The following is a 224004-nucleotide window of genomic DNA, read 5'->3' on the forward strand; positions in this document are numbered from 1 at the left end:
CGTCGCTTCGGTGCCCGGAGCGCGCCTGGGTGTGGCCCGGAGCGGCGGCTGCCGCCCCGGACCACGGAGGCTAAGGTGATGAGGTGTCTATAATTCGTTGGGCAATTCCTTGAGCTGCGCATTGGTGAAGACCGGGCCGTCCTTGCAGACGTATTTGGTGCCGATGTTGCACCGACCGCAGATGCCCACCCCGCATTTCATCCGCTTTTCCAGGGTCGTGATGATCTGCTCGTCCTTGAATCCGAGCGAATGCAGGGCCTCGATGGTGAACTTGATCATGATCGGCGGGCCGCAGGTCACGGCAAAGGCGTTCTCCGCGGAGGGAGCCATCTCCTTCAGCACGTTGGGGATCAGCCCCACGTGGTGCTTCCAGTCCGGGGTGCCGTTGTCCACGGTCAGCTCGGTGGTCATGTCCTCGCGGCCGAGCCACTCGGGCAGCTCGTAGCTGAAGGCCATGTCCGAGGGGCTGCGCGCGCCGTAGAGCAGCGAGATCTTGCCGTAATCGTCGCGGTTGTCGAGCATGTACAGGAGCAGGGTCCGCAGCGGGGCCATGCCGATGCCGCCGCCGACGAAGACGATGTCCTTGCCCTTCATATCCTCGTAGGGAAAGCAGTTGCCCAGGGGGGCGCGCACACCGACCTGGTCGCCGACGCGCAGCTTGTGCAGTTTCTCGGTCAACTCGCCCACGCGCATGACGCTGAACTGCAAATAGTCCATGCGGGTGGGGGACGAGTTGATGACGAACGTGGACTCGCCCACGCCGAACACGGACAGCTGCCCCACCTGGCCCGGCTCGAACCGGAAGTTCCGCATGGCGTCGGGATTGTTGAGGGTGATGCGGAACGTCTTGATGTTGGACGTTTCCTGGATCACCTCCTGGATGGTGGCCATGTCGGGAAGGTACAGATTGGTCGCGTCGGTACTAGTCATTGGCGTGCTCCTCTTTGGCCAAGGCGCGGTCTCGCGCTTGGGCGACGATGGCCCGGACGTCCATGGACACGGGGCAATGCACGATGCACCGGCCGCATCCCACGCAGGCGAGGTTGCCGTCGTGCAGTTCGGGGTAGTAGCTGAACTTGTGGCCGATCCGGTTGCGCATGCGCTGGGCCTTGCCGTCGCGCGGGTTGTGGCCGCTGCCCTCCAGGGTGAACTGGAAGGACATGCAGTTGTCCCAGGTCCGGACCCGGACGCCGTCATCACCGTTGACCTCGTCGGTCATGTTGAAGCAGTAGCAAGTCGGGCAGAGGTAGCTGCACGCGCCGCAGCTGAGGCATTTGGCCGCCACCCCGCCCCAGAACTCCTTGTCGTCGAAGAGCCGGAGTACTTCGCCCTCGGTGCCGCCGAGGGGGTCGCCGCCGGGCATGGCCTCGCTCACGGCCTCGCGCACCTTGCGTGCCTCCTCCTTGCGCTCCTCGGCCTCCATCAGGGGCTGTTCCGCCAGGAACGCCTCGCCCTTCTCGGTCACGGACTCGATCACGTATCCGCCGTCCACGGGCGTGAAGAGCATGTCCGCACCGTCCGTGTCGCCGGGGCCGCCGCCCACGCGGTTGCAGAAGCAGGTGTCCGCCGGCTCGGTGCAGGCCAGGGCCGCCACCAGGGTCTTGTCCCGGCGGGTGCAGTAGTAGATGTCCCGGCGGGTACCGGCGTCGTAGACGCGGTCGAATACGGTGAATCCCTTGGCGTCGCAGGGCCGGGCGCCGAACAGGAAGGTGTCCTGGTCGGGCAGGGTTTCGCGGACCTCCAATTCGGTCTTGGACGGCACGCCCTCGCCCTTGGAGTAGTGAAACTCGAACAGGGTCTCGCAGCGCGGGAGCAGGGCCGCCTTGGCCGAGGCGTCGGCCAGCCCCTTCAGGTCCAGGCGGCTGTTTTCGTCCAGGGGCGCGAACAGGGTCTGTCCGCCCGCCTGTACCGGAGCCAGGACCTGCCGCGTTTCGGTCAGGGACAGGAGCCAGGGCATGAGCTTGTCGTTGGCGATATATCGTGCGGTGAGCATTACCACTCCCTCTCCTTGATGTTTTTCTCCTCTTCACGGAACTCGAACAGCGGCGGGGCCTGGTCCGGATCGGTCCCGGCCCGGTAGTCGAAGAGATCCTGGATGCTGCGGTTGAGGGCCTGCTTCAGGGTCATGATGGGCAGCCCCATGGGGCAGGCCCGTTCGCATTCGCCGCATTCGGTGCAGCGCCCGGCCGTGTGCAGCGCGTGGATGGCCTGGAACATGAGCTTTTCCCTGGGGTGGTCGGTCTGATCCACCCAGTGGGGCTCGCGGCTCTGGGCCGCGCAGTGGTCCTGGCACACGCACAGGGGACACGCCGACCGGCAGGCGTAGCAGCGGATGCAGCGGGTCATCTGGTCTTCCCAGAAGTGGAGCCGCTCTTCCATGCTCATGGCCTCCAGCTCCTCCAGGGTCGTGGTCGGGGTCTCGGTCACCTGGGGAGGCTGGCCGTGCTCGCCGATGAAGTGGTCGCAGACCTCGGCGTCGGCCCCGGTGCAGGTGAAGCATTTCTTCTGGAGCGCTTCGGCCAGGGGCAGGGTCTTGGCTTCGCCGGCCACGGTGAACCGGGCGGTTCCGCCGTCGACGGCCACGGATTCCAGGCCGCGGGTCGACCCCAGGGCCTTGCGCACCGGACGGGCGTCCACGGCCCCGGTGCAGTGCAGGCCGAAGATGGTCACGTCCTCGCGGTCGATGAGCTTTTCCTGGAGCAGTTCGACCAGGGAGCGGGCATCGCAGCCCTTGACCACGATGCCGACCTTCTTGCCGCGCAGGCCGGGCAGGTAGCCAGCCAGGTTCTGGGAACAGCGGGGGTCCCACTCGATGCGCTCGACGTCCGCCTCGTCGGTGATGAACAGCGGGGTGTGGCTCAGGGGATCGGGGCCCGCTGCCCAGGCAATGACCATGTCAAGCTCGGGCAGCGCCTTCTTTATCGCGGATTTCAAATCATCTATGGATGATGCCATTGCGGGACTCCTTTAACGGACCTGGGGTTGGTCCAGGTGGCACAGGCACATGTCCAGGCTGGTCCCGGACTTGAAGCCGGGCATGGGGCCCAGCGCGTGCACCTGTTCGGTGAAGCTGGTGACCACGGACCGCCAACGCTGGCCCTCGGAGGCCGAAACCCAGGTGTATTCGAAGCGACCGGGATCGACGCCGATGACGGGCAGCAGGGCCTTGAGGACCTCAAGCCGCCGACGGGCGTAGAAGTTGCCTTCGGAGTAGTGGCAGTCCCGGGGATGGCAGCCGGAAACGAGCACGCCGTCGGCGCCGTTCATGAACGCGCGGACGATGAACAGCGGGTTGATGCGTCCTGTGCAGGGCAGCCTGACGATGCGCAGGTCCGTGGGCTGGGCGAACCGGCCCACGCCGGCGGTATCGGCGCCCGCGTAGGAGCACCAGTTGCAAAGGAATCCGATGATTCGCAGTTCCTTTCCTTCGTTTACAGACATAAGGTGTTCACCTCGGCGAGTATCTGGTTGTCGGTGAAGTGGCTGAGCTGGATGGCGCCCTGCGGGCAGGCGGCCGTGCATACGCCGCAGCCCTGGCACACGGTCTCGATGACCGAGGCTTTGGTCATGCCGCGGAAATCGATCATCTCGATGGCCCCGAAGGGACAGACCGATTCACACTTGCCGCAGCCGATGCAGCGCACCAGCTTGACGCCCGAGACCTGGGGATCGCTGGCCAGCTTGTCCTTGGAGAACAGGGCCAGGACCTTGGCCGCGGCCGCGTCGCCCTGGGCCACCGAGGACGGGATGTCCTTGGGCCCCTGGCAGGATCCCGCCAGGTAGATGCCCGCGGTGTTGGTCTCGACCGGCTTGAGCTTGGGGTGGCCCTCCAGGAAGAATCCGTAGGGATCGTACGAGATGCGCAGCTTCTCGGCCAGTTCGCCCGCGCCCTTGGCGGCCTCGGCCCCCACGGCGAGAACGACCAGGTCGGCTTCGATCTCCACCTGCTGGCCGAGCAGCGTGTCCGCGCCCTTGACCAGGTAGCGGCCGTTCTTCGGCTGGATGGCGGAGACCCTGCCCCGGATGTACCGGGCGCCGTACTCCTCCATGGCCCGCCGGGTGAACTCGTCGTAGTTCTTTCCGGGCGCACGGATGTCCATGTAGAAGACGTAGGACTGGGAGTCGGGCATGTGGTCCTTGGTCAGGATGGTCTGCTTGGCCGTGTACATGCAGCAGAAGCCGGAGCAGTAGGGGCGGCCGATGGATTTGTCGCGGGAGCCCACGCACTGGATGAAGACGATGTCCTTGGGCTCGGCGCCGTCGGAGGGCCGCTTTATGTGGCCCTCGGTGGGACCGGAGGCGGAGAGCAGCCGCTCATATTGCATGGACGTGATCACGTCCGGGTAGCGGCCGCCGCCGTATTCGCCGTATTTGGTGAAGTCGAACAGGTCGTAGCCCGTGGCCGCGATGATCGCGCCCACCTGCTCGGTGACCAGTTCGTCCTGCTGGTCGAAGCGGATGGCCTCGGTCGGGCAGACCTTGGCGCAGACGCCGCACTTGCCCTTGGTCAGCTTGATGCAGGCGTCGGCGTTGATGCTCGCCTTTTTGGGAATGGCCTGGGGAAAGGGAATATTGATGGCCGTGGTGGTGCCGATGAATTCGTTGAAGCGGTCCGGGGTCTTCTTGCTCGGGCACTTGGTGGTGCATTCGCCACAGCCGGTGCAGGCGTCCCAGTCCACGTAGGCGGCCTTGCGTCGCACGGTGACGTCGAAGTTGCCGACAAACCCCTTGACCGAATCCACCTCGGACAGGGTGTACAGGGTGATGTTCGGGTGCTGGGCCACGTCGACCATCTTGGGGCCGAGGATGCAGCTGGAGCAGTCCACGGTGGGGAACGTTTTGTCGAGCTTGGACATCTTGCCGCCGATGCTCGGCTCGCGCTCGACCAGGATCACTTCGAGCCCGCCGTCGGCGCAGTCGAGGGCGGCCTGGATGCCGGCCACGCCGCCGCCGATGACCATGACCCGCTTGTTGATCTCGAATTCACCGGCCTGGAGGTAGTCGTTGCGGCGCAGCTTTTCGACGGCCATGTGGACCAGTTCACCGGCCTTGCGGGTGTTGGCCTCCTTGTCCTTGCCGACCCAGGAGACGTGCTCGCGGATGTTGGCCATCTCGAACATGTACTTGTTCAGGCCCGCCCGCTCCAGTGTGCGCCGGAAAGTCGCCTCGTGCATGCGCGGGGTGCAGGAGGCCACCACCACGCCGTCCAGGTCGTACTCCTTGATGGCATCGACGATGCCCGCCTGTCCCGGCTCGGAACAGGCGTACATGGTGTCCGTGGCGAAGACCACCTCGCGGAAGCCCAGGGCCGCCTTGGCCACGGCCTCGGTATCCACGGTTCCGGCGATGTTGCTGCCGCAATGGCAGACGAAAACTCCGATATTCATTAGGCCCCCTCTCCGGTGTGCCCGGCCAGTGCGGCGAGCAGGGGACGCGGACTGACGCAGAGCTTGTCCAGCATGGTGCTCGTCTCGCCCTGCCCGGCGGCAAGGCCGGCAAGTTGCGAATAATAGAAGACGGGCATGTTGTGCCCGCTGTGATTGGCGCGGTTGATCTGCGACTGGCGCATGTCCAGGTTCATCTGGCACAGGGGGCAGGCGGTGACGATGGCGTCGGCCCCGGCCTCCTCGGCCGCATCCAGGACGCGCCCGGAAAGCTTGGCGATGACGTCCTTGCGGGTGGTCCCCAGGGAAGCGCCGCAACAGTCGGTCTTCAGCGGGAAGGGCAGGACCTCGGCCCCCAGCTCGGCCAGCAGGTTGTCCAGGGCCATGGGGTTCTCCGGGTCGTCGAACTGCATGATCTGCGGCGGGCGGACCATGATGCAGCCGTAGTACGGGACCACCTTCAGGCCCTTGAGCGGCTCCTTGACCAACTTGGCCAGGGCCTGGATGCCCAGGTCCTCGACCACCACCTGGAGCACGGACTTGATGGGCAACTCGGCCTTGAGGGTCCGCCCCACGACCAGTTCCACCTTGCGGTGGAATTCGGGATCGGCCAGGCGGTGCTGGGTGGTCTTGAGATTCTTCAGGCAACTGGGACAGGGGGTGATGATGCCGTCCAGCTTGCGCTCTTCGGCCATGTCGTCGGCGATGCCCAGGTTGCGGCCCACCAGGCAGGCGGACAGCAGGTGGTCGACGGCGTGCGCCGGGGTGGACCCGCAGCAGTTCCAGTCGGGGATTTCCACCAGTTCGATGCCGAGGCTCCGGCACAGGGCGCGGGTGGAGGTGTCGTACTCGAGCGAGGTGCCGAGTCCCGAACATCCCGGATAATACGCGTAACTCAGACTCATTGTTTTTGCTCCCGATAGCGGTCGAAGATCCCTCGGATTTCAGCTAATTTCTTGATGTCGTGCGCCTTCAGGCCCAGCTTGCCCTTGCGCAGGGCCATGGGAGCCAGATCCATGTCGGTGAACATTTTGCCGGTCTTGCCTACGTAGTTGGCCATGAGGCCGAGCTCGAAGACGCGGCCGTGTTTCTCCACGGACTCCAGGAAAGCCTTCCAGAAGGCGCTGACCGCCTTCTCGCTGACGATATTTTCCCGGCGGGCCATGTGGCGCAGCACGTCCATGATCCTGGCCACGTCGATGTCGTTGGGGCAGCGTGTGGTGCAGGTCTCGCAGGAGGCGCACAGCCAGATGGCATGAGAGGACAGGGCTTCCTGTTTTTTCCCGGCTTGGACCAGGCGCATGATCTGGTTGACCGGGTAGTCATAGGCGAAGGAAACCGGGCACCCGGCGGTGCAGTTGCCGCATTGGTAGCACAGGGCGAGGTCCTGCTCGCTTTCCCGCTGCACCTCGGCAATGAAGTCTGAATCAAAGGTTTTCGTGCTGGATGGCATGGACGCGAATCTCCGTGTTGTGAGCAAAAGGACGGCGTCTGGGGACCGTCCGGTAACGAAAATATCTTCCGATAGGGGCGGGGCCGAAGCCCCACCCCCATTGGAAGGGAGGACCTACATTGCTGCTTCGTAGATGGCCATGACGTCCATGTCCTTGGGGCAGCGGGGGTTGGTCAGGCCGCAGGCGTCCTTCTGGGCGTTTTCGGTCATGATCTTGATGTCCTTGATCTTGACGTCCTTGCCGTAACGCTTGCCGAGTTCGACCAGACCGGCGGGGATGCCGACGTCGGAGGAGAGCTGCTTGATGGCTTCGAGGCACAGCTCGGCGGCGTTGCGCTTGCTCATGCCTTCGATGTTCTGGTCCATCATCTCGGCCATTTCGGCGAACCGCTCGACACGGGCGATGAGGTTGAACTTCTCCACGTGGGGCAGGAGGATGGCGTTGCATTCGCCGTGCGGCAGGTCGTAGAAGCCGCCCAACTGGTGGGCCATGGCGTGGACGTGGCCGAGGCTGGCGTTGTTGAAGGCCATACCGGCCAGGTACTGGGCGTAGCACATGCCTTCGCGGGCTTCGATGTCGGAGCCGTTGGCAACGGCGCGGCGCAGGAACTTGAAGACCAGGCGGATGGCCTTTTCGGCGCAGGCGTCGGTCATCGGGGTGGCGATGGTGGAAACATAGGCCTCAACGGCGTGGGTCAGGGCGTCCATGCCGGTGGCGGCTGTCAGCGCCGGGGGCATGCCCATCATCAGCAGCGGGTCGTCCAGGGCGATGCCCGGGGTGACGCGCCAGTCGACGATGGCCATTTTCACCTTGCGGGAGGTGTCGGTGATGATGCAGAAGCGGGTCATCTCGGACGCGGTTCCGGCGGTGGTGTTCACCGCAATGTACGGGGGCATGGGGTTGGTGGACTTGTCCACGCCTTCGTAGTCGTGGATCTTGCCGCCGTTGGCAACGACCAGGCCGATGCCCTTACCGCAGTCGTGGGAGGAGCCGCCGCCCAGGGTGATCAGGGAGTCGCATTTGTTGTCCTGGTAGACCTTCACGCCGTCGTGGACGTTCTTGTCGGTGGGGTTGGGGATGGTCTCATCGTAGACCACGCAGTTCATCTTCTGGCTCTTGAGCAGGTCGACGATCTGCTGGGTGATGCCGCAGGCGGTGATGCCTTTGTCAGTCACGAGCAGGGGTTTTTTGCTGCCCAGAGCTTTGATCTTGGCCGGGATCTCCTTGTGAGCGCCGATGCCGATGAGGGTCACGCTGGGAATGAAAAAGCCATTAACTTGTTCGGTAACTGCCATAATGTTCCGTCCTTGTGGTTTAGGGTGACTGAACTCGGGGACAAGTGCCTGCCACATCGTAGTGACGCCATCCCTTGAGCAAGGATCGGACCATTCTGTTTATGTTTTGTATTACAGTATGTTGTGCGATTTCCCCTGAGTGTGCCTTTGTGACCCTTCTTCCTTCACCCTTGGGTCAGCGTGACCCCTATAGGCGATGCGTGGCCGCTATATCCAAATATTTTATGATGTTAAACAATGTGTCGATTTGATACACAGAAAAGGGGCTAATGGGTCACAATTTCAGGGTGCAAGCCGATATAAAAAACCCGTTACGGCGACGGGTTTTCGGGGGAGGCGGGGCACGATCCGAACCGGGACGCTATCCCAGTCCGAACTTCTCGATCTTCCGGTACAGGGTCTTGCGGCCTATGCCCAGGGCCTTGGCCGCCTGGAGCCGGTTGCCGTCGTAGAACTGGAGGGCGCGCTGGATGTGCTCGCGTTCCATCTCCTCCAGGGAGAAGACGGTGCCGCCCTGTTCCGCCACGTGCTCGACCAGTTCCCGCGGCAGGGCCTGGTTGGTGATCACGCCCCCTTCCGCCAGGATAATGCTCCGCTCCAGCACGTTGCGCAGCTCGCGGATGTTGCCGGGCCAGTCATAGTGCGTCAGGCACTGCACGGCCTTGTCCGTGATGGTCAGCCGCTCCCGGCGCATGGCGATGCTCATGCGGCCGAGGAAATGTTCCACCAGCAGGGGGATGTCCTCCTTGCGCCTACAGAGCGGGGGGACCGGGATGTTGAAGACGTTGATGCGGTGGTACAGGGCCTCGTTGAACCGTCCCGCCTCGACCTCTTCGGCCAGGTTCCGGCTGGTGGCGAACAGGAAGCGGATGTCCACGTGGCGTTCGTTCTTCTCGCCCATGCGGCGGTACATCTTGGCCTCCAGCACCCTGAGCAGCGCCCCCTGGACCTCCAGGGGCAGCTCGCCGATCTCGTCCAGGAAAAGGGTGCCGGTGTCGGCGTAGGTCATCAGTCCGTCGCGACTGTCCGTGGCCCCGGTAAAGGAGCCGCGCGTGTGCCCGAACAGCTCGCTGCGCATGAGCTCCTTTTGCAGCGTGGCGCAGTTCTTGACGATGAACGGCCGTTCGTTGCGTTCGCTCTGCTCCTGGATGGAGTGGGCCACCACGTCCTTGCCCACGCCGCTTTCGCCGGTGATCAGCACGGCCACGTCCGTGGGAGCGACCCGGCTGATGAGATATTTTATTTGTTTGATGGGCGCGGAGTTCCCGATCAGCTTGGAGGCGGCCACGGTCTGGTTCGAGTGCCGGAAGCTGCGGTTCTCGCGCTGGAGGCAGACCCGCTGGTAGGCCCGCTCGATGACCAGTTCCACCCGGTCGAGATGAAAGGGCTTGGTCAGATAGTCGTACGCACCGATGCGCATGGCCTCGACCGCGTTGTCGATGTTGCCGTGCCCGGTGATCAGCACCACTTCGATGTCGGGGTAGGCCGTCTTGAACTGCACGAGCATGTCCAGACCGTCGCCGTCCGGCAGACGGATGTCCGAGACCACGACGTCGTAGTGCCCCTTGGAAAATTTCTCCAGCCCGGCGGCGGCCGACGCGGCCGTGTCCACGGTCCGTTCCTCGGTGGTCAGTTCGTGTTCGAGCAGCCGGAGGATCGATTCCTCGTCGTCGATGACCAGGACCTTGTAGCCGTTAGCCATGTCGGCCTCGTTTCCCTATCGGCAGGGTCACCGAGAAACAGGTCCCGGTGCCCAGTTCGCTGTTGACGGTGATTTCGCCCCCGTGGTCCTGGACGATATGGTAGCAGGTGGCCAGCCCGATGCCGATGCCCTTGCCCACGGGCTTGGTGGTGAAGAACGGCTCGAAGAGCTTGTCCAGGTTCTTCTCCGGGATGCCGCAGCCGGAGTCGCTGACCGCCATGCGTACGCCGTTCTCGTGGAGGGTGGTGGATACGCACAACTCCCCTTCCTCCCCGATGGCGTCCACCGCGTTGGTCAGGAGGTTCAGGGCGACCTGCTTCAACTGCGCCTCGTCTCCGTAGATCATGGGCAGGGTCTCGGCCAGGGACATGGACACCTTGAGCTTCGGGTGGTTCTTGAAGTGGTGCTGCAGGATGCGGATGGTGTCCTTGACCACTCGGTTGACGCAGACCTGGGTGAAATCGGCCACCATGGGGCGGCTGAAGGTCAGCAGGGTCTGGACGATCTTCTGGCAGCGCGAACACTCCTTGAGGATGGTGTCCGTGTACTCCTTGAAGTCCTCGTAGAGGTCGTCGTCCACCTTGTTTTCCAGCCGGGGGAGGCGGCGCTTGAGCCCCTCCGCGAACCCGGCCACCGCGGCCAGGGGATTGTTGACCTCGTGGGCCACGCCCGCGGCCAGCATGCCGGTGGTGGCCATCTTCTCGGCCTGGTAGAACTTGGCCTGGTATTCCTTTTCCATGGTCACGTCGCGCTTGAAGATGAGCACCCGGTGTTGCGGCAGGTGGGGGTTCTTCAGGGGGGCCGCGACCATCTGGAACTGGCGGTTGCGCCCGCCGATGCGGAAGATGGCGGTCTCCCGGCAGACGGCGTCGGTGCTCAGCGACCTGAACGCCGGACATTCGTGGCACGGATAGTTGGTGTGCCGGAAGACCTCGTAGCAGTACCTGCCGATGGGGTTGATGCCCGGAAAGAGGTCCAGGAAGACGTGGTTGACCGAGATGATTTCCAGGTTCTCGGAGAGGACCATCATGACGTCGGTGATGCCTTCGAGGATGGCCGCGATTTCGAGGCGCTGGTCCTCGGACTCCCGGTGGCTGGCCGTCAGCTTCTCGATGCTCTGGCGCAGTTCCTGAAAGAAGTTGAGCTTGCTGTGCTCAATGCCCATGAGATCTTCGAGTGTCGTTTTTGCGGTACTCACCATGCAGCCTCGCATATGCTCATCAGGTCCTCGCAGGTCGCTTCGCGGGGGTTGGTCAGGGTGCAGGCGTCGGCCAGGGCCTTGTGGCAGAGCAGTTCGAGTTCGTTGTCGTTGGGCAGCATGTCGTTCAAGCGGCATGTCGCGCCCAGATCCAGGAACAGTTTTTCGAGGTATTCGATGCCCTTCAGGGCCTGCGCTTCCTCCGACTTGCACTGTATCCCGGTCACCTGGTAGCCCACGCGGGCAAGCTTCTTCGGCCTGGACATGAGGTTGAAACGCATGACCGAGGGCAGCAGCACAGGATGGACCATGCCGTGCAGAACGTCGAACCGGCCGCCGATGGAATGGGCCAGGGAGTGGGCGATTCCCAGGCCCGCGTTACTGAAGGCCATGCCCGCCGCCGTGCTGGCGATGCTCAGGTTCTTGAGCGCTTCCAGGGATTTCGAGTCCACGGCCTCGCGGACGTTCTCCATGAACAGTTGGATGGCCTGCATGGACTGGGGCTCGGAAAAGGGCGAGGCCATTCGGGAGACGTAGGATTCCACGGCGTGGGCCAGGGCGTCCACGGCCGAGGCCGCGATCAACTCCCGGCTCTTGGTGGCCAGGATCATGGGGTCGATGATGGACAGGTTGGGCACCAGCGAGCGGCTGATGATGGACATCTTCACCTGCCGCTCGATGTCGGTGATGATGCAGAACTGGGAGACGTCCGAGCCGCTGCCCGCGGTGGAGGGGATGAAGATCATGGGCGGCAGGGGGCGCATGATCTTGTTGGCGCCCTCGTAATCCCTGATCTTGCCGCCGTTGCCCACGATGGTGGAGATCCCCTTGGCCGCGTCGATGGGGCTGCCCCCGCCGATGCCGACGATGACGTCGGCGCCGTTTTCGATATACAGCTCCGCTCCCTTGTGGACCTGCACGTCGCGGGGATTGGAACTGACCTCGTTGAAGTAGACGCATTCGATGGCGTCCTTGCGCAGCAGGTCCATGACGACTTCGACCCAGCCCGCCTTTTCGACTCCGGGGTCGCTGACCAGCAGGACCCGCTTGGCCCCGAGACGACGAGCGCAGGGCGCAAGATATTTTATGCTGCCGTTGCCGAAGATGACTTCCGGAATGGCGAATTTGGTGATGAGCATGGCCTCTCCGCGCGTATAAAGTGTGGTTCAGCGTACGCAGTTTCCCCGACCTTAGGCAAGTCCTTTGCCGAGGTTCTCCTTTTGGCACCGGGGGCGGAGCGCGCGGGCACTCCCAGGCATTCCGTTCCCGATGGGGCGCTGTCATGCGATAAAAAGATCATAATCACAAATGGTTATAGAGTGGTCAGCCTGTTGCCGCACACCGCGGAAGAGCCCCCCGGCGAGTGGACTCGCCGGGGGGCTCGATCATTTTCGCGGCGCCGGGCCGCTTATTCTTCCTTCAGAACCGTCCGCATCTTGCTGAACTCTTCGGCGCTGATTTCCCCGTTGGCGTATCGGCGCTTCAGGATTTCCAGGGAGTCCCTCCTGTCCTGGCGGCCATCGGAGCAGCGGGGGGGCCGTTGAATGAACTTGTAGGCGAGGTAGATGAGGACGCCGATAAAGAGCAGGTTGAAGATGGAGCCGAAGCCGCCCATTCCCCAACCTGAACCGAAGCCGTGCATGAATCCCCAATTGCAATTGAACATGGTCTCTCCATGATGGATCGTTCCGGCGGGAGGGAGCGCATCCCTCCCGCCGAATCATTCAGTCCGAGCGTCTACCTGGCGGGGCAGTTGAAACCGCGGCCGTATCCGTTGAAGCCCATCATACCCCGACCGTTCATCATGCCGCGTCCCATGAAACCCTGGCCGGGCAGTCCCAGCGCGGCAGCCTTTTCATTGAGGGCGGTGATGTTCTTGTTGATGTGCTCCGTCAGGGCGCGCACCTGCTTGGCGTCCGGGTTCTGGCCGGCCATGAGCGCCGCCACTTCGGCCCTGTCCGCGCTGATCGAGGCGCGCAGGTCGGCGGTGGAGTTCAGAAAATCCTGATACGCCTTGGAATCGACCTGGTTGTTGTACTGCATGCCGTAACCGTTGCCGTAGCCGTTTCCGCGCTGCCCGTGCATGCCCCAGGCCATTGCGTTGGCGGAAACCAGGGCGACGGCCGCGACCAGTGCGAGAGTCAGAAAAGTCTTCTTCATGATAAAAACCTCCTAAATGGTTTTGTTCGTGTTCGTACTTTCCCTAAGGCAAAGGGCATGCCAAAGTTTATATTTTCAAATAACTCACTAAAATAAAAGTATATTTTAAATACATGCTCTGATTTGCCCCTTGCCAACGTCCGCCCATGTGGTTAATTTTTAATCAGTCGGGCTGTCGATAGTCCAAAAAATGGTCAATTCCGTCAGGCGGGAAGGACATGCCGTTGAACAAAAAGCTGTTGGGAAGCTCCGCGTCCGTTTGGATGATCCTGGGCATGGCGGTGATCATGACCCTGGTGGTCGTGGGTCTCGCCGTATTCAACTACAACCGTGAAGTGCGCTACATGGAGAAGGTCCTCGGCGAGAAGGGCGAGGCGCTCATCCGCTCCTTCGAGGCCGGCGCGCGGGCGGGCATGATGGGCAGCTACGGCGCTCAGGACAGGCTCCAGGCGTTGATCGACGCGACCGCCGAACTGCCGGACATCCGCTTCATTCTCCTGACGGACCGCAACGGGCGGATCATAGCCCACAGCGACTCCGCGAAGATCGGCGACGTTTTTCTCGGCCCCGACCGGATAAAGGCCCTGGCCCCGGATAAGGAAGCGCACTGGGTGATCGTGAAGGACGGCGCCGGTGCCGGTTCCTTCGTGGTCTACAAGGAGTTCGTCGCCCAGGGCCGCGGCGGTTACGGAAGGATGCGCGAAATGATGGGCCGCATGATGGCCCCCCCCTCGCAGGGCCGCGCCGGGGATCCCCACAGGGGGATGATGGGAGGCGGCGGTTCCGGGAAGAGCCTGGAAAGACCGCTGATCTTCATCGGCCTGGACATCGAGCCGTTCGTCGAGGCCCGCCGGGCCGACATCAGGGTCATGGTCATGACCTCGGCCGTGTTGCTGCTCGTGGGGCTCGGCTGCATGATCTCGCTCTTCTGGGTGCAGGCGTACCACAAGTCGCGCAGACAGTTGAAGGATTCGCAGATCGTGGCCTCGGAGATCGTCGCCCATCTGCCCGTGGGCCTGGTGGTGGCCGGTCCCGACGGCGTGGTCACCCATATCAACGGCGACGCCGTCTCCCTGCTCGATGCCGGGGCGGACGAGGCCCTGAACCGGCCGGTGGACGAGTTGCTTCCCCCGGCCATCGTCGAACTGGCTTCGGTGTCCGCCGAGACCGGGCACCCTGTGACCAGGGAGCTGCTGGTCACCGTTCGGGGCAGGGAATTCCCGGCCAATGTCGGCGTGGCGCCGGTCGTGTCCGACGACGGCTTCTCCCTCGGCACGATCTTCATCCTGAGCGACCTGACGGAGATCCACCGGCTCCAGGCCGACGCGAAGCAGCGGGAGAAGATGGCGGCCATCGGCAACCTGGCGGCGGGCATCGCCCATGAGGTCCGCAACCCGCTCAGCAGCATCAAGGGGTACGCGACCTACTTCGCCGGGCTGTTCGAGGAGGGCAGCGAGAACCGCAAGGCCGCAACGGTGATGATCGCCGAGACCGAGCGGCTGAACCGGGTCATATCCGAACTCCTTGACCTCTCCCGGCCCTCCGAGATCAAGCCCCGTGAGGCCGACATGGCCGTGGTCTTGGACACCGTGTCCCGGCTGCTGCGGCAGGATGCGGCGGACCGGAACGTCGCCGTCTCCATCGACATCGAGCCGGGCCTGTCCTCGGTGGAGCTGGACCCCGACCGCATGGTCCAGGCCTTGCTCAACATCGGGATCAACGGCATCCAGGCCATGGAGGCCGGGGGCAGGCTGGTTCTGCGGGCGCAGCGGTCGGGCCCGGACCTGGTTATCGAGGTCCAGGACACGGGGCAGGGCATCGCCGAAGAGAACCTGGCCACGGTCTTCGATCCGTACTTCACGACCAAGAGCCAGGGCACCGGCCTCGGCCTGGCCGTGGTCCGCAAGATCGTCGAGGAACACGGCGGGAGCGTCGCCGTCGCGAGCGCCGCCGGCAAGGGCACGACCTTCACCCTCTCCATACCTCAACCCGCATAAGAGTTTCGCGCCATGAAGACCAAGATACTGATCGTCGACGACGACAAGGGGCACCTGTCCATGCTGGAGACCATCCTCGGCGGATGGGGATACGAGACCGCGTCGGTCATGGACGGGGCCGAGGCGGTGGCTTCCGTCAAGGAGCACCCGTACGATGCCGTGCTCATGGACGTCCGCATGGCCAAGGTCAGCGGGATAGAGGCCCTGGAGGAGATCAAGGCGTTCAACCCCGCCATCCCGGTGCTGATCATGACCGCCTATTCGTCCGTGGACGTGGCCGTCGGGGCCATGAAGCTGGGGGCATACGACTACCTGACCAAGCCGCTCAATTTCGACGAACTCAAAATTATCCTGGAGCGGGCCCTGGAACACAAGCGGCTCTCCGAGGAGAACCGCCACCTGAAGGAGGTCTCCTCCGGCCAATCTTTGGCGGGCATCATCGGCACCAGCCCGGCCATGCAGGAGGTCGTCGAGATGGTCAAGGTCGTGGCCCCCACCGAGGCCACGGTCCTGATCACCGGGGAATCCGGCACGGGCAAGGAGCTCGTCGCCCGGGCCATCCACGCCAACAGCGCCCGGAAGGCGAAGCAGCTCGTGACCATCAATTGCGCGGCCCTTTCGGAGACGCTCCTGGAGTCGGAGCTGTTCGGCCATGAAAAGGGGGCCTTCACCGGCGCGGACAAACGGCGCGACGGCCGGTTCATGCAGGCCGACAAGGGCACGATCTTCCTCGACGAGATCGGGGAGATATCCATGCCCATGCAGGCCAAGCTGCTCCGGGCCGTGCAGGAGCGCGAGATCCAGCGGGTCGGCAGCGATACGGTGCAGTCCGTGGACGTGCGCATCCTCGCCGCCACCAATAAGGATCTGAAGACCGAGGTGGAGGCGGGCCGCTTCCGCGAGGACCTCTACTACCGGCTGCACGTCATGGTCCTGCGTCTGCCCTCCTTGCGGGAGCGCCAGGACGACGTCCCCCTGCTGGCCAATTTCTTCCTGAAGCGGTTCGCCGAAAAGAACCGCAAGGCCGTCAAGGGGTTCACGCCCCTGTCCATGGATATGCTCATCCGCTATTCCTGGCCCGGCAATGTCCGCGAGCTGGAAAACACCATCGAGCGGGCCGTCATCCTCTCCATGGGCGAGTACGTCACGGAGAAGGAACTCCCGGCCTCCCTGGTCAAGGACTACGAGCAGGCCGTCCCGAGCGCGACCGGAACCGAAACGCTCGGCGGCCAGCCCCTGGAGGACGTCCAGAAGGCGGCCATCCTGGCGACCCTCGAACAGACCGGCTGGAACAAGAGCGAGGCGGCCAAGATCCTCGACATCACCAGGACGACGCTGAACAACAAGCTCAAGAAGTACGGCGTGTAGCCTTCTTCGGAACGTTGCTCCTCCCCCTCGGGGTCGTCCGGCCCCGTTCTCCCGCCGCGCCCCGAGGGCGGCGGGCAGCCTCTCGGCGGTCAGCTTCGGGGAGATCTCCCGCGTTAACGGGAGCGTGTTTCCTGGAGCGGGCTTGCCCTCGTTCATGCAGGTGAATGCCTTGCCATGGCCGTTCGTCCGGCAATCTCGACGCCCCCCTGTACCTCGCCCCTATTCATCGGCTTGCTGATTGTGTATGGTACGCCCTGTTTCTTTTATGCATTTCTTTATGTGTTATTCGATAAAGAGGGTGTTGCTGATATGTTTGCGCATTCATTGGAGAAGGCGGGACCGGAATCGTGGCAGCGGCTGGATGATCACCTGAAGAACGTGGCGGACGGGGCCGCGGCCTTCGCAGCGGCCTTCGGGGCCGCCGAATGGGGCCGGGCCGTGGGGCGCCTGCACGACATCGGCAAGCACAATCCCCAATTCCAGCAGCGGCTGACCGGCGAGTACACCGGCCACGCCGACCACAAGGGGACCGGGGCGCGGCTGCTGGACGGGCTGGGCACGGGCTTCGGCCGGATCGGCGCATACTGCGTGGCCGGGCACCACGGCGGCCTGCCGGATTACCACGGCTCCGGACCGCGCGCATCGCTGAAACAAATCATTGAGCGGGCGTTCGTCCTGCCCGAGTCCGTCGCCAATCCGCTTTTCGGGCTTTCGGAGCCGTCCCTGCCGTACGCGCCGGACGATCCGTTCCAGCTCTCCTTCTTCACCCGGATGCTCTTCTCCGCTTTGGTGGACGCGGATTTCCTGGACACCGAGGCCTTCATGGACGCCGAAAGGAGCGGGTGGCGCACGCCGGGGCCGCCGCTCGACGCGCTGCGCGGGGCGCTCGACCGCCATCTGGCCGGGAAGGACGGCAGCGGGCGCATCAATTCCCTGCGCGCCGAAATCCTGGGCCATTGCCGGGAACAGGCCGCCCTGGACCCCGGCCTGTTCACCCTGACCGTGCCCACCGGGGGCGGCAAGACCCTGACCTCCATGGCCTTCGCTTTGGATCATGCGCTCCTGCACGGCCTGCGCAGGGTGATCTACGTCATTCCCTACACCTCCATCATCGAGCAGAACGCGGGCGTCTTCCGCGACGTGTTCCGGGCGTTTCCCGGCGCGGTCGTCGAGCACCACAGCAATTTCGACCCGCGCCGGGCCTTCGGGGGCGAGGACAATGCGGGGGAGTCCGTTCAGGCCCGCCGCCACCGGCTGGCCTGCGAGAACTGGGACGCGCCCGTGGTGGTGACCACCAACGTGCAGTTCTTCGAGTCGCTGTTCGCGGCCCGGCCGTCGCGCTGCCGCAAGCTGCACAACTTGGCCGGGTCGGTGATCGTCCTGGACGAAGCCCAGATGCTGCCCGTCGATTTTCTCGACCCGTGCCTGCGCGCCCTGGAAGAGTTGACGACGCACTACGGGTGCAGCGCGGTTCTGTGCACGGCCACCCAGCCCGCCCTGCGCCGGGAGGACTTCGCGGTCCTTTCGCGCAAGGGGCGCATCCCCGGACTGCCGGGTCTGGATGCGCAACGCGAACTGGCCCCGGACCCGGCGCGACTCTACGAAGCCTTTCGACGTACCGAACTGCGCGACCTGGGCGAACTGGCCCTGGGGGATGTGGCGGCCCTGGTCCGGGAGCGGGAGCAGGCGTTGTGCATCGTCAACACCCGGGCCCGCGCGGCCGAGCTGTTCGAACTGGTCCAGGACGTGCCGGGGGCGCGCCATCTGAGCGCGCTCATGTGCCCGGCGCACCGCTCCGAGCGGCTGGACGAGATCCGGCAAATGCTCAAGGACGGGGAGCCGTGCAGGGTGGTCTCCACGCAGTTGGTCGAGGCCGGAGTCGATGTTTCATTCCCCGAGGTGATCCGCGAGATGGCCGGGCTCGATTCCATCACCCAGGCGGCGGGGCGGTGCAACCGCGAGGGCGAGCGCGAGGGGGCGGCCCCGGTGTCCGTGTACTATCCGGCCGAAGGACTGCCGCGCGCCTTTTCGGCCCAGGCGGAGCACACGGGCTCGGTCCTGCGCGGGCCCCACGGCAATGATCCGTTTTCGCCCGAGGCCATCCGGCAGTATTTTCGGCTGCATTACTGGCTGCAACAGGACCGCCTGGACCGCCGGGGCGTGCTGCGCGACCTGAACAGCCGGGACCTGGAATGGTATTTCCGTGAGGCCGAGCGCAAGTTCCGGCTGATCGACACGGTTATGGTCCCGGTGATCGTGCCCTGGGACGACCGGGCGCGGGAACTGGTGGAGACGCTCCGGTACGCGGAGCACCCCGGCGGCATCCTGCGCAAGCTCCAGCAATACACGGTCCAGGTCTACGAGGGCCAGTTCCGCGCCCTGGACGAGGCCGGGGCCGTGGAGACGGTGGTCGAAGGGTGCGAAGTGCTCTGCCGTATGGAATTCTATGACGATCTGTTCGGCCTGACCGTGCCCGGCCCGGCCGATCCGGAATATTTTTTGGCCTAGGTACGACAACACGGAGGTGAGATTCGTGTCAGGAATCAAGCTCAAAGTCTGGGGAGAGTATGCCTGCTTCACCCGGCCGGAGATGAAGGTGGAGCGCGTCAGCTACGACGTGATGACCCCTTCGGCGGCGCGGGGGATTCTGGAGGCGGTGTACTGGAAGCCGTCCATCCGCTGGGTGGTGGACCGCATCCACGTCATGAAACCCATCCGTTTCGACAACGTGCGGCGCAACGAGGTCTCGGCCAAGGTGCCGGTCAAGGGCGCTTCGGGCGTGAACGCGGCCATGAAGGGTGGCGGAGAGCCGTTGCGGCTGTTCATCGAGGACAACCGCCAGCAGCGGGCCGCCCTGATCCTGCGCGATGTGGAGTACGTCATTGAGGCACACTTCGAATACACGTCCGCCGAGGACCGCAACGACGGCAAACATCTGGACATGTTCAACCGGAGGGCGGGCAAGGGGCAGTGTTTCCACCGGCCCTATCTCGGCTGTCGCGAGTTCGCGGCCTTCTTCGAGCCTGTGGAAGGCGACGCCCCGGCCTCGCCCCTGGCCGCCGAGCCCGCGCGCGACCTGGGCTGGATGCTCTACGACCTCGACTACCGCAACGGCATGGCCCCGCTGTTCTTCCGCCCGGCCCTGGAAGGCGGGGTGGTCGAGGTGGCCAGGGCGTTGGAGCGCGAGGGGGTGGCCTCATGATCCTCCAGGCGTTGAACGGCTATTATGAGCGGCTGTTGGCGGACTCCGAGGCGGATGTACCCGAGTTCGGCTTCGGCCGCCAGGGGGTGCACTACTGCCTGACCCTGGACCGGGCGGGCAACCTGGCGGGCCGCCCCATGGACCTGCGCGACGAAAAGGGCCGTCCGAACCGCATCGAGGTGCCGGGGCCGGTGGTGAGGGCGAACGGAATCATATCCAACTTCGCCTGGGACAACACCGGGTATGTGCTCGGAGCGGACGACAAGGGCAAGCCGGAGCGGACCGTCGCAACCCATGCGGCTTTCAAGGCCCTGGCCGCCGAGGTCCTGGCTGGCGTGGACGACGAGGGGGCGCGGGCTCTGCTGGCCTTCCTTGCCGACTGGAATCCGGCGCGGGCGGCGGAGTTGCCCGGCTGGGAGGACATGGTCGGCCTGAACGTGGTCTTCATGCTTGATGGCGAGCCCGGTTTTTTGCACGACCGGCCCGCCTTCCGCAAGGCCTGGCTCGCGCATCTCGCCGCCAACGACGAGTTCGCCACGGGCCGGTGCCTGGTCACCGGCGAAGTCGGCCCCATCCCCCCGACCCACGCCAAGATCAAGGGTGTACCCGGCGCGCAGACCGCCGGAGCCTCGCTCATCTCCTTCAACCTCGACGCGGCCGAGTCCTACGGCAAGAAGCAGAACCTCAACTCCCCGGTCTCGGAGCGTGCGGCCTTCGCCTACGCCACGGCCCTCAACCACCTGCTCGCGCCGGACAGTCCGCGCAAGGTCCAGGTGGCCGAGACCACCGTGGTCTTCTGGACCGATGCGCCGGGCGAGGCCGAGCCGTTCTTCGGCCTCGCCATGGGCGGCAAACGGGCCGAGGATGACGGGCTGGCGCGACGCCTGGAAGGGTATCTCGCAGATGTGACCAAAGGGAGGTATCCCAACGCGCTGGGCGAAGCGAAGACCCCGTTTTACGTGCTCGGCCTGTCGCCCAACGCGGCCCGGCTGTCCGTACGATTCTGGCACGTGGGTACCGTGGGAGAGATGGCGGAGAACGTCGGCCAACACTTCCGGGCCCTGGCCCTGCAGCGCCGGTTCGACAGTGATTCCGAACATCCGAGCCCGTGGCAACTGCTCAAGGAGCTGGCCCCCCAGCGGGACGCAAAAAACCTGTCGCCGCTGCTCTTCGGCCAATTCGTCCGCGCCGTTATCCAGGGACTGCCCTATCCGCAGACCCTGCTGTCCGCCGCCATCGGCCGCATCCGTGCCGACAAGGAAATCAACTACCTGCGGGCGGCCGTGATCAAGGCCTTCCTCATTCGCAACAGAAAACAGGAGATTCCCATGACACTCGATAGCACCAATATGGACATCGGCTACCGCCTCGGTCGACTGTTCGCCATTGTCGAACGCATCCAGGAGGAGGCGGTCCCCGGGGCCAACGCCACGGTGCGGGATCGTTTCTTCGCTTCCGCCGCCGCCACCCCGGCGCGGACCTTCCCCATCATCATGAAGAACGCCCAGCATGGGCTGGCCAAGGTCCGCAAGGACAAGCCGGGCTGGGCGGTAACCCTGGACAAGGCGATTCAGGAGATCGTGGGCGGCATCGACGCCGCAACCGGTTTCCCGGCCTCCATGTCGTCGGAGAAACAAGGCATGTTCATTCTCGGATACTATCAGCAGCGTCAGGATTTCTACATCAAAAAAGAAAAGAATACGGAGGACTAGACCATGACCGCCATCAATAACCGCTATGAATTCGTGTACCTGTTCGACGTGGAGAACGGCAATCCCAACGGCGACCCGGACGCGGGCAACACCCCGCGCATCGACCCCGAGACCGGGCACGGTCTGGTCACCGACGTCTGCCTCAAGCGCAAGATCCGCAACTATGTGGACGTGGTCAAGCAGGGGGCCGAGGGGTACAATATCTATGTCACGGAAAAGGCCGTGCTCAACCGCAACAACGAGATGGCCTACAAGGCCCTTGAGATAAAACCGGAAAAAAAGAAGCTGCCCAAGAAGGAGGAGGACGCGCGCAAGGTCACCCGCTGGATGTGCGACAACTTCTTCGATGTGCGCACCTTCGGCGCGGTCATGACCACCGAGGTCAATTGCGGCCAGGTGCGCGGGCCGGTGCAGTTGGCTTTCGCCAAGAGCGTCGAGCCCATTGTCCCGGCCGAGGTGTCCATCACCCGCATGGCCGTAACCAATGAGAAGGATTTGGAAAAGGAACGGACCATGGGCCGCAAGCACATCGTGCCGTACGGCCTGTACCGCGCAGAGGGGTTCGTCTCCGCCAACCTGGCGTTGGGCGACAAGGGGACCGGCTTTTCGGACGACGATCTTGACCTGGTGTGGCAGGCACTGGCGAACATGTTCGACCACGACCACTCGGCGGCCCGGGGCAAGATGAGCCCGCGCGGCCTGATCGTGTTCAAACACCAGGACGCCCTGGGTAACGCCCCGGCCCACAAGCTGTTCGAGGCGGTCACCGTGACCCGCAGGGAAGGCGACGGCCCGGCCCGTGCCTTCTCCGATTACGCGGTGTCCGTCGATGAATCCGCCGTCCCGGACAGCGTCACCCTGGATGTGAAGTTCTAGCCATGGACCGGACCCTGCCCCTTTCCGCGTTGCAGCATTATCTGTACTGCCCCAGGCAGTGCGCGCTCATCCACGTGGAAAAGGTCTGGGCGGAGAACCGCTTCACCGCCGAGGGGCGGCTGCTGCACCTGCGCGCCGATGCCGGGGCGCCGGGGCGGCGCGGGGGCGTGGCCCAGGACCGGGCCGTGCCCCTGCGCAGCGACCGGCTGGGGCTGTACGGCGTGGCCGACGTGATCGAGTTGCGGCCCGGCCCGGACGGGAGCGAGGTGCCGTACCCCGTGGAGTACAAGCGGGGCGGCCCCAAGATCGAGGACTGGGACCGGGAGCAGCTCTGCGCCCAGGCCCTGTGCCTGGAGGAAATGCTCGGCGCGGTCGTGCCGGAGGGGGCCATCTTCTACGGCAAGCCTCGCCGCAGGGAGCGGGTCGTCTTCGATACGCCCCTGCGCGAGGCGGTGGAGCACCACTGCCGCGAGTTGCACGCCATGATCGAGGCGGCCGAAACGCCCGAGGCCGTGCCGGGCAAGCGGTGCCGGGGCTGTTCGCTCAGGGACGCCTGCATGCCCGGTGCCTCGCGGCGCGTGGAAACCTATCTGCAAAGGGGGCTGGACCCGTGAAGAAACTTCTGAACACGCTCTACGTCACCTCCCAGGGCAGCTACCTGTCCAAGGATGGCGAGTGCGTGGTGGTGCGCACCGAGGACGGGGAAAAGCGCCGCTTTCCAGTCCATGTACTGGACGGCATCGTCTGTTTCGGCAACGTGCTGTGCAGTCCGTTCCTGCTGGGCCATTGCGGCGAGAACGGCGTGGCCGTCTCGTTCCTGACCGAGCGGGGGCGGTACCTGGCCGGGGTGCGCGGCCCGCAGGGCGGCAACGTCCTGCTGCGGCGGGCCCAGTACCGGTTGGCGGACGACGCGGAGGCCTCCTCGCGGCTGGCCCGGTCGGCCCTCGTCGGCAAGGTCGTCAACGCCCGGACCGTGCTCCGGCGCTGCCTGCGCGACCACGGGGACCGCGTGGACCGGGAGGCTGTGGCCGGGGCCGTGGCCGTGCTCGACGAAAGCGCCGAGCGCCTTCACCGCCCGGTTTCGCTGGATGAGGCGCGTGGCATGGAAGGGCAGGCGGCCAACGCCTATTTCGCGGTCTTCGACAACCTGATCCTCTCGGAAGACGGGGCCTTCCGCTTCACCGGCCGGAACCGGCGGCCGCCGCTGGATGCGGTCAATTGCCTGCTCTCCTTCGTCTATACCCTGCTTGCCCACGACGTGCGTTCCGCCCTGGAGGCGGTGGGGCTCGACCCGCAGGCGGGGTTCCTGCACCGCGACAGGCCGGGTCGCCCCGGTCTTGCCCTGGACGTCATGGAGGAATTCCGCGCGTTTCTGGCCGACCGGCTGGTCCTGTCCCTGATCAACCGGGGCGAGGTCCGCGCCCGGGGCTTTGTCCGCAAGGAGAGCGGGGCGGTGTTCATGGACGACGATACGCGCAAGGCGGTCCTCACGGCATGGCAGAAGCGCAAGCAGGACGAGGTGACGCATCCGTTCTTGAAGGAGCGCATCCCCCTTGGCCTGGCCTTTCACGTCCAGGCGCTGCTCATGGCGCGTGCCGTGCGCGGCGATCTGGACGGCTATCCCCCATTTTTTTGGAAGTGAACATGCTGGTGCTGGTCAGTTACGACGTCAGTTTCGAGGAGCCCGACGGCAAGCGGCGATTGCGTCGGATTGCCAAGATTTGTGAAAATTTCGGGCAGCGGGTGCAGTATTCCGTGTTCGAGTGCGTGGTCGAACCCGCCCAATGGGTGCAATTGCGCCACCGGCTGCTCGATGCCTACGACGAGGACCGGGACAGCCTGCGTTTCTATTTCCTGGGCAAAAACTGGCAGCGCCGGGTGGAGCAGCACGGTGCTGGAACCACCTATGACCCGGAAACCGATACCCTGATTCTCTAGCGCGAACCCCAAGCGGTCATGAAATCCCGGGGAGGCTCGCGCGGTTGCCAATAGTTCGCTATTACGGTTAATTGAAGAATCATGTCCCGTCAGGGACCCTGTCGGGCGGCCCTCACCTCCCACGGTTCGCGGAATCCCCCCTGGCAACCCGCACCACAAGAGCCCCAGGCCCCCCCACAGTCGCCCCCCACGCGGGGGCGTGGATTGAAACAGGCACGTTGAAGGCTACATGGTAAGTATCCGGCGTCGCCCCCCACGCGGGGGCGTGGATTGAAACTCTCTTGATGCCCATAACGTCATGGTCAAACGCTTGTCGCCCCCCACGCGGGGGCGTGGATTGAAACTAGCTATATGTTTGCAGCCCTGCTCTCCACAACTGTCGCCCCCCACGCGGGGGCGTGGATTGAAACCTAAGTTTCCGGTGAATCCTGTCGATATACTCGCGTCGCCCCCCACGCGGGGGCGTGGATTGAAACTGGAAGTATCCCACCCGCGCACTTCCACATCGTCGTCGCCCCCCACGCGGGGGCGTGGATTGAAACCCGCCCGCCAATACATGAGCAACGACTTTTCGAGTCGCCCCCCACGCGGGGGCGTGGATTGAAACTTCGCCCACGAAGAGGACAAAAGCGGTGCGTGTGTGTCGCCCCCCACGCGGGGGCGTGGATTGAAACTTGAAGAGGTGTTTCACGTCGTGGGCGATGTGCGCGTCGCCCCCCACGCGGGGGCGTGGATTGAAACTGTTAGTGATAGTGTTACAAAACATAAGAGGTCATGTCGCCCCCCACGCGGGGGCGTGGATTGAAACTGTCTGCTCGACGACGCACCCAACAAAGGGGTCAAGTCGCCCCCCACGCGGGGGCGTGGATTGAAACGGGCATAACATTATGCGTCCTCCCTAAAATGGCAGTCGCCCCCCACGCGGGGGCGTGGATTGAAACCTCCGAGGAGATGCCGCACATTGAGGGCATCAAGCGTCGCCCCCCACGCGGGGGCGTGGATTGAAACACGAAACGATAGCATGGGCGGTCAAGGATGAGTGTCGCCCCCCACGCGGGGGCGTGGATTGAAACAGGTACTCCCACTCGGATTTGAACCGATCTATTTCGTCGCCCCCCACGCGGGGGCGTGGATTGAAACTGAGGCAGAGCACCAGCGGTACTTGGAAGTCCTAGTCGCCCCCCACGCGGGGGCGTGGATTGAAACTGTTGAGCCTCCTGATTAATGGCCTCAATAAGTCGTCGCCCCCCACGCGGGGGCGTGGATTGAAACGCTTGACATTAAAATACGTCTCATCCTCGTTGTCGTCGCCCCCCACGCGGGGGCGTGGATTGAAACCAGCATTCGCGCTGTTGGCGGCCAAGTTGCTTGCGGTCGCCCCCCACGCGGGGGCGTGGATTGAAACTACTGATCCTTGTGCCTCGCCTTACACTCCGTCGTCGCCCCCCACGCGGGGGCGTGGATTGAAACTATTAAGGGCGGCCTACTCGTGACCTTACCATTAGTCGCCCCCCACGCGGGGGCGTGGATTGAAACATTTGGTTAATCTGACTTCTTTGTAGTCTGCGCGTGTCGCCCCCCACGCGGGGGCGTGGATTGAAACCTTGCGGGATTGGAGATCCTTTTCGTTGTCTATTGGTCGCCCCCCACGCGGGGGCGTGGATTGAAACCATCGATCCTCGCGACCGTCTCTGGGCCTACAAGGGTCGCCCCCCACGCGGGGGCGTGGATTGAAACTTTTTCAGCGGCCATTTCTGCCACCATGCGGAGGGTCGCCCCCCACGCGGGGGCGTGGATTGAAACATGATCCTGTTGGTCATGCGGTCGCCGAACCACCAGTCGCCCCCCACGCGGGGGCGTGGATTGAAACCCGTATCTCGGTCATAAACAAACCCTGATTGCCATGTCGCCCCCCACGCGGGGGCGTGGATTGAAACAAGTTGATGGGGGTACCTCCCTCACTTTTTGGGGGTCGCCCCCCACGCGGGGGCGTGGATTGAAACAATAAAATTTCAAACTTTTTTACAACTAGCTTAAGTCGCCCCCCACGCGGGGGCGTGGATTGAAACCTTCGATATCCCACTCCCCAAGCTCTTCACCTATGTCGCCCCCCACGCGGGGGCGTGGATTGAAACAGATATTCCTGCGCGAACTGGTTCAAAGCGATGTCGCCCCCCACGCGGGGGCGTGGATTGAAACTGTTTAACGACACTCATGCCCACTCCCTGCTGATGTCGCCCCCCACGCGGGGGCGTGGATTGAAACTTTCTCCGGGCCGGCTTGTGCTTGGAGGCCAAACGTCGCCCCCCACGCGGGGGCGTGGATTGAAACGGAATTGGTGGATGACCCGCTATCCGCAGTGCCGCGTCGCCCCCCACGCGGGGGCGTGGATTGAAACTTTTGAACCGGGGTGGCGGTCAGCTCCACATAACGTCGCCCCCACGCGGGGGCGTGGATTGAAACACCACGTCCATGGTTATGGTCCTGGACGGCTGGCGTCGCCCCCACGCGGGGGCGTGGATTGAAACTCAGCGTAGAGGGCGAGGCGGCAGGGCCAGCGAAGGTCGCCCCCACGCGGGGGCGTGGATTGAAACGTGGGGGTTGGCGTTGCCGGGCACCCCCGCAGGTCGTCGCCCCCCACGCGGGGGCGTGGATTGAAACACCGAGGACGTGGACGCGCAGCTGGTCCAGTTTTGTCGCCCCCCACGCGGGGGCGTGGATTGAAACAGACCGGCCGGGGCCGGGGGATTCTTGTCGAAGGCATGCGCAAAGGCATACAGATAGCCCACCGTGGTATAGACGCGCGCCGGGAGACACAGGGCCACGGAGTGCTTGTCGTCGGCCTGCTCCATGTTTTTTGCCGTGTATTCCTCCGCATGCTGCGACCATTGCGGCCCGCGGCGCGACATGGGGAATGCGGCTGCTCCGTCTGAAAGCCCGGTTTACCATCGGGGAGACGGCATCGGCTCTGGACAACGTGTGCACCCAGGCATCGGAGCCTTGAGGGGCAGTGCGCCGATACCGGAGCTGCCGAGGAACCTTCGCCATTCTCCGTCGATCCCGCGCCTTGCGAGGCGCTATGGCGAGGTCTGAGCGTTCAGGGGGGCTTGGGGAGAAATCTGTCGTTGCGGCCCCCCGCGATCAGAATGGGGGGCCGCAACGCACGGAACACTATTCTACGTCCACCAGATCATGCGGGCGGGCGGATTGCCGGTCCTGGTGAAGTCGTCGCCGGACTCCTTCAGCACCTCGTCCAGCTCCTCGACCGTGAAATCGTATCCATCCTCAAGGGCGGCGGCCACAAAGGCCTCCTTGGTCGCGATGGTGTTGTACTTGGCCTTTACAGTTTTGTTCTCGCCGCCCGCGATCAGCAGGCGCTCCACTTCTTTTTTGGACATGGCAATGCTCCTTGTTGGCAACAGAATGGGGTATGGCATCATTCGGATCACAAGAACCGGCAGGCATGGAAATGGATAAGCATGGCGCCGACTCGTCGATCAATAAGCCTTAGCTTGGGGCCAAGATCACCGTCAAGTGCCCGCCACGAGCGGCGTTTCGGGATTTTTTCGGGTGTAGAGGCCACAGGAAGGGCGGGAGGCGGAAGCAAGAAAGAAAAAACGACCCATCGGGGGCTGATTTTACCTATGCGGAGGCCGTACAGTGAGGAATTTTGCGCTCCCGGCAATAATATCGAGGAAAAGCAACTTGTCTATTTTGCCGTGGATTCACACCCGGGCCGTCCATGGCAGCCGCATAGCCCCCGACGTATGGCGGGGGACATGCCAAGGCGCAACAAGCGTTCAGGATTCTTCATAACGGCTTGAGTCCCTTTGAGCCAGGAGCGAGCTTTGCACCCGCGGCCTACTGCCCGCGCAGCGTTTTCCAGATGAATAATATGGTATTACAGTATGTTGATTGAGTCAGGCGTACGGGGCGTCTGGTTGATTCCAATTGACGCTGCGGTGGGGTTTTGATTGGAAAAATAGTAGTCGTGTCAAGAAGGTGGAGCCGGGGAAGAGCAAATGGAAGGGATGGCTTATGCCGGAATGGAGCCGTTGCGTGCCGAGCCGCAACGGCCTCCGAAATCCGTTGGCGCCACCGCGACGCGCAGCAGAGTCTGGCCAAGGGCATCATCCTGCCGACCATCATCATGGTCCTGATGACCGTCCTGCTCTTCAACAAGATCCGCAACCCGCTGGTCATCTGGCTGACCGTGCCCCTGGCCATTATCGGCGTGACCGCCGGTCTGCTCCTGACCGGGCGACCGTTCGGGTTCATGGCCCTGCTGGGTTTCCTGAGTCTGTCGGGCATGCTCATCAAGAACGCGGTGGTCCTGCTGGACCAGATCATGCTGGAGCTGATCCACGGCAAGATCCCGTATCCGGCCATCGTGGATTCGGCGGTCAGCAGGATCAGGCCGGTGGCCATGGCCTCGGCCAAGACCATCCTGGGTATGATCCCGCTCATGTTCAACCCGTTCTTCTCGGCCATGGCCGTGACCATCATGGGCGGGTTGATGTTCGCCACCATCCTGACGCTGATCGTGGTGCCCGTGCTCTTCGCCATGTTCCATCGACTCCACAACCCGGGAGATTGATCGCGACGAAATGGAACAAGCGGACCTGACCGTCTCCGCGGCCCCGCCTCCCGTCACTCCTCCCGAACCAAAAGTCTTCGGCGTGATGGATGGCGAAGAATTTCGGGTGAAGGTGAAGTTCGGCAAGGCTGTTGCCGGGTATGTCCAGGAGCGCATCTGGAGCGATGATCAATCCATCAGGCGGTACAAGAACGGCAACGTTGACCTCGAATTCAGCGCCAATAGCTGGCGGGAAGTCCGGTCAGGGGTTTTGAGTTTCGGCAGCAACGCCAAGGTCATTTATCCCAAGGAACTTCGGGCAGAGGTCGTTGAAGAAGCACAGACGATCCTCGGCATGCTCATAGATCTATAGCCTGAGGATGGTTGCATGGCTGATTGGTGAAAGTCTCCACCAGTTTCGCCGTCGTTCGGATTGAACCCGCCATGTGGGGTCGGAACGTACCGATCAAGCCCGCATTTTACATGAAGTACCCAGTTGTTTTCTTGGCCGCTACTCGAAACCAAGAGCACGACCATATGTCGGACCAGCCATATTCCCTTGGTCCGCTCAGGTCGTCGCCGTGCCTCCCGGCGGCGGATTATCAGGAGCCGTTTCGTCTGTGATTCAGAGAAGGACATGCCGCGTGGGATGCGGCGTTTTTTTCTGACCATGTGATGCCAATGTAAAAATCAATGTATTATGGTCGCATTGTGCTTTGAATTTGCGAAGAAATGAGGGCGTGTAAATTGAATGGGGTTCATGACCTGCAAGTGAGTCTTGAGATTTCGTGTTACGTTTTACGTTCTATTTGAGAATAGTGAGTTGGTCCTCTTCGAATGTGAATCGGCAAGCGATTGATGGGGCGTCTAACTTCTCCATCGAGTCGCTTTTTGCTAAAGATTCAGCGATCCGAAAAGCCGGGGTGATGATTTTATCGTGAAGAGTCCGTTCATCGGAGATCGCGACAAGTGGGACAACGAACGTACAGCCGTAGTCTTTGGGGCTTGCATAGATTGTCCATAGCTGTTGACCTTTGAGATTATATCCATCACTTATCGCACTATGTAGGTTGAAATTGTTATTATCCAAATCCCAACCGATTTCATTTTCGCAATACGCAATCATGACGTATAAAGATGGTTCCCATCCATTAACGGCTTTATTCTCAGCCGTATTATATATGTGTGAGCAAAATGCTATATGTATTGTTCTTTTAGATCTTCTTGGAGCGAACTCATAGTTGTCCATGTAACTGACATCGAGCCATCCGGTTTTGTCCTTGAGCTCATAATCCGTAGACTCCATATAGGTGAGAAAACTGTTTTCTTCGAGCTCCAAGATTTTAGGTTCAATAGCTTGGAACATGGCATCTATTTGCCGACATGTTTCACTTATTATATGCGCAGCATTAAAGATCGTTTCGCCTTTCATTTAGTATCTCCGGATTGGTAGAAATGTATGTCTGTTGGGTCAAAAAATACATTCTGTTCTGGTAATGTAAACCACGGATTGGTGATGAAAAAACTAGTCTCGTTGATGTCGTGAAGAGCTATATTGGGTTCGATTTTGGAAAACCCGACGAATGGAACAATCCCACTTTGTTCCAAAAAAGCTACGACGGATTGTCCCCATCCGTGCCTATCAATAGGCTCGCCATTTGGACTGCACATGTGTTCCAAGCGAGAGGCCGCAAGCAGGACATGCTTCCATGTTGCTGGGAATAGGCAGTCTCTCCAAGCGCCAATGTAGGTTGCCCGGGGCGGGAATTTGTAGTGGCATTTGTCATGGTACAAACACTCTTTTATTTCGCATGAATTGATAGAGCCATTTGTCGATTCATTGAATTTTGCAGTGCAAGACTCTTTGGTATTCCCATTGCTTATCGCGGCTCTTCGAGTAATGTATAGATGTAGCCATTTGTCGTCGTGGCGCAGATCACGGTGGACCCATTGTTTTAACAACTCGCATGGTGGGGTTGTCCTTCCGGGTTGTCCGTTTTCCTTTATCCATTTGAATTCTAGAATGATATGTATCTTGCCATGAGGGGTTGTGAAGTGAACCACCATATCCGGTTCCACATCCCGCATGCCCGAGTAGGCAACAGCGGGTACAAATTTGGGCCAAAATTCAAATTCTACATCGGTTGGATTGGAACCCAGTGAAAAGGAATGTCCGCTTTCCTCAATAAGTTGTTGGAAAAAAATCCAGGTAAGATTTGGGTCATCCAGGAACACGAGAGGCTCAAAGACAATAGATGTAATTTCATCTTCTCGAAAAGTCCTGGCTATTGGGCGCTTGATTTTTCGTTTTTTGGCGGCTGTAAGCATAGATTTTGAGCTATACAACGTATGGGTTGCTTTCTCAATAGTCATACAACTCATGTCAGCTTTTAGGCAAAGATAGCCCGTGATCGCGCACTGCCAGCTCGTATCAAGTGCGACAACGGGCCGGAATTCACGTCAAAGGCCTTGGACAAATGGGCCTATGAACACCACGTTGAACTGGACTTTTCCAGGCCGGGGAAGCTTACGGACAACGGATATATTGAATCTTTCAACGGCCGTTTCAGAGACGAATGCCTCAATGTGAGCTGGTTCTTGTCTCTGGAGGATGCCCAGCGTAAGATCGAGGTGTGGCGACAGGACTACAATGAGAGTCGCCCTCACTCGTCCCCGGGCAACCTGACGCCCATGGAGTTCGCCATCCATTCCGGGCAATTGCCCGGAATGGATGGGCTGAAAAGACGCCGGGAACTCACACAAGCCCGGACCTAAAACGGGGGCATCTCCAGTAGGATAAACGTGTTAGAGTTCGAAGCTCGGACGAAATCCAGACCGGCTCAAGGAAGCAATTACTCATCACCTTTTGGAGGGGAGTACCATGGTAAAGAAGGATGAACATATTCCTTTGATCGGCATTGAAGAACATTTTCTCACGGAGGAAGTGATTCAAGCCTGGGATAGGGCGAATCTATCCGCCTCCGATCCCAGCCTGGCGCATAATGCTGGTGTTATCGGGCAACGTTTGCTGGATGTGTCCCAAGGGCGTGTTGAATTAATGGACGAAGCCGGAGTCGACGTGCAGGTGCTCTCGCTCACCACTCCGGCTTTGCATGAACTGGGTCCGGAAAGTATCAATATAGCTAAGCGTTGCAATGATGCTATCGCCGAAACGATTGTCCGTCATCCGGGCCGGTTCCAGGGTTATGCAACCTTGCCGGTGGTTGATCCGGAGGCGGCCGCCCTGGAACTGGAACGTTGCGTTAAAACGCTTGGTTTCAAAGGGACGATGCTGGGGGGGCGCGTTGGAGATCGTAATCTGGATCATCCTGACTTCGCACCGATATTTGAGAGCGCCAGTGCGCTGCATGTCCCGGTTAGTCTGCACCCCCGTACACCGCCAATTGCTGTACGGGAAGCCTACTACAGCGGGATGAGTCCTGATCTAGAGATTGCCTTGGCGACGTATGGCCTCGGCTGGCATTACGATGCCGGAGTGCAGTTTGTCCGGCTTCTCGTGTCAGGTCTCTTTGACCGTCTGCCTAAATTACAGCTTATCCTGGGGCACTGGGGAGAAATGGTGTTGTTCTTTTCGGAACGTATGGCTGCACTGGGACGTTCCGCGAAACTGGATAAACCTGTAATGGATTATCTGAAAAGTAATCTGTACGTGACCGCCAGTGGCATGTTTTCAGCCAATTATCTGGCACGTGCCGCCAGCATTGTAGGTAAAGATCGGTTGCTGTTCTCGACGGATTTTCCGTATCAGTATCGCCCTGGCCATGATGCCCGCCGCTTTTTAAATGAGTGTGGTTTGGAGGGGGAGGAGCTGGCTGCCTTCGCCCACGGTAATTGGGATCGCCTGACAAAAAACTGCGGCCAATAACTCTGCCGTCTTCAGTCGCGGCCTGCCTTGGCTGGAGATGTCGCCTTGTTTGTGGCAGGGGAGGTGGAGAATGCAGGATGTGTGTATTCGTGTCAGCTATGGGCTCGAAAAATGAATGGCTTGCTGGGATAAAACTCAGCAAGCCATTCATTTCGTTGGAGCCAGGAATCGGAGTTGAACCGACGGCCTGCTGATTGTTGATCTGGGCGTTGGTGTGCCTAAGGCGTAGCGCGTTGGGTCGGAGTCAAAGGGGGCAACCTTAAACTTGCTGCCTTACTGTCCGAACAACCGAGACCACCTCTGCGACTCCAGAGGAACCCACGCCGGCTTGGAAGCAGCAGGATGAGGACTTTGGCAGTATTGTGCGAGCGATCCTGTATAGTTATAATATATTGTATTTATTATCTATTCGATCTTGGGAAATGAATTGTGAATGTAGTTCCTTCACCCACTACGGAGGAAAAAAATATTTTCCCATGGTTTTTCTCGACAAGCGAATGCACAATCCCCAACCCCTGCCCAGTTCCTTTTCCTATCTCTTTGGTCGTAAAGAATGGATCGAAAACCCTGTGAGAAATTGACTCTGGTATGCCACACCCATTGTCTTGCACGGTTATTTCAACTGCTTCGTCATTGTTCCTTGCCTCAAGAGTAATTTCCCCTGAGGTGTTGTCTCCTGCTCCTCTCTCTTGAATGGCTTGGGCAGCATTTATCATGAGATTCAAGATAATTTGGTTGATGTCTCCCATGATGCCTTGGATAAGGTGTAATTGGGGATCGCAATTGATTTTAACCACCGCTATGTGTTTCCATTCATTTCGGGTTATATTAACTATGTTTTCGAAAACTTCACCTAGATGTATATGCACAAATGAATGGTTGTCGGGATGAGCCAGTCTTTTTAGGGTTTGGACAATTTTGGAGACCTGATCAATGCCATTTTGGGATTCGAGTATGGCCTTTGGGACTTCACTCATAACGTAATTCAAATCTTCGGCCAGAGTTTCGTCGGAAGAAGCTTCCGTCAAAGAGGACAAATCAATCAGTTGGCTTATCTCTTGCCAGGACTCTTGAAGGAATTTCAGGTTATTGGCGATATATTGTAATGGCGTATTGATTTCGTGGGCAATGCCAGAAGCCAGTTGACCAATGCTTTCGAGCTTTCGTGCGTGAGCTAACTCCATTTCCATTTGTTTTTGATTTGTGCGGTCTTCGATAGTAATAATACCACCTTCGAATTTACCACTCACATCCTTCATTCGTGCGAGGCTAACGAAATAGAAATGGTATCCATCGGTTGCTTCTTCGGTATGCTCAAAAGTTTTGAAAGCGAAATCTCCGAGTAGAAACGAGTCTAATTCCTCAGAAATCCAAGGCAGCATTTCGTGGATGTCCTTGCCGATTGATAGCTCCTGCATGTCTTTCTTTGTTCCATAATAAGTGGCACCAGAGTGTGAGGTGTAACCAAGGCTCTTTGCTGCTGCGTTGTTGATATTGTCCACGGTACCATCTTTTCCAATCAAAAATGACGGAATCCCAAGGCTCTCAAATAGGGTGAGGTACTTGCTTTTTTCATTTGTCACTTCACGATTTGCTGATTGGAGTTCCAGTATTTCGTTGTCAAGCTCTATGCCGGACCATTCAGAACAGAAGGCAATTTCAATGAGGTCAAAGGTGCGCTCAATAAAATGCTTGTTATGGAGTATCTCTTCAGGGGAAGCCTCCATGCGCCTGGCAAGGTCTACAAATGAATAGCGATAGTACTTGTAGAGACCTAGGAACATTTGGAGGCTGATCCCACGTTCTCGATGAAGGCGGGCTTCCTTGATGCCAAACTGTGCAATGGAACTTTCACTTAATTTATCGTGAGGAGAGAACTCTGGGAGTCCTTCACCTATCCTTTCGAGGGCATCAATTATAGCATCGGTTAAGCCGACAATGGATATCCTCCATGCCTCAACAAGAGTCGAAGTGTATACTGTATATCCCTGCTTCTTGGCGTACTGTAGTATTCTCTCCATAAGCCATAATTCATTATCTCTTATATATTCACCAAGGCTGGTAACCATTTAGCCCTCCAGAATGATTTCTATTTCAAACTCGGCCAAAAAAATTATACCAGAATTGTAAAAAACATACGACTTCAAAATAGTCTAAGGAGCGGTTTCGGTTCTTCGGACGGTTCGGCAGTAAAGTTAAGGTGGAGTTCTGCCTCGTTACGCTGCCTGACGGGCTTCCCATTCCAGGGGGACTTTATGGAGTTGGTGTGATGGACAGCGCGGATGATGCCGGGAGTATCAATAACCGTTTGGGTCGGCATCCGACCCGGTTTGAGGAATTTGACTTCTAGGCCGCAGAGTGGGGGGGCAGAGGAAGGGATCACCCCGTTTTGGATCAGGGTGATCGCTTTCATGTCCTTAACTGTCCCTTACTCGGCCAGCAGTTCCGGCTTGACAAATTCAGTGATATCGTTGCCGAAATGAACGAACACTTTTTCCACGCCTTTGACCGGAATCCAGTAGCCGTCCACGTATCTGCCCTGCTTGGTAAAGGCACCTTTGCGCTCGGCCTGGCCGGATTTGAGCATCTTGTTGCCCAGACAACCGGGACAGATGCGATCGCTCGGGTAGAGGCTATAGCATTTGATGCCCGGGGTGATACCCAACTCTTCCGCCCGCTGGTTCACAGCCAGAACGTCGCGGCAGGCGTGGACGAGCATCACGGGTTCGGGGTACAGCCCCCACATGGTGTCAAAGGCTTCCAGAACGGATTGATCAATTGATTGCATTTTTTTCTCCTTTTGATGTTGGTGAAGTTACTACAATTTATATTGATAAAATGTGCGTAGTACCGAATAGGCAAGCGCAAGCGGTTTTTCAGGTTGTCGCCAGATAGAACTCCAGGACAAAGGACATCACCACTGCATGAAAACCATAGACAGCCATATAGGAAGGAATTTTACCGCGCAGTCCCGTTGTCAGCCTGAAGGACAAAATGAGCAGATAGAAAAGCCAAATGACGGCTGGAAAGAGTATCCGTGGCGAAGTCAGATCAACCATTCCATCTTTGGCGCCCTGAAAAGCTATGCCCATGATGAGCCCCAGGCCCATCGCCACAAAACCGAGGGCCAGGGAGACAAAAAGACTTCGGTCCAGATCATGGAGACTCCAGCGGAATCCCTCACCCAATCTGAACGCCTTGGTCTTGATCGCTCTTTCTCTCTTCAGATAGACAAAGGCGATCACGCAGGTGATTCCAAAAAGCAAATAGCCCAGAGAGCAAACGATAATATGAAGAGACAAAAGTGCTGACATTGCTACTCTCCCCTTGTTGATCGGCCACGACGGTCGGCTAATCCTTTCACTGCGCCGGAATCCTTGCCTTCGTTTCCGACGACGGCTTTTCTTCGCAACCACAGGCTGTGCGCGATCTTGCCGAAAAGTCCCGTCAGAAAAGCCGTACCAACAAAAACACCCATTACTTACTCCAGACTCCACGAAGATGCCCCTCGGCTGGAGGATTTTCTCCATGGGCGTGGATCGTCTTCACGTATTTTTTCCAGCCGGGACAAACAGCGGTATGCCAAATCCAGAGCCGGCCTAGGAACGACGAAGGCGACTGCTCCGCTTTCTTCCTGAGTCTGCAGGTGTCGCACGACATTTGGGGTCTGCTGTTTCCTTTTTGCATCACGATCTCCTTATAAGTGGCTGCCGCATTCCTGAGCGATGTTGGCACCATATTACGCAAGTCAAACCGAAATTCCTCTCTGAGTTGCAACGAGATGTAACAAGTTGTTTCCGGCGGCTGGATACAATTGGATACAATTCGTTTCAGGTGAGAAAAGCCTTTGACAATTGCCTGCGATACTCAAAAGCATACTTTGCACCCAATAAGGAAAACCATATGAGAAAGATGTTGATTATCGGTGTGTTGGTCGGCGTTGTCATGCTTGGTGCCTGCACCAGATATGCAGCGATGAAGGGCCCCTTCGACGGCAATGAAGTCAACACCGCTTTTGTTGAGTATGTTGTGGATAACGCCCAAGATAGGCTTGATTTGACGGACGAACAGCGTGATCAGTTCAGAGTGATGGTGGAAGAAATGGCCGCCAGAGCGCTTGAACAGCGTCCCGAGGTAGCTGCGTTGCGAGAAAAAATGGCTGAAGAAGTTCGTAAGCCGCGACTCGACATGGATACGATGGAAGCTTTAATGAGAGAGCGCATGCAGCTCTTCCGCATCATCGTGGAAGAAGAGAAGGATGAATTTGTCGCTTTTCATGCAACGCTGACGGATGAACAAAAAGGCGCTCTGGCCCAACTGATTCTTGATCATGGGAAGAAGGGCTGGCACGGCAGCCACTAACCAGCTATTGTGCGAGTTACCTCGACATACGGGGCAACTCACTTTCGCGCCGCGCGAGGATGTAATGGCAAATACCATTTTAGTCATCGAGGACGACGCCGATCTCCAGCAACTCCTGAAAGAGTACCTGGCCGGGTTCGGTTATACAGTCCATCCCGAAGGAACGCCCGAAGCAGGTTTGGATGCCTTCAAATCCCTTTCCCCCGACCTGGTCATTCTGGATGTCATGCTCCCCGGAATAAACGGCTTCGAGGTCTGTCGCCGTATTCGCCAGGACTCGCAGATCCCGATCATCATGCTCACCGCTCGCGGTGACGTCATGGACCGGGTGGCCGGGCTTGAAATCGGTGCTGATGACTACTTGCCCAAGCCGTTCGAACCTCGTGAACTCGTCGCCCGCATCCAATCCATCCTGCGTCGCAGCCAGCATAATACGACGTCCGGAAAAGGGGAGTTCGGCTCGCTTCGTATCGACTTCGACGGCCGTGCCGCGCTACTCAATGGGGAGGACATCGGCCTGACCACCAATGAATTCAACGCCCTTGCCGTTTTGGCCCGCAACCCCGGAAAAACATTCAGCAGGGACGATCTTATGCAAGAGTTGCGAGGCCTGGACAGTGAATCTTTCAACCGCTCCATAGATATCACCATGAGTCGCATCCGCCAGAAGCTCGGCGACGATCCCAAACATCCCAGATACATCAAAACAATCTGGGGAACCGGCTATGCCTTTATTGGGCAGGGAAGTGAAGATGGCTAGAGTTTGTCGAAGGATCAGGCAATCCCTGTTCACTAAATTGGCCTTGGTGCTCGTCATGGGGGTTGTGGCCATCAATGCCGTCACCATCCATCTCTACACCACCCAGAAACGTGAATATGACACCACGCTAAACCTGAGTTTGCTGCAGTATGCCCGTCACCTTGCCGACCAGGTCGGCTCCCCGCCAGACAGGAGTAAGGCGGAGGCTCTGGCTCGCCAACGGCCCATGCGCATCACCTATACGGGGAAAACTTCATGGGTGGTTGGCGAAACGGAGGAGACATTTCCAGAAAGATTCCTTGTGCCGCGTTTTTCTCAAGAGGGGATTGAAATACTCAATCTTCATGAGAATTACAGACTGCGCGTTTCGCTTGCCTCTGGTGGACTTTTGACTTTTGATCTGTTTTCCACAGAAGCCGAACGGTCTGCGTTGCGTCAATTCGGGGTTTATTTCCTCGTCGGCTCTTGCCTGATCATGCTGGCCATCTATCTCGTCCTGCGGCTCCTTCTTCGGCCCATTGAATGGTTGACCGAAGGGGCCGAGTCTGTCCGGGATGGCAAGCTTGACACACGTGTGCGGACGAGAGGTTCCGGCCAGCTCAGAGAGCTCTGTGAAACCTTTAACCAAATGGCGATTCGACTGGAAAGCCTTGTGACAGGACAACGTGATTTGTTGCTTGGAGTCAGCCATGAGTTGCGAACTCCGCTCACCCGCCTCAAGCTACGATTGGAAATGCTGGGCACCAAGGTCGACACCACGGCTATTAAGCAGGATGTGGGGGAAATGGAAACCATGATCACCTCGCTGCTGGAAACTGCGAAAATGCACCACGGAGCCGATGGTGTCCGAGCACAGTCGATGGATATGGCGCAACTCGTCGCCTCTGTTGCAAGCGGTTATCAAGCCCAGCCTCCCGGGATTACGGTGGACATCCCTCAAGAGCCGGTCTTGGCAATGGTCGATCCACAAAAAATAACTATGGCCTTGAACACGTTGCTGGACAACGCAATCAAGTATTCCGCCCCGGATGGCCCGCCTGTCGAGGTCTCGCTACGAGTGAGAGACCATGAGGTCAGCATTATCATCACAGATCACGGCATAGGCATCCCGGAAGAATCGATCAGTCACCTTTTTGATCCTTTCTACAGAGTGGACGAATCGCGAACCCGCGACACTGGAGGGTATGGCCTGGGCCTTTATCTTTGCCAAACGATCATCAAAGCGCATAGGGCGCATATTGAAGTGGTGAGTACCTTGGGCGTGGGAACGACGTTTCGGGTAACTTTTCAATCGTGATTCACGCACTTTCGATTTTCTATTGGGGCGGGCTGTCGTTCTACAACAGATTGAATTGTTTGTAGTAATTTTTTATTTGATCGGACACTTCCTCTTGAGAAGTGAGAGGTTCTCCCTTCTGATGGAAATGTTGAAGACCATCAAACTGAGCTCTGCGCTCAAAAGAGAACCCCATGTCCAGTTTCCATCACAACGTCATCCTCGGATCATTCTCTGCCGTTTGCTTCGCCTGCTTCGGGCCCAACGGAGCGGGGAAAAACAACGGCCATGCGCATCCTGACCGGGTTCGCGCGTCCCGATTCGGGACAAGTCTTCGTGCAGGGGCATGATCTGCTGCGCAACCCGGTGTGCTCGGAGTGCCAGCAACGAAATGCTCAATCAGACGGCCGGATATATAAGCCGACAAACGCGATCTTTTTAGCCTCATAGTCCCCCCTAATACGACAAGAGATCTATGTCAGCCCCAAAAGTTTAATACATGATTTTCGGTAAATTCAAAGCAAATACAGAGTCTTAGATGAATTGTTTTAATATTTGATCCACAACGTGGTCCCAGTTCTCCAAAGATACACCGAGTTCACGACATCGTTGTTTTGCGTAGCGCCTTTTTTGGGGATCGTTCAGGTCCGAGAAACGTGAAAAGCAATGAGTGCGACGGCCGATGGAGAAGAGCATCTGTTCCTCCGGCGGCAGGTCGAGAAAGGCCCTTACTGGCTTAGTCATGACTTCTCTGCTTTCAGTAATTTTCCCATCAACTTCCTGGAAGAGATTGAGGACATGATCGTTGCACACAGTGGCGTCGATTCCAGCCAATGAATCCAGCATGAGCAGGAGTTCTTGCGCTGTCTCAACTTCGCCCATCTTGTCGAATTCGCCAGCCTCATATTGTGCCGCGAGGGGGGCGCTGTCCGGTAGGCCCAGAGTGCGCAGTCTGATGAAGTCCGGATTTATCTGGTTCAAGGCGTCTGCTGTCTCAACAGCGTTCTCCCGTGACAGGGAGCGACCACCCAGCCCTAGCATCCAGTATTCGGATAATTCCATGCCGGCACGTTTGACCTTTTGTCCTGCCGCGATCTGAGTGGACTTGTCCACACCCTTCTTAACCGCCTTGAGGACTTTGTCCGATCCGGATTCCATGCCGATGTGGACGCGATTGAGACCTGCTTCACTAATCCGTATCATGTCTTCGTCGCTGACCTTTGCCACAGATTTGGAACGGGCATAGGTCGTGATGCGATCTACATCCGGGAAGCATTCACGGACATGTTTCAGAATCAGAACAAGATCATCCGGTTTGAGAATGAAGCTGTTGCCGTCCTGCATGAAGATGGAGCGCATGCCGTTATTGATGAAATTGTAGGCAGCGTATATCGCTTGGCGGTCAAAGCCAGGATCCTTCTCTAAGGCATGAAAATGGCTCCAAAGCATGCGCCCATGGAGCTTCTCAAGGTCTAAAAGCTTTTCTACGTTTTGATGCACCAGATCGATATCGCGCAGGATATGGTCCACCGGGCGCAAGGAGAATTTCTGGCCCTTGTATAACCCGCAGAAAGTGCATTGGTTCCAAGGACAATTACGGGTGATACGCAGAAGCAAGCTTCCGGCTTCGCTCGGTGGTCGGATCGGCCCCTGTTCAAAGCCTTTGTACTCGTTGTCGTCCGTCTTAGACGGACATTGATCATTATATATGTTCAAGAGTTCCATGGAGATCCTCCTTAGGGTAAGGAACAATGTTGTATTGGGCGGAAAGCTGCTCGTTATGGAACATGTTTGGTAACTCGTCATTCTTGTCCATGAGCTACGCCCGACGGCGGTATGGAAGAGCTGAACCTGCTTCATGAAATAGGCCATACCGGTACCGATCAGGGAAGAGCCGTCCTTTGCGATTTCCTCTTAAACGTTCAGCAGCTCCTGAGCCGGGCTGCCGTTATCGTCATACATTTTCATGGACGTTGAAGCGCGGATGACACGGTTCTTGAGCTTCATATTGCCAATGGTCCTGGCTCAAAAATAACCTGCGCTTCTTTTGGGTCAAGTACCTACTTTACAGTTAGGTACTTACTAAAAGGTAAGTATGCCCACGCAAGGAGGATGAAAAACGAAAATTGAAACGACGTGCGCGCTGAAGCGGGACGGGAGAGAAATTTTAATTGTTCTTTTGAACTGTCACAGCAGGTGATATGCGGAAAGTGGAAACTGAAGAATTTGTTCTATCTGGGACGGCCGCCAGTGGAGATGCCCCCCGTACTCCTTTTCCCTGCGATAAAAGGTCTGCTCGCTGATCCCCATTTTGCGGATCACTTCCTTCACGGGAGTCCCAGGCTCGGCCAGGCGCAGAGCAAAGGCGATTTGTTCTTTAGTGTACCTTGATCTTTTCACGACAAAATCCTCCTACTTTCTGATAGTCGATTTCGCCGGAAAACTCACTTCGTCGGCGGACCTATTTCCGGGGAGCAGGTCACCCCGCGAACAGAGAGGGCCAGGGTCATCATAAATCTGGTAATCAAAATTGTTCTGAACAATGGTTGACAGCAAGTAATCGGAAGGATAAAAAAATAAAAAAATGAACGGAGTGCGGTAATGTCGCACAGAGGGTGAGCATGTCAGAAGGTAGGATCATACAGTCGGTAGCTAGGGCGCTGAGCATTTTGGAGCTGTTTGAGGGCTCCTCAATAGATCTGAGCGTTACGGAGATCGCCAATAAGCTCGATTTGAGCAAGAGTACTGCCTTTGGACTGATCAACACCCTGGCTCACAAAGGGTATCTTGAGCAGAATCCGCGTGATTCCAGATATTCACTCGGACTCAAGCTGCTTCGTCTGGGTGGCATGGTCAGAAAACACAGCATCTTGTGTCGCAAGGCCAGGCCCTATCTGGAGCAGTTGGTAGACGAGTTCTCGGAGACCGTGCATTTGGCCGTGGAGAAAAACGGCTTGGTTGTCTACATAGAGAAGATCCGCGGTGACAAGACCATATTCGTGCAGTCGGATGTGGGCGCGGAAAATCCCATGTACTGCACCGGTGTCGGGAAGTGCTTGCTGGCCTACATGCCCGAGGAGCGTCGGGAGCGTATCATCCGGCAGATGGGCGAACTGGAGCGGCGCGGCCCCAATACGATCACTGATCGTGATGAACTCCGAAAAGAGCTTGAGAGCATCAGGGGCAAGGGGTATTGCTACGATGACGAGGAGTATGCACCTGGTCTGCTTTGTGTTGCCGCTCCGGTCGAAAGCCCGGGGGCAGGCGTTGTGGCTGCAGTGAGTCTTTCCGGAGCCAAAGCCGGCATTCCGTCCAGAAAAATGGAGGAACTGACGGCACGAGTGGTGGAAGTGGCCGGAATGATCAGCGCTGAATTGTAATTTTTTTTTCGCAATAAAAGTGAACAGAGTGCGACAATGTCGCACCATTCTGAAAAGCAAGTGATTACGAAGAACCAGTAGAAAGAATAAATAGCAACTGACACCTTGGAATTATTTGAGAAGTAGAAGGTGTTGGCATTATGTTGATTGGCAAGCTTTCTGTCGGAGAAAGCGGCCTGATGCCGCCAGTGTGGGAAAATTTGGCATTGATAGCGAACGACGTGCGACTATGTCGCACATTGTCGATGAATGATTACGTTTGATTCCGGGATAACCGGTTTGTTGTCAACTCAAGGAGATCAGAATGTACAAAGGTATTTACACGGCAATTGCCACATTGTTCGACGTGGAAGGTGTCGTGGATAAGGCGGCCAACGCCAGGCTCGTCGACTACCTCATCGAAGCCGGGACGGACGGAGCTCTGTTCCTGGGTAGCACCGGCGAGTTCTTCAACATGAATATGGAGGAGAAGAAGGAGCACTTCTCGTTCATAGCCGACCATGCAAAGGGACGGTTTTCTCTGTTCGCCGGGACCGGCGGCATGGATATACGCGAGACCATTGAACTGACGCAGCATGTGCAGGAGTGTGGTTTTGACGCGGCCGTGGTCATGTGCCCCTACTATTTCAACCTGCCGGAAACAAATATTCGAGAATATTTTGACCAGGTTGCGTCCAATGTGGACATCGACATACTGCTTTACAATTTCCCGGCACGGAATGGCGTGACCTACTCCCCGGAAATGATTCGGTCCCTTGTCGAGGATCACAAGCACATCGTGGGCATCAAGGATTCAGGGTCCACCCTGGAGGACATGCGCCGCTACATCAGTGAAGTGGCCAATGCTATTGACGGGTTCAGTGTCTTCTCCGGGTTCGATGAGTTCTTGGTGCCAAACCTGCTTTCCGGCGGTGCGGGAACTATTGGAGCCCTGCCCAACTTTGAACCGGAGCTGTTCGTCAAGTTGCGCAAAGCCGTCGAGGCGGGTGACCTTGATGCCGTCCGCGCAGGCCAGAAGCGTCTGGCCGGTCTCATGAAGCTGTACACAGTGACCAATCCGTTCGTGGCTTCCGTCAAGTACGCGATCAATCAAAAGGTCGTTCCCACATATCCTGCAATGCGATTCAGTTCCCTGACCATCTCCGAGGAGGAAATGGCCCGGGTGAACGAAATTATTGCCTGATGCTTTCCGTGGAATATTCCGGGCGGTTTTTGGAGGTTGCCGCCTTGGATCATATTCCGTAACGCTCACTTTCATTCCCTAAAGGAGGGAGTATGACTCCTGGTATTTTTATAGTTGTTCTGGCGGTAGCTATCGCGGTCCTGATGCTGCTGATAATGAAGATCAAGATGCACCCGGTGCTGGCATTGTTTCTTACGACCCTGGGGCTTGGTCTGGCCCTTGGCAACGGCGTGGTTGGGTCGGTCAGTCTGATCAACTCAGGGTTCGGCGGTACTCTGAAAGGTATTGGTGTAACCATCATCCTGGGGTCCATCCTGGCCATGGGTATTCAGGATTCCGGGGCAGCTACATCCATTGCCAACTTCTTTACCCGCCTGTTCCGGGGTAAATGCCTTGAACTTGCACCGGCTCTGACCGCCTTCATCGTGTCCATTCCGGTCTTCGGCGACATCACCATGGTGCTGACCGCGCCCATCGCTTCGATTCTGTCTCTGCGCCGAAAGATATCCATGTCTTCCATGGCCGCGTTCACCGGCCTCGGGCTGTTTCTGACCCACGGTCTGGTTCCACCTACTCCTGGTATTCTGGCCATCGCTCTGTTGTATGGTGCGGACCTCGGTCTGACGATCTTCTGGGGTACGATCATCAGCGCCATTGCATTCTTCGGTACCTGGCTGCTGCTCCGCTCCTGGTGCGCCAAGGAATGGATCGCCCCTCGTGAGGACTTTGTTGAAGGCTTTGAACCGGCCAAGTCCGATGCCGTTGAAGAGATCGTCATCCACGAACCCAATCTGCCCAACGCCTTCCTGGCCTTTTTGCCGGTTCTGATTCCGGTTGTGCTCATCACCTTCGCCTCGTTCGCCAAGGTTTCCATGGGGGAAGGCAGCGCTGTTTTGGGCTTCTTTTCCTCGGTCGGTGACCGTGTGATCGCCCTGTTGCTGGGCGTGGTTTTCACCATCGTTCTCGGCTTCATCAAGGCCGACAAGGTCATGGCCCACCACAAGCGGATTACCGGCAGCGACAAGGAATCCCTCAAGGAAATCATATTCCACAACTGGGTTGGCCGCGGTCTTGTCGTGGCGCTGCTTCCCCTGTTGATCACCGCCATGGGTGGTGCCATGGGCGCGACCCTCAAGGCCGCTCCCGTCATCAAGGAACTGGGCGTGCTGGTCACTTCCAGCAATATCCTGCCGATCCTGGTGCCGTATCTGACTGCCGTGATCCTGATGACCGCCGTCGGTTCCATGACCACAGCCGGTCTGACCGCCGCCGCTATCATCCTGCCCATGATGGATTCTCTGGGGCTGTCTCCTCTGGCAGCCACCCTGTCCATCGGTGCTGGGACCATGATGGTCAACCATCTGAACAACAGCGGCTTCTGGATTATGTCCCAATTCTTCAACCTGAATACAAAACAGGGGATCAAGTACATTACGGTCCCGTGCGCCGTGGCTTCGGTCATCTCTATTGTTGCATTGATGATCCTGGTTTCCATGGGCCTCATCTAAACGTCGATATGAATGTGTTTAAACCCAAAGGATACGATAATGAGTAAGTTTAAGAGCGAAGACATCCTTCAAGGAGAGGGCAGCGCCTTTTACCGCTCCCTCTACAAGGCCATGGGGTATTCTAATGATGAGTTGGAAAAACGTCCGATGATCGGTATCGCCAACTCCTGGACGACTCTGGTGCCCGGACACACTAACCTCAAGCAGGTGGCAGAGTCCGTCAAAAACGGTATCTACCGGGGTGGTGGCACCGCCGTGGAGTTCGGCGTCATCGCCGCCTGTGACGGTATTGCCCAGGGGCATGACGGCATGCATTTTATTCTGCCCTCCCGTGAGTTGATCTGTGACTCCATCGAAGTACAGGCCCGGGCGCATCGCCTGGATGCCCTCGTCCTTCTTGGTTCCTGCGACAAGATCGTTCCAGGCATGCTGATGGCCGCTGCCCGGTTGGATATCCCGGCGATCATGGTCCACGGCGGCCCCATGGCGGGCGGCGTGGTCTTTGACGGTCGCAAGTCCGATCTGACCTCCATCTCCGAGGCCAGGGGCATGTATTCCTCCGGCAAAATCTCGTTCGATCAGTATGAAACTCTGGAGGACACCGTCTGCCCCGGCTGCGGTTCCTGTTCCTTCCTCGGAACGGCCAACACCATGTGCTGTCTGACCGAGGCGCTGGGCATGTGCCTGCCTGGCGGAGCACTGATCCCGGCAGTGCATTCCGATCGTATGCGTACGGCATTTGCCTCGGGCATGGCTGTCTGCGAGTTGGCCCGCAAGGAGATCACCTCCCGTCAGGTCATGACTCCGGAGGCCTTGGAAAATGCGGTCAGGGTCACCATGGCCATCAGCGGATCGACCAATGCCGTCCTGCACCTGAGCGCCATCGCCAATGAGGCGCAGATGGACGTCAATGTTCTGGATCTGTTCTCCAAGTATAATACTAATACCCCGCAGATCGCCAAGGTCAACCCCGCAGCCAAGTGGGACATGGAGGCGTTCTGGCAGGCGGGCGGTATTCCCCGTGTCATGCAGAATATGCGCACCCTCCTGCATGAGGATGTAATGACCTGCACCGGCCTGCCGCTGAACCGAAACTTGGACGATTACAAGTTCAAGTTCCCGGAGAACGACGAGATCATCAAACCCCTGGACGCTCCCTTCGGCCAGACCGGCGGCATCGCAGTGCTCCAGGGCAATTTGGCTCCCAAGACCGGAATCAGCAAGCCCGGGGCTATCGATCCTTCCCAGCATCGGTTCAAGGGAACGGCCAAGGTTTACAACTCCGAGGAGGAGGCCGAAGAGGCCATTCTCGGCGGCAAGATCGTGGACGGCGACGTGGTGGTCATCCGTTACGAAGGCCCCAAGGGCGGTCCCGGTATGCGCGAGATGTTCATGGCCATGAAGTACCTGTATGGCCGGGGGTTGAGCAAGACCACGGCCCTGATCACGGATGGCCGTTTTTCGGGCACCAACAACGGTTGCTTTGTCGGTCACATCTCCCCGGAAGCGGCAGAGGGTGGGCCGTTGGCCATCGTGGAAGACGGCGATCTCATCTCAATTGATGTCATTGACGGCAAGCTCAATCTTGAGGTGCCTGAAGAAGAGATCAAACGCCGTTTCGAAAATTGGAAGAAACCCAAGCGCAAGTTCACTACCGGCTATCTTGAGCTGTACTCCCGTGTTGCCACCTCAGCCGCCGAAGGCGCCATAATCAAGCGCGAGGCAGAGTAATGCAACTGGACTTCACGGGAAAGACGGTGGTCGTTACCGGGGGGACTTCCGGCATCGGGCTGGCCATCGCTACGCTGTTTGCCGAGCTCAACGCCAAGGTGTCTGTCTGCGCACGGTCGGCAGAAAATGTCGACAGGGTGGTTGCCAACCTGCGGTCGCAAGGATTCGAAGCGCATGGCAAGAGCGTGGATGTGGCCGACAGCCGGTCCATGTTTGCCTATGCCAAGGAGGTTCAGGCCACGTTCGGCGACATCGATGTCTGGATCAGTAACGCGGGCGTGTATCCCCAGCACAAGCTCATCGACACCCCCGAGGACGTCTGGGAAAGGACCATTCGAACTAATATGACCTCCATATACCTGGGCGGTCGCATTGCTCGGGACACAATGTCGGGGCGGGGAGGGGTGCTCATAAACGCCTCCTCCTTCGCCTCGGTCATGTCCTCCGTGGGCAGCGGCTTGTACGCAGCCACCAAGGCTGCCGTTACCAGTATGACCAAGACGTTGGCAGCGGAATTGGCCCCGTATGGCATTCGCGTCAACTGCTATATCCCGGGGGTCATCGATACGGCCATGACCCATCCGCTGCTGGGAAAAAATGGGGAGGCCATGCGTCGAACCATTGCCCTCAACAGATTCGGCAAACCCAGGGACGTGGCAACGGCCGTCGCTTTCCTTGCATCACCCTATGCAGAGTATATCTCGGGTACCTCTCTTGAGATCAGCGGTGGCAAGTTTTGCACGCAGAATCCGACTGCTGCCTGGGAGTAGAAAGACGCTCCCAAAGCATGGCCTGTATGCAATAATTCAAATATGTTATGACAATAACGGCAGCCCTGGGCATCATGCTCACGGGCTGCCTTGTTTTTGTCCTTGGCGCACAAACTTGAAGCCCAATGAAGTTGGTCCAATAGAGCGGCCCCTCTTCTAGTCTCAGTCTGGGCTAGAAGTCTCTACTTTGCAATGGACCGTACTTTACGGGGATTTTACTACCGCGTTAAACGCGACATGTTTTCTCCGAATCACAAGCCGAACGACTCCAGGCAACCCGATCGGACCAAACAAATGTGGCTGGTCCGGCATATACTCGTGCTGGCTTTAAGCAATGGCTTAAGAGTCTGTGAACTTGCCGCCTTGTGCATCGGGCACCCTCGTCAAATTTATTGATTGTCGTAGGGTATACGTTCCGGCCACCCCAGGATCTCCCCTTGCATTCAAATGTATACCAGCCTGTATATCAGGACACAAAAAAAGCACTTACGACTTGTCGTAAGTGCTTGATTCCGTTGGAGTCAGGAATCGGAATTGAACCGACGACCTACTGATTACGAATTGGTATGGATGTTTTGAACGTGTGGTCTGTATTGCTTTGAAAAGATTGATATTGCTTGAAATGCTGAGTGCTCGGTATACTCTGGAAACTGCCGATAACTACCCAAAACTACCCAAAACTACCCAAAACTACCGAAAAGTGTCTGCAGTTTGCGTACATTGCATAGGGGGAGTTTATTCTGGTTTTGGCAACGATGTGGGGCATCCTCTGCAAAGTTGGCTTACCGACTTCAGTGCCTTTTGAGATGCTCAGACCATTACGTTAGTCATCGAAGTCACAATAGAGGTACCACCCTTTGGCCCCTTCAATTTTCCTGTGCACAGCCCAATACGATCGCCAAAGGCCTTTTTGCTGATCATAGCCGTCAATGTTGTCCACCAACAAAAACTCGCCTTCCGGGTGTGGTTCGTACAAATAGCCTTTTGATGAACCGCCTGTGACCATTCCTATGCAACTTGACAGAAACAGAATTCTTGGATTGCCATTTGGAGAATAGGAGGCGTAAATTCCCCTTTCTGTAGAAATTTTTTTGAACAGCTTTCGGTACCGGGCAATCCTGTCAGGATTGTCGCTACGGGCTTTTCCATCGGCTAGTCTGTACCAATTGTCATCCACTCTTCGGATGTCATCGTCTTGCTGTAGTTCGGAAACAACCTGTTCGAAAACAGCTCGATTGTCAGCGAAATTTTGAAGCATGACATCATCGGTGTCGTGGGGAGGGGATATGATGTTCGAAAACAGCCAACCTCCAACCAGAAGGAGTACGCAAAGACCACCAATCGATAAAAAAAACCATTTGACTGTTTTAATCAATAAATGCCTCAACTGCATTTTATCATTGCCCTTTGCAGTATTTTACTGCGGGAACTTCAACTCCAGCCGTACTGTCGCAAAAATCGTTAGAACGGGTAACCTTGCCCTTTGCGAATCATCTGATTGTCGTGCGGGTCGTCAAACCATGTCCGATACCACTTGAGTTTATACTGCCCACCGCGAATTTGAATTGCTCCTGCGGCCGCTCTCGCCAGCGTTACATTGATTCCCATAGCTTGTGTGTAGAGTCCGTAATGGTAGTTGCCGAAATCCTCATATTCTGGGTGGTTGTCTTTCTTGAAATCGTATCTTTTCCCTGTATCAAAGTTCGTGTATATCCAAAGACATTTGTAGAGGAATGTCAATTGATCGATATATGCCTTTCGTATGTCGTCAATGGCGCTGACGCCAGAGAGGTTTATCTTTGACAGGAAATGATTAACTTCGGTCGAGGCTTTGTGTTGACATTCTTTCGCAACTCGCCTTGCTTCCGCGATGTTGGCTGCCAAATCGACACCCGGCGGCACTATGATGGCCCGGGATCTTCCCGTGACTTTGATCGCCTCGAACTCTTCAATCTCGCACTTGCAGTTCGGGTGAACCGGACCAGGACGAGTCTCGAACCACAGTCCTTTCATGGTTTGGCATTTGTCACGTGCCTGTGGTTTCGGATGATATCGCCAGTAAGTCGCCTTGTCGCCTCCTGTTATCTTTCGACTTCCGGCCACTGCACTCATGTGTTTGGGCATGCCGTACACCAGTTGATCATCTCCGATGTGTTGATCCCATTTCCCTGCCATTGTTTTTTCCTTTTGCATTGCTTTTAGTACAGTGCCCAATACGCCGTTCAAAGTTGCAAAAAAGTATCACGGGTTTTCTGACCCAAATGGCCGAAACACGGAGATGTCGGTGAAATACACCAAAGGAACCGTATTTTCCGCTTGACAATTTTTTGAGAAAGTCGGTTCTGAGCGATGAGTGAATTGGAAACCAACTGATGAGAATCAGTTGATCCAAGCAATCAACCTGCTGAAATCATGAATATAGGGGGACAGCCAAGGTGAGAAGGTAGAGGGTGCCAGAGAAATGCAGGACGAATATGGGACGAATGTAGGACGGGCGCGGGATTCTCAGGAATCCTTGGTTTGACGGGGGCGTATTTTCAACTTGAGAAAGAACTCAAACGAACAGCCGCATTTTGACAGACAACTTGAGAAAGGGTCTGCCAAAATGCGGCTGTTCGTTTTTGGGGTGGCCTAGGCTAGGGCATTTCTCGACCGACCCAAACGACGTGGCCGATAATGCGCACACCTTGCTCCAAGTCTCCATTGGTATTCACTTCAATGGGCGGATAGGCTGGATTATAGCTTTTGAGCAGCATCTTGCCCGGTAGCGTGTCGATCATCTTGAGGTAAACCATATCTTCCACCCCGACAGCGTAGACCTGACCAGGGCGCGGTTCTTTTTGGCTCTGATCAATCAGTACGGTATCGTCGTTCTCGATCTTGGGCTCCATGCTGTCACCAGCTACTCGCATCAGAACCATTTGCGCCGGGTTTCCCCGCCTACTCAGGAACTCATTGCGAAAGGCATAGCGTCCGTTGACCTCCCCGCTGGCTTCAAACGAGCCGGACCCTGCGGCCAAACGGGCCTGAACTAATGGAACCATGACCAGTTCCGTCCCATCCATGCAGACACGGGTATCTCTTCCTGTTTCACCCGGCTTCAGCGTCTCAACACCCGTGACAAGCCATTGAATACTCACACCGGTTGATTCGGCCAAAGCACACAAAAACTCTACGTTTGGGGTTCTATCACCACTTTCGTAGTTCCTCAGAGTATTGAGAGCGATACCAAATTTGTTCGCGTACTCTTTTTGAGACATCTTCCCGCGAAGCTCTTTAATCCTTTGACCAATATTCATAGCGTTAAAGTTCCATGGCAAAAGTTTAACAATAACCTTAACACCACGGACAACTAGGCAACCAATTTGAATAATTGATGATCACCTTATTAACCACGTTTTTAAACTTTAACGCAAAAAATTGGTTGAAAAAGAACCAATATCGTGGTTATTAAAGAGCCGTGGGCAGTCATAAAAAAGACCATTTAGCAAATGCACTCTAAATGACACCGCCCAAGGGGTCAACATCCGGCCCCGCACCCGTTTCGGACAGCAACCTGCAAACCAGCGGACAGAATGACACATGCGGCAGTTATCCCTTTTCGAGACTGACCAAAGCGCTGAGGTAGCCATGCTGATGGCCAACGTAAAGAGCGCGATGAACCGTGCTGCCTCTCGGTGCGGCCTGTCACGAGATGAGATCGCGGACCGCATGAATCAGATCGCTCAGGACGCCGGGGTAAGCTTGAGCCGGGGCAACGCCAAGCGCGTCACTCTGGCTACGCTTGAGAAGTGGCTTAACCCCGCCAATATGGAACACCAGCCGTCAATCCTGGCCGTGAATGTGTTCTGCATGGCAGTGAAAAGCGCCGAACCTCTGGCCGTAATGCTGCGCTCCCACGGGTGTGGGGTCATGACCCCGCAAGACAAGAAACTACGCGACTATGCCGAAGCGATCCTGGCGGAACGCGAGGCAAAGAAACGCAAGAAGCAATTGGAGTTGAAGCTATGACCATGAGCACGAATGTGCTTGCCGGGATTGGTGCCGGTCGTGACCGAAAGCCCTTTGCGATCAAGGAATGGATGTTCGCGCGAGGGCTCACCCAAGGAGATATACGCGACAGGGTAGGCATTAGCCAATCCGTGGTTTCCCGGACGATCTTCGGCAGCGCGAATAATCGGCGCGTGCTGGCCTACCTGCGAGATGAAGGGTGCCCTGTTCATGCACTGGCATTGCCCAAAGACATGAAAGTTTAGAACGATGAAAGACTCATACACGACAAAAGAGCTTGTAGCCATTTTGGGGACAACGGCTATGACCATATCCCGCCGCTCCAAACGCGAATCTTGGCAGTCCAGGACTCGCAAGGGCCGAGGCGGCGGTAAGGAATGGATCATCACCAGTCTCCCGGAAGATGTGAGGGCTGCGATAACCCTGCATCAGGCAAGCTCCAACACTCCGGCCCTGCCCGCCCAAGATGTGGTTATCCCCGACTGGGCGCATCAAGTGGGCATGGCCCGTTTTCGGCTGGTCAGCGAATGGCGGCAATTCGTTGGGAAGAGCAAGTCCACTAAGGGACGGGCGACCAAGGCATTCCTCCTCGGTATCAACGCCGGGCAGATGCTCACCAAAGAGCATGAAATCCTCGGCGACGTCTCGGACAAGACGCTCTACCGCTGGGATAAGAAGTTGCGCGACAACGCTGAGGATTACCGCATCCTGTGCGACCGGCGCGGCAAGTGGTCGAAAGGCGGCAAGAAGGGGCTGGGGCAACTCGGGTTGGAAGCCGAAAAGGTGTTCCTCGGTTGCTGGCTGACTCCCAACAAGCCGAGCATCGCCCTGGCTTATGAGACCATGAAAGGCATTTTCGCCAAGCGCGAAATCAAACTGCCGAGCTACCGCTCCGTCGTTCGATTCGCCCGGCGTTTCGATGAGGATCACCACGATCTGGTTGTCCTCAAGCAGGAAGGCGAAAAGGCGCTCAAGGACAAGGTCGGGCCGTATATCGCCCGCAATGACAAGCTCCTGTCTGTCGGGGATGTCCTCTTTTGTGACGGCAAGGTTCTCAACTTCCAATGCATTCACCCGACAACGGGTAAGCCGTTTCGTCCGACGCTTATCTGTTGGTACGACTGGCGGTCCCGCATGCCGGTTGGCTGGGAGATCATGCCCTCGGAGAACACCATTGCCATCAGCTCCGCGCTACACATGGCGATAGGTTCTCTCGCGCAGTACCCGCGTTGCGTCTACATCGACAACGGCAAGGCCTTCCGCGCCAAGTATTTCAGCGCCGTAGACGCCGATTTCGAAGGACTCAACGGCCTTTACGCCCGTCTTGGCATCGCGGTGCAGTACAGCCGCCCTTACGAAGCCAGGACCAAGATCGTCGAACGATTTTTCCGCACCTTTGATTCGCAATGCGAACGGCTCCTGCCGAGCTATGTGGGCAACTGCATAGACAACAAACCCGCTTGGATGAAGCGGAACGAGAAGTATCACGAGGCGACACATAACGAGTGGGTGCCCACCCTGCGCGAGGCGTCCGAAATCTTCCGGCTGTACGTCTGGTGGTATGGGCAGCAAGCTCATGACGAACTCGGCGGACAGCGCCCCCTGGATGTCCTGCACGCTGGTTTGGGTGACGGCGTGGACCTCACCGAGTTGGACCGCCACTTCCTCTTCCGGCAGAAAATCCACCCCAAGCGGTGTGGGTTCACCATCGGCAATGTCCGGTTTGAGTCCGACGCGCTGTACGGCCTAAACAAGCCGCTGATGGCGATGTACCGGTGGTCCGACATGGCCGAGGTATACCTGCATACCCTCGACGGCGAGCGCATTGGTACAGCCCGACCTGTGGAGGCCCTCCATCCGCTTGCCCGCATGTTCGGCGACGAGCTTGACCTCCTCAAGGTGCAGGAAGCCAACAAGCGCCAGCGCCAGCTCAAGTCCGCCACCATGAAGATCGTGAAGGCCTTCGACGCGGAGGTCGGCGAAAGCGGACTCCAATCATTGCCGTGGATGAAGCAGGAGAGCGTGCCGCTCAAGGCCATCCCCAAGCCCAAAGCCATCCAAGACGAACCCGCCATGGACGAGGCCGAAAAAGAGCGTCTGGAAGCCCTCCAAGCCAAGGTCAGGCACCTTCCCTCGTCCACCATGGAAATCCCGGATTTCTTCGCCTCCGAACTGGAGAAGTACGAGTGGTGCTTCGAACAAGCCGTCAAGAACGGCCACGAACTCCCCGGCGAATACCAATCTTTCATGATCGCCTACGAGGCCTCCAAGGAATACGAGACCGCCACGGGCGCACGTTTTGATCAACTGAGGCAATTTTACCGGCAACAGACCATAGCGAGGTAACACATGCGGCGAGACATTTTCATAGAAACGGGCAACGTGGCGAAGCTGCGCAAGTCCCTGAGCGCCCTGAGCGACACGGAACGGGGCCGTCCCGGAATCGGCGTTGTTCAGGGTGAAGCGGGGCGCGGCAAGACCATGGCAGCCAAGGAATGGCACGCCATGAACGGAGGCATCTTTCTGCGCGTGCTTGAAGGCTGGAGCCAGTTCAGCTTTTTGCAAGCGCTGACATACGAAATCACCGGAGAACGTCCCAACAACACCAACCGTTGCCGGAACCGCATCATGGATGCCCTGGCCGAAACGCCGCAAGCCATCATCGTTGACGAGGCCGACCGGCTCCTCATGGCTCGGATCGAAGACTTACGCGACGTCCACGACATGACGGGCTGCCCCGTGATCCTGATCGGTGAGGAAGGATTCTACCCGAAGCTCCATGCCCGCAAACGTGTGCATTCCCGTGTGGTGGACGTGGTGAACTTCGACCCGATCAAGGCCGACGACGTGATGCTTTTCGCCATGCAGGCCGCTGCCCTGGAAGTCACGCCGGAGGCCTGCCACAAGCTGGCCCTGTTGGCCAAGGGCAGCTTCCGCGTGGTCTACGGCTACATCCTGCACCTTGAGGACTACGCCAAGGCCCAGAACACCAACACCATCGACGCCAAGGCCGTCGAAGCCCTGCGCATCGGGAGGGCCTAGTAATGCTGTCTCCCGACATGGACAAGCTGCGCGGCGTGGTCATCGGCCTGAGCGAGGGCGGCAAGAAGGAAATCAACAACGCCCTCGTCTTCCAGGCCTTGGCCTTGGAAACCGAGCCTGAGAAAGCCCGCGTGCGCCGCCAACTCGACGGCATGACGCGCCAGAACGAGCTGACCCGCGTCAAGCCCGGCCACTACACTTACAATCCCAAGGCCCCACAACGAAGGGGCGAAGGCTACGTCCGCATGTGGCGGGCCGTCCGGGCCTCAACCGGCTCCTTCGGTATCGCCGAGATCGCCGCCGTATCGCATGTGGATACATCTTCGGTCAGCAAGTACCTCAAGCACCTGCTTTCTGTCGGGTTGGTTAGGCGCAACGGCAAGAAGGGCTTGAACCTCCTCTATTCGACAACCCATTCAGGCCGCGACCATCGAGAAACCCCGTATCCGACCATCGCTACCCGCGATCCCTTTGCCGACGAACGGTCGGCCATGTCCCGGCTTGCTCGCGTGTTTTTTGAAAAAGACCTGTATTCCGCCCCGGCACGGAAGGCCGTGGTCAAGGAATGCGAGGCCATCCTCAACCGTTTCAAGACTGAGAAAGGAGACTTCAAATGAGTGAGACCGCACGTACCACTTACAACACCGGCTGGAAACCCGACGGCGCGATCAGCGGCGACATCATGAACTGCGCGGCCCGCATCCGCATGCTGGCCGACAAGCTGCCCAGCGAGTTGCGGGAGGAAGCCAATGAGATCGCTTCCTCCGTGGCCGACGGGGCCATGCGCGTCAATGGCCTCGAAAATGAATTCATCAACTAGGAGAAGCCATGGAAACCACGGGTAATCTCGAAGGATTTTGGAAGGACGCAAAGGGCAATCTGGTCGCGCCCGAAAACGTCCGGGAATCCGATAAGCTCGCGGACTCCATTGTCCGGGAGCTGCATTACAAGGCGCAGAAGATCAACGCCGAACTGATCGAATTCCGGCAGGCCGCATTGGACGACATCCGTACCCACCTCGCCCTGGTGGTGGAGAAATACGGCGTCAAGCTGCGCGGCAAGAAGGGCAACCGTGTCCTCTACTCGTTCGACGGGTCCATCAAGATCACGATCAACATCCAGGATCGGATCAAGTTCGGCGAGGAGCTGGTTGCCGCCGAGGAACTCATCAACGAGTGCATGGCCGAATGGACGCACGACGCCAACCCGAACCTACGTACCATCGTAGAAAAGGCCTTTCAGGCGGACGCTGACGGCAAGATCAGCGTCTACCGCGTCCTCGACCTGCTCCGCCTGGAAATCGACGACGAACGTTGGCGCAAGGCCATGACGGCCATCAAGGACAGCATCAGGGTTATCGACAGCAAGGAGTACGTCCGTGTCTACGAGAGGGATGGCGACGGCGAATACAAGGCACTGCCTTTGAACATAGCGGCAGCATAAAACTGACCGGAACAAACCAAATTAACAGGAGAACAGTCCATGACCAAATGCGAATTGATTGCGAAAGTAGCCGAGGAATCCAATCTGTCGAAAGCCCATGCGGAGCGGGTGGTGGAAGCCTTCCTCGAGAACATCAAAGACACCCTCTCCGGCGGCACCAAGGTCACCCTGCGTGGCTTTGGCACCTTCAAGGTTGAAGAACGCAAGGGCCGCGTTGGCCGTAATCCCAAGACCGGTGCCGAGGTCATGATCCCGACCAAGAACGTGGTCAAGTTCAAGGCCAGCAACGAGCTGAAGGATGCAGTTGCGTAGCGCGAAACCGCTCCTATCTCGGAGCGGTCGTCGGGGTGTGGCGGCCTCGGCCTGATGAGCAGCCATTCAGGTGAATGTATGTCGAGCATGAAAGCTCCTCTCCGTATCCCGGCCACCAAAGGGAAAAATGCATGGCCTCGGCTTTCCATTTTTCCCGGTGACTACGGGGAAAATTGGCCTAACTATGGGGGAAGGAAAGATAATTTCCGTTTGCAGATCGGCGACTCTTTTTATTCCAGGCCGGGCGAGCGAAAGAGCTTTCTCAGCCCCGCAGAACTGGGGCAGGTACTTGGCCAACGAATCGCCGAGGTCTTCGGCGTCGAAGCTGGTACTGTCTCGGACGGAACTGTCCGGGTCAACCTGTATCTCCCCCAAGGCGCGAAGGTCTGGTACCGCGAAGGCGGCATGCTGCCCGAGGCCGATATGATCGGAGCACCGCCCTGGCTCAACGGCGACGGCGAGTGGGTCGTCACGCTTGCCTATTCGAGAAAGACTGTGTCGGTGACAACGGTGAAACCCCGGACCGCGCCTTTGGCCGAATGCTCCATTGAGCCGGAGGAATACGGGGTGAAGTCACTTTGATTGTCTCATCTTAAACCAAGCTCGAATTTCTCGGGATACTTTGATGATGATAGTGAGCCAGTCCATAATATCAGATGTGTCCATGATGAAATCTCCTTTGCTTCTTCTAGGATTGAGCAATTTCATCAGTTATTTCAATTCACACCTATCTTACTGTAATTTCAAAACAAGCAGGCCAAGCTGCAAGGTCGTAAAAGGAGAGGGAATGAAAGTGGCTGTTGTAGCATGCTACGGCGGATATTTGGGATTTCCGAACAACTGAGAATGATACTGAGGAACACCACGCCATGAACGACATTATCGCCAAGCTCAAAGCCGAAAAGAAAATCCACGAAGAGGAAGCTCGGAAATGCGAAGAAGCTATCCGCGCATTGCGGGCGTGCTGCCCGCACCCCAAGTAGGAGAACGACGGCCACGACTCACACTACAGCTACAAGCGCTGCTCCACGTGCGGCAAGCGGGAACAGCGATGAGGAAGCGAACCGACCCAAATTGGCGGAATGGCCTACTCGCCAAAATCCATATAGCCAAAAAGCAAATGCCGGGGATGGACGACGAGACGTACCGCGCCATTTTACAGAAGCGATACGGCAAGCCCTCGGCTGGCAAGTTGACTCAACGGGAGCTGGCCGACTTCGTCAACTACCTGGAAGACAAGGGCGCGGAGTTCACCAACAGCGGCAAGCGTGCCAAAACGCCCCGCAAGGATTTCTACGAAATCCCGGACGGTACGGCCCACGCCAAGCAAAAGCGGTGGATCGCGGCCATGTGGAACGCGCTGGACTGGAAGATGTCCGGGTTGGACACGCGCTGCGCCTCCCAGTTCGGCGTGGACAAATTTGTCTGGCTGAACGACCAGGGCGCATTGCAGACGCTCGCCAAGGACCTGATCGGACGTTGCAAGACAAAGGGAATCAACCCCCACGATGCACAACCTGAGAACTGACATTGAGGCGCGGTTCGGCTCGGTGCACAGGTTCTGCCGCCTGCATCCCTTTCTGAACCGCGCCACGGTCTACATGGTCCTGGCAGGAAAATACGGCGGCAACATCGAACGACAGACCCGGCGCATACGGGATGCCCTTGAGGGTCAGGACGACGAGAAACGGATCATGGAAACGATCAAGACAACGGCCTGTGCGCGGTGCAGCGTCACCGGCGAATGCAGCCGATGCGACGCCCTGTTCACCGCCCAGGCAAAGGCCGTCACGCAACTTTTCTCACGTTGACTGTCACGGAGGCTAAAACATGACCACACGACACCTGAAAGAATTCGCAGACTTGTACGGCAAGGGCTTCCGCCCGTACCACGGCGAAATCCTGCCCGGCGTGTATGAGGAACTGGGATGCAAGGACCCCAAAAAAGCCTACTGGGTCTGCAAGTGGCCGATCCTGTACTGCTTCGGTTGCGGCGAACGCTGCACCCCGAAGTCCCCGCATGGCTTTCAGGTCATGCTGCCTGAGAATCCGACCAGCAACGCCAAGTTCTCCATCTCCCCGGCGGAGATGCTGGCTTCCAAGCCATTCTTGCGGGCCGATGAAGCCGCCTACTGCTTATGCATCAGCCCGAGCCAAGTGTACGCCATCACTGCGGAAGGTAAACTTATACGTCATTTAGATACCCCCTTTCGGGTGACCTCCGAAAGCGTTAAGGAAGAAATGAATCGCATTGATTTATAAGGAGGTTCCAATGCAAATACTGTTGTCTCTCGTCTGTCTCGCCGCGCTTCTTGCTGCAATCCTCGGACTCATAAAACCCGCTATGGTGCTATTTTTCGTGAAGCCTGAAAAGCAAACAAGGCTCAAGGCCTTTGGCCTATACGCGGGCGTGTTTATCCTTGGCGTTCTTCTGCTTCCCGCAGTCACCAAACCGGACGCCTCAGATAAATACCTCGCGCAACTCAAAGAGGAGGCCAAGCAGGCAGAGCAGGCCCACCTTAATAAAAAGGTCAAGCCTATGGCTAAGCCTGTGGAGTTGTCCATGAACTACAAGTTACGTCCAGACTTTAGGGTGGAGGTTACCGCCACCACAAACTTGCCGGACGGTACGGAGATGCTTCTTACCGTAGGGGACAAGGATGTTGCGGCTGGGTTTTTAGGGCAGGATGATAGTTCCGTTGAAAAAGGAAGGATTTCCTTTGCGCCTGTTGGCCCTCTGCCTAATGGGAATTATATCGCGACCGTGACAGTGCCTATACCGAGAGTCCAGCCCAAGGCAGTTCAAGCCATAATTGGCTCTCATGGAGAATATCTAACCGGGGAGCTCGTTGAGGATGGAGACTTCGGAAAAACAATTGAACAGGAAGTGTCTTTTTCTGTGAAGGGTAGTAGCCCGTCTCCTGCGATCATTGTGAAAGCATTGAAAAAGGACTTCAAAAGAGAGTACGATGCCTTGTTGAAATTCAAGGACAATCCAGACTTTTGGCAATACGGATTCGGACGTGGCGGCAAATATTATGAGTGGCTCGAACGAGTCCAGTCTCTCGACAAGCAGTATCCTTCTCAAACGGCTTTCAAAGCTGGTCTGTTGTTTGCCAATCTGCCTATAATAGGAAGAGAGTACATGCGGAGTAAAGGGCGGGAAACGCCTGCCACAGAGTCTCATAGAAAGGATATCGAGAAAGCTCTTCAATAGTTTTTACCTGTTGCCAACTTATTACAGAGCACCCGTTGATGGGTGCTCTTTTTGTTCTCACAGCTTCCACGGTTTCCTGCAATAGCATCACTATCCCGATAATCTATCCCTGTTTAATCCACTCAGCGGAGCCGCAACGGCCCCGCCAAACAGGGAGAAATCATGCACAAGAAAAGCGTCACCATCGTCCGGGTCGATCACGGCCTCGACGGCACGTTCGGGCGTATGTTCCTGCCCGGCGGCACGGACCGCGTCAGCGCGGAGCCGCCGTGGAAAGACAACCGCACGGACGTGTCCTGTATTCCCCCCGGAAAATACGAATGCGAAATCAACGAGTCGCCGCACTTCGGGCTTTGTCCTGAAGTCCTGAGCGTACCGGGCCGCACGCACGTCCGCATGCACGCGGGCAACTGGGCCGGTGACGAGGCGGCGGGCCGCCGGTCCGACTCCGAGGCCTGCATCCTGCCCGGCCTGCGTTTCGCCACGCTCAAAGGCCAACCCGCCGTATCCAGTTCCCGCGCCGCCCTGGCCGAACTCATGAGCGCTGTCAGCGACGGCGATCCGCGCCCCGGCGTCCGATTCGACCTCGAAATCATCGACGCCACCGGCGAGGCCGGAAAGGAGTGGGACAATGGGACTCGGTAGCCTCCTCACCGGCGCACTCAAATTCATCCCCGGCATCGGGCAGATCGTCACCGCCGTGGAGGGCGTGGCGTCCATCGCCGGAGCCGTGGGCGGCGACACCGGCAAGAAGATTCAGGATGGCGTGACCATGATCACGGACGGCCTGAAGGAAGCCGAAGCCAAGCCTTTGAGCGGCGAGCAGCAACTCGCCCTCAAAGAGGCGGGCCTCGCCACCACGGTCAAGCTCCGGGAGCTGGACCTGAAGGACGTCGAAGGCGGGCGCAAGCTCGCCAAGGCGGAGATCGACTCCAGCGACGAGTACGTGCGGCGCACCCGGCCCCAGCTCCTGCGCTGGTACGGCAAGGGGACGTTCCTGCTCATCTTCTCGTGCGTGGGCGTGACCTTCGTTTCCGCCTTCTCTTCGTCCGTCAGCAAGGACGAGGCCGCCTTCATCGTCGACGTGCTCAAATGGGCTCTGCCTTCCGTCTCCGGCACGTTCCTGCTGATGTACCGAAGCTACACCGGACGCCGCACCCAGGAAAAACTGGGCGAAATGGGCATGCAGCCGGAAACGGCCATGGACAAAGCCATCAAGCTGTTCCGGGGGTAGGCTGTGGATTTGCAATACATCGACCTCGCCCTGCGCATTGTCCAGATCGTTGTCCTGCCCATTCTCGGCGTGTTGCTCAAGCTCCTGCTGGACCAACGCAAGCAGCTCTCCGAACTCGACAAGCGGGTAACCACCACCGAAGCCTGCCTGAAGAACGTCCCCAGCGAAGAGGCCTTGCACGAACTTGCCCTGACCATTCGCGGTTTCGGCGGAGACCTACGCGTCGCCGTTGAAAAGATCGAAGGCATGGGCCGCATTGTGGGCCGCCTGGAAAAAGTCGTCACCCGCCACGAAGACTACATGCTCAACGGAGGAAAATCATGAGCTACGGAAACGTCGTGGCCGAGCATCTGCGCCTCACCATCCTGCGCCTGCTGGCCGAACAACCCGACTACACCCTGAACGACAGCCTGATCCGCGACATGGTGCCGGATTTCGGGTTCCGCCCGTCGCGCGATGTCATCCGCAGCCAGCTCGCGTGGCTGGACGAGCAAGGGCTGGTCGGTGTGACCCAAAACGGCGGCTGCCGAGTCGCCCACCTGACTGAACGAGGCGAGGAGGTAGCCAAGGGCTACGCCACCGTCCCCGGCGTCAAGCGCCCCTCTCCTGGAGGCGAGTAGCGTGGAACGCATCGGACGCGAATACCCGCCCGAAGCCGTATGGGAAGCGCAGGAACTCTACTGCGTGGCCCGCCTGACGTTTGAGAAGGTCGCCGAGGAAACTGGGGTGGCCGCGTCCACGCTCAAGCGCTGGGCCGCCACCTACGACTGGCGCGGCAAGCGGGAGAAGCTCGCCCAGGCCGAGGCCGACCTTGCCGCCGACACCATCCTGGCCCGCTCTGTGATGCTCAAGAAGCTCATCAAGAGCCAGAACGCCCAGGACGGCTTTGCGGTCTCGGCGCTGGAAAGCCTCGCCATGAAGCAGGCCGAAGCGGCCCGCGCCCAGAAGCTCATGAGCGCGGTCAAGCAGAACGAGTTGCGCCCGATCCGCACCCCAGATGAAGCGGTCGCCGCCCTGGAGGAAGCCCTGGAGCTGAAACTCAACGGATTGTTGCAAAGCCCGGAAGATTTGGACTTCAAAGCCGTCCAGGAGGTGCAGAAAGCAACGCAACTCATCATGGAACTCAAGGCAAAGGTCGCCCCAGAAGCGACAACGAAAAAGGCCAAGACCCTTTCCGCCAACCTTGAGGCCCGTATCAGGGAGATTATTTGATGGCAAAGCTGCTCCCGTATCAAAAGCGTTGGATCAACGACAAATCACCGGTCAAGGTTTGGCTCAAGTCCCGCCGTATTGGCGCATCCTGGTGCGATGCGGCGGACAGCGCCCTTATCGCTTCCAAGTCGAAGGAGGAAGGCGGTATGTCCACATACTACCTGTCCTACAACAAGGACATGACGAAGCAGTATGTCAGCGACACGGCGGACTGGGCGAAAAAGTACAACCTCATCGCCGGGGAAATGGAAGAGATCGTTCTGGAGGATGAAGAAAAGGACGTCACCATTTTCCAAGTGCGCTTCGCCTCCGGGTTTGTGGTGCAGGGCCTCTCCTCAAATCCGTCGAACCTACGTTCCAAGCAGGGGCGCGTCCGGGTTGACGAGGCTGCATTTGTCGAGGACTTGCGGGCGCTGCTCAAGGCAGCGTTGGCCTTGATCATGTGGGGCGGCGACGTGGCCCTCATTTCCTCCCACAACGGCGAAGACTCCGAGTTCAACGAGGTCGTGGAAGAAATCCTGGCTGGCAAGCTCAACTACTCCCTCCATCGGACCACACTGGACGATGCCCTGGGCGAAGGCCTCTACCATGCGATCTGTCAGGCAAAGAAGCAGGCATGGAGTCCCGAGGCCGAAGCCGCGTGGCGCGAATCGCTTGTCGCGGACTATGGCGATGGAGCCGACGAAGAACTTTTCTGCATTCCCGCCAAATCCGGCGGTGCGTATCTGGTCCGCACGGTCATCGAAGGATGTATGGAAAAGAGCGTTCCCGTTCTCCGTTGGGAGCCTCCTGCAAAGGATTTTGTGGACTGGCCGGATGCAAAGCGCCAGAGCGAGATGCAAGACTGGTTGGAAGAGCACGTTGGTCCGTGGCTCGCCACACTTGCCGACTGGCCCAGCTATTTCGGAGAGGACTTCGGGCGTCTTATCGACCTGACGTGCATCTGGCCTCTCCAGCGAAAGCCGGATTTGACGTACCACACCCCGTTTATCCTTGAGCTTCGGGATTGCCCCTTCACCCAGCAGGAGCAGGCCCTCTTTTACATTGGCGAGCGTTTGCCCAGGCTTTCCGGTGGCGCACTGGACAAAGGAGGCAACGGCGCCTTCCTCGCCGAACGCGCCCGCCAGAAGTTCGGCCCGGACATTATCGACGAGGTGACGTTTCACGAGGCGTGGAATCTCGAAAACTGGCCGCCCGCCAAGTCGGCTCTGGAAGACCGCACGGCAACGCTCCCCCAAAACGACGATGTGCTTGATGACTTCAAGGCCGTCAAAAAGGTCAAAGGCATCCCCAAGGTCCCCCGCGACGCACGGACCAAGGACCGGAAGGACAAAGGGAAACGGCACGGGGATTCGGCCATCGCCTTTGTCCTGGCCCTCTCCGCAGCCCGGAAATTCGATCCCAGTGATGAAGAATGGGACTTCTGCACCGGCGGCGCATCCGCCGCCAACGGAATCATGAGAGGATACTGATGCTCATTTACGACCACAAAGGCGACCCCATTGATTTCGGGGAGTCGCATACCGACCTGACCACCGAGTTCGCCACCCGGCTCGCCGCCGGCGCGGACGTGGGCAGCTTCCTCGGCAAGCTCCCGGACCCCGATCCCGTGCTCCGCAAACGCGGCGAATATGACGACGTCCTGGATGATCTGACCGCCGACGACCAAGTCTGCATGGCGATCCAGAACCGCAAGCTGCGCGTGCTGAACAAGCAGGACTACGACTTCTCGCCGGGACAGGCCAAAGGAAAGGACGTGGCCGCCGATGCGGCCCGGCTCTGCGACGATCTGGTGGCCGATCTGGAAGCCATCAACCTGCGCAACGTGTTCAGCTCCATGCTGGACGCGCCGTTTTACGGCCTGACCGTGCTGGAGCTCATCTGGGAGCCACGCGGCGGCAAGCTCAGGCTGGCAGACATCGTTGCCAAGCCGAGGTCGTGGTTCGCCTTCGACGACAAGAACCGGCCCGTCTTCTGCGGCGACACCTATACCTATGACACGCCGCTGCCTCCGGGCAAGTTCGTGCTGGTTCGGCATTTCCCGACCTTTGAAAACCCCTACGGCCTGCGCCTGTTGTCCCGCTGCCTCTGGCCCGTGGCCTTCAAGCGCGGCGGCATCGAATTCCTGACCCGGTTCTGCGAAAAGTTCGGGCAGCCATGGGTCCTGGCCTACGCGCCGCACAACGCGGATCGCGCCGCCAGGATGTCTATGGCGGGAGACCTTGCCGCCATGGTCCAGGACGCCGTGGCCGTGCTGCCCAACGGCGCGAAGGTCGAACTCGCTAGCGCCTCCGGCAAGGCCGGGGACCTGCATGAGGGGTATCTGCGCCGCTGGGACAAGGCCATATCCAAGGTGCTCACGGGGCAGACCCTGACCGCCGAGATGGACGGCAACGGCAGCCGGGCGGCCAGCGAAACCCACTACAGCGTGGCCGAGGACATTGCCGACGCGGACCTGTTTCTCGTGGTCAGCGCCATGAACGACATCGCGCTCGCCTACCGCGATGTGAACGCCCCGGCCAGCGTCCTGGCTCCGGTCTTCGGCTACGACGAGCCGGAGGACTTCGACGCCCAGGCCGACCTGGACAAGAAGCTGCACAGCGTCGGCGTGCGCTTCAAGAAGAGCCATTTCTCCCGCCGCTACGGGCTGGCCGACGACGAATTCGACCTTGATGGGGCCGCTACCGATGTTCCGGCGGACCACGCCGCATACATCGAATTCGCCGATGCCCAGGACGCCCAGGAGGTGATCGACAAGGCCGTGGCCGAGATCATCCCGCAGGCGGTCAAAGCCAACGCGGAAATTGCCACCCAGATTGAGAAGATCGTCCGGAGCGCCGAGTCGTTCGAGGACATGCAGATCATGCTGGCCGAGCTGCTGGGGCAGGACGCTGAACAGGACGAACTGACCGAGCTGGCGGGCCGCATCATGCTCAACGCCCAGGCCTTCGGGACCATGGCGGCGCAGGAGGAAGCCGATGGCTGATGAATGCGACATGGCCCAGGACATGGAGGCGCTGCACCGCAAGATAGCCCTGCAAAACGCCGGTTGCGCCGCGCCGTACCATGAGGCCCTGCATCACTGCGCCGAATGCGATGCCCCCATATCAGAAGCCCGCCGCCGGGCCGTTCCAGGCGTGAGATTGTGCGTGCGTTGTCAGGAGGAAGCCGATGCCGGTCACCGTTGAACCGCTGGCTCCCGCCGAGGCCATCCAGTTCTGGAAAGGCAAGGCCCCGGTCTCCGCAAGGGAATTCGAGGCCATGAACGCCGCCGCCCGCGCCCGCGCCTTCGCCGTGTCCGGCCTCGCCAAGATGGATCAGGTCGGCAGCGTCCATGCGGCCATCGCCAAGGCCCTGGAAGACGGCGAAACCCTGCGGGACTTCAAGGGCCGCATCGGCTCCATCATTGAGCAACAGGGGTGGACCGGCCACAAGGCGTGGCGCATCGAGAACATCTTCCGCACCAATATCCAAAGCGCCTACATGGCGGGCCGCTACCGGCAAATGAAGCGTGTGGCCAAGTCCCGGCCCTACTGGCAGCTCGTGGCCGTCCACGACCGGCGCACGCGGCAGACCCACCTCGCGGTGGACGGCCTTGTCTTCCCGCATGACCACCCGTTCTGGCAGACGTGGTACCCGCCCAACGGCTTTGCCTGCCGGTGCGTGGTGATCACGCTCTCAGAGCGCCAGGTCAAGGCCCGCGGCCTGAAGGTGCAGACCGAGATGCCGGACACGATCCGCGTGAAGGACCCGGCCACGGGCATGGAATCCTTTGTGACGCCGATCCCGGACAAGGGATGGGCCACCAACGTGGGCGAAGACTGGCTGGCCGGGCTGACGCCGTCGGAGATGGAAGGCATGCGGGACGTGCAGGTCCCGACGCTCTGTCGGCGCGGGGACTTCGCGGATGACTCGTGCAAGCTGCCCATTTCGGCCATCGACCCCAGGCATATCCATGTCGTGAAGGAACGCGACCTGCTGCCCAAGACCGGCCTTGCAACCGAGGACTACGTCCGCGCCTTCCTCGGCGAGTTCGGCATCACCGACATCAACGGGAGCAAGGTGATCAACGTGCACGGCTTCCCGGTGACGGTCAGCAAATGGCTGTTCACCGAGAAGACGAGCGGCGAGTGGAAAACGACGTGGACGGACAAACGCCCGTACATGCGACTGCTGGCGCGGGCCATCCAGGACCCCTACGAGGTCTGGTGGCGGCCCATGGACCACGAAAAGACAGGCAAGATGTACTTCACCCTGCGCATGATCCGGCTCTTCCGCATGCCCTCGACAAAGGAGGTATGCGGCTTCAGCTCGTTCTCGCTGTTCGGGCGGAACTGGACAGGGGCAACGGCCTTCGCCCCAAGGGCGAACCGCAGCCAGAAGGCGATCTATGAGCAGGCGGAAAAGGAACGGGCGGGAATGCTGATTTATCGTGAATCGCTCAAGTAGTCCGGTCCTTGAGCCAGCTCCGTACAGTTCTGATCCCTAACCCCGGCGGGACTGATACGGACGCCGACAGCCTTCACGATATGCACAACAATTAAGCCCCGGACGGAGGAAAGTCAAATGAGCGGCAAGTGGATCAACATCTTCAGGACAGGCACCCACACGGACAGTTCGGGCCGCACCCGCACGTGGACCGAGGGCGACCTGGACCGCATCGTCGGCAACTTCACCCAGCGCACCGAAGACCCGCCCGTCGTGTTCGGCCATCCCAAGGATAGCGACCCGGCCCAGGGCTGGTTCACGGCGGTGCGCCGGAGCGGCGAGTTTTTGCAAGCACAGTTTGCACGCTTTACGGACAAAGCCCGGCAAGGCGTGAAGAATAAGGCCTGGAAGTACGTCAGCCTCAGCCTGACGCCCGATTTGCGAATCCGCCACCTCGGCCTGCTCGGCGCAGTCCCCCCGGCGGTCAAGGGGTTGGGCGAGATCGAATTCCAGGAAGACGAAGGCATGACCGTGTTTTTCAACTTCAACGAATCGGCCCCGGAGAACGTGCCGGGCGATCCGAAACCGGAGGAACCCAGCATGACGGAAGAGGAACTGAAGGCCCAGCTCAAGGCGACGAAAGAAGAAGCCGCCAAGGAAAAAGCCGCCCGCGAAAAGGCCGAAGCCGACCTCAAGGCCAATCAGGACGCGGCCAAAGAGAAAGAGGCCGAGCGCCGTTCGGCGGACCACACGGCCCGCGTGGACAAGCTCATCGAAGACGGCAAGCTCCTGCCCGCCCACAAGGACAAGGTCCTTGCATTTTGCGAGGCCATGGACGGCGAGAACGGCGGCGAGGAAATGAGCTTCAGCGAAGGCGAGGGCAAAAAGCCCCTGGTCGACCACTTCCTGAGCTTTATGGCCGAGAACAAGGGCCACGGCCTGCTGCACGAGTTCAGCGCCCCGTCCGGCCCGGACGAGGCCGTCACCGAAGACCTGACCCAGTACGTCTAAGGAGCATCCCATGACCATCAAAGGCAACATCGGCACCATCAGCGCCGGGGGCGACCGCGCCCACACCGACCACCATCCCGCCGTCACCGGCTCCCGCAGGGTCAAGGCCGACAACGGCGTCTATCCCATCGGCCTCATCGTCAAGGAGGACGAGAACGCCGAGCTGGTCCCGTACACCGGCGAGGCCGATACCGGCACCCCGGTGGCGGTCATCGACGAACCCGTGGACACCGCCACGGAGACCTCGGCCTTCACCCTGGCACACGGCACCGTCCGGCAGAGCGTGCTCAAGATCGGCGCGGGCGACCCGGCCACCGAGGCCGACATCAACAAACTCGCAACCATCGGCATCTACGCCGTCTAAGGAGCGACACGAATGTTTACCCAGCTCAAAGGGCTTTTCTCCCCGCAGGCCGTCGCCATGCACCTGAAAGCCCTGCCCAAGCTCAAATCCTCCATCATGGACAACTGCTTCCCCGCCCGCCCGCAGAATCCCTTCGCTGTCGTGGGCATCAGCGACGTCCTGGAGATCGTCGGCACGGCCCCGGTGGTCCGGCGCGGCGGTCTGTCCACGCCCGTGGGCTCCGGCAGCATAAGCATCAACATGCTCGAGCCGCTGCCCGTCAAGCCGTCCAAGGACGTCACCGGCCAAGACCTCAACAACCTGCGCATGATCATGGCCGACAAGGCCAGCCTCGACGCCTGGACGCGCGGAACCATCGACTACCTGCGCACCACCTGCCGCCAGACCACCGAAGGCATCGCGGCCACGGCCCTGACCGGTACCATCTCCTGGCCCGTCAAGATGGACGGCGGTTGGGACACCTACGAGGTCGAGTTCGGCGCACCGCTCCGCGAGAATCCCGCAAAGCCGTACACCGCCGAAGGTGTAGGCATGGCCGACGTCATGCGGCACCTGTCCGACATGGAGACGGCCATCCAGGAAGGCGGCTACGGCGGCGACATTGAGTTCCTGGCGGGCAAGGAGGCCTTCCTGGCCATCTTCGCCCTGGCCGAAAACTTCAAGTCCACCGCCAAAATCCGCGTGTCCGTCGAAGGCGACGCCATCAACATCGGCACCTACACCGTGAGAAAGATGTCCGAGCGCTACCGCGATCCCAAGACCGGCAACCCGGTCGCCAAGGTCCCGGACGGCGAGATCGTGGGCTACGCCAAGGACGCCCCGGCCAAGATCATTTACTGCGCCCTGGACGACGTGGACGCCAAGCTCCAGCCGTACCCGTTCTTCCCCAAACCGGTCACGCTGCCCGAGGGCAACGGCTACCGCATCATCGGCCAGTCCAAGCCGCTGCCGTGCCGCTCTCCCAAGTCCATCTGCTGGGGGAAAGTGGCCTAAACCCCATATTCGCGTCCTGCCGCGTTTCACCCCCCGGCAGGACGCGATATGCGGGCGGCTACCCTTGAACCAGTCCAAAACCAGTCCAAAACGCGAATGCGAGGCACCTGTGTACTGCGAAAGAGCCGACCTGACCGATTACGTGCTTGAGGCGTACCTGACCGCCGCCGAGGGGCAGACGCCCGGCATCGTCGAAAAAACACTCGGCAACGTGTCCGGCGAGATCGACGACGCCCTCCGCGCCCGGTTCGAGCTGCCGCTCACCCAGACCCCGGACACCCTCAAGCGGATAGCCGCCGTCATGACCTCCTACCGCATTGTGGGCGGCATCACCTCCCTCATGACCGCCGAGGGCGGCTCCAACAACGATTGGATACCGCTCCAGACCCAATACAAGCAGGCCGTCAAAGACCTGGAGGCCATCCGCGACGCCAAACTGAACATCGGCCTCAAGGAACTGGGCCAGGAAGCCCGCACCGACGATTCCCTCATCGTCAGGACCCGCAAGCCCGCCATCGACCTGGGAGGCTGGTGATGGGCGGTACATCTTTCAAGCTGGACTGGGGCGGCATGGACCGCATGCTCGGTTCAGCCGTGACCAAGGCCCGGCAGGGCAAAGCGGCCATGGCAGAGATCGGCGAGATGCTGACCTCCTCCACCGTGGAGCGCTTCGACACGTCCACGGCCCCGGACGGCACGCCCTGGCCGGTTTCGCAACGGGCTGAACGAGAAGGCGGCAAGACGCTCGTGGATACCGGGCGGCTGCGCGGCTCCATCGGCTACGAGGCCAGCCCGGACCAAGTCGTGGTGGGCAGCAACCTCGTCTATTCGCGCATCCACCAGTTGGGCGGCGAAACCGGGCGCGGCCATGCCGTCACCCTGCCCGAGCGTCCGTACCTGGGCATTTCCGAAGACGATATCAAAGAGGCCCGCGCCATCCTCGCCGACCACCTGGTGTCCATCCTCGGGGGCTCCCAATGAGGCAGGTCGCTACCGACGTCATCACGGCAGCCGCCGTTGCGGCGGGCCTGCCCGAAAGCGCCGTCATGATCGAACCCGACAGGGACGGCATCACCTTGCCGGGCAAGCGCGTCGAGATTTCCTATCTCGCCGCGCAGTATACCCGCACGGGCCGCCCGATCCGCAAGCGGGCCACGGTCGGCAAGGAGCGGACCCACCGCACCCTGACCCGCGAAAGGGAGGCCGTCCGCCTGCCGGTGCGGGCCGCGATCCGCGCCGACGACGAGGCGTGGCTCAAGGAATTTTCCCGCCGTTTCCTGGCCGCGCTGCCCAAGCGTACCGCCGACGAGTACGGCAACGCCGTCAGTGTGGCCGTGAACAAGGCCGAGTATGGCGGCTTCACAACCAAGAAGGTGGAGGTCTTCAAGAAACGGTCGAAGACCTTCCACATCACCTTCACCGGCTTGACCACCACCGAGAACGAGATCCCGCTCATCACGAGCGTGACCATTACCCCCGACTACAGGGAGGCAAGCAATGAGCAAGAACAAGACTGAGGCCCCGCCGATGTTCCCCGTTGAGGAGCTGGCAAAGGACGCTGGAATTCCCGCGTGGGAACTCGCCGCGCTCCGCGTGGGCATGAACTGGGCGGAAGGCAAGCAGGTCGCCAGGACCGAATTCGACCACGCCCTGAACCGGTTGCGCACCCGCCCGCTGGGCGGCGGCGCTCTCTAGGGGGAAACCATGAATGATGTAATCGAATACCTCATCGACGGCACCAGCGGCCTCGCGCCGGGCAACGTGTCCGGCTCCGCCGTCATCGTCGGCGTGTGCTCCAAGGGCACGGTCGGCAAGGCCTATCTCCTGGGCAAGCGAAGCGATCTGGCCGAACAGCTCGGCACCGGTCCCCTGGTGGACCGGCTGCGCGATATCTTCGCCACCGGCGGCCAGGAGCCGGTCGTCATCGCCGTGCCGGTCGCGGGCTTGCCCGGCGGCTACATCGGCAACGTCCGGCACACCGGCACCGGCCCCGACGCGACCACCAGCGGCGTGGCCGGTGCCAATACGGACGCTGTCGTGCAGATCGTGGTGGCCGGTCAGCTCGGCACCGCAACCTACAAGCTGTCCCTGGACGGCGGGGAGACGTGGGACAACGCCACGGCCACCCCGGCCAACGGACAGATCGCCCTGGGCGCGTCCGGCGCGGTCCTGACCCTGGCCGAAGGAGCGCACGTCAAGGACGACGCCTACGCCGTCGCGGTGCGCGGCCCCATCGGTCCGGTCAAGCGGATCGGCGAAGGCCCGGCCATCACCGTCACCGGCACGGTCAAGGCCGGAGCCGAGGTGGTCCTGCTGGTCACCGGCGCGGGGGGCCGCAACGTCGGCACCTACCAGCTCTCCGAGGACGGCGGCGACAATTGGAGTTCCATCCGCACCATCCCGGTGGACGGCGCGATCCCGGTCCCGTCCTCCGGCGTGACGATCACCGTCCCGGACGAAGCCCTGACCCTCGGCACCGAGTACCATTGCCGCCTGAACGCCCCGGTGCCGTCCATCACGGCGGTCATGGCCGCCCTGGAAACCCCGCTCTCCCTGTACGACCCCGAATTCGTCTATATCGTCGGCCCCAGCGACGCCGTGGACTGGGCCGCTTGCGGAGCCAGGGTGGACGAGCTGTGGAACCTGCACCGGCCCACGTACATCAAGACCGAATTCCGGCTGCCCTACGATGGCGAGGACCTGAACGACTGGGTGGCCGCCTGGAAGGCCGAACGGGCCAAGTATTCGCACCGCTTTGTGCAGTCCATCGCCGCCTTCGGCGAGGTCTCGGACTCCACCGGCCTGCGCAAGCTGCGCAACTGGGGCGGCCTGCAATGCGGTCGCGTCCTGTCCATCCCGGTCCACCGCGCCACCGGCAGGGTCAAGGACGGCCCGGTCAGCCAGGGCACGCTGCCCGACGGTTGGGTGGAGAACGGCATCCACGAGGCCCTGGAAAGCGCCGGAGCCGTCTCCGCCAAGACGTACGCCGGGCTTTCCGGCGTGTACTGGGGCGATTCCCGCACCCTGGCCGAGCCGACGAGCGACTTCCAGTTCGAGGAAATCCTCCGGGTGGTCTTCAAGGCGGTCCGCCTCGCCCGCATCGCGGCGCTCAAATCCATGTACGACGAGGCGGGCGATCCCACGCAGGAAGGCAACGCCTCCGGCCTCGCCTACCTGAAGGGCAGCATCGAGAACGCCCTGGACACCATGACCAAGGCCAAGCCCAAGGAGCTGGTCGGGTACGTCATCGCCATCCCGCCCGGCCAGGATATCGTCAACAACGGCGTGGGGGTGGAGCAGACCCTGATCGGCGTGCCCATCATCCGCAAGATCAAGCTCTTCTCCAACTTCACCTATGCCGGGTCCAACTTCGATCCGCGCCTGAAGGAGGCCGCATAATGACCGTGAACGGCAATCTCTATGACTGGGAAAGCGTCGAGGTGCAGTTGCCGGGCGGCGTGGCCGTGGGCATCACCAACATCAGCTACAGCGATGAACGGCCCATTGAAGCCCGGTACGGCAAGGGCAGCGTCCCGCGCGGCTATGGCCGCAAGAACTACAAGGCCACCGGCTCCATGGAGCTGGACCGCGACGAGGCGGAAGCCCTGCGCGAGGCCTTGGGCGGCTCGGTCTACAACAGCAAGCCCTTCCAGATCGTGGTCAGCTACGGCAACGATGACATGCCCACGGTCACGGACACGCTCCCGGCGGTCAAGATCACCAAGAGCGACACCAGCGCCGGGCAGGACGACGACAACGCCGGTGCCCTCAAGCATGACCTGACCATCCTGGCCCCCATCAAGTGGGGCGGCACTCCGGCTCTGTAAACCGGGACAACCAACCTGAGAAAAGAGGATACCATGGCAGAAAAAGAGACCCCCAAGGCGACGGAATACGTAGAGCTGAAGCACGAGTTCTTCGACCGCTTCAAGGACAAGGACGTGAGCTTCAAGTTCCACTTCAAACGCCCCTCTACGCCCCAGGTCAACCGGGTGCAGAAGACCGTGCTCAAGAACGCGGGACAGGCCTTCCGCAACCTGATCGTGGAGACGATCCAGCCCGAGGAGAAGGACCGGCTCAAGACGGCCCTGGACGAATACTCCGGCCTCGCCTCCACCTTCGGCGGGGCGCTCATGGGCTCCTGCGGCTTCGGTGACCTGGGAAACTGATCCAGCGCAACCTGCAACAACTGAACGGGGACGGAATGGCTCAATACGCCGTGCTGATCAAGCACTGGCTCCATGAGCCGCCGTCCCCGGTTGTTGAGGTCTTTGCCCGGCAGGCTGCGCAAGCTATGTGGTTAGAGGAACGCTACGCTAGATTAGGCAGGTAATCGTCTACGAACAAAGTCGCAGAGTTGTGAACAAAAATCTTTGTTTTCTCTCGCCCACAAGGTCAGAAAAGCACTACGCACGATAGATTCAGCAACAAAACCTAATTCAATGCCAAGCTGCGTAAAGAGCAAATGGGGATCGCGATTGCTCAGCATGATTTTCCTAATTGACTCAACAACATAAGCTTGTTCATCCGGACTCTTATGCAAAGAAACGGCTAGAACGGCCGCATGCTCGTCAACATTATCCAAAATATATTGATAAATCGTACGTTCGGGCTGTTCACCTGCCAATCTGAATATCCATTCATCAACATCTTCATTTACGGCAGAGTCGCCATCAACAATGCATAATGACTTTGATTCTACCGACGGGTCTTGCCTGTGGTGTAGATGAGTTGAAAATGCGTTCCCATCTCCTCCTACAGCATATATACCGATACGCTCAAACGATTGTCGCAGTCCATTTCTCAGAATTGTTGCAACCCACTCTTTGGCGAATTCATCTTCAACAAAGATAGCTACATCCTTATCTATTTTCCCAGAAACAGCTCGAAGCGACTCAACATCAAGCTTACCTTGTTTTAGTTTTCCATTTGCACACGACCAAATGGCCTCGTTAGGCAAGCTCATCAATGCATCGTTGCTATGAGTTGTAAAAATAGACTGGATTCCCTTACGCTTGGCTACATCTATCAAATATTCAACCATACACCTAGTCGCTATTGGATGTAAGCCGTTTTCAATTTCTTCTATAAGAAGCAATGCGTTATTTGGTGCTGATTCAATTTCTTTTACCATCCTAATTATTGATGATTCTCCAGCCCCAAAATGGAACTCTGAAAACTCATTCCCATTATGGTTGCCTACAAGAAAATCATCATTCTGGCCGATTGAGGCAACAAGAAATTCAGATACTTCTTTGCCCAGTATGTGTGAAACCTGCACAGCCACGGCAGGGCTCAAATTCTCAAGAACTCCTGTATGCCTGTAAGTTGAACGCATCAACTTTTTAAAGCGAGGCTTTTCTCCGGCAGGTACCGTTCGTTCAATTCCAAAAAAAAGAACGGGTCTTTCGGCAACATCACGCCTAACCCATTTAGCTTTTTTAAAGTTGCTATTTCTTCTAATGAGCTGCCGAGGATTAGTCTCTTTATCAATTAATTCGTATTCCGCGCGCCACCCTGACATGCTGTCATCACCAATAGCACTTTTGGGGAAAAACATACCGGGCTTAATGATTTTATATGCGCAGGCCGCTGCGCCGAGAACAGAAGATTTACCGCTTCCATTGGGGCCGATTAGAGCTGTTACAGGGAAATCAAATACAATGTCTTCTCCACAAAAACCGCGGATTTTCGACATGCTCGTCTTTAACAGATATTTCCCAAAACTATGCTTTTTAACCTTGTCCAACAAATCCGCGATTTCAGACTGCCTAATTTCACTTCTATTCTGTTGTTCCATGTTGTGGCTCCGCACTGTTCTGATGGTAAGTTTATTTACGGAAATACCTAATCAGAAAGTTACACATTTCTCAAGCACAGCTTGCACAGCTTCCTGAATGAAAATCTCCATGCGGCTATCTTGGCCACATGGAGATTTTCAGCGTCATGGCATCCATGTCCCTCGTGGACATGATCACCGCTCCCCTGAGGAAGATTGCGGGGCAGATGCACGCCACCAACAGCGCCGCCGCTTCCTTGAGTTCCCGAGCGTTGGGGCTGGCGAAATCGCTGTTGCCCATTGCCCTGGCCGCCGGGGTGCTCCTGGCGGCCCTTGCGCCGTGCATCTCCACGGCATCCGACTTCGAAGCGGCCATGGCGAACGTGGGCGCGGTGTCCCGCGCCACGCCCGAAGACATGCGGGCGCTCTCCGGCGCGGCCCGCGAGCTGGGGGCCACTACGGCATGGTCCGCCATGCAGGTGGCCGAAGGGCAGAAGTACCTCGCCATGGCCGGGTTCTCGGTGGCCGAAAACGTGGCCGCCTTGCCCGCCGTGCTGAACATGGCGAGCGCCGGGGCCACCGATCTGGGCCGGGCCGCCGACATCTCGTCCGACATCCTGTCCGCCTTCAACATGCAGGCCGCGCAAATGCCGCGCGTCGCCGACACGCTGACCGCCGCGTTCACCACCTCGAACACCTCCCTGGAGCTGCTCGGCGAGACCATGAAATACGTGGCCCCGGTGGCGGAAAAGGCGGGCGTGTCCCTGGAAGGCACCGCCGCCATGGCCGGGCTGCTCGGCAACGTGGGCATCAAGGGCTCGCAGGCCGGTACCGCGCTCCGCGCCATGCTCAACGGGCTGGCCGCACCGTCCTCCGAGGCCGCCAAGTCCATGGCCGCCCTCGGCGTGATCACCTCGGATGCAGTGGGCAATCTGCGCAACCCCATCGCCATCCTCGGTGACATGGCGAAGGCCACGGAAACCATGGGCAGCGCCCAGAAGATGGCCTTCACCAAGACCGTCTTCGGCACCGAGGCCATGAGCGCCGTGCTGGCCCTGTTCGATCAGGCCGGGGCGGGCGGCATCACCGAGTACGCCGACCAGCTCGCCGCCGCAGGCACCGCCGCCCAGGTGGCAGCCCGGCAAAACGACAACCTGGCCGGAGACCAGAAGGCCCTCGGCAGCGCTTTCGAGTCCCTGCAAATCACCATCGGTTCGCTTTTCCTGCCCGCCATGCGGGCGGTAGCCCAAGCCGCCACATGGGTGGTACGCGGCCTGGATATGATCGCCGCCAACCCGGTTGGCAAGTTCTTGTTGGTCATCGTCGCCGTGCTCGCCGTGACTGTCATCGCCGTCACGCTCATGTCGGCTGCGGTATGGGCCGGGACTGTGGCATGGGGGGCGCTCAATGCCGTACTTTTCGCCAACCCCATCGGTCTCATAGTTCTGGCCGTGGTCGGCCTCGTGGCCGGACTCATCGCCCTGTACAACAATTGCGACAAGGCGCGGGAGATCATGGACGATCTTGCCGCTGGATTCGGGATGCTGTGGGACAACATCAAGGCCGCCGCCTCTGCGGTCGGCGACTTTTTCTCCATCCTGTCCGGCGCGGGCATCATGGGCGCGTTCGCCTATTATTTCACCGACATCTACAACGCCGCCGGGGCCTTGTGGGACCGGCTGACCTCCCTGTTCGACATCGACCTGAGCGAATCGGGCCGCAAGCTGTTCATGACGCTGGCGGACGGCATCAAATCGGTCATCACCATGCCGTATGATCTGGTCAAGACCGGCTTGGAAAAGGTCCGCCAGCTCCTGCCGTTTTCCGACGCCAAGGAAGGGCCGCTCTCGGCCCTGACCCTGTCCGGCACCAAGATCATGGATACCCTCGGCTCCGGCATCCGCGCCGCCGCCCCGAACCTGCACGCCACCGCTACCGGCGCACTGGCGGGCGTGGCCGTGGCCGCCAACCTTGCGGTCGCCCCGCCTGCCCCTTCTTCCATCCAAGGACCGGCCCCGGTCCCGGCGTTCGCCCCAGCGCCGGACCGGGCCACGGTCCGCCGGTCGGGCAACACCGTCACCATCCAGCATCTCTCCGTGACCCTGCCCGGCGTGCAGGACGCGGACGGCTTCATGGCGGCGCTCCAGCAGCTCGTGGCCCAGCACGACGGCTCCGGTCCGGAATCGGGAGGGTGGGACTGATGGACGGCATGCTGACCTTTTCCCACGGCGAGGTGCGCCTCGGCTCCAAGCTCGTGCCGGGCATTCTCAAAAGCCTGAACGTGCGCGGGGCCGTGGTCTTCGACGAGGCCGAGCGCGACGGGCTCTCCGGCAAGACCAAGACGCCCAAGGGGTGGGACGACAGCGCCGTCACGCTGACCGTGGAGCTGCTCACGGACGACACCACCTGCTACGACAAGCTCGCCGCCCTGGACGCGCTGTTCCGGGGCCACGACAACGGCGCGAATCCTCGTGTTCTGGACGTGGCGAACGCCCATGTCTCGGCGCGGGGCGTCGAGCGCGTGGTCTTTGCCGGGCTGGATTCGTCAGAAACCGACCAGGACGACGTCATCCTCGCCACGCTCCGGTTCACCGAGCACCGCCCGCCCATCATCCGGGCCGAACGGCGTGTCGGCAAAACCGTCGTCAAGGTCGGCATCGGCCCCGGCCTGGACGTGTCCATAGGGGAGCGTGCCCGATGATCGCCGGTATCCGTCTGCATATCGAAATCGGCGGCAACGTCATTGAGCGCTGCCCCCGCCTGGAAATCCTGTCCGTCCGGCACCGTCCGCTCGACACGGCCCGCGTCCACGTCCCCGATCCCGAGGGCGAGGCCGGGGACCTGTTCACCTACGGCGATCCCGTGCGCATCGAGTACGGCTATCGCGGCGGCGAATCCGCCGTGTGGCAGGGGACGCTCCGTGCCCTGGAGCGCGTCTCCCGCGATCAAGTTTGCCTGACCGCAGACAGCCTAGCCCTGCCCCTGGCCAGCGCCTTCATCACCGAATGCTACACCGACGATTCCAGCCTTTCCATCGCCCGGCATATCCTCGGCCACGCGGGCCTGCCACTTGGACGGGTGGACATCCCCGACGAGATCATCCCGCGCCTGCCCGTGTCCACGCTGCCGATCTGGCAGGCCGTGCTGCAACTGCTCCATTCCCTGCAGCGCGCCTACGGCCACGACATGCGCCGAACCGCCCTCTGGCTCGGTGCCGATGGCCTCAACCTCGGCGATTTTGACGAGCCCGGCGACGTGCCGGTCATCGCCACCGGCGAAAACCTGATCCGCCACCTGCCCGCCCACGCAAAAGGCGGCCTCCATCAGGTGGAGACCGCCTTGCTGCCGGGCCTTTCGCATTCCCGGTTATTTCATCTGATCGACTCCCGTCTTTTTGTCGATCAAGAACTTCGCGTCTTGCACGCCAAGCATTCCATCACACCAGAAAGCGTGCGGACATATATCAAGTATGGGATGGAAGACTGATGCTTTTTTTATTACAGTTTCTCCCCTTCAAAAATCATCTTCGATCCTGTTGTTTCTTTTCCCACATAAGATACATTTTTAAAATAATACTCATTGGTGTTCGCCACAACAGTCATCTTGGCCCTTTCCATGGAACGCAATCGAGAAATAGACTGTTCACCTTCACAAGGTTCAAAATATATGTCGACATGGGGCTTGCTCACCTTTACCCCCTTTGGCCCAATGGCTCTCAAGGTGACAGGAATTTTTGTCTCAAAAGACCCAACAACAATCGGATACTCTGTTCCATCTTCCAAAATAACTTTTGCATCATCCATAGTTCTAACACCTTTGGTTGTTATGTCTAAAACAAATTTATTACGCCTCCTCCAGCGAGTTGTCGAGATCGCCATGCCCAACCTCCGCGCCTACTACCGCGTGGTGCGCAAGGCCAAGATCGTCGCCACCTATCCGGCTGAGGATGGCCGCTACTGGGCCGACGTGCAGCCGCTCCGCAACGACGATTCCGTGGACGAAAAGGAACCCGTGATTCCCCGCGTGGAAATCCCCATCATGTGGGCCGGGCCGAATCGCGGCGTGGTCTGCCCGCCGCTGGTCGATTCGCTCTGCGACCTCGAATACTACGACGGCGACCCCAACTTTCCGCGCATCTCCAATTTCCGCTGGACCGGCAACGGCGCACCCGCCTGCGAGGTCGGGGCCTACGTGATCCACCACAGCGACGGCACGTACATCAAGATCGACGCGGCCAAGAACATCCTGGAGATCACTCCGGCCAACGCCACCACCCGGATCGGCGGTGACAAGACCGTGGAAGTGGGCGGCAACAAGACCGAAACCATCGGCAACGTCTGGACGCTAAAATGCCCGCTCATCATCCAGGAGGGCAACGTCCAATCCTCCGGCCCCGGCGGAGCGATCGGCAACGTGAGCTGCAAGGCCCACACCGCGCAGGAGGGAAGCCTCCAACTGGTCGGCCCCATCGTCTGTACCCGCCTCACCGTCCTGGAAGACGCGGAGATCGGCGGCAACCTGGACACCGCTGGGAACAGCTATGCAGGAAGCCGGAGTGGAGGGGCGATATGATTCAATTCCACTTTGCCGCGTCTTCTTTAAAAGCCGCATCCAAAGAACTTATCACTTCAGAGTCAAGGTACTGTGAGCCTGAAGGCTCTACGTGCACAATTGGATGGTCCAATTTTTCTCTTAAGAGCACGACAATACGCCCGTCTTTAGCAAATTTAATGAGTATGTTGACGAATACTGATAGGCCCGAAACCGATGGGATTTTTCCATTTTCCCCAAAGGCCCTGCGTACTTCAGCAACGCTAATAGGGTTTGTCGGCTCAAAAGTCGCTAAAATAACATATGACTCATCACTCACAACTATTTCTCCTTTTATTACTAATATCTTCGCTCAAGCCATAGCCTCCGGCTCTGACATGCAGACCCACGAGGCCTCCAACAGCGGCATGAATACGACACTCTTACCACATTATTCCGAACAGTCCGGCCACGGCCTTGGCCGTACCGACCGGATCGCTCATGCCCTTTTCAACCATCTTGGTCACCGCCGTTTGCAGCATCGTGCCGGGCGCTTCCCGAATCGCCTTCATCAAAGCGCCTTGCTTTTCCTCAGGCACATTGGCTGTGAGCAGGCCCGCTTCGACCAACTCACGGATGTTGCCCACATCAAACTTGACCGTCACGGTGTTGAGAATAGCGGAAAGGCCTCCGTCGTTCAAAAGGAAGTCAAGCCCCTTTGCCGTAATATGAGCATCCTTTGTCGAGAGGCGGAAAGGAGTCGATTGATTGCCGTGAGAGCTAATTCTCGTAGGGAGGGACCTTCCGGTTTTTATCAATTCATGCTCTTCGAGGTATTTCAGGTTTGCGTCCAGAAACAAAGAATGTTCACCGCTCGAAAAGCCAATATAAGCAGGAGAAACACTGTGCTCTTCACACCAACGGAGAACATAGTCCTCCACCATCTCCTCTGGCACTTTATCGGGATATTTATCTGCAAGCTTATTCAGAAAATCAAAGTGAAACGCACGGTTGATATGCATCCTGTCTCCTTTCGATGGGATTATGCCTTCGGAATCAGCATCTTCGCGGACGGACCGAACACTGCCCAATTACCACGAAACCCCAAACAGCCCGGCCACAGCCTTGGCCGTGCCAACCGGATCGCTCATTCCTTTTTCAACCATCTTGGTCACCGCCGTTTGCAGCATGGTGCCGGGAGCTTTCCGAATCGCCTTCAGCAAAGCGCCTTGCTTATCCTCCGGCACATGGGCCGTGAGCAGTCCCACCTCAACCAACTCCCGGACGTTGTCCACGTCGAACTTGACCGTCACGGTGTTGAGGATGGCGGAAAGCCCTCCATCATCTTCAAGAAAGTCGAGCCCCTTGGCCGTTATTTTAGCCTCAGCATAAGAGACAATAAGTCCTCTGGCCTCCACGAAAGCAACCAAACCATGCTCCGCCAAATAGGAAAGATTAGCCATAATCCACTTTGGGGTCATTATTTGGTCCAGATGGTAGTCGATAGAGCCATCATCTTGTTCGTCAGATTTGTTTACCTCAAGCCTCTTAAGGCCATCGCAACCCGCATAGCCGGGATATTCATCTCTCAAATACTCCAGGGTTTTGCGTTGGAATTCCCTATTAAGCATGGGCGGCTCCTTTCATGACTGACATTTTCGGCCAAGACATAGCCCTCGACACCGACATGCAGGCCCGCGTGGCCGCCAACGGCGAGCTGGTGCTCACCGACGGCCCAGACACAGGCGTGCAGGACATTATCCTTCGCTTGGATACGTACCTTGCTTCCCTGTTTTATGACAAGGGCTTCGGCTCGCTCCTACGCGACTGGGTCTATGCCGAGAGCACCGAGGAGGCACGGATCGGCTTCTCGGTCGAGGTCAAGCGCCGCCTGAACGAGGACCCGCGCGTGCAGCCCGGCACCGTGGCCTGCTCGGTCACGCACTGGGATACAACGTCCATCCGGGCCGAATCCTCGTTCCACTTCATCGACACCGACCACGAGCGAAACCTCGTCATCACGGTGGACAAATCCAAAAAGGAAATGGTGATCCAGGATGCCGACCCCGCAGTTGTCTAAGACCCTCGACGACGTGCGCTCCATGGTCTTCGGCCATGTGGAGGACGTGCAGGAGGAATACGCGGCCAAGGGATGGCTGCCGCGCCGCCTGAACCTGAACAAGGGCGTGGTTCGCGGGCTGCTCGAAATCTTCTGCTGGGGACTCTATCAGCTCTACCAGCTCCTGGCCGCCGTGTTCGAGCAGGCCGCACCCAAAACCGCCACCGACGAGGCGTGGATGGAATGGCACGCCGAGCAGGTGGAAGCGCCGCGCAAGCAGGCCACCAAGGCCAGGGGCATGGTCCGCTTCGCCCGCGTGTCCACCTCCGGCAACGTGCCCATTCCGGCGGGCAAGATCGTCCGCACCGAAACGGACGGGGCCGGGCAGGTCTACCGCTACGTCACCACCCAGGACGCGGTCATCCAGAACGGCATGAACGAGGTCGCGGTGGAGGTGGAGGCCGAGGAATACGGCGCTGCCGCCAACGCCTCGGCGGGGCAGATCACCGAAATGGTCACGGCCATTTCCGGCGTGGACGCCGTTGCCAACGCCGCCGACTGGCTGACCTCGGAAGGCGCGGACATCGAGCCGCTGGACAAGCTCCGGGAGCGGTACATCCTGCGCTGGATGGGCAACAACGGCATGACCAAGTACGCCTACGCCTCGTGGGCGCTGTCCGTGACCGGCACCGTGGCCGTCAAGGTGCTGGACCAGCATCCGCGCGGCCAGGGCACGGTGGACGTCATCGTCAAGGGCGCGGCGGGCATCCCCACCGCTGCGCTGCTGGAAGACGTCCGGCAGGCCGTCGCCACCGGCGCGAAGCCCGAGGACGTGCAGGCCGGGCCGCCGGTCAACGACGACTGGCAGGCGCGAGGCCCGCAGGCCGTGCCGCTCGCCATCACCGGCGCGTTGACGCTCTATCCCGGCACCCACGCCGACAGCGCCAAGGCCGAGACCGCCCAGCGCCTCCGCGCCCTGTTCACCGACCCGGCCACGGTCAAGGGCATCACCCCGCTCCAGATCGGCGAGGACGTCACCATGGACCGCCTGACAGCCGCCGTCATGGCCGTGCCCGGCGTGAAAAAGGTCGATTGGGCCTCGCCGGTCGGCGACGTCGCCGTGGCGGCGGACGCCCTCGCCACGCTGGAAAGCCTCACCCTCACCGCCGCCGAGGCCAGCGAGGAATAAGCCATGGGCGTGTTCAAGGACTACTTTTTCAAGACCCTACGCTGGCCGCTCATCCACCGGCCCGGCCCGCTGGCCGCGCTGGTGGAAGGCTTGGCCCGCGCCCTGGACGAAGCGCGGCGGGACATCATCTTCCTTCGCAACCAGTTCAATCCCTGGACCTGCGAGCCGGACATGATCCCGCCGCACGCCGAGAGCCGGGGCATCACCCAGTATGCCGAGGAAACGGACGAACAGTACCGCGAACGCTGCATCCGCGCCTTTGCGTGGCAGCGCCTCGGCGGCGGCCAGCTCGGCATGCCGCAAATCCTGGCCCACTTCGGCTACCCCGGCACGGAAATGCTCAACGTCCGCCACGAGAACCCGGCCCGCTGGGCCGAGTTCAAGCCCAAGGTGCCGGTGCCGAGCACGGGCATTGCGGCGGAGGACTTCACCCGCATCGCCTGGATGGCGAACGAGACCAAGCCCGCCCGGTCCAGGCTGGCGGGCATCCAGGCGGCCAGTTCGGTCCCCGGCGGAGTGAACGCTGGCGGCATCACCTACACGACGATCCGCGTCCGGCTGCCCCCGGAACGCACGACATCCATACGCATCATCGGTGCGGTCCACGGCGGCGGATACACGCATACCGTCGCCCGAGTCCGCGCATAAGGAGGAACCATGTCTTTGATTCTCACGAAAGCCGGGCTGGACGCATATGCCCAGTCCGAAGCGACCGGCACCAAGCTCCAGGCTACCCATATGGCCGTGGGCGACGGCGGCGGCGCACCCGTGGCCCACACGGACACGTCCGAGGCCCTGGTCAGCGAAACATGGCGGGGCGAACTGCAAAAGATCGAGGTGGCCGCGTCCGGCGAGGTCGAATTCCAGGGCCACGTCCCCATCACCGTGGGCGGCTGGTACATCCGCGAGATTGCCATCTACGCGGACGACACGCTCCTGGCCCTGAGCAGCCACCCCGAAACCTGGAAACCCGCCCCCGAGGCCCCGGACAAGGTCGAGCTGGTCATCACCGCCCCGGTCAAGTTCGCCAACACCGACAACATCAATCTGACCGTGGACACGACCAAGGTCTTGGCGAGCCAAGAGCATGTGGCAGCCGAGATCGAAAAGCACAACGTCTCCGAGGAGGCCCATGCAACTCTGTTGGGCGAATACGCTCCCAAAGGGCATGAGCATCTGACCGAAGAAGTTACGGACTTGTTGTCCGATCCCCACACCTACAAAGCCGCCCAGCGCTATGCCCAGACTGAGCTGGAGATCACCGCCGGGGCCGTGGTCTGGGACTGCACGGCCGCGCCCAGCGCCGTGCTCCTGCTGGACCAGGACGTGACCAACCTGACGATCACCAACTACGCGGCGGGCGGGTCCTACGACCTGGCCGTCATTCAGGACGCCACGGGCGGCCGGACGCTCACCATGCCCGCCGGGCTCTATGCTGTGGGCGGCACGGGCTACGAGGTGTCCACGGACGCCAACGCCCGCGACCTGCTCCAGCTGCTGCCGGTCTACAACCCCGACACCGATGCCGTTGAGCCCTGGTACATGGCGAACAACGGCTTCGCGCAGGTGAGCTAATGGCCTGGCTCAAACGCACTCTCATGGCAGGCCGGGGCCCCGGCAATTGGTTCGGCGACGGTAGCGACGGCGACATCAGGGTCGGCTCGGCCGGTGCCGAGCAGTCCTTTGATGGTGGCTTTACCTGGTCGACCATCCCCGGATGGACGATAGTTGGGTCGGTTGTCTTGATCCCGTCCGTGCAAGACGGCGACATGGTGCTGGTTAACGCCTGCAACCTGACCGTGGACAGCGGGTACACACTGACCGTGATGAATCGTTGCCGTGGCCTGCTGGTCTATTGCACTGGCATCGCCACGATCAGCGGCAAGGCCCTGTCCATGACCGCACGTGGCTGTCACGCCAACCCGGCCGACTCGACCACCACCAGCGACACCCCGGTCGCCCCGTCAGATGGCAATGCGGTCCCTGCCGAGGGTATTATCCTACGCCGATTAGCCCATGGACAGACTGATACGCATACCGGCGTATTGGGCTTAGGCCTGGGCCTGGCTATGCTGGCCTCCGAAGCCAACCAGCCCATTGTCGATGGCGATGGGCTGGTCATAGCCATACCGCGCATAGGGGGGGCAGGTGCGCCATACAATGAGGATATTCCGGACTCGCCTGGCTATGATGGTTCCGCGCGAGAGAACGCGCCGGGAGGCGGAGGGGGTGGCGGCAACTACGGCGCAAACTCCCAGACTCCTCCCAGCGCGGACGGTACTTGCTATGCCGGTGGCCCCGGTGTGGGGGGGGCCAACGCAGCCCCCGGTCTGGCTCCCGGTGAGTATGGAGGACCCGGCAGCGCTGGCGTTGCACCTTTTGCGAGTACACGCAATGGTTGCGGCGGCGGGGCTGGTAACCCCGGCGGGCTAGGTATCAAGTCAGGAGAGGACGGTGAGGACGGCGTCGGCGGTTTGCTCATCCTCATCGCGCGCGCCATCGTTGTCGTTGGCTTTGCTCAATTGGCCGCCGAAGGTAGCCCAGGAGGCAGTGGCCCGTCTGGCGTGCGCAGCGGGGGAGGCGGCTCCGGTGCGGGAGCTATCTTCGTTTTTTGCGCATCCTTGACCGGCTCTATCACTCCATTGATAAGCGGCGGCCCTGGCGGAACTGCCACCATGGATGGAGGCAAAGGCGGAGACGGCCACTACTCATTGCACTTTATCGACCCATAACCGACCGGAGGAGACATGATCAACAAATACAAATATCCTGACGGCACTATCGGCCCGGCCCGGCAGGTCAACCACAACGGCCAGATCTACCCGGCCAGCTACCTGGCACAGCGCGCGGCCGAGACCGAGGCGGCGTGGATCGCGCGCATCGACGTGCTTGGCGTGCGTCCCGTGCGCTACGAGGCATGGGCGGGCGACCCCAACACCCAGGACCGGGGCGAGGCCGTGGAAACCGAAACGGATGGGTGGATCGTCATAACCTACCCGAACACCACGGACAAAAAGCCGGTTTACAACAAATCCACCAGGGAAGTGATGTACGTGGCCGCCGACCAGACGGTCCCCGACACGTATACCGCTCTGGAACCGGAATACGGCGTGTATTCGACCTGGGACGCCGACGCCGCCGCGTGGGCCTACAACACGGACAGGGCGGCGGCGGACGTGCGGTCCCAACGCGATACGCTTCTCGATGAATGCGATTGGACACAGGTAGCAGACGCCCCCCTGACCACGGAACAGGTAGCCGAATGGACCACCTACCGGCAGGCGTTGCGCGACATTCCCCAACAGGAGGGCTTCCCGGCGGAAGTGACGTGGCCGGTAGAGCCTGAGTAACTGTTTAGTTCTTTGACAATCGAATAGGTGAAGCAACTAGACCTAGTAATCCACCTCGGCCCATTCGCTAAGGGGAGGGACGGCATCAGGGCCTTCGTCGCCCCAATTGACCTCGATCTCTCCGTGTCTCAGCATAGTCACACAGCTCTGTGGGCTGCCAGTCGTGGCGAGATGGTCTTCACCTAGGTGAAGCTCCCAATAGTCGTCATCCCTGTGGTGGATTTCAAAAATCCCGATGAAAGAATCCCAAGAATAGAAGTAATCAATGGCCATAAGTTACCTCCATGTGGTTGTTGACTGAGGAACAGGCGGGGGCGCAGACACGCCCCCACCACCCCGGCGCTGCAACGCCGGGACACGGCCCCACGGACGGCAGCCGCCGCCCGTCGAGATAACCCGCTGCTCCATTCCCCTGATCAGGGTAGCGGCAGGGTTACAAGGGGCAACCCAAGTGTCAATTGAAATGAGAAAATCTGAAATTCGTTGTGGCAACTGCAACCGTCTGCTCGGCAAAGGGCAGGCGATCAACCTCCAAATCAAGTGCCCCCGTTGCGGCACCCTCAACCACCTGAAAGCCACGAGCCTCAACCCAGAAAGCCGACGAGCCTCCACCGGAGATTCGTGTGAAGATACAGATAGGCAATGCAACCATGTGCCAAGGTGAGGCTTTAAAAAACCTCATGACCATGGAAACCGAAAGTGTGGATGCGGTATTGACCGATCCACCGTATTCAACAGGGGGGACATACGCGGCCCAACGCCAGCGCCCGCCATCGGAGAAGTACCAGGACCATGACGTCAAAACGAAACGAAGCTCCTTCACCGGCGACAATCGCGACCAACGTTCCTTCATCACCTGGGCCACGCTCTGGCTGACGGAATGCCACCGCGTGACCAAAGAGGGTGGGAGTTGCATGATGTTTACGGACTGGCGGCAACTTCCGGCAATGTCGGATGCCCTCCAGGCGGGCGGCTGGGTCTGGCGAAATATCGTCGTATGGCACAAGCCGTCGGCCCGTCCCATCTGCGGCGAGTTCACCCGTCAATGCGAGTTCGTGCTCTTCGGCGTCAAGGACCGCCTTGCACGTTCCCACCGGCGCTGCCTGCCCGGCGTGTACACACAGTCCATCGTCGCCCATCAACGCCGTATGCACCTCACGGAGAAACCCATTCCGTTGCTGGAGGCCCTCCTGGAGGTGACGCCCCCAGGCGCGACGATCCTCGACCCGTTCATGGGCTCGGCCACAACGGGAGCGGCCTGCCAAAACACAGGCCGTAAGTTCATCGGCATCGAACTGTCCCCGGACTACTTCAAGATCGCCAAAACCCGCCTCAAGGCCCCCACCAACTAGACACTCTCCCCACCCATAAAACACCGCGCATAGCACCCGCCATGCCAAACAGAAAATCGGCCACGCAAGTTTTCTCAACTTACGTGGCCGATTTTCTCAAATTGAATGTCAGCTTACAATGAAGTACGAGTATTCAGTGTCCGCATATCGTACGCATATAACAATCAGTTTTGACCCGCTCTGTGTGAAATAGAAAAAGCCCCTCAGCGACATAACTCACTGAGGGGCTAGACCATTTACTGGAGCCAGGAATCGGAATTGAACCGACGACCTACTGATTACGAATCAGTTGCTCTACCAACTGAGCTATCCTGGCGAAACGGGAGTCGATTTTTATACCAGGAGGCGGGGGGGGTCAAGGCAAAAGAGCAGGGGAGGAGGGTCGGGGTGGGAGGAAACAATGGGGTGGCTTTTCCTGGGGAGGTTGGTATTGTAGGGTTTGTGGAAGGTTTGGTCATCAAATCAACGGGCTGCCTGGGCGGTTTCGGGGATGGGAGACGTTTCGTGTGAGAAAGGGAAGGACCATCGGCAGAGCCGGCCTGGTGGGCATGGTGGCCGTATCATGGATATCCATTCTGGTCATCGGTGCCGTGTGGTTGTATTCCATGTTGGCCGATTTCAGGGCTGATGCGGCCGGGATTCGGGAGGAGCACTACGCCGAGCGCCGCAGCCTGGTCAAGAGCGAGGTGCAGGACGCCCTGGAGCTGGTCGCCCGGCTCAGGCGGTCTGCCGCCGACAACCTGGCGCGGAAGCTCGAGTCCAAGATCCGCGACGTCCGGGCCCTGAACGAGGTCCTGGGACGGGACCTGGCCAAGGGGGCGGACCCCACGGTGTTGCGCATCGCCACGGTGCGCCTCATGGCCGCCCTGGACCGCAGCGAGGCCCGGCTCTACGCCATCCGCGGCAACACCATCTATCTTTTTTCCCCCTTTCCGAAATGGGTCAACCGCGAGGGTGCCCTGGCCCAGGTGGAGGACGAACTCGACGGCGTGACCAGCGGGCAGCGCAAGCTGCCCCTCAAGGTGGCCGACGGCATGAGCCGGTATACCCTGCTGGTCAAGGTCAACGAGTTCGAGGCCCAGGGGTTGCGCGTGGTGGCCGGGGCCTGCCTCGAAATGGCCGAGGAAGCCCTCAAGGAAGTGGCCCTGCGGCGGCTGGGGGACATCCGCTACGCCAAGAACGGCGCCCTGTTCGGCGGGACCCTGGATGGTGAATCCATACTCGGCCCGGTCGTCGGCCAGAACATGTGGAACATCTCCGACGCCAACGGCGTGAAGATCGTCCAGGAACTGATCAAGGCGGCGAAGCAGGGGGGCGGGTTCGTCACCTACGTCATGCCGCCGCTGGGCGGGCAGCGCAACGAATCCAAGGTCAGCTACGCCGAGCTCATCCCGGACTGGGGGTGGTACATCGGCACAGGGGCCTTCGTGGGCGACATCGAAGGGGTCATCGAACTCAAGCGCAAGCAGCTTGAACAGCACATCCAGGACCGCATCCTGCTCATCCTCTCCGGCATGGGGTTGCTCAGCCTGCTGGCCCTGTATCTGTCACGCCGCCTGGCCCGGAATATCGATTCCAACGTGGCCTCCTTCACCAGCGTATGGGAACGGGCCACCTCGGGCAAGGGCGAGATCGACGTGGCTTCCCTGGATTATGCGGAATTCAGGTCCCTGGCCGAGGCGGCCAATCGCATGGTCGGCGAGCGGCAGGCGGTCCAGGAGGCCCTGTCAGAGAGCCTGGAGCGGTTCAGTTCCCTGGTCGCGAACATTCCGGGCATCATCTATCACAGCGATTTTCGGGACGGCTGGGTGAACCGGTTCGTCAGCGGCACGGCCCTGGACCTGACCGGGTACCCGGCCGAGGAGTTCATGGAGGGCGGCGGCCGGTCCTTCCAGTCCATCATCCACCCCGAGGACCGGGAGTGGGTGGAGCACTCACTGCGCGAGGGGCTGGAACACCTGCAGACCTATCTGGCGGACTACAGGATCATCCGCCGCGACGGCGAGGTCCGCTGGCTGTCCGAGCGCGGCCGGATCATCCACGATGAGCTGGGCCAAGCGACCCGCATCGACGGCGTGATCTTCGACGTGACCGACCGCAAGCACGCCGAAGAGGAATACTACAACCACATCCATTTCCTGGAGACCCTCGACCGCGTCGACCGGGCCATGCACAGCGGGACCTCCACCGACGAGATGCTTCGGTCCACGGTGGAGGCCATTCGCCTCGCCTTCGGTGCCGACCGGGCGTGGCTGGTGCATCCCTGCGAGCCCGAGGCCGGCACCTTCCGCGTCAAGGTGTTGCGGGCCGATTCCGATTACGGGCTGGACGGCATGGAAGGCGAGGAGATGGCCATCACCGAGAAGACCCGGCAGGATTTCAGGGCGCTGCTCGAAAGCCACGTCTCCCTGGCCTTCGACCCGTCCACCGGGCTGAAAATGGACGAGTTGCTCACCGAGCGGTACGGCGTCCGCTCCCAGCTCATGTACGCCATCCGGCCGAGCCTGGGAAAGCCGTGGGCTCTGGGGCTGCACCAGTGCCGCGATGCCCGCGTCTGGACCGACGAGGAGATCCGCCTGTTCACCGAGGCGGGCCGCCGCCTGTCGGACGGGCTCAACGTGGCTCTGATCCTGGATGAATTGACCGAGAGCGAGGAGCGGTTCCGGACGTTCTCCGAGCAGACCATGCTCGGCCTGTGCGTCTTGCAGGAGGATCGGGTGACTTTCGTCAACAAGGCCGCGGCGGATATCGTCGAGTCCACGGTGGAGGAGCTGATGGCGCTGCCCCCCGGCGGATTCGGCCGGTACCTGCACCCGGACGACAGCGATTTCGTCCTGTCCCAGGCCCGGCTCAAACAGACCGGAGAGAGCGGCACGCTCCCGGCCTACACCTGGCGGGCGGTGACCGGTACGGGCCGGGTCAAGTGGGTGGAAATCCACTCCCGGACCACCAGGGTCAACGGCGCGCCGGCCGATCTCGTCTCCCTGGTGGACATCACCGCCTTGAAGCGGGCCGAGGAGGACCTGGAGGCGATCATCGCCGAGCGGACCTCCGACCTAGCCCTCAAGGCCGAGGAATTGAAGCGGGCCAACGCCGAGCTCACCCGCGTCGACGACCTCAAGTCTTCCTTCCTGACCACCGCGTCCCACGTCATGCGCACGCCGCTGACCTCGGTGCTCGGCTACTGCGCCCTGGCCCGCCGGGAGTTGGACCGGGCCATGCGGGGGGCGGACAACGGCGAAAGCCTGGAGCGGGCCCAGGGCAACCTCGACGTCGTGGAGATCGAGGGCAGGCGGTTGAACCTGTTGGTCGACCAGTTCATGGAGTTGGCCGACATGGAGGCGGGCGGCGACCTGCGCACCGAGACGGCCTATCCCGTGACCGGGACCATCCGGCAGGCCGTGGATGACGCCCGGGCCGCCTGCAGCGGCGGCGTGCCTTTCGACGTAACCCTGGAGATGGAGGACGGGCTGCCCGAACTCAATATCCTGCCGGAGCACCTGCGGCGTGTGCTCGGCCACCTGCTGGGCAACGCCTGCACCTTCGCCCGCGATGGAAAGGTCGCCGTGCGCGTGACCAGTCCGGACGGCAGGGGGGTGGAACTGACCGTGGCCGACACGGGCAAAGGCATTCCCGAGCAGGAACTGGAGGCGATCTTCAAGCCGTTCCACCAGGTGGAGACCGGCGATACCCTGGTTGACGAGATCAAGGGTGCGGGCATGGGGCTGGCCCTGTGCCGCATGGTGGTGGAGAAGCTGGGCGGCCGGGTCTGGGCCCGGTCGGAGAAGGGCCGGGGCGCCGTCTTCCACGTGATCCTGCCCGGCGGCCGGAACTGACGGATCAATCGAGTTTCACGACCAGATTGGACCACGGGTCCACGCGCACCTCGACGTCGGGCGGGATCACGATGGTCGAGGTGTACTCCGTGACGATGGCGGGGCCGGTAAACCGGTTGCCCGGCGCGAGCGCCGCCCGGTCCAGGATGGCGGTGGCAACCGCCGCGCCGTCGAACACGGCCTTTTGCGTGCCCAGCCGCGCCCCGTCCGCAACCCGCTGACCCCCTTTCTTGCCCGGTTCGGGCTCTCTACGGTCCGCGATGCCCCGGCTGCGCAGCCGGACGTTGACCACCTCCACGGGCTTGTCCGCATTGCGGTAGCCGTAGCGCCGCTCGTGCCGGACCTGAAAGCGTTCGGCCATGTCCGCGCCGAAGGGAACCACTATTTCGAAGGATTGGCCCCGGTAGCGCATGTCCAGGAAGCGTTCGTGGACAACCCGTTCGGGCGGCACGCCCTCGTCGCCCAGTTCCTGCCGGGCGTCCCGTTCCAGATCGGCGAAGGCCGCGTCCATGGCCCGGTCGGTGAATTCCGCGGCCGGGCACATGACCGTGCGCGAGTAGTCCTTGACCACGTCGGCCATGAGCATGCCCGTGGCCGAGAGGATGCCGGGGTCGACCGGCACCAGGACCCGGGGCATGCCGAGCAGTCGGGCCAGGTCGGCGCAGTGCAGGCCGCCCGCGCCGCCGAAGGAGAGGAGGGTGAATTCGCGGGGATCGAACCCCTTTTCCACGGAGATGACCCGGATGGCCCGCTCCATGTTGGCGTTGGCCACGGCCAGGACGCCCTCGGCCAGCTCGGCGGGCGCAAGGTCCAGCTCTCCGGCCAGCCGCTCGATCCCGCGCCGGGCGCCGTCCGCGTCCAGGGCCATGCCGCCGCCCAGGAACCGTTCGGGCACGATCCGTCCGAGGTACAGGTTGGCGTCGGTCACGGTGACCTGTTCGCCGCGCCGGCCGTAGCAGATGGGGCCAGGATCCGCGCCTGCGCTCTCCGGGCCCACGGCCAGGGAGCCGCCCGGATCACGGGAGGCGATGGACCCGCCGCCCGCGCCCACGGTGTGGATGTCGATCATGGGCACCTTGACCGGGTAGCCGGAGATGCTCGACGCCATGGTCAGGGGCAGGCCGCCGTCCATGAGGCTGACGTCGGTGCTGGTTCCGCCCATGTCGAAGGTGATCAGTTTGTCGAACCCGGCGGCGCGGCCCAGGGCCAGCGCGCCCACCGCTCCCCCGGCCGGGCCGGACAGGATGGTCCGCACGGATTCGCGCATGGCCGTGTCCGCCGAAATGGAGCCGCCGTTGGACTGCATGATGCGCAGACCCGCGCTGCGGCCGCTCCCCGCGCCGAGGCCCTGCTGCAGGTCGGTCAGGTAGCGGGTCATGATCGGCGAGACGTAGGCGTTGACCACCGTGGTCGAGGTCCGCTCGAATTCGCGGAACTCGGCCAGGATTTCGCTCGACAGGGACACGGGCAGGCCGAGTTCGCGGAGCATCGCGCCCATGCGCCGTTCGTGGGCCGGGTCGAGAAAGGAGAACAGGAAGCAGACGGCCACGGAGCGCGCGCCCGAATTCCTGATTTGCCCGACCACCCGCTCGGCCGCCGCCTCGTCGAACGGGACCAGGGTCTCGCCCTCGGCGGTGACCCGGCCGGGTACGCCGAAGCGCAGGCGCGCGGGCACGATGTGCGGCTGGCGCCGGTAGTGCAGGTCGTAGAGGGCGGCGCGGTTCTGGCGGCCGATCTCGATGACGTCGGTGAAGCCCTCGTTGGTCACCAGGGCCGTGGGCACGCCCTTGCGTTCCAGGATGGCGTTGGTGGCCACGGTGGAGCCGTGGACCACGGCCAGGTCCGTCTCGCCGAGGCGGGCGCCGGGGAGCTGCCCGGCCAGGATGTGGCGCAGACCGGAGAGGACCGCCTCGGCCGGGTTGTGCGGCGTGGACAGGGTCTTGTACGTGCCGGTGTCCGTGCCGTGGACGAAGGTGAAGTCGGTGAAGGTGCCGCCGGTGTCGACGCCGATGGTGAGCATGAGGCCTCCTGCGAAAAGTGCAGGAGCGAGGATACAGGAATCGGACGCTGTCCGCCAGGATCGGTTCAGGGCTCCATGAGCCGGGCCAGAGCCTTGTCCGGGTCGGTGAAGACCTGGTAGACGATGCTCCGGTTGGCCGCGATGGTTTCGAACAGGCGCTGCCGCTCCATGTCATCGGGCCGGCAGACCACTGCGATGCGCAAGCCGTACAGCGGGAAGTCCTTCTGCACGCCGATCTCGGCCAGTTCCTGCATGTCGTGATAGTCCATGTCGAAGCGGGCCTCGGTGTAGTCGAGAAGCACCCTGCGCAGCCCGAGCCGAGTGGCCTCGTTCCGGAAGTCGGACACATAGTCGAGGACCTCGTCAATGGACCGGACGCCTCCCGAGACCTTCACCGAAAGGTGGTCGGAGTGCGGAGTCATGGATACCTTGGCCGTCATTGATTTTCTCCCATTCATACCCGGTATATCCCCCTTGCCCCCTTGTGGCAAGATTCGGGACAGGGCGTCCGGTTTGTGCTAACCCGGAGAAAAAAGGAACGGGCGACCACCATGCACTGCGACATCACCTACATTCACCACAGCGCCTTTGTCCTGCGCACGGACAAGCGGGCCTATCTCTTCGACTATCCCGAGAACGAACACCTGCCCGAGGGGGCCGGAGACCTGGTCCGCCGGGCCGTGGCCGGGACCGACCTGGCCGTGTTCATTTCCCACGGGCACGCCGACCATCTGAACAACGACCTCGCCTCGGTGACCGGCGCGGCCGCCAAGGTGCGCTACGTGCTCTCGGACGACGTTGAGGAGCTCAGGCCCGAGGCCGTGCCCGGCAACGGGCAGGTCCTCATGGTCGAGCCGGACGAGACCTACGGCTTCGGAGGCATGGTCATCGAGACCCTGATGTCCAACGACCTGGGCGTGGCCTTCCTGGTGGAGGACGGCTGCTTCCGCTTCTACTACGGCGGCGACCTGGCCGAGTGGATATGGCCCGGCGCCTCCCCGGCCGAGGCGGACTTCACCCGCAAGTTCTTCCGGGCCGCCATGGAGCGGGCCCGCGACTTCCGGCCGCACGTGGCTTTCGCCAACGCGGACCCGAGGCTCGACAACCTGGCCGGAGGCGAGACCGCCTGCCGGATCATCGGCGCGCCCGTGTTCGTGCCCATGCACACCTTCGGCGAGACGGCGATCCTGGACGACCTGGCCCGGAATGTGGAAGGCGGGTCGTCCCGGCTGTTCCGGTACGCCCGCATGGGGGACTCGGAACCATTCTCTTTTTAGTTTACAACCGTTTATTCAGCTTGTTACACAATACGGATAATGCGTCAGTCAATTTTTCCCGGGGGCTTCATGTTGCAACGAACCATGCTTCTGGCCATGGTCCTGTGTCTGTCCTGCCACCTGGCCGGACCTTCGGCCGCTTTCGGCGCGTCCCCGGCCACCCCGGCCGCCCTGGCCGCCATGACGGGCGCTTCCGGCAAAGGCGGCAAGGCTCCGGAAATGGTCATCCCGCCCGACGCCACCCCGAGCCAACTGAACGAAATCCTGGCCTCGATGAGCGACGAGCAGGTCCGCCGCCTGCTCCTCCAGGAGCTGCGCAAGGCCGCGGTTCCCCCGGTCGGGGACGAGGGGCCCAAAGGCGTGGCCGGGGCCATCGTCCATGCCCGGCAGTTCGTTCAGAAGGTCCGGGAACGGTTCGCCTATCTTTTTTCCGGCGCGGCCCAGGCCCCGAGGCTGTTGCCCGAGGCCTTCCGCAAGTCCGTGACCGGTGCGGGCGTGCATCCCCCCGGAGAACTCGGCCTGGGTCTGCTCGCGGTCACGCTCCTGTGGTTTGTGGCCCGCTGGTTCGTGGCCCGGCGCCTGGCCGGGCTGCGCAGGCGCATCGAGGACGTCTCCCCCGGCGCGTCCCTGCCGGTCAAGGCGGGGCGGCTCCTGGTCCGGGCGTTCTTCGATGTGCTCGCCGTGGCCTGCGTCACCCTGATCACCCTGATCCCCTATCTGTTCATCTTCAACGAGCCCGACAAAGGCCGCCCGGTCATCTTCGTCTGGCTGGCCGCCATGCTCATCGTGGAGGTGGTCCGGCTGGCCGCGCGCTTCGTTCTGGCCCCGGCCATGGGGGCCATCCGCTTCCTGCCGCTTTCGGACGGCGCGGCCCGCTACCTGTACAAATGGATCGTGCGCGTGGCCTGGGTGGCGGCCGCGGGTATCCTGGCCAGCTCCCTGGTGGGTATGACCCAAGGCAGCGAGCTGGTCTTCCTGCTCATCGTGTCCGCGACCGGCTTCATCGTGGCGGCCATGGTCAGCCTGCTGGCCCTGTGGAACAAGCGGCCGGTGGCCGAGGCCATCCGCCGGGCCGTGCCGCCCGGCAGCCTGCGCTTCCAACTGGCCGGGGCGTGGCACGTGGGCGTCATCGTCTACGCCCTGGGCTTCTGGTTCTTCTGGGTGGCCGCCATGCTGGTTTTCGGCAACCACGCCATGCTCACCGGTATCTATACCCTGCTCCTGGTCCCGGCCTACCTGCTGGTGGACTGGGGCTGCCAGCGGCTGGTCGGTTTCGCCGCCGGGCTGGCGGACACGCCCCTGGATGACTTGGGCGGGGAGACCGTGGTCGAGGGCGTGCCCAACATCAGCCGGTTCCAGCATTTCCTGTCCGTGGGCTTCCGGGTCCTGGTCCTGGCCGGGGCCGCGTTCCTGCTGCTGAGGATATGGGGCATCAACCTGGCCATCGGCGAGGCCACGGTCGGCGCGGGTATCGACATCCTGCTGACTTTGGTCCTGGCCTACATCTTTTGGGTGTTCATCTCGAACTATATCGAGCGGCGGCTCAAGGCCAAGGACGAGCCCGCCGAGGAGCACGGCGAGGGCGACGGCGGGGGCGGGCCCGGCGGCGACCGCTTCTCGACCCTGCTCCAGTTGGTCAAGAAATTCATCTTCGCGGCCCTGTCCGTGATCACCGTGCTGATCATCCTCTCGTCGCTGGGCGTGGACATAGGCCCGCTCATCGCGGGCGCGTCGGTCTTCGGCATCGCCATCGGCTTCGGCGCCCAGACCCTGGTCAAGGACATCATCTCGGGCATCTTCTTCCTCATGGACGACGCCTTCCGGGTGGGCGACTACATCATCGTGGGCAGCGCCATGGGCACGGTGGAGGAGATCTCGGTGCGCTCCTTCAAGCTCAGGCACCATCTGGGCCCGCTGTACACCATTCCGTTCGGGTCCATCAAAGAGGTCCAGAACATGACCCGCGACTGGGCGGTCATGAAGCTGCAATACCTGGTGCCGTTCGACACGGACATCCACGAGATCAAGAAGATCATCAAGAAGATCAACAAGGAAATCCGGGCGGTTCCCGAACTCAACGAGTTCATGCTGTCCGACATCAAGAGTCAGGGCGTCAAGGCCATGGAGCAGTACGGCATGCGCATGCGGGTCAAGTTCATGACCAAACCCGGCGGCCAGTTCACCCTGCGCAAGCTGGTCCTGGCCAAGATGCGCAAGTACTTCGCGGAGGCGGGCATCGAGTTCGCCAAGCCGCGCGTGTCCGTGCACATCCCCGAGCGGGAGCGCCTGACACCCGAGGAAGAGGCCCAGGTGGCGGCAGCCGCCTCCCAGATCGTGGCCGAGGAACAGTCGGGAAAGAAGAAGAAACACTAGCCGGACGGGCCGGGGCGGTCGTCCCGGCCTTGCGGCGGGAGCATCATGTCGTTCGACCTGTTGTTCGAAACCCGCGACGGATACATCGTCGGCATCGTCACCGGGGTGATTTCCACCCCGGAGGAGCTGGTGCGCAAGATCCGGACCATGGTCCACAAGGCGCTGGACTCCAACGTCACCCGGTTCCTCATGGACGAGCGCGGCCTGAAGTTGCGCCTGGAGGCCCACGACATCATCGAGGTGGCCAACCTACTGGAAGAGCGGAACATCCAGTCTCTGGGCGGGCGGTCCGCCTGCCTGTGCAACCCCGGCTTCGTCGAGCAATACCGGGCCTGCGAGACCGCATACCACAACCGCTCCCTGAGTTACCAGGTGTTCGAACGCGAAGAGGATGCCGTGGCCTGGCTGATGCGCTGATCGCGCCTTTTCTTGCGGCCGCTTTCGGGTTAGGGTGGCCCATTGCCAATCACCACCGCGACCAGGAGCCCAGCCTTTGACCCTCAAGGACAATCTGCACGCCTTTTTCTACCCCGACGCCGTGGCCGTCATCGGAGCGTCCTCCACCCCCGGCAAGGTGGGGCACACCGTTCTGACCAACATGCTCTCGGCCGGATACACCGGCAAGCTCCTGCCCGTGAACCCCAAGGGCGGCGAGATCGAGGGACTGGCCGTGACCGCCGACGTCGCCGACCTGCCGCGCGGCCTGGACCTGGCCGTCATCGCGGTGCCGCCCCGGCACGTGGTGGAGTCCGTGCGCAAGCTCGGGATAATCGGGGCCAAGTCGGCCATCGTCATCACCGCCGGTTTCAAGGAAGCGGGCAAGGAGGGGCACGACCTCGAAGAGGAGCTCAAGGGGCTGTGCGCCGAATACGGCATCAGCCTGCTCGGGCCCAACTGCCTGGGCATGATCAACGGTGCGGCCGGGGTCAACGCCTCGTTCGCCGCGGGCCAGCCCGGCCGGGGCTCCATCGCCTTCTTCTCCCAGTCCGGGGCCCTGTGCGTGGCCATCCTGGACTGGGCGCTCGGTGCGAACATCGGCTTCTCCAAGTTCGTTTCGCTCGGCAACAAGGCGGTCCTGGACGAGGCGGACATGCTCGAATATCTCAACCGGGACGAGGACACCAAGGTCATCCTCGGCTACATCGAGAACGTGGAGCACGGCGAGGCGTTTTTGAAGGAGGCCCGGCGCACCAGCTTGAACAAGCCGGTGATCATGATCAAGGCGGGCACCACGGCGGCCGGGGCCAAGGCGGCCAGCTCGCACACCGGGGCCATCGCCGGGTCGGACCAGAGCTATACCGCCGCCTTTCACCAGTCCGGGGTCATCCGGGTGGGCGATGTGGCCACCCTGTTCAACCTGGCCCAGGCCTTTTCCAGCCAGCCCCTGCCCAAGGGCCCGAACCTGGCCGTGGTCACCAACGCGGGCGGGCCGGGCATCCTGGCCGCCGACGCGGCGGACCGTTCCAAGCTGTCCATGGCCGAGCTCTCCCCCCGGACCATCGAGAAGCTCCAGGAATTTCTTCCCAGCTACGCAGCCTTCTACAACCCGGTGGACATCGTGGCCGACGCGGACGCCAAGCGCTACCGCCAGACCCTGGACGTCATCGGCGAGGACCCCATGGTCCACGCCATCCTGGTCCTGCTCACGCCCACGGCCTCGGTGGAAATCGAGAAGGCCGCCGAGGCGGTCATCCGCACGGCCCGGAAGTGGGCCAAGCCGGTCTTTGCCTGCTTCATGGGCAAGACCAAGGTGGCCGGGGCGCGGAAGATGCTCATGGACGCGGGCGTGCCGTGCTACGCCTTCCCGGAGCCGGCGGTCCACTCCATCGAGACCATGTACCAGTATTATCTGTGGAAGCACCGTCCGGAGCCGGTCTATGCCGAGATTACGCGAGACATGGACGCGGTGCGCAAGGTCATCGACGAACACCTGCGCCGAAGGCAGGCCGAGGTGGTGGAGTTCGAGGCCCAACAAATCCTGCGGGCCTACGGCCTGCCCACCCCCAGGACGAAGCTGGCCCGCACCTCGGACGAGGCCGTGGCCGCGGCCGGGGAGATCGGCTATCCCGTGGTCCTCAAGATCGCCTCGCCGAACATCTCGCACAAGACCGACGTGGGCGGGGTCGCCGTCAACCTGGTCAACGAGCGCGAGGTCATGGAGACCTTCAAGGAGATCACCGCCAGGGCGCAACGCATGCGCCGCGACGCCTACATCGCGGGCTGCCTGGTCCAGGAGATGGCCCCTCCGGGCGTGCGCGAGGTGATCATCGGGTTCAAGCGTGACGAGCAGTTCGGCCCCATGCTCATGTTCGGCCTGGGCGGGGTCTACGTGGAGATCATGAAGGACATCTCCTTCAAGCTTGCGCCCCTTTCCCGTCAGGACGCCTTCGAGATCGTCCGCGAGATCAAATCCTACATGCTGCTCAAGGGGCTCAAGGGCGAAAAGCCCGTGAACTTCGCGGCCCTGGAAGAGATCATCATGGTCATGTCCCGGCTGGCGCTGGACCTGCCCGAGGTCCTGGAGGCCGAGTTCAACCCGATCCTGGTCAACAACGAGCGGGCCATGGTCGCGGACGTGCGCATGACCCTGAGCGTCTAGCCCGCGCTCACCGTTTTCGCAGTTCGCTGACGGACTCGCCCCCGATGCCCCAGTTGTCGGTGTCCACTTCGTCGATGATCACGAAGGTCGTCGCGGGATTCTTGCCGAGCACGTCGGCCAGCAGGTCGGTCACGCCCTGTATGAGCCGTTGTTTCTGCTCGGCGGTCGCGCCCTCGTTGGTGATGCGGATGTTGACGAACGGCATGGCCTTCCTCCCTCTTCCGGGTGACAATCAAAGGGGCAGGGCCACGGTTACGGTGGTGCCGCCCTCCTCGGACGAATCCATATCGATGCGGCCGCCCATGACCTCGACCATGAGCCGGGCCGAATAGGTGCCGAGCCCTGTACCGGTGCGCTTCCCGGCGGTGGCGTACTTGTCGAAGAAATGGGCGCGCACTGCCTCGGGTACCGGGGCGGGGTTGTGCACGGCCACGGAGAACTCGCCGTCGGCCGTCACGCGCATGGAGACCGTGTCGTCGGCCCCGGACGCCTCGATGCCGTTTTTGACCAGGTTGGCCAACACCGCGTAGAACAGGTTTTCCTCGACGGACAGGGGCAGGGCGGCATCGCGTTGCAGCGGCCCGTCGCCGAACGAGACCTCCACGGCCACGCTCCTCTGGCGGGCCAGATCGGACAGGTCGTCCGCCACCCTCCGGCACACGGACAGGATGTTCACGTCCGCCGGGGCGTATTCGTAGGCCCCGGTCTCCATCTTGTAGAGGTCCAGGGACCGGCTGATCAGGTCCATGCCGGTGTTCGCGGCGTGGCGCATGTCGTCGAGCAGTTCCTTTTGTTCCGTGTCCAGGGCGGTGAAGTTCTCCAGGAAGGTGATGCCGTTCAGCACCCCCAGGAGCGGGGTCTTGATGTCGTGGCGGGTGATCTGCTCCACGTCCTCGCGCAGCTTGTCGGCCTGGAGCCGCGAGTGTTCTTTGGCCGCCTCCTGGCGGATCAGAAGCAGGACCACGCCCAGCAGGGCGAAGCTGATGACGAAGGAGCCCACAGTGGCGTAGAGGTTGAACCGTTCGAGTTCCCGCTTGGGACCGGTCACGTCGAAGACCAGTTCGAAGGCTCCCAGGAAGTCGCTGCCGCGCATGAGCGGCACGAAGGTTTCCACGGTGTCGATGGCCTCGGTCTTGCCCCGGACGGGTTCGCTGCGCATCACGCCCAGGCGGGCGTAGCGCCTGCCCTTGGAGACCATGTCCTTGAAGATCGGCCCGGATTCGAAACTGTCGATCTCCGCCGTGTCGGTGGAGTAGAGGATTTTTCCCTTGGGCGAGATCACCCGGACCCTGAGCAGGCCGAAGTCGGTTTCCAACCGGTAGACGTCGGCCAGGAAGCGGGGCGTGTCCAGGACCGCCGGGCCGAGCCGGGTGTGCTTGATGGATGGCGGGATGGTCAGGACGGCCAGCCGCCGCGCCGCATCCTCGAAGGTGCCGACCATGATCTTGGTGTAGGCGGGATAGATGACCAGGGCGTTGATCAGGGGCAGGGCCACGGCGCAGAGCACGGCCAGGGCCAGGAGGCCGAGCAGGGGATACCCGTGCCTGCCGCGGTTTCGGCGGGTAAACACCAGCCAGCGCAACCCTCCGGGAGGGATGCGTGGGCTCGGGGCCCGATGTCCGCTGTCGTCCATGGGCTTGAATTCTCCTGGGGTGAAAAGTGTACGCTCGTTTCTCGCAGCATAGCAGACGGCGTGACTTCGGCAAAGGGGTTGGAACAGTCTCCGCCCCCGGTGTGCCGGGATCAGGCCGAGAGCATCATTCCGGCGATTTCCCGCAATATCTTCGCGCCGGCCATGGCCGTGACCCCGTTCAGGTCCCGGTCCGGATTCAGCTCCACGATGTCCGCGCCGATGATCGGCGCGTCCACGGCCTGGAGGACGTCCAGCAGCCCGCGCGTACTCATGCCGCCCGGTTCAAGGTGCGAGACCCCCGGCGCGAAGGCCGGGTCCAGGGCGTCCAGGTCCACGCTGACATAGACCGGCAGGTCGAAGGAGAGCGCGGGCCAGTGCGCCCGGTCCCGCATCTCCAGCCACTGGATGCCGAACTTCTCCCGCTGTTCCCGCTGGTGCCCGTGGGCCGTGCGGATGCCCACCGAGACCAGCCGGGAGCACAATCCCTCCTCCATGATCCGCGCGAACGGACAGGCATGGGAGTGCGGGTTGCCCTCGAACTCGTGATAGCAGTCCGGGTGGGCGTCGAAGTGCAGGATGGCGAAGTCGCCCACGGCCCGCTTCAGCCCCCGGACCAGCGGATAGGTCACCGAGTGGTCGCCGCCCAGGAAGATGGGCCGGGACGAAGCGCCGATCTTTGCCGCGGCCTCCTCGATGACGCCGAAGGCCGCGTCCGGCCCGCCCAGGTCGAGCGTCCCCCGGTGGTCCAGGACCGGCTCCAGGTCGAAACCGGTCTCGGTCCACAGGTTGGCCGAGCCGCAGTGCAGCGCCTCGACCAGGGCGAAGGGCCCCCTGGCCGGGCCGCGCAGATAGGACGAGTTGTGGTCCAGAGGCACGCCGATGACGGGAATGCGCTGCATCGGCCGGGACCTACAGAATGTAGCGGGACAGGTCCCGGTTCTCGATGACCTCGTCGAGCTGGGCCAAAACGTAGTCGCGGTCGATGACGACCTTGTTGCCGGACTTGTCCGGGGCCTCGAACGAGAGGTTGGCCAGGATCTTCTCCATGATGGTGTAGAGCCTGCGCGCGCCGATGTTCTCGGTCTCCTCGTTGATCTTTTCGGCCGTGGCCGAAATCTCCTCCAGCGCTTCCCTGGTGTAGTCGATGGCCACTCCCTCGGTCTCGAGCAGGGCCTTGTACTGCACGGTCAGGGCGTTTTTCGGCTCGGTCAGGATCTGGTAGAACTCCTCCTTGTGCAGGGAGGAAAGCTCCTCGCGCAGAGGAAAGCGGCCCTGCAACTCAGGAATGAGATCCGACGGCTTGGCGAAATGGAACGCGCCCGCCGCGATGAACAGGATGTGGTCGGTCTTGACCATGCCGTATTTGGTGTTGACCACGCTGCCCTCCACGATGGGCAGCAGGTCGCGCTGCACGCCCTCGCGGGACACGTCGGCCCCGCCTGCCTGGTCGTGGCGCGAGGCGATCTTGTCCATCTCGTCGATGAACAGGATACCCTGCTGCTCCACGCGCTCCCGGGCCAGTTCGTTGACCGCGTCCGGGTCGATGAGCTTGTCGGCCTCTTCGTCGATGAGCGCCTGGTAGGCGTCCTTGATCTTCATCTTGCGGGCCTTGCGCTTGCCCGGAAACATGTTGGAAAAGGCGTTCTGCAGGTTGGAACCCATCTCCTCCATGCCGGGTATGGCCATGATCTCCACGCTCGCCCCGCTCTGGACCGTGACCTCCATCTCCACCTCGCGCTCGTCCAGCTGGCCCGAGCGGAACATCTGGCGGAACTTCTCGCGGGTGCCGTCGTCCTTGGGCGGCTCGATCTTCTCCACCTCGCCGTTCTGGCCGCCCTGGAAAAAGCCCATGGGGCCGCTGTTCTGCGGCTTCTTGCCCGGCAGCAGCAGGTCCAGCAACCGCTCTTCGGCGTTCTTCTCCGCCTTGATGCGAACCTTCTCGGTCTCTTCCTTGCGGACCATGTTCACGCCGATCTCCATCAGGTCGCGGATCATGGACTCCACGTCGCGGCCCACGTAGCCCACCTCGGTGAACTTGGTGGCCTCCACCTTGAAGAACGGGCAGTTGGCCAGCCGGGCCAGCCTGCGCGCTATCTCGGTCTTGCCCACGCCCGTGGGGCCCATCAGGATGATGTTCTTGGGCGCTATCTCGTCGCGCAGCTCCGGGTCGAGCTGCTGCCTGCGCCAACGGTTGCGCATGGCGATGGCCACCATCCGCTTGGCCGCTTCCTGGCCGATGATGTATTTGTCCAGTTCCGATACGATTTCACGCGGTGTCAGATTGCTCATGGGTGATGCCTCCGGCGGCCAGAGGGGAAACTTTTGAAAAAGTTTTCCCTCTGGACTCCCTTTCAAAACTTTTTATCGCACGCCTGTCGGCGTGGGAGTGTTCTCGATTCAATGGCACGTCTTTCGGGGACGCACCCTCCATGCCGCCATGTCGTCTGTTCAAGTTCCTCGTCCCTTCCAGGCGGCGTGGCCCGAAAAGTTTGGAAGGGAGAGCGCGAGAGGAAACCTTTTCAAAGGTTTCCCTCTCGCATCTTCATCACAAACTACTTCGCCTGCGTCTCGACGGTGATGTGGTTGTTGGTGAAGACGCAGATGTCGGCCGCGATTTCCATGGCCTTGCGGGCGATGGTTTCGGCCTTGAGATCGGTATTCTGTTGCAGGGCGCGGGCCGCGGCCAGGGCGTAGGAGCCGCCCGAGCCGATGGCGGCCACGCCGTCGTCGGGTTCGATGACGTCGCCGGTGCCCGAAATGATCAGGATGTGTTCGCCGTCTGCGGCGAGCAGCATGGCCTCAAGCTTGCGCAGGTACTTGTCCGTGCGCCAGTCCTTGGCCAGTTCCACTGCGGCCCGGAGCAGGTTGCCCGAATAGGTTTCGAGCTTGGTCTCGAACCGCTCGGACAGGGTGAAGGCGTCGGCCGTGGCACCGGCAAAACCGATGGTCACCTTATCCTTGTAGATTCGCCGGACCTTGCGGGCCGTGTGTTTCATGGCCACGCTCTGGCCCAGGGTCACCTGGCCGTCTCCGGCCACGGCCGTGCCGTTTTCGTCTTTGACCGCTACGATGGTCGTTCCTCTGAGTTCCATGGATTCTCCTTACAGGATGTCTTCGGCGATGCGCGACCAGGTGTGAAAGGCCGTCTCGCCGTGCAGGACCATGACCGCCTCGCGGGCCAGTTCCTCTTCGAGTCCCTGTTTGAGGGCCGAAAGCGCGATGCGCGCCGCGTCCTCGACCGGGTAGCCGTAGGCGCCGCAGGAAATGGCCGGGAAGGCCACGGTGCGTAAGTCGTGTTCGTGGGCGAGCCGCAGGCTGTTCCGGTAGGCGTTGCCGAGGAGTCCGGGCTCGTTGTCGTTGCCGCCGTGCCAGATGGGGCCGACGGTGTGGATGATGTGGGATGCGTGCAGGTCGAAGCCGGGGGTGATGACCGCCTCGCCGGGGGCCAGGGAGCCGATTTCCCGGATGATCTCCCGGCAGGCCGCCTGGAGCCGGTTGGCGCCCGCCGCGCGGTGGATGGCTCCGTCCACGCCGCCGCCCCCGGCCAGCCGGGAGTTGGCCGCGTTGACGATGGCGTCCACGTCGAGCCGGGTGATGTCGCCTTCGCGGACGGACAGCCGTCCGGGGCCTGCGCTCCATGTTTTCTGCATGACGCTTTGTTAGGTAATGCCTCTGCGCGGATTGGCAAGGGGGACACGGCTCGAAAACCTTTTCGACACCCGTTGGTTCGTGATAGGGTACGGGGTATGAGCAAGTCCGAGACCATACTGCTCGTGGACGACCAGCCCGAGAACATCACCATCATGATCGAGGCGCTGCATTCCCTGTATACCCTGTTGGCGGCTACCGACGGGGCCACGGCGCTTGAGCGCGTGGCGGGCGAGCCCCGGCCGGATTTGGTCCTGCTGGACGTGATGATGCCGGGTATGACCGGCCACGAGGTCTGCAGCCAGATCAAGAGCAACCCGGCCACGCGCGACATTCCGGTCATCTTCGTGACCTCCCTGGACGCCCCGGACGACGAGGCCAGAGGGCTGCGCATCGGGGCCTCGGACTACATCACCAAGCCCATCAGCCCGCCCGTGGTCCAGGCCAGGGTTCGGGCGCATCTCGACCTCAAGCGGGCCAGGGAGCAGTTGCAGAGCCAGAACACGGCCCTGGAGGAGCGGGTCAGAGAACGAACGGCCGAGGTCATCCAGGCGCAACGGGAGCGGGTCGAGAGCCTCAAGCACTTTGCCGACGCCATGGCCCACCAGATCCGCAACCCGGTCATGTCCATCGGCGGCATCGCCGGGCTGCTGCTGCGCAAGACGCCGGAAGGCAGCCCGCTGGCGACCTACGCCGAGGCCGTGCGCGAGGACAGCCTGCGGCTGGAAAGCCTGGTCGGCGTGATCAGTGAATACGTGTCCCTGTCCGCCGGGCCGTTTGAAAATGTCCAGGTCAACGGACTCATGGAGGCGGCGCTGAACAAGGCGCGCGGCTTCGCGCGGGCGTCGGGGGCGGACTTTGCCGTGGAGAGCGGGTTGCAGCCCGCGCTGGTCAAGGTGGACGCGCGCATCGTGGTCACGGCCTTCGCCGAGATCATCGTCAATGCCATGGAATTTTCCGGGGAGCGGAGCGTGAACCTGACCATTCGCGGCGGGGTCGGCCTGTTCGGCGACGAGCTGGCCGAAGCCGGGCTGACCGGGACGGTGGGCCAGCGTTACGGCCTCCGCATCAGCGACGACGGGCCGGGCATCGACAAAGATGTGCTGCCGTACGTGACCGATCCCTTCTATACCACCAAGGCGCAGGGGGCGGGCATGGGGCTGACCAAGGTCAAGCGGGTCGTCTGCGACGAGCACGGCGGGACCCTGCTCATCCAGTCGCCCGCCGTGTCCCCTGAAAACCGGGATCGGCCGGGAACTTCCGTCACCTTCGACCTGCCCCTGGCCTAGGGGCGCTATTCCTTGACGGCGGGCTTGAGTTCCGCGCTCAACGCGGCCTCGTCCCGGCCCTCGCCCTTTACCTGGGCGATGGCCTCGGCGTAGGCCAGGAACACGTCGTCGCGGTTGATCAGGCCGATGATGTCCGAAGTGTCGGTCTCGGAGACCACCGGAATCTGGCCGTAATCCGTGTTCACGAAGCGGAGCAGGGCCTGGTACAGGTCGTAGTCCGGGCGGACGTAGACCGGCCGCGACATGAGGTCGCGAACCACCACCAGGTCGTGCAGGTCCTCCTCGAACATCCAGTTGCGCACGTTGTGGATGGAGACCATGCCCACGTAGGTGCCGTCCTGGGAGCGCACCGGGAAGTAGAACTGGTCCGAGTGGGCGATGATGTCGGTCAGGGCCTTGAGGGTGGTGCCCTCCTCCAGGACGATGACGTCGCCGGGGTTGTAGAAGTCCGAGACGTGCATCTGCTCCAGGATGTTGATGGTCGCGTCCTCGGCGTGGGCCGGGGAGTCGAACTTGTTCTCCACCTGGTGTTCGTAGAGCGAGAAGTTGCGGCCGAGCACGATGCACAGGGCCGAGGCGAGCATGAGCGGGGCCAGCAGGCCGTAGCCCTGGGTCAACTCCGTGACCATGATCAGCGGGCCGATGGGGGCGTTGGCCACGCCCGCGAAGAAGGCGGCCATGCCGACCAGGATGTACGCGCCGGGCTCGGTGACGATGTTCGGGAAGAAGTGGTGGCCGAGCTTGCCGACCAGGCCGCCGGACATGCCGCCCACGAACAGGGCGGGCGCGAACATGCCGCCGGACATGCCCGAGCCGATGGTCACCGAGGTGGCCACGGTCTTGCCGATGATGATGTAGCACATGCCCAGCGCCGGAATCTGGCCGAGGATGGCCAGTTCGAGCCAGCCGTAGCCGCCGGACAGGATGCCGCCGGTGACCAGGCCGGCGTGCGCGGTGTACGGATAGAGGACGCCGAGCAGCCCCATGGCCAGGCCGCCCAACCCCATGGACCAGACCAGGCCGATCTTTTCCTTGAGCGGGAAGAAGATGTGGTACTTGATGGTGTAGAAGGTCTTGACGTAGAGCCAGCCCACGGCCGCGCAGACGAAGGCGAGCAGGGCGTAGAAGAGCAGCTCGCGCGGGTCGTGGAAGGAAAACCGCGGGATGCCGAAGATGGGGTCCGTGCCGTAGAAGAAGGTGAAGATGGAGTAGGAGACCACGGAACTCATGACCGAGGGCAGGATGGCCTCGGACTCGAAGTCCTCGCGGTAGATGACCTCTACGGCGGTCAGCGCGCCGCCCAGCGGGGCGCGGAATATGGCCCCCAGGCCGCCAGCGGCGCCCGCGAGCAGGAGCATGCGCCGCTCCTTGGCGGACATGTTGAAGATTTTGGCCAGCCAGGAGCCGATGCCCGCGCCCATCTGGGTGATGGGGCCTTCGCGGCCGGCCGAGCCGCCCGAGGCGATGGTCAGGACCGAGCACAGCCCCTTGATGATGGCCACCCTGGCCCTGATGATGCCGCCCTGGTTGTGGAAGGCGTTGATGGTCGAGTCCGTGCCGTCGGTGCCGCCGTTGATGGTCTCGGGGATGAAGGTCTTGACCAGCCAGCCGGTGAGCAGGGCCGTGCCCGTTGTGAAGGCCGGGATGACCCACGGCCGGTATACGCCGGCCGGGCCTTCGAACAGCCCTTCGCCCGCCGGGTCCGGGGAGACGATGCCCGCCAGTTGGTGCTGGATGAGGAACTTGCCGCTCTCCACCAGCCAGAAGAAGCCCGCGGCCACGAGCCCGGACAGGGTGCCGATGACCACGCCGATGACCAGCCATCGGAACGAGGTGACCGTGCGGTACGACTTGACGAAATCTTTCCAGTAATTGATCAGACGGGTGATGGGCATGTGGCTTATCGGACCTCCGGGCCCATGCCGAAATCCGGGTGGGTCAGTTTGATGGCCGCTTCGGGCTGGGCGAGGATCTGGCGGCCCAACTCCACGTCCTTGGCAATGCGTGCCTTGAGTTCGTCCAGGCCGCTGAACTTCTTCTCGTCGCGGATGCGCTGTACGAAGTGGACCCGGATTTCGTCCCCGTAGATGTCGCCGGAAAAGTCGAGCAGATGGGCCTCCACCGAGAGCACGTCGTTGCCGAACGTCGGGTTCAGGCCGATGTTGGCCACGCCTTCGTAAACCGCGCCGTCCACCTCGGCCCAGATGGCGTATACGCCGGGCTTGGGGAAGAGCTCGTCCACCAGCTTGAGGTTGGCCGTGGGGAAGCCGAGCAGCTTGCCGCCGCGGTTCATGCCGTGCACCACCTCGCCCTTGACCTGATAGAACCGGCCGAGCAGGGGGCGCACCGCCCAGACGTGCCCGGCCTGGACCAGGTCGCGGATGCGGGTGGATGAGACGATGGCGTTGTCGATGGTCACCGGGTCGAGCCGGTCCACGGTGAAGCCGTACTTTCTGCCCAGCCCGCACAGGGTCTCGAAGTTCCCGGCCCTGCCCTTGCCCAGGTGGTAGTCGTAGCCGATGATCATGTCCTTCACGTTCAGCCCGTCCACCAGGTAGGTCTTGACGAACTCCTCTGGGGAGAGCTTGGCCATGTCCATGGTGAATTCGAGCAGCAGACAGACCTGCGGCCCGTACTGGGAGAGCAGTTCGATCTTTTGCTCGGTCAGGGTGATGAAGGGGGGGGTGCGGTCACTGCGCAAGACCCGCAGGGGATGGGGGTCGAAGGTGACGACCACGCTGATGAGATCCCGGGCCTTGGCGCGCTCGCAGGCCAGCGCGATGAGTTTCTGGTGACCTTTGTGGACTCCGTCGAAGTTGCCGATGGTCACGCATGACCCGGCGATGACGTCCTGGATGTCCTGTATGGTCCGTGCGACGATCATTGTGTAGGGTGTTCCTGTTTGAAAAAAATGCAACCTACGCCAAAACACCCCTGTACACAAGGGTTGGCTACTTTCTGATTTCGGCGCGGGCCTTGATGGTGTCTTCGAGCTCCCTGACCCGGTCCTTCTGTTCCTGGGTCTGAGCCAGGTCCCGGGCCCGCTGCATGTACTCCCTGGCCTTGCCCAGGCGCATGGAATAGACCCCGGCGTAGGCCAGGTGCAGGTTGCCCCCGAATGTGTCGCCGGATTCGCCCAGGATCATGCCCAGATGTTGGTGGACTTCCCAGTCCTCGGGCACCAGCTCGTTGACCTTGCGCATGTTCCTGGCCGCCTCGGCGTACTGCTTGGCCTCGGCCTGGAGCCGGGCCAGGTAGAACAGGGCCATGGCGTCGTCCTTGTCCATGATGGCCGCCTTCTGCAACAGCGCCGCGGCGCGGTCGGCCTGCCCGGCCTTGAAAAAGAAGATGCCCGCTTCGCGGACCACCAGGGGGTCGTCCTTGGCCAGGGACAGGGCCTTTTCGAAGGCCGCCTGGGCCTCGTCGATGCGCTTCAGGCGCTCCAGGGTGATGCCCCGTCCCACATAGTCCATGGGCTTGTATTCGCTTTCCTCCTTGTCGTCCCAATAGGCCAGCGCCGTGTTGGCCGGAGACATGCGCGCCCGGATGAGCACCTGGACCCGATTCAGCCGGGTGTTGTCATCCTTGCGTTCCAGAAACGACTTGGGCATGCGCGCGATGCGGTCGTTGAGGTAGGTGATGCGGTCTTCGGTGCCGGGGTGGGTGGACAGGTAGCTCGGCATGTTCGAGCTGTTGTCGTACCACTTGTTCTTGAGCATGATCTGGAAGGTCTGGGGCAATCCCTCGGGGTTATACCCGGCCTTGACCAGGGAGTTGAGGCCCACGTGGTCGGCCTCGCGCTCGTCCTCCTGGGAGTAGTGCAGCATGGCGGCCGTGGCCACGCCCTGAGAACCGAGCACCAGCGCCTGGCCCGCCTGGGCCGCGTTGCCCCCGCCGCCGGCCACACCCAGCAACAGCCCGGCCAGCATGCCCGCCGTGGACAGCAGGGTGATCTTCTTCTGCTTCTCGATGCGGCTGACCACGTGCCGCTGGGAAACGTGCGCCAGCTCGTGCGCGATGACCCCGGCCAGTTGCGATTCGGTGGTCACGGACTGGATCAGCCCCGTGAAGACGTAGATATACCCGCCGGGGATGGCGAAGGCGTTGATCAGCGGATTGGCGATGACCGCGCTCTTGACGTGGAACGGCATGGGCCGCTTGCCCGTGACCACACGGGCGACCACCCCGGCCACGTAGTCCGTGATGTAGGTGTCCCCGACCATGTTCTGCTGGGCGCGGATGATCTGGTCGAAGTCGTGACCCATCTTGTTCTCGTCGCGCAGGGTCATCTTGCCGCCGAACAGGTCGGCGCGCGCGGTCACGGCCGGGGCCAGGACCAGCAATACGGCGGCCAACAGGGCCGGGAATATGGCGAGCGGAAAGCGCATGACGACATAGTAACCATTTGCCCGCCCAAAGCAACCACCGGCCGATTGTTGCACAAGATGCGCAGGAGAAGGATGCCTCCGGCGGCCGGGAGAAGGGGAGAGGGGGAGCCTTTTCTTCAAAGGGTTCCCCTCTCCCCTTTTCCCGGACCCCCATTCCCTCTCCCTTCCTAAACTTTTTATGGCCACTTCGCGGTTTAGCCCAATAAAAAAGCCCCGGCTCAGCACTGAGTCGGGGCTTATTTTGCCTCTTTGGAGCGATTCGGGTGCGCAGCACCCGACAGCGGCTCTTCTCTTCAGCCGCCATATCGGAAGCCGTCTACCTACTTGCTCATCGAATCCAGGAAGTCTTTGTTGTTCTTGGTGCCCTTCATCTTGCCCCGGAGAAATTCCATGGAATCGATGGAGTTCATGGGGGAGAGGAGCTTGCGCAGGATCCAGACGCGGTTGAGCACGTCCTCTTCCAGGAGCAGCTCTTCCTTGCGGGTGCCGGAGCGGTTGATGTCGATGGCCGGGTAGATGCGCTTGTCGGACAGGTGGCGGTCCAGGTAGAGTTCCATGTTGCCGGTGCCCTTGAACTCCTCGAAGATGACCTCGTCCATGCGCGAACCGGTGTCGATGAGCGCGGTGGAGATGATCGTCAGGGAGCCGCCTTCCTCGATGTTGCGGGCCGCGCCGAAGAAGCGCTTGGGCCGTTGCAGGGCGTTGGCGTCGATACCGCCGGAGAGCACGCGGCCCGAGGACGGGGTGACCGCGTTGTAGGCCCGGCCGAGCCGGGTGATGGAGTCGAGCAGGATGACCACGTCGCGCTTGCGCTCGACCAGCCGCTTGGCCTTTTCGATGACCATCTCGGCCACCTGCACGTGGCGGGTCGGGGGCTCGTCGAAGGTGGAGGAGACCACCTCGGCCTTGACCGTGCGCTGCATGTCGGTCACTTCTTCGGGCCGCTCGTCGATGAGCAGGACGATGAGGTCCACCTCGGGGTGGTTGGCGTTGATGGAGTTGGCGATGGTCTGGAGCATGATGGTCTTGCCGGTGCGGGGCGGGGCCACGATCACGCCGCGCTGGCCCTTGCCGATGGGCGCGAGCAGGTCGATGATCCGGGCGGAATAGTTGGTCGCACCGTTTTCGAGCCGGAGCTGCTCCTCGGGATAGAGGGGCGTCAGGTTGTCGAACAGGACCAGGTTCTTGGAGTGCTGCGGATCCTCAAAGCCGATCTCGGACACGCGCAGCAGGGCGAAATAGCGCTCCCCCTCCTTGGGCGGGCGGATCTGGCCCGAAACCACGTCACCCTTGCGCAGGCCGAAGCGGCGTATCTGCGAGGGGGAGACGTAGATGTCGTCCGGGCCGGCCATGTAGCTGTACATGGGCGAGCGCAGGAATCCGAAGCCGTCGGGCAGGATTTCCAGTACGCCCTCGCCGAATATCTGGCCGTTCTGCGAGGCGCACTGTTGCAGCAGGGCGAAGATGAGCTCCTGCTTGCGCATGGTGCTCGGGTTCTCCACCTCGAAGGACATGGCCAGATCGGTCAGGTCCTGCATGGATTTTTGTTTGAGTTCGGTGAGGTTCAGGCTGCCGCCGTTGCCGTTTTGTTCGGGCACGGCCTTGGGGGTCTTTTTGCGGGTGGTCTTTTTGGGGGCGCCTTTGCCTTTGCCTTCTGAGTCAGTCTTTTTAGTGACCATGTTTGGAAATTCTTGTTGAGGGTTACGGAATTATGTCAACTCGGACAATGGGATACGGTAATATTGTGCGGGGTGGCCGCCGTGGCGGGCAACAAACGCGGGATGTCGCGGGTGAACCTTTCCGGCCGGACGGTTCGGGTGTGAGGAAACGGGAGCATACCTCTCGTTGAAGTTGCGCTAACAGCCTCGGGACGTCTCAAAAACCAAGTGGGAGTGGGGTGATCTGAAAGCCGCGGTGCGGCACAAAGAGGCAGTTACCTCAAACGGTGGACCTTGACAAGCCCTGCTAGTCGTTTTTCTCCTGCGCGGCGATGACGTCGGCGAACATCTCGTTGATGTCCTCCTTGATGACCTCCTGGTCGCGGTCCAGCGAGTAGGCCAGTTCCATGGAGACCAGCCCCATGGCCTGCTCCAGCAGGCGGCGTTCGCCGAACGAGAGTTCCTTGTCCTTGCCGATGAGGAAGAGCTCCTTGAGGACGTAGGCCACGTCGGCCAGGTCACCGCTCTTGAGCTTCTCGGAATATTCGCGGTAGCGCCGGTTCCAGTTTTGGCCGGTGTAGCCGGTGAATCCGGTGCGGTCCTTGAGGGATTCGAAGATGCTCTGGCCGACTTCGGCCGGGCACACGGAGCGCAGGCCCACGTTTTCGGCGTTGGCTACGGGGACCATGAGGGTCACGTTGTTGCTCAAGATCCGGACTATGTAAAAATCGGCCTTGACGCCGCCGATCTCCTGGGATTCGACACGCTCAACGCGTCCCACGCCCTGGGAGGGATACACAACCAATTCGTCGACCTTGAACACTTGGACCTCAGTTCTTGAAAAGACTACAATTTTACATGCGACAGAAAGACATTATACCGAAAAGGCCGGGAGGAGTCCACGATTACTCCGATTCTTCTTCCCGGAGGGAAAAGGCGTTGACGTGCTGCTGGGCAAAGCCTATGCCGCGCCGGAAAAAAATGTCCAGCCCCTTGGCGGCATGGCCGATGATTTCGGGCAGGGCCGCCTTCGCCCGTTCGTCAAATGGTTCCAGGACCCAGTCGGTGATGGGCTTGTACGGGTCCTCGGGGCGTCCGATGCCCAGCCGCAGCCGGTTGTAATCCGGGGTGCCGAGCCGCTCCTGGATGGACTTGAGCCCGTTGTGGCCGTTGTCCCCGCCGCCGCGCTTGAACTTCATCCTGCCCACGGGCAGGTCCAATTCGTCGTGGACCACCACCAGGTCTACAGGCTCGATGCCGTGGCGGCCGCAGACGCGGGCCACGGCCTTGCCGGACAGGTTCATGTATGTCAGGGGCTTGACCAGGAGCCGATAGGCCCCGGCGAACTTGCACCGCCACAGGTCGTAGTCGCCGGATTCCTCGATCTTTTCAAGCCGCATGGACTTGCGGTCATTCGCCAGGTGCAGGAGATGGTCCACCAGCATGAACCCGACATTGTGCCGGGTGTCCTCGTATTCGGGACCGGGGTTGCCCAGCCCCACTATGGCGCCTTTGAAATCCATGAGTCGGGTCCATTCTCCGCGTGGCGGCCACGCGCTGCGAAAGGGAGTCTATCAGTCTCTTCGCCGGGAAGCAAAAAAAAATCCCGGAGCACGACATCGCGCTCCGGGATGTGGTGTCGTTGACGATGCCGGGCTATTCGGCCTCGGACTCTTCGGCTTCCTCGGCGGCAGCCTCGACGCCCTCTTCGGCCCCTTCGTCCTCTCCCTCTTCCTGCATGGCAGTGATGGACAGGACGGCGTAGTTTTCATCAAAGACCGGGGTGACGCCTTCGGGGAAGGTGACGTCCTCGATGTGGACGTGATCCATGATGTCCATGTCGGTGATGTCGATGACGATGGACTCGGGGATGTCCATGGGCTTGCAGATGACCTCAATGTGGTCGCGGTACTGCTCGAGCACACCGCCGAGCTTGACGCCCTTGGAGGAGCCGACGAGCTCGAAGTGGACGGCGACCTTGATTTCCTTGGTCAGGTCCACGCCGAAGAAGTCCACGTGTTCGGGCACGCCCTTGACCGGCTCGTTGCGCACGCGCCACAGCATGGCGGGCATGGTTTCGGTCTTGCCGCCGCGCTCCAGGACCAGTTCAAAGACCTGGGAGTTGCCGACGGCGGCGTAAGCCTTCTGCAGGGGGACCATCTCCACCTTGACCGGGATGTTGGCGCCCTTGGCGTCGTAGTAGATGCCGGGGACCATGCCGGTGGCACGGAGGCGGCGGTTGGGGCCTTTGCCCAACTCGGTCCGTTCCTGGACGTTCAGTTTCAGCAGTTCTGCCATGAGAGTTTCTCCTTGTTACGCCCTGGCCGTCCACCATGGACGGACGCTCGCGCTTTAAATGGTTGCGGCGGCCTCGAAGGCCCCCGTTTACGTTCCTTATACGAACAATACGGACACGGAGGATTCCGTGTGCACGTTGTTGATGGCTTTTGCCAGCAGGGAGGCCACGGAGCGGACCTTGAGCTTGCTGCACTGGTCCTGCTTTTCGCCCAGGGGGATGGTGTCGGTGACGACCACCTCGGAGAAGGCGGACTCTTCCAGCCGTTGGCAGGCCGGGCCGGACAGGACCGGGTGCGTGGCGCAGGCCATGACGTCTTTGGCCCCGTTCTCCATGATCACGTTGGCCGCCGCACACATGGTGCCCGCGGTGTCGATCATGTCGTCGATGACCACGGCCACCTTGCCCTTGACGTCGCCGATGATGTGCATGGCCTTGGCCTGGTTGGGCGCGTCGCGGCGTTTGTCCACGATGGCCAGGGTGGCGCCGAGGCGTTTGGCGTAGGCACGGGCCCGTTCCACGCCGCCCGCGTCCGGGGAGATGATGACGAAGTCGTCGTTCCGGTCGCGCAACTGCTCAATGAGCACGGGCGCGGCGAACAGGTTGTCCACCGGGCAGTTGAAGAAGCCCTGGATCTGGCCGGCGTGCAGATCGATGGTCACCAGCCGCTGCATGCCCGCGGTGGACAGGAGGTCGGCCACGAGCTTGGCGGAGATGGGCGCGCGGGGCACGACCTTGCGATCCTGACGCGCGTAGCCGAAGTAGGGGACCACGGCGGTCACGCGGGAGGCGCTGGCGCGCTTGAGCGCGTCGAGCATCAGGCACAACTCCATGAGGTGGAAGTTGACCGGGGAACAGGTGGGCTGGACGACAAAGACGTCGTCGCCCCGGACGTTCTCGCCGATCTCGATGCGGATTTCGCCGTCGGAAAACCGTTCCCGGAGGACCGGGGACGCCTTGGTGCCGAGATGCTCGCAAATGGCTTCGGCCAGTTTCGGACTCGAGGATCCGCTGATGATCTTCAATTCGCCGTGCATGAGACTACCCTCTGTGCGATCTTTTTTAATTTTTGGCTGGGGCGGGAGGACTCGAACCCCCGAATGTCAGGACCAAAACCTGATGTCTTACCACTTGACGACGCCCCAGCAAAAAATATCGATAAGCGGCCGATCGCTGCGTTGCTGCGCAAAATCCGGACCCTTGCGTATTGGGATACGCGGCGGTCCCGAATTTTGCTTGCGCCTTGCGCTCGACCACTTCTCGACATTTTTTGTCCCTGCTCCGTTCGGGGGAGCGCCGTCTCGGCTGCCCGCTTTGCGGGCGGCCATCGTCGGCTGGGGCTGTCGGTAAGCGGCTGGCGCTTGCTTGACCTTTCGACTTGGCCCTTTCGGGGGTCGCTTCGGGTGGTGGCTCCCGGCGCTTGGCGGCGGGGGCGGCGACGTCGAGTGGTCCGGCCCTTAACCGGTTTCGTGCCCTAAGGGCAGTCCACCTGGAAAATTTCAATTCCCTGTTTTTCGAGAGCCTGGACTGCGGACGTGGCAGAACCCCTGTCCCGGTAGATGCCGAACAGGGAGGCTCCCGAGCCGCTCATCGCAGCGTGCTCGGCCCCGTGAGCGAGAAGTGTTTGCTTGATATCCCGGAGGGATGGGTGCTTCTCGAAGACGATGGACTCGAAGTCGTTCGTCATCTCCCGGGGCGAAACGGGAGAAGGATTCTTAGTATCCCCCCAGTCGGATGTCAAGGATTCTTGGGGACCTGCCGCCGCGTATTTCTCGTCCCAGGCGCGGAAGGCCCAGGCTGTGTTCACGTGGATGTCCGGGCAGGCAAGGACCAGGGTCGCGCCGGACAGGTCCACCTCGGCCGGGGTGAGCTCCTCGCCGATGCCGCCTGCCCAGGCCGGTCCGTCCAAAAGAAAGAAGGGCACGTCCGCGCCGAGCTGCGCGGCCAGGGCGATCATGGTCTGCAGGGGCAGCCCCTTGCCGCCGGCCTCCCGGTTGAGCCACTTGAGCAGGGCGGCCGCGTCGGAACTGCCGCCGCCCAGGCCGCCGCCCATAGGGATGCGCTTGGTCAGAGCCACGAAGATGCCGGGCCGGAAGCCGGTGGCCTCGCCGAACGTTTTCCAAGCCTTGTACAGGATGTTGGAGGTGGTCTCCAACTCCGGGCGTTCGGCGCAACGGATGTAGAAGTCGTCGTCCGGGCTGGGCATGACCTCAATGAGGTCGCAAGGCAGGGGGACCGGATAGAAGAGGGTGCGCAGCTCGTGGTAGCCGTCGTCCCGCAGGCCGAGGATTTCAAGGTGCAGGTTGATCTTGGCCGGGGCGATGAGGGTGGCTGCTTGCATGGGTATAAAAAAAGGGGGCTCCCTGCGGAGCCCCCCGGTTGATTGGTGTCTTACTTGTTGTCCAGGGGCAGGGCAACGAAGCTGTTGCGTCCCTGGCGCTTGACCAGGAGCATGACCGCGCCGCGCTTTTCGGCGTTCTTGATGACGCCGTTCAGGTCGGCCACGGAGTTCACGTCCTTCTGGTTGGCCTGGAGGATGACGTCGCCCTGTCGGATGCCTTCCTCGCCGGCCGCGGTGTTGGGATCGACGTTGACCACGAGCAGACCCTGGGCCTTGTCCAGTCCCAGCGCCTGGGCTTCCTGGTCGGAGATCGGCTTGAGCGCCATGCCGAGCACGGTGGCGGCCTGTCCCTGATCCTGGTGGTCCGGGGTCATGGCGGCCATGGCCTTTTCATTGCGCTGGCCCAGGGTGACGGTCCGGGTCACCTTTTCGCCGTTACGCCACAACACGAGGTTTGCCTCGTCGCCGGGGGCGAGGCCCGCGATCTTCTTGAGCAGGTCGTTGTTGTCCCCGACCTTCTTGCCGTTGACCTCAAGGATCACGTCGCCCTGCTTGACGCCGCCCTTGTCGGCGGGAGCGCCCTTGCCCACGGAGGCGACCAGCGCGCCGGTGGGTTCGGCCAGGCCCAGGGCCTTGGCCTGGTTCTCGCTGACCTGCTGGATGGTCACGCCGAGCCAGCCGCGCTGGGGCGTCTTGCCTTCCTTGAGCAGGGCGATGACCTTGGCGGCCTGGGTGGACGGGATGGCGAAGCCGATGTTCTCGGCCGCGGCGTTGATGGCCGTGTTGATGCCGATGACCTCGCCGTCCATGTCAAGAAGCGGACCGCCGGAGTTGCCGGGGTTGATGGACGCGTCGGTCTGCAGGAAGTTGTCGAACGGGCCGGCGCCGATGATCCGGTGCTTGGCGGAGATGATGCCCGCGGTGACCGTATTGTCCAGGCCGAAGGGGTTGCCGATGGCCAGCACCCATTCGCCCACCTTGATGTTGTCGGAGTTGCCGAACTTCAGGGTCGCCAGGGGATGGTCGGCCTTGATGCGGATGACGGCCAGGTCGGTTTCCTGGTCGGCGCCCACGACCGTGGCCGGGTATTCCTTCTTGTCGTCCTGGAAGCGCACGGTCACCTTGTCCGCGCCGTTGATGACGTGGTTGTTGGTGACGATGAGCCCGTCGGGGGAAATGACGAAGCCGGAGCCCTGACCGAGCATCTTGCGCGGCTGCTGCCCCTGCGGGCCGAAGAACTGGTCGAACCGCTTGAAGAACTCGTGGAACGGGTGCCCTTCGGGGACCTGCTGCCGGAATTGCTCCATGCTCGGGGCCTTAGTTGTTTTTTCCGTGGAAATGAAGACCACGGCCTTGCCCGCCTTGGCGGCCAGCTCCGTGAACACGGGCAGGTCGCGCGCCTGTGCAATAACCGGCACAGACAGCACAAGGGTCAGTACAAGGATGAGAAGTTTAGCCTTACGATTCATATTTGCCTCCATACAGGATGCGGAAAACAGGATGGCGGCTCGCACCGCCTTCCCCACATATAGCCTTTTTTTCCCCGTTGTAAATAGTGTGCCCGAATTTGCACACTCATTTCCCGCGCCCGGTCCCGTCCAGGCTGCCGGTTCCGCCCACAGCCTGGGCGGACGCCCGGAACATATCTATATGTAAATACCCGGAAAAGCGGGAGGGCCCCGGAGCGGCCGCGGGAAACCGGCTAACCGGATGCGGTTTCGGCTCTCGCCCGCAGGCTGTCGACCCGCGGCCTTTACCGCCCGAAACACGGGCATCGGGCCCTCCTGCGAGACGAAAGACTTGCCTTTTCACCCGCCATTGGCTAGGAACGATTCCCCGGCACCTGCCGGAACGTGCCCCCATAGCTCAGGTGGATAGAGCACAGGATTCCTAATCCTGGTGCCGCGTGTTCGAATCGCGCTGGGGGCACCAAGAAGACAAAAACCCGCTTTCGTGAGAAAGCGGGTTTTTCGTTTCGGGGGGTGGCCAATCCGCAGGCCGGAGGGTGAAGGGACAGGACTGCGGCCGCAAAGGCCGATCAGTTGCTTTCGCTCCAGGCCTTTGCACTGCGCTCGACCTTCTTGCGTACGCCCTTCCAGTCGGTCTCGTGCGTGAACATGGATTCGGGCAGGGCGGCGAGCATCTTTTCGTAGAGCTCCAGAGAAACCGTGAAGGTCAGTTCGTCGGTCTTCATGAACTTCCTGGCCGAGGGGTCGAAACCGCCGATGACCGCTTTTTCCAGTCCCTTGCCCTTGTAGTAGAGGGGCCAGGAGATCATGTTGGTGCAGCCCGCGCCGAAGGGCGAGACCACGCAGTCCATGTCGCCTGTGGTGAACACCGCCTGGGTGAAGAGGCCGCTCAGCACCTCGGGACGGGCAAAGAAGATGATGAATTCGGGCTCCTCGCCGTCGGCGAAAAGGGACAGCGGCTTGAAGATGCAATACTTGGCCGGCGCCTCGCGGGGATTCACCTCAAGCATGAACTTCCGCATGGCGTCGGGGTTCGGCATGTATCGTTCGCCCTGCAGGGGGGTGCCCTCGTACCCGGTGGACACGTAGTGCTCGATGAACCTGAGATGGGGCTTCATCATCGAACAGTAGTACACGCCGCCGAGGCAGCCGTATTCCTCCGAGGAGATGAAGGCGGCTCCCTTCTTTTTTCTGGCCAGCCAGACGTTGCCCATGACGCAGGAGAACGACTTCATGACCTCCTGCATGTCCAGCTCTCCCTTGTCCTCCTGCTCGCGCGAGATAGGCGTGCCTTTTCTCGGCCCGTAGGCGTTCTCCGGCAGGGTGTCGGAGTAGTAGACTCCGAAGGGCTCCTCCCCCAGGCCGAGATATTCCAGGAAGGTGGCGGTGCCTTCGAATATGGATTGCTTCGTCATGTCTTTCTCCTTTGGTCGATCGTTGTTAGCCCTCAAGATGGCGATCTTGTTGCCTTTGGATTTCTCTTTTCATAGCATGCTCGTGGATTAAATAAATGGGGCAAAAAGAAAAACTCTTTTCCATGGATGAGCATAATGAGACAGGAATTCCTGAATGACGTGCCGCTGTTGGTGGAGGTGGCCCGGCAAAAGAGCTTCACCAAGGCTGCGGAAGTCCTCGGCATGGGCGTCTCGACGCTGTCCAGGCGCATCAAGCTGCTGGAAGAGCGGATGGGGGTCCTGCTTTTTTATCGGGACACGCGCAACGTCGAACCGACCGACAACGGCGCGTACTTGCTGGACCGGTGCGGATTTGCCCTGGACGAAGTGCACAACGCCTATGATGCCGTCATGATGAACATGCAGAAGCCGTCAGGGCTGATCCGGATCTGCATGTTCCTGGACCTGTATGACGACAGGCACTTCAAAGACGCGTTGCTGGATTTTGCCGCGACGTGGCCGGACATCCAGATCGACCTGACCATTGTGGAGCATCCGGTGGATATGCGCACCGATCCGTATGATGTGGCCTTTCTCATCGGGCCGTCCATCGCACCGTCCCTGGTCGCCAGGAAACTCCTGACCATCGAGCCGTTCCTGTATGCCTCGCCCCGGCTGCTGGAGCGGTACCCCATGCCGCAGGAGCCCGGCGACCTGCACGGCCTGCCCTGCATCGTGCTCCAGCGTTTCGGCAACCGCTGGCCCATGCATGACGGCAAGCGCCAGGTAACGGTTGAGGTGCAGCCCCGCTACAGCTTCGGTTCCGTGGAGATGTGCCGCGAGTTCGCCCTGGCCGGGCACGGGGTGGCCCTGCTCAAGAAGGAGAAAGCCGAGCCGGACGAGACGGCGGGCCGCCTGGTCCGCGTGCTGCCCGGCTGGAGCGGCGGGTTTGTGCACGACGTGTATCTGGTGACGGGCTCCAATCAGCTCCCGCAGCGGGTTCGGCTGTTCGTGGACCACGTCTTGCCCAGCCTCGGGCGGTGACCGTGCCGGTCGGGACCTCGCCGGGGGCCTCGCCGTCTAGCCGGGGCAGGTGTTGCCGTCCGCCGGGACCGTGGGCAGGGTGAAGGTGAAGACGCTGCCCTGGCCCAGCGCGGATTCCACGCGGATGATGCCGCCGTAGTGTTCGACGATCTCCTTGCAGATGGCCAGGCCCAGGCCGGTGCCCTGTTCCACGTTGCGCACCGTGTCGCCCAGGCGGGATTTGTGGAACTTCTCGAAGATGTAGCCGATCTCGTCCTCCGGGATGCCCGAGCCGGTGTCGCTGACGGATACGGTCAGCAGACCGTCCTGTTCGCGCATGGTCACGGTGACGCGACCCTGCCTGGTGAACTTGTGGGCGTTGTTCAGCAGGTTGATGAGCAACTGCTTGATCTTGTCGGGGTCGGCGTGGATGCGCCGGGCGGTGTCGGTCAGGACCGTGTCCAGCTCCACGCTCTTGGAGGCGTCGAAGCCGCCGGAGGCCGAGGCCACGGCGTCACGGATGATCTCTGCCGGGTTGAGAATTTCGTCGTTCCAGCACGCCTTGCCCGATTCGATGCGGTTGATGTCCAGGAAGTCGTTGATCAGCCTGGTCAGGCGCTCGCCCTCGGTGTCGATGATCTGCAGGTTGCCCTGGATACGCGACCCCTTGGCGGACAGTTTGTCGCCCTCGGCCAGGGGGATGAAATACCGGCTGAAGTCTTTGGCACAGAGCTTGGCGAACCCCCGGATGGAGGTCAGCGGGGTACGCAGTTCGTGGGAGACCGACGAGACCATGGACGACTTGATCTCGTCCAGGGTCATCAGCCGCCGGTTGGCCTCCTCAAGCTCGGCCTTGCGGGCCTCTATCTCGGCGGTGCGCTGTTCGACCTTGTCCTCCAGGTCCTCGTTGAGCCGGGTCAGGGCCTCCTCGATGGTCTTGCGTTCGATGGCCATGGCCACCTGCTCGGACACGGCGGTCAGGAAGGTGGCGGCTTCTCCCGAATACCGTCTCGGGTTTTCGTAGTCCTGTACGACCATGGCTCCAACCACTCGGTCGCCCTGCCTGAGCGGCACGCCCAGCCATGCGGCCGGCGGGGTGCCGATGACCCCGATGGAGGCCATCCGGGACTCGGCGTCGGGGTCGGCCTGGGAGAGGTGCAGCGGCGCGGCGGTACGGAAGACATGGATGGTCAGGCTGCTCTGTCCCGGATCGCTGATGTTGGGGATGTCGAAATAGTCGTCCATCTCGTCCTGGAAGTAGACGAAGCGGAGTATGTCCCTCTCCTCGTCCCGCATGGCGATGAAGAAGTTCTTGGCCTCGATGACCTCGCCGATGATGGCGTGGATGGTCTGGTACAGCTCCCGGAGGTCGCGGGTGGTGTTGACCGCCGTGGAGATGGCATACAGGGCGTGGGTGGTGCGCTCGTTGAACTTGCGCTGGGTGATGTCCGTATGCGACCCGGATATCCTGTATACCTTGCCGTTCTCGTCCCTGCTGCTGCCGCCCCGGCCGAGAATCCAGCGGATGGAGCCGTCCTTGTGTATCTGGCGGAACTCCACCTGGAACTGCTCGACCTTGCCGTCGATGCAATCCTTGTTGGCGGCCAGGGCCTTTTCGCGGTCATCCGGGTGCAGGCTGTTCAGCCATGAGTCCATGTGGTTGGGGAACTCTTCCTCGGTGTAGCCGAGGATCTCCCGGTATCGGGGGGAGTAGAAGCACTCGTTGCTGCCCAGGTACCAGTCCCAGAGGCCGTCGTTGGCGCCGCGGGCCATGAGTTGGTAGCGCTCCTCACTCTTGCGCAGGGCACGCAGGGTCTCGTCGCGCTCGGTGACGTCGATGAGGGAGCAGACCCGGTCATCCGTGCCGGGGACGTTGCGCACGAACAGGTGGATGCGCCTGTGCTTGCCGTCCTTGGTCAGGAAATTGAATTCGTAGTCGGTGGGCGGGTCGCCGATCCTTTTCTCGCGGTACTCCTGGTAGCGGGTCATGCGTTCCCGCTCGTCGAGGGGCACGAAATCCATCCAGCTCATCTTGCCCTCTATGTCCTCGCGCATGCAGCCGGAAATGAGGCAGAACTGCGAGTTGCAGCTCTTGATGACCGCGTCCCGGCCCAGCAGGACCATGGCTGTGCCGGTGGTCTCGAACAGGGTGCGGTAATGGCTCTCGCTCTTGCGCAGGGCGTCCTCCACCATGCGGATTTCGGACACGTCGATGACCACGCCGCGTACCCCGATGATCTCCCCATCTTGCCGCATGGGCTGTGAATAGACCTTGACGGGCAGGGTGGTGCCGTCCCTGCGCACGGCCTTGTATTCCTCTTGCTCGAAGTCCTGGCCGGACAGGAGCCGGGCGAGGTTGTGGCGGACGCGGTGGATGGAGTCGCGGTGGATGATGTCCGGCAGGGTGAGCCCGCCCCGGAGATCGGCCTCGCTGTAGCCGAAGCTTTCGAGGGCGTAGCGATTGGCGAAACGGAAGGTCCCTTCCAGGTCCATTTCGAAAATGAACAGCGGGAGTTCGTCGGCATCGGGCGGTCCGGCCTCGCCGTGTCCGTGGTCAAGCCGGGCGCGGAGGCCGTCCAGCTCCGCTATGAGCTCTGCCTTGGTCTTGCGTTCATCGCCAGTCATCGGTTCTCCTGGGGGGCTTGCCCAAGATATCGGGGAGCAGGAAAAGAAGCAATTATTAAACGCCGTCCCGCCAGGGAAAAATGGATATTCCCTGACGGGACGTCGGTCCGGCTAGCGTCCCTGTTTGGGCTTGTAGCGCTGCTTGTAGGGCGGCTTGCCTCCCGGTCTTCCGTTCTTCTTGGGGAACCGGCCCGGCGGCTTGCGCCGCGATTCGTCCCTGGCGACGACGGGGGCGCCTTCCCGGCTGTTGACCGCGTTCACGACCTTGTCCGCCTCGGCGGCCGGGACCGTGAAGGTGGTCCGCTCGCCCTGGACCCGGACGTGCTGAATGGCCCACGGCTTGATGCGCGCGGCGGTGGCGATGAAGTCCACGAACCGTTTGGGGTTCATGCCGTGGGCGCGGCCCAGTGCGCAGACCAGGTCGGCGCGGCCCCGCCCGCCGGGCCCCACGGCGTCGATGCGGCGGTAGCCGGACTCCATCAGTTCCTCGCCGAAGGTGTTTCGAAGCAGGGCGGCGACCACCTGTTCGGCGGGGCGGTCGCGGAGCAGTTCTCCGGCCATGGCCAGATAGGCGCTGTGCCCTTCGGCTTCCAGGATGTCGTTGAGCTCGGCCACCACCTTGCGCTTCTTGGAGTGGATGACGTCCTCGATGCGCGGCAGGGGCTCCTTGGCAATCTCGATGCCGGAGCTCTTGGAGATGTACATGAGCTTGCGGAACTCGCTCGGCGTGATCAGGGTGATGGCCACGCCTTCCTTGCCCGCCCGGCCCGTGCGCCCGGTTCGGTGCACGAAGGTCTGCGGGTCCTGGGGCAGGGCGAAGTTGACCACGTGGGTCAGGTCAGGCACGTCGATGCCGCGCGCGGCCACGTCCGTAGCCACCAGGATGGTCGCCTTGCGTTTGCGGAAGCCGTTCAGGATTTTTTCGCGCTGGGCCTGGTTCAGGTCGCCGTGGATGGGCTCGGCCGGATAGCCTCGCTGGGTCAGCCGGGCGGCCACCTGGTCGGCGTCGGCTCTGGTGCGCACGAAGACCAGGCCATAGAAGTCCGGCCGGGCATCGATGACCCGGCACAGGGCCTCGAAGCGGTCAGAGTCGGCCATCTCGTGGAAGACCTGGCGGGTCAGGGGCGCGTCCGAGGTCTCGGGTTTGACCGTGACCACGTCGAAGTCGCCCATGAACTCCTTGGCGATGGCCATGACTTCGCGGGCCATGGTCGCGGAGAACATGAGGGTGCGCCGGTCCTCGTTGGCCGAGGCCAGGATGGCGCGCACGTCGTCCACGAAACCCATGTTGCACATCTCGTCAGCCTCGTCGAGAATGAAGTAGTTCAACGCATCGATCTTCAAGGAGCCGCGCTCCAGGTGGTCCATGATCCGGCCGGGCGTGCCCACGACCACGTCCACGCCGCGTTTGAGCGCCTTGAGCTGCATGTGGATGGCCTGGCCACCGTACACGGGGAGCACGCGGATGCGCTTGCCGCCCTTGAGGGAGTCGATCTCCTCGGCCACCTGGATGGCCAACTCGCGGGTGGGGGCCAGAATGAGCGACTGGACGCGGTGCGCGCCCTCCTCGGCCGCCTCGATGACGGGCAGGCCGAAGGCCGCGGTCTTGCCCGTGCCGGTCTGGGCCTGGCCCACGATGTCCCGACTGCCCGAGAGCAGCTTCGGGATGGTCAGGGCCTGGATGGGGGTGGGGGCGGTGAACCCCTTGGATTCCAGGGCGTCCAGGGTTGATCCCGAAAGCCCCAGTTCCTTGAAACTGGTCATGATTTGCCTTTGGTAAAAAGTAAAAACGGAAAATACGGTTCCACCGGACAGCACACCATATGAAAACGGCACAGTCGCGCCCGCGCCTGCGTCGAGGTCTCGAAGAGGGAGAAGGAGGTGGGGTCCGGGGGAAGGGGAAGGGGGGAAGACCTCGCATGGAACTCCTCGCTTTCCCTTCCCCCGGCCGCCGGGAGGCGGCGGTTACCTGGGACGGAAGGTGATGCGGCCCCGGGTGAGATCGTAGGGGGAGAGTTCCACGGTTACGGTGTCGCCGGGCATGACGCGGATGCGGAACTTGCGCATCTTGCCGGAGATGTGGGCGAGCACGGTGTGGCCGTTTTCGAGTTCAACGCGGAACATGGCGTTGGGCAGGGCTTCTTCGACTACGCCCTGGACGACGATTCCTTCTTCTTTAGCCATATACTTCTTTACCTCTTGTTGCAGGCGACGGGAAAAGCCCGCCCCGGGGCGGGGCGGGCTGGCTTATGTCTTTAACTAACGACGGGCGACCGGCGCTACCAGCGCGGACGCTCGGGACGCGGACGGGCTTCGTTGACCTTGATGTTGCGGCCGCCGAAGTCGGAGCCGTCCAGGCTTTCAATGGCGGCAAGGGCCCCCTGGTCTTCCATTTCGACAAAACCGAAGCCGCGGGGACGGCCGGTTTCGCGATCGTTGATCAGTTTGACGGAAATGACCTCCCCAAAGGTCTCAAACGCTGCGCGTACATCCTCTTCCGTGGCGCTCCAGGGCAGGTTGCCCACATAGATATTCTTAGCCATTACGTACCAAACTCCGAAAAAATAGTGAAATAAAACGGCGAACAACGCCTGGTGAAAGGAGATCGAGGAAGCGTAGGCGCGCAAGCCTTGCAGAACCTGAAGCCATTCCACCCTTGTCGGTGCGGACCGGCCGAAACCGGCTGCGTCCCCGTGGACGCCACCGACTACTGTAGTAGAGGCCCTTACGTGGGGGCAGGGGTATTCGTCAAGGAAAAAATGATTTGAACAGGAATATCTCCTAGATAATCGCCTTCATATCCGAAAAGATCCGATCCGGATCATACAGGCCGGGGTGCTCCTCGGCCAGGGCCTCCATGGTCTCGAAGTAGGCGTCCCATCCGGTCACCTCGGCCACTTTCTTCTTGTCCACGAAGATCTTGAAGGTGGTCCCCTCGGGGCACTTGGTCAGGTTGAGCTCAAGCACGCCCTCTCCGGTCATCTCGGTCCAGAAGGCGGACCAGGAGGAGCGGTCGCCCTCGGTCTTCTTGTACTTTTCGAAATAGGCCTCGAAAATCCTCTCGATGTCGGCGCGTTCCATGTTTCCCGTCCTTGGTTGCGGTGCGCGGGGGTTGAAGTCCTCCGGATAAAAACGGGTTCCGGCGATATGCGCGGTCTTCAGCGGTTCGTAGCCGGGCTCCCCGGCCCCGCCGTGGTGGTAGGCGCTGAAGAAGCTCCCGTCCGCGAGCCGCGTCCATCCGGAATACCCGAAATCCGGGGCCGCCGCGTGCCGGTCGTTGCGAAGCTCCAGGACGTGGTCCCGGACCCAGGCGTCGGGCCGGCCGTCCCCGGCGGTCCAGTTCCAAGCATACACCCGGTCATAGGCGGGTTCAAGAACGTTCAGGGAAATTCGTCGCCAGGTGCAGTCGACCGCGTTGTCCTCGAAGGGGTAGGGCGCGCCGAACATGACCGGCCGGGTCTCGGCGTGGTCCGGGTCCACCTCGACCGCGGCTCGCCGCTCGCCATTGACGAAGGCCGTCACTCTCCCGGCCGCGTACTCGAAGCGCAGCCGGTTGAACCGCCCGCGCGGCAGGGGGACGGCCTGTGCGCCCGCCGCGTCCGGGAGCATCCGGTCCGGGGCCAGACGCCACCAGCAGCCCACGCGTACGGCGCAGCCGTTGGGCCCGGCCTCGTCCATCCGGACGTCTGCCGTGAGGTCCAGGCGCGCGCTGCGCGGATCGGTCATGGGCCGCAGGGCGTAGCGTACCACGGCTGCGGGTCCCGCGCCGTTTCGGATGCGCATGCCGTCATGGGTGAACGTCGGGTTGGCCGGGTCGGCGGCGCGGCCGTGGACCCGGAATCCCGAGGCCAGCTCCTCGGCCGTGCCGAGCCATGCGCAGGTGCCCCAGTCCGGGCCGGTGTTGCGGTAGGTGACCAGCAGCCGCCCGTCGTCGAGCAGCCCCATGGTCGGGCGGTGTCCCATGAGCGCGGCGGGCGCGGGGCGCGACCAGGTGGCCCCGCCGTCGTCGCTGTGGACCAGGTACATGGGCTCGAACACGAAGCTGTTTTCGCGCAGCAGGGCCAGGATGCGGCCGGACGGCAGCTGGGTCATGGAGGCCTCGCACAGGACCAGGTTGCGCTCGGCGGCCATGACGGACAGGCGCGTCCAGGCGCGTCCATGATTCGTGGAGCGGAAGACGACCTGCTCGGTGGGCGGCTGGCGGATGGCCGGGTGCTCCTCGCCGCCTACGTGCCGGTGCCCGGCGGTCAGCCAGCTCCCGTCATCCAGGGCCAGGATGCGGTCGTGCATGTCGTGGGTCAGTCCCTCGGCGGTAAAGGGCAGCCAGGTGCGGCCGTTATCAAGGCTCTCGAAAAAGATTCGCGAGCTGTCGGACAGGACGATGGTCCCGTCCGGGAACAATTTCAGGCGGGGGCTGTGGCTGCGCGGGGAATCGGGATAGACGGGCGCGGACCAGGTCGCCCCGTTGTCGCGGCTGGTCTTGACCACGAGCACCCGGCGGTTGGGGCGAACGTGCCGGTCCGCCTCGTTGTAGGCGACGATCAGCGTGCCGTCCTGCGCCCGGATCACGTCCGGGAAGGCCAGGTAGTTCCCCTCCCTGCGGTCGATGACCACATGGCGGTCCGATCGTTCCGACAGGCTGGGCATGGGGGAGCGGCTACTCTTCCCCGCGCGAGTCTTCCACTCGCTTGGTCTTGGAGAAACTGCGGGGCAGCTCGCCGGGACCGAGGATGGTCACCTCGCCGCGCACCAGGATGTTCTTGCGGATTTCGTCGGCCAGGGCTCTGGCCAGCCCTTCGTCGTTCCCGGACGCTGCGCCGGGCGCGCGTTCCACGTGCACGGCCATGTGGTCCAGCCCGTCCTTGCGGCTGAGGAAAATGCGGTACTCGGCGGACAGCTCCTTGAAGTGTTCGAGCACGGAGCCGATCTGGCCGGGGTAGATGTTCACGCCCCGGAAGATGAACATGTCGTCGGACCGGCCCAGGATCTTGTCCACGCGCGGCATGGTCACTCCGCAGGCGCATTGGCCCGGGATGAGCCGGGTCAGGTCGTGGGTCCGGTAGCGGATGAGCGGGGAGGCCTCCTTCCTCAACGAAGTGACGACCATCTCGCCAACCTCGCCGGGGGCCACGGGTTCGAGCGTCTCGGGGTCGATGATCTCGGTGATGTACATGTCCGCCCAGTAGTGGATGCCGTCGTGGGCCTCGCACTCCAGGCCGGTGCCGGGGCCGTACAGCTCGGTCATGCCGATGATGTCGAAGCTGTCCTCCAGCCCCAGGGCCTCCTCGAACTGGCGGCGCATCTTGGGGGTGTGGGTCTCGGAGCCGAAGATCGCCTTCTTCAGGCTGATCCTGTCGGCCAGCCCCTGTTTCTGGACCTCTTCGCCCATGAGCAGAGCCATGGAGGCCGTGGAGCACATGCAGGTGGACTTGAGGTCGGTGAGCATCTGGAGCTGGATTTCCAAAAGCCCCGGCCCCACGGGCAGGGCCATGGCCCCGAACCGTTCGCAGCCGAGCTGGAAGCCCGCGCCAGCGGTCCACAGCCCGTAGCCCACGCAGATCTGGACCCGGTCCTCGCGGGTCAGCCCGGCCATCTCGTAGCAGCGGGCGAACATGTCCTTCCAGACGTCGACGTCGTTTTGGGTATAGGCCAGGATCTTGCGCTTGCCCGTGGTTCCGCTGGAGCCGTGGATGCGGACCACGTCCCTTTCGGGCACGGACAGCAGCGGCATGGGGTAGCCGTCCTTGAGGTCTTCGGCCGTGGTGAAGGGGAGCCTGCGCAGATCGTCCAGGGAGGCGATGTCGCCCGGCTCCACGCCCTGTTCCTTCAGGCGGGCCTGGTAGAAGGGGCTGTTGGCGTAGGTGTGGCCCACGGTCCATTTCAGCCCTTCGAGCTGGATGTCGGCGATCTGTTCCTCGGTCAAAGTCGGTATGAAACGGTGGTCCATCTGGGGCTCCCTTGATGCGTATACGGCGGCGCTTCCCTTGTGCCGGGAGGGGAAATCCGGTAGCCTGCAAAGTGTTGCGCCAGCGGTATTCATGCAGCAAAAGCCGCGAATCTTCAAGCCCCAAGGACGTTATGGACATCATCCCCACCTGGGCCTTCTACCTCGCCGCCGCCGTGGCCGGACTCGAACTCGGCGGCCTGGCCACCATCTTCATCCAGCGCTGGATCGACGAGGAGCCCATCTGCAAGCCGGGCGGCTCCCGGTGCCCCGAGTGCAATGCCAAGCTCTCCTTCCGGGACACCATCCCGCTGGTCAGCTTCCTGCTCCTCAAGGGGCGCTGCCGCCACTGCGGCGCGGCCATCGGCCCGCAATACCTGCTGGTGGAGCTGTCCTGCCTGGCCTGGGCTCTGGCCTCGGCCTACACCTACGGATTGTCCCCGGAGTGGGGCGTGTACCTGGTGCTCGGGGTCATGCTCATCGCGGGCAGCTTCATCGACTTCGAGACTTTCCTGCTGCCCGACCGCATCACCTTGGGCGGTACGGCCGTGGCCCTGGCGGCCAGCTTCGTGCTCAGGGAAGGCCCCACCTGGCAGGACGCCCTGCTCGGCGCGGCCGTGGGTGCGGGGTTGTTCTGGGTCCTGCAGCAGCTCTACCGGCTGTGGCGCAAGCAGGAGGGGCTGGGCACCGGCGACGTCAAGCTCATGGCCATGATCGGGGCCATCACCGGCCTGGCCGGACTGCCCCTGACCATCCTGGTGGGCAGCGTGACCGGGGCGCTCGGCTCGATCTACTACATGCTCCGTCCGGGCAAGGGCGGCATCCGGGGCCGCGTCCCCTACGGCCCGTTCCTCAGCCTCGGCTGCATGCTCTACCTGCTCTATGGTCCGGAAATCATGCGCTGGTGGCACTCCTAGCCGGCCCGGCATCTCCGTTTGCTTCCCTGAAACCGGCCCATGAAAAACCGCCCGTGTCGGTCGGGCGGTTTTTCGGGGAAGGGCCTGCGGTCGTCCTGGAGGGTGGGAGGATCACCGTCCCCTGTCGGGGTTGGAGACCGCCAGCACCGGGTGTGCTTCCGGCTTCGGCTTTCTTTCGACCTTGGGCCTGGTTTTCTTGGGTTTGGTCTTGGGCGGCGGCGGGATCTCCCTGGGCGGCGCCGGGGACGGCTCGGGCGCGGGGGCCAACTGGGCGCTCATGATCTGCGGCTCGGGCCCGGCGTTCTCCTGGTGGTAGAGGTAGGAGACCACCCGATTCACTCCCTTCACGCTCATGGCGTGGGCCACGATGCGGTCACGTTCCTCTTTGTCGTGGATGACCCCCAGAAGGACGATGTCCCCTTGGACGATCTGGACCTCGACGGGGGTGCTGGTAACCTCGAAATCGGCCATGAGCTGCGTGCGCAGTTCGGCGTAGGTGGCCTGGTCCCTGAAGAAGGTGTTGTCCGCATTTTCGTCGTGCAGGTACAGCCGGCTGATGATCTGACGCTTGCCCTCGACCTTGTCCATGCATTGGTAGATGGTCTTGAGCTGCTCCTGGGAGTCGTACTCTCCCACCAGGTAGAGTTTGCCGAAATAGCAGTAGGTGTGGATCTGGTCCGCCCGGATGTCCTTGTTCTTGTAGAGCTCGGCCTGGGCGTGGCCCGCCACGATGGCGTCGAGCATCTGCTGCTCGGTGGTCCGCTCGTCCATGGCCGTCGCATACACGGACTGCCCGCTGCCGATGAGCGACGAGACGTAGGCGGGCGCACCGGGTATGAGCCCGATGCCGAACGGCACCATGGAGCACCCCGGTAACAGGAAAATGAAGGAAACTACCAACAACAACTTGAGTCTGAACATTTTCGCCGTCCCCCCCAATTAAAGTGTTCAGGCTCCACCCTGGACAGAGAACAGCAAGAAGCCTGCCACCGGGGGAATGGCGGCGGGCGCAAACCGGCATAGCCCTTGGGAGGCCAAAGGAATTGCAATAACGGTACGTTGCGGTGGGGAAAACGAGTGTCTAAAAAACGTGGATTATCCACGCGCAGAGGGGGCGCGTATCCAGGAAAAATGGACCGGGGGGCTAGAACCTGCCGGAGTGGCGGGGCCAGTACCCGGTGAACCCCTTGCAGACGATGATGGTGAACTTGCGTCCTTTCCCGCCCTTGAAGGAGGAGCTGTAGAAGATGGGCTCGCTGACGTACTCGAACATCTTGTTCAGCTCGGGCACGGGGCTTTTGCGGAACCGTTTGCGGACCATGACCGCACCCCAGCCGAGCTTGTCCTTGCCCGGCGCGGGCCAGAGGTCGTACTGGTTCATGCGTCGGTCTTCGCTCCAGGTGCAGAAAGTGAAGGGCTGCCCCTTGAGGTAGAAGGCCAGTTCCGAGGTGAACCCGTAGTTGTCGGACATGGCGAAGACTCGGGACGGGTCGTCGAACTCGGTGTTGATGACGTCGTCCACCTTGCGGCCCAGGTCGGCCCAGCCCTTGAGCCGGAGGGTGATGTTCATGGAATCCGGGAGCGGCAGGAGCGGGGAGACGAAGATGGTCAGGGCCAGGATCGCGGTCACGCCGGCCATGATGGCCCGTCCGCGCGTCTTGCGGGCGGGGGCGTCCCACCACGCCTTGAAGGCCAGGCCCGCCAGGATCGCGGCCGTGCCGAAGGCTGCGGCGGTCCAGTTGGCCTCCACTTTGGAGAAGAGCGCCTTGAAGGTGATGATGCCCCACAGGGGCCAGAAGAAGAGCACGGACAGCAGGTCGCGCCGGTAGCCTGCGTCGAACCGGCCCACCGGGCCGACCCATGCCTTGCGCACCGCGGCCGGGGTGGCCGCGAGGATGAACCAGAACCACCACGGCGCGAGCAGGCCGATCTGCGCGCCGAGCATCTCGAAGAACGGGCCGATGCGGTCGGGCAGCCAGTCGCTGCCGCCCACGCCCGAGGTCAGCTTGGCCACGTGCTTGTAGGCCACCCAGCCGTTGTCCATGTTCCAGATGACGATGGGCGCGAGCCCGGCGGCCGAGCCGATGACCCCGGCGATGAGGAAGCGCGCCCAGAAGCGTTTGGGCAGTTGCCCCCGGAACTGCAGGATGACCGCGTAGATCAGGGCCACGGCCAGGAAGGTGAGCATCATGTACTTGGCCAGGATGCCCACGGCCATGCACAGGCCCAGGATGATGAAGGGGAGGTTGGACACCGGACGGTCCGGGTCGTGGCGCGTGGCCGCGGCCAGGGCGAAGAAGGCCACGGTCCAGAAGAAGATCAGCGGGCAGTCCGTGGTGGCCAGGATGCCCAGTCCGTTGAGCAGGGGCATGGTCGCGGCCGCGAAGAGCACGAACACGGCCAGCCGGTGCTCCCGCCAGACGCGCGACACCCCGACGTAGAGCGCGGCCTGGATGCCGGTCATGCCCAGGATGGACCCGAAACGCACGCCCAGCTCGGTGTTCCCGAACACCCAAGTCCACAGGCTGATGATCCAGGCGATGAGCGGCCCTTTGGAATAATAGGACAATTGCGGCCGTCTGATCCAATCCCAATACTGCGCCTCGTCCTGCACCAGGTTCAACTGGCCCGAGGCCACGAACCAGTAGCGCACCAGAAAGGACGCGAGGATGATGAAAAAGGCGAGGACATCCAGCCGGGGTGAGTATGTATCGCGGGGCGTGGTCATGACCGGCATGAAGTATATTATTCGGCGGAAGGTGGCAAGTTGAGGGTGCGGGGGGCGGCTGTCGGAAGCCTGTTCCGAGCGCGGGGTACCAAGTCGCTGTCGGGCGCTGTGCACCCGAGTCGCTCCAAAGGGAAAAGAAAGATGGTTTTTGGCCTGGTATCGAGATGAAAGGTTTTACCGCGCCTGGAAACAGATGAGGTTGGCATGGCCGGTGTCCAGGGTCGAGGCGTGGCGGAAGCCGTGGGGCTCCACCATGGCGCGGACGTCGCCCTCGGCGAGGCGGGAGTGGAGCGGCGGGCCGAAATTCGCTTCGACCTTTTTGCATTCGAGCACGGCCAGGGTGCCGTCGGCCCGCAGGACGCGGTGGAATTCGCGGAACATTTCGGGCGCGCGGTCGCGGACCATCTTGATGTGCAGGACCGTGGACAGGAAGATCGCGTCCACGGAGTGCGGGTCGATGGGCAGGGTGTCGGTGATGTCCCCGGCAAAGGCGGTGATGGGGGCCTCGCCGGGCCGGGCGGGCAGTGCATTCAGTGCGTCCGTGGACAGGGCGATGTTGTCCACGGCGATGACCCGGCCTGCCTCGCCGAGCAGGCGCGCGGCGTACAGGGAGTATTCCCCGGCCCCGCACCCGGCATCGAGGAAGACCTGTCCGGGTTCAAGCCCAAGATGCGCAAAGACCATAGCTGGCTCCTGCAACCAGAAGCTGGTCGGGCCATACCCCTTGCGGGATGTCTCGTCCGTTTGCGGCGATGTCGTGTTACTCATTTAACTAAGGTAATATCGAGCGGATACAACGTCAATCACCTGAGCCCGCCCCCCCCGCGCAGCGGCTATAAAAAGTTTAGGAAAGGAGAGGGGATGGGCGGGGGGAAGGAGAGGGACAACCCTTTTCAAAGGGTTTCCCTCTCCTTCCCCGGCCGCCGGAGGCACACTTACTTCCACGGCTCCATGAAGGAGTCGCTGGAGTGGCCGGATTCGATGTGGGAGATGAGGGCGGAGCCGAACACGGCGGCGTCCATGAGGCCTCCGAATTCCTTGAGCTGGTCCGGGTGTTTGATGCCGAAGCCGAGCGCCACGGGGATGTCGAAGACTTCCTTGGCCTCGGCCAGTTTTTCCTTGATGCGCGCGGGCAGGGACTCGCGCTGGCCGGTGGTGCCGAGCACGGACACGAAGTAGCAGAACCCCTGGGCGCCGTCGGCGTAGAGCCGCATGCGTTCCTTGGTGGTGTTCAGGCCGATCAGGGGGACCAGGGCCACGTTGTGGGGTTCCACGGCGTCCTTGACGAACTGCGACTCTTCGAGCGGCATGTCCGCGATGATCAGGCCGGAGACCCCGGCGGCCTCGCAGTCCGCGCCGAACTTGTCCAGGCCGTACTGGTAGACCGGGTTGAGGTAGCCCATGAGCAGCAGGGCGGCCTTGAACTGCCCTTTGCGCTTCTTGAGTTCGGTCAGAATCCAGGTCAGGTTGATGCCGTCTTCCAGGCATTTGAGGGACGCCTTTTCGACCACCGGGCCGTCGGCCACGGGGTCGGAGAAGGGCATGCCGATCTCGATGACGGACGCGCCCGCCGCGTCGAGCTCCTCCATTTCCTTCCAGAATTGCTCGCGGTTCGGAAACCCGGCGGGCAGGAACGGAATGAGCCCGACCTTCCCTTTGGCCCGAGCCTCTTCTATCTTCACTTGCATTTTATTCATCTTATTATCCTTTTTTCGGCGCCCCCGCTTGCGCGAAGCGCACCCAAAAAGTTTTGGAGATCCCTAAGAACCTTTTTCAAAAGGTTCTTGGGCCGCCGGAGGCATTCTTTACAGAATCTGGTCGAGTATCCCCAGATCCTTGTCGCCGCGTCCGGACAGGCAGACGAGCACGGACTTGCCTTGCAGCTTTTCCCGGTTCTCGATGGCGTAGGCCACGGCGTGGGACGATTCCAGGGCCGGGATGATGCCTTCGCGCCTGGAGAGGGTCTTGAAGGCGTTGATGGCCTGGGCATCGTTGATGGTCGTGTAGTCCACGCGGCCGATGGCGTCGAGATGGGCGTGCTCCGGGCCCACGCCGGGGTAGTCCAGGCCGGGCGCGATGGAATGGGAGGGCTCGATCTGGCCGTCCTCGGTCTGGAGCAGCTTGCTCATCATGCCGTGCAGCACGCCGTCGGTGCCGTGGTCGATGGGCGCGGAGCTGTAGCAACCCGGCTCGCCGGTTCCGGCGGCCTCGACGCCCACGATCTTGACGGACTCGTCCGGGACGAAATTGTGGAACATGCCGATGGCGTTGGACCCGCCGCCCACACAGGCCACGACCACGTCGGGCAGGTTGCCGTCGTTGCGGGCCATGAACTGCTCGCGCGCCTCCTTGGAGATGATCTGCTGGAACTCGCGGACCAGGGTGGGGAAGGGGTGCGGCCCGGCGGCGGTGCCGAAGCAGTAGTGGGTGGTTTCCTGGTCGGACAGCCAGCGGCGCAGGGCCGCGTTGATGGCGTCCTTGAGGGTCTTGGTGCCCGACTCCACGGCCACGATCTCCGCACCCATGAGGCGCATGCGGCCTACGTTGGGGGCCTGGCGGACCACGTCGGTGGCGCCCATGTAGATGACGGCCTTCATGTCGAGCATGGCGGCGGCGACCGTGGTGGCCACGCCGTGCATGCCCGCGCCGGTCTCGGCCAGGAGCACGTCCTTGCCCATCATTTTGGCCAGCAGTCCCTGGCCCAGGGTGTTGTTGATCTTGTGCGCGCCCGAGTGGTTGAGGTCCTCGCGCTTGAGCCAGAGGTCCAGGCCGAGGTCCTTGGACAGGTTCGGGCAGTAGGTGATGGCCGACGGGCGGCCCACGTTTTCCTTGAGCATATTGGTGAAGCGGGTCTGAAACTCCTCGGTGGGGAGGATGGTCTTCATGGCCTCTTCAAGCTCGATGAGCGGCGGCATGAGCAGCTCGGGGATGAACTGCCCGCCGAAATCGCCGAAGTATCCTTTCTTCATGATAGATCCTTATTCCATTTCCGCGAGAATCCGGAAGACTTCCCGCAGTTTGGTCTCGTCCTTGATGCCCGGTGCCTTTTCCACGCCGGAATTGATGTCCAGGCCGGAGGGGTGTACGGCCAGCGCCTCGCGGATGTTATCGGGCCCGAGGCCGCCAGCAAGGAACCAAGGTGTTTGTATTTCGATAGGTTGCAGCATGGCAAAATCAATGGACTTGCCGGTGCCGCCCTGGCCTTTTCCGCCCGCGTCCAGGAGAAAGTGGCCGCAGACCTCGGCGTAGTTTTCGAGGTCCCGGAGCAGTGCCCGGGGCGAGGGATAGGTGTCGGGCCAGAAGGCCCGGATGACCCGGTCGGGGCCGATCTTCCAACAGAAGTCCACATCCTGTCCGCCGTGCAGTTGGGCTGCATGCAGTCCGCAACGGTCCATGGTCTCCAGGACCTCGTCGGCGGTCTGGTTGACGAACACCCCGACCTTGGAGACCTTGCCGGTCTTGACCGAGGCCACGAAGTCCGGGTCCGCGTTGCGCGGGCTCTTGGGGTGGAAGATGAAGCCGAGCAGGTCCACGCCGAGGCTCACGCAGAGTTCGACGTCCCGCATTCGGGTCATGCCGCAGACCTTGACCAGGGGGCGGGGCATCCTACTTGACTCCCGCCAGCTCGGCCAGCTTGGCACCGGGATCATCGGCCTGCATCAGCGAAGTGCCGATGAGGACCGCGTCGAACCCCAGGGATGCCATCTCCTCGACCTGGGCGCGGGTCTCCACGCCGCTGGCGCAGATCCACAGCTCGCCGTCGTGCTTCTGCTTGATGAAGCGCCGGCCCTGGTCGAGGGTGGTGGTCAGGGTGTCCAGGTCGCGGTTGTTGACCTGGATGATGTCGGCCCCGGCCTCGCGGGCGCGGTCCAGGTCGGCCTGGTCGAAGATCTCGACCACCGGGGCCAGGCCGGGCATTCGGGCGATGTCGATGAGTTGCTTGAGGTGGGCGGCGTCGTCGCACATGCGGGCGATGAGCAGCACGGCCGAGGCCGGGCTGCTGGCCGTCATGGCCACCTGGAGCGGGTCGAAGATGAAGTCCTTGCGCAACAGGGGCAGGCCGGGCCCGTTCATCATGAACAGGAAGTCCGGAGAGCCCTTGAAGTACTGGTGTTCGGTCAGCACGGAGATGGCTGCCGCCCCGTTGTTCGCGTAGGCGTCGGCGAAGTCCAGGGGGTTGAGGTGCTCGCCCAACACGCCCCGGCTTGGGCTGGCGGGCTTGAACTCGGCGATGATCGCGCCCGGCCCCTTGGCCCGGATGGCCTCGACGAACGAGGGGCGTTCGCCCTGGTAGACGGCCGGGATGCGCCCGGCCGCGAAGTCCTTGTGCAGCGACTCGATTTCGAGCCGCTTGGCCTCTCTGAATTTATCCAGCATAGGGAAGTCCTTTTGTCAGTCCTGTATGAACCACGTCGCGGGCGATGTCGGCGCATTCGGCCATGGTGCCCTTGTCCAGCAAGTTGAGGCACCCTGCCAGATTGAGGGCCACCATGTCCATCATGGGTGCCGGGCCCTTCCCCGTCAGGATGTCCTTGAGTTTGGCTACGGCATCGTCCTTGCCGTTGACGCGCACGTCCTCGGGGGCGTGGCGCGGGAAGCCCAGGGAGGCGGGGTCGACCACGGCTTTGTCCATGCGCCCGTCGTCGATGATGTAGCCCCGGTTCACGCCCCAGGTGGTCAGCTCGTCGAATCCGCCCGCGCCCGCGAAGATGAGCGCCCGCCTCACGCCGGTCAGGAGCAGGGTCTCGCCCATGAGGAAGAGGCGCTCCGCGTCGCCCACGCCGAGCAACTGGTGCGAGGGGCGGGCCGGGTTGGTCAGCGGGCCCATGAAGTTGAACAGGGTGCGGATGCCGAGCTGCTGGCGTACGGGCATGATGTACTTGAAGGCCGGGTGGTAGGCGGGCGCGAACAGGAAGGCGAAGTGGTATTTTTCGAGCCCCGCGGCGGCCTCATCCGGGGTCTGGTCCAGGGGGATGCCCAGGGCCTCCAGGGCGTCGGCCGAGCCGCAGGACGAGGACAGGGCGCGGTTGCCGTGCTTGGCGATGGTGTAGCCCATGTCCGCCAGGAACAGGGATACGGCCGTGGAGCAGTTGAACGAACACTGGCCGTCGCCGCCCGTGCCGCAGGTGTCGATGACCGGCTCGGGCCGATTGCCCTCGAAGCCGGGGATCTTGCGGGCGTGGGAGACGACCGCGCGCACGCCCGCGGCCAGGTCGGTGGAGTCCTCGCCCTTGGCGCGCAGCCCCATGAGGAACGCACCGGCCTGGGCCTCGGTCATCTTGCCGTCCATGAGTTCGGCGAACATGAAATCGGCCTGGTCGTCGCTCAGGGATTTTCCCTGGGCCAGGATGTCGAGTATTTCAGATATGGTCATGGTCTTATCCTTTGATGTTCAGGAAGTTCTGCAGAAGCTTGGGGCCTTCAGGGGTGAGGATGGATTCCGGGTGGAACTGCACGCCGTGCCAGGGGCGGTCCTTGTAGCGCAGCCCCATGATCTCGCCCTGATCGGTACGGGCCGTGACCTCGATCTTGTCGGCCGCCTTTTCGGCCGGGACGATGAGCGAGTGGTAGCGGCAGACCGTGAACGGGGAGGGCAGTCCCTTGAACACGCTCCGGCCCTCGTGGAAGACCTCGGAGGTCTTGCCGTGCATGATCCGCTCGGCGCGCTCCACGGGCGCGCCCGCGAAGTGCCCCAGGGTCTGATGGCCCAAGCAGACGCCGAGCACCGGGACCTCTTTGGGCAGCCGGGCCAGGAACTCCAGGCAGAAGCCCGCGTTTTGCGGGTTGCTCGGACCGGGAGACAGACAGACGCGTTCGAGTTCGCCGCTTCCGGCCAGTTCCAGGACCTTCTCGCGGTCGTTGCGGATGACGATCGGGTCGGCGCCGAGCTGCTGGAAGGCCTGCACCAGGTTGAAGGTGAAGGAGTCGAAATTATCGATCAGCAAAAACATCGGTGCCTCCCTTGCCGGTGATGACTTCGAGGATCACGCGGGCCTTGTTGTTGCATTCGTTCCATTCCGCTTCGGGGTCGGAGTCGTAGACGATGCCGCCGCCGGCCTGCCAATAGCACTGGCCGTCGCGGATCCACATGGAGCGGATGGTGATGCCGGTGTCCAGGGAGACGACGTCGTCGTCCAGGCCCAGCCAGCCGATGCAGCCGCCGTAGGGGCCGCGTTCCTGGGGCTCCACGTCGGCGATGATTTCCATGGCCCGGATCTTGGGCGCGCCGGACAGGGTGCCCGCCGGGAAGGTGGCCTGGAGCACGTCGATGGCGTCCAGCCCGTCCTTGAGTTCGCCCCGGACGTAGGAGGTCAGGTGCATGACGTGGGAGAACCGCTCCACGTTCATGAATTTCTCCACGGTCACGGTGCCGGGCTTGGAGATGCGGCCGAGGTCGTTGCGGCCCAGGTCCACGAGCATGACGTGCTCGGCCCGCTCCTTGGGATCGGCCAGCAGGTCGGCTTCCAGGCGGTTGTCTTCCGCTTCAGTGTCGCCGCGCCACCGGGTTCCGGCGATGGGCCGGACTTCCAACTGGCCCGCCGCGCTGCGGGCCATCATCTCGGGGGAGGAGCCGAGCAGGGTGGTGTTGCGGGTCTTGCCCATGGTCGGGCAGTCCGGGAACTTCATGTAGAACAGAAACGGCGACGGGTTGGCCTGCCGGAGCCTGCGGTAGATCTTGAACGGTTCGTCGGACAGGGGCACCGAGAAGCGGATGGACGGGACCACCTGGATGCACTCGCCCTCACTGATGAGCTCCTTGCAGCGCTCCACCGTGGCCATGTGCGCCTCCTTGCCGGGGAAGACCGTGGGGGCCCCCGCCTCCGGGGCGTTCAGGTCCGCGCCCCACTGAACCGGGGCGGGCCGTGGGGTCGCGCCTTCGTCCAGGCTCAGGTAGCAGCAGGAGTGGCGCAGGTGGTCGAAGAGGACCAGTTGGCCGGGCAGGATGAGGCAGGCCTCGGCGTCCTCGGGTTTGCACACGTCCTTGAGCTTGCGCTCGAACATGCCGGCCGTGCCGTAGCCGAAGTAGCCGTACAGGCCGCGCGTCAGGCCGGGCAGCCCGTCCCTGGGGTTGCCGCCCGTGGTGCGCTGTTCGATGGTCAGATTTTTAAGGACGGCCTTGAGGCCGGGGAGGTAATCCAGGCCCTCCAGTTCCTTGAGCGGGGCCAGGCGGTCGTCGCCCACGTCCACCACCAGCTTGCCGTCCACGGGGTGGAGCATGAGCCTGTAGTCGAAGGCGATGAGGGAGTAGCGGCCGAGCCGCCCGTCCACCTCGGCGGATTCCAGGAGAATGCCGGGCTGGTCGCCCACCAGTCCCATGTACAGGGAGATGGTGGTCTGCACGTCGGCAGGCAACCATTTGCCGTGCTGCGTGAGGGTGATTTTCTGCATTGTCTATCCTTCGCAACGCGTGCGTGCGGGGCATGAACCGGCGCACAACCGCGTTCGCTGAAAACGTGTTATTAATGATATGGCCGGGGTATAACCTGCCATCCCTTGATCTTCTTGCGGTTTTCCGATTTCTTTCACGTACCGTTCATCCGAGTTCTCCTTGAAAAAATGAAGCCGCACCCTGGGTCGGGGTGCGGCTCCGGTTACTGGTGTAATCGTGTGCCGGGCTCAAGCGCCGCACCCCATTAATATGATTCTTCGTTACGCCACCACCACTGGGCCCGGTCGGCCAGCAATTCGAGGTCGCCGCCCGCGGCCAGGCTGAGGTAGGACATGAATTTGCGGCTGACTTCCTGCAGGAACGGGTTGGCTTCGGAGATGATCTCGAACAGCTCGGTGTCCTGGGTGAGCATCTTGGCCGCGGAATCGAGCCTGCGCCGGAAGGAAGGGGTGACGAACTCCCGGATGCCGTCCACGTCGCGGGCGGCGGCCAGGAAGGCAACGGTGGAGGTGTAGTTCAGCCCCTGGATGTAGGCCATGGCCCGGTCGTGCTCCGCGGGAGTGGAGTCGAAGCAGGTGTAGCCGCAGCGGGTGAACAGGTCGGCGACCGATGCGGCCGCGTCCGCGTCCCGGTCGCGGCCGGGCATGACCGCCACCTTGGGTTCGAACCCTTCGGGGATGACCGCGCCGAACAGGGGGTGGGTGCCGACCACCGGCCCTTCGTAGCGCCTGAGCATGGCCTTGACGGGCATGACCTTCACCGAGCCCACGTCGCACAGGATGGTCGGTGCGGCGAGGTGGGGCGCCATGCGGTCGAGCACGGCGGCCATGGCCGTGACCGGCACGCTGAGCAGGAGCAGGTCGCAGCCGGACAGCGCGGCGCGCACATCCTCGTCCGAGGACTTGCGGCCCAGCCCGGTCACGGTCAGGCCGAGTCCGGCGAAGTCCGCCGAGAAGCGGCTGCCCATCTGCCCGTCCGCACCCACGATGGTGATGTGGTCGATTCCCTTTGTCATGATTTTCCGGTTCGTTCCGTTTAGCCGGTGATCTTCTTCCACTCTTTGAAGAAGTCCGGGAATGATTTGCCCACGCAAGCCGGATTGTCAAGCGAGACCTTGATCCCGGCCAGCTCGAACAGGGACATGGACATGGCCATGCGGTGGTCGTTGTAGGTCATGAAGTCCACCTCGCGGCCGCGCGGCAGGGGGGCCGGACGGATGATCAGCGAGTCGTCGGTGGTCTCGGTCTCGCACCCTGTGCGGGCCACTTCCGTGGCGCAGGCGGCCAGCCGGTCGGTCTCCTTGACGCGCAGATGGGCCACGTTCCCGATGGTCGTCGGAGTGGCGGCGAAGGCGGCCACGGCGGCCACGGTGGGCACCAGGTCCGGGCAGCGGCCCATGTCCACCTCAATGCCGCGCAGCCTGCCCGGCTCCACCAGGATGCCGTCGAAATTGACCTTGATGGAGGCCCCCATCTGGCTGAGGATGTCCATGATCGCCCGGTCGCCCTGGAGCGAATCGGCGGCCAGCCCCTTGAGCAGCACCGGGCGTTCGCCCACGGCCCCGGCGGCCAGGAAATAACTGGCGTTGGACCAGTCGCCCTCGACCTGGTACCCGGTGTTCTCGTAGCCGGTGGGCCGGACGATGAAGCGGACCTTGCCGGGGGTCACGCTCTTGATCGAGCGCCAGGGCACGGCCTTCCAGTCGCGCCCCTCGCGGACCTCCACGGTGAAGCCCGCCTTGAAGTCCTCCATGATCCGCAGGGTCAGGGCCGCGTACGGCCAGGATACGGCCTTTTTGCCGGTCACGGTGATGGTGATCTCGTGGTCGGCCATGGGCGCACCCAGGAGCAGGCCGGACAGATACTGGCTGCTCTCCTCCAGGGTGATCTCCACCTCTTTGCCCTTGAACCCCCCGGCGGTCATGACGAAGGGCAAAAAACCCGCCTCGCCCTCGAAGTCGAATTTGGTTCCCAGGCCGGACAGGGCGGTGGTCAGCTCGGCCATGGGGCGTTCGTGCATGCGCGGCGCACCGTGCACCCGGAAGGTCCCCCGGCCCGCTGCGGCCACGGCGGTCATCAACCGGCAGGTGGTCCCGGACTCGTGCATGAACAGCTCGTGCGGGGCCTCGTCCTTGTGCTTGCCGTCCGCGTTGCCCCCCTTGGGCCCGTCCTCCATGCCCCTGACCACGAGTTTGCCGTCCTTCTCCTCGATGGACGCGCCGCAGGCGGTCAGGCAGCCCCGTGTGCGGGTGATGTCGTCGGAGTCGAGGACCGAGGATATCTCGGACACCCCCTTGGCCAGGGCGGCCGCGATCAGGGTGCGGTGGGACAGTGACTTGCTGGCCGGGACGTTGACGATGATCGGGTCCTTGGTCATTGCAGTTCCTCCTGGGTGGGGTAGGTGCCGAGCACCCGCAGGGTCAGGCACTGGTGGCGGATGTCTTCCAGCACGTCCTCGTACCGGCCGCCGCCCAGGTCGCAGGCCAGGTCGGCGAAAAAGACGTATTTCCACTTCTCGCCCCGGAAGGGACGGGATTCGAGCTTGGTCACGTTGATGCCCTGGTGGGCCAAGGTGGTCAGCACGCGGGCCAGCGCGCCCGGCCGGTTGGGCGTGGTGAACAGGATCGAGGTCTTGTCGCGTTTGTCCTCCTGGGACGGGGACGCGCCGATGATCACGAAGCGGGTCCAGTTGTCCGGCAGGTCCTCGATGGATTCGGCCAGCACGTTCATGCCGTGCATGTCCGCCAGCTTGCGGTGGCCGATGACCGCGGCGGCCTTCTTGTTCGCCACCACCTCGGCGGCCTCGGCCGTGGACTCCATGGGGATGGTCGGCACGTCGCGCAGGTGGGCGTGCAGCCAGTCGCGGCATTGGCCCAGCGGCTGCGGGTGGGAGTAGATAACCTCCACGTCCTCCACCTTGTCGGCGTGCGAGATGAGGCAATGGCTGATGCGGCTGAAGACCTCGGCCTGGATGTAGACCTTGTACCTCATGAACAGGTCCACCACCTGGCCCACGGTTCCCTCGATGGAGTTCTCCAGCGGGATGACCCCCAGCTCTGCCCCTTCCTCGGCCACAGCCCGGAATATCTCCTCGAAATTCCCCTTGGGCGTCAGCGAGGCGGACGAGCCCATGTGCTCGATGGCCGCGAAATAGGAAAAGGTGCCCTCGGGGCCGAGGTAGACCACGCGCTCGGGTCGCTGCAGGTGGCGCGACGAGCTCATGATTTCGCGGTAGATGGTCCGCAGGTGCTTGTCCGGCAGCGGGCCGGGCGAGGAACCCGCGATCTTGTCCATGACCTCCTGCTCTCGGAACGGCTTGTAGATGGCCTCGCCCTTGGCCGCCTTGTACCGGCCCACGCTTAAGGAAACCTCGGCCCGCTGGTTGAGCAGGTCCACGATCCGCTTGTCCAGCGCGTCGATGGAATCCCGCAGCTCCGCGAGATCGGGGATGTCGTTCTGGTCTTTCATGTCAGCCATATTGTCTCCAGGGAAAGCCTCCGGCGGCGCCTCTCCGGCGGGGCGTCTCCGACGGCCGGGAACCCTTTGAAAAGGGTTCCCGGACCCTCCTAAATTTTTTGTCGCGCCTCCGGCGGGGCCGTTTGAGCGCGGTGGTTTTCGCTCATCTTAATAATGTCATGCTTCATTGGACAGTTTTTCTCAACCCCCACCCCGCGAAGCGGCATAAAAAGTTTAGGAAGGGAAAGGGGATGGAGTCCGGGGAAGGGAAAGGGAAAGCCCTTTTCAAAGGGTTTCCTTTCCCTTCCCGGAGCGCCAAAGGCGCTACCCTTCCTTGATGTCTTCCTTGATGCGCATGCCGAAGTGGCGTCCGGCCTCGTCGGTGCGCACGAGGATCTTGTCCCCGACCTTGAGGGTGACCACGGACACGGGCTCGCCCTTGTCCGAGACCACGCGGATGGTTTCGGCGTTCTGCAGGAACACCTGGCCGGTCTTCACCCCGCTCGCGGTCTTGACCTCGGCGGTGATCAGCAGCATGGGCCGGACCTCGACCTTGACGCGGCCCACGGTGGCCAGGGAGGTGGCCCCGTCCGCGCCCACGATGAGCACGTCTGTGCCCGCGGAGAGTTCTTCGAGATAGGTGGTCTTGTCGCCGGGCATCTGGGCGTAGGCGTGGACCGCGCCCGCGTTGACCCGGAAGGGGCGGGCGGCCACGTACGGATTCGATTCGGTCTCGGCGTGGACCAGGAAGGAGAAGGCGCTGGAGTTGCCGATGAGCATGCCCTGGCCGCGTTTGAGCATGGAGATGGTGTCCACGCAGACGCGGTGGCCCAGGCCGGTGGGTTCGATGGCGGTGACGGTGGCGGTCGAAAGTTCCATGGTTCCCTGGGAGAGTTTGAGTTCGGCGACGATCCGCTTCAGGTCGGCGGCCCCTTCGGGCAGGACCACGATGGTGTCGCAGCCCCGCTCCAGGATGCCCGCGGCGAGCAGGGCCCGGTCCAATGATTCGCACTCCAGGGCCAGGCTGTCCACCTGGGCCAGGATGTTCTCGACCGGAATGATCTCCCAGCCCTTCTTGAGGACCACGTCCTTGCCCGCCTGGATGGCCTTGACGGCCACGTCTTCGTCGGCTTTCTTGGCCAGCTCGACCACGGGCATGTCCTCGGGGGTGATGACGGTCACGCGGCCGAGCGCCCGGACGGAATCGGCCTGATCCTTCTCGACCATGACGGCGTCCACGCCGGATTCCAGGGCCAGGGTGACCAGGGTCTTGTCGAAGGGCACGGATTTGAAGATGACTTTTTTCATGGCGGTTCCGCTATGCGTTGAGGTGGTTGAGGGCGGCTTCGACGGATTCGTCGCCGTGGACGATCATGTTCAGGGCCTGCACCAGGCGGGTGGGATTCTCGTGCTGGAAGACGTTGCGGCCCACGGACAGGCCCGCGCCGCCCGCCTCCAGGGAGTCGTGCACCATCTGGAGGAACGCCTCGGTGCTGTCGAGCTTAGGGCCGCCCGCGATGACCACCGGGATGCAGCAGGCGTCGCACACGTGGGCGAAGGTCTCCTTGTCGCCGGTGTAGTTGACCTTGACCACGTCCGCGCCCAGTTCGGTGCCCACGCGGGCGCAGTGGGCCACGATCTCGGGGTCGTACTCGTTCTTCACCTTGGGGCCGCGGGCGTAGACCATGGCCAGGAGCGGGATGCCCCAGTTGGCCGCCTCGGAGGACATTTTGCCGAAATCGTTGAGCATGGATGCCTCGGTCTCGTCGCCGAGGTTGCAGTGGATGGATACGGCGTCAGCGCCCAGGCGGATGGCGTCCTCCACGGAGGCGACCAGGGACTTGGCGTTGGGGAAGGGGGAAAGAGTGGTGGAGGCGGACAGGTGGACGATGAGCCCGATGTCCTTGCCCTGGGCGCGGTGGCCGCAACGGACCAGCCCCTTGTGCTCGATGACGGCGTTGGCTCCGCCGTCCACGACCCGGCCCACGGCCTCGCGCATGTCGACCAGTCCGTCGATGGGGCCGACGGTCACGCCGTGGTCCATGGGGACCACGATGGTCCGGCCTGTGTTGCGGTTGAAGATGCGCTCCAACCTGATGGCTTTACCGATGTGCATGTTCTCTCTCCTTTGAAGTTGTTTGCCCCAAGGAGCCGGCGGGAGGCCGGCGGCCGGTAAAAAAACAAGGGCCGCCGGCTTTCGCCCGCGGCCCTTGAAGAAGTTCTTGCTTACGTGTGATCCACCATCCGGTTACACGCCACCTCTTCCAAGCCCGCGGGCATGGCTAAACCAATACCAAAAATAAAAGTTGGAAAAGTATGCGTTGGAAACGGTGGTGGAGTTCATGGGAAATAGAGCTACACCCTCAAGGGGCAACTGTCAACTAAAACTTTTGTCACGATTCCGAGGAGATAGCGTGTATTACATTATATTCTTGCGACCGGCGGTCACTTTTTGTCGGTTTTGACAATTTTTTACATATTGACAATTTTGAGGTAATTTTCACCCTGCAAAAATGTACTTTATCACAAAAATGAAAAAATATGGTCACTAAAAAACGGGCGAAAAGCCGGATTTTACGCCAATAGCAATAAAAACCGTGATTGGCACGACTCTTGATAAGAGAGGGGCAGGTTAGAAACGCATTCCATTCAAAGAGGAGTATTGCAATGTTTTCGAGAAAGTCCCCGACCCATGTTTCCAAGAGGCTCGCCATCGGCGCGGCCGCTTTGGTAGCAGTCCTGGCCCCCACTTTTGCCTACGCGCAGGATGTGGAGTACCTGACCCAGTCCAACGCCAACATTCTGTGGACGTTGATCGCAGCCGCGCTGGTCATGATCATGCAGGCCGGCTTCGCCTGCGTTGAGTGCGGTTTCACCCGCGCCAAAAACGCGGGCAACATCATGATGAAGAACTTCCTGGATTACGCAGCGGGTTCCATCATCTTCTTCCTGTTCGGTTACGCCCTCATGTTCGGCGCGGACGCCGGCGGGTTCATCGGCACCTCCGGGTATGCCCTCGGCGGCATCACCGAGGCGGACCTGCCCTGGACCTACACCTTCTGGTTCTTCCAGTCCGTGTTCGCCGCCACCGCCGCGACCATCGTTTCCGGCGGCATGGCCGAGCGCACCAAGTTCGGCACCTACGTTATTATTTCCATGGTCATCTCCGGCCTGATCTACCCCGTCTCCGGCCACTGGATCTGGGGCGGCGGCTGGCTGGGCAACCTCGGCTTCTGCGACTTCGCCGGTTCCACCGTCGTCCACTCCGTGGGTGGCTGGATCGCCCTGGCCGGCGCCCTGGTGCTCGGCCCGCGCATCGGCAAGTACACCGAGGACGGCAAGGCCCGCGCCATTCCGGGCCACAACATTCCCCTGGCCGGTCTGGGCGTCTTCATCCTCTGGTTCGGCTGGTTCGGCTTCAACCCCGGTTCCACCGTCGAAGCCAACGACGCCATCGGCCTGATCGCCATGAACACCACCCTGGCCGCCTGTGCCGGTACCCTCGGCGCCATGGTCTTCGCCTGGATCCGCTTCGGCAAGCCCGACATCTCCATGTCCATGAACGGCGCCCTGGCCGGCCTGGTCGGCATCACCGCGCCCTGCGCCACCGTCACTCCCGGTCCCTCCATCATCATCGGCCTGGTCGCCGGCGTGCTGGTCGTCCTGGCCATCGAGTTCATCGACAAGGTCCTGAAGATCGACGACCCGGTCGGCGCGTCTTCGGTTCACGGCGTCTGCGGCGCCTGGGGCACCATCTCCTGCGGCCTGTTCAACGTTGACGGCGGCTTGTTCTACGGCGGCGGCGTCCATCTTCTCGGCGTGCAGTTGCTCGGCGTGGGCGCGGTCTTCATCTGGGCCTTCGGCACCGGTTTCATCCTCATGAACGTCCTCAAGGGTGTCTTCGGCCTCCGCGCTTCCAAGGAAGAAGAACTCAAGGGCCTGGACATCGGCGAGCACGGCTCCGAGGCCTACAACGGCTTCCAGCTCTTCAGCAACGAGTAGTCCGGCAACTTAACCAGAGATCATTCCAAGGAGATAAAAGAAATGAAGCTTATCGTTGCATACATCAGGCCTGAAAAGTTGAATGACGTGAAGCAGGCGCTTTACGCCAAGGAGATCTACTCCCTGTCCGTGACCAACATCCTGGGCTCGGGCCGCCAGAAGGGATTCACCGAAACCTACCGCGGCGTGCAGATCGAAGTGAATCTGCTCAAGAAAGTCCGCCTCGAAATCGGCGTGAACGACGACTTCGAACAGAAGGCCATCGACGCCATCCTGTCTTCCGGCCAGACCGGAACCGAGGGCGACGGCGTGATCTTCGTCACCGAACTGACCAAGGCCCTGCGCATCAGGACCGGTGAGGACGGCATCCTCTAGAACGGATTGCGAAAGAATAAGCGCCGGGGCGGCGTCGACCACCGCCGCTCCGGCCTTATGCATCGGCAACAGGCACTGAGGTTGATAAACGTAACGGCCGACAGGCAAGGTATTTCAGTGTTGACCGCAGTGCCCGATATACAAGAGATCATTGAAAATCGTTCGCTGATCACGCACTTCCAGCCCCAGGTATCGCTCAAGCGGAAAGCGGTCGTCGGGCTGGAGGCGCTGAGCAGAGGGTTTGACCCCCAAAGCGGAGAAATCATACCTCCAACCCTGCTGTTCGAGCAGGCCCGGGACAAGGCATCCCGGCTCGCCCTGGACCGGGCCTGCCGAACCAACGCGGCGGAATCCTTCGCCGCGCTGCACAGAAAAGACAAGAGCATGATGCTCTCCATGAACATCGACGCCTCGTGCATCAACGAGGAGACGCGCGGCTCCTGCCACGTGCTCAATCTGGTCACCCGCTGCGGCATCAGTCCGAGCAACGTGATCATCGAGATCATCGAGTCCCGGTGCGAGGACATGGACGCGCTCATGGACTTCGTCAGCTTCTACCGGGAAAACGATTTTCTCATCGCACTGGACGACGTGGGCGCAGGGTTTTCCAACCTCGACCGCATCCCCCTGCTCAAGCCCGACGTCATCAAGCTGGACCGCACGCTCATCAGCCGCGTGGACAAGCATTTCCACAAGCTCGAAGTGGTCCGCAGCTTCGTCCAGATGTCCAACCGGCTCGGCTGCCTGGTCCTGGCCGAGGGCGTGGAGACCGCCGAGGAGGCAATGTGCCTGCTCAGCAACGGGGTGGACGTGTTCCAGGGATTCTATTTCGCCCGGCCCGCGCCGGGGCTGGACGCGGTGCCCGGCATGGCCACCAAGGTGGACGCTCTGGCCGAGCGGCACCGCGAGAACCGCACCCAGCAGATCGCGGACGACAAGCGGCTTTATTCCAGCTACGACCTGACCGTCCTGACCATGTGCCAGGAGCTGGCCGAGACCCTGGCCAAGGACATGGGCCAGGCCCTGTCCAGCTTCGTGGACACCTACGACAGTGTGGAGTGTCTCTACGTCCTGGACATGCGCGGTAATCAGATTTCCGACACCGTGTGCGACCCGGACCGGCTCAAGACCTGCAAGCGGTTCCTCTACGAGCCCGCCGAGGTGGGCGCGGACCACTCGCTCAAGGAATATTTTCTGCCCATCCAGGCAGGGCTGGAGAAGTTCACCACCCGGCCGTACATCTCGCTCGCCTCGGGCAACCTGTGCATCACCATCTCCCACGTCTTTTACCATAAGAGCAGCGGCCGTCATCGCATCCTGTGCGTCGACATGTCACGGGCCGAAGAGGGAGGCCCCCGATAGGGTTGGCCGCGCGCTCGAAAAAGGAACCGCCCGGTTCGGCATATGCCGGACCGGGCGGTTTGTCGTCGAAGGGGGGCGCGGAGCTAGATCTTGCAGGCGGTGCGCAGATCGTCCACGGCGTCGGTGGCTTCCCAGGTGAACTCGGGCAACTCGCGGCCGAAGTGGCCGTAGTTGGTGGTCTTCTGGAAGATGGGACGGCGCAGCTTGAGGCGCTCCTGGATGAAGTAGGGGCGCATGTCGAAGACCTCGGTAACGGCCTTGGTCAACTGCTCGTCGGACACCTGGCCGGTGCCGCGCGAGCTGACGACCACGGACACGGGCTGGGCCACGCCGATGGCGTAGGCGATCTGGACTTCGCAGATATCGGCCAGGCCCGAGGCGACCACGTTCTTGGCCACGTAGCGGGCCATGTACGCGCCGGAGCGGTCCACCTTGGACGGGTCCTTGCCCGAGAAGGCGCCGCCGCCGTGCGCGCCCGCGCCGCCGTAGGTGTCGTTGATGATCTTGCGTCCGGTCAGGCCGCAGTCGCCCACGGGGCCGCCGATGACGAACCGGCCGGTGGGGTTGATGTAGGTCTTCAGCTTGTCGTCGATCAGCTCCTCGGGAAGGGTGTGCATGATGACTTCCTTGAGGATCGCCTCCTTCAGGTCGGAGTAGGCGATGTTCTCGTCATGCTGGGAGGAGACGACCACGTTGTCGATGCGCACGGGCTTGCCGTTGTCGAACTGCACGCAGACCTGGGTCTTGCCGTCCGGGCGCAGGAAATCGAGGATGCCCTCCTTGCGCACGTAGGTCAGGCGGCGGGACAGCTTGTGCGCGTAGTAGATGGGGGTGGGCATGAGCGTCGGGGTTTCGTTGGTGGCGTAGCCGAACATCATACCCTGGTCACCGGCGCCCTGGTCCTCGGGTTTGACCCGGTCCACGCCCTGGGCGATGTCCGGAGACTGCTTGTCGATGGACGAGATGACCGCGCAGGTCTGCCAGTCGAAGCCCATGGTGTCGGAGCTGTTGTAGCCGATGCCCTTGATGGTGTTCCGGACGATGTCCGGAAAATCGGCGAACGCGGTGGTCGAGATCTCGCCGGCGATGAAGGCCATGCCGGTGGTCACCAGGGTCTCGCAGGCCACGCGGGCGTTCGCGTCCTGGCCGATGATGGCGTCCAGGATGGCGTCGGAAATCTGGTCGGCCACCTTGTCGGGGTGGCCTTCGGTCACGGACTCGGAAGTGAAAAGGTATTTGCCTTCAATCTGCATCGGACCCTCCTTCAGGGATGCTGCTTGATGTCGTCTAGAAATCCGGGTTGATGAGCTCGCACTCGAGGATTTCGTCGACGGTATTGTTCTTGCCGGCGATGACGACCCGGGGCTTGCGGGTCTTCGCTTCATTTTCGTCCAGCCACATGTATGCGGCGATGATCACGCGCTGTCCGACGCCGCCCTTGTGCGCGGCGGCGCCGTTCAGGCAGATCTCGCCCGGTTGGCCGGGGATGGCGTAGGTGGTCAGCCGCTCCCCGTTGTCCAGGTTGTACACGTCCACCTGTTCGTAGGGCAGCAGGCCCACCGTCTTCATCAGCTTGGTGTCGATGGAGATGCTGCCCCGGTATTCCAGGTTCGCGCAGGTAATGGTCGCGCCATGAATCTTGGCGCTCAAAAAACATCGTTGAGCCACGGGTCTAAACCTCTATCAATATATTATCTATCAGCCGGGCCTTGCCCATGCGCACGGCCACGGCGGCCAGGGCGGAGCGGGCAATGGTCTCAAGCGGTGAAATTTCGTCCGGGTCCACGATCTCGATGTAGTCCACCTGGCCCATGGGCAGGGCGGCGGCGTACTCGTCGGCCAGGAAGCGCTTCAGGGCGGCGCAGTCGCGCTCCCCGCCCCCGGCCTTGTCCGCGAGCTTGAGCAGCCCCCGGCGGATGTTCGGGGCGGCGGCGCGCTCGGCCTCGGTCAGGTAGGCGTTGCGGGAACTCAGGGCCAGGCCGTCCTCCTCGCGCACGATGGGGTGCCCGATGAGCCGGACCGGCATGTTCAGGTCGCGGACCATGCGGCGCAGGATGGCGAACTGCTGCCAGTCCTTTTCGCCGAACACGGCCACCTCGGCCTGGGTCAGCATGAACAGCTTGGTGACCACGGTGCATACGCCCCGGAAATGGATGGGCCGGGTGGCGCCGCAGAGGTTCTCGCCCAACCGGGGGACCTCCACCCAGGTGGCGTGGTTGTCCTCGTACATGGCGCCGGGTTCGGGCGCGAAGAGCAGGTCCACGCCGTGGGCCTCTGCCTTGGAGCAGTCGCTTGCAAAGTCGCGCGGGTAGCTGTCCAGGTCCTCGTTCTCGCCGAACTGGGCCGGGTTGACGAAGACCGAGACCACGAGCCGGTCGCACTCGGGCCGCGCCCGGTCGATGAGGGAGGTGTGGCCGTGGTGCAGATAGCCCATGGTCGGCACGAGGCCGATGGAGTGGCCCTGGCTGCGCCAGGCCAGGCACTGGCGCTGCAATTCTGTCGGATCGGTGATGATATTCATGGTTCGCCTCGAAGCTTGGTGAACACCTGACAGATTTACTGGGGGGAGTCAAACAAAATGTTTATATCTGGATGTATTGATATAGTTCGCCGGGCAGGGAGCGGAGGTGCCCTTGGGAGGCCCAAAAAACCGGTGTTGTCACGGACCATTACCCAAACTTTTGTTTGAGAAAAAACGGCCCTCGTTGTACCCTGCCGCATTATGAGGACAAATAAGGACATCTTCTCGGACAGGGCCGTGTCGCTCACTCCCCAGGAGCTGATCGATTTCGAACACACCATCAAGGATTGCATGGCGGAGTTCGTTCCCTTCACCTCCTACAGCCTGTTCTTTCCCAGGGAGAAGTCGGCCGAGATTCCCGAACCCGAGTTCCGGGCCGAGGACAGCGAGTTGATCCTGCCGCTGGTCTTCAAGGGCGAGATGATGTGTTACTTCATCGCCAAGGGCGTACGCCTCAAGGCCCCGGCCACGGCCCCGAAGTACCTCATGGCCCTGGCCGCATCCGTGCTCGAGAAGCTGGCCCTGTACAAGAAAGCGGTCACCGATCCGCTGACCGGCCTGTATTCGCGCAACTTCTTCTTCGAGGAACTGGAGCAGGCCATCGACCAGGTCCAGGGTTGCCTGGCCACGGGGTCCTGCCGGGCCGGAGTGGAGGCCCGCGAACCCGAGATGGCCTTTTCCGGGACCTTCGGGGTCATCTTCCTCGATCTGGATACCTTCCAGCCCGTGAACGAGCGCTACGGCTACCTCAAGGGCGACGACATCCTGGGCGAGGTCGGGCGGCTGCTGGGCCTGGTCTGCCCCAAGTACACCACCGTGGCGCGCTTCGCCAACGACAAGTTCGCCATCCTGGTGCCCGACGCCAAGCCCCACGCCTGCTTCCAGCTGTCCGAGGTCATCCGCTCGGGGCTGAGCAAGCTGTCCTTCACCGACGACATCACCAACGACACCATCACCATCACCGGCAGCCTGGGCTACGTCTGCTATCCGCAGGGGCTGGAGGGCGCGCAGTTCCGGCGCACCCCTTCCGAGCAGGCGCGCATGATCGTGCGCAAGGCCCGCAAGGGCGTGGCCGTGGCCAAGGACCAGGGCCGCAACCGGGTCTTCGGCTACGCCGACATCCTGTCCAAGGGCGGCCGGGTCCTCGAAACCCTGCCCATGAACCGCATGGTCGTGTCCCTGGGCGAGGCCTCCGGGGCCAAGGTCGGCCAGCGCTTCCTGGTCCGTTCGCCCAAGTCCGGCGGCATCGCCTCGGCCTCTCTGACCGAGGACGAGCGCCTTTCCGGCCGCTACCCGGCCATGTACAAAGGGGAGGTGGTCCTGGTCGAGGTCCAGGACGACATCGCCTTTGCCGAGGCACTGCATCTGGGCGACGCGGCCTGGGCCGTGGAGCCCGGAGACCGCCTGAACCTCATCGAGGGCGACGAAAGCCTGTTCTCGCCCGAACAGGAAATAAAGGACGACACCATGCCGAGCCACGACGGCGCGACCCAGCTTCTTCGATACGGCGAATTCGTCTCCTGGTTCGCCAAGGCCCGGCTCAAGCCCGAGTCCTTCGGCCTGTCCCTGATCCGCATCCTGGACCAGCCCGAGGAGAACGACCGCTACCAGGACGGCATGGACCACATGGCCCGCGACGTGGCCAGACTCGCGCGCGGGGTGTTCGGCGACGCGGCCACCGGCGGGCGGTTCGGCCTCAACGGCATGATCTTCTTCAGCGATGGCGTGGACCGGCAGACCCTCATGGACCGCACTCTGGAGCTCGAACGGGCCGTGGCCCGCAATCTCGGCCTCAAGCTCTCCGTGGGCTCCGCCCGCTACCCGTTCCTCAATTTCGACCGGGCCGACATGCTCGAAAACTGCCGCAAGGCGTTGGAGCACGCCCTGCTTTTGCCCGAACCGAGGGTGGCCGTGTTCGACTCCATCTCGCTCAACCTGTCCGCCGACCGGCGGTTCATGGACGGCGACATCTATGGGGCCATCGAGGAGTTCAAGCTGGCCCTGCTCGACGACGGCAACAACCTCCTGGCCCGCAACTCGCTCGGCATCTGCTACGCCCAGCTCGGCCGGTTCGAGGAGGCCCGCCACGAGTTCGAGCGGGTGGTGGAGCTCGATAAAAAGGACGTCCTGGCCCTGTACAACCTGGGCTGGGCCAACCACCGCCTGGGCGACCTCAAGTCCGCGGAAAAGGCATACCGCCAGTGCCTCAAGGCCGAGCCCGGACACGTCTATTCGCTCATGCGCCTGGGTTCCATCGAGGAAAAGGCCAACCACCTCAAGAAGGCCGCCAACCTCTACAAAAAAGCTGCCGACCAGCCCGGCGGCGAGCGCATGGTCCTGCGTCCGCTGGCCCGCGTAGCCTACCGCCAGGGCGACATCGAAGGCACCCGCGAATACCTGCACCTGGCCCTGAACGCCGACCACAACGACCACCAGGCCATGCACATGCTCGCCAAACTCTATCTCGACCAGGGCGAGGACCCGCAGATCGCCGAGGTCCTGGCCCGCCAGTCCTCGGCCCTGGCTCCCGGCGTGAGCGCCTATTGGGACACCCTGGTCGAAGCCCTCGAAGCCCAGGGCAAGGGCGAGGAAGCCGCCATCGTCGCTGCCAGGGCAGCGGGCTAGCCTGAATTCCTGCCACTTTTCCGGGGGTTGCCGCCCGGCTTCGGCGCACCGTGTCCGACGCGGTGCGCTTCGAATTGATCGCTCAGTCGATTTATAATGGACTGGTCCTACCGCTTGCATCATGCTCTCCGAAGCACAACCCTAATCGCCTGTATTTTATTGATATTTTACTATCATGAAAAATGCGGCGCTGTTGTTTTAGAGTTATCAGGTATGATTCCGAGGAGATGCAGATGTTTAGTTGGATCGCAAAAAGTTTGGCCCGAGCCATCATGTTGCCGTGCATAGCGGCGATCGTGATCGGGATTGTGGCACTGGTGTATTACGTTAACGTTTCAACCTATGAAATGGCCCTGCGGAATGCGACCGGCAAGGCCGATACCCAGGCGCGAAGCATTGCGGATGCCTTGCACCTGTTCATCGAGGACAGCATGACGGCCACCTCCGCCATGGCCGACCGGTCGGCTATCAAGGCCGCCCTGCAAGGGGACCCCGAAAAGGCGGACGAATTTATCAGGCAGTACGTGCGCGACAACGAGAACCTGCAGGGGGCGAGCGTTTTCAACCTTGAGGGGAAAACCGTGGCGGGGGCGAGCTCCACGGGGGCTTCCATGTCTGGCCTGGATCTGTCCGAACGGGAGTACGTGAAGAACGTGATCGCCAGCGGCGAGGCGCAGGTTTCCAGCGGCGTTTTCAAGGTCAAGGGAGGGGAGACGATCATCTTCGCGGTCGGTGCGCCCGTCCGGGGCCCGAATGGAGAACTGCTCGGCGGTGTGGCCGTCTATTGCGACTGGGACAGGTTCTGCAAGACCTTCATCGACCCGGTGACCATCGGCGAGCACGGATACGGCTTCATCCTGAACGGTGCCGGGCGGTTCATCTATCACCCCAAGGACCGGTCCCTGATCATGCAGGACTACGCGCAGAACGACTTCGTGCGGCAGGCGCTCGACATGAAGAACGGGGAGGTACGTTACCAGTGGAAGGGCATGGACAAGGTCATGGTCTTCCACTCCGAGCCCTCGACCGGCTGGATCGTGTGCATGGCGGCCAACGAGGCGGACCTTGCCGCCGGGGCCATCCATCAGGCCTATGTCCTTGCCTGGATCGGCCTGGCCATCGTCCTGCTGGTCGTCGGCCTGATCGTGTTCTTCCTCAGACGGCTGATCATCAAGCCGGTAGGCGACGGCATGGTCCTGGCCGCCGACATGTCCAAGGGCGACCTGGTCAAGGACATCGAGAGCAATTCGCCCAATGAACTCGGCAATCTCATGCGCTCCCTCGGGAGCATGGTCGCGGCCCTCCGGAATGTGGTCCACGACGTCAAGAGCGCGGCGGAGAACGTGGCCACGGGCAGCAACGAGATCGCCTCCTCGTCCACCCAGTTGAGCGAAAGCGCAACGGAGCAGGCCTCGGCCGTGACCGAGATCACCGCGTCCATGGAGGCGATGACGACCCGGATCCACGAGAGCATGGAGGCCGCCCAGGAGACCGAAGACACCGCGCTCAAGACGGGCGAACACGCCCGGAAGGGCGGCGAAGCCGTCAGGCAAACCCTGGGGGCCATGCAGGACATCGCCCAGCGGACGTCGATCATTGAGGAGATTGCCCGGCAGACCAACCTGCTCGCCCTGAACGCGGCCATCGAGGCCGCCCGCGCCGGGGAGCACGGCAAGGGGTTCGCCGTGGTGGCCGCCGAAGTCCGCAAGCTGGCCGAGCGTTCCGGCGTGGCCGCCTCGGAGATCGGCGACCTGACCGGGCGCAGCCTGGCCGTGGCCGAAAATGCGGAGGCCATGCTCGAAAAGGTGGTCCTCGACATCCAGCACAATGAGGAACTGGCCCGGAAGGTGGCCGAGGCCAACAAGGAACAGTACGCCTCGGCGGAAGAAATCGCGTCGGCCGTCAAGCAGCTTGAGGTCGAGACCCAGCGCAGCGCGGCATTTTCCGAGGAACTGGCCGCCACGTCGGAGGAGTTGTCCGGGCAGGCCGTCCAGTTGCAGCAGTCCATGGAGTTCTTCCGAGTGGCGCAGGACGGGCGCGCAATGGCCGCTTCCCTCGGGGCGCAGGTCATGCCTGCGCTGCCGGGAGGCGCAGGCGGCGAGTCCGGACGGGTATAGCCGCAAACGGAGGATAACGGGGCGCGGCCTGACCGGCTGCGCCCCCTTCGTTCGTTCGGCGCCTAACGGCCTGCGGCCAGGGCACGGATGCGGGCCAAAACCGGGGGATGGCCGTATTCGAGCCAGACCGTGAGCGGGTGCGGCGTCAGGTTGGACAGGTTGGAGGCGGACAGCTTTTTCAGGGCCGAGATCATGGCGTCCGGGCGGCCCGTGGTCCGGGCGGCGAAGGCGTCGGCTTCGAACTCGTGTTTGCGGGAGACCGCGTTGGCGACCACGCCCAGGGCCAGGGAGAGCGGGGTGTAGAGCAGCACGAAAAAGACGAGCCCCGCGTAGAGCGACATGTGCTCCATGCCGAAGGCCGCGAACAGCCCCGCGGAGTCCAGGAACAGGGACATGAGGTAGAAGACCGCCCCGGCCTTGAGGATGCCGGTGGCCAGCCGCTTTTTGATGTGCCCGAGCCGGGCGTGGCCCACCTCGTGGGCCAGCACGGCCACGATCTCGTCGGCGTCCATCTCCTTGATGAGCGTGTCGAACAGGGCGATGCGCCGCCGCTTGCCGAACCCGGTGAAAAAGGCGTTGCCCTTGGTGGACCGCTTGGAACCGTCCATGACGAAGATGCCGGACAGCTCGAACCCGGCCTTGTCCGCGAAGGCCATGAGCTTGCCGCGCAACTCGCCCTCCTCCAGAGGGGTGAACTTGTTGAACAGCGGCAGGATCCAGGTGGGGGCCACGTAGGTCAGGCCAAGGGACAGGAGCACCGCGAACCCCCAGCACAGCAGCCAGGCGTACGGTCCGGTCTCGCGCAGGAAGAGCAGCAGGCCCGCCACCAGCGCGCCGCCGATGACCGCGCCCAGGACCAGCCCCTTGATCCGGTCCAGGACAAAGGTGCCGGGCGTGGTGGTGTTGAAGCCGAACCGTTTTTCCAGCACGAAGGTGTGGTAGATTTCGAACGGCAGGCCGATGACCCCGCTGATCAGGGCCAGGGCGGCGATATAGGCAAGCCCGGTGGCGAGCGGCCCGAACCCGGCGGTCCGGACCAGCACATCCAGGAGGTTGAACCCGCCCGCCAGGATGGCGAGGACCAGGATCAGGGTGTTGAAGGTCTCGGAGACCGTGGAGAATTTCATGGACGCCAGGGTGTAGGCCTGGGACCTGGCGTAGGTCTCGGCGTCGAAGACGTCGGCCAGTTCCTCGGGCGGGGCGGGGCGCATGGCGCGGGCCGACAGCCGGTCGGACAGCACGCCCAGGAACCAGGCCGCCAGCAGGGAACCGATGATGATCGCGAGATAGATGTTCACGTGGCACTCCCGGAGTAGGTGGACGGACCGCAACGAGTGGGTACGCTATACGGTTTGGCTTGCGCGCGTCAACCAAAGCGGGTGCCTGGTATGGTCTAGTGGTCCGAAAATGCGGGATAATCGCGTCGATGCTTGCCAATTTTTCGTGCCTGTATTAATTTACCGCTGTCGTTTAGTGTTTTTTTCGAGACAAAGGACGCCATGCCAACCAGTCCCATGACCGCCAAGGAAATCCGCGAAGACATCGCGCGCGCCCGCGCCTATGCCAAGAAAAACGATTACCTGCGGACGCTCAAGTATCTGGCCAGCGCCATCCGGGGCATGGTCACCAGCCAGGTCTTCGGGGCGGAGAAGTTCGAGATTCAGGCCCACCTGGACGAGGCGCTGCGCGACCTGAACAAGATGAAGATGATCAAGAAGCTCTTTCCGGACGGGCTCAACTGCCGGAAGGGCAAGGAAAAGGCGTTCTTCCAGACCCTCATGCGGCTGCACAAGAAGCTCGGCGAGGCCATGGAAAAGGCCCGCGTGGCCAAGCTGCGCAAGCGCCTCGGCGTGTTGGACGACAACCTCATCAAGGCGGCCAAGCTGATCGACGCGGGCCAACCCCTGGAGGCCCGCAAGCTCTACAGCAAGATTGCCGAGTACTTTCAGGACATAGAGGGCATCCACTCGGACATCGGCAACCGCATGGCCGCCTTCGGCCTGTTCGCCGAGGCCGTACCCTACCTGAACAAGGCCCTGGAGACCCAGAACAACGACGCGCGCGCCCACAACGCCCTGATCCTCTGCTACGAGGGGCTGCACGAGCCGGACAAGGCCATGGCCGCCATCAAGGACGCCATGCGCTGGCTCGGGCCCAGCGAGAACCTCTATCTCCGCCTGGCCAGGCTGCACCTGCAAAAGCGCGAATGGGGCGAGGTCTTCAACAACGCCAAGGCCGCCCACGACCGCAACCCCCTGAACACCGAGGCCGCCAAGCTCATGAAGCAGGCCGAGCCCAAGATATTCACATCCAAGGGGGCCCGCACGAAAAAATCCCACGACCTGAATTTCTAGCCGGCCCGCCGGAATCGTTTCCCCGCTCCGGTCCGTCCGGGACGGGGTTTTCGCGGCCTGCCGGACGGCCCGGACACGGCAAGGCGGGCGGGTCGGGGCCGCTCATCAGGGACGCCCCCGGCCCCGCCCGGTTGTGGAGGACTAGTCGGAAAAACGGAAATCCTCACGTGCCACACGCAGGATCTCGCCCTTGCCCGTGGCCGCGAGCAGGTTGCCGTCACGGTCGATGCTCAGCCCGGACACCGGGCTGCCGCAGCGGAAGACCCGGCTGACCGCACCGTCGAGCGTGACCGCGAAGATGTCCCCGGACGCCGTGCCCACGAAGAGCGTGCGCAGCCGGTCCACGGCCAGGGCCGTGGGACCGTCCACCCGTGCGTAGACCATGGGCTCGCCGTCCGGCGGCACGCAGAGGATCGTTCCGGCCGCGCGGTCCATGGTGTAGGCGTAGCCCCGGCAGTCCAGGACCAGCCCGGCGGTCTTTGGCAGGCCTGCGCCGATGACTCGCGTCCCTTCTTCCGCCCGGCCTGTGCCGCCCGTCCCGGCCAGGAGTGCGGCGGTTATGATAACACCCAGAAAATACGTACGAATACGCGAATAACCCTGCATGTCGTGCCTCCTTTGTGTTGGAGGACACGGTAGAAATGTGGTATCAATATGTCCAATACATATTTACACGAAGATCAATATGTATTAGCTCTGAATCATGGAACTGAGACAGATCAACTATTTCATTGCCGTGGCCGAGGAGCTGCATTTCGGACGGGCCGCCGAGCGGTGCCACATCGCTCAGCCGCCGCTGTCGCAGCAGGTCAAGCGTCTTGAAGAGGAACTCGGAGTGACGCTTCTGGAGCGGACCAGCCGGAGGGTCGCCCTGACCCCGGAGGGCAAGGAGTTCCTCAAGCGTTGCAAGGATGTGCGCGACCGCCTGAACGAGGCCGTCATTTGCATCCAGGACATGGCCAAAGGGCTCGAAGGGCAGCTCCGTGTCGGGTTCATCGGCCCGGCGTCCCTATCCAAGCTGCCCCAGGCCATCCGCTCGTTCCGAGAGCGCAACCCCAACATCCGGCTTGATTTTTCGGCCCAGTCCACGACCGAGCAGTTGCCGCTGTTGCGCGGGGACCGGCTGGACATCGCCTTTGTCCGCCTGTTCGGGCACGACACGTCCGGCCTCAACTCACTGCTTTTCCTCCGTGAGCCTTATGTCCTGGCCGTGCCCGAAGGACATCCTTTTACCGAGCGCGACTCCCTGGACCTCAAGGACCTGGAAGGTGAACCCCTGGTCTTCTTCCAGCCTATGAATCAGCCTGCACTCTACCGCTCGCTCATAGGCGCTTTCCACAAGGCCGGGTTCATGCCCAATATCGTCCAGGAAGCCAATACCGAGCAGTCCATCATAGCCCTGGTCGCCACAGGCATGGGCTGTGCCCTCGTGCCCGCCTCCAGCGTTGTCGTCAATCGAGGCGGGGTCGTCTTCCGTCCCCTGACCGGCGACCTCCCCCAATGGGAGATCACCGCCCTCTGGAAAAAGAAGAACCAGTCCGTCATCCTCCAAAAGTTCCTCGACGTCGCCCGCGAGTTCCGCGAGGTGCATTGAGGGAAGGCATGCCTCCGGCGGCCGGAGGCAGGGAAAACCCTTTGAGAAAAGGGTTTTCCTCCCTTCCCCGGACCCATCCCTCCTTTTCCTGAACTTTTTGAGTGCCTTCGGCAGGGATGCGCGGGCGCGGGCGGCCGGGATGTTTTGCGTGTGGGCGATTGTGCGCGGGGTGGGTGGTATGATAGTGGTTTTGCTCAGTTAAGTGATGGCAATTCGACCAACCACAGCAAAAGGCAGAATACCATGGGATTTCTTGACGGCTTGATGGGCAATGCGACCGAGGTTTCACTGGAGGACGTGCAGGCGGAACTGGCTCCTATCCTGGGCGACAACGAGTATATCGAGCGGGCCTTCAAGGTCATCCGCGACATGTACATTTTCACCTCGGGCCGTTTGCTGCTCATCGACAAGCAGGGCATGACCGGCAAGAAGGTCGATTACCTTTCCCTGCCCTACGGCTCCATCAAGGCCTTTTCCGTGGAGACCGCCGGACACTTCGACCTCGACTCCGAACTGACCCTCCACGTCACCGGCCTGCACGAACCCATCAAAAAAGAACTCAAAAAAGGCAGCGACGTGGTCGGCATCCAGAAATTGCTGGCGAACAAGGTGCTATAATAATGATATATTCCCTCCCGCGAAGCGGCGCTGAAAAGTTCAGGAGGGGAGATCGGATGGAGGTCCGGGGAAGGGAAGAGGGAAGCCCTTTCAAAGGGTTCCCTCTTCCCTTCCCCGGCCGCCGGAGGCCGAGTTACTCCGGTTCGTCGGCCTCGTAGCGCAAAATGTCGCCGGGTTGGCAGTCGAGGGTCCGGCAGATGGCGTCCAGGGTGGTGAAGCGGATGGCCTTGGCCTTGCCGGTCTTGAGGATTGACAGGTTTTGCGGAGTGATACCCACGGCGGCGGCCAGTTCCTTGGAACTGGTCTTTTTCTTGGCCAGCATGACGTCGAGATCGATGATGATGCCCATGCCGCCCGCCTAGACCGTCAGTTCGTCGGTTTCGCGCAGCTTGCGCCCCTCGTCCATGATCCAGCTGACCAGGATGATGATCCCGGCGACGAGCAGGTCGCGGGCGTCGCCCGATTCCAGCGAAATGGTGATCAGCCGTTCGCCCGGGGGGTTGTGGATGGTCAGGACCAGGGTCAGCAGGGCCTCGTGGATCGGCATGAGGATCACGCCCGCCAGCATGGTCCAGCCGGTCCGGCGGATATACTTGACCGTGTTGCCGGTGAAAATCTCACCCGCGGTAAACAGCCCGAACAGGCGCGCCAGCCACCACAGGCAGAGCATGGTCGGCCCCAGCGGGATCAGGCTGACCGCAAGCCCCAGCCAGCGCTGGCTCCAGGGCAGCGGAAACGCGGGCGCGTGCGCTGCGTCCAGGCTGACATTGTCTCTGACCAGCCCGATGATCGTGGTGGACCCGCCGTCCCCGAGCAAAACCTCTCCCCCGGAAAACCACAGGGTGGCCACTATCACCGGACTCAAGACGAATGCCGCTACGAAAATGGCCCGGAACACCCGGGCAAACCGTTGTATACGCTGTTCCATGGGAGACTCCTTGTGTTTGATAATCCCCTTTTGCGATGATTAATCATCGTTTGTCAATAACTATTTTGCGCAAAACAGTGTTGTGAGGAATTGAAAGCCGTTGGATGGTGCGGAGCGCCATCTGCGGCGGGTACGAAAAAACCGGCCCCGGTCAATGAAGACCGAGGCCGGTTGATAATGGCTAGGTTAGAAGCGCGGGGAGGCTTAGTACATGCCGCCCATGCCGCCCATTCCGCCCATGCCGCCCATGCCGCCGGGCATGGCCGGGGCGCCGCTGTCCTTCTCGGGCTTGTCGGCGATGGCGCATTCGGTGGTCAGCAGCAGACCGGCCACGGAGGCGGCGTTCTGCAGGGCGGTGCGAGTGACCTTCTTCGGGTCGATGACACCGGCCTTGATCAGGTCCTCGTAGTTGTCGGTCGCGGCGTTGTAGCCGAAGCCGCCCTTGCCTTCCTTGATCTTCTCCACGACGATGGAGCCTTCCAGACCGGCGTTGGCCGCGATCTGGCGCAGGGGTTCTTCCACGGCGCGGGCGATGATGTTGATACCGGCCTGTTCGTCGTCGTCGGCGGCCTTGACCTTGGCGCAGACCTTGCCGGAGCGGGCCAGGACCACGCCGCCGCCGGGCACGATGCCTTCCTCGACGGCCGCGCGGGTGGCGTTCAGGGCGTCTTCCACGCGGGCCTTCTTCTCCTTCATCTCGGTCTCGGTGGCGGCACCGACGTTGATGACGGCCACGCCGCCCACGATCTTGGCCAGACGCTCCTGGAGCTTCTCGCGGTCGTAGTCGGAGGTGGAGTCGGCGATCTCGGCGCGGATCTGCTGGATGCGGCCCTTGATCTCGGCGGGCTTGCCGGCGCCGTCGACGATGACGGTGTTTTCCTTGTCCACGACGATGCGCTTGCAGGAACCGAGGTCGTTGACGGTCAGGTTCTCGATCTTGATGCCGAGGTCTTCGGAAACGACCTGGCCGCCGGTCAGGGTGGCGATATCCTTGAGCATGGCCTTGCGGCGCTCACCGAAGCCGGGGGCCTTGACAGCGACCACGTTCAGGGTGCCGCGCAGCTTGTTGACGACCAGGGTGGCCAGGGCCTCGCCCTCGATGTCCTCGGCGATGATGACCAGGGGCTTGGACATCTTGGCGCACTGCTCGAGCACGGGCAGCAGTTCCTTCATGTTGGAGACCTTCTTCTCGTTGATGAGAATCAGGGGCTCTTCCATCTCGCAGGTCATGCGCTCGGTGTTGGTAACGAAGTAGGGGGAGAGGTAGCCGCGGTCGAACTGCATGCCCTCGACGACGTCCAGGGTGGTCTCGAGGCCCTTGGCTTCCTCGACCGTGATGACGCCTTCCTTGCCGACCTTGTTCATGGCTTCGGCGATGATGTTGCCGATGGTGGCATCGTTGTTGGCGGAAATGGTGCCGACCTGGGCGATCTCTTTCTGGTCGCGGGTGGGCTTGGCGACCTTTTCGAGGTCTTCGACGATGGCTTCGACGGCCTTGTCGATGCCGCGCTTGATGGACATGGGGGAGCGGCCGGCGGCGACCAGCTTCACGCCTTCGGTGAAGATGGCCTGGGCCAGGACCGTGGCGGTGGTGGTGCCGTCACCGGCGACGTCGGAAGTCTTGGAGGCGACCTCCTTGACCATCTGGGCGCCCATGTTCTCGAACTTGTCTTCCAGTTCGATTTCCTTGGCGACGGACACGCCGTCTTTGGTGATGACGGGGGAGCCGAAGGACTTCTCCATCACGACGTTGCGGCCCTTGGGGCCGAGGGTGACCTTGACCGCATTGGCCAGCTTGTCCACACCCGCTTTCAGTTTTTCGCGGGCCTTGGCATCGAAAAGAATATCTTTCGCCATGGTGTGTACTCCTTAAAGAATTTAGAAATGGTGTTTGTGTTGGAATGTGCCGTGGGGGAGCTATTCGACGATGGCGAGGATATCGTCCTCGCGCATGACCAGGTGCTCTTCGCCGTCGATGCTGATCTCGGTGCCCGCATACTTGGCGAAGAGGACGAGGTCGCCCGTCTTGACGGTGGGCTTCACGCGCTTGCCGTCTTCGTCCAGCTTGCCGGGGCCCACGGCCACGACTTCACCCTTCATGGGCTTTTCCTTGGCGGAATCCGGGATGTAGATGCCACCCGCGGTTTTCTCTTCCATTTCAAGACGCTTGACCAGGACGCGGTCATTCAGCGGTTTCAATTTCATCCTCTTATACCTCCAAAATGGATTTTTGAATTTTTGCGCCGGGCGACAGGTGCCGCCCGGCTTGCTGTTACATAAACACGGCACCGCGGGTGTCAACCCGGACGGATAAAAAAAAACGGACTCACGGCCGGTCGGCGGTACGGATGGTTTAAGAGGCGGCGGGGGAGTCTTACTTTGCGGATTCCTTGCGGAACTTCGCGAAGTGGAGGTCCTTTTCCCGGATGTGCTCGTCGAACCAGTCGGCCAGGAATCCGTGGATTTTTACCAACGGGACGGACGTGCCGTTCATCAGCTCGGCCTCCACGCGGGTGAGATCGTCCAGGAAGCGCTCGTGAGCATCCTGCTGGTCATCCAGCCCGGGGTAGTCCGCCTCGTCCATGAGGTTCTCCTCGAAGCTGAAGTGCTGCATGGCCGAGTCCTTGAGGTCGTTCATGATGTCGAGCATCTCGTCGGTCTCGTCGTCGTCGAGTTGGCGGTACATGTCCGGCGACACCGCGTCGATGCGGCCGAGCATGTCGAAAAGGGCTTGGTATTGGTCGTCGAGTTCGGGAATTCCCAGAGCGAGTTCGGGCAAATATCCGGCCGGGTTCGGTTTGGCTGACATGCGTTTCTCCTGTAACGCTGGTTGCTTTTTTAGGCATCATATACCGGGAATCCCGATGCATGTCACGCCCCGGCCGAAGTTTTTCATCGAAATCGCGACCGGCCCCGCGGTCGGGCAACCTGCGTCACACAGTCGCCAAGCGGGCGTCACCGAAAATCGCGAAATCGTCATGGAGGCGGCGCGAAGGAGGAGGGGGAGCGGGCGTACAGTCCGGTAACCATATCAGGAGGAAGGAAATGGAAGATCGCCTTGCCGGTCCGCTGTTCAATCTGGATTCGCCCTTCAACGACCCCGTCCGCCACACCCTTTTTTCCATGGTCAGGCGCCCCCTGGCCAAAGTGCTCAGACTCGACACACTGAACTCGCTCTACTCGATCCTGCAGGCAGGGGAGTGCGACGGCTGTTTCGTGGACAAAGCCCTGGACCTGCTCGGGGTACGCTTCTCGGTGCACGGCCAGCCCGTCAGCCGGGTACCGCGCACCGGGCCGCTGGTCGCGGTGTGCAACCATCCCTTCGGCGTGCTCGAGGGGCTGCTCCTGGTGCGCATCCTGCGCGAGGTCCGTTCGGACATCAAGATCATGGCCAACTTCATGCTCGGCATGATCCCGGAGATGGACGACCTGATCATCCAGGTGGACCCCTTCGGCGGGGCCGGGGCCTCGCGCAAGAACATCGCCGGGCTCAAGGCCTGCATGCGCTGGCTCAAGAACGGCGGCATGCTGGTGGTCTTCCCGGCGGGCGAGGTGTCCAGCCTGAAGGTCAAGAAGCGCCGCGTAGGCGACCCGCTCTGGAGCCCCATGATCGGGCGGATCATCCGCAAGACCGGGGCCGCGGCCCTGCCGGTCTTCTTCGACGGGCGCAACTCCGGCCTGTTCCAGACCCTGGGGCTCATCCACCCCCGGCTACGCACCGTGCTTCTGCCCCACGAGAACCTGAAGCACGCCGCCCGCGACGTCATCGGCGTGCGCCTGGGCACGGTCATCGGCCAGGACAAGCTGGCCGAGCTTGACGGCGACCAGGCGGTGGTCGACTACCTGCGCTTCCGCACCTACCTGCTGCGCCGCGAGCGCAAACCGCGTTTCCACTTCAAGGGGCGCGAGGCCAAACGGCGCATGGACCCCATCGCCAATTCGCGCGGCAAGCACATCCTCGCCTCCGAGGTGGCCAGCCTGCCCGACGAAAACGTCCTGCTGCACAACGGCGAATTCACCGTGTTCCACGCCGCGGCCGACGAGATACCCAGGCTGCTGCGCGAGATCGGCATCCGCCGCGAGGAGACCTTCCGCCAGGTGGGCGAGGGCACGGGCCGGGCCATGGACATCGACCGATTCGACGACGCCTACCGCCACCTGGTGCTCTGGAACCACAAGGAGCGCGAGGTGGCCGGGGCGTACCGTTTCGCCCTGACCGACGAGATCATGGCCGAAAAGGGGCCGGACGGGCTGTACACCTCGACCCTGTTCAACTACCGCCCCGGTTTCCTGGAGGGGCTCGGGCCCGCCCTGGAGCTGGGCCGATCCTTCGTGGTCCCCAAGTACCAGCGCAGCTACCAGCCGCTCCTGATGCTCTGGAAGGGGCTGGCCGAATACGTGGCCCGCAATCCCCGCTACCACCGCCTCTTCGGCTGCGTCTCCATCTCCAGCGAATATTCCGTGGTCGCCCGCGAGCTCATCGTCGGCTTCATGGAGCGTCACTGCTCCCTGCCGGAGTTGGCCCACATGGCCCTGCCCAAGCGGCCACCCAAGGTCAAGCGGTTGAAGCGACTGGATTTCTCCCTGCCTGACGGGGTGTTCGACGACCCCGAGGACGTGGCCGACTTCGTCCGCGACGTAGAGGACGGCCGGTCCATTCCGGTGCTGCTCAAGCAGTACCTCAAGCTGGGCGGCAAGATCATCGGCTTCAACATGGACCCGGATTTCGGCAACTGCATGGACGGGCTTATCCTGGTGGACCTGCTCAAATCCGACCCCAAGGTTCTGTCCCGGTTCATGGGCCGCGACGGGGTAAGCCGTTTCCACGCCGCCAACCGCAGCGCGGTCGCCGCGCCGGCGGAACCGGTCCGGGTCGGCGACGCGGCCGCCTGAGCGCGGCGCGGGCGGGGGGAATCCTCCCCGGTCCGCGCCGGGCTTGGCTTTCCGGCGCGAAGAGCATATGTTGCCCCATGCGCAAGAATCTGATCCTCCTGCCCCTGCTGATCGTCGCTCTGGCCCTTTTCGCCGGTTGCCGCCAGGCCGACGACACGTCGTCCGAGAAGGCCAAGCCCGCGCCCGAGTCCGGCCAGCATGGCTCGGCCTCGGCCCCGGCCGAGCCCCGCATCCCCAACGGCTGTTCGCCCGAGTTTCGGGCCCTGTACGACAACGCGGTGGTCGAGCTGCACGGCCAAGGCACCCTGGACGTGGTCGTCGTCACCGACCCCCTGTGCTGGCACTGCCGCCTGGCCGACAAGCTGTTGCGGGAATACCCCAAGCTGTACGGTACGTTGCGCCTCTCCTTTTTCCCGCGCCGCAGCTTCATCGGTTCGGACATGGCCGCCTGGGTCCTGGAGGACGCGGCGGGCACGGACCGTCTGCCGAAGCTGGCCAAGTTCGCCTACCACGACCTGAAGCAGCCCAAGACCCAGGACCTCATGGAGGCGCGCATGCTCGTCCTGGCCCAGTTCACTCGGGCCTTCCCCGAGCTGCTCAAGGGCACGACCATCGAGAAGCTGTACGTGCGCCTGCAAAAGAAGCGCGAGCCCCACGTGCTTGAGAGCGCCATGCTCGCCCGTACGGCCCATCTGCCCGGCACGCCCATCCTGGTGGCGGGCGACAAGGTGGTCCTGGGCTTCGGGCCCGAGGTCTGGCTCAAGGTCCTGGGCGAAGCCCAGATGTGCAAGTAGGCGTCCCTGGGCGCGGCCGCGTGTGACGCGGTCTTCTCCATTCGCGTTTTCCCTGTTGCACTTGCTTGCAGGTTCCACGGCATTCCCCTATTAGGAAAAACCGTCGGACCACCCGAGGAAGCGAAACGGCGTTGTGATCCAGGGATTAACTTTCTGTCATCAATAACGATTCCATGGCCGCAATCCTCCAGGCAGGTCCGCCGTCACAGCGTTGAACCGCCCAAGACCAAGGAGAAAGCCCCATGGCCTCTTCACATATTCCCTGTCCCACATCGCGCCGCGTGCGCCCGTTGGCCGCGCTGTTGTTCGCTGTCGCGGGCCTTGCTCTGTTCGCCGTGTCCGGAGCCGCCTTTGCGGAGCCGCCGTCCGCCGAACCCTTTGACTACGCCGTGCTCAAGGGCCGGGCCCGCGCCCTGGCCGGGCAGCCGTATGCCGACCACGAGGGCGAGATTCCCCAGGCGGTCGCGAGTATGAACTGGGACCAATACCAAGCCATCCATTTCAACAAGGCCCACGCCCTGTGGCGCGGCGGCAGGTCGAAATTCCAGGCCACGCTGTTCCATTTGGGGCTGTACTTCAAGCGGCCCGTGGCCATCTATGAACTCAAGGGCGGCAAGGCCGTCCGGGTCGCCTACGACGCCGGGCTGTTCGACTACGGCACGTCCGGCATCGACCCGGCCGGGCTGCCTGGGGACATGGGCTTCGCGGGTTTCCGCCTGCAGTTCGCCCCGGACTGGGAGCGTGACGTGGTCGCCTTCCTGGGCGCGAGCTATTTCCGAGCCGTGGGCAAGGAGATGCAGTACGGCCTGTCCGCGCGCGGCCTGGCCGTGGACACCGCCCTGTCCCGGCCCGAGGAATTTCCGGTCTTCACCGCCTTCTGGCTGGAACGCCCGAAACCGGGCAGCAACACGGCCACGGTCTACGCGCTGCTCGATTCGCCGAGCGTGGCCGGAGCCTACCGTTTCGACATCACCCCCGGCGACACGCTCGTGATGCGCGTGGACGCAGCCCTGTATCCGCGCAAGCCCATCGAGCGGCTGGGCATCGCCCCGCTGACCAGCATGTTCATGGTCGGCGAGAACGACCGGCGCACGGGGTACGACTGGCGGCCGGAAATCCACGACTCGGACGGCCTGGCCCTGCACACCGGCGCGGGCGAGTGGCTCTGGCGGCCCCTGAACAACCCGCGCTCCCTGCGCTTCAACGCCTATGTGGACGACAACCCCAGGGGCTTCGGCCTGCTCCAGCGCGACCAGAACTTCGACCACTACCAGGACGACGGCGTGTACTACGACAAGCGCCCAAGCCTGTGGGTCGTGCCGCGCGGCGACTGGGGCAAGGGCGCGGTGGAGCTGGTGGAGATTCCGGCCCTGGACGAGACCTTCGACAACATCGTGGCCTTCTGGCACCCGGCCGAAGCCGTGGTGCCCGGCAAGGAAATGCTCTTCAGCTATGACCTCTTCTGGGGCACGGCCTCGCCCGGCCCGAAGGACCTGGCCCGCGTGGCCGATACCTTCACCGGCCTGGGCGGCGCGGTCGGCAAGCGGCGCACACATTACAGCAAGCGGTTCGTGGTCGATTTCACGGGCGGCCCGCTGGCCGGGCTGGGCAAGGACGCCCAGGTCAAGGCCTCCATCAAGACCACGGCGGGCGAGGTCGAGTTGGCCTCGGTCCTGCCGCTTGATTCGGTGCACGGCTACCGCGTCCGTTTCGACCTGGTCCCGCCGGACGAGAGCGAGCACCCGATCAACCTGCGCATGATCCTGACTTCGGGCGGCCAAACCCTGTCCGAGACCTGGACCTACCAGTGGAGCCCGCCACCGGCGGACCAGCGGCGGTTGCACAACGCCGGACACCTGCAATAGCGTCGTCCAGGCGGTTTCAATGTCATGATAAAGCCCCGGACCGGAGAGGTTCGGGGCTTTGCGTTCATTGGCCAGCACAACGGAGTGCGGTGCGGTATGGCTAGACCAGGATGTCTATGGCGGCGGGTATGGATTCAGGTAGCATGGAATCGGCCGGATTGTAGGGCGGCTGCGACCCCGCGTCCGCCGATTGGTCGGAAGCGGTGACGGTTTTCTTTTCTCCGGACGGGGTTGCCCCGGTCGGGTCGGCCTGCGTTTTGCCGTCCAGACTTTTCTCAAGCTCCTCCCGGGGAGCGGTGGTATTTTCCAACGCCTTTTCGCTTTCCGGTTTCACGGCCTCGTCGGCCTTTTCCTCAATTTCTTCGCGGATATCCTCGAGCTTTTCGTTGTTGGTGTCCGAAACCTCGTTGTCGATGACCGTCTTGACGTGGTCGGCGGCCTCCTCGCCTATGCGCTCACGGTCGATGTTGTTGATTTTGTCGCCCGCAAGGGCTTTGGCCTTTGCGGTCAGGTCAACGAGGTTGTTGTATCCGGCCACCACAGAGCGCATCTGATTCGAAAAGGTCTTTTCGAGTTCAAATCCCATCATGAGGCCGGTGATGTATTTCGACTGTTTCCTGCCTGCATGCACGAAGTGCCCGGTCATCGTGTTGTCGGCGGCCAAGGCCTTCTGTGTATATGCGGCGTCGGGAATCGGGGCGGAGGGGGGCGCCTCTGAAGAGGCTCGCTGCCCGCCGATGGACATGGAGAGTCCGGTTTTTTCCTGCGAAGAAAGGTCAATGCCGAAGAGTTGCATAGTACCCATCCATTGATAGAGTGCATGAATTGTATCGACGCTTCTTTGGTTTTCTTGAGGTCGAAGGCGCAAAAAAAAGAGCCTCGTCTAGAGGCCCTTTTTCAATTCAATCCATTTGTCCACATGCGGCGGATCGTACTCGGCGAACAGGTCGATCAGCTCGCCGGGGTCGGGGCTGGTCAGGACCATGCGCCGGTGGTCGGCCATGAGGAAACCCTCGGCGACCATGCGATCCATGTGCTCGGCCAGGCAGGTGTAGTAGCCGTTCACGTCCAGCAGGCCGCACGGCTTGGCGTGGTAGCCGATCTGATTCCAGGTCAGGACCTCGAAAAACTCCTCCAGCGTGCCGATGCCGCCGGGCAGGGTGATGAACCCGTCCGAGAAGTCGGCCATGAGCTGCTTGCGCTCGTGCATGGAGTTGACCACGTGGGACTCGGTCAGTCCCTGGTGGGCGATTTCCTTCTCGACCAGCCGCTTGGGGATGACCCCGATGACCTCGCCGCCCTCGGCCAGGCAGGCGTCGGCAAGGCGGCCCATGAGCCCGGTGGAGGACCCGCCGTAGACCAGGCCGATCCCGCGCGCGGCCAGCTCGCGGCCGACCGATTCGGCAGCGGCCACGTAGGCCGGGTTGTTGCCCGGATTGGACCCCAGGTAGACGCAGAGGCGTTTCAGTTCCCGGCTCATGCTACCGCCTGCATGGCCTGACGCAGGTCGTCCACGAACTCGTCGACCATCGCCTCGGTGGTGGCCCAGGAGGTCATCCAGCGCACGGTCTGATCGTGCTCGTTCCATACGTAGAAGTAGTATTTCTTGAGCAGAATCTCCGTGGCCTCGGGCGGGATGTGCGCGAACAGGGAGTTGCAGTCCACGGTGCCCTTGATGGTCACGCCGTCGATGGCCCCGGCCTTTTCGGCCAGCCGTTTGGCCATGGCGTTGGCGTTCTGCGCGTTCTTGAGCCACAGGTCGTCCTTGAGGTAGGCCTCGAGCTGGGCCGAGACGAAGCGCATCTTGGAGACCAACTGCATGGCCTGCTTGCGCAGGTAGGGAAAGCCCTGGCCGATGTCCGGGTTGAGGAAGATCACGGCCTCGCCCATGAGGCAGCCGTTCTTGGTCCCGCCGAAGGAGATGAAGTCCACGTCCAGGGCGGTGGTCATGTCGAAGAAGGAGCAGTTGAGCGCCGCGCAGGCGTTGGCCAGGCGCGCGCCGTCCAGGTGCACCAGCAGGTCGCGGTCGTGGGCGAATTCCACCAGGTCCTCGATCTCCTTGAGGGTGTACAGCTTGCCCACCTCGGTGGGCTGGGTGATGGAGATGACCTTGGGCTGGGAGGCGTGCACGAAGCCGACGTGCCCGAGGTAGGGGGCGACCATGCCGGGCGTGAGCTTGCCGTCCGGAGACGGGATGGGCACCAGCTTGATGCCGCCGAAGGCCTCGGGCGCGCCGCACTCGTCGTTGTTGATGTGGGCCTGCTCGGCGCAGAGCACGGAGTTGTAGGTGTGGGTCACGGAGCGCAGGCCGAGGACGTTGGCCGCCGTGCCGGTGGTCACGTAATGGATGCGCGCCTGGGACCCGAAGTATTCCTTGAACACCTCATCGGTGTGGATGGACAGTTCGTCGTCGCCGTAGGACTTGAGGTGCCCGGTGTTGACCCGGACCACGGCCTCCATGACGGCCGGGTGGGCCCCCGAGTTGTTGTCGCTGGCAAAGGATTTCAAATCGCTCATTACTTATCGCTCGTTTCCTGTTGTTCGATTCTTATCGTTCAATTTTTAGTCCAGCCCGAGGAACTCCCGGGCCGCGTGGGTTTGCATCAGGTACTCGGCCAGGGTTGCGTACCCCTTGGCCGCCGGATGGACATTGTCGTAGGCCTCAAGGGCCGAGGCGTAGGCGTCGGATTCGCGCAGGAAGCCGATCACCGGGACGTGGGGCACGCCGAGCCGCTCGCACACGGACTCGAACCCCAGGGAAAGCTGGATGATGCGCTCGGTCCTGTCCTGGTCGCCCACGGGCATGGGGCCGATGAACAGGGTCGGGCCCAAGGCCTTGGCCTCGGACAGGATGGCCTCGGCATTGTCGAAGGAGGCCTTGGCGGGCACGTCGTTGGAGATGTCGGCCACGCCGAAGGAGAAGACCAGCCGGGTGTTCTGGCCCGGCAGGAAACGGCGCGTGACCTCCTCCTTCCAGCGCTCGCGGATCTTGGTCGTGGTGTTGGCGCGCACGCCGAGGTTGTACCAGGTCAGGTCCTGGCCGTGGTGCATCATGGCGGAGGCGAGCCGTCCGGGCCAGCCGAGCCCGGCCTCGTCGCCGCAGCCGAGCGTCAGGGAATCGCCGATGAAAAAGGTGATCATGGTGCCCTCCTATTCCTTGATCCGCGCGGTGGCGGAATGCATGTCGATGGCGTATGCACCGGTAATGGCCAGGACCTTTTCGTTGTAGGGCATGGCGCGGCCCGCATACTTGAGGGTAATCAGGTCCAGTGCGCGCATCTTTTCGTCGCCGGTAAGCCGGCGCGGCACGCCGCGGCCCATAACCGAGCGAAAACGATAACCCAACTCGCAGGCGTTGTCTTCGCTGGTCTTGAGTTCCATGTCCACGGCAGCGGAAAAGGCCAGGGGAGCGCCCGAGTCCAGGCAGGCGGCCTTGCGGCCCCTTTTGCCCGAGTGGACGAACAGGGTGTCGCCCTCCACCGCGAAATTCACGGGCACGCAGTGCGGGCCCTCGTCGTCGACCAGGGCCAGCCAGACTACCTCGGCCTTGTCCAGGATGTCGGCCAGCACGCCTTTGTCTTCGGTCACGCCTTTGCGCATCGCTCCCTCCGGTCTTTATTAAAAACGGCAAACAGTCTAGTAATCCCCCATGGACCCGATGGCAACCTCCGCACGTTCCATTTCCGTGATCATCCCGGTGTACGGCGAGTCCGCGATCATCAATCGGACGGTCCGGCAGGTGCGCGCATCCGCTTTGGACCGGCCGGTGGAGATCGTGGTGGCCGACGGCGGACCGGGCCACACGACCCTGAAGACTCTGCGCGAACCGGACGTGGCCGGGGTGCGTTGCCCGCCCGGCCGGGGCGTGCAGATGAACGCGGGCGCAGCCGTGGCCGGAGGGGACGTCCTGCTCTTCCTGCACGCGGACACCCGGCTGCCCGAGGGGTGGCCGGAGGCCGTGGACCGCGCCCTCGTCAGGGACGGCGGCCGCGTCCGGGCCGGGGCCTTTTCCCTGGCCATCGATTCCCGCCGATGGGCCCTGGCCGTGGTCGCCCGGTTCGCCAACCTGCGCTCCCGCTTGGAGCGCGTGCCTTACGGCGACCAGGCCCCGTTCCTCGATGCGGCGCTGTTTCGCGAACTGGGCGGATTCGCGACCATCCCGATTATGGAGGACGTGGAACTGTTCCGGCGGCTCAAGCGGCGGGGCGAGCCGGTCGCCATTCTCGGGGAGCGCGTCCTGACCTCCCCCCGGCGGTGGGAGCGCGACGGCGTGGTCCGGCGGACGCTCGGCAACTGGCGGCTGCGGCTGCGCTACGCCCTGGGCGCCGCGCCCGAGGACCTGGCGCGTTCCTACCGGCCCGGCAGCGGGGAGGATTGATGCGCGACTGCCTGCTGTTCTTCGTCCGCCACCCGGAACCCGGACGGGTCAAAACCCGGATGATCGGCCCGGCCCGGCCCGAACTGGTGGCCGACTTCTACGCGGCCATGGTCGAGGGCATGCTCGATCGACTCGATAACGGGCTCGGCGCGGACCTGATTGTCTGTTTCACGCCCGCCACGCGGGTCGAGGTCATGCGGGCGTGGCTCGGCCCGAACCGCCGCTTCCTGGCCCAGCGGGGCAGGGACCTGGGCGAGCGCATGGCGAACGCATTTCGGGACGCCTTTGCCTTGGGCTATGACCGGGCGGTCCTGACCGGCAGCGACATCCCCGGGCTGACGCCGTCCATCGTCCGCCAGGGGCTCGACGCGCTTGCCCCCGGACGGGCGGCCCTGGGCCCGGCCGAGGACGGCGGCTACTTTCTGGCGGGCTTTTACCGCGACGGGTTTGTCCCGGCCCTGTTCGACGAGGCGCAGTGGGGGGGCTCCAGGGTGTACGCGCGGGCCCTGGAGCGGCTGGCGGCGGCGGATATGGACGCGGCCGTGCTCGACCGGTTGGCGGACCTGGACACCGTGGACGACCTGCGGGCCATGCTCGATTCGCCCGGCTGCCCCCTGGCCGGAAGGGCTCTGGCGCTGGCCCGGAAGCTGGTTGGGCGCTGACCGGACGCGGCGAACCCACGGCATTCCATGGCGAAAAGCGGCAGATGTTGCCCTTCATGGGGATACTGGTATACTCGCTCCAGTCATCCCCAAAAGGAGCATCCCATGACCCGACCCGAGGACAGGCCGCTGCCGGTTCACTACGTACTCCATTCCTTCGACAAGTTCTTCCGCATGGAGGCGGCGGGCGGCATCGCGCTCATGGCCTGCACCATGGCGGCTCTGGTCTGGGCCAACTCGCCGTGGGCCCCCTCCTACGAGGCGTTGTGGCAGACCCGGCTGACCGTGGGTGTGGGCGGCTGGGTCCTGTCCAAGCCCGTGCTGCTGTGGATCAACGACGGGCTCATGGCCATCTTTTTCTTCCTGGTGGGGCTGGAGATCAAGCGTGAACTGCTGGTGGGCGGGCTGTCCACCCCGAGCCGAACCATCATGCCCGTGGCCGCGGCCATGGGCGGCATGGCCGTGCCCGCGCTGATCTTCTTCGGCCTGAACGCGGGCCACGAGTCCATCGCGGGCTGGGGCATCCCCATGGCCACGGACATCGCCTTCGCGCTGGGGATCATGTCCCTGCTCGGCAGTCGCGTGCCCGTTGGGCTCAAGATATTCCTGACCGCCGTGGCCATCGTGGACGACATCGGGGCCATCCTGGTCATCGCCATCTTCTACACCGCCTCCCTGAACCTGACGGCCCTGTTTGTCGGGCTGGCCGGGTTGGCGCTCATGGCCGTGCTCAACCTGCGCTGGCGCATCCGCCATTCCATCCCGTACCTGGCCCTCGGGGTGATCGTCTGGTTCGCCTTCCTCCTGTCCGGCATCCACGCAACCATCGCGGGCGTGCTGGCGGCCATGACCATCCCGGCCGGGACGCGCATGAATTGCGCCACCTTCGTCGCCGAGTTGCGCGAGGCGGCCGAGGTTTTCGAGATGGCCATCACGCCGGGCAAGAGCGTGCTGACCAACAAGGAGCAGCAGATGGCCCTGCACGCCATGGAGCACGCCTACGAGGCGGCCACCACGCCCTTGCAGAACATCGAGCACGGCCTGCATCCCTGGGTCTCCTTCTTCATCATGCCGGTCTTCGCCCTGGCCAACGCGGGCGTATCCCTGGACGCCGAGGTCTTCCGCGAACTGTTTAGCCCGGTCTCGATCGGGGTGTTCGTCGGCCTGGTCGTGGGCAAGCAGGTCGGTGTGACCGGGGCGTGCTGGCTGGTGAACAGGCTCGGCCTGGCCGCCTTCCCGGACCGGACCACACTGGTCCACCTGTGGGGCGCGGCCTGCCTGGCGGGCGTGGGCTTCACCATGTCCATCTTCATCGGCAACCTGGCCTTCGACGAGGGCTCCTCCCTGGTGGCCCTGGCCAAGATCGCCATCCTGTTCGCCTCCCTGGTCTCGGGCGCGCTCGGTTTCGTGGTCCTCAAGTACGTGGCCCCGGCCAGCCCGGCGGGCGGCGCGGAGACCAACTCCCAGGCGTAGGCCCCGTGCGGATGACGGCAAAGCCCCCGCCGGTCGATGACCGGCGGGGGCTTTTGTCCATGGAGAGTCGGCTAGAAGTCGATCAGCCCCAGGGGGTCGAGCTCGGAGACTTCCACGCGCACGAAGGTGGCCACGTCGAAGAAGAGGTCCGAGCTGATCTCGGTCAGTCGCCATCGGCTGCCCGTGCCGAAGGAGTTCCACAGCTCGGTCTGGATGCCCTGGCGGACCTTGAAGGACACGGTGTCCACCTCGGGGTCGGACCCTTCCAGGTGGGTCTGCATGAGCGGCACCAGGCCGCAGGTGACGTGCTGCACGTCGATCAATTCGGGTTCCTTGGTCATGTCATTTTCCTATGCAGAACGAGTCGAAGATGGTGTTGAGCACGTCGTTCGCCGCGATCTCGCCGGTGATGCCGGAAAGCACGTCGCAGGCGGTTTCCAGGCGCACGCTCAAGAGGTCGTAGGGGATGCCCGCGTCGGCGTCGGCGGCCAGGTCGTCCAGCTCGCGGTCGGCCTCGGCCAGCACGGCGGCCTGCCGGGCGTTGGGCGCCAGTTCGTCCGGGTCGGGCTGGCCCGCGTCCTTGAGGATGCGTTCGCGGATGCGCGCGGCCAGGGTATCCAGGCCCGCGCCGGTCTTGGCCGACACGGCCACGGTCTCGAAGCCGAGGGCGGCGAGCGGCGCGCCGTTGGCCTCGTCGAAACCGTCGAGGTCCGCCTTGTTCAGCACGGCCAGCCCCTTGTCCGGGCCGGTGCGCCGGGCGGCGTCCAGGGTGTCGTCGTCCACGGGCACGGTGCCGTCCATGAGGACCAGGACCAGGTCGGCCCGGTCCATGAGTTCGCGGCCCATGGTCAATCCGGCGGCCTCCACGGCGTCGTCCGTGGCCCGGATGCCCGCGGTGTCGGCCAAGCGGATGGACAACCCGTCCAGGTTCAGGGTCTCCTCCAGGTAGTCGCGGGTCGTGCCCGGCTGGTCCGTGACGATGGCCCGGTTGCGGCCGAGCAGCGCGTTCATCAGGCTCGACTTGCCCGCGTTGACCCGGCCCGCCAGGACCGCCAAGGCCCCTTCGCGCCAGGCGCGGGTGCGGTCCACGGCCCGGAGCAGGGCGGCGATCTCGCCGCGCACGGCTTCCACGGTGCGTATCAATTCCTCCGGGGAGAGGCACTCCAGCTCCTCATCCGGAAAGTCCACGGCCACGGCCAGTTGGGCGCGCAGCCCTTCGAGCCGGGCGCGCAGGTCCGCGATCTTGCGCCCGAGCAGGCCGGACAGCTTGACCTGGGCAAGGTGCATGGCCGCCTTGGTCGGGGCGTGGATCATCTCGGCCACGGCCTCGGCCTGGGACAGGTCCATGCGCCCGTTCATGAACGCGCGGTAGGTGAATTCGCCGCGTTCGGCCAGGCGCGCACCCCGGTTCAGGGCCTCCTGGAGGACAGCGCCGAGCACGGCACGGCCGCCGTGACAATTGAGCTCGACCACGTCCTCGCCGGTGTAGGAATTGGGGCCGGGCATGCAGGCGCAGAGTACGTCGTCCAGGTCCGCACCATTGGCGTCGACCACGTGGCCGTAGTGCAGGCGATAGGGCTTGAAATCGGTGAAGGCCGCGTTCGCCGGGCGGAACAGGGCGCGGGCGATGTCGCGGGCGCGCGGGCCGCTGATGCGGATGATGCCCACGCCGCCGTCGCCGGGCGGGGTGGCGATGGCCGCGATGGTGTCCTGTGCGTGCCTGGGGTCGAGCATGAGGATTCCTTACAGGAGCTTCGGTTGAATGGCAAAGCCGTTTCCAGCAATAAAAAGGCCGCTCCAATGAGCGGCCTTCCTAAAATCACAAGGCTGTCGAGAGCGGTGCGTATGCGCCGCTCTTGAAAGTCGCGTCCTTAGTAGCGGGCGCGGCCGTTGCCGTTCTTGCGGCTCTTGGGGACGATGAGCACGCGCTTCATGGGGCCGTCGCCCTTGGAGCGGGTGAAGACCGTCTCGTTGTCCTGCAGGGCCAGGTGGATGACGCGGCGGTGGTAGGAGGACAGGGGCTTGGTGGACTGGGTCCGGCCCAGGCTGTCCGCCTTCTCGGCCAGGTGCCAGGCGATCTGCCTGAGCTTGTCGTCCTGGCGCTCGCGGTAGTCGCCGGTGTCGACCTGGATGCGCACCGAGGCCTCCATCTTGCGGGAGACCAGCCGGTTGACCAGGTACTGGATGGAGGACAGGGTCTGGCCCTCGCGGCCGATGATCAGGCCGGAGTTCTCCTCGTCGTCGATGAAGACCTTGACCCGGTCGGATTCCAGGGTGATCTCCACGGTGGTCTCGCCCACGATGGGGGTCAGCAGCTCGCCCATGACCTCGCGCACGGCGTTCTCGAGGAGCGTCGGGTCGAACTCGGACATGTCGGTGCGGGGCCGTTCCTCACGCGGTTCGCGCGGCTCACGGGGTTCACGCGGCTCCCGGGGCTTGCGTTCGCGGGGCTTGCGCTCGCGGCTCTTTTTCTCGCCCTTGGGCGGACGGGGCTTTTTCTCGCGGGGCTTGCGGGCCGGGGGCTCGTCGGTCGGCTCGGGCTCGACCACGTTGCCGTTGATGTCGTTGTATTCCTCCACGGGGATGACGTTGCCGTTGGGCTCCTCGTCCGGGATTGTCTCAACGATCGCTTCCACGGTCTCTTCCACGATCTCGACGACCTCCTCCACGGCAGCCTCGGGTTCGGCCGGGGCCTTGGCCTCGCGCTTGGGTTTGGCCTCGCGCTTGGGCTTGGCGGGCTTGCTCTCGCCGTTGAGGATGTCGGAAGCGTTCACCTGGGCGCGGGGGCGGGCCTGAACCTTGGCCTTTTTGACGCCCATGATACCGAAGATGCCGGAGGATCCTCCGGACAGGATTTCGATTTCCAGCCGGTCGCGCTGCAGATTGAAGTAGTCACATGCGCTTTCGATCGCTTCGTCCAGGTCCTTCCCCTGGAATTCTTTGAAGTCACTCATTCTCGTATCCTTCTCAAGCCGGGGTGATGAAGCCCCCCGGTGGCGTTAGTCGTTGCTCGCGGCGGCCGGGGCCTTGGATTTCCTGGCGATCATCAGTTGCTGTCCGATGGACAGGAGGTTGTTGAAGAGCCAGTAGATGACCAGGCCGGACGGGAACTGCAGGAACATGAAAGTGAAGACCAGCGGCATGAAGAGCATGATCTTCTGCTGCGTGGCATCGCCTGTGCTCGGGGTCATCCGCTGCTGCAGGAACATGGACGCGCCCATGATGATCGGCGAGATATAGTACGGGTCCTTGGCGGACAGGTCGGCCAGCCAGGGCAGGTCGGTGAAGGGCAGGTGGGCGATGAACGGGGCATGCCGCAGCTCCACCGCGCCGAGCAGGGCCTTGTACAGGCCGAAGAAGACGGGGATCTGGACGACCATCGGCAGACAGCCGCCCATGGGGTTGACCTTGTACGTCTTGTACAGGGCCATGGTCTCCTGGTTGAGGCGTTGCTTGTCGTCGCCGTATTTCTCGCGCAGCTTGGCGACCATGGGCTGGAGCTTCTTCATCTTTTCCATGGAAGCGTAGCTCCTCTGGGATAGGGGCCAGAAGATCAGCTTGATGATTATGGTCAGGATGATGATGGCCACGCCGTAGTTGCCGATGTAGCCGTAGAAGAAGTTCAGGGCCACCAGCAGGGGCTTGGCCAGGAAGTCGAACCAGCCGAAGTTGACCGTGTCGCTCAGGTCGTTGGGCATCTGGGCCAGCATCTTGCGGTCCGTGGAACCCACGAAATAGGAGGTCTTCAGGGTCTTGGCCACATTGGGCATGAACGTGGCCTTGTCGGACACGGCCATGCGGAAGATGTCGCCCTGCATGCCCGCGGACAGGGAGGCGTTCTCGGTCCTGGGCATGATCGCGAACAGGAAGTAGTTGGACTCGATGGCGCCCCACTTGAGGTCGCCGGGCGCGGACAGCCCGTCCTTGCGCAGATCGTCGCGGTCGCTCAGCTCCTTGCGGGTGTCCTTGGTCAGGTAGACCACGCGGGTGGGGTTGTAGCGGTCGCTTTCATCGGACATGGACTTGGCCGCGGCGGTGAAGGACAGGGCTCCCTCGGCGCCGGTGCCGGTCAGGTTGGTGACCGTTGCCGCCTCGTCGATGAGGTAGGAATCGGGATGGAAGGTCAGCACCCGTTCGATGCGGTAGCCGTCCACCTGGCCGGTGAAGGTCAGGGTCTTGGTCCCGTCGGCCTTGGTCAGGGTCAGGTCGGAGCCGGAGAAGGCCCACTTGCCGCGACGCCAGGTGTGGTATTCCTTGTCGTTCAGGGTCAGGATCAGGCCCAGCGGGCCCTTGGCGAAGGCATCGGCGCCGACCAGGTCGACGAACGGGGAGTCCTTCTCAATGGTTTCGCGGTACTTCTTGAGGATGAACTTTTCGAGTACGCCGCCCTGGGAATTGAACACGGCGGTGTACAGCGGGGTGTCCACCGTGACGGACACGCCGTCGGTGGGGACGAATTCGGGAACGGGAGCAGCTTCCGTGGCGGCTTTGGCTGCGTCTTGGGATTTTTGGGTGAGGGCGGCCGTCTTTTGCTCGGCCTCGGCGGCCTTGCGGGCCATTTCCGCTTTTTGTTCCGCCGAGGGACCCGTGATGTACTGCCATCCGAAAAGGACGATAGCGCTCAGGACCAGGGCAATTACAAGACGGATTTGCTCCTTCTTCTCCATGGGGTGAATCTCGCTTTGGTTTTGGAATCGGGCCAAACGGCCGGGACGGGGTCAAATCCCCCGCGGCATAGAGGCTGGCAACGAAGGAGACGCCAAAGCGCAAGAAGGCTCCCCTTGAAGGCGCCATGGCGGATCAGGGCTTCCTTCGCGTACTCGGAGCACGATGGATAGAACCTGCAGGCCGGAGGCAGCAAGGGGGAGATGAGTTTCTGGTAAAACCAAATGAGCGCCAGGAATAATGAGCGCATCATTTCCTCTCTAAGAGGCCGCCGCTTCCGAACGCAAACGGCTCAAAAGCGGGGTAAACTCTTCTTTGGCGAGGGCGAGGGTCAGCTGCTTGGCCTCAAGGTTCCGCTTCGGAACAACGACGATATCCAGAGGCAAATCAAAATCGAATTGATGCAGCCTGAAATACTCGCGCACCACCCTCTTTATACGGTTGCGCGCCACTGCGTGTCCCATCTTTTTACTGACAGTCAGCCCCAGGCGGATGCCGCCGTCAGGGTCGCTGCGCTTGCGCATGAACAGGATGAAACTCTTCGTGAAATGCTTCTTGCCCTGCTCGTAACAAGCGGTGAATTCAGGGCTTCCGAGCAGCCGACGCTCCTTGTTCCAAGCTAGACGGCTAATCTCTTACGCCCTTTGGCGCGACGGCGGGCGAGCACCTTGCGACCGTTTTTGGTGCGCGAACGCACCAGGAAACCGTGGGTTCTCTTGCGGCGGCATTTGCTGGGCTGGTAAGTACGTTTCATATCTGTGATCTCCTGAAGAGTAAAATTTGCTGGAAGTTGCGTTGAACGGAAGCATATAACCGCTGGCCCTGAGGCCGTCAAGCGGTATTTTCTCCGGGTTTCGGGGACTCCGCTTCCGGCCGGGCGGGTTTTCTGCTACAAGCTTTTTCACCGCTTGGCGAGCGAAAAATCGAGCGTTTTCCAAATTGCCGCAGAACACGTTATTAATGAATTATATACCGGAGGCCATATGGACAAGCCCGTGGACAACTACTGGAACCTGCACCTGACCGATCTCAAGGAACAACTCGAAAAGAACGGCTTCGACGTGTACATGGCCGACTCCCTGGCCGAGGCGCGTGACGTCGTGGTCAACGAGATCCTGCCCGAGCTCAAGCCGAAGACCGTGTCCTGGGGCGGGTCCGCCACCCTGGCCGCCTCCGGGCTCTACGAATACCTGCGCGACAACCCGGACTATGAGGCCCTGGACACCTGGGACGGCTCGCTCTCGGCCGAGGAGAAGCACGAATTGCGTCGTCGTGCCCTGCTTACGGACTGCTTCTTCGGCAGCACCAACGCCGTCACCAGCGAAGGGCACCTGGTCAACCTGGACATGATCGGCAACCGCGTGGGGGCCATCAACTTCGGCCCCCGCGACGTGGTCCTGCTCGTCGGCAGGAACAAGCTCGTGCCCGACCTGGAACGGGCCATGGAGCGCATCAAGGAATACGCCGCCCCGGTCAACGCCATGCGCCTGGACAAGAAGACCCCCTGCGTCAAGACCGGCTACTGCATGGACTGCTCGTCCCCGGACCGCATCTGCAACGTCTGGACGATCACCGAAAAATCGCTCCCCAAGGGACGCATCAAGGTCGTCCTCGTCAACGAGGACCAGGGCTTTTAGCGGGAGGGATCGGTGCCTCGGCGGCGGGGAAGGGGAAAGGGAACCCTTTGAGAAAAGGGTTCCCTTTCCCCTTCCCGGACCTCCATCCCCTTTCCTTCCTGAACTTTCGTGCCGCCTTCGGCGGGTGCGGTGTGGAAAAGGGTGTTCGTTGGTTGTGCGTTGTGGGGGCGGGTGTGGATAGGGTGTTCGTAAACGTGTTCGTATGCTGTTCCGTATTCGGAACATCGGCGGGGAGGGATTGGTGATGGCCGGGAAACATCTTTCCACAGAGCGCGGGTACCGGCGCATGGTCCGGTCCCGGGAGGGCGAGGTCCGCTTCCAGGTGGCCGTGGAGCAGACCGACCTGCTCGTGGTGGCCGAGCTCGACCTGCGTGACGAGATAGCCGCCTTTGTCTCCACGGTGCGCGGCGAGATCAAGAACTGGATCATGTTCCACCCGGAGTTCGCCGAGAGCCTCGTGCCCGTGGCCGTGCCGGACAGCGCGCCGGACGTCGTCCGGGCCATGGCCGCCGCGGCCGAGCCGTGCGGGGTGGGGCCCATGGCCGCCGTGGCCGGGGCCGTGGCCCAGGCCGTGGGCGAGGCGTTCGCTTCGCGCAGCCCGAATATTCTGGTGGAGAACGGCGGGGACACCTACCTGCGCTCCACGCGCGAGCGGGTGGTGGCGCTGCTGGCCGATCCCGGGTCCGGGGCGTCCGTGGGACTGCGCATAGAGGCCGGCGCCTTCCCGGTGGCCCTGTGCGCCTCCAGCGGGACCATCGGACACTCCCTGAGCCTCGGCTCCGGCGACCTGGTGGCCGTGCGCGCCAAGGACGCCCGGCTGGCCGACGCCGCGGCCACGGCCCTGTGCAACATGCTGGGTTCCGAAAAGGATATGGACCGGGTGCTCCGGCGCGCCAGGGAACTGGCCGCCCACGGGTTGGACGGGGTCTTCGCCCAGTACGACGCCAAGGTGGCCGCCTGGGGCGACCTGGAGCTGGTGGCCCTGGACTAGAGCAGCAGGCCGTATATCCACAGGTCGGTGAGCTTTCCCCATTTGCGGACCACGCCCCGGCGCAGCCCTTCCTGGCGGAAGCCCGTCTTTTCCAGCACCCGGCGCGAGGCCGGGTTCCAGCCGAAACAGACGGCCGTGAGCTGCTCGATGACCGTCTCGTCGCGCATGTAGCGGACCAGCTCGCCCACAATCTCGGTGGCCAGCCCCTTGCCCCAGTGGGCCGGGTCGAGCCAGTAGCCCACTTTGGCGGTGTGCGCCTCCACGTCCGTGCCCCGGATGGTCCCGCAACTGCCCACGAGCTTCCCGCCGAGGAAGACCGCGAACTGCCACTTGTCCCCGCCCGCACCGTCCCGCGACCAGTGGACCAGCCGTTCGGCCGCGGCCTCGTCAAAGGGGTGGGGGAACCGGAAGGAGGTGTTCCAGGATATCTCCCTGGTGTTCGCCACGGGCGGGATCAGGGGGATGTCCTCCATCCGCCAGGGGCGCAGCCGACAGCGCGCTGTCTCCAGTCTGGTGTCCAGAAAGTCGTTCATGCCCTTTACTCCTGCTTCTGCATGACCGCGGCGAGCATGTCCCGCTCGCGGATGCGGATGATCCGGACGTCGTTTTCGTCCCGGCCCACGGCCAGGAGCCCCTGGTCGGCCAGGCCGTGGATGTATTGCTCGATCCGTTCCGGGGTGCTCACGAAGGTCTCGGCCAGGGCCTTGACCGTGGCCCCGTATTTCAGTTCGAACTTGCCGCAGGTGGAGAAGAGGTCGAGGATGCGGACCACGCCCAATCCCACGGACGGGGCCTTCATGGCCTTGCGCGTGGTGGATTTCAGGCGGGCCACCAGGACGGTGATGATGGAGGCGATGACCTTGGGGGATTCGCGCATGAACTCGTCCAGGTCGTCGCGGGTGACCACGATGACCTTGGAGTCCTCCAGGGCGATGGCCGTGGCCGTGCGCACGCCGTCATCCAGGAACAGGGCCATTTCGCCGAAGATGGAGATGGGCTTGAGGATGGCGAAGACCTTCTTGCGGTCCTCGAAGTTCTTGGAAATCTCGATCCTGCCCTCGGTCAGGATGTACGCTGCGTCGCCCTTGCTGCCCTCGCTGAAGACCATGTTGTGCCTGAGCACGTTGCGCATCAGGTAGTTTCCGCGCGAGACCGGTTTCAACTGCACGTTCTGCTGGGTGATCATGGCCACGGCCGTGTTCCTCCGTTTCGTTTATGGATGGATCCTGTCCTAAAGCCGGCGAGGGTCACAGCCGGACCACCGAGTTGCGGCCCGACTGCTTGGCTTTATACAGGGCCTCGTCCGCGCGCTTGAGCAGGTCGTTGATGGAGTCCTCGGCGGTCATGGCCGTCACGCCTATGGACACGGTCACGACCAGGTCTCCGGCTTCGGTGGGAACGGGCCGGTTCGCGGCCATGGCCCGGATGCGTTCGGCCGCCTCCACGGCCTGCCCGGCCCGGGTCTCCACCAGCAGGGCGGCGAACTCCTCTCCGCCCATGCGGGCGAAGATGTCGCTCTGCCGGAAGTCGGCCCGGCAGCGCAGGGCGAAGGTGCGCAGGACCTCGTCCCCGGTGGCGTGGCCGTGGGAGTCGTTTACTTCCTTGAAATGATCGAGGTCGAACATGAGCACGGTCAGGGGGTGGCCGAACCGCTTGGCCCGCGCCAACTCGCTCTTGGCCCGCTGGAAAAAGGCGTGCCGGTTGTGGGCTCCGGTCAGTTGGTCGCGGGTGGCCATGCGTTGCAGCCGGGCCTCCAACCGCCGCTTTCCGGTGACGTCATGGACGATGGAGTAGTGGAGTTGGCGGTGCCCCAGTGAGACCGGCCCGGTGAAGACCTCCACGTCCCGACGGGTGCCGTCCTTGAGGGTGTGCACCTGCTTGAAATAACTGCGCCGTTCCTCGGCCGCCTCCTTGAGTTCCCGGTACATCTCCTCGTCGGTCATGCAGTCCAACTGGCGGATGGTCATGGAGGTCATTTCCTCGTTGGTGTAGCCGTAGTATTGGCAGGCCGCCGGATTGACGAACTGGATGGTCGAGTCCAGGGGGTCGTGCAGGAGCATGACCGCCTTGTTCTCTTCGAAGAAGGCCCGGTGCAGCTCATCGCGTTCCTCCACGGCCCGGGCCGCCTCCACCAGGTCCGTGACGTCCTGCAGGATGCCGTTGAAGGACCCGTCCGCGTTCAGCCGACCCGAGAGCTCCGCCCACATGGGCGAGCCGTCCACCCGGCGCAGCTCGGTGCGGAAGCGGGAGATCTCCCCGTCGCGGTGCAGGGCCTCCCACAGGCGGTCCCGGTCCTCCCGGTGCATGTAGTGGTTCAGTACGTTGACCTTGGCCGTCGCGGCCGAGGAGGCGTAGCCCATGATGTCGGCCACGGTCCGGTTGGCCTCGATGACGATGCCCTCGGCGCTGATCAGGTAGATGCCCACCAGAGCGTTCTCGAAGAGCTGGCGGTAGCGCTTCTCGCTGTCGGCCAGGGCCGCCTCCTTGCCCGCGATGTGCCGGAGCATACCGTTGTGGGCCTCGATGACCTCGCCGATTTCGTCGTCGCTGCGCCAATCGGCCTCGGTCCAGCGGCCGGTTTCTCCGGTGGTGCGGATGGCGCCGAGCAGCGCCTTGAGCGGGCGACTCACGGTCCGGTTGAAGGCATAGGCCGCGCCGGACAGGGTGACGGCGACGATCAGCAGGAACTGGAGCATCTGCCACAGGAATTGCTGGCGGAATTGCTTTTCGGCAAAGGTGTGCGTGTAGTAAATGGCCAGCCTGCCCATGTCCGCGCGGCTGCCGTCGGGCATGCGCCTGTATATGTCGCGCCGCAGGGTCTTGAGGCCGCTCACGTGGTCCTCGGGGGTGATCCCGTAGGACAGGAAGAGGTCGCCGTTCTCGTCGTATATCTCGGCCCCGAGCATGGCGGGGTTGCTCGAAATGGTGGCCAGGGCGCTGACCATCTCCTCGGTCTGGTAGTTCCACAGCAGGCCGTCCAGCACGCGGCTGGTGGCCGTGGCGAAGATGCCGACGTCGGTGTCGATCTTGTTCATGATGTCGCGCCGGGTGAAGTGCCCGACTGCGAGCATGAACAACAGGATGCCCACCACCAGGGGGGGCAGGATGCGCACCAGGAACTTGAAGATCAGGGACCTGCTGGCCCGCACGCCGGGCGGCCTGGGCTTGTGCTCTTCGGCCTCTGCGGCCTGTCTGTCCGGTGGTGCGTCCATGGGCGGTCGGTCCTTACGCCAGCTTGCTCTCGACGCTCTGGAGCTTCTGGCTCATGCCGTCGCGGCGGCCCTTGCGGGCGTCCACCTTGATGGTCATGTACAGGCGGTCCGAATCCTTCTCCAGCTCGCGGTAGCAGGCGTCGACCACCCCCATGACGTCGGCCCATTCGCCTTCGATGCTGGTGCCCATGGGGCAGAGACGGTATTTCAGGCCGGATGCCTTGATGACGTTCAGGGCGCGGGAGACGTAGGCGCTCAGACCGGAGCCGCCCTTGTCCAGGGGGAAGATGGAAAGGTCAATGATGACGGCCATGGGAAGGTCCTCCTTGGGATTGGTGATTCGTCTCCTGTTTTAGCGGAATTGTAGGCGGAGTGGAAGAATGGAATCAATTATTGTTTCGGCACGTACAGATATTTTCGGCGGGCGTCCGGGAGGGCCGGGCGATCGGCACGGCGTTCGGGGCCGGACCGGATTGTCGACCGCCGATGCCCGTGGGCGGGGCCTTCTGTGATTTTTGTCACGTGTTCTCGCCAAGTCGCCTAGCTTGCCGATTCGCTTGAAAGTTTTTTAAAGTTGCCTATTGATTTTGTTTGTAAAGCGCGATACGACTTTGTTAATTAATTTTTCCGGGGGGTTATAGCACGAACTCGGAAAAAGAATGTTAATCGTGTCACGTTTTTGTTAATCGTGACAAAGAGACGGTTTAGGTCCGAGTTCGGGCTTGTGCCCGACGGTTATGGGGGGAATAACGGTGTTCTCCTCATAACAGACTCATTTTATTACGGAGGTGTTCTATGAAATTTTCCGTAGGTCATGGCAAGGAAGGAGCCGTGGAACGGCTGGAAAAACGCGGCGTCTCTCGCCGTGATTTCATGAAGTTCTGCGGAACCGTGGCCGCAGTGATGGGCATGGGGCCGGCTTTCGCTCCGAAAGTCGCCGAAGCCCTCACAGCTGACAACAGGCCCGACGTCGTTTGGCTGCACAACGCCGAATGTACCGGTTGTTCCGAATCCATCCTGAGGACCGTCGAGCCCTACATCGACGCCCTCATCCTGGACTACATCTCGCTGGACTACCATGAGACCATCATGGCCGCCGCGGGTCATGCCGCAGAGAAGGCTCTGTGGGATACGGTCAACGCCGGCAATTTCGTGGCCGTCATCGAAGGCGGCGTCCCGACCGCTCCGACCGGTACCGCCAACGAGCCCGGCGCGTACGGCAAGGTCGGCGGCCACACCATGCTGGAGACCACCACCAAGGTCGTCAACGCGGCTGCCGCCACCATCACGTACGGCACCTGCGCGTCCTACGGCGGCGTGCAGAAGGCCGCCCCGAACCCGACCGGTGCCAAGGGCGTCGGCGAGCTGTTCCCGGACAAGACGTTCATCAACGTCCCCGGCTGCCCGCCCAACCCGTTCTCCCTGGTCGGCACCATCGTGCACTACCTCACCAAGGGTATCCCCGAACTCGACGACGTCGGGCGTCCGATCCCCTTCTACGGCGAGACCGTGCACGACAACTGCCCGAGGCAGGAGCATTTCGACATGGACGAATTCGCGCCTTCCTTCGGTTCCGAAGAAGCCCGCAAGGGCTGGTGTCTGCGTAAGCTCGGTTGTCGTGGTCCCGAGACCTTCAACAACTGCCCCACTGTCAAGTTCAACCAGTACAACTGGCCTGTCCAGGCCGGCCATCCCTGCATCGGCTGCTCGCAGCCCGAGTTCTGGGACGGCGCCGACTGGGATGGCGAAACCTACTTCTACACCGACCTCACCAATCTCTAATTGGTGGTCGGAACGGGTTTCGTTCAACTAACGCAGACAGAATCAGAATTCTTAAGGAGGATACAATATGTCTGGTTGCTCCCCTAAAGCCGCCCCGATGGCGCATGGGAAACACGATGTCGTAGTTGATCCGGTCACCAGGATCGAGGGTCACCTGCGCATTGAGGCCGTGGTCGAAGATGGCAAAATCGTGGACGTCCGCAGCAGCTCCCAGCTGTTCCGCGGTCTGGAGATCATCCTGAAAGGCCGTGATCCCCGCGATGCACAGCACTTCACCCAGCGCTCCTGCGGCGTCTGCACCTACGTGCACGCGCTCGCTTCCGTCCGTTGCGTCGACAACGCCGTCGGCGTGGACAAGGTACTGCCCCACAACGCCACCATCATCCGCAACCTGGTGCTGGCGGCTCAGTTCATGCACGACCACATCGTGCATTTCTATCACCTGCATGCCCTGGACTTCGTCGACGTCACCGGCTGCCTGTCCGCCGACGTCAACAAGACCGCTGAAATCGCCGCCGCCGTCGCCAAGACCGTGCGCCCTGATCCCAAGATCGTCTCTTCCAAGGAAGACCTTCAGAAGACCAAGGACACCGTCAAGAGCATCGTCGACTCCGGCCGCCTGGGCATCTTCACCAACGCCTACTTCCTCGGCGGCCACCCGGCCTACGTCCTGCCGCCCGAGGTCAACCTGCTGGCCACCAACCACTACCTGAACGCCCTGCACCTGCAGGTCAAGGCCGCTCGCGCCATGGCAGTGTTCGGTGCCAAGAACCCGCACACCCAGTTCACCGTCATGGGTGGCGTGTCTTGCTACGAAGGCCTGACCGACAAGTACATCAATGACTTCCTGGCCCTGTATGCGGACATCAAGGACTTCATCCTCGACTGCTACATCCCGGACCTCATCGCTGTTGCCAGCTACTACAAGGACTGGGCTTCCATCGGCGGCACCACCAACTTCATGAGCTTCGGCGAATACCCGGCGCAGGGCGGCGAGGCCGACCTGAACTCCCGGTACATCAAGCCCGGCGTCATCTTCGATCGCAAGATCACCGACGTCCAGGCCTTTGACCCGACCAAGATCGAGGAGCACGTCAAGCACTCCTGGTACAAGGACAGCTCTCCGAAGCATCCCTACAACGGCGTCACCGATCCCATGTACACCAGCCTGGACGACAAGGCGAAGTACTCCTGGATGAAGGCTCCCCGCTACGAAGGCAAGTCCACCGAAGTGGGCCCGCTGGCCACCTGCCTGGTCAACTACGGCCTGGGCCATCCCGAGTTCGTCAAGTACGTCAACTTCGTCCTCGGCAAACTGGAAGTCGGCCCCGAGGCCCTCTTCTCCACCCTGGGCCGCACCGGCGCCCGCGGTATCGAGTGCCTGATCACCTGCCTGAAGACCGAAGACATGGTCAACGATCTGAAGGAGAACATCGCCAAGGGCAACCTCGATATCTGCAAGGATTGGGACATGCCCGCCGAAGCGCAGGGCGTTGGCTTCGTCAATGCTCCCCGCGGCGGCCTGAGCCACTGGATCGACATCAAGAACAGCAAGATCGACAACTTCCAGCTCGTGGTCCCGTCCACCTGGAACCTCGGTCCCCGCTGCGACAACAACCTGCCCGGCCCCACTGAAGAGGCCCTGCTGGACAACACCCCGATCGCCGATCCGGAACGCCCGGTCGAGATCCTGCGTACCGTCCACTCCTATGACCCCTGCATCGCCTGCGGCGTGCACGTCATCGACAACAAGACCGGCAACGTCAAAAAGTTCCGCGTTTTGTAAGAGTGCAGGCGCTGACGCGCAAAAAAACAGAGGCCCGGCTTATGCCGGGCCTCTTTTTTTTGCGCTGGCGCCTGCGGCGGCTTCGGATAGCGGGCCATCCGCACATTTTCCGAGGGGGGATTTGATCCTCACGCAGGCCCACTACGCTGCGGTCAAATCCGCCCTCGAAAAATGCACGGCTGACCCACTCTACGAAGTTTCGCTCCGTGCGTGCTCGGGGGTGGAGGGTTGCGGGAGTGGGGGAAATCTGCGCGGTGAGGTGGTGCGTGGGCGTCGCTGTTGGGTGGCGTTTCCAACCAAGGCGCTGGAGGCGGTTGGTGGAGGGGAGAGGCGGGCAGTATCGGGTGAACGCTGTTGGGCGGCTGCGCACCCAAGGCGCTTGTTGTGAAGGGGGGATGAGGCGCACGGAGAAAGGGGCGGTTTGACCTTTCGGGGGTTGTTGGCTACGGATTCGGGTATGCGGAGAGAAGAGGAAAGAGTGGGCGTTGTCGGGCGCGGGGCGCGGTATGTGAAGGCCGCGCCGTGGCCGTATGTGACCGGGGCCTTGGCGCTGCTGGCCGCCTTCGTGTTGAAGGGGGCCGGGGCGGCGCAGTGGGCCTCGGGAGATGCGTCCGGGGGCGCGGTCTTGTGCTGGTGGGGCGGGGGCTGGCTGGTGGTCGCCTTTTTCGCCCTGGCCGACGGCGTGTCGCGACACCGGGAGTACCGCCGGATCAAGGCCATGCTGCTCAAGTACGGGTTCAGCGAGCGCATTCTCAGGCCGCTCGCCCGGTCGCGTTGCCAACGGGACGCCGCCCTGCACGCCGCCCGCGAGACCGGGCACCTGGACCGCGCCCGCGCCTATTTCCACGGACTCGGCTACCGCTGGTACCACATCCTGCCCGACATGGTGGTCCGCAATCCGCTGGCCTTCGCCAGCCCCGCCTTCCTGCGCACCTCGTTCCTGCCCGGCAAGAAACAACAGGTCTGATCTCGGGCCCCGGCGGCATCATGGGATACGTCCCTCCGGCCCTGACCATTGTCTGCGGCATCGTCTGCACCACCGCGCTTCAGGCGAGCGACGGGTTTTCCCGACTCGGGCCGAGCCTGCTGGTGGTCGCCGGGTACGGGCTGGCCTTCTTCCTCCTGGCCCTGGTCTTGCGGGCCATCTCCCTGGGCGGCCCACGCCATCTGGGTGGGGTCGGGCATCGTGCGCGTCGGCTTGCGGGGAGGGCCGTCACAAGCAAAGTCCGGACTTCCCGGCCATGCCCGGCATGGGCTTCATCCTGATCGAGGCGGAGCCTGGCCGCCGGAGGCAGACGGCAAAAAGGCCCGGAACGCCAAGCGTCCCGGGCCTTTTCCCATCCGTTGTGCGGGGGTTAGAGCATCTCGTGCTGGTACGCTTCGCCGCCCAGGAGTTCGACCATGTCGCGCAGGATTTTCAGGGTCTCCTGGGCCTCCTTGGGGTCGAGCTTGCGCAGGGCGAACCCGGCGTGGATGATGATATAGTCGCCGATGGCAACTTCCTCGTCCATGAGCATGATGGACGCCTGGACCGTGGTGTCGCCTTCGCCCACTTTGCAGGTGGCGACGCCGTCACTGATTTCAAGAATTTCTGCTGGTATCGCGAGGCACATAGATCTTCTCCGTTGCGGGGTTGTCGTCCGTCCGAAGGGCGTAGGAAGCGCCGGCGGCCTTCACTTCCTCGAGGACCAGGGCTTCCATCTCGGGCAGCTTGGCTTCGAGTTCCGGTGACAGGGCGGCGGACATGTCCTTGTAGTTGACCGGCTCGATGCCGTAGAGGATCACGTCGTCCGGCACACTCCCGATGATGCTACACTGGGCCAGCGTATCGAGCAAGTCGGTCTGGTGCATGGAATTCTTGAAGGCGCATGCCTTGTTCAGGTCCTCGCCCAGCAGGCGGAAGATCTCGCCCGGCTCGCCCTCGTTGAGCACGATGTCCACGATGATCAGATAGTCCGACTCCATGATCGGGCCCATGAGCTTGAGCCCCAGCGTGCCGCCGTCGAGCACGGTGACGTTGTCGGAAAAATGATATTTCTGTTCGAGTTCCTCGGCCACGCGGACGCCGAATCCCTCGTCGGTGAACAGGATGTTGCCGACGCCCAGAATGAGAATGCGTTTGTCTTTTTCAGGCATGGCTTTCACTTAGTAGAGAGCCAAGGTTTTCGCAAGGTCTAAAACGGAAATCCGTTTCCGATATCGGGGCTGTGCGCGTGAAATGGACTCACCGCGTGGCGTAATAGGTCGAACTGACCTGGCCGCCGGGCAGGCTTTGGTTAGATTGTACCTCGACCATGCGCCCGCCCGCCATGGACACCACCTGCTCCACGGTCTCCACCGGGATGGCGTGGGTCTCGCTGTAGGGCCGTTCGGCGGCCAGCGGGGCGTCTGTCCCGGGTTGTTCCGATGCGGGGACGACCAGAACCGGTATGACGCATTGAGCCTCGTCGGGATTGATCATGGGTTTGCCGAAATAGTCCATTGCGGTGATGGCCAGGACGAAATTGCCCGGTACTGCCGGAGAGGCCGCGAGGTAATCCATCTCCACAGAATCGCCGGGTTGGAGCACGGTTTGCGGCAAATTCAGGCGGCCGTGGTTTTGTGCCATCTCATCGGTGTCGATATTGTACCAGTGATGGATCAGGCGCACGGGCGCGTTGGTCTGTTGGTCCATTCCTATGGGATGCGTGCCGGTATTGGTCGCCTTCACGCGTATGGTCAGCTTGGAGCCGCACTCAAGGAGCATGGCCTCCGTACCGGCAGAAAGGGCGCAGGCCAAGCCTTCATCGGGATAGGCGAACACAGCCTTGGCGCTGGGGCAGTGGAAAACGGCCAGCCCGCCCGGTTTGAGCACGCGAATGAACTCCGCGATGTACCGTACGCCCACATGGGGCCGGATGTGTTGGAGCACATGCGCGGTGAGGACCATGTCGAAGCTGCCGTCGCGGAACAGCGAGAGGTCGTCGGTCTCGTTCAGCCGGTATATGCAGTGCATGCCGAATTGGTTGAATTCCCGGGCCTTGGCCAGCATGGACGGGGCGATGTCCACACCGACGCAGGTTTTGAAATGATCGCACAGGGCCTGCGTCAATCTTCCGACTCCGCAGCCGAAGTCCAGCGCGGAGGTCCTCCCCTCGGGCAGGCCGTTGGCCTTCATCCAGGCGGCGATGTGGTTGACGTGGCCGGCTCCCGTTTCAAAGAACTCTTGTACGTCCCACGCATTGTTCACTTTATCCGGTGAAGAGGCCACGGCCCAGAGCGGGTCTTCCCGGCCGAAGGTGTTCCAGTTTCTTTGCAACTCCTGCAGATACATGCGCGCTCTCCTTTTACGCCCGGAAGATCGGGACGGCTTTGTCAAAGAGGTTTGCAGGTCTTATGCCAGGCTTTGTGGAGAGGAAACGGAAAATGGACGGGCCGGGGCGTGCAGCCCCGGCCCGCCGGGGTTGTACTAGATGACGGCCTCGATGAGCCGGGGGCCCTTGGCGCTCAGGGCGGCGCGCAGGGCTTCGGCAAAGTCCTGGGTGGTGTCGACGCTGACGGCCTCGACGCCCATGCCCTCGGCGATGCGCACCCAGTCCAGCGATGGGTCGTGCAGGTCGAGCAGGGACACGGCCTTGTCGCCTCCGGCCGCAGCCCGGACCATCTTGAGCTCCTGGTTGAGGACAGCGTAGGAGCGGTTGGCATAGAGCACGGTGACCACGTCCAGGTTCTCCCTGGCCTGGGTCCACAGGGCCTGCACGGTGTACATGGCGCTGCCGTCGCCCTCCAGGCAGACCACCTTGCGGTCGGGCGCGGCCACGGCGGCTCCGGTGGACAGGGGCAGGATGCCGCCGATGGCGCCGCCGGTCAGGGCCAGGTAGTCGTGGGGCGCGGCCGTGGCGAGCAGGTTCGCGTAGGGCAGGGTCGAGGTGATGCCCTCATCGGTGACGATGGCGTTTTCGGGCAGGAGCGCGGCCACGATGCGCAGTGCGGCCTCGGCGGTCAGCGGGCCGTCGCCGGGCAGAGAGGGCGGATCAAGCGGATACATGGCGCAGTCGGGCGAGGCGTCCACGGAGGAGGCCAGGTCGATGAGCGCGGCGTTGCCGTCCTCGCTGGGATGGGCCAGGGTCAGGATGGCGCAGTGCGGCGGGGTCAGCCAGCTCTCCTGCCCGGGATAGGCGAAGAAGGAGACCGGCGGTTCGGCTCCCACCAGCAGGAGCTGCTCGAACTCGTCGAGCCGGGCCAGGACGTCCTTGCCCCGGTAGGGCAGGCGCTCGACCACGGGCGTTCCCGCGCCGGAGCGCATGCGCGGGGTGAAGGTATCGCAGAACAGGGTGGCCCCGGTTTTGGCCGCCACGCATCCGGCGGCGTTGAGCCCCTCACCGTAGAGCACGGACCCGCGCATGAGGATGGCGGTCTTCTTGCCGTTGGTCAGGGCCTTGGCCGCGGCGTCGATGGCGTCCGGGAACACCGGAGCGGGTTTGGGGGCCTCCAGGGCGGGCGCGGGGCGCTCGGCCGGGAGCCAGGCCGTGTCCGCGGGCAGGATCAGGGTGGCGACCTGGCCCGGGGCCACGCGCGCGGCGCGGACCGCTTCGGCGGCGTCCAGGGCCACGGTGCGGGGGCTGCGCGGGCGGCGGACCCAGTGAGAGATGGCCTCGGCAAAACCCTCCACGTTGGAGGTCAGGGGCGCGTCGTAGCGGACGTGGTAGGTGGCGTGGTCGCCGACGACGTTGACCACCGGGGACTGGCCCTTGCGGGCGTTGTGCAGGTTGGCCATGCCGTTGGCGAAGCCGGGCCCGAGGTGGAGCAGGGTGCAGGCGGGCTTGCCGGTCATGCGGGCGTAGCCGTCCGCCGCGCCCGTGGCCACGCCCTCGAACAGGCAGAGCACCCCGCGCATGCCGGGGATGCGGTCCAGGGCGGAGACGAAGTGCATCTCCGAGGTGCCGGGGTTGGCGAAGCAGACTTCCACGCCGCTGGCCACCAGGGTGGCGAGCAGGCTGTCCGCGCCGTTGCACTCGGTGCACTGGCCGGTTTCACTGATTTCAGGGGTATGTTGAGGCATGATTCGACTCCTTTTTGCAGGTGTTGTGGAGTATGCGGTTCCGGGCGGGGCCGGAGGCGGGAATCCGGAGGGTCGGCGTCTCGGGGCGAGACGGGCGATCGGTGGCGGGCACGGAGCCCGGCGGGACCGGACCGTGCGGCCCGGCCGGAAAAAACAATTTCCGCCATGAACGAGGGTAGCCAAGAGAGGGGTGGGGGTCAAGCGGGGGAGCGGGAAATTCCCGGCGTCAAACGGAACGGCGGGCCGCGACGCATGGTCGCGGCCCGCCGGGAATGTTTTGGAACGGAAGGTTACAGGTTGGCCAGCAGGAGTTCGCCGAATTCCTTGCAGCCCACCTGGGTGGCGCCGTTGATCTGGGCGGCCAGGTCTACGGTGACCTTCTTGGCGGCCAGGGTCTTCTCCACCGAGGCGTGGATCAGCGCGGCGGCATCGGTCCAGCCGATGTGTTCCAGCAGCATGGCCCCGGACAGGATCAGGGAGCCGGGGTTGGCCTGGTCTTTGCCCGCGATGGTCGGGGCGGTGCCGTGGGTCGCCTCGAAAAAGGCCAGCTTCTCGCCCATGTTCACACCGGGGGCCAGGCCGAGTCCGCCCACCTGTGCGGCCAGGGCGTCGGAGATGTAGTCGCCGTTCAGGTTGGTGGTGGCGAGTACCGAGTACTGCTCGGGGTACATGAGCACGTTCTGGAACATGGCGTCGGCGATGCGGTCCTTGATGATCACGCCCTCGCCGTCCGCGCCTTCGCGCACGACCTTGCCCTGGTATTCCTCGTCCGCCAGTTCGTAGCCCCAGGCGCGGAAGCCACCTTCGGTGGTCTTCATGATGTTGCCCTTGTGGACCAGGGTCACGGACGGACGGCCCTCGGCGATGGCGAAGTCGATGGCCTTTTTGACCAGCCGCTTGGAGCCCGCCGGGGTGATGGGCTTGATGCCCACGCCCGCGGTGATGTCGATGTTCGCGCCGAGTTCGTCCACGAGAAATTCGATTAATTTCTTGGCTTCCGGGGAGCCGGACTGGTATTCAATACCGGCGTAGACGTCCTCGGTGTTCTCGCGGAAGACGACCATGTCGACCAGGTCGGGGCGCTTGACCGGGGATTCTATCCCCTTGAAATACTTGATGGGACGGATGCAGGCGTAGAGGTCGAAGACCTGACGCAGGGTGACGTTCAGGCTGCGGAAGCCCTTGCCCACCGGTGTGTTCAGCGGGCCCTTCATGGCCAGGTCTGCCTGGGCCAGGGCGTCCATGGTCGCTTTGGGCAAATGTTCGCCGGTCTCGGCGAATGCCTTCTCGCCCGCCAGCAGCTCCTGCCAGTCGAGTTGGTTGGCCTCGCCGTAGGCCATCTCCACGGCCTTGTTCAGGACGGGGCGCGCGGCGGCCCAGACTTCGGGGCCGATGCCGTCACCTTCAATGTAATAGACAGTTCTAGTAGCCAATGGGGTCCTCCTCGGGCGATCTGGTCGGGACTGTTGTAAAATGAAGTAGCGGACTATGACGTTTATTCGGCCGGATTGCAAGCGGCCCGGCGGCGGAAAACCGGGCCTGGCGCGGTTTCCGGCGGACAACATGACAATTTGACGGATGGTTGGAGATATCGTGCAGGCTGAATTGGAGATGGTCAAGGCGTTGTTGAGCGGGGACAGGCGGGTGGTCGTTCTGACCGGGGCGGGGGTGTCCGCCGAGAGTGGGGTGCCCACCTTCCGGGGCCGCGACGGGCTGTGGAAGCACCATCGGGCCGAGGACCTGGCCCGGCCCGACGCCTTCGCCGCCCACCCGGAGCTGGTCTGGGAGTTCTACAACTGGCGGCGCAAGCAGGTGGGGAACTGCTACCCCAACGCGGCCCACCTGGCCCTGGCGGCCATGGAGCGGCAGATTCCGAATTTTCTTCTGATCACCCAGAACGTGGACGGCCTGCACGTCCGCGCTGGCAGCCGCAAGGTGGTCGAGATGCATGGCTCCCTGTGGCAGGTGCGCTGCACGGTCTGCACCCACGCCCGCGAAGATTTTTCCGAGTTGCCGGCATTGCCGGACTGTCCGGTCTGCGGCCACCTGCTGCGTCCCGGCGTGGTCTGGTTCGGCGAGCCGCTCACGCCCGGCGTGCTCAAGCTGGCCATCGAGCAGATCGGCAAGACGGACGTGTTCCTGTCCGTGGGCACCTCCGGCCTGGTCCAGCCCGCCGCGTCCTTCTACCAGTTGGCCAAAGACCACGGGGCCGTGACCGTGGAGATCAACCCGGAACCGACCCCGAACACCGGGTTCATGGACTTCGCCCTGCACGGCCCGGCCGGGGAGATCCTGCCCGAGCTGGCCGCCGGGCTGGCCGAGTAGGATTCCTTGACATTGCGGGCTGTTCCCGAGTAATCAACACACCTATGCAAACACCCATATCATACAACCATTTTTGTGGACGCGGGTGGCGTAACGTCAAGCGGCCCGATTCCTAGACGCGCGCTGAAGCGATCCGCCGCCGGTCCCGGTGGCGGCGTGCTTGCGCGCGCGTTTGGACATCGGAAAGCCGCTGGTTCGTCGCCAGCGGTTTTTTTTCGTCAACGCGCACCGGATCGGGGAGCCGGGAAGCTTCACCCGATCCGGCCTACAACGCGCAACCGTTCGGAGGAACACCATGTCTGTGAAGAAGATCTTTCTACCCCAGGACCAGATGCCCACCCAGTGGTACAATCCCATGCCGGATTTACCCACGCCCATGGCCCCGCCGCTCAACCCGGAGACCATGGAGCCGCTCACCCCGGACATGCTCTCCCCGATCTTCCCCGATTCACTCATCGCCCAGGAGATGAGCACGGACCGGTTCATCGACATCCCCCAGGAGGTCCAGGACGTCTACAAGATCTGGCGCCCCTCGCCCCTGGTTCGCGCCGACCGGCTGGAAAAGGCCATCGGGGCCAAGTGCAAGATATTCTACAAGGACGAGTCCGTGTCCCCGGCGGGCTCGCACAAGCCGAACACCTCGGTGCCCCAGGCGTACTACAACAAGATCGAGGGCGTGACGCGGCTGGCCACCGAGACCGGCGCGGGCCAGTGGGGCACGGCCCTGTCGTTCGCCTGCGCCCAGTACGGCATGGAGTGCGTGGTCTACATGGTCAAGGTCTCCTACGAGCAGAAGCCGTACCGCAAGATGATCATCAACACCTACGGCGGGACCATCTATCCCTCGCCCTCGGACCAGACCCGCACGGGCCGCGAGATGCTGGCCAGGGACCCGGACTGCAAAGGGTCGCTGGGGCTGGCCATCTCCGAGGCCGTGGAGGACGCGGCCACCCATGACGACACCAAGTACGCGCTCGGCTCGGTGCTCAACCACGTGCTCATCCACCAGACCATCACCGGCCTGGAGGTTCAGAAGCAGCTCGAGATGATCGGCGAAAAGGCCACCCACCTGGTGGGCTGCGTGGGCGGCGGCTCCAACTTCGGCGGACTGGTCCTGCCGTTCCTGCCGCAGAAGCTCGACGGCGATCCGGTGAAGTTCATCGCGGTGGAGCCCAAGGCGTGTCCGACCCTGACGCGCGGCGAGTACCGCTACGACTTCGGCGACATGGCTCGGTTGACCCCGCTGGTCAAGATGCACACGCTGGGCCACGACTTCATGCCCGCACCCATCCACGCGGGCGGCCTGCGCTACCACGGCGACGCGCCCATCGTCTGCAACATCGTCAACGAGGGGCTGTGCGACCCGGTGGCCTACTTCCAGACCGACTGCTTCGAGGCGGCCAAGCTGTTCATGCAGACCGAGGGCTTTTTGCCCGCTCCCGAGACCTCCCACGCCATCAAGGGGGCCATCGAGGCGGCCAAGACCGCCGGACCGGACGACGTCATCGTCTTCCTGTACTCGGGCCACGGCATGCTCGACCTAGCCTCGTACGATGCCTTCAACCAAGGGCTGCTGACCAACTTCGAGCTGCCCCAGCGCGACATCGAGGAAGCGCTCAAGGCCTGCCCGGTCGTGAAGTAGCGGTCCGCGATTCCGCGAAATCCCGCCCCCGGCCCGGACCTCCGCGCCGGGGGTTTCCGTGTCTCCTTGCAACAGGGCCGGGCCCCTGTTAATCATGGTCCCCGTAGTCATTGATCAAGGAGACGAATCATGTCGACCCTATGGAAGAGAATGTGTTGTGCGGCGCTGCTTTTGGCCGCCCTGGCGAGTCTCGGCGCGTGCGGAAGCCATGAAGCCCCGGTCCTGAACGAGAACGCCCTCCGCCAGTCCCTGGTCGGCAAGACCTGGACCCTGCGCACGATCGTGTCCCGGGATTTCGACGACGATCCGGCGCTGACCATAAAGTTCAACGCCGACGGCACGGTGGAGGGATTCGGCGGGTGCAACGCCTTCACGGGCACCTATACCCTGAAGGACGATTACCTCGAGTTCGGCCCGCTGGCCGCCACGCACAAGTCCTGCAGCCCGGTCGCGGACGAGCGGGAGTACACCTACCTGACCTACCTGGCCACGGTCCGCCGTCTGGATACCCAGACCGGACCGGACGAACTCGTCCTGCTGACCGAGAACCAGAGCGAACTCAGGTTCACTTCCGGCGGATCCGGCGGCTTGTTCTGGTAGCCGCGGCCCGCGCCGGGATGCAAAAAACCGCCGGTCGCCCGCAAAGGGCGCCCGGCGGTTTCGTTTGAATCGGTTGGCCGCGCGCAAGTAGGCAGCCTCCGGCCTCTTCTAGCCGAGCGATGCCTTCAAACGCATGATCCGCTCGTAGGACCGCTCGATGCGTGCCACGGGGATAATCCCGTCGTCCACCAGGGAGCGGACGGTCGCGTGGACCTTTTCGACGATGTGCTCGTCATAGGCGAGGTTGTTGCCGAACAGGAGGATGTCGGCCCCCGCCTCGATGGCGCGGCGGATGGCCTCCCGGCGTCCGTACTCGTCGGCGATGGCCCCCATGTTCATGTCGTCGGTGACGACCACGCCCCGGAAGCCGAGCTTGCCGCGCAGCAGGCCGGTGATGACTTTTTTCGACAGGGTGGCCGGATAGTCCGGGTCGAGGTGCGCGTTGAAGATGTGGGCGGTCATGATCATGTCCACCCGGCCGCTCTTGATCAGCTCCCGGTAGGGGCTCAGCTCGGCCTCGGACCAGGTGTCGGTCACGTCGGTCAGCCCTTTGTGGGAGTCGGTCCCGGCCGACCCGTGCCCCGGAAAGTGCTTGAGGCAGGAGAGCACCCCTGCCCGGTGCAGCTCGCCCATGAAGACGGCGGCGCACCGGGCCACCTGCTCGGGGTCGCTGGAGAAGCTGCGGCCCAGCCGCCCGATGGCCGGGCTGTCCGGGGCGACGTTCACGTCCACCACCGGGGCGAAGTCGAGGTTGAAGCCCACGGACGACAGGGTGGAGCCGACCATGAACCCGGCCGTGCGGACCTTGAATTCGCCGCCCGCGCAGAGGTCGGCCGCGGACGGGGTCTCGTGGAAGCCGTACGCCTTCTTGAGCCGCTGGACCTTGCCGCCCTCCTGATCCACGGCCATGAACAGGGGGATGTCCGCGTTGGCCTTGAGATCGCGGATGAGTTTTTTGACCTGGTCCTTGGTCTGGATGTTGCGGCGGCCGGAGCCCCAGAACATGTCGTAGTCGAAGAGGATGATCCCGCCCAGGTGGCGCTCGCGGATGTCGCGGACGATGATCGAGTCCTTGTCCACGGAGAAGCCCCGGAACCCGGCCAGGATCATCTGGCCGATCATGGTGTCCAGGTCGGCGGCGCGGGCGGGCGTCGGGGAGGGGAGCAGGCAGAGGGCCAGCAGGAGCAGGACGGCAAGACGGATGCGCATGGAAGACTCGTTGGGTGTTGAGGGTTGCGGGATCGGGCCGGCATGGGGCGGGCGCGCGGCGCAAGGGTGAAACCGGTTTGCGGCGGGCTCGATTTGCTATACATTACGGCATGCACGCCCGAACCGTCCACCCCGGATTCTTCCGCCGCGTCCTGCGCCACGCCTGGGTCGATCTCGTCCCCCTGGTGCGCGGGCAGGCCGCCGCCCCCCTGTCCCGCCGGGAGGCCCAGCTATGGGCGCTGGTCCTGGCCTCGCGCCACGTGCCCCACCAACTGCGCCGCCTTCCGGCCGAGCGGGGCGACGGCTGGGCGGTCATGGTCCAGGAGTGGTTCGTGGACCGGGCCGTGCAGGAGATCGAACTCTATTTCGAGGAGAACCGCCCGGAACCGGCCGAGGCGGACCTGCCCGACCTGCGCCCCGTGGGCGGGCTGGAACCGACCCTGTTCGGCCTTGCCTTGCTCGTGCTTTTCTACTGGGCCTACTCCCGGACCTACCCGAGCCTGGGACTGTACCCCGACCTGTGGGTAAGGCTCGGCAGCGCGGACGCCGGGGCCATCCTGTCGGGCCAGTGGTGGCGGTTGTGCACGGCCCTGACCCTGCACGCCAACGGCCCGCATGTGGCCGGAAACGCGGTCATCGGCGGGGTCTTCATCTGGCTGGCCGCGCGGCGGCTCGGCTCGGGCACGGCCTGGCTGCTGACCATGGCCTCCGGGGTGCTCGGCAACCTGTTCAACTCCCTGGTCATGGGCATCCATCACGACGCCATCGGTTTTTCCACGGCCACCTTCGGCGCGGCCGGGGTGCTCGCCGGGATCACTCCGTTCGGCGTGGGCGGCGGGCTGCACGGGCTGGGCAGCGGCTCGTGGCTCCGGCGGTTCCTGCGCTTCACCCGCACGGCGCTCATCCCGTTCGGCGCGGGCCTCGGCCTGCTGGCCATGCTCGGCGCGGGCAACGGGGAGGGCAACACCGACCTGGGCGCGCACCTGTTCGGCTTCGCCTCCGGCCTGGGGCTGGGCGCGCTGACCGGATTGGCGGCCACCCGGCACGGCCTGCCGGGCAAGGCGGCGGACTTCAGGCTCTACGTGGCGGCCCTTCTGCTGCCGACAGCCGCCTGGGTCTGGGCGTGGCTGGCGTGATTTCCGGGCTTGTGCTAGGCTGCCTTGATCGGTAAGGAAGTCCATCCAACGCGTTTCATCAGGAGTTTCACGTGGCTGAGCCCGTTGTCGACATACAGGGTTTGAACTATTCGCCGGGCGGTCTGCCGGTGCTGGAGAACGTCGATCTGCGCATCGAGCGGGGCGACTACCTGGCCGTGCTGGGCCCCAACGGCGGGGGCAAGTCCACCCTGCTCAAGCTCATGCTCGGGCTGATACGGCCCGACAGCGGGACCATCCGCGTGCTCGGCCTGCGCCCGGGCGAGGCGGGGGGGCGCATCGGCTACCTGCCCCAGCACACCGTGGTCGGGAGTTCCTTTCCCATCACCGTGATCGAGGCGGTCTGCATGGGCACGGTCAAGCCCGGCTTCAAGGGCATGTCCGGCCGCCACTCCAGGATGGATCATGAAAAGGCGCGCATGGCCCTGAAGAAGGTGGGCATGCTCGACTATCAGGGGCGCGGCCTTGCCCGGCTGTCCGGCGGCCAGAAGCAGCGCGTGTTCATCGCCCGCGCCCTGGTGGACAACCCGGAGCTGCTCCTGCTCGACGAGCCCACGGCCAGCGTGGACTCTGCCAGCCGGATATCCTTGTTCTCCCTGCTCAACGAGCTGAACAAGGACATGACCGTGATCATGGTCAGCCACGACATCTCCTCCCTGGCCTCGGGGGTCAAGTCCGTGGCCTGCGTCAACCGGACGCTGCATTTCCACAAGGCCCCGGAGATCACCGACGACATGTTCGCCATGACCTACGGCGGGTCCGGGGACCAGTGCTGCCCGGTGGAGCTGGTCACCCACGGCCGCGTGCCGCACCGCGTGCTCGCGCCCCACGACAGCGAGGACGCGGCCCCCAAAGCGGACAAGGGCGGTGAGGCATGATGGACGTCCTCGGCTTCGATTTCATGCAGAACGCCCTGGCCGCCGGACTGTTGGCCAGCCTCATCTGCGGGATCATCGGCTCCCTGGTGGTGGTCAACCGCATCGTCTTCATCTCCGGCGGCATCGCCCATGCGTCCTACGGCGGCGTGGGCCTGGCCTTCATTCTCGGCCTGCCGGTCCTGCCCGTGACCTCGGCCTTCACCGTGTGCATGGCCCTGATCATGGCCATGGTCACCCTGCGGGCCAGGGAGCGCGTGGACACGGTCATCGGCGTCATCTGGGCCTCGGGCATGGCCCTGGGCATCATCCTGCTGGACTTCACTCCCGGCTACAACGTGGACCTGATGAGCTATCTGTTCGGCTCCATCCTGGCCGTGCCGCGCTCCGACCTGTGGCTCATGGCTGTGCTGGCCGCCATCGTCCTGGTCCTCGTTCTGGTCTTCTACCGGGGCTTCATGGTCATGAGCTTCGACGAGGAGTTCGCCCGCTCGCGCGGCGTGCCCGTCAATTTCCTGTACATCCTGCTCATCGTCATGGTCGGCCTGAGCGTGGTCATGATCATCCGGGTGGTCGGCCTCATCCTGGTCATCGCCTTGCTGACCATTCCGCCCTTCATCGCCGAGCGGCGGACCAGTTCGCTCAAGGTCATGATGGTCGTGTCCACCATCCTGTCCGCCATCTTTACAGTCACCGGGCTGATGTTCTCCTACGCGCTCGACATCACCTCGGGCGCGTCCATCATCGCCGTGGCCGCCATCGGCTTCTTTCTTTCCCTGCTTATCCCGCAGAAAACCGCCTAGCTCGTAAGGGGTTGTTTTTTCCTATGGAATGGCTTTTGCAAATTGTCGGCAGCGGGTGTACATCTTTTCCTGGCCCAAGGCCAAACAAACGGCCCGGCGCGTGACCATGGACTGCAAAGACAAACTCAAACAGGACGGATACACCCGGTACCGGGGCGCCGTGGACGCCTCGGTGTACGAGTACTTCAACTGCGACTGTTCGTGGAAGGCCCGGTGGTACCTGAAAAAGGGCCATTACCGCTGCTGCGGCTGCAAGGAGCGGTGCGAAACCCGCGATCCCGAAGGGTTCCAGCTCTTCCTCGATCTGGGATAAGGCAACCAAGGAAGGACAATGCGACGCATCCTCATCGCCCTGACCCTGGCCCTGACCCTGGCCGTCATTCCGGCCCGGGCCTCGGAGTTCCAGGACATGGACATCTGCCTTGGCAAGCAGGTCCTGGGACGCATCCTGTGCAAGGACCCCCATGAGATCAACTATGTGGCCAAGGTCAGGGACAACATCTACCTGTTCTCCGTGTTCTACGCCAAGCAGGAAGCCCGCTTCGTGGTCGGCATCTCGGACAGCAAGATCCGCGTCCAGGGCCGGGAGTTCCTCAAGCTTACCCGGACCATCCCCTACGATTTCGACAAGAACACCAAATGCGCCGTGGTCGAATACTCCTCTTCGGAATGCACCCGCACCGACCCCATCGTCTGCTGCTCCGAAAAGACCGAAGAGGACGTCAAGGAACAGAAGTTCTGGGACCGGCCCATCCCCGATCTGCTTGAGGAAGACCTCAAGAAGGCCCTTGAGGTCCTTCCCCCGGAAGGGAAGCCCGCCCAGGGCCAGCAGCCCAATGGACAGGGCGGCCAGGCCACCCCTCCCGGTCAATAGCCCCTGAGCGCAATGGAAAAGGCCTCCGCAGGAATGCGGGGGTTTTTTTATGGCTTCGACCCGCGAGGCGGCATCCAACCGTTTGGCGGAGGAGAGAGAACGGTGGGCCGGGGGAGGCCGCCTATACCCGCCGTAGCCAGAGCAGGAGGGCGATGAGGGCGACGGCGGGGTAGAGGGGCCACCATAGCCTGTAGACGATGCAGGCCGCGGCCACCCCGATGAGGATCAGGACGTAGGCCCAGGCCTCGAGCATGCGCTTGAGCGAGCGCATGAGGTCGCTCGGCACGCCATGGTGCCGGAACGGTTCGAGCGGCGTGTCGGCGGGGTCCGTCCGGCTCGGTGCGGCGCGGCGGGAGGATTGCAGCTTGTTGCCGCAGCGGGGGCAGGCCAGGGTGTCGTCGGAGTTCCTGGCTCCGCATTTGGTGCAGGTGATCACAGGCCCGTTATGGCCGCCGGAGAGGTGAAAGGTCAAGGGGAGGCGCGCCCCTTCCATCCCGGCGCGGTTGGTGATAATGCTTTTGCAGAAAAACAGGAGATGGCGTAGCATCACGCAACCATCAAGCGCCATTGAGGATAGTCGAACCCATGAGCGAAGCACCCGCCCGAGACAAAACGCGGCCGGACAAGGAAACGCGTCTTGCCGCCTATCAGAAGAAGCTCCGCGCCCTGAAGGAGCGATCTTCCCTGCGCGAGGTCACGGAGCGGGAGATGCTGCTGGCCATACTGGAGAACAACAGCCCGGCCATCAACGAGTATCCCATGCTCGAGGCGCAGCGGTGCAGCGTCATGGAACTACTCTGCGGCCGGGTGGGCCATCCGGGGTACGAATTCATCCACGAGCGGGTCGGCCGGTTCATCATTTTGCTGGCCCACTTCGAGAAGGCCGTCAAGACCGGGGACGCGGCGCGGCGCGACGAGCTGGAGGCGACCCTGCTCAACTCCGAGGCCGTGCTGGTCAAATGCGCCCAGGGCATCGTCTACGCCATGGCCCTCGTGACGGACAATTTCGAGGAGCTGGTCCTGCGTTATTTCGGCCAGCAGAGCCTGGAACAGTACAGCGCGCTCATCGAAAAGCACCAACTCGACCAGGCGTTCTGGAACGCCTTTGTAGAGGAGTTCATCGCCAACCGCGTGGAGGAGGCCCACCGGGAGATCCTGGAGGGCGAGAAGTACGAGATCGCCAAGGAGCGGACCTTCCTGGTCATCCGTTTTCTGTTCGACGACATCCTGTCCAAGCTCAATCCCACGGACCAGGCGATTTCCAAGACGCGCATCCAGAACAGCTACATAGAGGCCCGGGAGAACCCCGAGGGCAAGGAGCGGGCCAAGCTGGTCCAGGCCATGCTGGTCAAGGGGCTCAAACCCCTGGCCCAGTTCGACAGGCTGTCGCCGGGGGAACTGCTGCACGCGGCGCGCATCGCCTGCGTGGACACGGTGTCCGAGGAGTTCGAGACCCAGTACCGGGCCCGTGTGGCCGAGGCCGAGGCGGCCCGCAAGGGCGAGGCCGAAAAGAAGGACCCCGAGGAGCGGAACAAGGAACAGGCCTGGTTCAAGTTCGTGCTCGATCAACTGGTGGGGCTCGGCGTGGGCGCGTCCATCGCCTTCGGCGTGACCAGCGAGCATTTCTACAAGGCGCTGGAGACCGTGGTCCCGGACCAGATCAAGGGCATCCTGCCGTTCAAGAAGGATTTCAGCCTGCCGGTGCTCGAAAAGATTCTCTTCTTCCTGCTGGAAAACCACTTCATTCAGATCCTCAAGGAGTGCGGGCGCGAAGAGGGCGGCAAGATTCAGGTCCGCAGCGGCCGGGCCCGGCGGGTACCCGCTTCGGCCGTGAACGAGCTGCCCGGCATGTCCAAGATCCGCAAGAAGCAGTTGTTCGGCAACGATGTGACCAGGGAAGACACCCTGCTCTTCAAGCCCAAGACCGCGCAGCAACTCAGCGAGGCCATGTCCATGCTCTCGCTCGAACCCGAGTTGCAGCGGTCCCTGGCCGAGCTGTGGAAGCGGGCCGTGTTCCGGGTGGACATCATGGTCCTTATCAACCTTGAGCTGGTGGCCAGGGGAACGACCAACCTGACCGTCCGGCTGACCGAAATCCTCCAGAAATACGGCGTGCAAAAGACCGCCTGACCCGTTGCCGGGCGGCGGTCCGCATGGGTGCATTGTTTCCGGGCGCGGCTAGCGGCGGAAGACGATGGTCTTGTTGCCGTCCACGATGACGCGGTCTTCCAGGTGCCACTTCACGGCACGGGCCAGGACGTGGCGCTCGATGTCGCCGCCCAGCCTCTTCAGGTCGTCCACGGTGTGGCTGTGGGTCACGCGGATGACGTCCTGCTCGATGATCGGGCCCTCGTCCAGTTTTTCGGTGACGTAGTGGGCCGTGGCCCCGATGAGCTTGACGCCGCGTTCGTAGGCCCGGCGGTACGGGTCCGCGCCCACGAAGGCGGGCAGGAACGAGTGGTGGATATTGATGATCCGGCCCGCGTAGCGTTTGACGAAGTCCGGGGTCAGGATCTGCATGTACCGGGCGAGGACGATGAGGTCGGCCTGGCCGTCCATGAGCTCGATCATGGTGTCCTCGGCCGAGACCTTGTCGCGGAGGCTCGGTCCCACGGGCACGTGGTGAAAGGGGACGTCGAAGTTTTCGACCTCGCGCCGCAGGGTCGGGTGGTTGGAGATGACCATGGCCACCTCGGTCTCCAGGTCGCCGCGTTTGGAGCGCCAGAGCAGCTCCATGAGGGCGTGGTCCACGTGGGAGCAGAGGATAACCATCTTCTTGGGCACCCACACGGGGTTCAGGGACCAGTCCATGACAAAGCCGTCCGTGACCTCCTCGGCGAATTCGCGGCGCAGTTCGTCCAGGCCGTCCATGTCCAGGCCAGGCAGGAAGAACTCGTTGCGCATGAAGAACCGGCCGCCCTCGGGGTCGGTGGAGTGCTGATCCGAGTGGATGATGTTGGCGTTCTTGCGGTGCAGGTATCCGGAAACCGCGGCGACGATGCCGGGCTGGTCCGGGCAGGTGATCAGCAGCCTGACGGTGCTTTCCTTGGATTCGGTCATGGTCTTGGTAGCCTTGATGTATGCTGAAAGATGTTCGGTCCGGCCGGGAAACGGTCCCGCGCCGGGCGCAAGGTTGCGCTGTACCGCAAATGGCGGTCGAATAAAAGCCTTTTCCGCGCCCGCCGTCCGGTAGGGGTTGGCAAGGACGGATTTCGGCAGTATAGGCATGGCTGACTATTTTTTGACGACAACCACAAACGAGGAACGCATGTCTGAATCCGCTTTGCAGAAAGTGATGGATCACGCCTCGGCCGGACTGGCCGCGCGCAAGGCCTTCTTCGACACCAAGGCGGAACTGGTGGTCGAGATCGCCCGGGCCATGGCGGTGTGCCTGGCCGGGGGCGGCAAGGTCATGTTCTGCGGCAACGGCGGGTCCGCCGCCGACAGCCAGCATCTGGCCGCAGAATTTACCAACCGGTTCCGCATGGAGCGGCCGCCCCTGCCGGGCCTGGCCCTGACCACCGACACCTCGGCCCTGACCGCCATAGCCAACGACTACAGCTTCGACGAAGTCTTCTCCAAACAGCTCCTCGCCCTGGGAAGGCCCGGCGATATCCTGGTGGGCTTCTCCACCTCGGGCACCAGCACCAACGTCATCCGGGCCATGCGCGAGGCCAAGCGCAACGATATCGTCACCGTTGGCATGACCGGCCAGAGCGGCGCGGAGATGGCCTCCGTGTCCGACTTCCTGGTTACCGTGCCTTCGGGCGACACCGCCGTCATCCAGGAAATCCACATCGCGGCCGGGCACATGCTTTGCCACCTGGTGGACCATTTCCTGTTCGAGGCCGTGGCCGAACTGACCCCCTACCTGCCGGAATCCAGGTGATAGGCACGAACCCCTATCGACCCAAAAGCCCCCGCGACGTTTCGCAGGGGCTTTTTTACGTCCTGTAAGCTCTCACCGGAATCAGTCCCCGGTTGTCCCGGTGTGCTCTGCGGCCAGCATCTTGCGGAATGTCTCGGCCGCGTCGCGGTCAAGCCCGGCGCTCGCGAAGATGGCGGCCGCGAAGCCGACCGGGGCCGTGCCCGGCGCGGTAATCACCCGGTTGTCGGTGACCGCCTCCGGCTCCGGTCGAAAGAATTTGGAACCGGCGTAGCCCGGCGCGTGGCGGTGGAGATAGTCCGCGTCGTTGGAGGTGTGCCGGACATCGTCCAGGAGCCCGGCCCTGGCCAGGGCCAGGGTGCCGCCGCAGATGCCCGCGACGATGCCGCCCTTGGAGTGGTGGGCCAGGAGCAGGCCGTCGAGGACCGGGGCGTCGTCGGTCTCCCAGATGGTCCCGCCGATGACGGCTATCACGCCGGGCCCCCATTCCGGGATCGACTCCAACCCGTCGGGAACAGCGGCGGACAGGCCGCCCATGGAACGGATCTCGCCCGGAACGGGCGTGAAAAAACGGATATCCAGGCCGTAGAACGGCCCGCCCGCTCCGGCAATGAGGCCGTATTCCCAATCCGCGAACCCCTGCGTGAGGATGATGGCCACTTTCTGCATGTCGGAAATCCTTGCGGTGGGTTGGGGGCGTCTGCCGGCCCGGTCAGAAGTCCTCCCGCTTGATGCGGATGGTCAGCCCCTTTTCACGGAGCTTCCGGGCCAGGATGTTGGCGCGCTGGATGGAGGGAACCGTGCTGACGACCAGTTGGGCGGTGCCGTGCTCGTCCCAGACCCAGATATTCTCGGGCAGGACCAGGCCCGCCTCGCGGGTGGCGGCCAGAAGCCGCTGTCGGGCCTGTTCACGCTGGCCGAAGGATTCCTGGTCCAGCGATTCGCCGCAGGCCAGGACCCACCAGCCGCGCGGCCGCAGGTTCGGATCGGTTTCCTCGCCGAAGCTCTTGGCGGTCAGTGCGGCCTGCTTGGCCCGCACCACAGCGGTCATGCGCAGGATGCTTTCTTCCAATTGCCTGATATTATTTGGCATGTTCGTCGTTTCCCTCAAGGACGGCAGTAGCCGGTTGCCTCAATGTATTGTTACTCCGGCCATCAGGGAATGGCAAGTAAAGCCGCAGTGGGGGAGCGTGATTTTTCGGCCCCTTGCGCCGGGCCGGGCGCGGATGTATCGTGTGCAATATGGTCTATTTGTCCGGTTCCACTCCCAGACGATCACCCGCACGGCGGCTGGCCCGAATCCTCATCGGGCTCGCGGCGGTCTCGCTCATCGTCTGGGGGCTGGCCTCCATCCCGTACGACATCCTGCGGGCCGAGCGGTCCCGGCTGTTCGGCGAGGAGGTCACCTCCGGCCTGGTGCTCAAGCTGCGCACGGACCAGGACCCCGACCATCCCCACGCCAAGGTGGTCATCGAGTACACCTACGTCGACCCGGACGGGTACGCGCGGCGCGCTGAGGCCCGCCTGCCGGACAGCCTGTGGCGGCAGTACCGGCCCGGCACGGTCATTAAGGTCCTGCTCGTCAGGGGGCGCCCGGATATCGCGCGTATCCCGGACGAAGTCGAACCCGCCTTCCAGGTCTGGCTCAGAAATCTGATGAATTGAGCGGCCGGATCAGCCGCCGTATTGTTTGGGAAACTTCTCGCCCATGAGGTATTCCATGGCCTCGCGGTCCACGGTGCCCGAGGCGATCAGGAATTCCAGCCCCGCGACCATGGGATGGTAGGTGATCCCGTGCGGCAAATCGTCCGCCGGACCGTACAGATACCGCTCGGCGGGCACGGCCTCGTCCACCTCGACGAGCCCTTCACCGGCCAGGATCGAAGGCAGCACGTGGTCCAGGATGACCCCGTCGGGCAGGGTGGTCCACAGGTGATAGGTGCCCAGCGCGTCCTCGCCCGATTCGTTTTCGACCATCTTGCGGAAGTGCGCGGGCGTGACCGGGAAACGCATCTCGCCGTCCACGGCCACGTTGCCCATGGTCAGCACGCCGCCCGGAATGTGGAATTTCTTGGCCAGCATGTGGAACATGCCGAAGTTCACGTTCAACCCCTGCACCGCCCGCTGGCGGAACGGAATGTGCCCGGTCTCCTCGATGGCGTTCAACACGGTCTGGTCCAGCGCCACCGCCGTCCCGTTAACCGCAACATCCCCCAAACCCAGCTTTTTGGTCCGCGATACCGCGCCCTTGAATTCCTTGAGATACGTCATACGCAAGCCCTCTATCACCTCGCCCGGTACCGGGCAAGCGGGGAAATGGGCATGCCTCCCCCTTCCCCCGGCCGCCGGAGGCGTCTTTCAAAATGCGTAATGCCCGCTGCGGGGGGCAGCGGGCATTACATTCCACTATCCTCAAGCCCCTTTCCTCAAAGGGGCTGTCGGAACTCGATTAGTTGCACAGGCAGTCGCTGAAGACCACGCGGTCGGTGTATTCCGCCTGTTTGCCCTTGTTCCACCGGGACACGGGGCGGTAGTAGCCCACGATGCGGGTGTAGACCTCGGCCTCCTGGCCGCAGGTGGGGCACTCGAAGTGTTCGCCCAGGATATAGCCGTGCTCCTTGCAGATGGAGAAGGTGGGCGTGATGGAGATATACGGGATCTTGGTCTTGGAGAAGGCCTTGAGGATGAAGTTCTTGAGCGACTTCGGATCGGTCACGGCCTCGCCCAGGAAGGTGTGGAACACGGTCCCGCCGGTGTACAGCGGCTGGAGCTGGTTCTGGTGTTCCAGGGCGTAGAGCACGTCCTCGGAGATGCCCACGGGCAACTGCGTGGAGTTGGTGTAGTAGGGGGTGCCGTTGCCCTGGGTCTTGATGTCGGCGTAGAGCGACTTGTCGATCTTGGCCAGCCGGTAGCTGGTGCCTTCGGCGGGCGTGGCTTCGAGGTTGTAGAGATTGCCGGTCTCCTCCTGGAAGCGGGCGGTGACGCGGCGCAGGTGGTTGAGGGTGCGGCGCATGAGGCGCACGCCGCCCTCGGTCTGGATGCCCTTGCCGATGAGGTTCAGGCAGGCCTCGTGGCCGCCGAGCAGGCCGATGGTCGAGAAGTGGCCCTTGTAGCCGTTCTTGAGGTAGCGGCGGGACCAGGGGAACATGCCCGCTTCGAGGTTGTTGTTGATGATCTTGCGCTTGTATTCCAGGGAGTCTTTGGCCAGCTCGGCGTATTCCTCGACCAGATCGAGGAAGTCGTCCTCGCTTTGTGCCAGGTAGGCGAGCTTGGGCAGGTTCAGGGTGACCACGCCGATGGAGCCGGTCAGGTCGCCCGCGCCGAACAGCCCGCCGGTCTTGTTGCGCAGTTCGCGCAGGTCCATCTGGAGGCGGCAGCACATGGAGCGCACGTCCTCGGGGTTCAAGTCCGAACTGATGAAGTTCTGGAAGTAGGGCACGCCGTACTTGGCGGTCAGCTTCATGAGCTTTTCGCCGATCTCGGATTCCCAGGGGAAGTCCTCGGTGACGTTGTAGGTCGGAATGGGGAAGGAGAAGATGCGGTCGGAGTGGTCGCCCCCGAGCATGACCTCGATATAGGCCTCGTTGATCATGTCCATCTCTTCCTGGAAGTCGCCGTAGGTCAGTTCATCGTCGTACTTGCCGCCGATGATGGCGGGCTCCTTGGCGATGTGCTTGGGGGCCACCAGGTCGAAGGACAGGTTGGTGAACGGCGACTGGCCGCCCCAGCGCGAGGTTGTGTTCAGGTTGAAGACGAACTTCTGCATGCACTGGAGCACCTGGTCGTAGGACAGGCCGTCCTCGCGGACGAACGGGGCCAGGTAGGTGTCCACGTTGTTGAACGCCTGGGCTCCGGCCCATTCGTTCTGCAGGGTGCCCAGGAAGTTGTTCATCTGGCCGAGCGCGGTGTCGAAGTGCCTGGCCGGACCGGCCGAGGCGCGGCCTTCGAGGTTGAACCCCTCCAGGAGCAGGTCGCGCAGGGACCAGCCCGCGCAGTATCCGGCCAGACCGAAGGAAAGATCGTGGATATGGAAATAGCCGTGCTCGTGGGCCAGGCGGATTTCCTCGGGGTACTTCTCCAGTGCGTAGCGGGCCTGGACCGTGCCGGACAGGTGCAGCATGAGCCCCTGGAAGGAGTGGGTCATGTTGGCGTTTTCGTTGACGCGCCAGTCGGCCTGGTCGAGATAGGTGTCGATGACGTCCTTGATGTCCAGGTAGGCCTCTTTCTGGGAGCGGAGTTGACGGCGCTTCTCGCGGTACAGGATGTACTTCTTGGCGATGTCGTACTGCCGGCCTTCCATGAGCACCTGCTCGACCATGTTCTGGACGTGCTCCTGCTCGGGGATGTCCATGCCGTCGAGCTTTTTCTCGACCTTGCGGGCCAGCCGCTTGGCGAGGAGCGGGTCCTTGATCCCGCTGGCGCTGAGCGCCTTGAAAATGGCCTGTGCGATGCGATCAGTCGACCAGGTTTCCAGCCGGCCGTCTCTCTTCATGATTTGGCTTGGCATGCTCCGGCATCCTCCTTGGGGGCACGTATTTCTGGATTGTCAGTTCGTGGTTCGGGGGCAGATAGCTCTGGGCGACGGCGATGTCGGCCTTGGTGATGCCGGGCACCTGCGTGATGCGGAAATAGAAGGCGCCGGGCCGGGCTTTGGCCATCTCGAAAATGCGCGCCATGTTCGCGCGGGCCGCTATCTCGGACACTGCGTTGCCGGTCAGGGACGGGTACTTGGCGTACGGGCCCTTGACGTCCACGGCAAAGGTATCCACGAGTTTTTCCTCAAGGAGTTCGGCGACCACTTCCGGGCGCATGCCGTTGCTGTCCATCTTCACGGGCAGCCCGGCCTTCCTGATCTCGAAGGCCAGTTCGCCCACGCCGGGCACCGTGGTGGGCTCGCCGCCGGAGATGGTCACCCCGTCCAGCCAGCCGGCACGGTCGCGCAGGTAGGCCTTGACGCGCTGCGGGTCGATGACGGGCAGGGAGTGCATGTCCCAGGCGAGCTGGAAGTTGTGGCAGGTGGGACAGCGCAGGTTGCAGCCGCCCAGGAAGATGATGCAGGAGGTCCTTCCGGGCCAATCGCACAGGCTCAAATTTTCAAACCCGCGGACATAGTTCCAGGCCCCTTTCGGCTCGTTCATCTCGGCTCCTCAAGAAATGGCGCACCGCAGCGGGCGGTTGCACATGGCGTAAGTGATAGTGATGTCCGGGGATGCTGTTACCGTCACCGCTCCCGGAGCGTACGCGTACGCTTTTTTGGATGAAAAAAGGCGTGAGCGCGTGAGGGCAACCCTACCTCAGCACCAAAATTTTGTACAGGGGGGATTGCGAAACCATTTGGCTAGATAAGTGAATTTTGGCGGTTATGCAGTGTTACTCACGATTAGAGAGAATGTAGAAAAGTTTTCCACTGTTGTTAAACGATGAACACGCCAAAATAGTTACCTTTTTTCTAGAGTAAGTTTAGAAAAAAGTTTTTTCGATTTCAGAGGGATTGGTTTTCGACAGACGGGGAATGTGACGGGCGGGAAAAGATCGGCCCTGAGGCGCTGAAAAGTGCTTACCACAAGGGTTGCCGGTTGGGAACAGAAAAGAGGTTGTATTCCACAGGAAAAAGAACACCCGATTCGGGAGTTTTTCCTGGCTTCCGGCAAAGCCCCGCCTGCCGGGGGCCAGCGCCTGTCAACGCGATTGTAGCCCGTTCCGGGATGGAATTCCGGCACGGGATTTGCCGCCGGCCGCGCCGCTCTCCGCCGGCCCGCGTCCGTCACTCCGCGCCGCGCGTGTCCACCAGGGCGTTGCGCTGGTAGGCGCGCAGGCCGAACTCGGGCAGGGCGGCCAGGAGGTGGTCCATGATGTCGGACTTGATGTCCTCGTGCAGGGCCCAGGCGGTCTCGCTGGTGAAGCAGTATATCTCGAGCGGCAGGCCGTCGTCGGCATGGGGCTGGAGCTGGCGCACGAGCAGGGTCATGTCCTGGCGGATCTTGGGGTGGGAGCGCAGGTATTCGAGGGCGTAGTGTCGGAACAGCCCGATGTTGGTCATGCGGCGGCCGTTGAGCGGCGAGGAGGGGTCCGCCCCGCTGGCCGTGTTGGATGCGTCGATCTCCTTTTGGCGCATCTCCATGAATGGGGCGAGATGCTGAACCTTCGCGAGCCGGGCCTTGAGTTCGGGGTCCGCGAACCGGATGGACGACTGGTCGATCATGATAGCCCGCTTTATCCTCCGCCCGCCGCTTTGGGTCATGCTCTCCCAGTTCTTGAACGGGGTGTCCAGGAACTTGAAGGTCGGGATGGCCGTGACGGTCATGTCCCAGTTCTGGACCTTGACCGTGTTCAGGGCGATGTCCACGACCGTGCCGTCCGCGTTCATGGCCGGCATCTCGATCCAGTCTCCGGCGTGGAGCAGGTCGTTGGCCGACATCTGGATGCCCGCAACCAGGGAGAGGATGGTGTCGCGGAAGACCAGCATGAGCACCGCGGTCATGGCGCCGATGCCCGAGAGCAGCCCCCACGGCGATTCGCCGAGCAGGATGGACACCACCGAGATGGCCCCGAGCATGTAGATGAACAGCTTGATCAACTGCACGTAGCCCTTGATGGGACGGCGGTTGGAGACCTCGAAGGTCCGGTACAGGCGCGACAGGGCGTCCAGGAGTCTGGCCAGGATCAGGACCACGGCCACGGCCAGGTAGGCGAAGATCAGATGGTCGAGGACCCCCTTGAGCCCGGAGAAGAATTCCATGCCCCAGAAGAAGACCAGGGCCGGGGCCAGGAGCGCGGCCCTGGAGAAAAATCCGGATTCGAGCAGGATGTCGTCGAAGCCGCTGCGGGTCCGGTGGGCGAAGGCGCGGGCCCCGCGCACGAGCAGGATGCGGGCCAGGAGAAAGGCGAGCAGCCCGGCCACGAGCAGGATGCCGGTCTTGGCCGCGAGGTCCAGGAACGGGTCCTGATGGATGAGCGTGATCGGGAGGTTGAAGGACAGGTCGAGATTCACGTCGGGCGGCTCCTTGTGCGCTTGGTCTGCACCGTGTCTAGCAGATTCGTCCGAACTTGAGAACCTCGGTGCACATCTCGGACCGCCTTATGCACCGGTTTGACAACCTGCGCAATGTCCTCCATGCTTTTCAGGAAAAAATCCCGAAGGAAATCATACATGGGTTACTGGTTCATCATCGTCATGACCGTCTCCACCCTCCTGGTCCTGTACCTGGGGTGGCGGCTGATCAATCCGCTGCATGTCGGGCTCAAGCGCAAGATCACCCTCTGGTTCCTGCTGGCCCTGCTCCTGTTCGGGCATCGGCTGACCTGGGTCCTGCATCGGACCGAGCGCCTCCAGTTGCTGGCCTGCGACACCATCGACTGGGTCGGCTTCACCTTTCTCGGATTCATCTCCATCCTGGTGGTCTTCATGCTGGCCCGGGACATCCCCAGTCTGTTCGGGCGCGTGGCCTCGGGTGTGAAGCGGCTGTTCACCCGGCGCAGCAAGCTCCCTTACTTTATCGGCCCGGACCGGGAGCGCCGCCGTTTTCTGCTCAACGCCTCCAACGGCGTGATCATGGCGGCGGTCCTGCCCATGGCCGGATTCGGGGTCTACAACGCCCGGCGCAAACCGTCCGTGCTGAAGAACGACCTGCGCCTGCCCGGGCTGCCCGCCGGGCTGGACGGCTTCACCATCGCCCAGATCTCCGACACCCACATCGGCCCGACCATCCGGGGCGACTGGGCGCGCAAGGTGGTGGCCGAGGTCAACGCGCTGTCCCCGGACCTCATCGTGCACACCGGCGACATGGTGGACGGGGCCGTGGACGGGCTCAAGGCGGACGTCCAGCCCTTCGGCGAGCTGCATGCCCCGCACGGGGTCTGGTTCTGCACCGGCAACCACGAGTATTATTCCGGGGTCTTCGAGTGGCTGGCCGAGGCTCGGCGCCTGGGCATCCGGCCCCTGGTCAACGAGCACGCGCTCATCGACACGGGCAAGGGCAGGATTCTGCTGGGCGGGGTCACGGACCTGCGCATGGGCCATACCGTGCCGGGCCAGGCCTCTTCGCCGGCCAAGGCCATGTCGGGCGCGCCGGAACACGACGTGTCCGTGCTCCTGGCCCACGAGCCGGACTCCGTGTACGCGGCCGCCGAGGCGGGCTTCGACGTCCAGTTGTCGGGCCACACCCACGGCGGGCAGTACTTTCCGTACAATTACGCCATCCATCTCTTCCAGACGTATGTGAGCGGTCCGTACCTGCACGAGGACACGCATCTCTACGTGAACATGGGCACCGGCTACTGGGGCCCGCCCATGCGCATCGGCACCCGTCCCGAGATCACCCTGCACACCCTGCGCCGCGCCTAGCGCCGGTGGCGAGGTGGATTCCCCCGCCAGCCTCTGCGAAGCGGCCGTTACCACCTGATCAATTTGCCCCAAAAAGAGCCGACGCACGCAAACGGCGCGCGTCGGCTCCTTTTTCTTGTCGTGGCCCGACTAGGCCTGCACGCGGCGGCGGTTCTGCGGCCTCTTGCCGTGCATGAGCCAGACGCCCGCCACCAGGATGAGCAGGGACAGGACCAGGAAGTGCAGGAACATGTCCTTCTGGATGGCCCCCCAGATGATGTACAGGGAGCCGGCCCCGGCCAGGCAGGGGCAGGCGTAGCGGCTGAAGCCGCCGAGGTCGGTGAAGGTCTTCATGACCCAGACGTAGAGGGAGATGTAGATGACGTACAGGAAGGCGATGGGCAGTTCGGAGATGTCCATGAAGCTGCCCCACCAGCCCGCGAAGTTGCCGTACCAGACCAGGAGCCAGAAGCAGGACAGGAGGTAGCCGATGACGGCCGAATGGGTGGTGCAGTTGTTCACCGGGTTGACCCGGCTGAACAGGTCCGGCCTCGGGCCCATGCCGCGCGAGGCGATGGAGAACATGCCGCGCGCCGAGCCCATGATCAGGCCATTGAGGGTGCCCAGGCAGGAGATGATCACGAAGACCGTGAGCAGGGTGCCGCCGAGCCGCCCGAAGATGATGGAGATGACCCGCACCGGGGCGGCGTCGCCTTGGGCCAGGACCTGCTCGTTGGTCAGGACCCCGGAGATGCCCAGGTAGTAGAGCATGTAGATGCAGACCACGCTGATGGTCCCGACCACCAGGGCGCGGGGCAGGGTCCTCTTGGCGTCCTTGAGTTCGGCGTTGATGACCGTGGCGATGATCCAGCCTTCGTAGGCGAAGGCCGTGGACAGGGTGGCCAGGGCCAGGCCACCGCCCCCGTGGGACACGGTCCTGGCCGCGACCGTGAAGTTCTCCACGGTCATGCCGTTGGTCAGCCCGACGATGGTTCCGACCACGGCGACCAGGCCCAATGGAATGAGTTTGACCACGGTGGAGGTCACCTGCCATCGCCCGGCCAGGACCGGCGAGAAGTAGTTGAGCAGGAAGAAGGCCGTCAGGTAGCCCCAGGCAAACGGCCATAGGGCGCTTTCGGCCCCGATGAGCCCCTGGGTGTAGTTGGCCGAGACCCAGGCCAGCACGGCCACCAGGGTGGGGTAGTAGATGAAGGTCATGAACCAGGCCACCAGGTATCCGGCCGTCTTGCCGTAGGCCTGTTCGAAGTAGTCGACCACGCCGTTGACCTTTTGGATCCGGGTGGCGATTTTGGAGAAGACGTAGGCCGTGACGACCATGATCACGCCGCCGATGAGCCAGGCGAACAGGGCCGTGGGCAGGCTGCCCGCTGAGGCCTCAAGCACGTTGTCCGCCTTGAAGAATACGCCTGAGCCGATGACGATGCCCACGACCATGGCGGTCGCGGTCCAGAATCCGTACTTTTTTTGTAGATTGTTCATGATGATATAGGGTCGCCCTGTACGGGCCGTATGTGGGGTTTCGGGAACGGTCCGTCCTTCCCGTGTACCGCACCTCCTGCGGCGACGGACCACGGACCCCTTACCGCCCGGGGGGCGTTACGTCCAGCCCTTTCCCCTGCTTTTCGACCGGGCGGCGCTTCCCTTTGCCTTTGGGGCTTGACTCGTTGGTCAACATATCTTAAATCTGATTGGTCCAACCAATTCGCATGGGGCAGAGAATGGAAGCGAGACCTGTCAGCAGAAAATGCATATCCGACGAGATCGTCACCCAGATCCGGGAGATGATCGACCACGGGCGGTTGCAGCCCGGAGACCGGCTGCCCGCCGAGCGCAAGCTGGCCGAGCAGTTCGGCGTGTCCCGCACCACGGTGCGCGAAGGGATCAAGATATTGTCCGAGTCCGGGCTGCTGACCAGCCGCCAGGGCGCGGGCACCTTTGTCAGCCACCCGGACGACGGGGCCAGGGGCGGGTCGCTCATCGAGGCGGTCCTGGCCGGGAACCACGCCCTTCAGGACGTGTTCGAGGTGCGCAAGATGCTCGAGCCGGAGATCGCGGCCTTGGCCGCGCGCAACGGTTCGCCGGATGCCAAGACCCGGCTTGAGGCCATTCTTATGGAGCAGGAACAGGCCATCGCAGGCGGCGAGAGCGGGGCGGGCATCGACAACCGCTTCCATCAGGCCCTGGCCGAGGCCTCCGGCAACCCGGTGTTGCGCGAGATGGTCACGGCCCTGCACGAGGGATTCTCCCGCAGCCGGGCCGAGGAAGTCCAGTCCCCCCAGCGCCAGAAGGCCTCGCTGGCCGCCCACCGGGCCATTGTCGAGGCGGTCAGAAACGGCCACGCCATGCAGGCCGAACGGGCCATGCGGGAACATCTCGATGAAGTTGAAAGAATCATCTTTGATAATCAAAGAGGAGCATACTCAAGGAGATAGCGATGAAGGAAATCAAAGACAAAGCACGGGAACTGATGAAAGGCTTCTGCCGGGTCTGCAAGGTCTGCGACGGCAAGGCCTGCGCGGGCGAGGTGCCGGGCATGGGCGGCCTGGGCACGGGCACGTCCTTCAAGGCCAACGTGGAGGCCCTGGAGGGTTTTCGCCTGAACATGCGCCTGCTGCACGACGCGGCTGAGCCGGACACCTCCACCTCGCTGCTCGGCATCGACATGTCCATGCCGGTCATGGCCGCGCCCATCGGCGGCGTGTCCTTCAACATGGGCGGCGGCGTGTCCGAGGAGGACTACATCGACGCTGTGGTCGGCGGCTGCAAGGCGGCCGGGGTCATCGGCTGCACCGGCGACGGTGTGCCGCCCTTCATCCACGAGGCCGGGTTCGCGGCTATCGAGAAGAACGACGGGCGCGGCATCCCCTTCATCAAGCCCTGGGAGGGCGACGAACTCGCCGAGAAGCTCGAAAAGGCGCGCAAGACCGGCTGCACCGAGTTCGGCATGGACGTGGACGCCGCCGGGCTGATCACCCTGCGACAGATGGGCCGCCCCGTGGCGCCCAAGCCCGTGGCCGAGCTCAAGAAGATCATCGACCTGGTCCACGGCTGGGACGCCAAGTTCATCCTCAAGGGGATCATGACCCCGGACGAGGCCGAGCTGGCCGTCGAGGCCGGCGCGGACGCCATTATCGTCTCCAACCACGGCGGGCGCGTGCTCGACCACACCCCCGGCACGGCCGAGGCCCTGCCCGACGTGGCCGAGAAGGTCCACGGCCGGATCACCATCCTGGTGGACGGCGGCATCCGCACCGGCGCGGACGTGCTCAAGATGCTGGCGCTCGGCGCGGACGGCGTACTCATCGGCCGCCCGGTGTCCGTGGCCGCCGTGGGCGGCCTGCAGGAAGGGGTCGAGAAGTACCTCGCGACCATCAAGGCCCAGCTCTCCGGAGCCATGGTCCTGACCGGCTGCAAGGACATCGCCTCCATCGACACCAACGTCCTTTTCTAAGGAGCGCCGAACCTTGATCACCACGTATATCCTGTACATCTGCCTGGGGGCGGTGGCCGGCGTCCTGGCCGGGTTGCTCGGCATCGGCGGGGGGCTGGTCATCGTGCCCATGCTCAACTTCGCCTTCGAGTGGCAGCACTTCCCGGTGGAGCATATTCAGCACATCGCGCTGGGCACGTCCATGGCCACCATCATATTCACCTCGCTGTCGTCCATGCGCGCCCACCACAAGCGCGGGGCCATCAACTACACCGCCTTCTGGCGGCTGGCCCCCGGCATCATCATCGGCACCTACCTGGGGTCCTGGATCGCCTCGCTGCTGTCCACCATGTTCCTGAAGATATTCTTCGGCCTGTTCCTGTACTACGTGGCCACGCAGATGCTTCTGAACATCAAGCCCAAGGCCGCCCACGAGCTGCCGGGCCAGGCCGGGACCTTTGCCGCTGGCAGCGGCATCGGCGTGTTCTCGGCCCTGGTCGGCATCGGCGGCGGCACCCTGACCGTGCCGTTCCTGTCCTGGTGCAACCTGACCATGCACGCGGCCATCGCCACGGCCGCGGCCGTGGGGCTGCCCATCGCCCTGGCGGGCACTACCGGGTACATCGTCAACGGCTGGTCCGTGGCCGGCATCCCCGGTCCGCACATCGGCTACGTTTACATCCCGGCCCTGCTCGGCATCATCGTGACCAGCACCCTGACCGCGCCGTTCGGGGCCAAGCTGGCCCACAGCCTGCCCGTGACCAAGCTCAAGCGCATCTTTGCCATCCTCCTCTATCTTGTAGGAACGCGCATGCTCTGGAACGCGTTTATGTAAGGGAATAATACGGCGGGCGGCTTGCGATAGCGGGCCGCCTGCACATTTTTAGCCGGGGGCTTTCATCCTCACGTAGGCCCACTACGCTGCGGTGAAAGCCCCCGGCGAAAAATGCACATTCGACCCACTCTCCCAAGCCTATTCCGGGCGCGGGGGAAGAGCCGCTGTCGGGCGGCGCTGCCGCCCGATTCGCTCCATAGAAAGTACGATGCCCCCTTGGTGGGGTTTTCTGCCCGGCTCGATGAGAGACGCAAAAAAAGGGACTGCGAACGCAGTCCCTTTTTTTTGTGTCGACAGAGAGGTAAAATTCGACTTCTTACAAGCCATTCTCTCTTTGGTGGGCGTCCAGGACGTTGTCCACGCGGACGAGCTTTTCCTCGATCTTGCCGGGCTTGATGGTGTAGCGGGTCACGGTCCATTCGAGCTGGTCGATGAACTCCACGTGGCCGTAGCCGTTTTCGGGCAGCAGGTCGCGGATGGCCTCGATGAAGTCGTCGATCAGGATGTAGTGGCCCTCGTGGTCCACGCGCAGGACGTCGCCGTCGTAGGCCACCTGCTCGAAGGGGCAGAGGCCCTTGATCTTGTCGAACATTTCCTGATTGACGCGGTGAAAGTCACCGTAGACGCGGACATCTTCCATGGTTTTCTCCCTTTGCGGAACGTGATGGGCGTGAATTAGGCTTTCAAGCCCAGGCGGTCAACCAGGAAGCGGGACTTTTGTTCGAGGTCGTGCCACAGCAGGGCGCGGTTCTCCCGGCCCAGGCGGATGAGCTCCTCGTCCGAGTACTTGGTGTCCAGCTTGAGCTTGTTGCCCATGACCTGGCCGATCTGTCGGGCGGTCTTGGATTTGGCCAGGGACGAGTGTTGCACGTGACGCACGGCCAGACCGCCCACGTACAGGGCGGGCGTGCCGTCGAGGCCCGCGCGCAGGTCACGGTCCAGGTCGTCGAACTGGGACGGGGTGTAGCGCAGGTCGAAGGGGCCGGTGCGCTCAATCGAGCGCAGGTTGACCAGGTGGCAGCAGCCCGACACGGACAGGCAGGCCCGGGTGTAGGTGAACATGCCGGTGTCGGTGGTCCCGGCGCAGTTGTCGTAGACCGGCACCCGGCTGGGCAGGGCGCCCGGCTCGGGCTCGCGCGGGGGCACGGGAAAGATGTTGTAGTCCGCGGACTGCATGCCGTAGGGCGGGACGGCGGCGGTGATCCGGCAGCCCACGGAGCCGATGTCGTCGCGGCCGCGCACCGGGCCGAGCAGACGCAGGAGCCAGTCGCCCGGCAGAAAGATGTCGTCGTCCAGGAAAGCGGCCCAGCGGGCCTCGCGCACCCCGGGCAACGACAGCAGCCAGTTGCGCGCGGCGGGCGCGCCCACGTTGATCGGCAGGGTCTCGATGCGGAAGCGGTCTGCGCCGAACCGCTGGGCGGCGCGGGCCAGGACGCGGTCCGTGTGGTCCGTGGACCCGTTGTTCAGGGCGAACACGCGGGCCCGGCCGATGTCGCTCGCCAGCACGGATTCCAGGGTCTCGGCCAGGAGGTCCGCCTTGTTCCAGGAGTAGACCAGCACGGCCGCCTCGGCGCAGTCCTCCGGTTTGGCCACGGGCGTGGGACGGAAGAGGTCGTGCAGCTTCAGGGTCAGGTTGACGTGCCAGGGGATGGCCTGCCACAGCCCGGCCAGGGCCCCCTTGGCCTCGCCGACGCGGCCCATGCGCAGCAGGGTCTCGCCGCCAGCATACGCACGCCACAGTCCCCAGACCGCCGGGTCGAGTCCCTCGATGACCGGCAGGGCCTCCTCGGGCGGCAGGCAGTGGAAGGCCCGGTCCGCCTCGAACCGCGCCTTGAGCGGCAGGCCGGCCTCGGGCCATTCGATCATGTCCAGGGCTGCCTTGGCGATCTCCGGCCTGCCCAGGTGGATGAGATCCTGCCAAATGAAGTGCAGCCAGCCCAGGCCCGTTTGCGGGTTGCCCAGGACCACGGCCAGGAAGCGCAGGATCAGCCCCCGGTCGTCCTGCCGGGCCAGTTCGTACCAGGTGTCCGCGGACTCGCCCTCTTCGGGGCGTTTCATGTCGGCGGCCAGGGCCATGAGCCGGGCCAGGGCGCGGTCCGCCTTGAGCCCGAGGTTGACCGCCTTGACCGCCCAGCGGGCCAGCTCCGGGTGGAGCGGATGGGCCTGCATGGACCACAGGGCCATGCCCACGGCCGCGTTCCGGCAGCCGGGGTTTTCCTCGCTCAGGAGGAACAGGCCGGGCAGCAGCCCGGCCAGGGCTTCGGGCAGCCCCATGCCCAACTGCCAGCCGGAAAAATGGCGTGCAAAGGCGGGCTCGATGGGTGCGCAGGGCGGCAGGGTGCGGGGGAAGGCGAAACGGTTCATAATGCTTGCCGATTAGCAGAAATTTTCGGCCTGGGCCAGTCAGCCGGACGCGGAAGCAAGGGCCTTGAGGTCGTCGAGGATGATCTTCGCGGCCCGGCCCGGCGCGCCGGGGTCGCCGACCATGGTGCGCAGAACCTTGAGTCCGTTCTTGACTTCGTCGTAGGCCTCGGGATCGTCCAGCCAGGACCGGGCGGTCCGGGCGAGGTTCTCGGGCGAGGCGTCCCTGCCGATGTACTCCGGGTAGATTTCGCGCCCCAGGATGAGGTTGGGCAGGGAGATGTACTGGACGTTGACGAGCATCCTCCCCACCAGTTCGGACAGGGGCGAGACCTTGTAGGCCACCAGCACCGGTGTGCCGATGAGCGCCGTCTCCAGGGTCACCGTGCCCGAGGCTGCCATGATGAATTTGCACGTCCGGAAGGTCTGGTAGCGCTCCTTCGG

The 224004-nt window shown here is 62.6% G+C and carries 221 protein-coding genes, 3 tRNA genes, 1 other RNA gene, 2 pseudogenes and 1 CRISPR repeat array (1 of these 228 only partly in view); of the genes and pseudogenes, 110 read left to right on the forward strand and 117 right to left on the reverse strand.

Annotated features, from left to right (window positions below; translation table 11 throughout):
• Positions 1-87: 87 nt before the first annotated feature.
• The 13 genes from V8V93_RS07265 to V8V93_RS07325 form a co-directional block, all read right to left on the reverse strand.
• Positions 88-930, reverse strand: a complete 843-nt coding sequence (locus V8V93_RS07265; RefSeq protein ID WP_338669700.1) for an FAD/NAD(P)-binding protein — start codon at positions 928-930, stop codon at positions 88-90.
• On the reverse strand, positions 923-1993 hold the full coding sequence (locus V8V93_RS07270) for a 4Fe-4S dicluster domain-containing protein (RefSeq protein ID WP_338669701.1): 1071 nt from the start codon (positions 1991-1993) through the stop codon (positions 923-925). The genes V8V93_RS07265 and V8V93_RS07270 overlap by 8 nt, the downstream gene beginning before the upstream one ends.
• Positions 1993-2955 carry a 4Fe-4S dicluster domain-containing protein gene (locus V8V93_RS07275; protein WP_338669702.1) on the reverse strand — a complete coding sequence of 321 codons (963 nt, stop codon included), beginning with the start codon at positions 2953-2955 and terminating at the stop codon, positions 1993-1995. The genes V8V93_RS07270 and V8V93_RS07275 overlap by 1 nt, the downstream gene beginning before the upstream one ends.
• A 12-nt stretch (positions 2956-2967) precedes the next feature.
• Positions 2968-3441 (reverse strand): hydrogenase iron-sulfur subunit, encoded by a 474-nt coding sequence (locus V8V93_RS07280; protein WP_338669703.1) that lies wholly within the window; start codon positions 3439-3441, stop codon positions 2968-2970.
• Positions 3432-5387, reverse strand: a complete 1956-nt coding sequence (locus tag V8V93_RS07285) for a CoB--CoM heterodisulfide reductase iron-sulfur subunit A family protein (RefSeq protein ID WP_338669704.1) — start codon at positions 5385-5387, stop codon at positions 3432-3434. The genes V8V93_RS07280 and V8V93_RS07285 overlap by 10 nt, the downstream gene beginning before the upstream one ends.
• Entirely contained in the window at positions 5387-6289 is a 903-nt protein-coding gene (locus V8V93_RS07290) for a CoB--CoM heterodisulfide reductase iron-sulfur subunit B family protein (protein WP_338669705.1), read from the reverse strand. The genes V8V93_RS07285 and V8V93_RS07290 overlap by 1 nt, the downstream gene beginning before the upstream one ends.
• Positions 6286-6837 (reverse strand): 4Fe-4S dicluster domain-containing protein, encoded by a 552-nt coding sequence (locus V8V93_RS07295; RefSeq protein WP_338669706.1) that lies wholly within the window; start codon positions 6835-6837, stop codon positions 6286-6288. Before V8V93_RS07295 ends, V8V93_RS07290 begins: the two co-directional genes overlap by 4 nt.
• A 114-nt stretch (positions 6838-6951) precedes the next feature.
• Positions 6952-8133: an iron-containing alcohol dehydrogenase gene (locus tag V8V93_RS07300; RefSeq protein WP_338669707.1), complete on the reverse strand. Its 1182-nt coding sequence runs from the start codon at positions 8131-8133 to the stop codon at positions 6952-6954.
• Between the two features lie 361 nt (positions 8134-8494).
• On the reverse strand, positions 8495-9835 hold the full coding sequence (locus V8V93_RS07305) for a sigma-54-dependent transcriptional regulator (RefSeq protein WP_338669708.1): 1341 nt from the start codon (positions 9833-9835) through the stop codon (positions 8495-8497).
• On the reverse strand, positions 9828-11036 hold the full coding sequence (locus V8V93_RS07310; protein WP_338669709.1) for a two-component system sensor histidine kinase NtrB: 1209 nt from the start codon (positions 11034-11036) through the stop codon (positions 9828-9830). The genes V8V93_RS07305 and V8V93_RS07310 overlap by 8 nt, the downstream gene beginning before the upstream one ends.
• Complete coding sequence (locus tag V8V93_RS07315; RefSeq protein WP_338669710.1) at positions 11030-12172, reverse strand: iron-containing alcohol dehydrogenase; 1143 nt, start codon at positions 12170-12172, stop codon at positions 11030-11032. The genes V8V93_RS07310 and V8V93_RS07315 overlap by 7 nt, the downstream gene beginning before the upstream one ends.
• 269 nt (positions 12173-12441) lie before the next feature.
• Positions 12442-12699: an SHOCT domain-containing protein gene (locus tag V8V93_RS07320; protein ID WP_338669711.1), complete on the reverse strand. Its 258-nt coding sequence runs from the start codon at positions 12697-12699 to the stop codon at positions 12442-12444.
• A 71-nt stretch (positions 12700-12770) separates the two neighbouring features.
• Positions 12771-13193 carry a zinc resistance protein gene (locus tag V8V93_RS07325; RefSeq protein ID WP_338669712.1) on the reverse strand — a complete coding sequence of 141 codons (423 nt, stop codon included), beginning with the start codon at positions 13191-13193 and terminating at the stop codon, positions 12771-12773.
• Between the two features lie 218 nt (positions 13194-13411).
• On the opposite strand from V8V93_RS07325, the gene V8V93_RS07330 reads away from it, so the two are divergent.
• From V8V93_RS07330 to cas2, 9 genes are all read left to right on the forward strand, one after another.
• Positions 13412-15190: an ATP-binding protein gene (locus V8V93_RS07330; RefSeq protein WP_338669713.1), complete on the forward strand. Its 1779-nt coding sequence runs from the start codon at positions 13412-13414 to the stop codon at positions 15188-15190.
• Between the two features lie 12 nt (positions 15191-15202).
• Positions 15203-16558, forward strand: a complete 1356-nt coding sequence (locus V8V93_RS07335) for a sigma-54-dependent transcriptional regulator (protein WP_338669714.1) — start codon at positions 15203-15205, stop codon at positions 16556-16558.
• A gap of 309 nt (positions 16559-16867) precedes the next feature.
• The gene (gene cas3 / locus V8V93_RS07340) at positions 16868-19066 is read left to right on the forward strand and encodes a CRISPR-associated helicase Cas3' (RefSeq protein WP_338669715.1); all 2199 of its coding nucleotides are present in this window, start codon (positions 16868-16870) and stop codon (positions 19064-19066) included.
• Between the two features lie 25 nt (positions 19067-19091).
• On the forward strand, positions 19092-19760 hold the full coding sequence (cas5c, locus tag V8V93_RS07345) for a type I-C CRISPR-associated protein Cas5c (RefSeq protein WP_338669716.1): 669 nt from the start codon (positions 19092-19094) through the stop codon (positions 19758-19760).
• Entirely contained in the window at positions 19757-21472 is a 1716-nt protein-coding gene (cas8c, locus tag V8V93_RS07350; protein ID WP_338669717.1) for a type I-C CRISPR-associated protein Cas8c/Csd1, read from the forward strand. The genes cas5c and cas8c overlap by 4 nt, the downstream gene beginning before the upstream one ends.
• Positions 21473-21475: 3 nt before the next feature.
• Positions 21476-22348, forward strand: a complete 873-nt coding sequence (gene cas7c / locus V8V93_RS07355; protein WP_338669718.1) for a type I-C CRISPR-associated protein Cas7/Csd2 — start codon at positions 21476-21478, stop codon at positions 22346-22348.
• 2 nt (positions 22349-22350) lie between these two features.
• Positions 22351-22962 carry a CRISPR-associated protein Cas4 gene (cas4, locus tag V8V93_RS07360; RefSeq protein ID WP_338669719.1) on the forward strand — a complete coding sequence of 204 codons (612 nt, stop codon included), beginning with the start codon at positions 22351-22353 and terminating at the stop codon, positions 22960-22962.
• A complete protein-coding gene (cas1c, locus tag V8V93_RS07365) occupies positions 22959-23990 on the forward strand; it encodes a type I-C CRISPR-associated endonuclease Cas1c (protein ID WP_338669720.1) in 1032 nt (343 codons plus the stop codon). The genes cas4 and cas1c overlap by 4 nt, the downstream gene beginning before the upstream one ends.
• 2 nt (positions 23991-23992) lie before the next feature.
• Entirely contained in the window at positions 23993-24286 is a 294-nt protein-coding gene (gene cas2 / locus V8V93_RS07370; protein WP_338669721.1) for a CRISPR-associated endonuclease Cas2, read from the forward strand.
• A 179-nt stretch (positions 24287-24465) separates the two neighbouring features.
• Positions 24466-27013: a CRISPR direct-repeat array (repeat unit 32 nt; unit sequence GTCGCCCCCCACGCGGGGGCGTGGATTGAAAC).
• A 449-nt stretch (positions 27014-27462) separates the two neighbouring features.
• Here cas2 and V8V93_RS07375 read toward each other — a convergent pair.
• Positions 27463-27684, reverse strand: coding sequence for a Nif11-like leader peptide family natural product precursor (locus V8V93_RS07375; protein ID WP_338669722.1), 222 nt, complete (start codon positions 27682-27684; stop codon positions 27463-27465).
• 752 nt (positions 27685-28436) lie between these two features.
• On the opposite strand from V8V93_RS07375, the gene V8V93_RS07380 reads away from it, so the two are divergent.
• The gene (locus V8V93_RS07380) at positions 28437-28883 is read left to right on the forward strand and encodes an efflux RND transporter permease subunit (RefSeq protein WP_338669723.1); all 447 of its coding nucleotides are present in this window, start codon (positions 28437-28439) and stop codon (positions 28881-28883) included.
• Between the two features lie 10 nt (positions 28884-28893).
• Positions 28894-29235, forward strand: coding sequence for a WYL domain-containing protein (locus V8V93_RS07385; protein ID WP_338669724.1), 342 nt, complete (start codon positions 28894-28896; stop codon positions 29233-29235).
• A 432-nt stretch (positions 29236-29667) separates the two neighbouring features.
• Here the strand turns inward: V8V93_RS07385 and V8V93_RS07390 are convergent, their stop codons facing one another.
• Positions 29668-30294, reverse strand: a complete 627-nt coding sequence (locus V8V93_RS07390) for a hypothetical protein (protein ID WP_338669725.1) — start codon at positions 30292-30294, stop codon at positions 29668-29670.
• Entirely contained in the window at positions 30291-31235 is a 945-nt protein-coding gene (locus tag V8V93_RS07395) for a hypothetical protein (protein ID WP_338669726.1), read from the reverse strand. The genes V8V93_RS07390 and V8V93_RS07395 overlap by 4 nt, the downstream gene beginning before the upstream one ends.
• A 54-nt stretch (positions 31236-31289) precedes the next feature.
• Here V8V93_RS07395 and V8V93_RS07400 point away from each other — a divergent pair.
• Positions 31290-31637: pseudogene (locus V8V93_RS07400) on the forward strand (integrase core domain-containing protein); the annotation flags it as partial.
• 106 nt (positions 31638-31743) lie between these two features.
• Entirely contained in the window at positions 31744-32748 is a 1005-nt protein-coding gene (locus V8V93_RS07405; RefSeq protein ID WP_338669727.1) for an amidohydrolase family protein, read from the forward strand.
• A gap of 401 nt (positions 32749-33149) precedes the next feature.
• On the opposite strand, the gene V8V93_RS07410 is transcribed toward V8V93_RS07405, so the two are convergent.
• The 4 genes from V8V93_RS07410 to V8V93_RS07425 form a co-directional block, all read right to left on the reverse strand.
• The gene (locus V8V93_RS07410; protein ID WP_338669728.1) at positions 33150-34817 is read right to left on the reverse strand and encodes a PAS domain-containing sensor histidine kinase; all 1668 of its coding nucleotides are present in this window, start codon (positions 34815-34817) and stop codon (positions 33150-33152) included.
• A 359-nt stretch (positions 34818-35176) separates the two neighbouring features.
• A complete protein-coding gene (locus V8V93_RS07415; protein ID WP_338669729.1) occupies positions 35177-35536 on the reverse strand; it encodes a hypothetical protein in 360 nt (119 codons plus the stop codon).
• 88 nt (positions 35537-35624) lie between these two features.
• Positions 35625-36062, reverse strand: coding sequence for a cytochrome c biogenesis protein CcsA (gene ccsA, locus V8V93_RS07420; protein ID WP_338669730.1), 438 nt, complete (start codon positions 36060-36062; stop codon positions 35625-35627).
• Between the two features lie 2 nt (positions 36063-36064).
• Positions 36065-36226 carry a hypothetical protein gene (locus V8V93_RS07425; protein WP_338669731.1) on the reverse strand — a complete coding sequence of 54 codons (162 nt, stop codon included), beginning with the start codon at positions 36224-36226 and terminating at the stop codon, positions 36065-36067.
• A gap of 425 nt (positions 36227-36651) precedes the next feature.
• Here V8V93_RS07425 and V8V93_RS07430 point away from each other — a divergent pair, with 425 nt between their 5' ends.
• The 3 genes from V8V93_RS07430 (at position 36652) to V8V93_RS07440 (ending at position 39167) form a co-directional block, all read left to right on the forward strand.
• Positions 36652-37110: a Spy/CpxP family protein refolding chaperone gene (locus V8V93_RS07430; RefSeq protein ID WP_338669732.1), complete on the forward strand. Its 459-nt coding sequence runs from the start codon at positions 36652-36654 to the stop codon at positions 37108-37110.
• Positions 37111-37174: 64 nt separating this feature from the next.
• Entirely contained in the window at positions 37175-37870 is a 696-nt protein-coding gene (locus V8V93_RS07435; protein WP_338669733.1) for a response regulator transcription factor, read from the forward strand.
• The gene (locus V8V93_RS07440; protein ID WP_338669734.1) at positions 37863-39167 is read left to right on the forward strand and encodes a sensor histidine kinase; all 1305 of its coding nucleotides are present in this window, start codon (positions 37863-37865) and stop codon (positions 39165-39167) included. The genes V8V93_RS07435 and V8V93_RS07440 overlap by 8 nt, the downstream gene beginning before the upstream one ends.
• Before the next feature lie 513 nt (positions 39168-39680).
• On the opposite strand, the gene V8V93_RS07445 is transcribed toward V8V93_RS07440, so the two are convergent.
• Positions 39681-40871, reverse strand: coding sequence for a radical SAM protein (locus V8V93_RS07445; RefSeq protein ID WP_338669735.1), 1191 nt, complete (start codon positions 40869-40871; stop codon positions 39681-39683).
• Between the two features lie 534 nt (positions 40872-41405).
• A pseudogene (locus V8V93_RS07450) lies at positions 41406-41546 on the reverse strand (transposase); the annotation flags it as partial.
• A gap of 221 nt (positions 41547-41767) precedes the next feature.
• Here V8V93_RS07450 and V8V93_RS07455 point away from each other — a divergent pair.
• From V8V93_RS07455 to V8V93_RS07475, 5 genes are all read left to right on the forward strand, one after another.
• Positions 41768-42526 (forward strand): IclR family transcriptional regulator, encoded by a 759-nt coding sequence (locus tag V8V93_RS07455; RefSeq protein ID WP_338669736.1) that lies wholly within the window; start codon positions 41768-41770, stop codon positions 42524-42526.
• A gap of 304 nt (positions 42527-42830) precedes the next feature.
• Positions 42831-43709, forward strand: a complete 879-nt coding sequence (locus V8V93_RS07460) for a dihydrodipicolinate synthase family protein (RefSeq protein ID WP_338669737.1) — start codon at positions 42831-42833, stop codon at positions 43707-43709.
• A gap of 92 nt (positions 43710-43801) precedes the next feature.
• Positions 43802-45217 (forward strand): GntP family permease, encoded by a 1416-nt coding sequence (locus V8V93_RS07465; protein WP_338669738.1) that lies wholly within the window; start codon positions 43802-43804, stop codon positions 45215-45217.
• 39 nt (positions 45218-45256) lie between these two features.
• The gene (gene ilvD, locus V8V93_RS07470) at positions 45257-46948 is read left to right on the forward strand and encodes a dihydroxy-acid dehydratase (protein ID WP_338669739.1); all 1692 of its coding nucleotides are present in this window, start codon (positions 45257-45259) and stop codon (positions 46946-46948) included.
• Positions 46948-47718 (forward strand): SDR family NAD(P)-dependent oxidoreductase, encoded by a 771-nt coding sequence (locus tag V8V93_RS07475; RefSeq protein WP_338669740.1) that lies wholly within the window; start codon positions 46948-46950, stop codon positions 47716-47718. Before ilvD ends, V8V93_RS07475 begins: the two co-directional genes overlap by 1 nt.
• An 823-nt stretch (positions 47719-48541) precedes the next feature.
• Here the strand turns inward: V8V93_RS07475 and V8V93_RS07480 are convergent.
• The 3 genes from V8V93_RS07480 to V8V93_RS07490 all read right to left on the reverse strand — a co-directional run bounded on the left by V8V93_RS07480 (position 48542) and on the right by V8V93_RS07490 (position 51017).
• Positions 48542-49093 carry a hypothetical protein gene (locus V8V93_RS07480; RefSeq protein ID WP_338669741.1) on the reverse strand — a complete coding sequence of 184 codons (552 nt, stop codon included), beginning with the start codon at positions 49091-49093 and terminating at the stop codon, positions 48542-48544.
• Positions 49094-49179: 86 nt separating this feature from the next.
• Positions 49180-49893, reverse strand: coding sequence for a polymorphic toxin type 44 domain-containing protein (locus V8V93_RS07485; RefSeq protein WP_338669742.1), 714 nt, complete (start codon positions 49891-49893; stop codon positions 49180-49182).
• A gap of 461 nt (positions 49894-50354) precedes the next feature.
• Positions 50355-51017 carry an XRE family transcriptional regulator gene (locus V8V93_RS07490; protein WP_338669743.1) on the reverse strand — a complete coding sequence of 221 codons (663 nt, stop codon included), beginning with the start codon at positions 51015-51017 and terminating at the stop codon, positions 50355-50357.
• 331 nt (positions 51018-51348) lie between these two features.
• On the opposite strand from V8V93_RS07490, the gene V8V93_RS07495 reads away from it, so the two are divergent.
• The 33 genes from V8V93_RS07495 (at position 51349) to V8V93_RS07655 (ending at position 73154) form a co-directional block, all read left to right on the forward strand.
• On the forward strand, positions 51349-51729 hold the full coding sequence (locus V8V93_RS07495; protein WP_338669744.1) for a hypothetical protein: 381 nt from the start codon (positions 51349-51351) through the stop codon (positions 51727-51729).
• On the forward strand, positions 51726-51974 hold the full coding sequence (locus V8V93_RS07500; RefSeq protein ID WP_338669745.1) for a hypothetical protein: 249 nt from the start codon (positions 51726-51728) through the stop codon (positions 51972-51974). Before V8V93_RS07495 ends, V8V93_RS07500 begins: the two co-directional genes overlap by 4 nt.
• A gap of 58 nt (positions 51975-52032) precedes the next feature.
• A complete protein-coding gene (locus tag V8V93_RS07505) occupies positions 52033-54075 on the forward strand; it encodes a DNA-binding protein (protein ID WP_338669746.1) in 2043 nt (680 codons plus the stop codon).
• Between the two features lie 3 nt (positions 54076-54078).
• Positions 54079-54771: an ATP-binding protein gene (locus tag V8V93_RS07510; RefSeq protein WP_338669747.1), complete on the forward strand. Its 693-nt coding sequence runs from the start codon at positions 54079-54081 to the stop codon at positions 54769-54771.
• A gap of 2 nt (positions 54772-54773) precedes the next feature.
• Complete coding sequence (locus V8V93_RS07515) at positions 54774-55388, forward strand: hypothetical protein (RefSeq protein ID WP_338669748.1); 615 nt, start codon at positions 54774-54776, stop codon at positions 55386-55388.
• Positions 55385-55591, forward strand: a complete 207-nt coding sequence (locus V8V93_RS07520; protein WP_338669749.1) for a hypothetical protein — start codon at positions 55385-55387, stop codon at positions 55589-55591. Before V8V93_RS07515 ends, V8V93_RS07520 begins: the two co-directional genes overlap by 4 nt.
• 8 nt (positions 55592-55599) lie before the next feature.
• Complete coding sequence (locus tag V8V93_RS07525; RefSeq protein WP_338669750.1) at positions 55600-56214, forward strand: DUF3164 family protein; 615 nt, start codon at positions 55600-55602, stop codon at positions 56212-56214.
• Positions 56215-56253: 39 nt separating this feature from the next.
• Positions 56254-56526, forward strand: a complete 273-nt coding sequence (locus V8V93_RS07530; RefSeq protein ID WP_338669751.1) for an HU family DNA-binding protein — start codon at positions 56254-56256, stop codon at positions 56524-56526.
• Positions 56526-56594: hammerhead ribozyme type II (locus V8V93_RS07535), an RNA gene on the forward strand. The genes V8V93_RS07530 and V8V93_RS07535 overlap by 1 nt, the downstream gene beginning before the upstream one ends.
• A gap of 10 nt (positions 56595-56604) precedes the next feature.
• Positions 56605-57108, forward strand: coding sequence for a hypothetical protein (locus tag V8V93_RS07540; protein ID WP_338669752.1), 504 nt, complete (start codon positions 56605-56607; stop codon positions 57106-57108).
• A 547-nt stretch (positions 57109-57655) separates the two neighbouring features.
• A complete protein-coding gene (locus V8V93_RS07545) occupies positions 57656-58054 on the forward strand; it encodes a regulatory protein GemA (protein ID WP_338669753.1) in 399 nt (132 codons plus the stop codon).
• Entirely contained in the window at positions 58035-58337 is a 303-nt protein-coding gene (locus tag V8V93_RS07550) for a hypothetical protein (RefSeq protein ID WP_338669754.1), read from the forward strand. The genes V8V93_RS07545 and V8V93_RS07550 overlap by 20 nt, the downstream gene beginning before the upstream one ends.
• A 19-nt stretch (positions 58338-58356) precedes the next feature.
• Entirely contained in the window at positions 58357-58788 is a 432-nt protein-coding gene (locus V8V93_RS07555) for a DNA-binding protein (RefSeq protein ID WP_338669755.1), read from the forward strand.
• Positions 58789-58798: 10 nt separating this feature from the next.
• Positions 58799-59743, forward strand: a complete 945-nt coding sequence (locus V8V93_RS07560) for a hypothetical protein (RefSeq protein ID WP_338669756.1) — start codon at positions 58799-58801, stop codon at positions 59741-59743.
• 162 nt (positions 59744-59905) lie between these two features.
• Complete coding sequence (locus V8V93_RS07565) at positions 59906-60388, forward strand: DUF5675 family protein (RefSeq protein WP_338669757.1); 483 nt, start codon at positions 59906-59908, stop codon at positions 60386-60388.
• Positions 60375-60977, forward strand: coding sequence for a hypothetical protein (locus V8V93_RS07570; protein ID WP_338669758.1), 603 nt, complete (start codon positions 60375-60377; stop codon positions 60975-60977). The genes V8V93_RS07565 and V8V93_RS07570 overlap by 14 nt, the downstream gene beginning before the upstream one ends.
• Before the next feature lie 3 nt (positions 60978-60980).
• On the forward strand, positions 60981-61301 hold the full coding sequence (locus V8V93_RS07575; protein ID WP_338669759.1) for a DUF2730 family protein: 321 nt from the start codon (positions 60981-60983) through the stop codon (positions 61299-61301).
• Positions 61298-61597, forward strand: a complete 300-nt coding sequence (locus V8V93_RS07580) for an ArsR family transcriptional regulator (RefSeq protein ID WP_338669760.1) — start codon at positions 61298-61300, stop codon at positions 61595-61597. Before V8V93_RS07575 ends, V8V93_RS07580 begins: the two co-directional genes overlap by 4 nt.
• Before the next feature lies 1 nt (position 61598).
• Positions 61599-62189, forward strand: coding sequence for a hypothetical protein (locus V8V93_RS07585; RefSeq protein ID WP_338669761.1), 591 nt, complete (start codon positions 61599-61601; stop codon positions 62187-62189).
• Positions 62189-63661, forward strand: coding sequence for a hypothetical protein (locus V8V93_RS07590; protein ID WP_338669762.1), 1473 nt, complete (start codon positions 62189-62191; stop codon positions 63659-63661). The genes V8V93_RS07585 and V8V93_RS07590 overlap by 1 nt, the downstream gene beginning before the upstream one ends.
• Positions 63661-65175: a DUF935 domain-containing protein gene (locus tag V8V93_RS07595; protein WP_338669763.1), complete on the forward strand. Its 1515-nt coding sequence runs from the start codon at positions 63661-63663 to the stop codon at positions 65173-65175. Before V8V93_RS07590 ends, V8V93_RS07595 begins: the two co-directional genes overlap by 1 nt.
• Positions 65168-65377 carry a TraR/DksA C4-type zinc finger protein gene (locus tag V8V93_RS07600; RefSeq protein WP_422394412.1) on the forward strand — a complete coding sequence of 70 codons (210 nt, stop codon included), beginning with the start codon at positions 65168-65170 and terminating at the stop codon, positions 65375-65377. The genes V8V93_RS07595 and V8V93_RS07600 overlap by 8 nt, the downstream gene beginning before the upstream one ends.
• The gene (locus tag V8V93_RS07605; protein WP_338669764.1) at positions 65361-66638 is read left to right on the forward strand and encodes a phage minor head protein; all 1278 of its coding nucleotides are present in this window, start codon (positions 65361-65363) and stop codon (positions 66636-66638) included. Before V8V93_RS07600 ends, V8V93_RS07605 begins: the two co-directional genes overlap by 17 nt.
• Positions 66639-66755: 117 nt before the next feature.
• Positions 66756-67628 carry a phage protease gene (locus tag V8V93_RS07610; protein ID WP_338669765.1) on the forward strand — a complete coding sequence of 291 codons (873 nt, stop codon included), beginning with the start codon at positions 66756-66758 and terminating at the stop codon, positions 67626-67628.
• A 10-nt stretch (positions 67629-67638) separates the two neighbouring features.
• Positions 67639-67992, forward strand: coding sequence for a hypothetical protein (locus V8V93_RS07615; RefSeq protein ID WP_338669766.1), 354 nt, complete (start codon positions 67639-67641; stop codon positions 67990-67992).
• A 12-nt stretch (positions 67993-68004) separates the two neighbouring features.
• Positions 68005-68985: a major capsid protein gene (locus V8V93_RS07620; RefSeq protein WP_338669767.1), complete on the forward strand. Its 981-nt coding sequence runs from the start codon at positions 68005-68007 to the stop codon at positions 68983-68985.
• A 109-nt stretch (positions 68986-69094) separates the two neighbouring features.
• Complete coding sequence (locus tag V8V93_RS07625; RefSeq protein WP_338669768.1) at positions 69095-69520, forward strand: DUF1320 domain-containing protein; 426 nt, start codon at positions 69095-69097, stop codon at positions 69518-69520.
• A complete protein-coding gene (locus V8V93_RS07630; RefSeq protein WP_338669769.1) occupies positions 69520-69966 on the forward strand; it encodes a phage virion morphogenesis protein in 447 nt (148 codons plus the stop codon). Before V8V93_RS07625 ends, V8V93_RS07630 begins: the two co-directional genes overlap by 1 nt.
• The gene (locus tag V8V93_RS07635) at positions 69963-70502 is read left to right on the forward strand and encodes a hypothetical protein (protein ID WP_338669770.1); all 540 of its coding nucleotides are present in this window, start codon (positions 69963-69965) and stop codon (positions 70500-70502) included. Before V8V93_RS07630 ends, V8V93_RS07635 begins: the two co-directional genes overlap by 4 nt.
• The gene (locus V8V93_RS07640) at positions 70483-70680 is read left to right on the forward strand and encodes a hypothetical protein (protein WP_338669771.1); all 198 of its coding nucleotides are present in this window, start codon (positions 70483-70485) and stop codon (positions 70678-70680) included. Before V8V93_RS07635 ends, V8V93_RS07640 begins: the two co-directional genes overlap by 20 nt.
• 9 nt (positions 70681-70689) lie before the next feature.
• Positions 70690-72384, forward strand: coding sequence for a DUF2586 domain-containing protein (locus tag V8V93_RS07645; RefSeq protein WP_338669772.1), 1695 nt, complete (start codon positions 70690-70692; stop codon positions 72382-72384).
• A complete protein-coding gene (locus tag V8V93_RS07650; protein WP_338669773.1) occupies positions 72384-72812 on the forward strand; it encodes a hypothetical protein in 429 nt (142 codons plus the stop codon). The genes V8V93_RS07645 and V8V93_RS07650 overlap by 1 nt, the downstream gene beginning before the upstream one ends.
• 33 nt (positions 72813-72845) lie before the next feature.
• Positions 72846-73154, forward strand: a complete 309-nt coding sequence (locus tag V8V93_RS07655) for a hypothetical protein (RefSeq protein ID WP_338669774.1) — start codon at positions 72846-72848, stop codon at positions 73152-73154.
• A gap of 152 nt (positions 73155-73306) precedes the next feature.
• Here V8V93_RS07655 and V8V93_RS07660 read toward each other — a convergent pair whose 3' ends face one another.
• Entirely contained in the window at positions 73307-74785 is a 1479-nt protein-coding gene (locus tag V8V93_RS07660; RefSeq protein WP_338669775.1) for an AAA family ATPase, read from the reverse strand.
• Between the two features lie 146 nt (positions 74786-74931).
• Between V8V93_RS07660 and V8V93_RS07665 the strand changes: the two genes are divergently transcribed.
• Genes V8V93_RS07665 through V8V93_RS07675 form a run of 3 tightly spaced genes read left to right on the forward strand, consistent with a single transcriptional unit; the run spans position 74932 to position 78250 of the window.
• Entirely contained in the window at positions 74932-76965 is a 2034-nt protein-coding gene (locus tag V8V93_RS07665; protein ID WP_338669776.1) for a phage tail tape measure protein, read from the forward strand.
• Positions 76965-77465 (forward strand): hypothetical protein, encoded by a 501-nt coding sequence (locus V8V93_RS07670; RefSeq protein ID WP_338669777.1) that lies wholly within the window; start codon positions 76965-76967, stop codon positions 77463-77465. The genes V8V93_RS07665 and V8V93_RS07670 overlap by 1 nt, the downstream gene beginning before the upstream one ends.
• Entirely contained in the window at positions 77462-78250 is a 789-nt protein-coding gene (locus V8V93_RS07675) for a hypothetical protein (protein ID WP_338669778.1), read from the forward strand. Before V8V93_RS07670 ends, V8V93_RS07675 begins: the two co-directional genes overlap by 4 nt.
• Before the next feature lie 11 nt (positions 78251-78261).
• Here the strand turns inward: V8V93_RS07675 and V8V93_RS07680 are convergent, their stop codons facing one another.
• Positions 78262-78642 carry a hypothetical protein gene (locus tag V8V93_RS07680; RefSeq protein WP_338669779.1) on the reverse strand — a complete coding sequence of 127 codons (381 nt, stop codon included), beginning with the start codon at positions 78640-78642 and terminating at the stop codon, positions 78262-78264.
• Between V8V93_RS07680 and V8V93_RS07685 the strand changes: the two genes are divergently transcribed.
• Positions 78641-79336 (forward strand): baseplate assembly protein, encoded by a 696-nt coding sequence (locus V8V93_RS07685; RefSeq protein ID WP_338669780.1) that lies wholly within the window; start codon positions 78641-78643, stop codon positions 79334-79336. The genes V8V93_RS07680 and V8V93_RS07685 overlap by 2 nt on opposite strands.
• A gap of 1 nt (position 79337) precedes the next feature.
• Here the strand turns inward: V8V93_RS07685 and V8V93_RS07690 are convergent, their stop codons facing one another.
• The 3 genes from V8V93_RS07690 to V8V93_RS07700 all read right to left on the reverse strand — a co-directional run bounded on the left by V8V93_RS07690 (position 79338) and on the right by V8V93_RS07700 (position 80925).
• Complete coding sequence (locus V8V93_RS07690; RefSeq protein ID WP_338669781.1) at positions 79338-79634, reverse strand: hypothetical protein; 297 nt, start codon at positions 79632-79634, stop codon at positions 79338-79340.
• A gap of 103 nt (positions 79635-79737) precedes the next feature.
• On the reverse strand, positions 79738-80316 hold the full coding sequence (locus tag V8V93_RS07695) for a hypothetical protein (protein WP_338669782.1): 579 nt from the start codon (positions 80314-80316) through the stop codon (positions 79738-79740).
• Positions 80317-80385: 69 nt separating this feature from the next.
• Entirely contained in the window at positions 80386-80925 is a 540-nt protein-coding gene (locus V8V93_RS07700) for a hypothetical protein (protein WP_338669783.1), read from the reverse strand.
• Positions 80926-80939: 14 nt separating this feature from the next.
• Here V8V93_RS07700 and V8V93_RS07705 point away from each other — a divergent pair, with 14 nt between their 5' ends.
• The 6 genes from V8V93_RS07705 to V8V93_RS07730 are packed head-to-tail and all read left to right on the forward strand — an operon-like array spanning position 80940 to position 85892.
• Entirely contained in the window at positions 80940-81374 is a 435-nt protein-coding gene (locus V8V93_RS07705) for a baseplate assembly protein (protein ID WP_338669784.1), read from the forward strand.
• Positions 81367-82542 (forward strand): baseplate J/gp47 family protein, encoded by a 1176-nt coding sequence (locus tag V8V93_RS07710; protein ID WP_338669785.1) that lies wholly within the window; start codon positions 81367-81369, stop codon positions 82540-82542. The genes V8V93_RS07705 and V8V93_RS07710 overlap by 8 nt, the downstream gene beginning before the upstream one ends.
• 3 nt (positions 82543-82545) lie before the next feature.
• On the forward strand, positions 82546-83190 hold the full coding sequence (locus V8V93_RS07715) for a phage tail protein (RefSeq protein WP_338669786.1): 645 nt from the start codon (positions 82546-82548) through the stop codon (positions 83188-83190).
• A 9-nt stretch (positions 83191-83199) separates the two neighbouring features.
• Positions 83200-84117 carry a phage tail protein gene (locus tag V8V93_RS07720; protein ID WP_338669787.1) on the forward strand — a complete coding sequence of 306 codons (918 nt, stop codon included), beginning with the start codon at positions 83200-83202 and terminating at the stop codon, positions 84115-84117.
• Positions 84117-85274, forward strand: a complete 1158-nt coding sequence (locus tag V8V93_RS07725) for a hypothetical protein (protein ID WP_338669788.1) — start codon at positions 84117-84119, stop codon at positions 85272-85274. The genes V8V93_RS07720 and V8V93_RS07725 overlap by 1 nt, the downstream gene beginning before the upstream one ends.
• Before the next feature lie 15 nt (positions 85275-85289).
• Complete coding sequence (locus tag V8V93_RS07730) at positions 85290-85892, forward strand: tail fiber assembly protein (RefSeq protein ID WP_338669789.1); 603 nt, start codon at positions 85290-85292, stop codon at positions 85890-85892.
• A 42-nt stretch (positions 85893-85934) separates the two neighbouring features.
• Here the strand turns inward: V8V93_RS07730 and V8V93_RS07735 are convergent, their stop codons facing one another.
• Positions 85935-86165 (reverse strand): hypothetical protein, encoded by a 231-nt coding sequence (locus V8V93_RS07735; RefSeq protein ID WP_338669790.1) that lies wholly within the window; start codon positions 86163-86165, stop codon positions 85935-85937.
• Positions 86166-86355: 190 nt separating this feature from the next.
• Here V8V93_RS07735 and V8V93_RS07740 point away from each other — a divergent pair, with 190 nt between their 5' ends.
• Together V8V93_RS07740 and V8V93_RS07745 are read left to right on the forward strand one after the other, a co-directional pair.
• Positions 86356-86556: a Com family DNA-binding transcriptional regulator gene (locus tag V8V93_RS07740; protein WP_338670168.1), complete on the forward strand. Its 201-nt coding sequence runs from the start codon at positions 86356-86358 to the stop codon at positions 86554-86556.
• A 22-nt stretch (positions 86557-86578) separates the two neighbouring features.
• Complete coding sequence (locus tag V8V93_RS07745) at positions 86579-87244, forward strand: DNA-methyltransferase (protein WP_338670169.1); 666 nt, start codon at positions 86579-86581, stop codon at positions 87242-87244.
• Between the two features lie 240 nt (positions 87245-87484).
• Here the strand turns inward: V8V93_RS07745 and V8V93_RS07750 are convergent.
• Positions 87485-87560, reverse strand: a tRNA-Thr gene (locus tag V8V93_RS07750).
• A gap of 190 nt (positions 87561-87750) precedes the next feature.
• Here V8V93_RS07750 and V8V93_RS07755 point away from each other — a divergent pair.
• Positions 87751-91080, forward strand: a complete 3330-nt coding sequence (locus V8V93_RS07755) for a cache domain-containing protein (protein ID WP_338669791.1) — start codon at positions 87751-87753, stop codon at positions 91078-91080.
• A gap of 4 nt (positions 91081-91084) precedes the next feature.
• On the opposite strand, the gene V8V93_RS07760 is transcribed toward V8V93_RS07755, so the two are convergent.
• Positions 91085-93100 (reverse strand): hydantoinase/oxoprolinase family protein, encoded by a 2016-nt coding sequence (locus V8V93_RS07760; RefSeq protein ID WP_338669792.1) that lies wholly within the window; start codon positions 93098-93100, stop codon positions 91085-91087.
• A 65-nt stretch (positions 93101-93165) separates the two neighbouring features.
• Complete coding sequence (locus tag V8V93_RS07765; protein WP_338669793.1) at positions 93166-93540, reverse strand: hypothetical protein; 375 nt, start codon at positions 93538-93540, stop codon at positions 93166-93168.
• Between the two features lie 111 nt (positions 93541-93651).
• On the opposite strand from V8V93_RS07765, the gene V8V93_RS07770 reads away from it, so the two are divergent.
• From V8V93_RS07770 to V8V93_RS07785, 4 genes are all read left to right on the forward strand, one after another.
• On the forward strand, positions 93652-94377 hold the full coding sequence (locus V8V93_RS07770) for an MBL fold metallo-hydrolase (protein ID WP_338669794.1): 726 nt from the start codon (positions 93652-93654) through the stop codon (positions 94375-94377).
• Positions 94378-94446: 69 nt separating this feature from the next.
• A complete protein-coding gene (locus V8V93_RS07775; protein ID WP_338669795.1) occupies positions 94447-96750 on the forward strand; it encodes a mechanosensitive ion channel domain-containing protein in 2304 nt (767 codons plus the stop codon).
• A gap of 45 nt (positions 96751-96795) precedes the next feature.
• Positions 96796-97167 carry a hypothetical protein gene (locus V8V93_RS07780; RefSeq protein WP_338669796.1) on the forward strand — a complete coding sequence of 124 codons (372 nt, stop codon included), beginning with the start codon at positions 96796-96798 and terminating at the stop codon, positions 97165-97167.
• 76 nt (positions 97168-97243) lie between these two features.
• Entirely contained in the window at positions 97244-99349 is a 2106-nt protein-coding gene (locus V8V93_RS07785) for an acetate--CoA ligase family protein (RefSeq protein WP_338669797.1), read from the forward strand.
• A gap of 7 nt (positions 99350-99356) precedes the next feature.
• On the opposite strand, the gene V8V93_RS07790 is transcribed toward V8V93_RS07785, so the two are convergent.
• The 6 genes from V8V93_RS07790 to V8V93_RS07815 form a co-directional block, all read right to left on the reverse strand.
• Positions 99357-99554, reverse strand: coding sequence for a 4-oxalocrotonate tautomerase family protein (locus V8V93_RS07790; protein ID WP_338669798.1), 198 nt, complete (start codon positions 99552-99554; stop codon positions 99357-99359).
• A gap of 27 nt (positions 99555-99581) precedes the next feature.
• The gene (locus V8V93_RS07795) at positions 99582-100919 is read right to left on the reverse strand and encodes a sensor histidine kinase (protein WP_338669799.1); all 1338 of its coding nucleotides are present in this window, start codon (positions 100917-100919) and stop codon (positions 99582-99584) included.
• Between the two features lie 173 nt (positions 100920-101092).
• Entirely contained in the window at positions 101093-101881 is a 789-nt protein-coding gene (gene speB / locus V8V93_RS07800) for an agmatinase (protein ID WP_338669800.1), read from the reverse strand.
• A 10-nt stretch (positions 101882-101891) separates the two neighbouring features.
• Positions 101892-103271 carry an ATP-dependent protease ATPase subunit HslU gene (gene hslU / locus V8V93_RS07805; RefSeq protein ID WP_338669801.1) on the reverse strand — a complete coding sequence of 460 codons (1380 nt, stop codon included), beginning with the start codon at positions 103269-103271 and terminating at the stop codon, positions 101892-101894.
• Positions 103272-103534: 263 nt separating this feature from the next.
• Positions 103535-104074: an ATP-dependent protease subunit HslV gene (hslV, locus tag V8V93_RS07810; protein ID WP_338669802.1), complete on the reverse strand. Its 540-nt coding sequence runs from the start codon at positions 104072-104074 to the stop codon at positions 103535-103537.
• A gap of 9 nt (positions 104075-104083) precedes the next feature.
• Positions 104084-104632: a macro domain-containing protein gene (locus tag V8V93_RS07815; RefSeq protein WP_338669803.1), complete on the reverse strand. Its 549-nt coding sequence runs from the start codon at positions 104630-104632 to the stop codon at positions 104084-104086.
• A 96-nt stretch (positions 104633-104728) separates the two neighbouring features.
• Between V8V93_RS07815 and V8V93_RS07820 the strand changes: the two genes are divergently transcribed.
• A complete protein-coding gene (locus V8V93_RS07820) occupies positions 104729-105919 on the forward strand; it encodes a hybrid sensor histidine kinase/response regulator (RefSeq protein ID WP_338669804.1) in 1191 nt (396 codons plus the stop codon).
• Between the two features lie 5 nt (positions 105920-105924).
• On the opposite strand, the gene V8V93_RS07825 is transcribed toward V8V93_RS07820, so the two are convergent.
• The 11 genes from V8V93_RS07825 to V8V93_RS07875 form a co-directional block, all read right to left on the reverse strand.
• On the reverse strand, positions 105925-107814 hold the full coding sequence (locus V8V93_RS07825) for a chloride channel protein (protein ID WP_338669805.1): 1890 nt from the start codon (positions 107812-107814) through the stop codon (positions 105925-105927).
• Between the two features lie 5 nt (positions 107815-107819).
• Positions 107820-108803, reverse strand: a complete 984-nt coding sequence (locus tag V8V93_RS07830; protein ID WP_338669806.1) for a bifunctional riboflavin kinase/FAD synthetase — start codon at positions 108801-108803, stop codon at positions 107820-107822.
• A gap of 67 nt (positions 108804-108870) precedes the next feature.
• Entirely contained in the window at positions 108871-110307 is a 1437-nt protein-coding gene (locus V8V93_RS07835; RefSeq protein WP_338669807.1) for a M48 family metalloprotease, read from the reverse strand.
• A gap of 320 nt (positions 110308-110627) precedes the next feature.
• Positions 110628-111845, reverse strand: a complete 1218-nt coding sequence (gene rho / locus V8V93_RS07840; RefSeq protein WP_338670170.1) for a transcription termination factor Rho — start codon at positions 111843-111845, stop codon at positions 110628-110630.
• Between the two features lie 427 nt (positions 111846-112272).
• On the reverse strand, positions 112273-112788 hold the full coding sequence (locus V8V93_RS07845; RefSeq protein WP_338669808.1) for a CarD family transcriptional regulator: 516 nt from the start codon (positions 112786-112788) through the stop codon (positions 112273-112275).
• 82 nt (positions 112789-112870) lie between these two features.
• Entirely contained in the window at positions 112871-113488 is a 618-nt protein-coding gene (pth, locus tag V8V93_RS07850) for an aminoacyl-tRNA hydrolase (RefSeq protein WP_338669809.1), read from the reverse strand.
• Positions 113489-113621: 133 nt separating this feature from the next.
• The gene (locus V8V93_RS07855) at positions 113622-114263 is read right to left on the reverse strand and encodes a 50S ribosomal protein L25 (protein WP_338669810.1); all 642 of its coding nucleotides are present in this window, start codon (positions 114261-114263) and stop codon (positions 113622-113624) included.
• Between the two features lie 96 nt (positions 114264-114359).
• The gene (locus V8V93_RS07860; RefSeq protein ID WP_338669811.1) at positions 114360-115298 is read right to left on the reverse strand and encodes a ribose-phosphate diphosphokinase; all 939 of its coding nucleotides are present in this window, start codon (positions 115296-115298) and stop codon (positions 114360-114362) included.
• A gap of 33 nt (positions 115299-115331) precedes the next feature.
• Positions 115332-115406: transfer RNA gene (locus tag V8V93_RS07865), tRNA-Gln, on the reverse strand.
• 329 nt (positions 115407-115735) lie between these two features.
• Positions 115736-116602 carry a 4-(cytidine 5'-diphospho)-2-C-methyl-D-erythritol kinase gene (gene ispE / locus V8V93_RS07870; RefSeq protein ID WP_338669812.1) on the reverse strand — a complete coding sequence of 289 codons (867 nt, stop codon included), beginning with the start codon at positions 116600-116602 and terminating at the stop codon, positions 115736-115738.
• Positions 116603-116652: 50 nt separating this feature from the next.
• The gene (locus tag V8V93_RS07875; protein ID WP_338669813.1) at positions 116653-118071 is read right to left on the reverse strand and encodes a Do family serine endopeptidase; all 1419 of its coding nucleotides are present in this window, start codon (positions 118069-118071) and stop codon (positions 116653-116655) included.
• 386 nt (positions 118072-118457) lie between these two features.
• Here V8V93_RS07875 and V8V93_RS07880 point away from each other — a divergent pair.
• A tRNA-Arg gene (locus tag V8V93_RS07880) sits at positions 118458-118534 on the forward strand.
• Between the two features lie 106 nt (positions 118535-118640).
• On the opposite strand, the gene V8V93_RS07885 is transcribed toward V8V93_RS07880, so the two are convergent.
• Positions 118641-119486: a DUF169 domain-containing protein gene (locus tag V8V93_RS07885; RefSeq protein ID WP_338669814.1), complete on the reverse strand. Its 846-nt coding sequence runs from the start codon at positions 119484-119486 to the stop codon at positions 118641-118643.
• Between the two features lie 135 nt (positions 119487-119621).
• Between V8V93_RS07885 and V8V93_RS07890 the strand changes: the two genes are divergently transcribed.
• Positions 119622-120509: a LysR family transcriptional regulator gene (locus tag V8V93_RS07890; RefSeq protein ID WP_338669815.1), complete on the forward strand. Its 888-nt coding sequence runs from the start codon at positions 119622-119624 to the stop codon at positions 120507-120509.
• A 36-nt stretch (positions 120510-120545) separates the two neighbouring features.
• On the opposite strand, the gene V8V93_RS07895 is transcribed toward V8V93_RS07890, so the two are convergent.
• From V8V93_RS07895 to V8V93_RS07920, 6 genes are all read right to left on the reverse strand, one after another.
• Entirely contained in the window at positions 120546-123113 is a 2568-nt protein-coding gene (locus V8V93_RS07895; protein WP_338669816.1) for a PAS domain S-box protein, read from the reverse strand.
• Positions 123114-123224: 111 nt separating this feature from the next.
• Positions 123225-124877, reverse strand: coding sequence for a DEAD/DEAH box helicase (locus tag V8V93_RS07900; RefSeq protein ID WP_338669817.1), 1653 nt, complete (start codon positions 124875-124877; stop codon positions 123225-123227).
• A gap of 201 nt (positions 124878-125078) precedes the next feature.
• Positions 125079-125297: a translation initiation factor IF-1 gene (gene infA / locus V8V93_RS07905; protein ID WP_066806036.1), complete on the reverse strand. Its 219-nt coding sequence runs from the start codon at positions 125295-125297 to the stop codon at positions 125079-125081.
• Between the two features lie 95 nt (positions 125298-125392).
• Complete coding sequence (locus V8V93_RS07910) at positions 125393-125656, reverse strand: RNA recognition motif domain-containing protein (protein WP_207263022.1); 264 nt, start codon at positions 125654-125656, stop codon at positions 125393-125395.
• Positions 125657-125894: 238 nt separating this feature from the next.
• A complete protein-coding gene (locus tag V8V93_RS07915) occupies positions 125895-127760 on the reverse strand; it encodes a sialidase family protein (protein ID WP_338669818.1) in 1866 nt (621 codons plus the stop codon).
• A 10-nt stretch (positions 127761-127770) separates the two neighbouring features.
• Complete coding sequence (locus V8V93_RS07920) at positions 127771-129060, reverse strand: phenylacetate--CoA ligase family protein (RefSeq protein WP_338669819.1); 1290 nt, start codon at positions 129058-129060, stop codon at positions 127771-127773.
• Between the two features lie 131 nt (positions 129061-129191).
• On the opposite strand from V8V93_RS07920, the gene V8V93_RS07925 reads away from it, so the two are divergent.
• On the forward strand, positions 129192-129974 hold the full coding sequence (locus V8V93_RS07925; protein ID WP_338669820.1) for a prepilin peptidase: 783 nt from the start codon (positions 129192-129194) through the stop codon (positions 129972-129974).
• A 111-nt stretch (positions 129975-130085) separates the two neighbouring features.
• Here the strand turns inward: V8V93_RS07925 and V8V93_RS07930 are convergent, their stop codons facing one another.
• The 15 genes from V8V93_RS07930 to V8V93_RS08000 all read right to left on the reverse strand — a co-directional run bounded on the left by V8V93_RS07930 (position 130086) and on the right by V8V93_RS08000 (position 145663).
• On the reverse strand, positions 130086-130895 hold the full coding sequence (locus V8V93_RS07930) for a BON domain-containing protein (protein ID WP_338669821.1): 810 nt from the start codon (positions 130893-130895) through the stop codon (positions 130086-130088).
• Between the two features lie 223 nt (positions 130896-131118).
• Positions 131119-132711 carry an ArnT family glycosyltransferase gene (locus V8V93_RS07935; protein WP_338669822.1) on the reverse strand — a complete coding sequence of 531 codons (1593 nt, stop codon included), beginning with the start codon at positions 132709-132711 and terminating at the stop codon, positions 131119-131121.
• Between the two features lie 165 nt (positions 132712-132876).
• A complete protein-coding gene (locus tag V8V93_RS07940; protein WP_338669823.1) occupies positions 132877-133386 on the reverse strand; it encodes a class I SAM-dependent methyltransferase in 510 nt (169 codons plus the stop codon).
• Between the two features lie 251 nt (positions 133387-133637).
• Positions 133638-134399 (reverse strand): tryptophan synthase subunit alpha, encoded by a 762-nt coding sequence (gene trpA, locus V8V93_RS07945; RefSeq protein WP_338669824.1) that lies wholly within the window; start codon positions 134397-134399, stop codon positions 133638-133640.
• 108 nt (positions 134400-134507) lie between these two features.
• Positions 134508-135671 carry a tryptophan synthase subunit beta gene (gene trpB / locus V8V93_RS07950; RefSeq protein WP_338669825.1) on the reverse strand — a complete coding sequence of 388 codons (1164 nt, stop codon included), beginning with the start codon at positions 135669-135671 and terminating at the stop codon, positions 134508-134510.
• Positions 135672-135680: 9 nt separating this feature from the next.
• Entirely contained in the window at positions 135681-136307 is a 627-nt protein-coding gene (locus V8V93_RS07955; RefSeq protein WP_338669826.1) for a phosphoribosylanthranilate isomerase, read from the reverse strand.
• 1 nt (position 136308) lies between these two features.
• Positions 136309-137079 (reverse strand): indole-3-glycerol phosphate synthase TrpC, encoded by a 771-nt coding sequence (locus V8V93_RS07960; RefSeq protein ID WP_338669827.1) that lies wholly within the window; start codon positions 137077-137079, stop codon positions 136309-136311.
• A complete protein-coding gene (trpD, locus tag V8V93_RS07965) occupies positions 137069-138076 on the reverse strand; it encodes an anthranilate phosphoribosyltransferase (protein WP_338669828.1) in 1008 nt (335 codons plus the stop codon). Before trpD ends, V8V93_RS07960 begins: the two co-directional genes overlap by 11 nt.
• A gap of 4 nt (positions 138077-138080) precedes the next feature.
• Positions 138081-138653 carry an anthranilate synthase component II gene (locus V8V93_RS07970; protein WP_338669829.1) on the reverse strand — a complete coding sequence of 191 codons (573 nt, stop codon included), beginning with the start codon at positions 138651-138653 and terminating at the stop codon, positions 138081-138083.
• Entirely contained in the window at positions 138634-140091 is a 1458-nt protein-coding gene (locus V8V93_RS07975) for an anthranilate synthase component I family protein (RefSeq protein ID WP_338669830.1), read from the reverse strand. Before V8V93_RS07975 ends, V8V93_RS07970 begins: the two co-directional genes overlap by 20 nt.
• A gap of 245 nt (positions 140092-140336) precedes the next feature.
• Positions 140337-141107 carry a prephenate dehydrogenase gene (locus V8V93_RS07980; RefSeq protein WP_338669831.1) on the reverse strand — a complete coding sequence of 257 codons (771 nt, stop codon included), beginning with the start codon at positions 141105-141107 and terminating at the stop codon, positions 140337-140339.
• Positions 141108-141127: 20 nt separating this feature from the next.
• Entirely contained in the window at positions 141128-142468 is a 1341-nt protein-coding gene (gene aroA / locus V8V93_RS07985; RefSeq protein WP_338669832.1) for a 3-phosphoshikimate 1-carboxyvinyltransferase, read from the reverse strand.
• Positions 142465-143568, reverse strand: a complete 1104-nt coding sequence (pheA, locus tag V8V93_RS07990) for a prephenate dehydratase (RefSeq protein ID WP_338669833.1) — start codon at positions 143566-143568, stop codon at positions 142465-142467. Before pheA ends, aroA begins: the two co-directional genes overlap by 4 nt.
• A gap of 303 nt (positions 143569-143871) precedes the next feature.
• On the reverse strand, positions 143872-144855 hold the full coding sequence (locus V8V93_RS07995) for a 3-dehydroquinate synthase II family protein (protein ID WP_338669834.1): 984 nt from the start codon (positions 144853-144855) through the stop codon (positions 143872-143874).
• A 10-nt stretch (positions 144856-144865) separates the two neighbouring features.
• Complete coding sequence (locus tag V8V93_RS08000; RefSeq protein ID WP_338669835.1) at positions 144866-145663, reverse strand: 2-amino-3,7-dideoxy-D-threo-hept-6-ulosonate synthase; 798 nt, start codon at positions 145661-145663, stop codon at positions 144866-144868.
• Between the two features lie 551 nt (positions 145664-146214).
• On the opposite strand from V8V93_RS08000, the gene V8V93_RS08005 reads away from it, so the two are divergent.
• The 3 genes from V8V93_RS08005 to V8V93_RS08015 all read left to right on the forward strand — a co-directional run bounded on the left by V8V93_RS08005 (position 146215) and on the right by V8V93_RS08015 (position 149286).
• A complete protein-coding gene (locus tag V8V93_RS08005) occupies positions 146215-147549 on the forward strand; it encodes an ammonium transporter (protein ID WP_338669836.1) in 1335 nt (444 codons plus the stop codon).
• A 42-nt stretch (positions 147550-147591) separates the two neighbouring features.
• On the forward strand, positions 147592-147924 hold the full coding sequence (locus tag V8V93_RS08010; RefSeq protein WP_338669837.1) for a P-II family nitrogen regulator: 333 nt from the start codon (positions 147592-147594) through the stop codon (positions 147922-147924).
• Between the two features lie 129 nt (positions 147925-148053).
• Entirely contained in the window at positions 148054-149286 is a 1233-nt protein-coding gene (locus V8V93_RS08015; protein WP_338669838.1) for an EAL domain-containing protein, read from the forward strand.
• Positions 149287-149369: 83 nt separating this feature from the next.
• Here V8V93_RS08015 and metK read toward each other — a convergent pair whose 3' ends face one another.
• The 3 genes from metK to panC are packed head-to-tail and all read right to left on the reverse strand — an operon-like array spanning position 149370 to position 151807.
• Positions 149370-150539: a methionine adenosyltransferase gene (gene metK, locus V8V93_RS08020; RefSeq protein WP_338669839.1), complete on the reverse strand. Its 1170-nt coding sequence runs from the start codon at positions 150537-150539 to the stop codon at positions 149370-149372.
• A 34-nt stretch (positions 150540-150573) separates the two neighbouring features.
• Positions 150574-150954, reverse strand: coding sequence for an aspartate 1-decarboxylase (panD, locus tag V8V93_RS08025; protein WP_338669840.1), 381 nt, complete (start codon positions 150952-150954; stop codon positions 150574-150576).
• Positions 150955-150958: 4 nt separating this feature from the next.
• A complete protein-coding gene (gene panC, locus V8V93_RS08030; RefSeq protein ID WP_338669841.1) occupies positions 150959-151807 on the reverse strand; it encodes a pantoate--beta-alanine ligase in 849 nt (282 codons plus the stop codon).
• A gap of 237 nt (positions 151808-152044) precedes the next feature.
• Between panC and V8V93_RS08035 the strand changes: the two genes are divergently transcribed.
• Entirely contained in the window at positions 152045-154432 is a 2388-nt protein-coding gene (locus tag V8V93_RS08035) for a tetratricopeptide repeat-containing diguanylate cyclase (protein WP_338669842.1), read from the forward strand.
• A gap of 431 nt (positions 154433-154863) precedes the next feature.
• A complete protein-coding gene (locus V8V93_RS08040; RefSeq protein WP_338669843.1) occupies positions 154864-156549 on the forward strand; it encodes a methyl-accepting chemotaxis protein in 1686 nt (561 codons plus the stop codon).
• A 62-nt stretch (positions 156550-156611) separates the two neighbouring features.
• Here V8V93_RS08040 and V8V93_RS08045 read toward each other — a convergent pair whose 3' ends face one another.
• Positions 156612-157847 (reverse strand): M48 family metallopeptidase, encoded by a 1236-nt coding sequence (locus tag V8V93_RS08045; RefSeq protein ID WP_338669844.1) that lies wholly within the window; start codon positions 157845-157847, stop codon positions 156612-156614.
• 201 nt (positions 157848-158048) lie between these two features.
• Here V8V93_RS08045 and V8V93_RS08050 point away from each other — a divergent pair, with 201 nt between their 5' ends.
• Complete coding sequence (locus V8V93_RS08050) at positions 158049-158903, forward strand: hypothetical protein (RefSeq protein WP_338669845.1); 855 nt, start codon at positions 158049-158051, stop codon at positions 158901-158903.
• A gap of 141 nt (positions 158904-159044) precedes the next feature.
• Here V8V93_RS08050 and V8V93_RS08055 read toward each other — a convergent pair whose 3' ends face one another.
• Entirely contained in the window at positions 159045-159509 is a 465-nt protein-coding gene (locus V8V93_RS08055) for a hypothetical protein (protein WP_338669846.1), read from the reverse strand.
• 97 nt (positions 159510-159606) lie between these two features.
• On the opposite strand from V8V93_RS08055, the gene V8V93_RS08060 reads away from it, so the two are divergent.
• The gene (locus V8V93_RS08060) at positions 159607-160497 is read left to right on the forward strand and encodes a LysR substrate-binding domain-containing protein (protein WP_338669847.1); all 891 of its coding nucleotides are present in this window, start codon (positions 159607-159609) and stop codon (positions 160495-160497) included.
• A gap of 243 nt (positions 160498-160740) precedes the next feature.
• Positions 160741-161115, forward strand: coding sequence for a PH domain-containing protein (locus tag V8V93_RS08065; RefSeq protein WP_338669848.1), 375 nt, complete (start codon positions 160741-160743; stop codon positions 161113-161115).
• 133 nt (positions 161116-161248) lie between these two features.
• On the opposite strand, the gene V8V93_RS08070 is transcribed toward V8V93_RS08065, so the two are convergent.
• The 5 genes from V8V93_RS08070 to V8V93_RS08090 all read right to left on the reverse strand — a co-directional run bounded on the left by V8V93_RS08070 (position 161249) and on the right by V8V93_RS08090 (position 164852).
• A complete protein-coding gene (locus V8V93_RS08070) occupies positions 161249-161464 on the reverse strand; it encodes a helix-turn-helix domain-containing protein (protein WP_338669849.1) in 216 nt (71 codons plus the stop codon).
• Between the two features lie 9 nt (positions 161465-161473).
• Entirely contained in the window at positions 161474-162043 is a 570-nt protein-coding gene (locus tag V8V93_RS08075; RefSeq protein ID WP_338669850.1) for a DUF2975 domain-containing protein, read from the reverse strand.
• 204 nt (positions 162044-162247) lie between these two features.
• On the reverse strand, positions 162248-163900 hold the full coding sequence (gene groL / locus V8V93_RS08080) for a chaperonin GroEL (protein ID WP_338669851.1): 1653 nt from the start codon (positions 163898-163900) through the stop codon (positions 162248-162250).
• Positions 163901-163960: 60 nt separating this feature from the next.
• Entirely contained in the window at positions 163961-164248 is a 288-nt protein-coding gene (groES, locus tag V8V93_RS08085) for a co-chaperone GroES (protein WP_338669852.1), read from the reverse strand.
• 169 nt (positions 164249-164417) lie between these two features.
• A complete protein-coding gene (locus V8V93_RS08090; RefSeq protein WP_338669853.1) occupies positions 164418-164852 on the reverse strand; it encodes a bacteriohemerythrin in 435 nt (144 codons plus the stop codon).
• A 236-nt stretch (positions 164853-165088) separates the two neighbouring features.
• On the opposite strand from V8V93_RS08090, the gene V8V93_RS08095 reads away from it, so the two are divergent.
• The 3 genes from V8V93_RS08095 to V8V93_RS08105 all read left to right on the forward strand — a co-directional run bounded on the left by V8V93_RS08095 (position 165089) and on the right by V8V93_RS08105 (position 169595).
• Positions 165089-166936 (forward strand): lysophospholipid acyltransferase family protein, encoded by a 1848-nt coding sequence (locus V8V93_RS08095; RefSeq protein WP_338669854.1) that lies wholly within the window; start codon positions 165089-165091, stop codon positions 166934-166936.
• Between the two features lie 77 nt (positions 166937-167013).
• Complete coding sequence (locus V8V93_RS08100) at positions 167014-167730, forward strand: DsbA family protein (protein ID WP_338669855.1); 717 nt, start codon at positions 167014-167016, stop codon at positions 167728-167730.
• A 242-nt stretch (positions 167731-167972) separates the two neighbouring features.
• The gene (locus V8V93_RS08105) at positions 167973-169595 is read left to right on the forward strand and encodes a glucan biosynthesis protein (protein ID WP_338669856.1); all 1623 of its coding nucleotides are present in this window, start codon (positions 167973-167975) and stop codon (positions 169593-169595) included.
• A gap of 100 nt (positions 169596-169695) precedes the next feature.
• Here V8V93_RS08105 and V8V93_RS08110 read toward each other — a convergent pair whose 3' ends face one another.
• The 5 genes from V8V93_RS08110 to V8V93_RS08130 all read right to left on the reverse strand — a co-directional run bounded on the left by V8V93_RS08110 (position 169696) and on the right by V8V93_RS08130 (position 173195).
• Positions 169696-170391 carry a hypothetical protein gene (locus V8V93_RS08110; RefSeq protein ID WP_338669857.1) on the reverse strand — a complete coding sequence of 232 codons (696 nt, stop codon included), beginning with the start codon at positions 170389-170391 and terminating at the stop codon, positions 169696-169698.
• An 87-nt stretch (positions 170392-170478) separates the two neighbouring features.
• Positions 170479-171075: a TIGR00730 family Rossman fold protein gene (locus V8V93_RS08115; protein WP_338669858.1), complete on the reverse strand. Its 597-nt coding sequence runs from the start codon at positions 171073-171075 to the stop codon at positions 170479-170481.
• Positions 171072-172112 carry a threonine aldolase family protein gene (locus tag V8V93_RS08120; RefSeq protein WP_338669859.1) on the reverse strand — a complete coding sequence of 347 codons (1041 nt, stop codon included), beginning with the start codon at positions 172110-172112 and terminating at the stop codon, positions 171072-171074. Before V8V93_RS08120 ends, V8V93_RS08115 begins: the two co-directional genes overlap by 4 nt.
• 45 nt (positions 172113-172157) lie before the next feature.
• Entirely contained in the window at positions 172158-172736 is a 579-nt protein-coding gene (locus V8V93_RS08125; protein WP_338669860.1) for a GDSL-type esterase/lipase family protein, read from the reverse strand.
• 9 nt (positions 172737-172745) lie between these two features.
• On the reverse strand, positions 172746-173195 hold the full coding sequence (locus V8V93_RS08130) for a pyridoxamine 5'-phosphate oxidase family protein (protein WP_338669861.1): 450 nt from the start codon (positions 173193-173195) through the stop codon (positions 172746-172748).
• A 49-nt stretch (positions 173196-173244) separates the two neighbouring features.
• On the opposite strand from V8V93_RS08130, the gene V8V93_RS08135 reads away from it, so the two are divergent.
• The 3 genes from V8V93_RS08135 (at position 173245) to nhaA (ending at position 176108) form a co-directional block, all read left to right on the forward strand.
• Positions 173245-173973 (forward strand): TIGR04283 family arsenosugar biosynthesis glycosyltransferase, encoded by a 729-nt coding sequence (locus tag V8V93_RS08135; RefSeq protein ID WP_338669862.1) that lies wholly within the window; start codon positions 173245-173247, stop codon positions 173971-173973.
• Entirely contained in the window at positions 173973-174635 is a 663-nt protein-coding gene (locus tag V8V93_RS08140; protein ID WP_338669863.1) for a TIGR04282 family arsenosugar biosynthesis glycosyltransferase, read from the forward strand. The genes V8V93_RS08135 and V8V93_RS08140 overlap by 1 nt, the downstream gene beginning before the upstream one ends.
• Before the next feature lie 105 nt (positions 174636-174740).
• Positions 174741-176108 carry a Na+/H+ antiporter NhaA gene (gene nhaA / locus V8V93_RS08145; protein WP_338669864.1) on the forward strand — a complete coding sequence of 456 codons (1368 nt, stop codon included), beginning with the start codon at positions 174741-174743 and terminating at the stop codon, positions 176106-176108.
• Positions 176109-176179: 71 nt separating this feature from the next.
• On the opposite strand, the gene V8V93_RS08150 is transcribed toward nhaA, so the two are convergent.
• The 7 genes from V8V93_RS08150 to rpmH form a co-directional block, all read right to left on the reverse strand.
• Positions 176180-176449 carry a hypothetical protein gene (locus V8V93_RS08150; RefSeq protein WP_338669865.1) on the reverse strand — a complete coding sequence of 90 codons (270 nt, stop codon included), beginning with the start codon at positions 176447-176449 and terminating at the stop codon, positions 176180-176182.
• 1 nt (position 176450) lies between these two features.
• Positions 176451-177842: a tRNA uridine-5-carboxymethylaminomethyl(34) synthesis GTPase MnmE gene (gene mnmE / locus V8V93_RS08155; RefSeq protein WP_338669866.1), complete on the reverse strand. Its 1392-nt coding sequence runs from the start codon at positions 177840-177842 to the stop codon at positions 176451-176453.
• A 137-nt stretch (positions 177843-177979) separates the two neighbouring features.
• Positions 177980-179062 carry a protein jag gene (locus tag V8V93_RS08160; protein ID WP_338669867.1) on the reverse strand — a complete coding sequence of 361 codons (1083 nt, stop codon included), beginning with the start codon at positions 179060-179062 and terminating at the stop codon, positions 177980-177982.
• A gap of 45 nt (positions 179063-179107) precedes the next feature.
• Positions 179108-180775, reverse strand: a complete 1668-nt coding sequence (gene yidC, locus V8V93_RS08165; RefSeq protein WP_338669868.1) for a membrane protein insertase YidC — start codon at positions 180773-180775, stop codon at positions 179108-179110.
• Positions 180745-181026 carry a membrane protein insertion efficiency factor YidD gene (gene yidD / locus V8V93_RS08170; protein WP_338669869.1) on the reverse strand — a complete coding sequence of 94 codons (282 nt, stop codon included), beginning with the start codon at positions 181024-181026 and terminating at the stop codon, positions 180745-180747. Before yidD ends, yidC begins: the two co-directional genes overlap by 31 nt.
• Positions 181027-181033: 7 nt before the next feature.
• The gene (gene rnpA, locus V8V93_RS08175) at positions 181034-181405 is read right to left on the reverse strand and encodes a ribonuclease P protein component (protein ID WP_338670171.1); all 372 of its coding nucleotides are present in this window, start codon (positions 181403-181405) and stop codon (positions 181034-181036) included.
• A complete protein-coding gene (gene rpmH, locus V8V93_RS08180) occupies positions 181393-181527 on the reverse strand; it encodes a 50S ribosomal protein L34 (RefSeq protein ID WP_071546398.1) in 135 nt (44 codons plus the stop codon). The genes rnpA and rpmH overlap by 13 nt, the downstream gene beginning before the upstream one ends.
• A gap of 229 nt (positions 181528-181756) precedes the next feature.
• Here rpmH and V8V93_RS08185 point away from each other — a divergent pair, with 229 nt between their 5' ends.
• Positions 181757-182410 (forward strand): lactate utilization protein, encoded by a 654-nt coding sequence (locus V8V93_RS08185; RefSeq protein WP_338669870.1) that lies wholly within the window; start codon positions 181757-181759, stop codon positions 182408-182410.
• A gap of 244 nt (positions 182411-182654) precedes the next feature.
• Positions 182655-183401, forward strand: a complete 747-nt coding sequence (locus V8V93_RS08190) for a UPF0280 family protein (RefSeq protein ID WP_338670172.1) — start codon at positions 182655-182657, stop codon at positions 183399-183401.
• On the opposite strand, the gene V8V93_RS08195 is transcribed toward V8V93_RS08190, so the two are convergent.
• The 4 genes from V8V93_RS08195 to V8V93_RS08210 all read right to left on the reverse strand — a co-directional run bounded on the left by V8V93_RS08195 (position 183398) and on the right by V8V93_RS08210 (position 186926).
• Entirely contained in the window at positions 183398-183934 is a 537-nt protein-coding gene (locus tag V8V93_RS08195; RefSeq protein WP_338669871.1) for a GNAT family N-acetyltransferase, read from the reverse strand. The two genes, V8V93_RS08190 and V8V93_RS08195, sit on opposite strands and share 4 nt — an antisense overlap.
• A 5-nt stretch (positions 183935-183939) precedes the next feature.
• Positions 183940-184587 carry a Crp/Fnr family transcriptional regulator gene (locus V8V93_RS08200; protein WP_338670173.1) on the reverse strand — a complete coding sequence of 216 codons (648 nt, stop codon included), beginning with the start codon at positions 184585-184587 and terminating at the stop codon, positions 183940-183942.
• 61 nt (positions 184588-184648) lie between these two features.
• Positions 184649-186613 carry a diguanylate cyclase gene (locus V8V93_RS08205; RefSeq protein WP_338669872.1) on the reverse strand — a complete coding sequence of 655 codons (1965 nt, stop codon included), beginning with the start codon at positions 186611-186613 and terminating at the stop codon, positions 184649-184651.
• Between the two features lie 13 nt (positions 186614-186626).
• Positions 186627-186926: an MTH1187 family thiamine-binding protein gene (locus V8V93_RS08210; protein ID WP_338669873.1), complete on the reverse strand. Its 300-nt coding sequence runs from the start codon at positions 186924-186926 to the stop codon at positions 186627-186629.
• 482 nt (positions 186927-187408) lie between these two features.
• Between V8V93_RS08210 and V8V93_RS08215 the strand changes: the two genes are divergently transcribed.
• The 4 genes from V8V93_RS08215 (at position 187409) to V8V93_RS08230 (ending at position 191447) form a co-directional block, all read left to right on the forward strand.
• The gene (locus tag V8V93_RS08215) at positions 187409-188395 is read left to right on the forward strand and encodes a hydrogenase small subunit (protein ID WP_338669874.1); all 987 of its coding nucleotides are present in this window, start codon (positions 187409-187411) and stop codon (positions 188393-188395) included.
• 67 nt (positions 188396-188462) lie between these two features.
• A complete protein-coding gene (locus V8V93_RS08220) occupies positions 188463-190181 on the forward strand; it encodes a nickel-dependent hydrogenase large subunit (RefSeq protein WP_338669875.1) in 1719 nt (572 codons plus the stop codon).
• A gap of 457 nt (positions 190182-190638) precedes the next feature.
• The gene (locus tag V8V93_RS08225; RefSeq protein WP_338669876.1) at positions 190639-191148 is read left to right on the forward strand and encodes a hypothetical protein; all 510 of its coding nucleotides are present in this window, start codon (positions 190639-190641) and stop codon (positions 191146-191148) included.
• 20 nt (positions 191149-191168) lie between these two features.
• Positions 191169-191447 carry an SMR family transporter gene (locus V8V93_RS08230; protein ID WP_338669877.1) on the forward strand — a complete coding sequence of 93 codons (279 nt, stop codon included), beginning with the start codon at positions 191169-191171 and terminating at the stop codon, positions 191445-191447.
• 89 nt (positions 191448-191536) lie between these two features.
• Here the strand turns inward: V8V93_RS08230 and V8V93_RS08235 are convergent, their stop codons facing one another.
• From V8V93_RS08235 to icd, 5 genes are all read right to left on the reverse strand, one after another.
• Positions 191537-191794 carry a HypC/HybG/HupF family hydrogenase formation chaperone gene (locus V8V93_RS08235; RefSeq protein WP_338669878.1) on the reverse strand — a complete coding sequence of 86 codons (258 nt, stop codon included), beginning with the start codon at positions 191792-191794 and terminating at the stop codon, positions 191537-191539.
• Positions 191763-192317, reverse strand: coding sequence for a HyaD/HybD family hydrogenase maturation endopeptidase (locus tag V8V93_RS08240; RefSeq protein WP_338669879.1), 555 nt, complete (start codon positions 192315-192317; stop codon positions 191763-191765). The genes V8V93_RS08235 and V8V93_RS08240 overlap by 32 nt, the downstream gene beginning before the upstream one ends.
• Before the next feature lie 88 nt (positions 192318-192405).
• Entirely contained in the window at positions 192406-193494 is a 1089-nt protein-coding gene (locus V8V93_RS08245; RefSeq protein ID WP_338669880.1) for a class I SAM-dependent methyltransferase, read from the reverse strand.
• Between the two features lie 135 nt (positions 193495-193629).
• Positions 193630-195222 (reverse strand): acetolactate synthase large subunit, encoded by a 1593-nt coding sequence (locus tag V8V93_RS08250; RefSeq protein WP_338669881.1) that lies wholly within the window; start codon positions 195220-195222, stop codon positions 193630-193632.
• A gap of 290 nt (positions 195223-195512) precedes the next feature.
• A complete protein-coding gene (gene icd / locus V8V93_RS08255) occupies positions 195513-196655 on the reverse strand; it encodes an NADP-dependent isocitrate dehydrogenase (RefSeq protein ID WP_338669882.1) in 1143 nt (380 codons plus the stop codon).
• Between the two features lie 160 nt (positions 196656-196815).
• Here icd and V8V93_RS08260 point away from each other — a divergent pair, with 160 nt between their 5' ends.
• The 3 genes from V8V93_RS08260 to V8V93_RS08270 all read left to right on the forward strand — a co-directional run bounded on the left by V8V93_RS08260 (position 196816) and on the right by V8V93_RS08270 (position 199789).
• The gene (locus V8V93_RS08260; protein WP_338669883.1) at positions 196816-197547 is read left to right on the forward strand and encodes an SIR2 family NAD-dependent protein deacylase; all 732 of its coding nucleotides are present in this window, start codon (positions 196816-196818) and stop codon (positions 197545-197547) included.
• Between the two features lie 295 nt (positions 197548-197842).
• Positions 197843-199189 carry a TrpB-like pyridoxal phosphate-dependent enzyme gene (locus V8V93_RS08265; protein WP_338669884.1) on the forward strand — a complete coding sequence of 449 codons (1347 nt, stop codon included), beginning with the start codon at positions 197843-197845 and terminating at the stop codon, positions 199187-199189.
• A gap of 129 nt (positions 199190-199318) precedes the next feature.
• Positions 199319-199789 (forward strand): META domain-containing protein, encoded by a 471-nt coding sequence (locus V8V93_RS08270; protein WP_338669885.1) that lies wholly within the window; start codon positions 199319-199321, stop codon positions 199787-199789.
• Between the two features lie 108 nt (positions 199790-199897).
• Here the strand turns inward: V8V93_RS08270 and V8V93_RS08275 are convergent, their stop codons facing one another.
• The gene (locus V8V93_RS08275; protein WP_338669886.1) at positions 199898-200998 is read right to left on the reverse strand and encodes a glycoside hydrolase family 3 protein; all 1101 of its coding nucleotides are present in this window, start codon (positions 200996-200998) and stop codon (positions 199898-199900) included.
• A gap of 110 nt (positions 200999-201108) precedes the next feature.
• On the opposite strand from V8V93_RS08275, the gene V8V93_RS08280 reads away from it, so the two are divergent.
• From V8V93_RS08280 to V8V93_RS08300, 5 genes are all read left to right on the forward strand, one after another.
• On the forward strand, positions 201109-202134 hold the full coding sequence (locus tag V8V93_RS08280) for a rhomboid family intramembrane serine protease (protein ID WP_338669887.1): 1026 nt from the start codon (positions 201109-201111) through the stop codon (positions 202132-202134).
• Positions 202135-202205: 71 nt separating this feature from the next.
• Entirely contained in the window at positions 202206-203030 is an 825-nt protein-coding gene (locus V8V93_RS08285; protein ID WP_338669888.1) for a metal ABC transporter ATP-binding protein, read from the forward strand.
• A complete protein-coding gene (locus V8V93_RS08290; protein ID WP_338669889.1) occupies positions 203027-203830 on the forward strand; it encodes a metal ABC transporter permease in 804 nt (267 codons plus the stop codon). The genes V8V93_RS08285 and V8V93_RS08290 overlap by 4 nt, the downstream gene beginning before the upstream one ends.
• Before the next feature lie 106 nt (positions 203831-203936).
• Entirely contained in the window at positions 203937-204143 is a 207-nt protein-coding gene (locus tag V8V93_RS08295) for a DNA-binding protein (protein ID WP_338669890.1), read from the forward strand.
• 18 nt (positions 204144-204161) lie between these two features.
• Positions 204162-204704 (forward strand): hypothetical protein, encoded by a 543-nt coding sequence (locus V8V93_RS08300; RefSeq protein WP_338669891.1) that lies wholly within the window; start codon positions 204162-204164, stop codon positions 204702-204704.
• 121 nt (positions 204705-204825) lie between these two features.
• On the opposite strand, the gene V8V93_RS08305 is transcribed toward V8V93_RS08300, so the two are convergent.
• Positions 204826-205176 carry a zinc-ribbon domain-containing protein gene (locus V8V93_RS08305; protein ID WP_338669892.1) on the reverse strand — a complete coding sequence of 117 codons (351 nt, stop codon included), beginning with the start codon at positions 205174-205176 and terminating at the stop codon, positions 204826-204828.
• 113 nt (positions 205177-205289) lie between these two features.
• On the opposite strand from V8V93_RS08305, the gene V8V93_RS08310 reads away from it, so the two are divergent.
• Positions 205290-206834 (forward strand): hypothetical protein, encoded by a 1545-nt coding sequence (locus tag V8V93_RS08310; protein WP_338669893.1) that lies wholly within the window; start codon positions 205290-205292, stop codon positions 206832-206834.
• Between the two features lie 48 nt (positions 206835-206882).
• Here the strand turns inward: V8V93_RS08310 and purU are convergent, their stop codons facing one another.
• Complete coding sequence (purU, locus tag V8V93_RS08315) at positions 206883-207764, reverse strand: formyltetrahydrofolate deformylase (protein WP_338669894.1); 882 nt, start codon at positions 207762-207764, stop codon at positions 206883-206885.
• A 208-nt stretch (positions 207765-207972) separates the two neighbouring features.
• Here purU and V8V93_RS08320 point away from each other — a divergent pair, with 208 nt between their 5' ends.
• Positions 207973-208593 (forward strand): D-sedoheptulose 7-phosphate isomerase, encoded by a 621-nt coding sequence (locus V8V93_RS08320; RefSeq protein WP_338669895.1) that lies wholly within the window; start codon positions 207973-207975, stop codon positions 208591-208593.
• Between the two features lie 81 nt (positions 208594-208674).
• Here the strand turns inward: V8V93_RS08320 and V8V93_RS08325 are convergent, their stop codons facing one another.
• Both V8V93_RS08325 and V8V93_RS08330 read right to left on the reverse strand, forming a co-directional pair.
• Positions 208675-209259, reverse strand: coding sequence for a DJ-1/PfpI family protein (locus V8V93_RS08325; RefSeq protein WP_338669896.1), 585 nt, complete (start codon positions 209257-209259; stop codon positions 208675-208677).
• 43 nt (positions 209260-209302) lie between these two features.
• Positions 209303-209683, reverse strand: coding sequence for a hypothetical protein (locus V8V93_RS08330; RefSeq protein ID WP_338669897.1), 381 nt, complete (start codon positions 209681-209683; stop codon positions 209303-209305).
• 149 nt (positions 209684-209832) lie between these two features.
• On the opposite strand from V8V93_RS08330, the gene V8V93_RS08335 reads away from it, so the two are divergent.
• Positions 209833-210255 carry a hypothetical protein gene (locus V8V93_RS08335; protein ID WP_338669898.1) on the forward strand — a complete coding sequence of 141 codons (423 nt, stop codon included), beginning with the start codon at positions 209833-209835 and terminating at the stop codon, positions 210253-210255.
• Positions 210256-210264: 9 nt separating this feature from the next.
• Here the strand turns inward: V8V93_RS08335 and V8V93_RS08340 are convergent, their stop codons facing one another.
• The 4 genes from V8V93_RS08340 to V8V93_RS08355 all read right to left on the reverse strand — a co-directional run bounded on the left by V8V93_RS08340 (position 210265) and on the right by V8V93_RS08355 (position 215581).
• Complete coding sequence (locus V8V93_RS08340; protein ID WP_338670174.1) at positions 210265-210861, reverse strand: hypothetical protein; 597 nt, start codon at positions 210859-210861, stop codon at positions 210265-210267.
• A 178-nt stretch (positions 210862-211039) separates the two neighbouring features.
• Complete coding sequence (locus V8V93_RS08345; protein ID WP_338669899.1) at positions 211040-213097, reverse strand: ribonucleoside triphosphate reductase; 2058 nt, start codon at positions 213095-213097, stop codon at positions 211040-211042.
• A complete protein-coding gene (locus V8V93_RS08350) occupies positions 213045-213728 on the reverse strand; it encodes an anaerobic ribonucleoside-triphosphate reductase activating protein (protein ID WP_338669900.1) in 684 nt (227 codons plus the stop codon). The genes V8V93_RS08345 and V8V93_RS08350 overlap by 53 nt, the downstream gene beginning before the upstream one ends.
• 626 nt (positions 213729-214354) lie before the next feature.
• A complete protein-coding gene (locus V8V93_RS08355; protein ID WP_338669901.1) occupies positions 214355-215581 on the reverse strand; it encodes a mechanosensitive ion channel family protein in 1227 nt (408 codons plus the stop codon).
• Positions 215582-215740: 159 nt separating this feature from the next.
• Here V8V93_RS08355 and V8V93_RS08360 point away from each other — a divergent pair, with 159 nt between their 5' ends.
• Complete coding sequence (locus V8V93_RS08360; protein WP_338669902.1) at positions 215741-216934, forward strand: metallophosphoesterase; 1194 nt, start codon at positions 215741-215743, stop codon at positions 216932-216934.
• A 129-nt stretch (positions 216935-217063) separates the two neighbouring features.
• Here V8V93_RS08360 and V8V93_RS08365 read toward each other — a convergent pair whose 3' ends face one another.
• A complete protein-coding gene (locus V8V93_RS08365; protein WP_338669903.1) occupies positions 217064-218413 on the reverse strand; it encodes an APC family permease in 1350 nt (449 codons plus the stop codon).
• Positions 218414-218652: 239 nt separating this feature from the next.
• Between V8V93_RS08365 and V8V93_RS08370 the strand changes: the two genes are divergently transcribed.
• From V8V93_RS08370 to V8V93_RS08380, 3 genes are read left to right on the forward strand one after another with little or no spacing between them, the layout of a single operon-like run.
• The gene (locus V8V93_RS08370; protein WP_338669904.1) at positions 218653-219366 is read left to right on the forward strand and encodes a FadR/GntR family transcriptional regulator; all 714 of its coding nucleotides are present in this window, start codon (positions 218653-218655) and stop codon (positions 219364-219366) included.
• Between the two features lie 2 nt (positions 219367-219368).
• Entirely contained in the window at positions 219369-220385 is a 1017-nt protein-coding gene (locus tag V8V93_RS08375) for an alpha-hydroxy-acid oxidizing protein (RefSeq protein ID WP_338669905.1), read from the forward strand.
• Between the two features lie 13 nt (positions 220386-220398).
• A complete protein-coding gene (locus V8V93_RS08380; RefSeq protein ID WP_338669906.1) occupies positions 220399-221199 on the forward strand; it encodes a sulfite exporter TauE/SafE family protein in 801 nt (266 codons plus the stop codon).
• Between the two features lie 316 nt (positions 221200-221515).
• Here V8V93_RS08380 and V8V93_RS08385 read toward each other — a convergent pair whose 3' ends face one another.
• The 3 genes in view from V8V93_RS08385 to lpxB are tightly spaced (at most 39 nt apart) and all read right to left on the reverse strand, a layout consistent with a single transcriptional unit that may run on beyond the window.
• On the reverse strand, positions 221516-221839 hold the full coding sequence (locus V8V93_RS08385; protein WP_338669907.1) for a hypothetical protein: 324 nt from the start codon (positions 221837-221839) through the stop codon (positions 221516-221518).
• A gap of 35 nt (positions 221840-221874) precedes the next feature.
• The gene (locus V8V93_RS08390) at positions 221875-223563 is read right to left on the reverse strand and encodes a glycosyltransferase family 2 protein (RefSeq protein WP_338669908.1); all 1689 of its coding nucleotides are present in this window, start codon (positions 223561-223563) and stop codon (positions 221875-221877) included.
• A 39-nt stretch (positions 223564-223602) separates the two neighbouring features.
• Positions 223603-224004, reverse strand: partial view of a lipid-A-disaccharide synthase gene (lpxB, locus tag V8V93_RS08395; RefSeq protein WP_338669909.1) — the final stretch only. 747 nt of this gene lie beyond the right edge of the window; 402 of the gene's 1149 nt are visible here — the last part of the coding sequence; the start codon falls outside the window, past its right edge — the gene reads right to left on this strand; it ends in the stop codon at positions 223603-223605.

It is taken from the genome of Pseudodesulfovibrio sp. 5S69 (assembly GCF_037094465.1).
Classification (GTDB): Bacteria; Desulfobacterota; Desulfovibrionia; order Desulfovibrionales; family Desulfovibrionaceae; genus Pseudodesulfovibrio; species Pseudodesulfovibrio methanolicus.

Bases quoted from the DNA above. Each gene is read 5' to 3' on its own strand.
- V8V93_RS07505 (WP_338669746.1), top strand. From the start codon at position 52,033: ATGACCATATCCCGCCGCTCCAAACGCGAATCTTGGCAGTCCAGGACT.
- V8V93_RS08245 (WP_338669880.1), bottom strand. From the start codon at position 193,494: ATGTATCTGCAGGAGTTGCAAAGAAACTGGAACACCTTCGGCCGGGAA.
- groES (WP_338669852.1), bottom strand. From the start codon at position 164,248: ATGAAATTGAAACCGCTGAATGACCGCGTCCTGGTCAAGCGTCTTGAA.
- V8V93_RS07325 (WP_338669712.1), bottom strand. From the start codon at position 13,193: ATGAAGAAGACTTTTCTGACTCTCGCACTGGTCGCGGCCGTCGCCCTG.
- yidC (WP_338669868.1), bottom strand. From the start codon at position 180,775: ATGGAGAAGAAGGAGCAAATCCGTCTTGTAATTGCCCTGGTCCTGAGC.
- V8V93_RS07465 (WP_338669738.1), top strand. From the start codon at position 43,802: ATGACTCCTGGTATTTTTATAGTTGTTCTGGCGGTAGCTATCGCGGTC.
- V8V93_RS07520 (WP_338669749.1), top strand. From the start codon at position 55,385: ATGAGTGAGACCGCACGTACCACTTACAACACCGGCTGGAAACCCGAC.
- V8V93_RS07630 (WP_338669769.1), top strand. From the start codon at position 69,520: ATGGGCGGTACATCTTTCAAGCTGGACTGGGGCGGCATGGACCGCATG.
- V8V93_RS08310 (WP_338669893.1), top strand. From the start codon at position 205,290: ATGAGCGAAGCACCCGCCCGAGACAAAACGCGGCCGGACAAGGAAACG.
- V8V93_RS08065 (WP_338669848.1), top strand. From the start codon at position 160,741: ATGGGATTTCTTGACGGCTTGATGGGCAATGCGACCGAGGTTTCACTG.
- V8V93_RS07725 (WP_338669788.1), top strand. From the start codon at position 84,117: ATGGCCTGGCTCAAACGCACTCTCATGGCAGGCCGGGGCCCCGGCAAT.
- V8V93_RS07620 (WP_338669767.1), top strand. From the start codon at position 68,005: ATGTTTACCCAGCTCAAAGGGCTTTTCTCCCCGCAGGCCGTCGCCATG.
- V8V93_RS07875 (WP_338669813.1), bottom strand. From the start codon at position 118,071: ATGAATCGTAAGGCTAAACTTCTCATCCTTGTACTGACCCTTGTGCTG.
- V8V93_RS07685 (WP_338669780.1), top strand. From the start codon at position 78,641: ATGCCCAACCTCCGCGCCTACTACCGCGTGGTGCGCAAGGCCAAGATC.
- V8V93_RS07770 (WP_338669794.1), top strand. From the start codon at position 93,652: ATGCACTGCGACATCACCTACATTCACCACAGCGCCTTTGTCCTGCGC.
- V8V93_RS07915 (WP_338669818.1), bottom strand. From the start codon at position 127,760: ATGCCCAGCCTGTCGGAACGATCGGACCGCCATGTGGTCATCGACCGC.
- V8V93_RS07640 (WP_338669771.1), top strand. From the start codon at position 70,483: ATGAGCAAGAACAAGACTGAGGCCCCGCCGATGTTCCCCGTTGAGGAG.
- V8V93_RS07515 (WP_338669748.1), top strand. From the start codon at position 54,774: ATGCTGTCTCCCGACATGGACAAGCTGCGCGGCGTGGTCATCGGCCTG.
- purU (WP_338669894.1), bottom strand. From the start codon at position 207,764: ATGACCGAATCCAAGGAAAGCACCGTCAGGCTGCTGATCACCTGCCCG.
- V8V93_RS08050 (WP_338669845.1), top strand. From the start codon at position 158,049: ATGCCAACCAGTCCCATGACCGCCAAGGAAATCCGCGAAGACATCGCG.
- V8V93_RS07830 (WP_338669806.1), bottom strand. From the start codon at position 108,803: ATGATCGTCGCACGGACCATACAGGACATCCAGGACGTCATCGCCGGG.
- V8V93_RS07395 (WP_338669726.1), bottom strand. From the start codon at position 31,235: ATGACTATTGAGAAAGCAACCCATACGTTGTATAGCTCAAAATCTATG.
- V8V93_RS07560 (WP_338669756.1), top strand. From the start codon at position 58,799: ATGCAAATACTGTTGTCTCTCGTCTGTCTCGCCGCGCTTCTTGCTGCA.
- V8V93_RS07570 (WP_338669758.1), top strand. From the start codon at position 60,375: ATGGGACTCGGTAGCCTCCTCACCGGCGCACTCAAATTCATCCCCGGC.
- V8V93_RS08070 (WP_338669849.1), bottom strand. From the start codon at position 161,464: ATGGGCATCATCATCGATCTCGACGTCATGCTGGCCAAGAAAAAGACC.
- V8V93_RS07895 (WP_338669816.1), bottom strand. From the start codon at position 123,113: ATGACTGGCGATGAACGCAAGACCAAGGCAGAGCTCATAGCGGAGCTG.
- V8V93_RS07680 (WP_338669779.1), bottom strand. From the start codon at position 78,642: ATGGCGATCTCGACAACTCGCTGGAGGAGGCGTAATAAATTTGTTTTA.
- V8V93_RS07285 (WP_338669704.1), bottom strand. From the start codon at position 5,387: ATGAATATCGGAGTTTTCGTCTGCCATTGCGGCAGCAACATCGCCGGA.
- V8V93_RS08160 (WP_338669867.1), bottom strand. From the start codon at position 179,062: ATGAGTGACTTCAAAGAATTCCAGGGGAAGGACCTGGACGAAGCGATC.
- V8V93_RS08115 (WP_338669858.1), bottom strand. From the start codon at position 171,075: ATGAGCCGGGAACTGAAACGCCTCTGCGTCTACCTGGGGTCCAATCCG.
- V8V93_RS07590 (WP_338669762.1), top strand. From the start codon at position 62,189: ATGGCAAAGCTGCTCCCGTATCAAAAGCGTTGGATCAACGACAAATCA.
- V8V93_RS07510 (WP_338669747.1), top strand. From the start codon at position 54,079: ATGCGGCGAGACATTTTCATAGAAACGGGCAACGTGGCGAAGCTGCGC.
- nhaA (WP_338669864.1), top strand. From the start codon at position 174,741: ATGACCCGACCCGAGGACAGGCCGCTGCCGGTTCACTACGTACTCCAT.
- V8V93_RS07445 (WP_338669735.1), bottom strand. From the start codon at position 40,871: ATGGAACTCTTGAACATATATAATGATCAATGTCCGTCTAAGACGGAC.
- V8V93_RS07455 (WP_338669736.1), top strand. From the start codon at position 41,768: ATGTCAGAAGGTAGGATCATACAGTCGGTAGCTAGGGCGCTGAGCATT.
- V8V93_RS07615 (WP_338669766.1), top strand. From the start codon at position 67,639: ATGACCATCAAAGGCAACATCGGCACCATCAGCGCCGGGGGCGACCGC.
- V8V93_RS07440 (WP_338669734.1), top strand. From the start codon at position 37,863: ATGGCTAGAGTTTGTCGAAGGATCAGGCAATCCCTGTTCACTAAATTG.
- V8V93_RS07855 (WP_338669810.1), bottom strand. From the start codon at position 114,263: ATGGCAGAACTGCTGAAACTGAACGTCCAGGAACGGACCGAGTTGGGC.
- V8V93_RS07890 (WP_338669815.1), top strand. From the start codon at position 119,622: ATGAGACAGGAATTCCTGAATGACGTGCCGCTGTTGGTGGAGGTGGCC.
- V8V93_RS07815 (WP_338669803.1), bottom strand. From the start codon at position 104,632: ATGCAGAAAACATGGAGCGCAGGCCCCGGACGGCTGTCCGTCCGCGAA.
- V8V93_RS07500 (WP_338669745.1), top strand. From the start codon at position 51,726: ATGACCATGAGCACGAATGTGCTTGCCGGGATTGGTGCCGGTCGTGAC.
- V8V93_RS07275 (WP_338669702.1), bottom strand. From the start codon at position 2,955: ATGGCATCATCCATAGATGATTTGAAATCCGCGATAAAGAAGGCGCTG.
- V8V93_RS07700 (WP_338669783.1), bottom strand. From the start codon at position 80,925: ATGCTTAATAGGGAATTCCAACGCAAAACCCTGGAGTATTTGAGAGAT.
- V8V93_RS07380 (WP_338669723.1), top strand. From the start codon at position 28,437: ATGGTCCTGATGACCGTCCTGCTCTTCAACAAGATCCGCAACCCGCTG.
- V8V93_RS07600 (WP_422394412.1), top strand. From the start codon at position 65,168: ATGGCTGATGAATGCGACATGGCCCAGGACATGGAGGCGCTGCACCGC.
- V8V93_RS07525 (WP_338669750.1), top strand. From the start codon at position 55,600: ATGGAAACCACGGGTAATCTCGAAGGATTTTGGAAGGACGCAAAGGGC.
- V8V93_RS08335 (WP_338669898.1), top strand. From the start codon at position 209,833: ATGGTCTATTTGTCCGGTTCCACTCCCAGACGATCACCCGCACGGCGG.
- V8V93_RS08270 (WP_338669885.1), top strand. From the start codon at position 199,319: ATGTCGACCCTATGGAAGAGAATGTGTTGTGCGGCGCTGCTTTTGGCC.
- V8V93_RS07760 (WP_338669792.1), bottom strand. From the start codon at position 93,100: ATGCTCACCATCGGCGTCGACACCGGCGGCACCTTCACCGACTTCACC.
- V8V93_RS07315 (WP_338669710.1), bottom strand. From the start codon at position 12,172: ATGCTCATCACCAAATTCGCCATTCCGGAAGTCATCTTCGGCAACGGC.
- cas8c (WP_338669717.1), top strand. From the start codon at position 19,757: ATGATCCTCCAGGCGTTGAACGGCTATTATGAGCGGCTGTTGGCGGAC.
- V8V93_RS07320 (WP_338669711.1), bottom strand. From the start codon at position 12,699: ATGTTCAATTGCAATTGGGGATTCATGCACGGCTTCGGTTCAGGTTGG.
- V8V93_RS08340 (WP_338670174.1), bottom strand. From the start codon at position 210,861: ATGACGTATCTCAAGGAATTCAAGGGCGCGGTATCGCGGACCAAAAAG.
- V8V93_RS07670 (WP_338669777.1), top strand. From the start codon at position 76,965: ATGGACGGCATGCTGACCTTTTCCCACGGCGAGGTGCGCCTCGGCTCC.
- cas4 (WP_338669719.1), top strand. From the start codon at position 22,351: ATGGACCGGACCCTGCCCCTTTCCGCGTTGCAGCATTATCTGTACTGC.
- V8V93_RS07635 (WP_338669770.1), top strand. From the start codon at position 69,963: ATGAGGCAGGTCGCTACCGACGTCATCACGGCAGCCGCCGTTGCGGCG.
- V8V93_RS07265 (WP_338669700.1), bottom strand. From the start codon at position 930: ATGACTAGTACCGACGCGACCAATCTGTACCTTCCCGACATGGCCACC.
- V8V93_RS08195 (WP_338669871.1), bottom strand. From the start codon at position 183,934: ATGAACGACTTTCTGGACACCAGACTGGAGACAGCGCGCTGTCGGCTG.
- pheA (WP_338669833.1), bottom strand. From the start codon at position 143,568: ATGGCTGACATGAAAGACCAGAACGACATCCCCGATCTCGCGGAGCTG.
- V8V93_RS07720 (WP_338669787.1), top strand. From the start codon at position 83,200: ATGTCTTTGATTCTCACGAAAGCCGGGCTGGACGCATATGCCCAGTCC.
- V8V93_RS07660 (WP_338669775.1), bottom strand. From the start codon at position 74,785: ATGGAACAACAGAATAGAAGTGAAATTAGGCAGTCTGAAATCGCGGAT.
- V8V93_RS07940 (WP_338669823.1), bottom strand. From the start codon at position 133,386: ATGGTCTTTGCGCATCTTGGGCTTGAACCCGGACAGGTCTTCCTCGAT.
- V8V93_RS08095 (WP_338669854.1), top strand. From the start codon at position 165,089: ATGGAAGATCGCCTTGCCGGTCCGCTGTTCAATCTGGATTCGCCCTTC.
- ispE (WP_338669812.1), bottom strand. From the start codon at position 116,602: ATGCAAGCAGCCACCCTCATCGCCCCGGCCAAGATCAACCTGCACCTT.
- hslV (WP_338669802.1), bottom strand. From the start codon at position 104,074: ATGGAACTCAGAGGAACGACCATCGTAGCGGTCAAAGACGAAAACGGC.
- V8V93_RS07540 (WP_338669752.1), top strand. From the start codon at position 56,605: ATGTCGAGCATGAAAGCTCCTCTCCGTATCCCGGCCACCAAAGGGAAA.
- panC (WP_338669841.1), bottom strand. From the start codon at position 151,807: ATGAATATCATCACCGATCCGACAGAATTGCAGCGCCAGTGCCTGGCC.
- V8V93_RS07290 (WP_338669705.1), bottom strand. From the start codon at position 6,289: ATGAGTCTGAGTTACGCGTATTATCCGGGATGTTCGGGACTCGGCACC.
- V8V93_RS07405 (WP_338669727.1), top strand. From the start codon at position 31,744: ATGGTAAAGAAGGATGAACATATTCCTTTGATCGGCATTGAAGAACAT.
- V8V93_RS08100 (WP_338669855.1), top strand. From the start codon at position 167,014: ATGCGCAAGAATCTGATCCTCCTGCCCCTGCTGATCGTCGCTCTGGCC.
- V8V93_RS07435 (WP_338669733.1), top strand. From the start codon at position 37,175: ATGGCAAATACCATTTTAGTCATCGAGGACGACGCCGATCTCCAGCAA.
- V8V93_RS08240 (WP_338669879.1), bottom strand. From the start codon at position 192,317: ATGCCTGAAAAAGACAAACGCATTCTCATTCTGGGCGTCGGCAACATC.
- V8V93_RS07300 (WP_338669707.1), bottom strand. From the start codon at position 8,133: ATGGCAGTTACCGAACAAGTTAATGGCTTTTTCATTCCCAGCGTGACC.
- V8V93_RS07650 (WP_338669773.1), top strand. From the start codon at position 72,384: ATGACCGTGAACGGCAATCTCTATGACTGGGAAAGCGTCGAGGTGCAG.
- trpB (WP_338669825.1), bottom strand. From the start codon at position 135,671: ATGAAGAAAGGATACTTCGGCGATTTCGGCGGGCAGTTCATCCCCGAG.
- V8V93_RS07415 (WP_338669729.1), bottom strand. From the start codon at position 35,536: ATGCAATCAATTGATCAATCCGTTCTGGAAGCCTTTGACACCATGTGG.
- V8V93_RS07410 (WP_338669728.1), bottom strand. From the start codon at position 34,817: ATGGTTACCAGCCTTGGTGAATATATAAGAGATAATGAATTATGGCTT.
- V8V93_RS07835 (WP_338669807.1), bottom strand. From the start codon at position 110,307: ATGCGCTTTCCGCTCGCCATATTCCCGGCCCTGTTGGCCGCCGTATTG.
- V8V93_RS07695 (WP_338669782.1), bottom strand. From the start codon at position 80,316: ATGCATATCAACCGTGCGTTTCACTTTGATTTTCTGAATAAGCTTGCA.
- V8V93_RS07530 (WP_338669751.1), top strand. From the start codon at position 56,254: ATGACCAAATGCGAATTGATTGCGAAAGTAGCCGAGGAATCCAATCTG.
- V8V93_RS08135 (WP_338669862.1), top strand. From the start codon at position 173,245: ATGGACCCGATGGCAACCTCCGCACGTTCCATTTCCGTGATCATCCCG.
- V8V93_RS07735 (WP_338669790.1), bottom strand. From the start codon at position 86,165: ATGGCCATTGATTACTTCTATTCTTGGGATTCTTTCATCGGGATTTTT.
- V8V93_RS08125 (WP_338669860.1), bottom strand. From the start codon at position 172,736: ATGATCACCTTTTTCATCGGCGATTCCCTGACGCTCGGCTGCGGCGAC.
- V8V93_RS07860 (WP_338669811.1), bottom strand. From the start codon at position 115,298: ATGCACGGCGAATTGAAGATCATCAGCGGATCCTCGAGTCCGAAACTG.
- V8V93_RS08005 (WP_338669836.1), top strand. From the start codon at position 146,215: ATGTTTTCGAGAAAGTCCCCGACCCATGTTTCCAAGAGGCTCGCCATC.
- V8V93_RS07975 (WP_338669830.1), bottom strand. From the start codon at position 140,091: ATGCAGAAAATCACCCTCACGCAGCACGGCAAATGGTTGCCTGCCGAC.
- V8V93_RS08225 (WP_338669876.1), top strand. From the start codon at position 190,639: ATGCGGAGAGAAGAGGAAAGAGTGGGCGTTGTCGGGCGCGGGGCGCGG.
- V8V93_RS07745 (WP_338670169.1), top strand. From the start codon at position 86,579: ATGGAAACCGAAAGTGTGGATGCGGTATTGACCGATCCACCGTATTCA.
- V8V93_RS08390 (WP_338669908.1), bottom strand. From the start codon at position 223,563: ATGAACCGTTTCGCCTTCCCCCGCACCCTGCCGCCCTGCGCACCCATC.
- V8V93_RS07930 (WP_338669821.1), bottom strand. From the start codon at position 130,895: ATGTTCAGACTCAAGTTGTTGTTGGTAGTTTCCTTCATTTTCCTGTTA.
- V8V93_RS07610 (WP_338669765.1), top strand. From the start codon at position 66,756: ATGAGCGGCAAGTGGATCAACATCTTCAGGACAGGCACCCACACGGAC.
- yidD (WP_338669869.1), bottom strand. From the start codon at position 181,026: ATGATGCGCTCATTATTCCTGGCGCTCATTTGGTTTTACCAGAAACTC.
- V8V93_RS08110 (WP_338669857.1), bottom strand. From the start codon at position 170,391: ATGCAACTCTTCGGCATTGACCTTTCTTCGCAGGAAAAAACCGGACTC.
- V8V93_RS08370 (WP_338669904.1), top strand. From the start codon at position 218,653: ATGGAAGCGAGACCTGTCAGCAGAAAATGCATATCCGACGAGATCGTC.
- V8V93_RS07825 (WP_338669805.1), bottom strand. From the start codon at position 107,814: ATGCCCATCACCCGTCTGATCAATTACTGGAAAGATTTCGTCAAGTCG.
- V8V93_RS08075 (WP_338669850.1), bottom strand. From the start codon at position 162,043: ATGGAACAGCGTATACAACGGTTTGCCCGGGTGTTCCGGGCCATTTTC.
- V8V93_RS07305 (WP_338669708.1), bottom strand. From the start codon at position 9,835: ATGGCTAACGGCTACAAGGTCCTGGTCATCGACGACGAGGAATCGATC.
- V8V93_RS07715 (WP_338669786.1), top strand. From the start codon at position 82,546: ATGGGCGTGTTCAAGGACTACTTTTTCAAGACCCTACGCTGGCCGCTC.
- V8V93_RS08365 (WP_338669903.1), bottom strand. From the start codon at position 218,413: ATGAACAATCTACAAAAAAAGTACGGATTCTGGACCGCGACCGCCATG.
- V8V93_RS07595 (WP_338669763.1), top strand. From the start codon at position 63,661: ATGCTCATTTACGACCACAAAGGCGACCCCATTGATTTCGGGGAGTCG.
- V8V93_RS07580 (WP_338669760.1), top strand. From the start codon at position 61,298: ATGAGCTACGGAAACGTCGTGGCCGAGCATCTGCGCCTCACCATCCTG.
- V8V93_RS07740 (WP_338670168.1), top strand. From the start codon at position 86,356: ATGAGAAAATCTGAAATTCGTTGTGGCAACTGCAACCGTCTGCTCGGC.
- V8V93_RS07495 (WP_338669744.1), top strand. From the start codon at position 51,349: ATGCTGATGGCCAACGTAAAGAGCGCGATGAACCGTGCTGCCTCTCGG.
- V8V93_RS08190 (WP_338670172.1), top strand. From the start codon at position 182,655: ATGGCCGGGAAACATCTTTCCACAGAGCGCGGGTACCGGCGCATGGTC.
- V8V93_RS07605 (WP_338669764.1), top strand. From the start codon at position 65,361: ATGCCGGTCACCGTTGAACCGCTGGCTCCCGCCGAGGCCATCCAGTTC.
- trpA (WP_338669824.1), bottom strand. From the start codon at position 134,399: ATGAATAAAATGCAAGTGAAGATAGAAGAGGCTCGGGCCAAAGGGAAG.
- V8V93_RS07935 (WP_338669822.1), bottom strand. From the start codon at position 132,711: ATGCCGGTCATGACCACGCCCCGCGATACATACTCACCCCGGCTGGAT.
- V8V93_RS07645 (WP_338669772.1), top strand. From the start codon at position 70,690: ATGAATGATGTAATCGAATACCTCATCGACGGCACCAGCGGCCTCGCG.
- cas3 (WP_338669715.1), top strand. From the start codon at position 16,868: ATGTTTGCGCATTCATTGGAGAAGGCGGGACCGGAATCGTGGCAGCGG.
- V8V93_RS07960 (WP_338669827.1), bottom strand. From the start codon at position 137,079: ATGCTGGATAAATTCAGAGAGGCCAAGCGGCTCGAAATCGAGTCGCTG.
- V8V93_RS08300 (WP_338669891.1), top strand. From the start codon at position 204,162: ATGCGACGCATCCTCATCGCCCTGACCCTGGCCCTGACCCTGGCCGTC.
- V8V93_RS08230 (WP_338669877.1), top strand. From the start codon at position 191,169: ATGGGATACGTCCCTCCGGCCCTGACCATTGTCTGCGGCATCGTCTGC.
- V8V93_RS08290 (WP_338669889.1), top strand. From the start codon at position 203,027: ATGATGGACGTCCTCGGCTTCGATTTCATGCAGAACGCCCTGGCCGCC.
- V8V93_RS08205 (WP_338669872.1), bottom strand. From the start codon at position 186,613: ATGGACGCACCACCGGACAGACAGGCCGCAGAGGCCGAAGAGCACAAG.
- V8V93_RS08280 (WP_338669887.1), top strand. From the start codon at position 201,109: ATGCACGCCCGAACCGTCCACCCCGGATTCTTCCGCCGCGTCCTGCGC.
- V8V93_RS07295 (WP_338669706.1), bottom strand. From the start codon at position 6,837: ATGCCATCCAGCACGAAAACCTTTGATTCAGACTTCATTGCCGAGGTG.
- V8V93_RS07995 (WP_338669834.1), bottom strand. From the start codon at position 144,855: ATGAAAAAAGTCATCTTCAAATCCGTGCCCTTCGACAAGACCCTGGTC.
- V8V93_RS08000 (WP_338669835.1), bottom strand. From the start codon at position 145,663: ATGCACATCGGTAAAGCCATCAGGTTGGAGCGCATCTTCAACCGCAAC.
- V8V93_RS08265 (WP_338669884.1), top strand. From the start codon at position 197,843: ATGTCTGTGAAGAAGATCTTTCTACCCCAGGACCAGATGCCCACCCAG.
- V8V93_RS08215 (WP_338669874.1), top strand. From the start codon at position 187,409: ATGAAATTTTCCGTAGGTCATGGCAAGGAAGGAGCCGTGGAACGGCTG.
- V8V93_RS07485 (WP_338669742.1), bottom strand. From the start codon at position 49,893: ATGGCAGGGAAATGGGATCAACACATCGGAGATGATCAACTGGTGTAC.
- V8V93_RS07280 (WP_338669703.1), bottom strand. From the start codon at position 3,441: ATGTCTGTAAACGAAGGAAAGGAACTGCGAATCATCGGATTCCTTTGC.
- V8V93_RS07475 (WP_338669740.1), top strand. From the start codon at position 46,948: ATGCAACTGGACTTCACGGGAAAGACGGTGGTCGTTACCGGGGGGACT.
- V8V93_RS08235 (WP_338669878.1), bottom strand. From the start codon at position 191,794: ATGTGCCTCGCGATACCAGCAGAAATTCTTGAAATCAGTGACGGCGTC.
- V8V93_RS07375 (WP_338669722.1), bottom strand. From the start codon at position 27,684: ATGTCCAAAAAAGAAGTGGAGCGCCTGCTGATCGCGGGCGGCGAGAAC.
- V8V93_RS08275 (WP_338669886.1), bottom strand. From the start codon at position 200,998: ATGCGCATCCGTCTTGCCGTCCTGCTCCTGCTGGCCCTCTGCCTGCTC.
- V8V93_RS07910 (WP_207263022.1), bottom strand. From the start codon at position 125,656: ATGGCTAAGAATATCTATGTGGGCAACCTGCCCTGGAGCGCCACGGAA.
- V8V93_RS07425 (WP_338669731.1), bottom strand. From the start codon at position 36,226: ATGGGTGTTTTTGTTGGTACGGCTTTTCTGACGGGACTTTTCGGCAAG.
- V8V93_RS08385 (WP_338669907.1), bottom strand. From the start codon at position 221,839: ATGGAAGATGTCCGCGTCTACGGTGACTTTCACCGCGTCAATCAGGAA.
- V8V93_RS07555 (WP_338669755.1), top strand. From the start codon at position 58,357: ATGACCACACGACACCTGAAAGAATTCGCAGACTTGTACGGCAAGGGC.
- ccsA (WP_338669730.1), bottom strand. From the start codon at position 36,062: ATGTCAGCACTTTTGTCTCTTCATATTATCGTTTGCTCTCTGGGCTAT.
- V8V93_RS08220 (WP_338669875.1), top strand. From the start codon at position 188,463: ATGTCTGGTTGCTCCCCTAAAGCCGCCCCGATGGCGCATGGGAAACAC.
- V8V93_RS07550 (WP_338669754.1), top strand. From the start codon at position 58,035: ATGCACAACCTGAGAACTGACATTGAGGCGCGGTTCGGCTCGGTGCAC.
- V8V93_RS08090 (WP_338669853.1), bottom strand. From the start codon at position 164,852: ATGTCAGCCAAACCGAACCCGGCCGGATATTTGCCCGAACTCGCTCTG.
- V8V93_RS08060 (WP_338669847.1), top strand. From the start codon at position 159,607: ATGGAACTGAGACAGATCAACTATTTCATTGCCGTGGCCGAGGAGCTG.
- V8V93_RS08210 (WP_338669873.1), bottom strand. From the start codon at position 186,926: ATGGCCGTCATCATTGACCTTTCCATCTTCCCCCTGGACAAGGGCGGC.
- V8V93_RS07790 (WP_338669798.1), bottom strand. From the start codon at position 99,554: ATGCCGTTCGTCAACATCCGCATCACCAACGAGGGCGCGACCGCCGAG.
- V8V93_RS08250 (WP_338669881.1), bottom strand. From the start codon at position 195,222: ATGCCTCAACATACCCCTGAAATCAGTGAAACCGGCCAGTGCACCGAG.
- V8V93_RS07955 (WP_338669826.1), bottom strand. From the start codon at position 136,307: ATGCCCCGCCCCCTGGTCAAGGTCTGCGGCATGACCCGAATGCGGGAC.
- V8V93_RS07545 (WP_338669753.1), top strand. From the start codon at position 57,656: ATGGACGACGAGACGTACCGCGCCATTTTACAGAAGCGATACGGCAAG.
- V8V93_RS08130 (WP_338669861.1), bottom strand. From the start codon at position 173,195: ATGCGCAAAGGCGTGACCGAAGACAAAGGCGTGCTGGCCGACATCCTG.
- V8V93_RS07490 (WP_338669743.1), bottom strand. From the start codon at position 51,017: ATGAATATTGGTCAAAGGATTAAAGAGCTTCGCGGGAAGATGTCTCAA.
- rho (WP_338670170.1), bottom strand. From the start codon at position 111,845: ATGCAGGACCTGACCGATCTGGCCATGTCCTTCGAGGTGGAGAACCCG.
- V8V93_RS07270 (WP_338669701.1), bottom strand. From the start codon at position 1,993: ATGCTCACCGCACGATATATCGCCAACGACAAGCTCATGCCCTGGCTC.
- metK (WP_338669839.1), bottom strand. From the start codon at position 150,539: ATGCAGATTGAAGGCAAATACCTTTTCACTTCCGAGTCCGTGACCGAA.
- cas7c (WP_338669718.1), top strand. From the start codon at position 21,476: ATGACCGCCATCAATAACCGCTATGAATTCGTGTACCTGTTCGACGTG.
- V8V93_RS08010 (WP_338669837.1), top strand. From the start codon at position 147,592: ATGAAGCTTATCGTTGCATACATCAGGCCTGAAAAGTTGAATGACGTG.
- V8V93_RS08055 (WP_338669846.1), bottom strand. From the start codon at position 159,509: ATGCAGGGTTATTCGCGTATTCGTACGTATTTTCTGGGTGTTATCATA.
- speB (WP_338669800.1), bottom strand. From the start codon at position 101,881: ATGCAGCGCATTCCCGTCATCGGCGTGCCTCTGGACCACAACTCGTCC.
- V8V93_RS08200 (WP_338670173.1), bottom strand. From the start codon at position 184,587: ATGATCACCCAGCAGAACGTGCAGTTGAAACCGGTCTCGCGCGGAAAC.
- V8V93_RS08185 (WP_338669870.1), top strand. From the start codon at position 181,757: ATGGACAAGCCCGTGGACAACTACTGGAACCTGCACCTGACCGATCTC.
- V8V93_RS07820 (WP_338669804.1), top strand. From the start codon at position 104,729: ATGAGCAAGTCCGAGACCATACTGCTCGTGGACGACCAGCCCGAGAAC.
- V8V93_RS07730 (WP_338669789.1), top strand. From the start codon at position 85,290: ATGATCAACAAATACAAATATCCTGACGGCACTATCGGCCCGGCCCGG.
- V8V93_RS07310 (WP_338669709.1), bottom strand. From the start codon at position 11,036: ATGGTGAGTACCGCAAAAACGACACTCGAAGATCTCATGGGCATTGAG.
- V8V93_RS07655 (WP_338669774.1), top strand. From the start codon at position 72,846: ATGGCAGAAAAAGAGACCCCCAAGGCGACGGAATACGTAGAGCTGAAG.
- aroA (WP_338669832.1), bottom strand. From the start codon at position 142,468: ATGACCAAGGACCCGATCATCGTCAACGTCCCGGCCAGCAAGTCACTG.
- V8V93_RS07970 (WP_338669829.1), bottom strand. From the start codon at position 138,653: ATGTTTTTGCTGATCGATAATTTCGACTCCTTCACCTTCAACCTGGTG.
- cas2 (WP_338669721.1), top strand. From the start codon at position 23,993: ATGCTGGTGCTGGTCAGTTACGACGTCAGTTTCGAGGAGCCCGACGGC.
- V8V93_RS07780 (WP_338669796.1), top strand. From the start codon at position 96,796: ATGTCGTTCGACCTGTTGTTCGAAACCCGCGACGGATACATCGTCGGC.
- trpD (WP_338669828.1), bottom strand. From the start codon at position 138,076: ATGACCATATCTGAAATACTCGACATCCTGGCCCAGGGAAAATCCCTG.
- V8V93_RS08320 (WP_338669895.1), top strand. From the start codon at position 207,973: ATGTCTGAATCCGCTTTGCAGAAAGTGATGGATCACGCCTCGGCCGGA.
- V8V93_RS08375 (WP_338669905.1), top strand. From the start codon at position 219,369: ATGAAGGAAATCAAAGACAAAGCACGGGAACTGATGAAAGGCTTCTGC.
- V8V93_RS08140 (WP_338669863.1), top strand. From the start codon at position 173,973: ATGCGCGACTGCCTGCTGTTCTTCGTCCGCCACCCGGAACCCGGACGG.
- V8V93_RS07980 (WP_338669831.1), bottom strand. From the start codon at position 141,107: ATGACAAAGGGAATCGACCACATCACCATCGTGGGTGCGGACGGGCAG.
- V8V93_RS07920 (WP_338669819.1), bottom strand. From the start codon at position 129,060: ATGGACCACCGTTTCATACCGACTTTGACCGAGGAACAGATCGCCGAC.
- V8V93_RS08120 (WP_338669859.1), bottom strand. From the start codon at position 172,112: ATGAGCGATTTGAAATCCTTTGCCAGCGACAACAACTCGGGGGCCCAC.
- V8V93_RS08040 (WP_338669843.1), top strand. From the start codon at position 154,864: ATGACGGCCACCTCCGCCATGGCCGACCGGTCGGCTATCAAGGCCGCC.
- V8V93_RS07885 (WP_338669814.1), bottom strand. From the start codon at position 119,486: ATGACGAAGCAATCCATATTCGAAGGCACCGCCACCTTCCTGGAATAT.
- V8V93_RS07385 (WP_338669724.1), top strand. From the start codon at position 28,894: ATGGAACAAGCGGACCTGACCGTCTCCGCGGCCCCGCCTCCCGTCACT.
- V8V93_RS08105 (WP_338669856.1), top strand. From the start codon at position 167,973: ATGGCCTCTTCACATATTCCCTGTCCCACATCGCGCCGCGTGCGCCCG.
- V8V93_RS08150 (WP_338669865.1), bottom strand. From the start codon at position 176,449: ATGACCAAGGAACCCGAATTGATCGACGTGCAGCACGTCACCTGCGGC.
- V8V93_RS07765 (WP_338669793.1), bottom strand. From the start codon at position 93,540: ATGACGGCCAAGGTATCCATGACTCCGCACTCCGACCACCTTTCGGTG.
- V8V93_RS07900 (WP_338669817.1), bottom strand. From the start codon at position 124,877: ATGACCAGTTTCAAGGAACTGGGGCTTTCGGGATCAACCCTGGACGCC.
- pth (WP_338669809.1), bottom strand. From the start codon at position 113,488: ATGGATTTCAAAGGCGCCATAGTGGGGCTGGGCAACCCCGGTCCCGAA.
- V8V93_RS08345 (WP_338669899.1), bottom strand. From the start codon at position 213,097: ATGCCAAGCCAAATCATGAAGAGAGACGGCCGGCTGGAAACCTGGTCG.
- V8V93_RS08325 (WP_338669896.1), bottom strand. From the start codon at position 209,259: ATGCAGAAAGTGGCCATCATCCTCACGCAGGGGTTCGCGGATTGGGAA.
- hslU (WP_338669801.1), bottom strand. From the start codon at position 103,271: ATGAGCAATCTGACACCGCGTGAAATCGTATCGGAACTGGACAAATAC.
- V8V93_RS07565 (WP_338669757.1), top strand. From the start codon at position 59,906: ATGCACAAGAAAAGCGTCACCATCGTCCGGGTCGATCACGGCCTCGAC.
- V8V93_RS07675 (WP_338669778.1), top strand. From the start codon at position 77,462: ATGATCGCCGGTATCCGTCTGCATATCGAAATCGGCGGCAACGTCATT.
- mnmE (WP_338669866.1), bottom strand. From the start codon at position 177,842: ATGCTCGACCCCAGGCACGCACAGGACACCATCGCGGCCATCGCCACC.
- infA (WP_066806036.1), bottom strand. From the start codon at position 125,297: ATGGCTAAAGAAGAAGGAATCGTCGTCCAGGGCGTAGTCGAAGAAGCC.
- V8V93_RS08330 (WP_338669897.1), bottom strand. From the start codon at position 209,683: ATGCCAAATAATATCAGGCAATTGGAAGAAAGCATCCTGCGCATGACC.
- V8V93_RS07430 (WP_338669732.1), top strand. From the start codon at position 36,652: ATGAGAAAGATGTTGATTATCGGTGTGTTGGTCGGCGTTGTCATGCTT.
- V8V93_RS07460 (WP_338669737.1), top strand. From the start codon at position 42,831: ATGTACAAAGGTATTTACACGGCAATTGCCACATTGTTCGACGTGGAA.
- V8V93_RS08350 (WP_338669900.1), bottom strand. From the start codon at position 213,728: ATGAACGAGCCGAAAGGGGCCTGGAACTATGTCCGCGGGTTTGAAAAT.
- V8V93_RS08295 (WP_338669890.1), top strand. From the start codon at position 203,937: ATGGACTGCAAAGACAAACTCAAACAGGACGGATACACCCGGTACCGG.
- groL (WP_338669851.1), bottom strand. From the start codon at position 163,900: ATGGCGAAAGATATTCTTTTCGATGCCAAGGCCCGCGAAAAACTGAAA.
- V8V93_RS07330 (WP_338669713.1), top strand. From the start codon at position 13,412: ATGCCGTTGAACAAAAAGCTGTTGGGAAGCTCCGCGTCCGTTTGGATG.
- V8V93_RS08360 (WP_338669902.1), top strand. From the start codon at position 215,741: ATGGGTTACTGGTTCATCATCGTCATGACCGTCTCCACCCTCCTGGTC.
- rpmH (WP_071546398.1), bottom strand. From the start codon at position 181,527: ATGAAACGTACTTACCAGCCCAGCAAATGCCGCCGCAAGAGAACCCAC.
- V8V93_RS07335 (WP_338669714.1), top strand. From the start codon at position 15,203: ATGAAGACCAAGATACTGATCGTCGACGACGACAAGGGGCACCTGTCC.
- V8V93_RS07775 (WP_338669795.1), top strand. From the start codon at position 94,447: ATGTTGCAACGAACCATGCTTCTGGCCATGGTCCTGTGTCTGTCCTGC.
- V8V93_RS07925 (WP_338669820.1), top strand. From the start codon at position 129,192: ATGGACATCATCCCCACCTGGGCCTTCTACCTCGCCGCCGCCGTGGCC.
- V8V93_RS07390 (WP_338669725.1), bottom strand. From the start codon at position 30,294: ATGAAAGGCGAAACGATCTTTAATGCTGCGCATATAATAAGTGAAACA.
- V8V93_RS07705 (WP_338669784.1), top strand. From the start codon at position 80,940: ATGACTGACATTTTCGGCCAAGACATAGCCCTCGACACCGACATGCAG.
- ilvD (WP_338669739.1), top strand. From the start codon at position 45,257: ATGAGTAAGTTTAAGAGCGAAGACATCCTTCAAGGAGAGGGCAGCGCC.
- V8V93_RS07665 (WP_338669776.1), top strand. From the start codon at position 74,932: ATGGCATCCATGTCCCTCGTGGACATGATCACCGCTCCCCTGAGGAAG.